The following is a 216620-nucleotide window of genomic DNA, read 5'->3' on the forward strand; positions in this document are numbered from 1 at the left end:
CGTCCGACGGCCAACGCTTGAAATCCAGGCCCAGCGCCTGGTTAAGCTCCTGCCGATGCCGTTTGGCAAACGCCTCGAGATCACGGGAGCTCCTGCTGCCACTCAGGATCCCGAGCACCGCCACCAGCAACAGGAACCACTGCGGGTAGCGCACCCCGCGGCGGTACCGCCCATCAGGGATGGCCTTGAGAAAGCTGATCAAGTCGCTGGAACCAAGCTGATCAGCCGCGGCGTCAGGGATTTGGGGCATGGAGGTAAGCCATTCCCGCCGACCAAAACCAATGCTGCCAGACCCCGCCAGCTTCCGTGGTCACACTTTTAGGCGGCCCTGATCCAGAAGGCTGGTCAGGGTTCGTGCCAGCGCCCCATAGGAATAGCGCAGTGCAGAATCAGCTAAGAACCGGCGACCGCGATCTGCATGCTCCACCGCTTGTTGATCTGTCACAGCAAGGCCTTTTGCGACACTCATCAAGTCAGCGTCTTCAATTTCTACAAAGCGATCTTCAAAGTGAAAAGGCACACAAGCTGCACAGCGCACTTCTGGGCGATTGGCAAAGGCACGGTTTGCTACGCACTCCACAAAGCGCCTAGGGCTTGGCTCAATCAGCAGGCCAGTCCATCCAAAATGCTTCTGAAGCTTGTAAGTATTTGACTGACTGACTCCGTCGTTTGCGCCCAACTCAACAAAATAACCTTTTCTTTCAGCATTAATGGCGGAGATCAGCTTTAGATCAAGTTGATTAAGGCCATAGCTTTCACCGTAGAGCAATTTTCTTGCCAATTTCTTTTTTAGTTTAGCGATCAAAGGCGGAAAAAAGTCGCCAGCGGATAAGTTCATAAAAAGAAGTCCTCAGCTTGAGTGGATTTGTAATATTAAACAAGCTTGATATGGCTATCACATTGATTGTATTTTATACTAACGCGCAGCTTTCAATATTTGGCATCTTATTTTATCGAACGCTTGAAGAAAAAGGTTAACAACAAGAAGGCGAAAGGCTCAACACTGAGGCTCTACTTTTCGTGACTACTCAACTATTTTTCTCACTGATTTAAGCTTTTGCATAGGCTAACTGCAGTGAGACACCAAAAAGAAGTTTATATTCCTAATAAGTTTAGGAAATGCTTGCAAAAAAGATGCATATCTTTTTGGGAAGCCTTCGCAAGATTCAAGCAAGAACTAGAGGGAATGGTGTTCATTAAAAAACAAAGTCTAGAGTGCACTAGATACTACTTAATTTGTTTTCGTTTAAAAGGCGGGAATAAGGTTTAAATGCTATTGACCTGTAAGTAATCTATCGTTTTTGATTGAGACAACGGCGGATACCATTTTTTCATTCTATGCCCAGACCAGTATAAGGGAGCCAGAGCATGACGGACTTTCCCATCAAAAAAATTTGACATCACGTAAGCAGACCAGGAAAAGCTGCTGGAAAGCACGAGATAATCAGAATTGAAAAGGAAACTAAGTGTAGCAACTGGAGATAAATCTGGAACCGAGAAATATACACTAGAGGATTCGGGGACAAATTTTTTTAATACAAAGACCAAATCAGAAGCATAATCAAAATCGTCACTAAAAATAAAAAAATGTCTGCAATTAAATAATTGGTGAATCCTTAGAAAGCTATCAACATAAAACGACATTGGCAGAATTGCGCGTGACTCTTTCGAAGGCCATAAAGAATAGTCAGACCTTCTGACATGTATGCTACATTTTGAAGATGCAAGCTCGACCAACTGCTTACTATAGTCAAGAGATATGAATGAATGGCGCAAGGAAATATTGAATGGAATTTTACTGGAATCAAAAAACCTTTCCGATTGGAAGTATGATCGATATATTAAATTAACCACTGGAAATCTGATCAATGGTTTCGTAACGCATTTAACTACTCCAACTTTTTTGTCCTCACAAAATCTGAAAAAAAAGGTTTTTGATAATAATGTGTAAACAGTGATGGCGCATGGTATTTTTCTGAGTAGATACCATGCTTTCCATAGAAATGTATTTGTATGGATGCAAATACAATGACTTGGAAGGCTAAAAATATCTTCAATCTCTGGATCTGATCCCCAAATTAAAACTAATGATTTTTTCTCAAGAAAGGAAATTGTGCCAAGCATTTGAAAGATCTGATTACCAGTTCTTCCACTGGTCACTAAAATGTAAACTTTCATTTAGCCGCCAAAAGTTTTCTGACTAGTCTTTTCACTTGATTAATCTTAGATCTTTTATTTTTGCCATGTTTTCTCCATTCTTCAGTAATCATGTCTTGCATTAGAGTGCTGATCTTGTCTGTTCTTGGCAAAATATAAATGACGTCATTCCAGACGTATAAAGCATATTTTGAGGGAATGATATTTAAAATATTAGCTAAGCTAGGCCAATTTAAGCTGATATGAGGATGAGGTGGCGGGGCCATAAAGAGACGTGCATCGTCTATAAGTATTGCATGGTTAAAAGTTTTATTTTTAAAAATTGAATTTAATTCTTCCAACAATGGACACTCATCATCCTCTCCATAAGTTTCACCGCCAGACCAATGAGCATCAAGCCAAAAGAAAGTATCTTGTGTTACGAGTCTTTTTTCATCAGACAACGCTTCTCTTGTATCGCCTTTAATTAATTGAATATTACTGATATGCCCTATTGAGCTCATTGCCTTAGCATGCATTGCCTCAGATGCTTCCACCGTAATGACTTTTTTAAACATATTAGACATTTGGGCTGCAGTACCACCTAAATAAGTTCCCTCTTCAAAAAAAATATCTATTTGAAGGATTTCATTGATTCTTGTCACAGAATCAATGGGTATTCCAAAATTGACAATGCCCATGACTATTTTGCAGGTAAAACAAATGAAGGGAACAAATTAGAAATTTGTAATAATCTAAGGCAGTTTTTTCGTGTTTTGTAATAGAATAAATCTAGCGCAAAGCATGTTACAAATAAAGATGCTACAGTGGCTATGGCGGCACCAACCCCTTCATACAGTGGAATGAGAACAATATTTAAAGCGATGTTAATGAATGTACCTATTAGCATAGTTTTAGAACCAAAAGCTAATATGTTATTATTCAACAAATATGATCCTCGCACAACTCCGTAATGGGCAAGCAGAAGCCGTAGGCTCATTATCACAAGAATAGGGATTGATTCAGAATATGCTTCTCCGTACAATATTCTTACAGAATATGAGGCAGTAATCGCGATCAATATTGCAATAAGAAAACCAATAGAAATTGATATATTGGCATATTTATAATACTCAGATAGAATTAAACTACTTTCTTCAGATGTAGCAGAAGAGTCGTTTTTTTTTGTAAATCTAGGATAGTAAGCTGTAGATAAAGAAATGCTTACAAAAGCTAATCCCTCAGGGATTTTCAAAGCAGCAGTATATATTCCTACAGAATTGTCACTAATCATGTTTGCGAGCATAACCTGATCAACTCTCGCTTGAACCATTAAAGTTAAACTAGAAAAAATAACTGGTGCTGATGCTTTAACTAGCCGTTGAGAATCAGCGAAAATATTATCAAATCCAATGCTTAATATATTTTTAAGCATTGGTTTTGTCGCAGCAACTAGTAGAGTGAAATTTATTAAAACTCCAACAAGAGATGCAATTGCGAGGCTAGTAAGGCCATTGTTTGTGGTTATGACAATTATCTTTAAGCCACAAGCTACCAATGTTGCTGTTAGAGATGAAATGAGTATAGGAAGATTGTTTTCTTTCGCCTCCCAAAAAGCCTCTAACGGCTGCGTTGAAGTGAATGGCAACTGCAAGCCTAGTATAAAGACAATCAATAATAAGAGTGAATTATTTGGCTGTACTAAATAAGCTATTCCCACAGCGACAAATAATGCAATTAGGCCAGAGAGCGAGCTTAAAATAATTGACAAAGAAATAATATGATTAGATTCCTTGCTTGTTGTTGTAAATTCTTTCAATAAGATCGGCTTTAACCCAAGCGAGCTAATTCCTTGAACTATACTAACTATCGATAAGGCTAAACTGAATAACCCAAATTGGCCTGGACCTAGGTATCGCGCAACCCAGGCTCCAATGAATACACTTGATATTATATCAACTATGTATCTTGTCGCCACAAATAAAAAGTTTTTGGCTGTTTTCATAAAGACTGATTATTCAAAGCAGATGGTTGCAGGTATTCGGCATAGCCTCTAAAATACTGACTAAACTTAAGAGAAGTTGTAATCACAAATCAGGATATTGGGCATGTCCAGTCATAGTTAGATGAGGTCCAAACAAGCATTCTTACATGAAATGCACCAATTAAACGCTTCTAAGAAAGTTGTGCTCAAAGTTTAACTTGTCACATGCTTCAAAACGCTAAAACCTGAACAGCATCAATTGTCAAAGTCTTACCGTCTTTTCCTTTATCTGTTTTCTGAACAATGCAACTGTGTCAGTTAAACCCTCTTTCAAAGCAATGCTTGCATGCCAACCAAGCAAAGCCAGGTGGCTCACGTCCAGCTGTTTCTTGGGGGTGCCATCGGGTTTGTTGCTATCCCATTCGATCGCGCCTTGGTAGCCCGTGGCGCTGGCCACCGCCTCCGCCAGCTCGCGGATGCTCAGGTCCATGCCCGTGCCCACATTCAGATAGGTGAGCTCACCTGGAGTCGGGATCCAGTGCTCCAGGGCAAACACGCAGGCCTCGCCGAGATCGTCCACATGCAGAAACTCGCGCAGCGGTGAACCGGTGCCCCAGCAGGTCACGCTCGGGGCATCCGCCTCGGAGGCCTCATAGAAGCGGCGGATCAGCGCCGGCAGCACGTGGCTGTTGGTGGGGTGGTAGTTATCGCCTGGCCCATAGAGGTTGGTGGGCATGAGGCTGATCGCATCAAAGCCGTGCTGCAGCCGCAGCGCTTGGCACAGCTTGATGCCGGCGATCTTGGCGATCGCATACCACTCATTCGTGGGCTCCAGCGCTCCGGTGAGCAGTGCTTCCTCGCGGATCGGCTGCTCGGCGAACTTCGGGTAGATGCAGCTGCTGCCCAGAAACAACAGCCGCACCCCCGAGCGCCAGGCCGTTTCGATCACATGGGTCTGGATCTTGAGGTTCTCCAGCAGAAAGTCCGCCGGGTAGCTGCTGTTGGCCTGGATGCCGCCCACCTTGGCGGCGGCGAGCACCACCACCGTGGGCTGGTGTTTGGCGAACCAGGCTTCCACCGCAGCGCCATCGAGCAGATCGAGCTCAGAGCGGCTGGCGGTGAGCAGTTGGTGGTAGCCGGCGCGCTCGAGGGCGCGGCAGATGGCGCTTCCTGCCATGCCGCGGTGGCCGGACACGAAGATCCGGTCGGCGGGGGTGATGAGGCAGGTCATGCGGGTTGGAGCCAATGCAGGCCCTGGAAACGCTCGAAATCCCGATCGAAACTCACCAGCCTCCATCCATTGGCCATCGCCAGGGCCGCCAGATAGGCATCGGTGCAGAGCCTGGTGGGCAGATCCTTACTGCGCAGCAGCTGGTGAAACACCTCAAAGCCATCGTGCTCCGGCCTCGCCATGCTCACCCCAGGCTGCCGGCAGAACGCCTGCAGCAACTCCGAAGCTTCTGTGGCGTTCATCGCGACTGCGCCCATCAGTTTCGGCTGGCACACCAGGCGCACCAGCCCAAGAGCCGTCACTGTGCAGAACAGCACCCGCTCGGCGGCCTGCTGCTCCCAATCGTGCACGGCCTTGCGGTGCTCACGCGTCGAGCAGATCGAAGAGTGCCGCATTGCTGAGGGGCCCTGCCTCACGAACGAAGGGAACCTCCAGCCGAGGCAGGCCTGCCGCCGATCGTTGCAGCGTGGTTTCGGACGGTGGAGTGTTCAAGCCTTTCTCCACATACCTCTGCAGCAGATGCTTGAGGGAGACGCGCTCGCTTGCCGTCAGGGGATTGGTGGGGTCGCCCAGCAGGGTTTCCACCTTCGCCGGTGTCGGCGCGGAGGCCGGCCACATCGATGCGGTCGGCGGGGGTGATCAGGGGGGGGGCACGGCACAGATCTCATTAAAGGATCAAGCTCGCATCGCGTCGGGCCAAAAGATGCTCTATTTATCACAGACTTATCAAATGCGAGATAAGTCGTTGGGTCTAAAAATCTTATCTACAGATCCTCGCTGCAATCCTATAATGCGGTCGCAGTCATCCAAAGTGCTGAGCCGGTGGGCGATCATCACAATCGTGAGCTCTTTGCTTAAAGCCTCAATCGCCTGCATCAGCGCTCGCTCAGTGCTGGTATCCAGCGCACTCGTGGCCTCATCGAACACCAGCACACACGCCTGCTTGTAGAGCGCCCGGGCGATGCCGATCCGCTGGCGCTGCCCGCCACTCAACCGAATGCCTCGCTCGCCCACAAAGCTCTGGTAGCCCTCCGGGCTGGCCTCAATGAAGCTGGCGATCTGGGCCTGCTCCGCCGCCTGCCGCACCCGTTCTAGATCGATCTGGCCTTTGGGCACGCCAAAGGCGATGTTCTCGGCGATCGAACTGTCGGCCAGGTAGATGCTCTGGGGAACATGGGCGATCGCTGCTCGCCAGGCCGCCAGCCGTTCGGGATGGCCCGGATCGTGCAGATCCGCCCCATCCACCAGGATCCGCCCCTGGCTGGGCGCCAGCAGACCCATCAACAGATCCACCGTGGTGCTCTTGCCGCTGCCGGTGCTGCCGATCAACCCAATCCGCTCGCCGCGGCGGATCTCCAGATCCAGCCCGCGCAGCACCTCCGGCTGCTCTGGGCCATAACGGAAATGCACCCCCTCCAGGCGGATGGCCTGGTTCAGGGGCAGCGGCGCGGCCACCGTCACCTGCGGTGGCAGGGGCTGGTTGAGCATGGCGAGCACCGCCGCCATGTTGGCGTTGGCGCCCTTCAAGGCCGCCCAGCAGCGGGATCACCGCAGCGCCGGCACCCTGCTGCAACACCAGCAGCCCGCCCAGCAGGGCAATCGCCACCAGGCCCAGGGCCTCCACCGCGTAGCGCGGGAACGCCCCAAGAAACTGGTTTTTGGCCTGCAGCTGCCGCTGCGGCCGGTCGGCCTGGCGGTAGATCTCCACATAGGTGCGCTGGTTGCCATCGAGCAGCACATCGCGGATCGCCCCCAGCCCCTCCTGCAGCGCCTTGATCTGCTGCTCCGCGGCTGCGGCGATCCGTTGGCTGTTGCGGCGCAGCTCCTTTCGCGCCGTGATCGCCAGCAGGCCATACACACTGCCAAACAGCGCCGCCGCTCCCAGCGCCACCGCCCAATCGATCAGCAGCAGGCCCGTGAGCAGTCCCAGCGCCACCACTGCCGCCGTGATCAATTGCAGCAGTGCGGTGAGCGCCACCACCGTGCGGCCGATCTGGGTGGTGGTGCCCGTGATCACCGCCGCGCTGTTGCGCTGCACATGCACGCCATAGGGCTGATACAGCGTGCGCCGGTAGGCCTCACAGCTCAGATCCGAACCCACCGACGCCGCCAGGCGGCCATTCAGCCACAGGTTCGCCAGCCGGATCAGCGCCGCCAGCACCGCCGCCGCCGCAAACGCCAGCGTGGCCGGCAGCAGCAGATCGCTCGCCGACGTGAAGCCCAGCCGCGGCGCCAGCGACTGGGTCAACGGCTGCTGCCACAGCCGCTCCGGATCACTGAGCACCGCCAGAAACGGCAGCACAGCCCCGAGCGACACGAGCTCGGCCAGGCCACTGGCCAGCATCACCAGCAGCAACACACACAGTTGCAGGCGGCGGCGGCGGCTGAGGTGGCCCCAGATGCCGCGCAGCAGGGTGCGGGTGGATTGGGGTTGTTGATCCGTTGCCATCGTCATCGTTCAGCCCTCCCCCACGGACGACACCTGCAGCCCCGCCGCAGCCGCTGGCTTCTCGCGTCGCGCATTGCAGCAGATGGTGGTGACGGGGGTGAATGGTGGCATGGAGGTCGCGCGGGGATCGGGTGCTTGCCGGCGGCTCAGGGGGACGGCAACAAAAAGCCCCGCTGCCAGGGCAGCGGGGCTGGGGCTGGTGGCCTTGTGGTGTGGCGTCAGGCCGGGGGCGCGGCGTTGGCGGCCCGCCAGGCGGCCAGGTCGGCCGGGCCCTGGAAGTCGAGCAGGGCGTCAGCCAGGGCCTCGAGTTGCTCCAGGGGCAGCGCCTGGATCTGGGCAGTGGTGGCTTCTGAGAGGGGGCCGCAGCGGCGGTTGAGTTGGCGGAGGGTCATGGCTGCAGCCTCATCGCGCCGCCCTTCTTCCAGGCCTTCCTGCCGGCCAGCTGCAAGCCAGTCTTGAGCTGCCCGGGTGTGGCGCAGCTCCTCCATGGGAATGCCAGCAATCACCATGATCTCCTCGTTTGTGAGATGGGGAAGCCTTTGCATCAGCATAGGCAGCACAACCTGGTCCAGATCAGGCCGACTGGCCAGAATCTGCTGACTGTTTGCCGCCAGTTCGCTTTCGGGCCGGATCGGCAGGGTAAGCAGGTTGAGCAAGGGATCCAGCTGGCTCCTGCGGCTTAGCACTTCCAGGTTGATCCAAGCCACCTGCTGCAGAAACAGCTGCAAGGCTTGGCTTGGGCCGAGGTTGAGGCGGTTGTGGGGAGTGATCACCACCACGCTCCAGTGCTCCACCTGCGAGTGCTGCTGCAGAAAGCGGTAGGTCTGCGCCGCCAGGCGGTGGTGGAAGCCGGGATCGGGGTGCATCTGCACTTCCAGCAGCACCACCGGAAACTCTGCACTGCCGGTTTCAGAGCAGCCGGTGCTCTCCCTGGGCCAGAGGACGCCATCGAGGCGATGGCTCAGCTCTTTGAGTTCGAGGGCCGCAAAGCGGTAGAGCCGATCGCCGGGTGCTGCGGGATCGAGGCCAAGATCAGCCGCCGGGGAGCCTGAGCCGGAGAGGAGTGCGCGGATCAGGTCGGGGGCGCTCTGGAAGACGCGGTAATACCAGCGGTCGGTATTCAAGGTTGCGAGCGCTGGCTGGCGAAAAGTTAGCCGCGGCTTGGGGGTGGGGCTGCAGCCCGTGAGGGGCTTGTTGCGTGTGGAGCCTCGTTGGCGGGTGGCGGCTGAGCAGTTCGTTCGGGCTGGGGCTCCTTGCGGCTCAGGGGGAAGCCCACGCGGTGGTTGTGCTGCTGAAGGCCAGAAGCCCACGCTCATCAGAGCTCTGCAGGATTCTGTACAGGCTGTACAGAATCCTGGAGGGTGCCGCTCACCTGATCTCCGGTGGCGTCAGGCGTTGGCGGCCAGCCAGGTGGCCAGGTCGGTCGGGCCGTGGAAGTCGAGCAGGGCGTCGGCCAGGGCCTCGAGTTGCTCCAGGGGCAGCGCCTGGATCTGGGTGGTGGTGGCGGCCGTGAGGGGGCCGCAGCGGCGGTTGAGTTGGCGCAGGGTCACTTTGGCTTCACCGAGGGCTTCGCCTTCTTGGCGGCCTTTGGCTTCACCTTCTGCCAGCCAGTCCTGCACCGCCCTGGTGTGACGGATTTCTTCTCGGGGGATACCGGCAATCACCATGATCTGCTCCTCGCTCAGCTGGGGAAACCGTTGCACCAGCATAGGCAGCACAACCGTGTCTAGATCAGGCCGACTGGCCAGGATCTGCTGACTGGTGGCTGCCAGATCGCTTTCAGGCCGCACCGGCAGGGTGAGCAGATTCAGAAGCGGATCGAGCTGGGGCCGGCAGCTGAGCTCCTCCAGGTTGAGCCACATCACCTGTTGCTCCAGGAACAATTGCAGCGCCTGGCTTGGGCCGAGGTTAAGGCGGCTATGGGGCGTGATCACCAGCACGGCCCAGTGCTCCACCCGGGGGTGCTGCTGCAGAAAGCGGTAGGTCTGCGCCGCCAGGCGATGGTTAAAGCCTAGATCGGGGTGCATTTGCACCTCCAGCAGCACTACCGGGAAACTCGGGGCTGCCGGTTTCGGCGCAGCCAGTGCTTTGGCGCGGCCACAAAACCCCATCGAGGCGGTGGCTCAGCTCTTTGATTTCAAGAGCTTCAAAACGGTAGAGCCGATCGCCAGGAGCACCTGGGTCGAGGCCCAGCGCGGTGACCGTGGCATCCGAACCAGGCAGGAGGGCACGGATCAGGTCGGGGGCGCTCTGGAAGACCCGGTAGTACCAGCGGTCGGTATTCACTGTCTGCGGGCGCTCGTTGGCGAAAGGTAGCCGCAGGTTGGAGGAGGGGCTGCAGCCCGTGAGAGGGCTGGTGGGTTTGGGGCCTCGTAAGCGGCAGGAGGCTGAGTGGTTTGTTCGGGCTGGGGTGCCTAGTGGCTCAGGGGGAAGCCTCGTCTGATCAGCCAGCCGCCCGTTCAGCAAAAGGTTCTGCAGCCGGATCGGCGCCGCCAGCGCCGCCGCCCCGCAGGTTGCAAAAACCGTGGCGTGAGCGATTCGGTACAGGCTGTACAGAATCCTGAACAGCTGATCAAGTCACCCTTCAGCGGTTGGCGGCCAGCCAGGCCGATAGGTCGGCTGGCCCCTGGAAGTCGAGCAGGGCGTCGGCCAATGATTCCAGCTGCTCCAGCGGCAGCGCCTGGATCTGGGCGGTGGTGGCTTCTGAGAGGGGGCCGCAGCGGCGCTTGAGGAGGCGGAGGGTCATTTTGGCGGCTTCACTGGCCTTTCCCTCCTGCAGGCCCTCCTGGCGGCCCTCCTGGCGGCCCTCGGCCAGCCAGTCCTGCGCCGCCCTGGTGTGGCGCAGCTCTTCCATGGGAATGCCCGCGATCACCATGATCTCCTCGTTACTGAGTTGGGGAAGCCGTTGCATCAGCATAGCCAGCACAACCTTGTCAAGATCAGGCCGGCTGGCAAGGATCTCCCTGCTGCTGTTCGGCAGCTCGCTTTCTGGGCGGATTGGCAGCGTGAGCTGGTTCAGGAAAACCTGAAGGGCCTGGGTGGGGCCGAGCTTGAGACGGTTGTGCGGCGTGATCACCAGCACGGCCCAGTGCTCCACCCGGGGGGGGTGCTGCAGAAAGCGGTAGGTCTGCGCCGCCAGGCGGTGGTTAAAGCCTGGATCGGGGTGCATTTGCACCTCCAGCAGCACTACTGGGCCAAAGCACGCCGTCGAGGCGGTGGCTCAGCTCCTTGAGTTCGAGGGCTTCAAATCGGTAGAGGCTGTCGCCGGGAGCTGAGGGATCGAGGCTCAGCGTGTTGGCGGCGCCGGCCGAGCCCGGCAGCAGCGCGCGGATCAGGTCGGGGGCGCTCTGGAAGACGCGGTAGTACCAGCGGTCGGTATTCAAGGTTGCGAGCGCTGGCTGGCGAAAAGTTAGCCGCGGCTTGGGGGTGGGGCTGCAGCCCGTGAGGGGGCTTGTTGCGTGTGGAGCCTCGTTGGCGGGTGGCGGCTGAGCAGTTCGTTCGGGCTGGGATCCTGGCGGCTCAAGGGGAAGCCCCTCCAAGAGGCTTACGGATTGAGGAGCTGGGGCCTCAGGCGTTGGCGGCTAGCCAGGTGGCCAGGTCGGCTGGGCCCGGGATGGTCAGTGGCCAAGGCCCACAGGAAGTTGCTGCTTGATCGGTTCTGCCAGCAGGCGGCCCAGGGCTCCTGGATCGATGATGTCGAGGCAGAGCAAGGTAGGACCGATGAATTCCATGGTGTAACCGTCTCCCTCCACCACCAGATCGGGGATGCCCTGGAGGGTTGGATGGCGAAACAGGATCGCGCCGGTGTCTGCATCCACCGACTGGCGCATGCTCCGCAGCTGATCCGGCAGGGTCAACGGTTCAGAAACAGCCATCGGCCTCCGGCCCGGCGGGCCTCCACGGTGCGTTGATCGGTTGGATACACCGTAATCACCCTGGCGTCATCCGGAGTGAGCACGGCCACCCAGGGACGATCCAGAAATTCGAACACCCGTGCCCGGCTGCCGCCCCGGTTGAGATCGAGAAAGGTCTCACCGCTTGCAAGGGCGTCTTGCACAAGCTCGGGGTTGACGCCATAGAGCGCGCATTTATCGAGGGCGTGTTGGCTGAACTGCATGGGAGATCAGCCAGTCGGCATCCTTCCAAGAATTTGGTTGCAGGCTGTCTTCCCTGTTGCCTCCAGGGTTAACTCGATCACCTCACGCACACGCTCCATCAGCTCGTCGAGGGATCGTGCCTGGGTGTGGCAGCCCGGCAGGCTCGGCAGCGTGGCCACGAAAAAACCTTCGGCGTCGCGCTCCACCACCACATTGAATTGACGCGTCATGACCCGTGCTGGCGATGGTTTCAGGTTAGGGCTGCAGGCCGTGCAGGGGCTGGCGCGGGTGGAGCCTCGTTGGCGGCAGCAGGCCGAGCGTTTCGTTCGGGCTGGGGCTCCTGGCGGCTCGGGGGGAAGCACCTCCAAGAAGCCCTATGACGGCATCAGAGCAACGAGTTCAGCATCCTGGATGTCGCGGATCAGCCGATAATCGTCTATCAGATCTGATCGATCCCTTCAGGCCGCCCAGATCTCAGCCAGTTGCAGCGTCAAGCCGGGGAATTCGGGGGAAGCGGTGAGAACCGCTGGATGTTCAAGGCGCTGCGGATCACGAGCCGGATGCCACACCTCAACCGAGCGCTCCTCAGGCAGAAACAGCCAGCCGAGGCGGGCACCGTTGCGCTGATAGGCCGCCATCTTCTGGCGCAACGCGTGCACACCTCGTGGCCCCTGATCGCTGGGGCTGGCCAGTTCCACCACCAGGTCTGGGCAGAGGGGGGCGAAGCGTCGACGCTCATCGGCGCTGAGGGCCCGCCAGCGATCCAGGCGAACCAACGAGGCATCGGGGCTCACCACCGAACCGTCGGGCAGCCGAAATCCGCCTGAGCTCTCAAACACTTTCCAGTCGCCGCTTGCTTTGGCGTACTGCTGGAGCTGAAACAGCAACTCACTGTTGCGTCCGCTGGTTTCACTGCCCGTGGGCGTCATCGCAATGACACGACCATCCGCGGCCAACTCAAGCACCGCCTCACGGTTCTCAGCGCAGACAAGCTCGAATTGCTCAGGCGTGAGACGCAGCCCTGAAGGAAACTTCAGCGGCAGCACATCCGGAGTCGCGCTGGGGGTGAGCGTCATCGTTGATGGCCTACACCTCCCCTACGCTAGCTGGAAAGCGCGCCGCGCAACGTCGGCAGCGGTGCAACCAGCGCTGTCGCGGGTTCTGAACAGGGTTGCGGGTTCTGTACAGGCTGTACGGAATCCTGGAGGGTGGTGATAGGCGATTGGGGCTGCAGATTGGAGCTGAAGCTTCGGGCCCTTGCGATCAGCGTCAGGCCCCGCGATCGGCCGATTCAGCTGTTGGCGGTCAGCCTGGTGGCCAGGTTTGCCGGGCCCTGGAAATCGAGCAGGGCATCAGCAAGGGCTTCTAGCTGATCGAGCTGCAGGGCCTGGATCTGACCGGTGGTGGTTTCGCTCAAGGGTCCGCAGCGGCGGTTTAGTTGACGAAGGGTCATCGCTGCGGCCTCATCTTGGCAGCCCTCCTGGCGGCCCTCTGCCAGCCACTCCTGAGCAGCGCGGGTGTGGCGCAATTCTTCGTGGGGGATACCAGCAATCACCATGATTTCCTCCCTGCTGAGCTCTGGATACCGCTGCATCAGCATAAGCAGCACGACCTGCTCGAGATCAGGGCGGCTGGCCAGAATCTGCTGACTGCTGGCCGCCAGTTCACTTTCGGGCCGGATCGGCAGGGTGAGCAAGTTGAGCAGGGGATCCAGCGGAATCCTGCGGCTCAGCTCTTCGAGGTTGATCCACGCCACCTGGCGCAGGAACAGCTGCAGCGCCTGGGTGGGGCCCAGGCTGAGCCGGCTGTGGGGCGTGATCACCACCACCGCCCAGTGCTCCACCTGGGGGTGTTGCTGCAGAAAGCGGTAGGTCTGTGCCGCCAGGCGGTGGTGGAAGCCAGGATCTGGGTGCATCTGCACCTCCAGGAGCACCACCGGAAACGCGGGGCTGCCGGTTTCCCCGCAGCCGGTGCTCTCCCTGGGCCAAAGCACGCCATCGAGGCGATGGCTCAGCTCTTTGATTTCAGGGGCTTCATAGCGATAAAGGCGGTCACCGGGTGCTGATGGGTCGAGGCTCAGAGCTTCTGAGGTGGGCTCCGCACCGGGCAGGAGTGCACGGATCAGGTCCGGGGCGCTCTGAAAGACGCGGTAGTACCAGCGATCAGTGTTCAGAGGATGCGAGCGCTGGCTGGCGGCAAGGTGAGTTTCTTCGGGGTTCGTTTATGGGGGATTAAAAGCGCGCCACTTGAAAGCCCATGCTCGCGGCAGCGTCGGCCATCACCTTATCGGCCGTGGCCAGAACAGACACACCCTGATCGGCAGCCACTGTGAGATGAAGCGCATCAAGAGTGCGCAGCGGATGATCTGGATAACGCGCGATCAAGTTCGTTGCTTCGGCAAAACGCGCATCACTCACCGAGGCCTGCAGCAGCCAGCCACGATCGATGTCGCTGAGGAGTGCTGCAAACAGCAACGACTCCAGCTCAACCGAAAGATCGCCCATGCGGCGCCGGCGGCTCAGCAACGAGCGCATCTCCGTGACCGTGAGGGTGCTGATCACGGCCGACCCGAGTCCCTGCAGAAACTCAACAAACGACTCAGACCCAACTTCGTTGAGGTACCACTTCGCCAGCGCGCTGGTGTCGAGATAGGCGCGTTGCTCAACGCTCATCGCGCTCAGCGCGGATCAGATCAGCGGCGCTGGATCGAAGCAGCGGCATCCGCTCGCGCAGCTCGGCATGGTCGGGACGCCGGCGTTGCGGAACCATCGGCAGCACCCGTGCGATTGGCTCTCCTCGCCGGCTGATCAGCAACTCACCCTCTGCAGCAACCAGCTCCGCTAGCTGTCCGAGGCTGGCTCGCATCTCTCGGATGTTGAGCTCCTTCACGCCTGCACCTCCATGTGCTGCAATTTTAGCGCCTGCAGCACATGCATCACCTGTCGTTAAAGCCGCACCAGCTGCTGCGCCAGCTCCTCGCGAAACAGCGCCACCGTGCTCGCCAGGCCTTCCGCCAGTGGGATCCGGGCCCGCCAGCCCAATGCCGCCAGCCGGCTCACATCCAGCTGCTTCTTCGGGGTGCCATCGGGCTTGCTGCTGTTCCATTCGATTGCGCCTTGGTAGCCCGTGGCGGTGGCCACCGTCTCCGCCAGCTCGCGGATGCTCAGGTCCACGCCGGTGCCCACGTTCAGGAACTGCTGGTCCTCAGGCCCCGGCTGCCAGCGCTCCAGAGCGAACACGCAGGCTTCCCCCAGATCGTCCACATGCAGGAATTCCCGCAGCGGCGTGCCCGTGCCCCAGCAGGTCACGCTCGGGGCGTTGACCTCGGCGGCCTCATGGAAGCGGCGGATCAAAGCCGGCAGCACGTGGCTGTTGGTGGGGTGGTAGTTGTCGCCCGGGCCATACAGGTTGGTGGGCATCAGGCTGATCGCATCGAAGCCGTGCTGGCGGCGTAGCGCCTCGCACAACTTGATGCCGGTGATCTTGGCGATGGCATACCACTCATTCGTGGGCTCCAGCGCTCCGGTGAGCAGCGCTTCCTCGCGGATCGGTTGCTCAGCGAACTTCGGGTAGATGCAGCTGCTGCCCAGAAACAAAAGCCGCCGCACCCCCGAGCGCCAGGCCGTTTCGATCACATGAGTCTGGATCTTGAGGTTCTCCAGCAGAAAGTCGGCCGGGTAGCTGCTGTTGGCCTGAATGCCGCCCACTTTTGCGGCGGCGAGCACCACCACTGTGGGTTGGTGTTTCGCGAACCAGGCTTCCACGGCGGGGCCATCGAGCAGGTTGAGCTCAGAGCGGCTGGCGGTGAGCAGCTGTTGGTAGCCGGCGCGCTCGAGAGCGCGGCAGATGGCACTGCCGGCCATGCCGCGGTGGCCGGCCACGAAGATGCGGTCAGCGGGGGTGATCAGGGAGCTCACGCAGCCCCTCCAGCCGCCTTGATGGATTCCGGGTTCGTCGGCGGATTTTCCATCGAGCCCACCACCTGGAAGCCCTTGCGTTTGAGGTAGGCCTCTTTTTTCGCGTCTTCCTGGTCTGCGGCCACCATCTCTGCCACCAGTTCTTCCAGAGTGGTGGTGGGCGTCCAGCCCAGCTTGTCGCGGGCCTTGGTGGGATCGCCCAGCAGGGTTTCCACTTCCGCTGGGCGGAAATAACGCGGGTCGATGCGCACCACCATGGCGCCGGTGTCGGCGCGGGTTCCGGTTTCCTGGAGGCCTTCGCCCTGCCACTGGATGCCGCCCCAGCCCAGCTCGGCTGCGGCCAGCTCAATGAAGCGCCGCACTGATTCCTGCCGGCCCGTGGCGATCACAAAGTCTTCCGGGATGCCGGGCTGCTGCAACATCCGCCATTGCATCTCCACGTAATCGCGCGCGTGGCCCCAGTCGCGCAGCGAATCGAGGTTGCCCATGAACAGGCACTCCTCCAATCCCTCGTTGATGCGGGCCAGGCCGCGGGTGATCTTGCGGGTCACAAAGGTTTCACCGCGCCGCGGTGATTCGTGGTTGAACAGGATGCCATTGCAGGCATACATGCCGTAGGCCTCGCGGTAGTTCACCGTGATCCAGTAGGCGTAGAGCTTGGCCACGCCATAGGGGCTGCGCGGATAGAAGGGCGTGGTTTCCTTCTGGGGGATCTCCTGCACCAGGCCATAGAGCTCGGAGGTGCTGGCTTGATAGATGCGGGTTTTGTGGGTGAGCCCGAGCATGCGCACCGCTTCGAGAATGCGCAGGGTGCCGAGGGCATCGCTGTTGGCGGTGTATTCAGGTGCCTCAAAGCTCACGGCCACATGGCTCTGGGCGCCCAGGTTGTAGATCTCGTCGGGCTGCACCTGCTGAATGATGCGGATCAGGTTGGTGCTGTCTGTTAAATCGCCGTAGTGGAGCACCAGGCGAGGGTCGCTCTCGTGGGGGTCTTGGTAGAGGTGATCGATGCGGGTGGTGTTGAAGCTGCTGGCGCGGCGCTTGATGCCATGCACCACGTAGCCCTTCCCCAGCAGCAGTTCGGCCAGATAGCTGCCGTCTTGCCCTGTGATGCCGGTGATCAGGGCGGTTTTGGCGGGGGTGGGGGGCATCGACGGCATTGCAAGCATTCAGCAAAGAGAGGTGTGTTAAGCCCTGCTGTGTTCTGTACATCTGCACCACAAACCGCAGAGCCACTGCTTGAGGTGGCGGGGCTCTCCACCTGGACGAGATTGGATGCGCGAGCGGGAAAGCAGCTTCCTCAGCATTGGTCCTACAAAAAACAGGATTTACGGGCAGACGGCTCGCAGGCAGGCCTGCGCGTGCCGGCCAGCAGACACACCAATCCCGTGAAGGGTGCAGCCCGGGCGCGAGCAGGAGCTCCAGCAGCCACAAAGCAGACCTCTCGCATCATTTCCGCAGCAGCGTCATGCAGCTGCAGCGCATCGCAGCTGCGCATATCGAAATGCGCAGACGCAGCAAACCATTCAGAAACTGCAGTTTTTTGGGCAAAGCCATCCGCTTCAGCCCGGCAGTTGCTGCAGCAAGGCCAGCTGTTGCGGGAGGGGATTGGTGCCCGGATGGGTCTGCATCAGGTAGTCGAGGGCCCGCTGGGGGCTGAGGCGATGGCGGGTCACCAGCCAGGCCATGCACACCAGCGGCGAGCGTTCCATCGCCGCCACGCAGTGCACAAACACCGGGCCGCGCACGCGCAGCTCGGCCAGCACGGCTAATGCCTGCTCCAGCTCCGCCAGCTTCATCGCCCGGCCGGTGCGATGGTCGGGCAACACCAAGCGGCCGCAGGCAAAGCGTTGCTGCAGGCCCGGGGGTGGGGGCGCCTCCTGCTCGCTGCAGAGGCTCAGCACCGCCGCCACCCCCTCCTGGTGCAGCCGATCGAGATGGCGCTCGGCCACAGGGGCCGGCCCCACCGCCAATTCACGGGCCAGCAGCCAACTCAGGCGAAACCGCGAACGCGGAGCTGGTGGCACAGAGGCCACCTCAGTTGCGGTTCACGATGTCGATCAGGGCCAGGATGCTGGCCAGGCCGGTGAGCGGCGTGGTTACGGCGTTGATCGTGTCGGTGGCCACGGCCATGCCACTGCGGTTCACGATCACCGTGTCGCCGTCGCGCAGGGGCGGGTTCTGGGCATTGGAGGCGCCCTGGGCCAGGTTGAGCCGGAAACGCTGACGCGCCGCCGTGCCGTTGCGATTGATGCGGATCAACTCCACATTGCTGTCGCTGGCCCGGCCAGCCCTGGGCCCGCCCGCCGCCAGCACCGCCTGCACCAGCGGCAGGCTGGCGGGCACCTGGATGCGCCCGGGGCTCACCACCTCGCCCACCACATTCACCTGAATCTGCTGGGGTGAGAGGTTGGCGGCCGCCACTTCCACCGCTTCCTCCACCGGCTGCTCAGCTTTGCCAATCCGAATCGTGTCGCCATCAAACAGGAAGGGGTTCTGCTGCTGATCGCCCTCGCGGATCAGCGCCAGCAGATCCAGCCGCGCCCGCTTGTAGAGCGGCGCATCCCCCGGCAGACGCCGCTGCAGCTGCACCTGGCGCAGGTTGGCGTTGAGGGTGATGCCGCCAGCCTTCTGAATCGCATCCACCACCGTGGGCAGGCCGCTGAGGGTGAGAGCAGGGCCGCCCTCGGTTTGGGCGGTTTCACTGGTGGTGAGCGAGTAGATGCCAGGCCGCTCCACCTCGCCCACCAGCGCCACCCGGATCGGCCGGGGCCGCACCACCCGCAACAGCAACTCGGGCCGCTGCAGCTGGCGCGCCATCAGGGTGGAAAACCACTGCTGGGCTTGGCTCAGCGTGAGCCCCACCACCCGCACATTGCCGATCAACGGCAGCGACACGCTGCCGTCGTTGAGCACATCGAGGTTGCCCGACAGCTCGGGGGCATCAAAGATCTGCAAGCCGAGCACATCCCCTGGGCCGAGGATGTAGGCGTCGTCGGCTAAAGCCTGCACAGCTCCCGACGGCACTTTTTCAGCTTGGGCTGCCCCAGCAGCTGGCTGGGGCTGCGCCATGGCAGCAAGCCCCGGAATCTGGGCCAACGCCAGCGCCGAGAGGAGCGGGGCCGCCAGCAAGCCACGCACGGGCGATGACAACGGCGGGAGCAGCATGCACTCACTTCAAGCAAAATTCGTCTAATCGGAGCAGGCCACGCTCTTGCTCAACTGGTCAATCGGTGCATAGCGCTATGCGCGCCCTAGGCATGCCGCCCCCAGGCCGGCGGCACCGCTTAAACAGGAGCCGTTGACTGGAGCTGAGTGTCCAATCTCATCTCTCGGCCAGGCTTTTCGCCGGGCGCGCCCCTGGCGGAGCCCACCCAATGGGTGCAGGTGCGCGAGTTGCCAGATGGGCCTGCGGTAGCGGCCTCCGGCGGCAGTGGTGGCGGTGGCGATGATGAGATCGACCTGCGCGAGCTCTGGCGCGCCCTCCGCCGCCGCCGCAAGTGGGTGGCGGTTACGGCTGCCGGGGTAGTGGGCCTCACCCTGCTGGTAACCGCTTACCAGCGCCTGTTTCGGCCGGTCTACGAGGGCAGCTTCTCGCTGCTGATCAGCGACCCGATCAACAGCGAGGGCCGCAGCTCAGCCAACGCCGCCCTCCAAGGCGGCGTGTTTGAAGAGCTCGCCCGCAACACCACCCAGGCCGACCTGCCCACCCTGATCGAGGTGTTGCGCAGCCCGGCCCTGCTGCAGCCGATCACCCAGCGCTACAACCTCACCGCCGCCCAACTGGCCGACCGCATCGCCATTGCCCCCGGTGGCGAGCGCAACAAGCAGGCCGAAGGGGTGTTGCACGTGACCGTGACCGGCCGCGACCCGGTGGACGACGAACGCCTGCTGGGGGATCTTTCGGTCGCCTACCTGCAGGCGGCCCTCACCCAGCGGCAGCAGCGGCTGGCCGATGGCATCAACTTCCTCGACCGCCAGGCCCCTCAATTGCAGCAGCGCAGTGCCGAGCTGCAGCAGCAGCTGGCCGCGTTTCGCGAACGCCACAACCTGCTGCAACCCAGTGAGGAGGGCACCGCCCTGCGCGGCAAGGTGGTGGAACAGGGCGATGCCGTGCGGGCCTTGAACGCCGAGCGCAGCCGGCTGCAGGCCGTTCGCCAATCGATTGCCAATGGCACGATCACGGCCACCGGCTTTCAGGAAGCGATCGGCACCGGCCCCAGTACCGCTGGGGGCGGTCAAAACCAGGGCCTGAGCGTGGCCGATGCCAACCAGGGGCTGCTGGAGCAGCTCACCAAGCTCGACCAGCAGCTGGCCGATGCCCGCGCCCGCTTCACAGCTGATTCCTCGATCGTGCAGGGGCTGGAGGCGCGCCGCCGCCAGCTGTTGCCGCTGCTACGCCGCAACCAACTCGAGGCCGTGGATTCGGCCCTCGGCCTCAACGCTGCCCGCCTAGCGACGGCTCGCCAGCAGGAACAGCAGCTCAATGCCGACTTCCGCCAGCAACCCCAGCTGATCCGCCAATACGATCAGTTGCAGCAAAGCCTGCTGATCGCCAACGACAACCTGGCCAGCTTCCTCAAAACCCGCGAAACCTTTCAGCTCGAGCTGGCCCAGCGCAGCTTGCCCTGGCGGGTTATCTCTCCGCCCACCATCAACCCCAATCCGGTGAGCCCCTCGGTGCCGCGCAACCTGGCGCTCGGTACCCTGCTGGGGCTCGTGGCTGGGGCCGGGGCCGGCCTGCTGCGCGATCGGCTCGATCACGTGTTCCACAGTCCGGCCGAGCTACGCGAGGAGCTGCAGCAGCCCCTGCTCGGCCACATCCCCCACGTGCCCTTTTTTGCGGGGGTGCGGGAGCAGAAGCGCTTCCTGCTCGAAGAGCTTGACCGGGGCATCGCCGGTGCAACGGGCGCCGAATCAGCGGACCCCGCCGATGAAGCGGCTGAACTGCTGAAGCTGAGCGGCTACCAACGCTTTTTTTATCAGGAGGCCTTCCGCAACCTGTTCACCAGCTTGCGCTTCCTCAACAGCGACAAGCCCTTGCGCTCGGTGGCCCTCACCAGTTCGATCCCCGCCGAGGGCAAGAGCCTGGTGAATGTGTTGCTGGCCAAAACCCTGGCTGAGATGGGCCAGCGGGTGTTGCTGGTGGATGCCGTTATGCGCAAGCCCCAGTTGCACCACCGGCTTGGCCTCAACAACCTGGTGGGCCTCTCCAACCTGCTCACCGAAGACGATCTGCACTGGCGCGATGTGGTGCAGACCATGCCCAACTACGACGGCTGGACCGTGCTCACGGCGGGCCGCCGGCCGCCCGATCCGGCCCGGCTGCTCAGCTCGCCACGCATGCACCAGCTGGTGGCCGAGTTGGCTGCCAGCCAGGCATTTGACCTGATCCTTTACGACACTCCGCCCGTGCTCGGCCTGGCCGATGCCGCCCTGCTCGCCGAGCAACTCGATGGCCTGATGCTGCTGGTGAGCCTCGAACGGGTCGACCGCGGCCTGCCCCGCGAAGCCGTGGCCCGGATCCGCAGCTCCGGAGCTCCCCTGCTGGGATTGGTGACCAACGCCATCAAGCAGGACAGCCATGGCGCCCCGGCCTATGGCTATGGCTATGGCTACGGCCAATACGGCTACGGCGCCTACAACGCCGGCAACGCCTATGCCTACTACGCCACCAGCGAGCCCACCCCGTCGCCAGCGGCCGCCAGCGGCCCAACGCCATCGGGCCCCTTTGCTCGCGCCCAGGGCCAGTGGCGCCGCTTTGTGCGGTGGGTTGATCGCTGAATGCCAAGGCGTGGCTGGCCCCTGATCACGGCCATGGCCGCAGCAGCCGGCTGGCTAGCTGCGCCGCTGCAGGCCCTGGAGTGGGAGCTCATCCCGCCTGAGCCAGGCACCGAGGCCAAGGCCGAGGCCCCGCGCTGGGAGCTCGTGCCCGCTGATGAGCTGATCGAAGAACCAACCGATCCGCCGATCGCTGCTCCTGCTCAGGAGGTCGCCCCGCTCGACCTTGCCACCCTGCGCTCTGCCGCTGCCCTGGGGCCGCCGCTGCAGCTCGGCCTGGCGGTGCCCACCGCCAACCGGCTCGACGACGCCCAGCTGCAGGTGCGGTTCACTCAGATCTGGGCCGATGGCCGCGGCGAATCCAGCGGCACCGGCAACCAGAACTACGCCGTGCGCGCCGACTTCAGCCTGAGCGATCGCTGGATGGTGTCGGGTTTTGCCAGCCAGGCCGACGACCCGCTCTACGCCGCGATCGCCGGCAAGGCCAACCCGGTGGCCAATCTCTGGCAGGTGTTGGGCGGCTCCAGCCGCGTGCGGCTGGCTGGGGATCGGCCGCTCTGGCCCCAGCGGCCCGGCTGGGAGCTGGCCCTGGAGGGTTCGCTGGAGCTGTTCACGGTGGCCAGCGGCTGCGGCGGCAGCGTGAGCTGCGGCTCTAGCGGCGGCGCCAACATCTTCAACAACTCCGGCAGCAAGGTTTACACCAACAACGTGGTGGGCTCACTGGCCCTTCCCCTCAGCTGGCGGGCCACCGACAGCCTGCAGTTCACCCTGGTGCCGGGCATCAGCGTCCTGCCCGACAGCCAAGGCGCCGGACAAGGTGGCGCCGGCACCTTTTATGGCACCAATGTGACCCTGGGGGCTGGAGCCAGCTGGCGGGTGCTTCCAGAACTGGAACTGCTCGGCTCGGTGCTGGTGCCGCTGGGCCCCGGCCGCAACAGCTTCAACAGCGCCCTTGAGTTTGCGCGGGTGCCCATCATCAACCTGGGCGCCAATGTGATCTTCAATCCACGCATCAGCCTGCAGGGCGCCCTCACCAATGGCTTCGGGGCCACCCCGGCCACGGCCCTGCTGGCCCTGCCCTCCGACAACCGCCTCCTCTACAGCGCCAGCTTCCGCTGGAATCCCGGTGAACCCGATACCCCCCAGGGCCCGCTCAGCTCGCGTCAGCGCTCCTTCAGCATCGGCGGACTCAGTGTGAACACGGCCTGGGTGCCGCCCTCCGGCAGCTGGCAGGTGTCGGCCAACGCCGACAGCCGCGGCAACGTGTTTGGGTTTCTGGGCTGGTCGGCCTCCAACATTTTCCAGTTCGAGTTGTTCAACGGCGGTGTGTTCAACGACGTGCAGCCGCGCAATGCCCTCGTTGACACCTACGCCAACAACGGAGGCTTCAACACGCGCATCGGCGGCAAGTTGTTGGCCTTCAGCCAGCTGCGCGGGGCTCCCTTCACCGGTGCCGGCCGCATCAGCCTCGGCCGCAACAACGACGACAACTTCCAGGGCTACCTGTTTGGCGAGTGGATGGGCACCTGGGAGGCCAGCGACACGCTGGCGATCAGCCTGGGCCCCAAGCTGGCCTGGAGTGGCGTGGAGAGCCCTTGGGGCTTTGGCCTGGCGGCCAACATCCAGCTGGGGGAGCACTGGCAGCTGATCCCGGAAGCCAACCTGGTGGCCTCCGACTTCAGCAGAAGCAATGGCACCGTGGCCTTGCGCTGGCTGGCCAACCCCAACACCTTTGTCGACGTCTACGCCAGCACCGCCGCAGGCCTGCTCGACGTCGGCACCCTGCTCAGCAGCGATCAGGTGCGGGTGGGCACGCGGATCAGCGTGCTGTTTTGAACCGGGGCACCAGCCGCACGCGGATGCCATTGCGGGAGCGCAGCGTCAGCCGCCCCACCAGATCGGGCGTGTGCTCCGGCACCGGCAACACCGTGAACCGCTCCAGCAACTCCGCCAACACCAACACAGCCTCCTGCTGGGCAAACGCCGCCCCCGGGCACTTGCGAGGCCCCAGGCCATAGGGCAGGAAAGCGTCCCGAGCCAGCCGCTGCTCTCGATCGCCGGCACTGCTCAAGAAGCGCTCGGGCCGGAAGCAGTCGGGATCGGGCCAATGGTCGCGATGGCGCTGGATCAGCCAGGGGGAGATGGTGAGCAGCGCCCCCATGGGGCAGCGCTGGCCGCCCAGCTCGGTGTTGCGGCTGGCCTCGCGAATGAAGAAGCTCACCGGGGGGTAGAGCCGCAGGGTTTCGTTGAACACCGCCGCGTGCCACTCGAGCTGGCGCAGGTCTGCATAGGCCAGCGGGCGCCTGGCACCGCCCAGCGTCTCCTGGCGCTCCTGGCGGAGCCGCTGCTGCAGCTCTGGGCAACAGCTCAACAGGTACACCGCCATACCCAGGGAGCTGGCGGAGGTTTCGTGGCCGGCCAGAAACAAAAAACAGAGCTGATCCACCAGCGCTTCATGGCCAAAGCGCGCACCGCTGGCCGGATCGCGGGCCTCAATCAAGGCCTGCAGCATGTCGTTGGGGGGCTGGGCGCAGGCCAAGCGGCGATCCACCGCTGCGGCCATCCAGGCGCGGATCGGTGCGGCCGCCTGCAGCAATCCCTGCTCCAGCAGCAGTTTCGGCCAGCGGAGCAACCGCCACACTAGGGCCCGGGCCGCCCGCTGCTGATAGGCGGCAAAGGCCGCAAAAATCGGCGCCGCCTCATGCGGGCTGAGCGCGGCCGAGGTGAGGGTGCGCACGATCACATCGGCGGTTACCAGCGTCATCTCCTGATCGATCTCCACCGGCCGGCCATCGGCCAGGGGCGCCAGGCGCGCCAGCGATGCCGCGCAGGCCTCCGCCATGCGTGGGAAGGCTCGCTGCAGTTGGGCCAGCTGAAAGGCCTGATCCACCAATCGCCGCTGCTGCTGCCACTGCGCGCCGTTCACGGAAAAGATCGCCTCGCCGATCAGGGGCTGGAGCGTCCAGGAGGTGTAGGGATGTTTTGGGAATGCCTCCACCTCATCCACCATCACCCGACGAACCGGCTGAGGGGCGTTCACCACGAAAAACTGGCGCCCCAGGAAACGCATCGAGCCCAGCGGCAGCTCGTAGTCGTAGCGGCACAACAGGGCAAACCAGCAGTGGAAACCGCGCCACAGCCGCAGCCAAAACGGCCGGCTCGGATCCCCAGGCTCCGGATGGGGCGGCACCCAGCCGCGGGTGAGATCATCCAAGGCGTGCAGACCCGCAGCAGGAGCCACTGCCAGCGCGCGGCAACCACTGCCAGTAGTCGAAATGCAGCTGGAATTGCTGGCTCAAGCGGCCCCAGAAGCCCTGCAGCCCGGCGGGAATCCCGCGGCGGTTGGCCAACGGCAACAGCAGTTGTTCTGGATAGTTGCCGGCGCCATCCGCCAGGCCCACCACGGCCAAGGGATTCACCCCGGCAAAACAGAGCCAGTCGTCGGCGGAGCTCCAATCCCGCCAGGGCAGGCGGGGCTGCTCCAGCAACTGGGCTAGATCGGCGCGAAAGGGGCGGGCGGCGGGCAACAGGGCCAGATGTGGAATGTTGTGGCCGAGGGTGAGCAACGACAGCCGCTGCACCAGAGCTGCCGCCTCCGGCCGGCGCCGCAACTCGGCCGCCAGCATCACCGCCACAAAGCTGCCGCAGCTGTGGCCCACCAGCTCCAGCTCCGCAGCGGGACACCGCTGCTCCAGGGCCACGATCTGGTCGGCCCACACCCGCAGCCGCTGCGGCAGCTCCGGCACCCGCTCCTCCGCCAGCCGGTGGGTGAAGCGCAGGGTGCGAAACAGCCAGCCCACCGCCAGCCGCTCAGCCAGCTGCCAGCCCAGCACCAACACCACCCCAGCCGCGGCCAGCGCCCACCACACCCCGCCAATCCCGCCGGCCAACCAGGCCGCAGCCCCCGCCAGCGCCGCCAGCAGCACCACCACCAACACCGGATAGAGGCCGGTGAACGCTGCACCTGGTGCCAGGCGTGCCACCTGAGGGAATCCCCCACTGCCCAGGTACCACTTGTAGAGATCCCAACCGTCTACCAAGAGGGCAAGGGGCTGGCGCGGCCAATGGCGGCGGGCGATGTCATCCCAGTGGAGGCACACCAGCTCCTCGCCGGCCAACTCGGCCGCAGCACCAGCTGGCTCCAGCGGCCAGCGGCTCAGCCATCCCTCCTGCCTCGGCCGGGCGCCAAGAGGAAACACCTGCTTGAGCAGGCGATGCAGGGGAGCGGCACCGCGCGGATCAAAGCCTGAAAGCACATAAAGTCTTTGTTCCACAACAGCGGATGAACTGGCCATGGCAGCCGTGCTTTCGGCAGCAGCGGTGGTTCCGGCAGCGGCGCTGCTCATCGCTGCTGCGGTGCCTCACACGTCTGCATGGGCGATCTCGGGAGCTGGCGCGACGCTACGCAGCACCCCTGCGGCATATCCGCAGGATGCAAAGGCTGCATGGAGCCATGCATTAACCCAAGCGCCGCCCGGCGTCAGCCTGCGGGGCAGCCGCGGCCGCTATCTGGGCAGTGTGTTCGTGCCCGTTTCAGCGCAGAAGGCCTGGACCCTGCTCACCAGCTACAGCCAGCTGCCGAGCGTGGTGCCCGACATCAAGCGGGTGCGTGTGCTGAGCCGGCAGGGCAACCGGGTGGAAGTGGAGCAGGTGTATCAGGCGCCCTACACCTTTGGTCTGCCGATTCAGGCCAGGTTGCTGTTCGAGGAACAGGCCCCGCGCAGCCTCAGTTACAGCCTGCTGCAGGCCGATCAGATCCGCCGTCTGCAGGGGAGCTGGACCGTGGTGCCCGCCCAGGGTGGGGTGGTGTTGCAACACCGGATCGAGCTCGAGCCCAACCTGCCTGCGGCCCTGCTGCCCAGCTACTACGCGCTCAACGAAACCAGCCTGCGGCAGGCGCTCGAATCCCTGCGCCGGGCGCTGCTGCGCGGCTGACGTGCCAATGCCCGCCCTGCCGTCGCAGCGCGTAGCAGCTGCCGCGCCATTCCACCTGTTGCGCGCAGGCCGCTCTCAAGGCGGCCAGGCCATAGATGAGTTGCGTGAGGGCGACCCAAAGCGGCAACGCCAGCAGCTGCCGCGGCGCTGGCTGCCCAAGGGCTCGGCCCAAGCCCCACAGCAGCCCAGCCCACAGCAGATCCGTCGTCAGCAAGGCTGCCAGCAAGGCTCCCTTGGGCGCAGGCGCCATCGCCCATAGCCCCGGCAGCTGCCCGAGCCCCAGCAGCAAAACGGCCACGAGCGACAGGGTGCTGGTGGCAACAGCATGCGCCGCCAGCCAGGGCCAGGCCGGATGGTGCAGACGAACGAGCAGCAGCTGCCGGCTGATCCAGCGCTCGAGTGCGGGCAGGTCGTGCCAGCGCAGATCGTCGCAGTCGCAGGAGAGCAACTGGGGCAGCAGCCCGTAGCGCCAGCCCGCCTGGTGCAGATGGTTCAGCAGGGGCGTGTCTTCGCAGAGGGACGTGCGCAGCTGGCTGAGCCAGCCGGTGCTGGTGAGCAGCTCGCGGCGCAGGGCCAGCGAACCGGCCCAGGGCACCTGCATCCACCCCATCAGCAGCAGCGCACCCGCATTCCAGATCGCCCGCACCTGCCCCACGCCGCTGCCCGTTGCCGGCGCATACCAGCGGTTGCCCGACACCGCCCCCACTCCCGGCTGGAGGCAAGCGGCCACCAGCTCGCTCAGCCAATTGGTGCCGATCGCCGCATCCCCGTCCACCAAAGCCACCACCAGCGTGGAGGGATCCAGGGCTGCAAACGCCTGCAACAACGAAGCGCATTTGCGCGATGCGGCGCCCTGGGGATCGGCCAACGCGGTCAGCCGCGCCTCCTGCCAGCTGGCCTGCGGCCCTCGGTGCGCCAGGGCCCTCTCCACCACCAGCCAGGCCCCATCGGTAGGGGAATCCACCAACACCTGCAACCGCCAGGGGCCTGCGTAGCTCTGCGTTGCCAGGGATCGCACCAGATCCGGCAAGGCCGGATCGGCGCCCCGTAGGCAGAGCACCACCTCCGCTGCTGGCCAGCTGGAGGGTTCAGCCAGGGCTGCGCTCACAGGGCTTGGGGCGCTGCCCCGCAGAAATGGCCAGGCCAGGCGCAGGTGCAAGACGACCAACCCAGCCATGAGGGCCGCCACCAGCCATGCAACGCCCTCCAACCCGCCCGGCTGCAACGCCATCAATCGAGCAACCCCTGCAGCACCAGCTGGGGATGGCAGCGCAAGCGTTCGGCGGCAAAGCGCCGCCGCCGCGCGGCGTAGGCCTCCGGATCATCCAACCACAGGCGCACCACGTTCACCAGTTGCCCTGGGGAGCGCACCGAGGTGTCGAGGCCCCGGGCCGCGAAGTAGCGCGGCGCCAGCAGCTCCTGGGGCATGGTGCTGCCGTAGCGGTTGAAAATCAGCGGGCAACCCATCACCAGCGCCTCAGTAGCCGTGCGGGCACCGGGGCGGGCCACCATCGCCCAGGCTCGCCGATACAGCTCCGCCATCGCCGCGGCGTCCTGAAACCCCCGCACCTCCAACTCCAGCTGGGGATGGGCCAAACCCCAGGCGAGCAGGGAGCGGCGCGCTGATTCCCGCCGGCCGCACAGCGCCACCACCCGCAAGCGCCCAGCCAGGGGCAACAGCAGCTCCAACAGGGCCGTGTGGTTGTTGGCCCCATTGGCGCCACTGCCCAACACCAACACCGGCAGCCCAGCCGGGGGTTCCGCGGGCGCCACTGGCCCCTGGTGGAAGGCGGGATAAAGCAGCGGGCCCAGGCCTTGCAAGCGCTGAGCCGGCAGGCGCCGCCAGACGTGCTGATGCGCCACGTGGCGGTCCACCTCCGGGGTGAGCGTCCAGAAGCGATCGCAGGCCAGGCTGATCCAGTTGCGGCTGAAGCCGAAGCCTCCATCCAGTTCGGTGCAACAGGTGATGCAGCGCAGTTGCGGGCCGAGCACCCGCTTGGCCAGATCGAAGTGGCCCCGGTTGAGATGGGGGTGGGTGGCGATCAGCACATCGGGCCGAAAGCGGCGCAGCAACCGGGCGGTGTAAGCCCTGCCAAAGATCACCGTGCGGGGTTTGATCAGGTCTTCCCACTCCGCCAGGCGCCAATAGCCCTGCATCAACCAGGGGGCCCGCTTCTGGATCCAGTTGTAGAAGCTCACCCCCAACCGCATCATCACGCTGGCGTTTTCAAGCAGGTGCTCCACCAGCACCTCTGTTTCCGGACGGCTTTGCTGGATCCACTGCTGCAGCGCATAGGCCGCCGAGTCGTGGGCCGTGCCTGCGCTCGAGGTGATGATCAGCACGCGCAAGGGGAAGGGCTTCGGCAGGGTCATCGGTTGCACTTCATCGCAGCCAGGGCACCACGGCCAACAGCAGGGCTCCCACCGCTGCCAACGCAAATGCTTCTGCCTGTCCTTCAGCCACTGCGGGCCGGAACACCCCATCCACCAGCACTCCAGCGCTGAGCAGGCCCAGCAAGCGGGCCAACCATTCGCCCCCAAAGCGCGCAGCAAAACAGCGGGGCTGATCCATGGGCGCAATCAATCGCTGCCAGCGACCCTGCACGGCAGCCAAAACAATCGGAACCGCAGCAGTAAACGTCACCACACCCCAACTCCAGAGGAGCGGGAGCTGGGTGATGCCAGGCAGAGCTGCACCCAGCAACATCAGCCCCTGCCACCCCAGCAGGGCAGGCACGAGCAGCCGACGATCACCCAACCGAAACCAAATCACCGTGCCACAGCCATAGGCCAGCCCATTGAGCAGCAGTGCCGGCATCAGCCAACCTGCTCCCAAGGCCATCAACACCCACGCTGGGAAGACCACCTCGGTGCAGGCCAGCACAAACGAAACCGCCATCGAAGTGCTCAATAACCCTCGGCTGCGCCGACCCTGCCAAAGCTGCTGAACCGTGCTCCACATGGGTGGTTGCTGCCTCGGTGAGTGCCTGCCGCCGCTCGGGGCACGGATCCAGGGCGGCACGTTCACCAGGGCCACACATCCCATGCCGATCAGAAAGCTGAAGGCATCGAGACCCACCACTGCTGCGACCCCACCCGTCGCCACAACTGCAGCGCCAAGGGCAGGAGCTGAGAGTTGCACGAGCGCCTCACTGGTGACCAGCCAGCCGTTCACCTGCGGCAGTTTTGGGGGAGGCACCACAACGGGCAGCAGGGTGGCAAGCGCCAACACAAGAACGGCTTCCGCTGCGGCCGCCAAAGCCAAAAGCGGCAGCAAGCTGACTGGAGGCCATCGAGCCCAAACCAGCAGCGCTGCCATCGAGAGGGTCGCCACTGCTGCCACCGCATTGGCGGTGAGCAACACCACGCGCCAAGGCCAATGAAGAAGGCGCGGTGCGATCCAAGGAAGGATGGCTGTCTTGGACAGCTGCACCCCCACGGCCACAACAACCAACGGTTGCAAGGTTTGCTGCTGTTGCAACAGCCAGACCCCCAATCCATACAGGCTGGCTTGGGTGCCGAGATTGGAGAGCACTTGCCCGCCCCAAAGCCACTGCAGAGGAAGGCGTGCCGTTGGGAGAAGGCAACTCACGTGGCGTCTTTGCGTGTGCCGCGGAGCAGAAGGCTGATCTGCTTGCGGTTCGGCTTCATCTCAACCTGGTTGGTGCACCCGCTGCTCACCTTGAAGTTGCTGTTCAAGGGCCTCTGGGTGGAGAGGCATAGTTTGCAGTAGCTCTTGGCTTCCAGCAGGGTCCTCCACAACGCCACGGGGTTGGCGCTGCCCTGGTGCCGAGGCGGGCCGGGGTTGTGCGCCAGAGGCTCCTAACCTTCAGCGCATTGCCGCACCACCCGATGGCCTTGGGGGCCCTGCTCTGGGACGTCGACGGCACCCTGGCGGAGACGGAACGGGACGGCCATCGCCTCGCCTTCAACCGCGCTTTTGCCCAGCTGGGTGTGCCCCTGCACTGGGATGGAGAGCGTTACGGCGAGCTGCTGGCCATCAGCGGCGGCCGTGAACGCATCACTGCGGCCCTGGCGGAGCTGCAGGGCGCCCCGCCCGAGCCCGCGCTGGTGGCCGATCTGCAGGCCCGCAAGCAACGCCATTACGCCGCCCTGGTGGCTGCCGGTGAGCTGCAGCTGCGCCCTGGCGTTGCGGAGCTGATCGCCGCGGTTCATGCCGCCGGTCTGCCCCAGGCGATTGTCACCACCAGCGGCCGCTTGGCCGTGGCCGCCCTGGCCGAGCATCTGCTGGGTCCTTTGGCCCCCTGCTTCAGCGTCTGGGTGTGCGGCGACGATGTCGCCCGCAAGAAGCCCGATCCCGAGGCCTACCAGCGCGCCCTGGTGCAGCTGGGATTGCCCCCCGGGGCGGCGCTTGCCCTGGAAGACTCCGGCAATGGCCTGGCGGCGGCCGATCAGGCCGGGGTGGCCTGCCTGCTGACGCTCAGCCATTACGGCAGCGCCGAACCGCCCGAGCGGTTCAGCCGGGCTCGGGCCGTGGTGACACAGCTGGGCAGCGGTGCCAGCGTGTTGCGGGGGCCTGCTTGCCAGGGCGGGCAGATCACGCTCTCCTATCTGCAGGATCTGCTGGAGGCTCCACAGCTGTGACGCGCCTGCCCCTTCAGCGCACCCGCTTCAACCAAGCCCTGGAGCAGCTTGGAGCCCTGCTGCTCGGCAGCCTGCGCGGCAACTGGCGCCATCGCAGCACCGTGCTGCTGGCGCTGCTGCTGGGTTTCTACGCCGGCAGCAACGTCACCGCCTATGTGCTGTTGCTCATCCCTGGGGGGCGGCCCATGGCGGTGTTGCTGATGGTGCTGCTGGTGGAGCTGATCGTGCGGTTGCGGGGCCGGCTGGTGAAAACGGCGCCTGGCCTGGGTTGGCTGGTAGTGGACAACCTGCGCGTTGGGGCGGTGTATGCGGTGGTGCTGGAGGCCTTCAAACTCGGCACCTGATGGCCTCCCCTGCCATTGATCCAGGCCTGGATCGCCACTGGCTCCAGCCCCTGCTGGCGGAGCTCACGCGCCTCGGCGCTGGCGGACAGAGGCCGGTGGTGGCCCTCAATGGACCGGTGGGCGCCGGCAAGAGCACCCTGGCGGCGCTTCTGCGTCAACGGGCTGCCGCTCGGGGCCTGAAGCTGGCTGTCGCCTCCATCGACGACTTCTATCTGCCCTGGGAGCCGCGCCGGCTGGCCCTGGCCGGCAATCCCTTCGGCGTCTCGCGGGTGCCTCCGGGTAGCCACGACGTTGCCTTGGCACTGGCCTGCCTGCAGGCCTGGCGGGCTGGAGGCCCGTTGCACCTGCCACGGTTTGACAAAACTCTGCGCGGTGGCCAGGGCGACCGGGATGGGGTGGACGGCCGTGAGGCTGAGGTACTTCTGATGGAAGGCTGGTTGCTGGGCTGCCGGCCGCTGGGGCCAACCCGGCTCCTGGAGCTTCAGGCCCATGGGGTGGCGGGCCTGAGCAGCGACGAACAAACGTGGCTATCCCGCTGGGATCAGGCCTTGGAGGCCTACCAGCCGCTCTGGGATCAATGCAGCCAGCTCTGGTTGCTGCGTCCGCAGTGGTGGCACCTGCCGCGCCGCTGGCGTTTTCAAGCAGAAGCCAGGCAACGCCGCCGTGGCGCTGCCTGGCTTCCATCCGATGCGCTCGAGCGGCTGGTGCGCTCCAGCCTCTGCTCGCTGCCCCCGGGTTACTACCAGGATCCTCTAATCCACAAAGCCGCGGGTTTGGCTGTCCTGGATGGACGCCGCCGCTGGTGTGGTGGCTGGATCAGGGATCAGAACGATCAGCTTTCGCCGTCGTCGCCCTCTTCATCCACGGGATAAACAAAGCCTTGGGCACGGCCACTCAGCACGGCCTTGCCGATCGAGAGCGCTTTCTGGGCCGCAACAGCAGCTTTGCCTTTCCAGGTGGCGTGGCGCTGATTGCGCTTGCCCTTGGAGGTTTTCTTCTTGGGAACAGCCATCCCCGCACACTCACTGCCAAACCAAGATCTTCCGTTGTCACCTGGCCTTTCGTCAAATCGCTAAGCTCCTGCCAAAGCCTGAACTCAGTGAGCGACAGCCTTCCTCCGGACGCTTCCACTCCGGGAAGTCTTCCTCCGGGACGCCTGTCTTTAGACAGTTCTGCTCCGGGCAGCTCTCCTTCAGGCCCGCAGCCCTTTCGCTTGGACGCCCTGTCGGCCCGTGAACCGGTGCCCTCCTACAGCCAGCTGCTGAAGGATCTGCGGGCCGGCAAGGTCAAGGACCTTGAATTGTCGTTGCGCCAGCGTGAGGTGCAGGTGCGCTTCGAGGATGGCCGCCAGGCCTCCGTGCCGGTGTTCAGCAACGACCAGCTGCTGCTGCGCACCGCTGAGCAGGCGAAGGTGCCGCTCACGGTGCGGGACGATCGCGCCGATGGGGCCTTGGCCGGATTGGTCGCCAACGGCCTTTTGGTGCTGTTGTTGCTCGGCGGCCTGGCCCTGCTGATCCGTCGCTCAGCCCAGGTGGCCAATCGGGCGATGGGATTTGGCAGCAGCAAGCCACGCCTCCAGGCGGATGGTGCTGTGACGGTGCGCTTTGAAGACGTGGCAGGCATCGCCGAAGCCAAGGAGGAGCTTCAGGAGGTGGTCACCTTCTTGAGGGAGCCCGAACGCTTCACCGCAGTCGGAGCCAAGATTCCCAAGGGGGTGCTGCTGGTGGGGCCACCCGGCACCGGCAAAACCCTGCTCGCCCGAGCCATCGCCGGTGAGGCGGGGGTGCCCTTCTTCTCGATGGCCGCCTCCGAATTCGTCGAGATGTTCGTGGGCGTGGGGGCCAGTCGGGTGCGAGACCTGTTCCGCAAGGCCAAAGCCAAGGCGCCCTGCATCATTTTCATCGATGAGATCGATGCGGTCGGCCGCCAGCGCGGCGCTGGGATCGGCGGCGGCAACGACGAACGGGAGCAGACCCTCAACCAACTGCTCACCGAAATGGATGGCTTCGCCGACAACTCCGGCGTGATTCTCTTGGCCGCCACCAACCGCCCCGACGTGCTCGACGCGGCCCTGATGCGCCCGGGGCGCTTCGATCGCCGTATCACCGTCGACCTGCCCGACCGCCGCGGCCGCGAGGCGATCCTGGCGGTCCACGCCCGCAGCCGTCCGCTGGCGGCGGCGGTGTCGCTGTCGGCCTGGGCCAGCCGCACCCCGGGGTTCTCCGGAGCCGACCTCTCCAACCTGCTCAATGAGGCGGCCATCCTCACGGCGCGCCGTCACCAGAGTGAAATTGACGATGCCGCCATGGCTGGCGCCCTGGAGCGGATCACCATGGGCTTGTCAGCGGCCCCCCTGCAGGACAGCGCCAAGAAGCGCTTGATTGCCTACCACGAAGTGGGCCATGCCCTGCTCACCACCCTGGTGCCCCACGCCGATCCCCTCGACAAGGTGACCCTGCTGCCGCGGGCAGGCGGTGTTGGCGGCTTCGCCCGGATGATGCCCGATGAGGAGATCCTCGATTCCGGTTTGATCAGCAAGGCCTACCTCCGCGCCCGTCTGGTGGTCGCCCTCGGGGGGCGCGCCGCCGAACTGGTGGTGTTTGGTCCTGGGGAAGTGACCCAGGGGGCCAGTGGTGATCTGGACATGGTGACGCGCATCGCCCGCGAAATGGTCACCCGCTATGGCTTCTCCAGCCTGGGTCCGGTGGCCCTGGAGGGAGATGGGGCAGAGGTGTTCCTGGGGCGCGACTGGTTGCGCTCCGAGCCCCACTACTCCCGGGAAACCGGCAACCGCATCGACGGCCTGGTGCGGGATCTGGCCCGCGGAGCCCTCGATCAGGCTGTGGAGTTGCTGGAAGCGCGCCGCACTCTGATGGACGAGCTGGTGGAGTTGTTGATCCGGGAGGAAACCATCGAGGGCGAAGCCTTCCGGGCGGTGGTGGACCGATCAGAGGCTGCTCTGGATGCCGCCGCCAAAGCGGATGTCGAGGCTGCGCAGATAGGTGTGTAGGCCGGCGTCCTGAATCGGCAGCAGCCGGGCCAGGCGACCGCTGCTGTTGACGTGGGCGTGCCAGTGGCCCGGGGGGGTGATGAAGGCTCCGCCGGCCTGCCAGTCGATGCGGCGGGCATTGGCGATGGCGCCGCTTGCATCGAGCTCGGTGCCCACCAGCGTGTAGCAGCCAGGGTCGCAATCGATGATCAGATCCAGGGCCACCGATTGGTGTCGGTGCGGCGGCTGGATGGCCCCCGGCGGCACGATCCCGAGCATCGCCCAGAGGGTGTGGGTCACGGTGCGGCTCTGGGGCAGGTCGCTGTTGGCCAGCAGCAGGCTGAGGCGATTGCTGCGGGCGGCCGTGGGATCGGCCAGCAGCTGGTCGAGTTCCTGCTGCAGCCAGGCCGCCGGGTAGTTGGTGGGCTCAAAACGGGCCTGGGTCGCCTCCACGCCGAGGTGGCTGAGCAGGGGGCCGTCGTGCACCCAATAGAGAACGCTGGTGTGCTCGGCCTGCAGCAGGGGGGCCTCCCCGGCGGGCAGCACGAACAGGTCGCCGGCGCCCCAGTGCAGGGCACGACCCGCCCACTGCAGCTGCCCGGAGCCCTGGAGCACGTAGAAGAGGGAGCTGGTGGCATTGGCGGCGGCCTTCAGCCCCTCGCCGGCCTGGATCCGCAGGAAATGGGCCGCCAGAGCAGGGCTCGTGGCCGGGGCGCTGCAGCCGAGCTCGGCGCTGAGATCCAGGGGGATCACCGCCGTGGGGCCGCTCTGATGCAGCTCCGGCGACCACTGGTGGTAGCGGATCGGTTCGGTGAGGCCAGGGCGCACTGGGTTGGCGGCCTGGCGGTAATCGAACAGTTGGGCTTTGGCCTGCCAGCTGGACGCGCTGGCCTGGCTGGCTTCAACGGCGCGGTCGCCCGGTTGGACTGGGGCTTGGGTCATCGGAAACTGCTCCAAGCGGGATGGGCTAAAGCTGTGAAATCCACCCTATTGAGCAACACTGCGGCGCTGCCGTGCTGCTGCAGGGAGCACCGTTCGCGATTCAGCCGCCGGCCACCGCGGGCACGATCGACACCTCATCGCCGTCCTTGAGGGGCGTGGCCTGGTTGTCGAGGAAGCGGATGTCCTCGCTGTTGACGTACAGATTGAGAAAGCGGCGCAGTTTGCCGGCCTCATCGCACAGGCGCCCCTTGATGCCGGGGTAGCGGCCCTCCAGTGCCTCGATCAGCCCATCAACGCTGCTGGCCTCGAGATCGACACTGGCCTCATCGTTGGTGAACTTCTGCAGGGGGGTGGGGATCAGAACCTGAACGGCCATGGGCTGGAAGGGAAGGAGGAGGAGAACGGTGTCAGTTGTGGTGGCGGCGATCAGGCCTGCTGGGCGTACTGGGCCTGGGCCCAGGCGGCTTTGAAGCTGTCGAGCTGGGCTTCGATCGTGTAGGGCGCGCCGATGCAGTCGGCCACTGCCTCTGTTGTCTTGAGGCCGTTGCCGGTGATGTAGGCCACGGTGCGCTCTTCGGGGTTGATCTTGCCCTGCTCCACCAGCTTCTTGAGCACCGCGATCGTGGTGCCGCCAGCGGTTTCGGTGAACACGCCCTCGGTTTCGGCGAGAAGCTTGATGCCCTCGATGATCTCGGCGTCGCTGACGGCCGCGATCGAGCCGCCGGTCTTGTTGGCGATGTCGATGGCGTAGGGGCCGTCGGCCGGGTTGCCGATGGCGATCGACTTGGCGATGGTGTTGGGCTTCACCGGCGTGATGAAGTCGCGGCCTTCGGCGAAGGCCTGGGCGATCGGGCTGCAGCCCTCGGCCTGGGCACCGCTGAAGCGCACGGGCTTCTCATCGACCAGCCCGCACTTGATGAATTCGTCAAAACCCTTGCGGATCTTGGTGAACAGGGACCCGGAGGCCAGCGGCGCCACGATGTGGTCGGGAAGCTCCCAGCCCAGCTGCTCGATCACTTCGTAGCCGAGGGTTTTGGACCCCTCGGAGTAGTAGGGGCGCAGGTTGATGTTGACGAAGCCCCAGCCGTAGGTGTTGGCCACTTCCGAGCACAGGCGGTTGACCTGGTCGTAGTTGCCCTTCACCGCCATCAGAGTGGGGTTGTAGATCAGGGTGCCCAGCACCTTGCCCAGCTCCAGATCGCTGGGGATGAACACACAGCAATCGAGGCCGGCGTGGGCGGCGATGGCCGCTGTGGAGTTGGCCAGGTTGCCGGTGGAGGCGCAGCTCACCGTGGTGAAGCCCAGCTCGCGAGCGCGGGTGAGCGCCACCGACACCACTCGATCTTTAAACGAGAGCGTCGGCATGTTGACGCCGTCATTCTTGATGTAGAGGCTCTTAAGCCCCAGGCGCTTGGCCAGGTTGCCCGCCTTGAGCAGGGGCGTGAAGCCAGTGCCCACGTCGATCGGGTCGCCCTCGATCGGCAGGAATTCTCGGTAGCGCCAGATCGAGGCGGGACCGGCTTCGATCGTGGCGCGGCTGACGCGGTTTTTGATGGCGTCGTAGTCGTAGACGACCTCCAGTGGGCCGAAGCAGACGTCTTCGCAGACGTGACGGGCACCGGCCTCATAGGGATGGCCGCATTCCTTGCAGCGCAGCCCGGTGAAGGTGGAGCGGGAGAGGGTGGCAGTCACAGTCACGCCCAGCAATCGAAGGAGGCTAACAGCGCTTCCCAGAGTGGCGATTTAATTCCGATCACAGGAGTCGGGTATTCATGGCCAGCGGTCCCGGCGCGTCTCGGGGCTTGCTGGGCTTGCTGTTGAGCCAGGGCTTCCTACCCTCGGCCGGTGCCCCGATCCCCCATGCTGAGGCGTTCCTCGCCCTCTGCTGTCCGCCTGGTGGCCTCCGTGGCCCTTGGTCTGGCCCTGCTGGCTGGTTTCACTGTGCTGGCGGCGCGCCTGTGGGTGGAGTGGCAATGGTTTGAGCAATTCGCCAAGGGGGAGGTGCTGCTGCACCGCTGGCTGTTGCAGTTGGCTGCTGCTGCCTTTGGCCTGGTGGTGGGCCTGGCTCTGCAGCGTTGGCTGATCCGGTTTTGGCGCCCTGCGCCGGCGGCTGCCCCGGAGCGGCGCTTCGCTCTGGCGCCCCTGCCCTATGCCGCCAGCCTGGCGGTGCTGGCCCTGGCCCAGTTGGTGCCGCTTGCCTTGCTGTTGCGGCTGGCCGAGCGCTTGATGGTCGACCCCTTCGATCCCCGCCGGTTGCACGGCCTCACCATGCTCAGTGGCGTGTCGGCCCCGCTGCTGCTCCTGCTGGCGGGGCTGGCGGTGGCCCTGCTGGCCCGTCCCCGCACGGCCCCCCGGCTGGTGGCGGCGATGGCGTCGCTGGCTGCGGCCACGGCCTTGGGCCGGGCGTGGGGGCTGTGGTCGTTGGCCTTGTTCGCCCCGGACAGCGGCCTGCGCGAGCCCATGCTTCAGGCCGACATCGCCTTTGGGCTGGTGCGCTTTCCCGCCCTGGCCTTTGGTCTCACCCTGTTGATCGCCTTGGTGCTCTGCCACTTGGGGGCAGGGCTGTGGGGCATCGTGGCCCGCCCGCCCCAGCTCAGCGACGGTCGCTTCCACGGCTTCTACGCTGCCCAGCTGTTGCGGCTGCGCTGGCCCCTGGCCTTGATGGCGTTGTTGGTGGCCTGCAGCTTCTGGCTCGGCCGCCACCAGCTGTTGCTCAGCACCGCCGGCAGCGTGCCGGGCGCCGGTTGGTTGGATGTGCACATGGTGCTGCCCTTGCGCACCCTGGCCGCCGTGGTGGCTGTGCTCACCGCCGTGGCCCTGCTGCTGCCCCTGCCGCGCCAGGGGATCCGGGGCCCCCTTCTGCTTGGGGTGTCGCTGGCCCTGCTGCTGGTGCCGCTGCTGGAGGCCGCGCTCACTCCCGTGCTGCAGCTGTTGCTGGTGAAACCCCGAGAGCTGGAGCGGGAAACTCCCTACCTGGCCCGTTCGATCCGGGCCACCCGGGCCGCGTTCCAGCTCGACGACATCAGCACCCGCTTTGTCAAACCTCGCCGTCGCCTCACCCGGGCCGATGTGCAGGCGGGCGATGCCACCCTGCGCAACATCCGGCTCTGGGACAGTCAGCCGTTGCTGTCCACCAACCGTCAGCTGCAACAACTGCGGGTGTATTACCGCTTTTCCGGGGCTGCGGTGGATCGCTACGGCCTCAGTGGCAATCCGGCGCTGGGGCGCCAACTGGTGATCATCACGGCACGGGAGCTCGATCAGGCGTCCCTGCCGCCTGCAGCACGCACCTGGCTCAACACCCACCTGGTGTTCACCCACGGCTACGGCTTCACCGTTTCACCGGTGAACACCAGCAGCCCTGATGGCCTGCCCGATTACTTCATCAGCGACCTGGGCGCGTCCACGCGGGTGCAGGGCAACAGCCAGCTCGGCATCACAACCGCCGATGTGCGGGCCGGGATTGCGATCGGCCAGCCCAGCCTCTACTTCGGGGCCCTGGCATCCCCCTACGCCCTCGCCCCCACCCGGGTGCAGGAGTTTGACTATCCCCAGGGGGATGAAAATTTCTACACCCACTACGCCGGGTCGGGCGGGGTGCCGATTGGCTCACCCTGGGGGCGGTTGGCCTCGGCGATCTACCTGGGGGAACCGAAGCTCTTAGTGCAGGGGGCGATCACGCCGCAGACCCGGTTGTTGCTGCGCCGCGAGGTGCGCGAGCGGTTGCGCACCTTGGCTCCGTTTGTGCGCTTCGAAGGCGATCCCGTATTGGTGTCGGTGCAGCTGAAGGATCCTGGTCCCTTCGCCCCCAACCAGCACCAGTTCTGGATGGTGGAGGGCTTCACCACCAGCCGCAGCTATCCCTACAGCGCCTCGGTGCCGGGCGATCCCGATATCCGCTATCTGCGCAACTCGGTGAAGGCGCTGGTGGATGCCTACAACGGCTCCGCTGTGCTCTACGTGGCGGATCAACGCGACCCGATCATCGCCGGCTGGCAGCGGTTGTTTCCGGGTCTGTTTCAGCCCCTTTCGGCCATGCCGGCGCCGCTGAAGAACCACATCCGCTACCCCCAGCGCCAGTTCGAGCTCCAAGCCGCCCAGCTGCTCCGCTACCACGTCACCGATCCGCGGGTTTTTTACAGCGGCGACGACGTTTGGCAGGTGCCCAAGGAGCTCTATGGCCGCAGCCAGATCCCGGTGAAGCCCTATCACGTCAGTGCCCAGCTGGCTCCGGAGTTGCCACCCGAATTTCTGCTGTTGCAGCCCCTCACGCCCCTGGCCCGCCCCAATCTGGCGGCCTGGTTGGCGGCCCGCAGCGATGCGCCCAACTATGGCCAGTTGGTGCTGCTGCGCTTCCCCACCCAGACCCCGATTTTCGGTCCGGAGCAGGTGCAGGCCCTGATCAACCAGAACCCTCGCATCAGCCAGCAGTTTGGCTTGTGGGACCGGGCCGGATCGGAGGTGATCCAGGGCAACCTGCTGGTGGTGCCGGTAGGAGAGGCGCTGCTCTATGTGGAGCCGTTGTATCTGAAGGCCCGCAATGGTGGACTGCCCACCCTCACCCGCGTGGTGGTGAGTGATGGAAGCCGGGTGGCGATGGACACCACCCTCGAGAAAGCCATCGAGGCCCTGCTGGACCCCCGCCGCTCCCTCTCGACCGCTGCTCCCAGTCCAGCTGAAACAACCACCCCCTGACGCCATAAAAATGGGCCCCTTTCGGGGCCCATGGTGTTGTTGGAGAGAGGCCGGATGGCCCAGCTGCCAGGTTGATCAGGCGGCTGTTTAGCTCAAGCAGCCACGGCGGTTTTGGGGTCGAGTTCGCCCTTGGCGTACAGACCGGCGTAGTAGTTGATGTCGCGCTGCTTGATCTTGCTGGCGTTGCCGGCACACCAGAACTGCTGGTAGCGATCCAGGCACACCTGCTTCATGTACTGCCGGGCCGGCTTGTTGAAGTGGCGGGGATCGAAGTTGGCGGGATCCTTGAAGGCGGCTTCCCGCACGGCGGCGGTGAAGGCCAGGCGGTTGTCGGTGTCGATGTTCACCTTGCGCACGCCGTTGCGGATGCCCTCCTGGATTTCCTCCACGGGCACGCCGTAGGTCTCGGGGATGGCACCGCCGAACTTGTTGATCATGTCCAGCCACTCCTGGGGCACCGAGGAGGAGCCGTGCATCACCAGGTGGGTGTTGGGGATCGCCTTGTGGATCTCGGCGATGCGGCTGATGGCCAGCACTTCACCGGTGGGCTTGCGGGTGAACTTGTAGGCGCCGTGGCTGGTGCCGATGGCGATGGCCAGGGCATCCACTTTGGTTTTGGCCACGAAGTCAGCGGCTTCGGCGGGGTCGGTGAGCAGCTGGCTGTGGTCGAGCTTGCCCTCGAAGCCGTGGCCGTCCTCGGCCTCACCCATGCCGGTTTCCAGGGAGCCCAGGCAGCCCAGCTCGCCTTCCACGCTCACGCCGATGGCGTGGGCCACGTCCACCACTTCCTTGGTGACAGCCACGTTGTACTCGTAGCTGGCGGGTGTCTTGGCGTCGGCCATCAGCGAGCCATCCATCATCACCGAGGTGAAGCCGTTGGCGGCGGCACCGAAGCAGGTGGCCGGGCTGTTGCCGTGGTCCTGGTGCATCACCACCGGGATGTCGGGATAGGTTTCCACCGCAGCCAGGATCAGGTGGCGCAGGAAGTTTTCACCGGCGTACTGGCGCGCGCCCCGGGAGGCCTGCAGAATCACCGGAGAGTCGGTTTCGTAGGCCGCCTCCATGATCGACTGCACCTGCTCCAGGTTGTTCACGTTGAAGGCAGGGATGCCATAGCCGTTCTCAGCGGCATGGTCGAGCAGCAGCCGAAGCGGAACGAGCGCCATGGGAAAACCTCTCGGGGTCGAAAGTTGGGACTGGGGGGGAGTCTAGGGGATGCCCTTTGGCCGAAAACGGCGCTAGCTGCCTGACTGGCGGGCCCAGTCGCAGCAGTGTTGGCTGCGCACCGCTTCGCCCAGGCCAGGCACCATCGGCCGGCCTTCCCGCACCGCGGCACTCCACCAGCTGTGAATTCGCTCCACGGGGGCAATCCGGCCGTCGGACCAGGAGCGGGCGAAGCTCCAGCGGGCGTCGGCATCGACCGGCCGCAAGGGCTCCCCCGCCTGGGACTGCCACAGCCCGAAGCCATGGACGTAGTCGGCCTGGTTGTCGGAGCCGAGCACGGCGGTGCCGTCACGGCCGTAGAGCTCCAGCCAGCAGCCCCTTCCTCGGCGGGCCACCGAGGCCAGATTCAATTGGGCCGGCACCCGTTGCCCCTGGTGGGTTTCCAGTTCGAGCTGCACCAGGGCGATGTCTTCGGCATCGACGCTGGCCAGCCGGCCGCTGCCATCGGCCAGCGGCCGCTCCCGGATGGCCGTGCTCAGCTGGGCCTGCAGGGAGTGGGTGGGTCCCACCAGCCAGTGCAGGGTGTCGAAGGCATGGGTGCCGAGGGCGCCCAGCACGCCGCCACCTTCGGCGGCCTGGGAATACCAGCTCCAGGGGCGGGAGGCGTCGGCGCGGCTGCCCATCAGCCAGTCAAATTTCACCAGCACCAGCTCCCCCAGGCTGCCGCTCTCCAGCAGGGCTGCCAGTTGCTGAAACAGGGGCACGGCCCGGTATTCAAAGTCGACCGCCACGGTGAGGCCCCGTTGCAAGGCCAGGCGCTGCAGGCTCTCCACCTGCTCGGCGCAGAGAGCCACGGGCTTCTCCAGCAGCAGATGCTTGCCGGCCTCCAGGGCCCGTCGGGCCAGATCAAAGCGGGGTGCCGGGGGGGTGGTGATCACGATCGCCTCCACTGCGGGGTTGGCCAGCAGGGCGTCGAAGTCGCTGTGGCCGGGCAGCTCGGCGCTGCGGCAGGCGGCCTCCAGCCGCTCCGCCCTGGGGTGCCAGAGCGCCACCGGCGTGGTGCCGGGGCAAGCGCGCAGGGCCGGCAGATGCACCGCCTCGCCAAAGCCCAGGCCAGCAATGGCCACGCCCAGGGGTTTGGTCATGACAGGGCCTCAGGGGCGGCGGCACACACCTCGCCGATCACGCTGGCGATCAGGGAGTCTCCGGCGGCTGGTTGCCACTCGGCACCGAACTGGGGCAGGCCGTTGATCGAGGTGTCGCGGAACAGTGCCTGGCCGCAATCGATCTCCATCACGTAAAGATCACTCACTGGGCGGGGCTTGTCCTCAGTGGCGGCGGGCTGAAATCGGCTCAGCACCGACACATTGCCGCTGCGGCTGCGCCGCAGGCTGCCGCCGTCCCACCACTGGCGTCCCTCGCTGGTGGTGGCCACTTCGTGCCAGTCCACGGGGCCAGCGAGTGCAGGGCCAGCTGCGCCCGTGAACAGCGCCACCAGCAGCACCAGGGCTGCGATTCGGGACACCATCGTGGAGATGATCTGTTTCACGCCAGCAACTGTTTCACGCCAGGTTGCTCAAGCGGGCACCGTTTCGCGGCAGCCGTGCATCTTCAGCAGGCTGGCCAAGGTGGCCTTGAAGGTGGTGCGCTCGACGATGGCGTCCACGAAGCCGTGGTCGCGCAGGTATTCGGCGGTCTGGAATCCGTCGGGGAGTTTTTCGCGCAGGGTCTGCTCGATCACCCGGCGGCCGGCAAAACCGATCAGGGCTTTGGGTTCGGCCAGGATCAGATCGCCCAGCATCGCGAAGCTGGCGGTGACCCCACCGGTGGTGGGGTAGGTGAGCAGGGGCATGTAGAGCAGCTCGGCCTCGCGGTGGCGCTCCAGAGCGCCGGAGATCTTGGCCATCTGCATCAGGCTGAGCATGCCCTCCTGCATGCGGGCGCCGCCGGAGGCGCACACGATCAGCACCGGGACGCGGCGTGCCGTGGCCGTTTCGATCAGCCGGGTGAGTTTCTCGCCCACCACCGAACCCATCGAGCCGCCCATGAAGCGGAAATCCATCACCCCCAGGGCCAGGGGCAGTCCGCTGGTGCGGCATAGCCCCGTGATCACCGCGTCCCGCAGGCCGGTGCTCTGCTGGCTGTCGCGGATGCGGTCGGCGTAGCTGCGGCGGTCCTTGAAGGCCAGCGGGTCGGTGGGCGCCATGGCGCTGTCGAGCGGTTCAAAGCTGCCCGGATCGGCGATCAACGCGATGCGCTCTTCGCTGTCGATGCGGTTGTGGTGGCCGCATCCTTTGCAGACGCTGGCATTGGCCACCAGATCCTTGCGATACACCACCAGCCCGCATTCCGGGCATTTGCTCCAGAGGCCATCGCCTTCCTCCACGTCCTGGGTGACCCGGACGGTTGGTGCATTTTTCTGGCGATCCGCAAACCAGTCGAACAACGACATGCGATCTCGGGGGGCAGTGGGCCTGGCGATGGACCTATTTAAGGCGCTTCACCACACCAGCCCCAGCGCAGCAAGCCAGACGTCGTGGCCCAGCAGCCACACGGCGGCCCCGCCAGCGGCCAGGAAAGGGCCAAACGGAAAGGGCTGGTGCTTGCCGAGCCGGCCACTGAGACGGCCGATGCTGCCCACCACGGCGCCACTGAACACCGCCAGGATCACCGTGAGCCCCAGGCCGGTCAGCCCGAGCCAGGCTCCAAGGAGGGCGGCCAGCTTGGCGTCTCCCAGTCCCAGGGCCGGCTTGCCGATCGCCTTCTGGGCCAGGGCGCTGACCGCCTCAAAGCCCACCAGCCCCACACCAGAGGCCACAAGGTGGTGGAACAGCAGCTCGCGGCCCACGCCCGCGTCCTGCTGGAAGCCGATCAGGGCCGTCATCGCCAGACCGAGCACCAGGCCGATGCGGCAGAGGGGCTCCGGCAGCCAGAGGCGATCGAGGTCGATCAGCACCAGGGGGATCAGCCAGCTCAGCAGCAACCAGCCCGCCACGACCAGCAGCCAGGGCTGGGGTTGGGGGCCCATGGCGCTAGGGCGGGCCAGCAGCGCCGCCACCCACAGACCGGCACAGAGCAGTTCCACCAGGGGGTAACGGATCGCGATCGGGGCGCCGCAGTGGCCGCAGCGCGCCCGCAGCAGCAACCAGCTGAGCACAGGCACGTTTTCGGTCCAGCGCAGCCGGCTGCCGCAGTGGGGGCAATGGCTGGGGGGCAGCACGATCGATTCTTCCCGCGGCAGGCGCCAGGCCACCACGTTGAGAAAACTGCCGACGCAGGCCCCGAGCAGGGCCGCCAGCAGCGGCAGGGCGGGAAAGCTGGACAGAAGTGGAGCCGTGGCGCTCAAGCGGACCTCAGGCGGGAGGCATGGAGGAAGGTTTGCGGGGCAGGCGCAAGCGGGATCCGCCGCTGCGGCCCAGCTGGCCCCGGATCAGATCGATGGGCACAAAGTGTTCGTCCGGCAGTAGCACCGGCAGGTCGAACACCAGGCGGCCCTGGTTGCCGTGGAGCACCACACCGGCAGGATCCGCCCCCGCAGAGGCATTGTTGAGAGCCTGAAACATCACCCGCCGTGCCGCCTGAATCACCAGCTGGCTGTTGATCTGATCGAGACGGAGTCCGGGAGCCGCCTTGGCGGAGGCCCCCGGAATCAGAAACGACGGCGCCGAGGTCTGTGGTTGATCCGCCTGGTGGTGTTCCACACGGGGTGGGTTCGTGGGTGTGGCGAAGGAAATCGGCCTCACCAGAACGAATTGCAGCCCCAGACTAAAGGCTGCAGATGCAATCAGGCCAGCTTCTTCTTCTCTTCGATCATGCGGTGGATGATCGGGGTGAGGATCAACTCCATGGCAAAGCCCATCTTGCCGCCGTTCACCACGATTGAGGTGGGTGTGGACATGAAGGAGCCGTTGATCATGTTGAGCAGGTAAGGGAAGTCAATCCCCCACTTTTCGCGGGCCACCTTGCGGATGTGGATGATGACGAAACTCTCATCCGGGGTGGGGATGGTCTGGATGAAGAAGGGGTTGGAGGTGTCCACGGTGGGCACCCGCTGGAAGTTGATGTCGGTGAGGCTGAACTGCGGGCAGATGTGATTGATGTAATCCGGCATCCTGCGCAGGATCGTGTCCACTGTGGCTTCAGCCGAGTAGCCGCGCTCCTGGTTGTCGCGGGCGATCTTCTGGATCCACTCCAGGTTGACGATCGGCACCACGCCGATCAGGAGATCCGCCAGATTGCGCAGGTTGTAGCCCTCGCCCACCACGCCGCCGTGCAGGCCCTCGTAGAAGAGCAGGTCGGTGCCGCCGGGAATCGGCTCCCAGGGGGTGAACTGACCCGGCTCCAGGTTGGTGCCGAGGCGGGCGTTGTGCTCAGCGGCCTCCTCAACGGAGTGCAGGTAGTAACGCTTCTCGCCGCCGCCGGTTTCGCCGTAGGTGCTGAACAGCTCTTCAAGCTTGTCGAAGCGGTTGGCCTCGGGACCGAAGTGGGAGAAGTTCTCGCCCTTGGCCACGGCAGCGGCCATCGCTTCCTTCATTGGGCCCCGTTCGTAGCGGTGGTAGCTGTCGCCCTCCACCACCGCCGGGGTGATCCCCTCACGCTTGAAGATGTATTCGAAGGCGCGCTTGACGGTGCTGGTCCCAGCGCCGGAGGAACCGGTGACAGACACAACCGGGTGACGCTTCGACATGCGCGGGGATCCAAAAACCGACCGTGAGTTTGGCAGGTCGCCGGACCGATACCCCCATCCCTGCGGTGAACCGTTGCAGGATCAGCCCTCCAGCGCTGCCAAGAGTTGTTCGCCCATGGCGCGGCAGCCCAGTTGGGTGCAGCCCTCGGCCATCAGGTCGCCGGTGCGGTAACCGGCTGCCAGCACGCGATCCACCGCTGCTTCCAGATCGGCGGCAGCTGCCTGCTGCTGCAGGCCGATGCGCAGCAACATGGCGGCGCTGAGCACCATGGCCATCGGGTTGGCCTTGTCCTGCCCAGCGATGTCTGGCGCAGAACCGTGGATGGGCTCGAACAGGCCCGGACCGCTGGACCCCAGGGAGGCCGACGGCAGCATGCCGATCGAGCCGCTGAGCATGGCGGCCTCATCGCTGAGGATGTCGCCGAAGAGGTTGCTGGTGAGCAGCACGTCGAACTGGCGAGGGTTGCGCACCAGCTGCATGGCGGCGTTGTCGACATACATGTGGCTGACCTCCACGCCTGGGTGGTCGCTCGCCATCGCGTTGACCCGGTCGCGCCAGAGCTGGCTCACATCCAGCACGTTGGCCTTGTCGACGCTGCACAGGCGCCCGCCTCGCTGCATGGCCAGCTCAAATCCGACCTTGGCGATCCGATCGATTTCGTCGTCGAAGTAGGCCATGGTGTTGAAGGCCCGCACCCGGCCTCCCGCTTCGACGCGCCCCTTGGGGGTGCCGAAGTACACGCCGCCGGTGAGTTCGCGCACCACCAGCAGGTCCACCCCCTCGATCACCTCGCGCTTCAGGGTCGAGGCGTCGATCAGGGCCGGAAGGATCTTGACGGGTCGCAGATTGGCGAACAGGCCCAGCCCCGCCCGTAGCCCCAGCAGACCGGTTTCGGGGCGCTGCTCCCGGGGCAGGGTGTCGTATTGGGGGGAGCCGATGGCGGCCAGCAACACCGCATCGGCACGCCTGCAGGCCTCCAGGGTGCTCGCGGGCAGGGGCTCGCCGGTGGCATCGATGGCCGCGCCGCCCATGGGCTGCTCGTCGTAGGCGAGGTCAAAGCAATGCCGGGCGCTCACCGCATCCAGCAGCTGCCGGGCCACTGCGGTGATCTCCGGTCCGATGCCATCGCCGGGGAGCAGGGTGATCCGGTAGCTGGTCGTCATGGTGGTGTGGGGGTGCCGCCGGCGGTGTTCAGGGCTGGCGGCGAGGCTAGGCGCTGGCTGGTTGCACCCCTGGCGGGCTCAGCCCTGGACGCGTTTCTCCAGTTGGCGCAGGCTCTTGGCCAGCTCGGGCAGCTTGTTGAAGGCTGCCGAGCAGCGCAGCCAGAGGCGATTGGGGATGGCCGGATAGCCGCTCACCACCTCGCCGGCGGCCACCTCGCCATGCACGCCGGATTTGGAGGAGGCGATTGAGCGGTCGCCCATCACCGCCTTGTTGGCCAGCCCCACCTGGCCCGCCAGGATCACTCCGTTGCCCAGGCGAGCCCCTCCGGCGATGCCCACCTGGGCCGCCAGGGCGCAGCCCTGGCCGGTGATCACGCCGTGGCCGATGTGCACCAGGTTGTCGATTTTGGTGCCGGCGCCGATTCGGGTTTCACCCACCGAGGGGCGATCCACCGTGCTGCCGCAACCCACCTCCACGCCGTCTTCGAGGATCACCTGGCCGGTCTGGGGCATCTTGCGCCAGCCGTTGGCGGTGGGCACAAAGCCGAAGCCCTCGCTGCCGATGACGGCGTTGGAGTGCACCACGCAGCCGCGGCCCAGGCGCGTGCCGGGCTGCAGCACAGCCCCGGCGTGGAGCTCGCAGCCCTCGCCAATCTGCACATCGTCGTAGAGCACCACCCGGGGGTGAAGGATGCAGCTGGCGCCGATCTGCACGTTGGCGCCGATCACCACCTGGGCTCCCACATGGGTGCCCATCCCCACGACGGCGCTGGGATCCACCACAGCGCTGGGGTGAATGCCGGAGGCCGGGCGGCTGCGGGGGTAGAGCGCCTCGAGGGCTTCGGCAAAGGCCAGCCTGGGATCGGCCAGGGCGACCCAGGCCAGGCCGCGATCCCTGGCCTGCTGTTGGAGAGCCTCGGCCTCCTCGCCCCGGACCGGAATCAGGACCGCACTGGCGCCACTGGCCTGCAAGGCCGCCGCCAGGGCATTCCCCGGTTCGAGGAAACTCAATTGGCCGCTCCCGGCCTGGTCGAGGGCGGCGGCACCGCGGATCTCGGGGTCGCCGGCCAGGTGGCGCGGGCTGGCATCAGTCACGTCGCTCAGATGGCTGAGCAGGTCGCTGAAGCGCATTCCAAGGGAGCCGGCCAGGCCGGATCGTAGGCCGGGCCTAGGAGCTGGTGAGCACGAGTTGGTCGCGGTGCACCACCTCCACGCCGGCGCGCCCCATCAGCTCCCGCAGCTCCGTGCTGCTGAGGGTGGCCAGCCCCCGGCCCAGCTCCCGGCCATCGCTGGCCAGCAGCCGCACGGCCTCGCGGCGGCCAAAGTCGCCCTCCACAGCCTTCACCCCCACGGCCAGCAGGGAGGCCCCCTGGCGGGTCAGGGCCTGTTCGGCGCCCGCATCGAGGTGCAGGCTTCCCTTGGGCAGCAGGGCATGGGCGAGCCAGCCTTTGCGGTCGGGCAGGGGGGTGGGGCTCGGCTGGAACACGGTGCCGACCCGCTCGCCAGCCAGGAGGGCGTCGAGGACGGCGGGGTCGCGGCCGTCGGCCAGCCGCACGCGGATGCCGCTGGAGGTGGCGATGCGGGCGGCGGCCAGTTTGGTGGTCATGCCACCGGTGCCCCACTGGCCGCCACCGGTGGCCACGTTGTGCAGGCTGTCCAGCTCCGCCAGGTTGCGCACCTCCTCGATCGGCCGCGCCTCGGCATCGTTGCGGGGATCGCCGGAATAGAGCCGATCCACATCGGTGAGCAGCACCAGCTCGTCGGCTCCGATCGCCACCGCCACCAGGGCCGACAGGGTGTCGTTGTCGCCGAAGCGCAGCTCATCGGTGGCCAGGGTGTCGTTTTCGTTGACCACCGGCACCACCCCCCAGTCCAGCAGCTGCTCGAGGGTGCGGCAGGCGTTCTGGTAGCGACGCCGGGAGGCCAGATCGCCGCGGGTGAGCAGCACCTGGGCCACGGCCAGGCCCCGCACCGCGAACGCGTCTTGATACAGAGCCATCAGCCGCCCCTGGCCTACGGCGGCGGCGGCCTGCAGGGCCACCACCTCACTGGGTCTCTGGTCCATCTCCAGGGCGACGCAGCCCAGGCCCACGGCACCGCTGGTGACCAGGGCAATCGCATCGCCACGGCGCTGCTGGCGGCTCAGACTGGCCGCCAGATCAGCGATCACCGCCGCCGTGGGGCGATCACCGCTGCCCCGCAGCAGGCTGGTGCCCACCTTGATCACCCGGCGCATGGCGCTTTGCTCGTGTGCCATCAGCCCAGGGTCGTGCCGACCCAACGGGCCAGGCGCAGCTCCAGCTTCTGCAGCCGATCCCGCTGGCAGGGCTGGCCGAGCGGATCGATCGGCTTCACCAGCACGGTGAATAGCCCGAGCCGGTTGCCAGCAATCACATCGGTGAAGAGGCGATCACCGATCAGGGCCACTTCCTGGTGGGGTAGCTGGAGCTCGGCCAGCACCTTGCGCAGGGCGCTGCGTCGTGGTTTTCCCGCAGAGATGGTGTAGGGGAGGTCGAGCTGGGCCGCGACGGCTCCAATCCGTTTGCGGGAGGGGTTGTTGCTGAACAGGTGGATCGGCATGTGCTGCCGCGCCAGCCTCAGCCAGCGCAGGGCGCTGTCGGGCAGCTCTGCCTGGCGGCGGGGCAGCAGGGTGCGGTCGACATCGAGCACCAGGGCCCGGATCGGTTGGTCCAGCAGCTCCTGCAGGGGCAGCTCGGCCAAGGTGCATTCCCGCAGCCAGTTGGGGCGCAGCAACTGACGCAGCATCAGTCGTCGCCCTCCCGCTCCTCCAGCTCAGCCTCGATCCGGGGCTGGACCCGCTCAAACTCCTCGCCTTCCACCAGCACGGCACCGTTGCCGTCCATGCGGGCGACCACAAAGAAGGGATCGAGGGGGATGTAGAGCCCGTACTCCCGTTCGTCCACCAGGAAGCTCACCAGCAGTTCGTAGGTCTCCGAGTCGTCATCAGCGTCCTCGTCGTCGTCGAGCTCCTCGGGTTCGTCCAGTTCACCGCTCACGGTGAGGGTGACGGCCGAACGCACCAGGGTGAGATCGTGCTCCTGGAGCACCACATCGGCGACCGACAGGATCGGCTCGGTGGCATCGATCGTGTCGATCAGTTCCGGGTCTTCGTCGTCGTCCAGGCGGAACAGGCAGACCGGGGTGTCCACCGGGGTGAGCAGCACATAGTCGTGGCCGTCGAGGGGGATCAGCTGCTCGAGGAAGCAGAGCAGCTGGCGGCCGCGACTGTCGTGCACGAGCACCGTGGGCACATCGGCGGAACTCTCCGAGGGGGGCTGGGAGGGGGCTTCGGGGCTCATGCAGGGGGCGCGTGTCTTCTCAGGATGGTGCAACGCCGGCCATCTCGCCGCCGCCGATGGTCGCCGCCTGCACCGGTTCTGGCCCCTCCTGCAGCCACTGCTCCAGCAGTAGCGCTGCCGCAGCGCTGTCGAGGGCGCCGCTGCGGTCGCCGTGCAGGCCATGGCGCTCGGCGGCGGCCCAGCTGCTGGTGTGCTCGTTGACCCAGGCCAGGGGCAGCTGGAGCGCTCGGGCCAGCTGATCGCCATACCGCTGGCAATGCTGAGCCTGAGCGGTCGGTTGGCCGGCCTCATCGAGGGGCAGGCCCACCACCAAGGCGCTGACGCGCCGCTGGCTCACCAGCGCCCTCAGGTGCTCCAGATCCGTGGCAAAGCGCCCCCGGGCCAGGGCCGGCAGGGGCGTGACCGTCAGCCCCAGGGGGTCACAGCCGGCCAGGCCGATGCGCCGGCGGCCCACATCCAGGGCCAGGGTCGAGCGGGGCTGGGGAGGCTGGCGGCGGGCCCCCTGGGCTGGGTCACGCACGGGGAAGGGTGGGTGTGAGAGGAGTGGGTGTGGGAAGTGGACGGCGGCGGGGTTGCCACTGGCCGAGGATCGCCTCCAGGCGCTGGGCGGCCCGGGCGGGTGCCTGCAGGCCCTGGCGCCTCCAGACGCTGCGCGCCATCAGCACCCGCTCACCGCGCTCCTGGGCGCCGAGGCCCGCCATCCAGCGCTGCAGGGCCTCGTCGCGCAGATCGCAGCGCAGCCACAGGGGGTCACCAGCCCCCAGCTCGCTCTGTGCCCGCTGCAGCAACAGCTCGGTGGCGGGGCCCACCAGATGGGACCAGGCGGGATGGACACTCAGTTCCACGTCGTGGCCGCCGCCGGGATGGTCGCCGATCCAGCGCACGGCCGCCACCGCTTGCTCGCGATTGGGATCCACCCACATCCAGCCCCGGCCGTGGCTCTGGTCGAGCAGGTCTTCGACACCCCGATCCAGCAGGTGCCGCAACCGGGCCGGGCAGACCGCCTGCTCCAGGTGCCACAGCAGCGGCGCCGAGCGGCGGTTCAGGGCCGTGAGCTGCAGGTCGGCAGGCGCTGGCAGGGGGGGCGCTGTGGATGCGCTCGCGGGCTGCTGCCAGCACCAGAGGCGATCCGTGCGCAGGGGCTGGAAGCCCTGCTCGCGCAGCATGGCCAGGCGGGTGTCGTCGAGGGTGGAGGCCGCGGCAATCCAGCTGGCGGCGCCCTTGGCCCGCTGAATCGCGGCCCGCAGCAGGGTGGCGGCCAGCTCCTGGCGGGCGGCTGCGGGGGCCAGGCGCAGGTGCTGCATCTGCCAGCAGCTGCCGCTGCGGTTCAGCCGGCGGCACACGATCAGGCCCAGGGGTGTTTGGCCGTTGAGGGCAACCAGCACCTGGGGCGCCAAAGATGGACGGGCCAGCAGGGATTGCAGCAGGCGCTCCGGCAGCCCCAGCAGCAAGGCGCGCTGCAGCAGCGGCTGCAGCGGCAGGAAGGCGGGGTCGCTGAGCAGGGGCAAGTGCCAGCCGGCGAGGGGCTCGAGCCGCCAGCTGTCGGGCTCGGGCCGCCCTGGTGGTGCCGGCTGGGCAGAGGGGGGCTGCAGAATCCCGAGCATGGGGCGTGGCGAAGATGCCGGGGCTGAACGGGCGCCGAGGCTGATCCGATCACCCAACTGTATCGGCGGCGCCCGATGTGCGCCCCACCCCGCGGCGACTCAGGCCGGCCGCACCAGCACCAGGGGGGTGCGCTCGTTGGCGTTGCCCGCCGGGTTGGGGCGCAGGGCCCGCTCCAGCAAGGCCTCATCGCAGCCCGGGCTCGAGGCCAGCACCTTGACTCGGCCCAGGTCGTTGACATCCACCACCGCCACCGCCACACCGAGGGAGCGAGCCATGGCGGCGCAGAAGGCAGCGGGCTGGTCGGGGCCCAGCACAATCGTCTGGTCGTAGGGCGGGGTGGTGCCCGTGATGTCGTCGATCAGCCGGGCCTGCTCGCCGGCTAGCCGGTAAAACCAGCCCTTGCTGCCCACCAACTTCAGCGCCAGGCCCACCAGCCAGGCCCCCAGCACCCGGGCCGGCCCCACCACATCGATGAGGCTCTGCAGGCCGCAGGCGGTGGCCAGGGAGCTGGTCGGGTGGAACACCCGGCAGAGCAGCCGGGCCAGGCCGCTGGGCTGCACGGTGGCTGGATGGTGGTAGCGGCCCTGGATCACTGCCAGGGGGGTTTCGCCGATGGTGAGCACGTCGCCCGGCTCGATCAGGCCGCCGGCGTAGCGGCGCAGCACGGCTTCCGGGTCATCCAGCACCCCCAGCAGGTGGGTGCCTACCGGCAGCACGCGGCAGCGGTCGCCGTCGCGCCAGCGGGCATTCGCGGCGGCCAGGGGGGTGGGCATTTGCAGCGGCACGAGCACGCCATCACGGCGCTCGAGCCGGCCGAAGGGGCCGTAGTTGATCCAGAGGATGTCCAGCCAGAGGGTGTCGAGCAGCTGGTCGAGGGGCTGGCCCGGCGCGCCGCTGAGGCTGATGTGGATGCGGGCGCTGGTGCTCTTGCGCCCCTTGACGATGTAGGCGGCCCAATAGCCATCCGGGCGTGACTCCTCATCCTGATGGAGCGCCTCGATCCGACTGCTCACCGTGACGCCGGCCAGGTCGCCCCGGCCCAGCAGGGTGGGCCGCAGCGTGATCTCCGGCACCATCACCTCCATGCGGCGATGGGGGTTGCTGATCGTGATCGTGCCGGTCACCTCCAACCCCGCTGGGGTGCGCTCCACCTGGAAACCATCGGCACGCAGCTGCAGCGGCGACGCGGGCCGCAGCCGGTGGCGCAGCTCCAGCCACACCAGGGTGAGGCCCAACAGCAGGGCCAGCACCAGCACGAGCTTCAGCAGGGCGAGGGCGACAAGCGAAGAAGCCAATTGCGACCGGGCAAGAATCGCCGGAGCGTAAGTGGGCCTGCGGTCTTAGCTTCAAACCGTCAGCTTCAAACCGTCGCGATTTCGGTGCCCGGCATGCGCAAGACCTTCGTGCTCGACACCAATGTGCTCTTGCACGATCCGGCTGCGCTGACCCGGTTTGAAGACAACAACATCCTGATCCCGATCGAGGTGGTCGAGGAGATCGATCGCTTCAAACGTGATCCCGCCGAGAAGGGGCGCAACGCCCGCCAGGTGTCGCGCCTGCTGGATGGGCTGCGGGCCCAGGGCAACCTGGCTGATGGGGTGCCCAACGGTGACCAGGGCGGCACCCTCAAGGTGGTGTTCTGCCGCAGTGAAACCCTCAGCCAGCTGCCACCGGAGCTCAAGGCCGGCAACGGCGACAACAACATCCTGGCGGTGGCCCTCGAGGAGCAGCGGCTGCAGGCGGTGATGGGCAGCCAGCCGCCGGTGATCCTCGTGACGAAGGACACCAACCTGCGCATCAAGGCCGATGCGGTGGGCCTGATCGCCCAGGACTACACCAGCGATCGGGTCGACATCGGCGACCTCTACCCGGGCCTGTGTGAGTTGTGGGTGAGTGCCGAGCAGATGGACCGGCTCAAGCTGCCGCCAGGCCTGGAGGTGGAGGGGCTGGGGGTGGAGAGCCCGCTGCAGGCCAATGAGGGGGTGACCCTGATCGACCAGGCCCAACCGGCCCACACCCTGCTGGCTCGCTTCAACGCCGCCACCGGCACCCTGCAGCCGTTGCAGCGCGCGCCCAAGGCCAAGCTCGGACGCATCCACCCCCGCAACCGGGAGCAGACCTTTGCCCTGGATCTGCTGCTGGATCCCGAGATTCAGCTGATCACCTTGGTGGGCAAGGCCGGCACGGGCAAAACCCTGCTGGCCCTGGCGGCGGGCCTGCACCAGGTGGCCGACGAGCGGCTCTATGAGCGCCTGCTGGTGACCCGGCCGGTGATCTCCCTGGGCAAGGAGATCGGTTTTCTGCCGGGGGATCTCGAGGAGAAGATGGGGCCCTGGATGCAGCCGATCCTCGACAACCTCGACTTTCTGCTGGGCGGCAGCGGCGAGGACGAGGGGCGCGGTGCCGGGCGGGCAGCCGGTGGCGGTGGCGCTGGAGCGGGTGGCCGGGGCGGCAGCCACCGCGGGCCGCGCAGCAACTGGACCGACCTCAAGGGCATGGGGCTGCTGGAGGTGGAGGCGATCAGCTACATCCGCGGCCGCTCGATTCCCCGCCAGTTCATGGTGGTGGATGAGGCCCAGAACCTCACGCCCCATGAGGTGAAGACGATCGTGACCCGGGTGGGCGAAGGCACCAAGATCGTGCTCACGGGTGATCCCTACCAGATCGACAATCCCTACGTGGATGCCGAGAGCAACGGCCTCACCTGGCTGGTGGAGCGGTTCAAGGGCCAGGCCCTGGCCGGCCACATCACCCTGCTGCGGGGTGAGCGCAGCGAGCTGGCCGAACTGGCGGCCAACCTGCTCTGAACCTCCCAGCCCCTCACACCATCTGGTCGGGCTGCACCCAGCGATCGAACTCTTCGGCGCTGATCTCGCCGAGCACCAGGGCGGCCTCCTTGAGGCTCAGCTGGTGGTTGTGGGCGTGCTTGGCGATGGCGCAGGCCCGGTCGTAGCCGATGGCGGGGGTGAGGGCCGTGACCAGCATCAGGCTCTGGTCGAGCAGGGTTTCGATGCGGCTTTCGTTGGCCTGGAGCCCCTCGATGCAGTGCTCGCGGAAGCTGCTGCAGGCCCCCGCCAGCAGGGTGATGCTCTCGAGCACGTTGCGGGCGATCACCGGCTTGAACACGTTCAGCTCGAAGTTGCCCTGGCTGGCGGCGAGTTGCACGGCGGTGTTGTTGCCCATCACCTGCACGGCCACCATCGTCAGGCTTTCGGCCTGGGTGGGATTCACCTTGCCCGGCATGATCGAGCTGCCGGGTTCATTTTCCGGAATCACCAGCTCGCCGAGGCCGCAGCGGGGCCCGCTGGCCAGCCAGCGGATGTCGTTGGCGATTTTCATCAGGCTGCCGGCCAGCACCGTGAGGGCACCGTGGGCGGCGGCCAGGGGCTCATGGCCCGCCAACGCCTGAAACTTGTTGGGCGCTGAGGTGAAGGGCAGCCCAAGGCGCTCGGCCAGCCTTGCCGCCACCGCCTCGCCGAAGCCGGCCGGGGCGTTGAGGCCGGTGCCCACGGCTGTGCCGCCGATGGCCAGCTGGTGCACCTGGGGCAGGCTGGCCCGCAGGCTTTCGAGCCCAAGCTCCAGCTGGGCCACGTAGCCGCTGAACTCCTGGCCCAGGCTGAGGGGCACCGCATCCTGCAGGTGGGTGCGGCCGATCTTGATGATCTCCGCATAGGCCTCGGCCTTGGCCGCCAGGGCGGTGCGCAGCGCTTCCACCGCCGGAATCAGACGGCGCTCCAGCTCGATCGCCACCGCCACGTGCAGGGCGGCTGGAAAGGTGTCGTTGCTGGATTGGCTGAGGTTGACGTGGTCGTTGGGGTGCACCGGGCTCTTGCTGCCCAGCACGCCACCGGAGGCTTCGATCGCCCGGTTGGCGATCACCTCATTGACGTTCATGTTGGTTTGGGTGCCGGAGCCCGTTTGCCACACCTTCAGCGGGAACTCTCCATCGAGCGCCCCGGCGGCCACCTCGTCAGCTGCCGCCACGATCAGGGCGGCCAGCTCGGGGCTGAGCTTGCCCTTGGCCTGGTTCACTTCGGCGCAGGCTGCCTTGAGCTGGCCGAAGGCGTGCACCACCGCCAGGGGCATGGCCTGGCCGAAGGGGAAGTAGTGGATCGAGCGCTGGGTCTGGGCGCCCCAGTAGTGCTGATCGGGCACCTCGATGGCGCCCATGCTGTCGGTTTCCAGGCGGCCCATCAGCGGCTTACCACCTCCGAATTGAGTTCGTTAAAGCTCTCGGTGATGCTGCTGGTGCCCCCCTCCGGCAGGGGGATGCCGGTGGCCTGGCTCACGGCGGTGTTGATTGCATCGACGTCCACGGCGCCCTGTTGATCGAAGATCACCTGGCCCTCGGGATTGAACACCACCACCTGGGGGATCGAGCCCGACCAGTAGTGGGCTGGGTCGGTGGGGCCGGTGTCAGCGCGGTTCTGCAGGGGGTCGGTGACCAGGGGGATCAGCTCGATGGTGTTCAGCCACACCCGCTGTAGCTCCGAGACCACCGCCGAAAACTGTTTGCTGGCGGCGTCGTCATCGAGGTAGTAAACGACCACGGTGGTGCGGTGGTCGGACAGGGCCTGGGCGAGGCTGCTGCGGGGCGGCACCAGGGAGCCGTTGCCGGCGTAGAGGGCGTAGATGTTGCCGTCGTAGTTGTTATTGGTGAGCGAGGCCTGGGCTGGCGGGCTCCACAGGCCCCAGAGGCCCGACGCCAGCAGCATCCCCAGGGCGGTGGTGAGCAGGGCCCGCAGGACGCTCTTGGTGGTTGTCGCCGTGCCCGTCATCCCGATCCGCTGGCTTGAATGGGGCCATTGTGGCGTTCAGCCACGGCCCAGGCTGCGGCCCATACCCTGGGCGATGCCCCGGCCCACCAGGCCGATGGCCCGGCCCAGCACCCGGGTGAGCACCACCACCACCAGATCGCCCAGGCCGCGCACCAGACTCTGCACCTGGGGAGCCAGTGCATCTCGGGTTTCCAGCGCCAGGGTCACCAGTTGCTGCAGCCAGCCGAGCTGGCGCAATTCGGCATCGCGGGGTTCGGTGAGCTCCTGGCAGCGGATGGCGCCATCGCGCAGGCAGTAAAGCCGGCGGCGGCTTTCGTAGAGGCTGATCGGCCGCTCCACCCAGCTGCTCCAACGCTGCTGGGCGTTGAGCTGGTTGCGCAGCCGCTCCAGGTTGCGGGTGGCGAGCAGGTCGGGTTGGAGCAGGTAGCGGCGCAGCTCGGGCCAGTGGGCGCAGCTGGCCAGCAGCTCAGCGCTCACCAATTCGGCGCTGCGCACCAGCCAGTTGGCCAGCAGCAGCTCCAGATGCAACACGGCCTGCGGCTCATCGGCCGCCAGCAAGCGACCCTGCACCAGCAGGGGCTGGGCCCGCACCAGCGCTGCCAGCATCGGTTGGGCATCGGGCAGTTCTGGGTCGCCGGTGGTGAGGTTGCTGCAGCGGATCAGGGTTTCGGCCACGGGCTGGAGGCTGCCCTCGTTGGGCAGTTGCACGTAGGGATTCACCAGGCTGCGCAGGGCTTGCTGGCGCAGCTCCGGCTGCCACTGCTGCCAGCGCTCCTGCAGCGCGTGCTGGGGAGCGGGGTCGCTTAGCAAGCGCTGGCGCAGGCTGTCCACCTGGCTGAGCAGGGCCCGCAGCAGATCCCGCCGCCGCTCCCCGCTGAGCCCCTCAATGGCCAGCAGTTGGCCGGTTTGGTTGCTCAGGCCAGCCTCGGTGCCGGCCTCCAGCCGCTGGCGAATGGCGCGCCAAATGCCGTCGGCGCTGCGCTGTTGCAGCGTGATCGCCAGCACGGGTTCGGGGCCGGCACCCGGGGCGTTGGCTGCGGCCAGGGTGGGGCTGAGGCTGGAGGCCAGCGGGCCCCAGGCCACACTCACGGGGCCCCAGAGCAGCAGCAGCAGCTGGCGGGCCGCCGAGAGTTCCCGGAGGCGACCCTGCAGCACCAGCAGCTGCACCAGGTTGGTGGGGGGTGGCGTCAGCAGACGCCCGATGGCCTGGATGTCGGCATCGATCTGCTGCAGGCCACTGATCAACAGCCATTGGCCCAGGCCCAGGGCCGGGGTGGCCGTTGCCGCGGCCGTTGGGGTGTCACCGGCCACGGCCAGCACCCGACCGCCGGCCAGCAGGGTGGGGATCGCCTCCAGCAGCTCTTGCGGACTCGGCGATTCCAGCAGTCCGGCCGCAGGCAGTTGCAGCAGGGCCTCGCTCTGAAGGCCGTGGCCTGCCGGCAGCAGCAGCAGCAGCGGTGACGGCTGCCAGCGCTCCTGCAAGCGCAGCACCTCCTGGGCCAGGCCTCCCTGCATGTCTTGGCTGCTGGCCTGCCAGATCACCAACGCAGGCAGACCCTGGAGTTGGTCGGGCGTTTCGGCAACGTGATACTTCCCGGCCTGGTCCGTCAGCAGCCGGTTGAGCCCATCACGCAGCAGCGGTTCGGCAAACAGCAGCAGCTGCGCACTCACAGGTCGGGCCGGATGGTTCGGCCAACGCTACCGATGTTGGGCGGGTTTCTCCAGCCCTTGATCAGGAATGATCGATGGCCGGTGGCCGGTGGTGACGGCTTGCGCGGGCCCGAGGGCGGCCGGTGAGGTGCAGGGTGTAGCTCTCGATGGCAAAGCCCGTATGGCGCTCGATCTGCTCGAGCAGCTCCCGGGGCAGTTCGACATCGAGGTCTTGAATGGCGCCCGATTCAACGCAGGTGAGGTGGCTGTGGGGGTCGCTGCGGTAGCCGTAGAGCCGCCCGCTGGCCCGATCCAGACACTCGATCACTCCGGCCGATTGCAGTGCTTCGAGGTTTTGGTACACCGAGGTGTGGCCGATGTTGCGGCCGAGGTTGTTGAGCTTCTCGAAGATGTCTCGGGCGCTGAGATGGCTTTTCTCGGCCCAGAGCAGATCGAGCACCATGCGGCGCTGGCGGCTGAGCCGCATGCCCAGTTCCCGGCAGCGTTGATACACCTCATCCACGCTGGTGGCGCAGTCGAGGCTGGTGCTGGGCGGGGCCACACCGGCGGGTTGGGGAGGGGAAAGGGCGTCGACGATCACGCGACACACCTCAGGGAGTGTTACGCATTTATAGCCAACCCACACCCGATCCGCTTACGGGATCAGGCCACCGTGCTGGCGATGGGGTCCTGGAGGCGGCCGTCGCCAATGGCTTGCAGGGCTTCGGCCAGATCCACCCGCCCGTCGTAGAGGGCGCGGCCCACGATCACCCCCTCCACCCCCAGGGGCGCGAGGGCCAGCAGGGAGAGCAGGTGCTCCAGGGTGCCGATGCCGCCGGAGGCAATCACCGGCACGCTGCTGGCCTCGGCCATGGCGCGCAGAAAATCCAGGTTGGGCCCCGCGAGGGTGCCATCGGTGGCGATGTCGGTGCAGATCAGGGCCGCCAGGGGGCTGGCGCTGAAGCGGCGGGCCAGCTCGCTGGCGTCGGTGCTGCTCTCCTCAAGCCAGCCGCGGGTGGCCACCTTGCCGTTCTTGGCGTCGATGCCCACCACGATGCGGCCGGGGTGGTGGGTCGCCAGGGCCTCCACCAATTCGGGTTGCTCCAGCGCAACGGTGCCGAGGATCACCCGATCGAGGCCGCAGGCCAGCAGCTCCTCGGCCCGTTCGGCGCTGCGCACCCCGCCCCCGAGCTGCACCGGGATGTCCAGGGCGGCGGTGATCGCTTTCACCGCCACATCGTTGATGGGTTGGCCGGTTTTAGCGCCGTCGAGATCGACCAGGTGCAGCCGCTGGGCCCCCTGGCTCTGCCAGCTGAGGGCCTGGGCGACGGGGTCGTCGCCGAAGCGCGTCACCTGGTCGTAGTCACCCTGGTGCAGCCGCACGCAGTGCCCGTCGAGCAGATCGATGGCGGGAATGATCTGCATGGCGGGCGGTGGCGGCAACTGCTGCCAGCCAGGCTGCCAGAGCTGCCGATCGCCCAGCTCCCGCAGGGGCACCACCAGGCGAAATTGGCGCTCCAGCACCGCCTCGAGTTCCACGGCCCGCTCGCTGCCCTTGCCCCGCTCCCCCAGCAGGGCGAAGTGGCGGTAGCCGCGGGTCTGCGGCAGCACGGCGACTTGGGCGGTGTAGGCGGCACTGAGACGCATGGCGCCATCCTGGAGCCTGCGGTGCGTCGGGTGTTGGGGTTGGCCTTGGCGTTTCTGCTCGAGCTGGTGCCTGCTCTGTTGCTAGGGATGCTGCTGGCGCCGCGTTGGCCCGATTTGGCCGGTGTGCTGGCACCGCCCCTGGTGCGCTGGGGGGTGCCCTTCAGCCTGATGGGGCTGCTGCTGCGCAGCTGCCTGCACTGGGATGTGCTGGAGATGGGCGTACTGGCGCTGGCCGCCGTTGGCAGCGGCTTGCTGGTGGTGCAGCGCTGGTGTTCCAGCCCCGCCGAGCGTTTTGGGGCGGTGGTGGGCAACACGGCCTATTTCGGCATCCCTGCGGCGCTGGCCCTGTTGCCCCCGCAGGCCCTGAGCTACGCGATCAGCTACGACCTGGCCGGCACCCTGTTCACCTGGACCATCGGTCCCTCGCTGATGGCCCAGCGCCGTCTGGCTCTGCAACCGCTCCTCACCGCTCTGGTGAGGAGCCCGGCCAGCCAGGGGCTGCTGGGGGCGGCCCTGCTGCAGCTGTCGCCCTGGGATGGGGTGCTCGCGGCCTGGTTGTGGTGGCCTGCCCGGGCGGTGGTGTGGCTGTCGCTGGTGGTGCTGGGGTTGCGCATCGCTCCGGTGTTGGGCCGCCCCCTGCCCTTTGGGGTGCTGGTCAGCATGGCGATCAAGCTGGTGCTGTTTCCCCTGGCGGTGCTGGTGATGGCTGTGCTGCTGCGGCTGCCGCCATTGCTGCTCGCTCCTCTGGTGCTGCAGGCGGCGGCGCCCACCGCCGTGGCGGTGCTGCTGCTGGCCGAATCCGTGGGGTCTGATGCTGGTGCCGATAGCGCAGTAGATACCCGGCGGCCGGCGGCCCTGGTGCTGTGGAGCACCTTGGCTGCGCTGCTGACGGTGCCGCTCTGGGCCTGGCTGCTGCAGCTTCTGGGTCTGAGTACGGGCTTAAGCACCGGCGCCAGCGCCTGAAGGATCCCCAGAGCGGAACGCAGCCCAGAATGACGCCGCGTTTCACGGCCCGCCGGCGGGCATCGGCATGGACATCCTGGTGATGGGCGGCACACGCTTCGTGGGCAAACCGCTGGTGGAGCGCCTGCAGGCTGCGGGGCATGCCCTCACCCTGTTCACCCGGGGCAACAAGCCAGCGCCGGCAGGGGTGGAGCACCTGATCGGCGACCGCACCACTCCGGATGGACTGCAGCGGCTCGATGGTCGCCGCTTCGACGTGATCGTCGACAGCTCCGGCCGCACGCTTGACGACTCCCGCGCCGTGATCGAACGCACCGGCTCCCCCAGTCACCGGTTTGTGTATGTGAGCTCAGCCGGTGTGTATGCCGACAGCGAGCTGTGGCCCCTGGATGAGGACAGCCCCACCGATCCGGCCAGCCGCCACGCCGGCAAGGCCGACACCGAGGCCTGGCTGCGCAGCGAGGGGATTCTCTTCACCAGCTTCCGGCCCACCTACATCGTGGGCCCGGGCAATTACAACCCGGTGGAAAGCTGGTTCTTTGACCGGATCGTGCACGGCCGGCCGGTGCCCCTGCCCGGTGATGGCAGCACCATCACCCAGCTGGGCCACGTGCGCGACCTGGCCTGTGCCATGGCCCGCTGCATCGAGGTGGAGGCCGCCGCCAACCGCATCTACAACTGCACGGGCCGCCAGGGCGTCACCTTCCGCGGCCTGGTGGAGGCCGCCGCCCGCGCCGCCGGCCAGGATCCGGCGACGGTGGAGATCCGCAGCTTCGATCCCGCAGGCCTGGACAAGAAAGCCCGTAAGGCCTTCCCCCTACGGCTGGCCCACTTCCTCACCGACATCACCCGGGTGCGGCGCGAACTGGCCTGGGAGCCGGAGTTTGACCTCGAGGCCACCCTGGCTGACAGCTACACCCACGACTACGCCCAGCGGATGCCCACCAGCCCCGATTTCAGCGCTGATGCGGCGTTGCTGGGCGAAGGCTGAGGTCGGGGCACGGTTCCGGATAACGAATCGGCTCCACCCTGCCCATCCAGTCGATCGAGGAGCTGTGGAGGTCGTAATAGCCGGCCACCACGGCGAGCTGACCGGCCCGCAGGCGATCGGTTAGCAGCACGCTGGAGTGCACCAGATTTCCAGCGGCGCTCAAGGTGTGGCGCCGGCAGGATTCCTCCAGCGAGAGCTGATCGCCGTATTGCAACAGCTCCATGCGCAGTTGCCCCACCACCTGGGCCAGGCTCGGGGTCAGGAGCAGTTCAGGGTGAAGAGCCGCCGATACGGCGCCGCAGGCTTCGTGACCTAGCACGACAATTAAGGGCACGCCCAGATGCCCCACCGCATATTCCAGCGAGGCAATCGCCGCCGTGGTGCTCATCGTGCCGGCATTGCGTACAACAAAGAGATCACCGAAACCGGTGTCGAACAGCAGCTCCACCGGGACTCTCGAATCTGCACAGCCCAGAACCGCTGCCCGCGGATGTTGTCCCTCCACCACCGCCTGCATGCGTTGCCGCGTGCTGTGGGGGTGGAGGGAATGCCCCTCAAGAAACCGGCGGTGACCCTGCTGCAACCAAGCCAGCACCGATTCGGGATTGATCCAGGTTTGAGGTTTAGCCAAGGCTCAGGCGTGACATGGACAACAGGTCATGGCCTGTGAAGAAAGGTATGCGTTTTTCCTGAAGGTAGCGATCGCTGCTTTGGCAGCTTCAGTTTGGCGATAGGTGATTTCCAGTGTGTGTGTTGATCCATGGCCAGTGAAAAAAAATCAGACCGAGAGGGCATCCGACACCAGTTCTGAGCAGGGTTCGGAGGCCGCTTCCAACGCTCTGGATATGCCGTCGCCGAAGTTGAAGCTGCTGTCTAAGAAAATGAAAAAGAAGAAAGGCAAGAAACAGGTTGAACGGGCTGAATCGACCAACAAGAAAACTTTGTCAGCAGATGCCGCTGGAAACGGCAGCGATCGCTACCACCCGTCGCCGATCTTGGACGACTTTTCGAGCCACTCCGAGGGCCGGCCTCCGAAACTAGACCGCAACATTTACGAAAACGAGCTGGCCCGATTGCAGGTGGAGCTGGTGAAGATGCAGTACTGGATCAAGCACACCGGATACCGCCTGATCATCTTGTTTGAGGGGCGTGATGCCGCCGGCAAGGGCGGCACGATCAAACGCGTGACCGAGCCGCTGAATCCCCGTGGATGCAAGGTGGTGGCCCTCGGCACCCCTTCAGACCAGCAGAAGAGCCAGTGGTATTTCCAGCGCTATGTGGAACATTTCCCCGCTGCCGGCGAGATGGTGTTGTTTGATCGCTCCTGGTACAACCGCGCCGGGGTGGAGAAGGTGATGGGCTTCTGCAGCCCGGAGCAGGTGGAGGAATTCATGCAGTCCTGTCCGGAATTCGAACGCATGCTCGTGCGCAGTGGCATCACCTTGCTGAAGTATTGGTTTTCGGTGAGCGATGAGGAGCAGGAAGTGCGCTTTCGCTCAAGGCTCAAGGATCCGGCGCGCCGCTGGAAGCTCAGTCCGATGGATCTGGAATCTCGGGATCGCTGGGTGGAGTTTTCCCGTGCTAAGGACGACATGTTTGCCCGCTCCAACATTCCTGAGGCTCCCTGGTTCACGGTGGAGGCCGATGACAAGCGACGGGCCCGGCTCAATTGCATCCGCCACATTCTCAGCAAGGTGCCCTACGTGGACATGACCCCCGAGGCGATCGAACTGCCACCGCGCAAGAGCGTTGGCGATTACCAGCGCCCACCACTGAATGAACAGTTTTTTGTGCCCAATGTTTATGGCTGATCGACCTTGCGCAGGTAGCCCCAGGCCGAGCTGAGCGCCAGCAGCAGCGACGGCCAGAACAGCCACCAGCCCATCAGCTGGGCCCAGCCGGCGCCGCTCCAGGGCCAGAGCAGCAGCAGCAAACTCCCAAACTGCAGGATCGTTTTGGCTTTGCCGCCCCGGGAGGCCGGCCCGCCGCCTGTGGCACCGCTGCGCCAGCCGGAAATCAGCAGCTCCCGGGCCAGCAGCAGCCAGATCGCCCACAGGGGCAGCAGGCCCTCGGCCCCGATCCAGAGCAGGGGGGCGACGATCAGGATTTTGTCGGTGAGGGGATCGAGTCGGGCGCCCCAGGTTGAGCCGCCACCGGCGCGGCGGGCCAGCACGCCGTCGGCCCAGTCGCTCAGCCCCCCCAGCAGCAGCAGCCACCAGCCCAGGGCCAGCTGGTTGCTCGTGAGAGCCAGGATCAGCGGCAGGCCCAGCAGGGCGCGGCCCACGGTGAGGCCATCGGCCAGGCGGCGCAGTTTCCGTGGCTCGATCCCTTGTGTCGTCATGGTGCTCGCCAGGCTCGGCCCCAGAATGGCTCCAGTCTTGAGTGCTGGCCCGTGGTGCAACAGCTGGTTTCCGCCGTGATGTCGGCCCCGGTGCTGAGCGTCACCGCCGGCAGCCCCCTTCAGGAGGCGGTGCAGCTGATGAGCGAGCACCACATCAGCGGTCTGCCGGTGGTGGATGGGGCGGGGGTACTCGTGGGTGAACTCACCGAGCAGGACCTGATGGTGCGGGAGAGCGGTTTCCAGCCCGGGCCCTACGTGATGCTGCTCGATGCGGTGATCTACCTGCGCAACCCGCTCAGCTGGGACAAGGAGGTGCACCAGGTGCTCGGCAGCACCGTGGGCGAGGTGATGAATGCCAAGGTGCACACCTGCAGCGCCGACCTGCCCCTGCCGGCGGCGGCAAGCCTGCTGCATGAGCGCAGCACCCAACGCCTGTTTGTGCTCGATGGCGAGCGCCACCCCGTGGGTGTGCTCACCCGTGGCGATGTGGTGCGGGCGCTGGCGGCGGCGGGCTGATCAGGGTTGCGGTAAGGGTGGTGGTGGTGGAGCCCCGGGCAGCTGTCCCCCCACCACGACGGGTTCTGTTGCACGGCTTGTTGCACCAGGAGCCGGAGAACCTGGCGCAATCTGCTGTCCATCCAGGGATGCGGCACCCTCGCCTTGCGAGGGCTCTTCCCCCTCTGGCAGCACTGCGCCTTCCGGCAGCACCAGCGGCTGGGGCAGGTCGGCGGGCAGGCCAAGGGTTTCCAGCTCCACCCCGGTGATCGCCGGGCTGGCGCCCGCCTGCTCCTGGCGTTGCCGTAGGGCCAGGGGGTCGGCGCTGATCAGTGGCTCCCGCAGGGGCGCCTTGGCTCGCGCCCGCAGGGGATCCTTGGGCCCCAGGGGCGCCCAGATCAGCTGGGCAACGGGCTCCACGCCCTGCTCCATCAGCCGGTTGAAGCCGGCCAGGGCCCGGTCCACCAGCTGGCCGCCCAGGGTTTGGCCGCATTGAAAGGGATTGCCGCAGCCCTCGGCCGCCGTGCGCCCCGCCAGGCCGGCCAGCAGCGATCCCTGGAGGGGTATGGCACGCCGGCTCAGCCGCAGCAGGTAAGGCACGTGCACAAAGCTGGTGGCGCCACCGCTGATCCAGTTGGCATCGGCCGCGCTGAAGCCCTTCTGGCCCGGAATGATGAAGCGGCTCTTGGAGGCGTGGTCGGGCAGGTAGGCCGCCCGCAGCCCGCGCTGACGTGCCAGGGAGCGGGTTTGCTCCAGGGTGAGGCCATCGCGGCTCATCAGCGCCTCCAACCGGCCGTCGGGGCGCAGGCCGATCACCATGCGGATCCGGGGCAGGAAGTAGCGGATCTGCTGCCCCATCGAGATGCTGTACGCGCCTTTGTAGGCCGCGGGGGGCTGCTCCAGGTCGTTGTAAACGCTGTGCAACCCGCCGATGAAGCTGTCGAAGCGTTGGGCGCGCTCGCTCGTGAGTTCGCCGTAGCCGAACTCCACGCCGCCATCGCGGCGGATCCCCACAAAGGCCCGTTGGCGGGCGGCGGTGCGGTTGCGGCCGCGCCAGATCCGATCGCCCAGCTTGATGTCGCCCAGGGGCACCGTGATCTCCCGCCCCCTCTCATCGACATGGCGCTCGTACATCGGCCCGGAGATGAAGGCCAGGGCCTGGCTGTCGGCGAAGGCCTCCTGCTCCCGGTCCCAGCCTTCAAACAGTTGGAGTCGCACCTCTCGGGGGTCGAAATCGAGGGCGTAGACGCTGTCGTCGGGCTGATAGCGGAAGGGCACCCCGTCGGCGCTGGTGAGCAGGGGTGCTCCGGCCCTGGGGCCCGTCAGGGGTGGTGCGATCGCCACCAGAAAGCTGAGAAATCCCGCCGGCACGGCCACCACCAGCGACCGCTTGCGTTGCCACAGCGGTCGTCTCACCGCGGTGCGTTCAGGCAGAGGGGTCAGGCGGTTGGGGTGTTGCTGGGGGCTGCTTGCGTCCACTCCACAACGGCGCCATCCGCCACCAGCCAGATCTGATCACGTTGGGAGCAGGGATGGCCTCCCGTCAAGCGACCGAAGGCGGGCAGGGCCAGGCGCTCCTGGCGCATGCAGTAGCTGAAACAGGGCAGCCGCAGCCGATCAGCGCCCCGGCCCACCACTGCCACCGGATGGAGATGGCCGCAGAGGTTGAGGAATCCAGTCCGCGGTTCCGGGTGGTGGCTCAGCCACCAGGGTCCAAGCGCCTGGGAGGGCTCCTGCGGTAGCCCGGCGATCCAGCTGCCGTGGTCGTGGTTGCCTCCGATCAGCCGGAGCGGGCAGCCGAGCAGCTCGGGTAGGGCATCCAGCTTGGCCCGCAGCTCGGCGGTGAGCCCCAGGCGGCTGTGGATCAGATCCCCAAGCACCACCACCTGCTGGGGTTGCCAGCAGTGGGCCAGATCCAGCAGGGCGTTGAGAGTGCTGCCATCGCCATCGCTGGGCAGGGGGATGCCGTGGGCTTGGAAGGTTTCCGCCTTGCCCAGGTGCAGGTCGGCCACCAGCAGGGTGCGGTGCTGCGGCTCCCACACCGCCGGGGCCCCCAGCAGCTGCAACACCTGACCCTGCCAGGTGAAGGGGGCGCTGTCAGTGGCCATCAATCCCCCTCACGCCAGCCCCATCACCCGCCGGTAGGCCGGACGCGCCTGGGTGGCGGCGATGGTGGCCTGCACGTTGGGGTAGGCCGATAGATCGACCTGGGGGAAAAAGATCGGCAGGTAGGCCAGGTAGGCATTCACGGCGCAGTCGGCGACGGTCCAGGTGGGGTTGCCCCAGGGACCGGCCAGCAGGGAGTGTTCCTCTGCGAGCAGACCGTCGAGCACGGTCATCAGCCGGGGAAACTCCCGCTCCCGGTTGGATGGCACAAACAGGGCCACCGCCAGGGTGGCGTTGGCAAACAGGATCCACTGGGCCGCCAGGGCACGCTGGGCCGCTACCTCCGCAGCCGTGCCGTTGAAATCCTGGCCGTGATGGTCGGCGAGGTGCAGCAGGATCGCGCCGCTTTCAAACAATTGCAGCGGCTTCCCGCCCGGCGCCCGCAGGCTGTCATCCACCAGCGCCGGCACCTTGGCGAAGGGGTTGATGGCGGTGAAGGGCGGCTGCCGGTGCTCACCGGCCTCCAGGTCGAGCTGGATCCACTGGTAGGGGATGCCCTTTTCCTCCAGATACCAGCGGGGCATCGAGGCGCGGCTGCGGGCGCCGCCGTAGAGCGTCAAGCCCATGGAGTGTTGTTGTGCTTGCAGCGCTGATTCTCGGTTGCAGGCTGGTTGGCTCCTCGCCGAGCCCGAGGATCACACGTGCAGTAGTGAGGCTCAGGGCATTGCCTCAGCCCGCCGCCAGCGGGCCAGGCGCGGCCCGCCCCAATGACCGCTGGGGATCTGCGGCACGTGGCGCACCTGGGCGGCACGGCCCAGATACACCCAGGCACCGCGTCCATCGCAGAGCGTGCGCCAGTGGCGCTGGAACAGCCGCGGGGCGCCCTCTAGCCGGTCGAGTTGCGTCAAGGTGGATCCATTCACCTGGTAGAGCTCCCCGCGAAGCGGATTGGAGAGCTCTGGGGATGGGGCCATCTCCGCCTCCATCTCCACCGCCATCTCCACGGCCATTGGGAAGGGCCCCAGGTCGAACAGCTGCACGCCGTCCAGAGTGGCCTCACCCAGCCAGGTGGCCCCAGCCAGCCAGTGGTGGTTGGCCTGGTCGCGTTTGAGGCTGCCGTAGACGAACACCATGGATGACTCCAGCACCATGGACGACTCAAGCCCCGTCATGCCGTGGCCTTGGCCGGGGATAATCGCCGTGCATGCAGCCACCTCAGTCATGACCATTGCCCTGTTGATCGCCTTGGCCGGATCCCTGGTGCTGATGGCCGTGATCGTCAAGCGGCTCGAGCAGGCCTGAAGCCTGCTCAGGCAGGGGCTGGGGCCCGTCGCAGAGCTGCACAGGGCTGATTTTGGCGCGCTTGGCTGCATACATGGCGTTGTCGGCGGCGGCCAGCAGCTGTTCGCAGCTGTTGCCGTGCTCCGGATAGCGGGCGATGCCCACGCTGGCGGAGATTTTGATGCTGGGGTCGAGTTCGTTGTAGGGGGCCCTGCTGGCTTCCACCAATTTCCAGGCCATGCCCATGAGCTCGTCGGAGCTGCCCGCTTCCGGCACCACCACGACAAACTCATCGCCTCCCTGACGGCAGAGCAGGTCGCCTTCGCGGATCACCTTGCGAAAGCGTTCGGCCACGAGCTGCAGCACCCGGTCGCCCACGTTGTGGCCGAAACGGTCGTTGACGGGCTTGAAGTCGTCGAGGTCGAGATAGAGCAGGGCCACTCCATGGCCATGGCGTTTGGCCAGGGCTAGATGGCGCTCCAGTTGCTCCATCATCATCGAGCGGTTGGCCAATCCGGTCAGGGTGTCGTGCTGGGCCAGGAAGCGCACGGCCTGTTCGGCCTGCTGGCGCTCAGTTACGTCCTGGAGCATCCCCACGTAGTACTGGGGCTCCAGGTCGTCGTCGCGGACGGTGGAAATGCTGAGGTGATGGCAGCGGATCTCACCGCTGCGCACCCGGTTCCAGATGTCGCCTTCCCAGAAGCCCTTGTGGATCAGTTGATCCCACATCTGCTGGTAGAAGGCGTTGTCGTGGAGCCCCGATTTGAGCAGGCTGGTGCGCTGCCCCTTGATTTCTGAAATGCGGTAGCCGGTGAGTTGGGTGAAGGCGTTGTTGGCCATCAGGATCCGGCCTTCGGGATTGCTGACGACAATCCCCTGACCGCTTTCCTCAAACACCGTGCTGGCCAGGGCCCGCTCCTGGGCGGCGGCTTCGCTGATCGCCAGGGCTTCGCGGGTGGCGAGATGGTTGGTGACGAGGATCCGGGTGAGCAGGGCTGCCACCAGGCTGCTGCCCAGCCCCACCAGCAGATTCATCCAATAGGCATTGTCGATGCCGTTTGGCCCCACCAGTCGGGGCGCGAGCTGAACGCCCACCAGCCAGGTGCGCCCAGCAACCTCGATGGTCTCGTAGCTGGGATGGCGCAGCTCGTTGCGGCGCAGCAGCTTGAGGTTGTCGAACAGAACGCGGTTGGCATCGAGTTGGTCGCCGTCGATCACGACCACGCCGGTACCGGCCATGTCGGGGCTATCGATGCCGGCAATGGCACTGTTCACCACGTCGTTCATGCGCAGGGGGGAATAGGCCCAACCCAGCAACTCCCGCCGGTTGGATCCCGGCACTTGCCCCCGATCGGCATAGATCGGCAGATAGATCAGTACGCCCCGTTGCAGGTCCTCCTGGGTTTCCTGCACGAGTTGCACCTTGGCTGTGAGGCTGGCATTGCCGGTGTGCCAGGCCCGCTGCATGGCCTGCCGCCGCACGGGCTCGGTATACATGTCGAAACCGAACGCCCGTTGGTTGCGCCAGTCGAAGGGCTCGAGAAATTCAATGGCGCTGTAGTCGGCCCGCCGGCCCGCCGGCTGTACACGGAAATCGGGAAACCCTTCGCTGCGGATCCGTGCCTCATAGGCCGGTAGCTGGGCGCCCGGGATCCAGCGGGCGAAGCCCACGCCTTGTACGCCCTTGAGTTGGGCAGTGTTGAGGGCGACGGTTTCGTAAAAGGTGGTGAATTCCTGGCGATCCACCGCGTTGGACGCGTTGAACAGCCCCACCACGGCGGCGAGCAAGGCGATGTTGACCTCCAGCTTGCTGCGTACCGCATCCACCACGTTGTTGAGCAGGGTGGTCTCGGTGCGCAGGTGCTTTTGGACGCCGAAACGCCGGGTCTGCTCGCAGACGGCCATGGTGAGAATCAGGCCCCCCGCTAGCACCAGCACTGGCAGCAGAGACACTGGACGTTGCCGCCGCCCCAGGTCCAAGAGCTGCCGGATCAGGATTCGGGGCCGTACTCGCACAAGGCCAATCCTGACGAGCTTTTTTAGACCCTAGACATCCCTGTCTCCACCCGTTCGGCATCCTGACGGAGCCGTTCCAGGCGGCTCAGCAGGGATTCATTGCTCATGCGGTTGTTGAGGCGCTCCGCCAGCAGAGGAAAGGCCAGGGGGCCGGGTCTGGGGGTGCGCTCCAGCTGCAATGTGCAGCGTTGCAGCCGCTTCAGGGCTCCAGTGATTCTGGGCAGGTCCAGTTGTTCGCTCAGAACCTCAGCCCGGGCCTGCGCCACCAACCGATTGTCGGGCTCGTGACGGTTGAACACATCAAACAGCAGGGCGGCGCTGATCTGCAGCTGGCCGCCCGATTTGGACTGCCCCGGATAGCCGTTTCGGACCAAGCCACTGATCTGGGCAATGGCCCGGAAGCGGCGGCGGCAGAGCTCCGAGAGGTTGACGGCCTGCTGCAGATCAGCCTCCAGATTGGTGCTGTCCAGCAGGACATCGCCGTGGAGGTCGAACAGCTCCTCAAACGGGTAGCCCTTCGGGGCTAGCAGCTCGAAGCCGTAGTCGTTCACCGACACGGTGATGGTGCTGGGTTGCTCGCGGGCCAGGCGCCAGGCCCAGAGAAAGCCCAGGCCCTCATGCACGAAGCGGCCCTCAAAGGGATAGGCATAGAGATGGCTGCCCTCCCGGCTGCGGCACACCTCCACCAGAAACTCCTCGCTGCGGGGTAGCCGCGACAGCTGGACCTGGCGTTGCAGCAGGGGTTCCAGCGCCTGCAGTTCCGGGCTGTCGAGGCTGGCTTTTCCCGCCAGAGCGCGGGCACAGCGGTCGACCTCGGCCCGCAGGTGTTGGCTGAGCAGATCGGAGAGGGCCATCTGGCCGCCGGCCCAGGCGGGCACCGTGGAGCTCTTTTTGGTGGTGGCTTTCACCAGGGCCGTCATCTCGCGCAGGCGCACGAATTCCAGCTGGCGCCCGGCAAAGAAGAACACATCGCCGGCTTTGAGCCGGCCGATGAAGGCCTCCTCCACGTGGCCGAGCACGGCGCCGCGCACAAAGCGCACCGTCACGGCGCGGTCGGCGGTGATCGTGCCGATGTGGAGCCGGTGCAGCCGGGCGATGGCCTTCTCCTGCACCCGGTAGAGAAAGGGCTCATCGCTGCCGGCCGCAATGGGCTCGCGTTCGAGCTTGCGGTAGCGGGGATAGGCGCCGAGGCAGTCGCCCCCCTGCTCAAGAAAGCGCAGGCACCACTGCCAGTCGGCATCACTGAGCTGGCGGTAGCTCCAGGCCGTGCGCACCGCCGCCAGCTCCTGGGCCGGCTCGAAGCCCGGGCCGCAGGCCAGGCTGGTGAGGTGCTGGAGCAGCACGTCGATCGGGGCTGCCGGCGGACGGCGCTCCTCCACCAATCCCGCGGCCAGGCCCCGCCGCAGGGCACTCAGCTCCAGCAGCTCGAGGGCATGGGTGGGCATGAACAGCACCTGGGAGGTGCCGCCGGGGTTGTGGGCGCTGCGGCCGGCCCGCTGCAACAGCCGCGCCACGTTTTTGGCCGAGCCGATCTGCACGACCCGCTCCACCGGCTGGAAGTCGACGCCCAGATCCAGGGAGCTGGTGGCCACCACCCAGCGCAGGGCGCCATTTTTGACCCCTGCCTCGATCGCTTCGCGCTCGGCCCGGTCGATGGCGCTGTGGTGCAGGGCCAGGGCGCCCTCCATCTCCGGGCAGGCGTAGCGCAGGCACTGGTGCCAGCGCTCGGCCTGGTTGCGGGTGTTGGTGAACAGCAGGGTGGACACCCCGGGCTCCAACGCAGCAACCAGCTCCTCGTACATGCGCAGGCCCAGATGGCCGGCCCAGGGGAAGCCGTCGATGCTCTCGGGGAGGAGGCTGCGGATCGCCGTGGCCCGGGCGATCGGCGCGGTGATCAGGCAGGGCTCGGGGCCCGCACCGACGGCAGTGTGGGCCGCTTCCTTGAGGTTGCCGATCGTGGCGCTGATCGCCCAGGTGCGCAGACCGGGCCGCTGCCGCCGCAGCCAGCTCAGGCAGAGCTCGGTTTGGCTGCCGCGCTTGCTGCCCATCAGCTCGTGCCACTCATCCAGCACCACCGCCTGCAGCCCGCTGAACAGCTCGGGCGCCTGGGGATTGGCCAGCAGCAGGCTGAGGGATTCGGGGGTGGTGATCAGGATCTGGGGCGGGGTGCGCAGCTGCCGGGTGCGCTCGCTGCTGGCGGTGTCGCCATTGCGGATGCCCACCTGCAGCGGCCAGCCCATGGCTTCGATCGGCGCTTCGATGGCGAGGGCCAGGTCGCGGCTGAGGGCCCGCAGGGGGGTGATGTAGAGCAGCCGCAGGCCCTGGATGTTGGTTTGGGGTGTGGTGGTGCGTCGGGGGCGCTTGTTGTTTTCAGACTCTCCCTGTTTCTGTACGGTCTGTACGGAATCCTGGACACGGCGCTGCGTTGTGTCTGCCCCCTGCTGCACGGCGAGCATCTCGGCGATCGGACCCATCACAGCGGCATAGGTCTTGCCGGAGCCGGTGGGCACTTGGATCAGGCCGCTCTTACCGGCGAGGTAGGCCGCCCAGGCCTGGCGCTGAAACGGCAGCGGCGTCCAGCCCTGCTGGCTGAACCAGGCCTCGATGGGAGCCATGGACAGCGTCATGCAGAGGCCAGCTCCAGCAGGGCCACCTCGGCGCAGAGCCCCGGCCCGAAGGCCAGGGCCAGGCACGGGCCGGGAACCGCCGCGCGGCGCAGGCGATCGAGGATGAACAGGATCGTGGCCGACGACATGTTGCCGTGCTCCTGCAGCACGGCCTGGGATGCGGCGATCTGGTGGGGCTCCAGCTGGAGGGCGGCGGCGCAGGCCTGCAGGATGCGCGGGCCGCCGGGGTGCACCGCCCAGCTGGCGATGTCCGCCAGGCGGAGGCGCCTGGGTTGCAGCCAGTGCTCGAGCCAGGGACGCAGCTGGGCGGCCACCGCCTCCGGCACCCGCGAGGAGAGGCCCATCTCGAAGCCGTGGTCGCCGATCTGCCAGTGCATCAAGTCGGCGGTGTGGGGGATCACGGTGGAGCCGGTGGCCAGCAGGTTGAGGCCAGAGCCAGGGCTGGGGTTTGCGGGCCTAGCGGTGGCCACCAGGGCGGCGGCCCCGTCGGCGAACAGGGCATTGGCCACCACTTTCTCCGGATCCCAGCCGTAATACAGGTGCAGGCTGCACAGTTCCACCGCACAGAGCAGCACCACCGCATCGGCATCGGCCTCCACAAAGGCCTGGGCCACCCGCAGACCGTTGAGGGCGCCGTGGCAGCCCATGAAGCCCACGTGGGTGCGCTGCACCCCTGCATCCAGGCCGAGCTGGTGGACCAGGGCCAGATCCAATCCCGGCGCCTGGAAGCCCGTGCAGCACACGGTGATCAGATGGGTGATCCGGTGGGCCTCGATCGCCGCCTCAGCCAGGGCGCCGCGCACCGCGTCCAGGGCCAGGGGAGCGGCATGGTCGGCGAATGCGGCCATGCGGGCGGCGGTGGTGGGGCTCTGGTTGCCGTAGAAGGGCAGCCGCTCGGCGCTGGGCTGCTGCCCTGCGGTGCCTGTGGCCAGCACGCTGCCGCGCTGGAGCACCTGGGTGCGGCCCTGGATCCGCCGCACCAGGGCGGCCCGGCTGCCGTTGTCGGCACTCACCCGTTCGGCCAGGGCCATGGCTTCGGCTTGGTTCACCTGGTGGGGCGGAGTGGCGGTGCCGATGCCGCGGATGCTCAGGGGCATGGCGACACCTGCAGGGAGGGGACAGTCACATGGTTGAGCTGGGCCACCAGCTGCTCGGCGACGGCCGGCAGGTGTTGGCTGACGCCAAAGGCCACGGCGGTGGCCCCCGGCTGGCGCAGCAGCAGGGCCAGGCCGCGGCAGAGCCGTTGGCGGCGGCCAATCTGCTGGCGCAGCTCCCGCTGCCAGCGGCGTTCCAGGGCTGGGCTCCAGCACTCCAGCCCCGCCAGCACCAGGGGCGCCGCAGCAGCGCCGGCGGTGAGAGCCCAGGCCATGCCTTCGCCGGTGAAGGGCTCCACGTAGCCCGCCGCGTCGCCCAGCACCAGAAAGCGCTTGCCGGCGACCACCGCAGCGCGGCGGCTGAGGGCGGGGGTGAGCTGCCAGCGCGCCTGCTCCAGCCCCAACGGGATCGGGAAGCCGGCGCTCGTCAGCACCGTTCGGGCTGCAGCGGCTGCACCGCCGCTGCTGCTTGGGCCAGGACACTGGATTGCCTGGCGATCGAAGGCCGCCGCCAGGTTGAGCTGGCCATCCTCCCGCCGCACCAGCCCCACGTAGCCCTCTCGGCCGATGGCCATGTGGATGCGGCCGGACGGATAGGCGGCCGCCGCGCTGGGCAGCACGCAGCCCGCCCCGATCCGGGAGTGACGCTGGATGATCGGGGCACCGGCCTCGCCGGCGGGGATGCAGCGCTGGGCCAGGCCGGCGGCCACCAGCACCACCTTGGCCCGCACCGATTGGGGCAGGCGACTGCCGCGCTCGTGCAGCGTCACGGCTCGCCCGGTGGCGTCCGCCGGGCCCAGCTGGGCCGTGGTGCTGGCCCGGAAGCTGGCGCCCGCGGCGACCGCCGCCTCCACCAGGGCCTGGTCGAACCGCTCCCGCGAAAGGGCGCGGCCATCGGGCAGGGCCAGTGACGCCTGCCGGCCCCGGTGGCCCAGTTGCAGCCGCCGCAGCGGCACACCACCCTGGCTCTCGATCAGCTGGCCCTGCCCCACCGCCGCCAGCACCGCCTGGGCCTGGGCATTGAGGCAGCAGCCACACACCTTCCAGCGGGGAAAGGCCCGCTTCTCCACCAGCAACACCCGCAGCCCCCGCTGGGCCAGATCCAGGGCCGCCAGGCCACCGGCCGGGCCTGCTCCCACCACCACCACATCCCAGCCGTTGGCATGCTGCAACTCAGCCATGGCCTTGCCCCAGACCACGCTCCCAGCACAACAGGTAACGCTCGGGCCAGCAGCGCTGCAGGGCGGCTCCAGCGAGTCCGGCCCGCTCGGCCATCGCCAGCACCTCCGCCGGTTGAAAGGCGGCGCGCACCGAGAGGAGCCCATCGGTGTGCACAACCCAGGAGCGGCTGAGCAGGTGGGTGCCGGCCCAGGCCAGGGCATACCCCACGCGGCTGCGGATCAGGTCGTTCACCAGCACCAGGTGGCGGGCCCGCTGGGCCATCAGCGCCAGCAGCCGCTCGGCATCGGCGTCGGGGAGGTGGTGCAGAAACAGGGAACAGAACACCACGTCGGCCTCGCCCGGCGCTGGGGGAGCGGCGAGGGCATCGGCGCAGAAGAACTCCACCGGCGCGCCGCGCCGTTGGGCATTGGCCTCGGCGATTCGCACCGCCTCCGGGTTGAGATCGCAGGCGCGCAGCTCCAGGGCCAGGCCCCGTTGCTGCGCCATCAGGGCTAGGTCGATGGCGGTGTCGCCGCCACCGCAGGCCAGCTCCAGCACCTGCAGCGGTGCATCACCCCGGCGGCGGGCCAGCGCCTCAATCGGTTTCAGCAGGCTCGCCGCCAGGCCGCTGATGCGATTGATGCGCCGCAGCCCGGCCAGGGCACGGGCGTGTTCGGCCGGATCCAACCCCGGCTGATCCATCATCTCCGGTTGGCGATCGCGCCGCTGCAGGTCCTGGCCCGGTGGCGTGGCGGAGGGCGTGGGCGCAGCCGTGGGCATGGGCTCAGCCGAGGGGTTCAGCCCATGATGGGCAGGTTGCGAACGATGTTGCGGTGCCTCAGGGCTGCAGCAGCGCCAGGGCAGTGGCGAGGGTGTCGGCCTCGCTGGCGGGTTTGTCGTGGCGCCAGCGGCGGATGCGGGGAAAGCGCACCGCCAGGCCGCTCTTGTGGCGTGGTGAGCGCTGCAGCCCCTCGAAGGCCAACTCGAACACCTGCTCGGGCTCCACGGCCCGCACCGGGCCGAAGCGCTCGCTGGTGTGCTGACGGATCCAGCGATCCAGGGCTGTGATCTCGCCATCGTCGAGGCCGGAGTAGGCCTTGGCGAAGCTCACCAGCTGGGCGGGTTGGCCGGGATCCGCCGGCGATCGATCCCACAGCCCGAAGGTGTAGTCAGTGAACAGGTTGGCCCGGCGACCGCTGCCGGCCTGGGCATAGAGCAGCACTGCATCCAGCGTGTAGGGATCGCGCTTGTGCTTCCACCAGTGGCCGCGTTTGCGGCCGGCCAGATAGGGCGATTCCAGCGCCTTGAGCATCAGGCCCTCGGCGGCGGCGGCGCTGGCCTGCTGGCGCAGCGGCTCGAGCTGCGTCCAGCTGTCTAGCGAGAGCCGGGGGGACAGGCGCAGGAGCCCGGCTTCCGGGGTGGGTGTCGTCTGCTGGAGCTGCTGGTGGAGTTCCTCCAGGGCGGCCCGGCGTTGGCTCAGGGGCCTGGGGCGCCAGTCTTCGCCCCCTCGCTCCAGCAGGTCGTAGGCCACAAAGCTGGCTGGGCACTCCGCCAGCAGCTTGCGGCCCGGTGCCTTGCGGCCGAGGCGACGCTGCAGTTGGGCAAAGGGGGCCGGGCGCTCGGTGCCCTGGGGCCACACGAGCACCTCGCCGTCGAGCACGGTGCCCTCGTCCAGGCAGCCGGCCGCCGTGATCAGCTCGGGGAAGGCGGCGTTGATCAGCTCCTCGCCGCGGCTCCACAGAAAGCTCTCGCCGCTGCGGCGGATCAGTTGGCCGCGGATGCCGTCGAATTTCCATTCCGCCAGCCAGGCGCTGGAAGGGCCGGGTAGAGGAGCGGCGGCGTCGGGGAGTTCCAGCGGTGCGGCCAGGAAAAATGGATAGGGGCGGCTGGGCAGCGCTGCGCCTTGGTCGGTTGGGGCCAGCAGGGCCAGAAAGGCCTCGGCGCTGGCTTCAAAGCCCCCCATCAAGCGGTGCTGCAGCAGGGCTTCCTCCAGGCCGCTCAGGCGTGCCAGTGCCCGCAGCACCAGGCCCTGGGCCACGCCCACCCGCAGGCCGCCGGTGAGCAGCTTGTTGGCCACCAGCAGCTCGCCGGGGCTCAGGCCCCGCCACAGCTGCCGCACCGCTTCGGCCTGCGCGACCCCGTCCAGGGCTGCGGCGGCAGGTAAAAGCTCCCCCATCCAATCGTGGAGGGGGCGCTCCGCCCGTGCCTCCTGGTTGGAGGGCTGCCAAAGCAGCGCGATGATTTCGGCCGAGTCGCCAACGTGGGCGTAGCAGTCGTCGAACAGCCATTCCGGGATGGGGGAGCCCTCCAGGCAGATCTGGCGCAGCCGCCGGCCGGTGATCAGCCGCTTGCCTTGTTTGCCCAGCAGCACGTGCAGGGCCCAGGCGGCATCGGCCGGATCGGCGCTGGAGAAGTAGGCGGCCAGGGCTGCGACCCGAGCACCCGTGCCGCTGCTTGCATCGAGCTCGCTGTAGAGCGCGGCGAAACGGCGCATGGTCAGGCGGCGGGGTCTGGGCTTTCGCGGCTGGGGCCATGGCCCCCCTCCAGCGGCTCGGCGCTGATCCCCTCCACCTCGCGCAGGTAGCGGGCCAGGCCATCGCTGTTGCCATGGGTCACGTACACCTGGCGGGCGCCGCTGTCGTTCACGCTGGCGATCAGGCCGGGCCAGTCGGCATGGTCGCTCATCACGAAGCCGCGCTCATAGCCCCGGCGGCGGCGGGCGCCGCGCACGGCCATCCAGCCGCTCACAAACGCCGTTTGCGGCAGCTTGAAGCGCTTCATCCACGGCGAGCGGTGGGCTGAGGGCGGGGCGATCACCAGCCGGCCTGCCAGGGATTCGCCCTTGGCGATGGCGCTCACGGGCTGCGTGGGCGGCAGCACCACACCGGCCTCGCGGTAGGCCGGCATCAGCGCCTCCACGGCGCCGTGCAACAGGATCTCGTCTTGGACACCGATGGCCGCCAGCTCAGCCAGGAGCCGCTGGGCCTTGCCGAAGGCATAGGCAAACAGGAGCGAGGGGCGCTCCGGCGCCGCCCGCCACCACGCCAGGATCTCCCGGGCCACCGCGGCGCCGCTCTGCCAGCGGTAGATCGGCAGGCCGAAGGTGGCCTCGCTGATGAACACATCGGCCTGCACGGGGTCAAACGGCGTGCAGCTGGGGTCGGCGCAGCGCTTGTAGTCGCCGCTCACCAGCCAGCTTTCGCCGCCTGCCTCCAGGCGGACCTGGGCGCTGCCGAGCACGTGGCCGGCGCTGTGGAACGACACCCGCGCGCCGCCGATGCGATGGGCCTGGCCGTAGTCGACTGGGATCAGGTTGATGCTGGCCCCGAGGCGCTGCCGCAGGATCGACTCGCTGGCGCCGATGGCCCAGTACTCGCCGCAGCCGGGCCGGGCGTGGTCGGCATGGGCATGGGTGATGAGGGCCCGGGGCACCGGCTGCCAGGGGTCGACCCAGGCCGCCGCCGCCGGGCAGTAGAGGCCCTGGGGGGTGAGCTCCAGCAGGCTGCCGGGGGGAAGGGGCATGGGAACGGTCGGTTGATGCGGTGGGCTCCGGGGATCAAGGTTCGTCCCAGAGGCTCTGCAGCGACCAGGGGCTGCCCTCCATCAGCCAGAACGATCCATCCACCAGGCGGAGGTGCTGATCAAGCTCGCTGATCCGCGCGAGATCGGCTGGCATCAGTTCGATCTTTGCTGCCGCGAGGTTCTCGCGCAGCCGCGCTGGGCTCACCGACTTGGGAATGGTGGAGATGCCGCTCTGGAGCTGCCAGGCGATCAGCACCTGGGCGGGGCTGCAGCCATGTTCCGCGGCGATCGCGCTGATCACCGGGTGCGCCAGCAGCTCGGGTTCATTGGCACCCTTGAGGGCGGCTGGACGGTCGCGAGAGCCCAGCGGTGAATAGGCGGTGATGTGAACCCCCTCGGCTGCGCAGTCGGCCAGCAGAGCCGGCTGTTGCAGCAGGGGGTGCCGTTCCACCTGATTCACCTCCGGCCGGATCCGGCAGTGGCTCAGCAGATCGTGGAGCTTGCGGCTGGAGACATTGCTCACGCCGATATGGCGGGTGAGCCCAGCCTCCAGGGCCCCTTCCATCCCCTCCCAGGTGGATCTGAGCGGCCCCTGCGCCGGTGGTAGAAAATCTTCCCCGCTGGAGGGAAAGGCCACGCCGGGCTTGATCGGCACCGGCCAGTGGATCAGGTAGAGATCCAGCCAAGCCAGGCCCAGATCCCCGAGGCTGCGGCGCAGCGCCGGTTCAACGTTGTCGCGGCCATGGGCATTGCACCAGAGCTTGGAGGTGATCCACAGCTCCTCGCGCCGCACCTCGCCGGCATCGATGGCGCTGCGGATCGCCTCGCCAATCTCCGGCTCGTTGCCGTAGACGCTGGCACAGTCGATGTGGCGGTAGCCCAGCCGGATGGCTTCCCGCACCGCAGCACCAACATCACCAGGAGCCGATTTCCAGGTGCCCAGTCCCAGCAGGGGCATGCGGTCGCCATTGGCGAAAGCAATGGTGCGCATGGGTAGCCGAGGGAGTGAATGACCTGGCTCGGGCACCCTAGGCAGCGTGGCGACACGTGGCTTCCCTGCCCCGACCACCCCCCTGCCTTCCCATCCAGTCCACCGTTGACGATGAGCGGCGGCCCGACTAGCCAGGGATCCCCCGACGGCAGCCGCCATGGCCCTGGATGATTTCCGCGATGAGCTCGCCGCCACCGCTGCGGCCCTGGCGGCCCCAGGCACGGGGCTGCTGGCGGCGGATGAATCCACCGGCACCATCGGCAAGCGCTTCGCGGCCATCGGCCTGGAGAACACCGAGGAGAACCGCCGCGCCTACCGCAGCCTTCTGGCCACCACCGCCGGCCTCAGCGACCACATCTCCGGCGTGATCCTTTACGAGGAAACCCTCTTTCAAGACAGCACCGCTGCGGCTGGCGGCGTGCCGCTTGTGGAGCTTTTTCAGCACCAGGGAATCGTGCCCGGCATCAAGGTGGATCAGGGGGTGGAACCCCTGGCTGGTGGGGTGCCCGGCGAGAGCTGGTGCACCGGGCTCAAGGGCCTGGGAGAGAGCGCAGCCCGTTACTACGCCCGTGGGGCGCGCTTCGCCAAGTGGCGCGCTGTGTTGCAGATCAGTGCCAGCGGCGCGCCATCGGAGCTGGCGGTGCGTGAGAACGCCTGGGGGCTGGCCCGCTACGCCCGCACGGTGCAGGAGCACGGCCTGGTGCCGATCGTGGAGCCTGAGATCTTGATGGATGGCGACCATGACATCACCACCACCGCCTCAGTGCAGGAGTGGGTTCTGCGCACCACCTACGAAGCCCTGGCGATGAATGGTGTGTTTCTCGAGGGGAGCCTGCTCAAACCCTCGATGACCTGCCCCGGCGCCGACTGCCCCCGGCAGGCGAGCGCCGAGGAGGTGGGGGAATTCACCCTGCGCACCCTCAGCCGCACCGTGCCTGCAGCGGTGCCGGCGATCCTGTTCCTCAGTGGCGGCCTCAGCGAGGAGGACGCCAGCCTCTGCCTCAACGCCATCAATCAGGTGGCGGCCCAGGAGGGCGCCCCCTGGCACTTGGGCTTCTCCTACGGTCGCGCCCTGCAGCACTCCTGCCTCAAGCACTGGGACGGCACGGATCAGGCGGCCGGCCAGGCGGCGTTGTTGGCCCGGGCCCGCGCCAACGGAGCGGCCAGCCGCGGCGTCTACGAGCCCGGCAGCGAGCCCTCCGACGACACCAGCTTGTTTGTGGCCAACTACAGCTACTGACTCAGAGGCGGTGGGTTCAGCGGCTCATGGCCAGCATTTTCTCGATCGGCGCCAGGGCCTTGAGCCGTAGCTCCTCGTCCAGCACGATTTCCGGTGCCATGTCGTGCAGGCACTGCCACACCTTCTCCAGGGTGTTGAGGCGCATGTAGGGGCAGGCGTTGCAGCTGCAGCCGTCGGCGCCGGGCACCTCATAAAAAGTTTTGCCCGGCACCTTCAGCCGCATCTGGTGCAGGATCCCCGGCTCGGTGAGCACGATGAAGCTGCTGGCGGGGCTGGCCTCGGCGCGGCGCAGCAGGGCGCTGGTGGAGCCGATGAAATCCGCCAGATCCAGCAGGTGCTGCTGGCATTCGGGGTGGGCCAGCACCTCGGCGTCCGGATGCTCAAGCTTGAGCTGAAGCAGGGCCTGCTCGCTGAAGGCCACGTGCACCTGGCAGCTGCCGGGCCAGAGGGTGAGCTCCCGGCCGCTCTGGGCCTGCACCCAGCGGCCGAGGTTCTCGTCTGGGGCGAACAGGATCGGCCGATCGGCGGGCAGTTGCTGCACCAGATCCACCGCATTGCTGCTGGTGCAGATCAGGTCGCTGTGGGCTTTCACCGCTGCCGAGCAGTTGATGTAGCTCACGGCGATGTGGTCGGGATGTTGCGCACGGAAGCGGGCGAAGGCGTCGGCCGGGCAGGTGTCGGCCAGGGAACAGCCGGCCTCCAGATCCGGCAGGAGCACCGTTTTGGAAGGATTGAGGATCTTGGCCGTTTCGGCCATGAAGTGCACGCCGCAGAACACGATCACATCGGCCTCGGTGGCGGCTGCCTTGCGGGAGAGCTCCAGGGAATCGCCAATGAAGTCAGCGATGTCCTGGATGGCGTCATCCTGGTAGTAGTGCGCCAGGATCACGGCGTTGCGCTGGCGCTTGAGCTCGGCGATCGCCCCGGGCAGGTCGACGGCTGGTGTGTGCTGGATGGCGGCGAAAACCAACCCGGGCCCCCAACTGATGCAGGATGGCCTCAGCCTAGGCAGCGGAGATGGCGGCACCCGGCGGGGGGAAAACGCTCCGCATCGCCATTGCCGGTGATCTGCACGGGGCCTGGGACCACACCGATCACGCCCTGCTGGCGACGCTCGCTCCGGATGCCCTGCTGGTGGTGGGCGACCTCAGCGATGGCCAGCAGCGGATCCCGGCGCTGCTGCGCCAGCTGCCGCTGCCGGTGGCCTGCATCCTTGGCAACCACGACGCCGGCAAGGACGCCTCCGGCCGCACCCTGCAGCGCCAGATGGATCTGCTGGGCGACGTGCACTGCGGCTGGCGGCTGCGGGCCCTCAGCCCGCCGGGTCTGGCCGTGGTGGGGGGCCGGCCTGGCACGGCCGGTGGCGGCTACAACCTCTCCCGGGCGGTGCAGGCGGCTTGCGGGCCGGTGAGCCTGCAGGAGTCGGCGGACCGGATCACGGCCGCCGCAGCCGCCGCTCCCGCCGATTGGCCCCTGGTGCTCCTGGGCCACAGCGGCCCCTCCGGCCTCGGTAGCGACGCCGCCTCCCCCTGCGGCCGCGACTGGAAGCCCCCCGCCTGCGACTGGGGCGACCTCGACCTCTCCCTGGCGATCCAGCAGATCCGCCGCCGCCGCTCCGTGCCCCTGGTGGTGTTCGGCCACATGCACCATGCGCTCAGGCGGGGGCAGGGGGCGCGCCAGAGCTTCTGCCGCGACCGGGCCGGCACCGCCTACCTCAACACCGCCTGCGTGCCCCGTCACGGCACCGACGGCGCCGGTCATGCCCTGCGCCACTTCAGCTGGGTTGAGCTGGTCGGGCAGGAGCTGCGCAGCGCCAGTCACCGCTGGTATGGCCTGGGCGGTGAGCTGCTGTACGAGGAGCGGCTCTGGCAGGCCCCCAGCCAAGCCGCCCAGCTGGCACCGTGCTGATCGTTGCCTGCATCAGCGCCCATGGCTTCGGCCATGGCTCCCGCACCGCCGCTGTGCTCACGGCCCTGCATCAGCGGCAACCCGGCTGGCGGCTGGTGCTGTCCACGGCGCTGCCCGAAACCTTTCTGCGCACGGCCCTGGGGCCGGTGCCGTTTGAACGTCGCCCCTGCCGCTGGGATGTGGGGGTGGTGCAGGCCGATGCCCTGGGCGCGGATCCGGAGGCCACCCTGGCGGCCCTGACGGCCCTCGATGCCCAGTTGCCCCAGCAGTGGGCCGCCGAAGCGGCCTGGCTGGTGGCCCAGGGGCAGCCGCTGCTGGTGCTGGGGGACGTGCCGCCGGCTGCCGCCGAGCTGGCCCGGCGGGTGGGTGCCCCGCTGATCTGGTTGGCCAGCTTCGGCTGGGAGTCCATCTACGGCCCGATGGGGCCGGCGTTTCAACCCTGGGCCCGCCGCAGCCTGGAGGCCTATCGCCAGGGTGATCTGCTGCTGCGCTGCCCCCTGGCCATGCCGATGGACTGGGACATCCCTGAGGTGGAGGTCGGGTTAACGGCCGGCCAGCCCCGGCTCGACCCTGCGGCCCTGGCCCAGCAGCTGGGCCTGCCGTCTGATCGAGAGCGTTGCGTGTTGATCAGTTTCGGTGGGCTCGGCCTGAACCTGGCTCCGGAGCTGCTGGGTCGCTGGCCCGACCATGTGTTCATCACCTCCGATCCCCCGCTGGCTGAGGCCCCCAATGCCCGGCTGTTGCCCCCAGGCGTGCGGCCCCTGGAGGTGATGGGGCTGTGCGGGCGGCTGCTCACCAAACCGGGCTACAGCTCCTTTTGTGAAGCCCTGAGTGCCGGTGTGGGGGTGCATCTGGTGCACCGCGACGGCTTTGCCGAGGCCCCGGTGCTCGAGGCGGCCCTGGTGCGCCATGGCTGGCACCGCCTGCTCAGCCAGGAGCAGGCCCGTAGCGGCGACTGGCAACTGGATCAGCCGTTGTTGCCGCCCCAGGGAGCCCCCCTGGCTGCCGATGGCAACGTCCAGGCGGCCCAGGTCATCGAGACCTTTGCGGTCCAGCGATTCTTCTGAGGCCAGCACGGGGCTGCTGGCCAAGATCAATTTTGATTTTTGACGACAAAGGTTGGCACTGTCAGTGATCTGAACCGTTCAAGGTGATTGTTGACACCAATGGACACTTGTGCGATTGGCACTGATGTTGTCGATTTGGCAGGGTTTGGTAGGCAAATTGGCACGAACCAAAAAATTATCTCGCTTTTTCAATTTTGGCCGCCTGGTGGCGGTTTTGCCGTCTGATTCGCTCCGGTATGACCCTGTCTTGCCCCAGCTCCCATTCCGCTCGCTCTGTGCTGGCTGGCATGGCCGGACTGGCCCTTCTGTCCCTCGTCGCCCCTGGAGCCGGCGCTGCCGAGCAACCATCTGCTGCCGCGCTGATCCAGGCCCATCCCCCCACGGCGATGGCGCTGCCCCTGCCGCCGCCGCCGCCGCGCATCTTCGCGATCACGCCCGAGCGTCGGGCGTTGCTCAACACCATTCGCTTCGCCGAGGGCACCTGGGCGGGCGGTGACGACATCGGTTACCGCATCATGTTTGGCGGTGGCCTGATGCCGTCGCTCGAGCGCCACCCCGATCGGGTGGTGCGCACGGCCCGCTACGCCAGTGCGGCCGCTGGCGCCTATCAGTTCATGCCCTTCACCTGGAATCTGGTGTCCCGTTCCCTGGGCATCGCTGAGTTCGGTCCCCAGGTGCAGGATCAGGGCGCCATCTTTCTGATCCAGCGGCGCGGGGCCCTGGCTCTGGCCGACCAAGGCCTGTTCACACCCCTGCTGGCCGCCAAGCTGGCGCCGGAGTGGGCCAGCTTCCCGACCCTGGCGGGTCACAGCTACTACGGGCAGCCGGTGAAGCGCTTCCATGACCTCAAGCGCTTCTACGACGACAACCTGGCGCGCCTGCGCGGCCAGCTCACCGTTGCCGCCGTCGAACCGCCGAAACCGGCCTGCACCCCGGCCACCTCGCTGCGCTGTCAGCTCGAGAGCCTTGACCGCCTCGGGCCCAGAAGCCGCACCAGCTCACTCTGAGTCCCGCAGGCGGGCCTTGCCCACGGTGGCTCCGGCGATCAGGTAGGCAGCGAGCGCTGCCCCCAGGAAGGCCAGGGTGTTGCGGGCCACCGGCAGTAGATCGCTGGTGCGGGTCACGATCGGACCCAGCCCCAGGGCGCCGAACAGAATCAGCCAAAGGGGCGAGAGCAGCAGCACCCAGGCCCATTCCACTTTGCGCCCCTCTTTGCGGGGATAGGCGGCGAAGCCCACCACCAGCCCCCCCAGCACCGAGGTGGAGAGGGTGAGCAGCCACTGCTCCCGCGGCAGACCCGGCACCACCTGGCAGCCGCCCTGCACCAGGCAGGTTTCCACCGCCGTCAGGGCGTCCACGATCGCCGCATCCTGGCCGTTGTCGCGCACGTAGTACTGGTTGCCGTAGCGGGTTTGCAGCTCCACCCAGTAGGTGCGCGGCATCAGCGCAAACAGGGCATCGCCCACGTTGAAATTGAGCAGGTTGCCGCCGCGCTCATCGGCCACCAGCAGCAGGCTGCGCTCATCGAGGTCCCAGAAGCTCTTCACCGCCTGACCGGGGGTGCGGTCGTACTGGGTGAGCACCCGCAGCTTCCAGCCGGTGTCGGCCTCGAAGCGGTTGAGGTTGTCCTCCAGGCTGGTGCGCTGGCCATCGGTGAGGGCCTTGGCCAGGTCGATCACCGGGGTGGGGTGGTCGGGCAGCAGGTCGGGGTTGTCGTAGGCGAAGGCCGGCGCGATGCCCACGCCCAGCCAGCAGGTGAGCACCAGGAGCAGCGAGGCCAGGGTCGTAGTCAGGGTCTTTGTCAGGGCCTTTTTCATAGCAGTCAGAACGCGACCCATCCACCGGCCTCAGGGAAGATGCATTCTCCCTGAACAGGCGGCCGAGCGTGAATCCGAGCACGAGCGGCGCCGTGCCCACCTGGCTGCTGCAGCGCCTTGAGGCCGCCGGCGGGGCGGTGCCTTTCCGCACCTACATGGAGTGGGTGTTGCACGATCCGTTGCACGGCGCCTATGGGGCGGGCCGGCTACGCATCGGTCCGGCGGGCGACTTCGCCACGGCCCCCTCCCTGGGCCCTGATTTCGCGGCCCTTCTGGCTCCCCAGCTCGCCGACTGGCTGCAGGCCTTGGCTGCCGCTGCCCCCGGCCCCCTGGCCCTAGTGGAAACGGGTCCTGGCGAAGGCAGCCTGGCCCTGCAGCTGGCCGAGGCCTTGGCCGCCGGTTGGCCCCAGCTGGCGGAGCGCCTTGAGCTGGTGCTGGTGGAGCCCAATGCCGGCATGGCCGAGCGCCAGAGAGCTCTGCTGCAGGCGTGCCCCTTGCCCTGCCGTTGGCTCAGCTTCGCGGAGCTGGCGGCTGCTCCCGTGCGCGGCGTGATGCTGGCCCACGAGGTGCTCGATGCCCTGGCGGTGGAGCGGATCACCTGGGACGGGGCGCTCTGGCGCCAGCAGGTGGTGGCCCTGCACGAGGGGGCGGATGGCGAGCCCTCGTTGCGGCTGGAGCCCGGCGCGCCCCTGGAGCCGGACGCGGCCGCCCAACTCGACCCCCTGGGGCTCCTGCCCCCCTCCCCCCAGCGCCCGCCGGGTTGGAGCACCGAGCTGCACCCCGGGCTGGCCCCCTGGCTGGCCGAGGCGGCGGCCGCCCTGACGGCCGGCCAGCTGCTGGTGATCGACTACGCCCTGGAGGCCTGGCGCTACTACGCCCCCCAGCGCAGCAACGGCACATTGATGGCCTACCGGGGCCAGCAGGCCAGCGACGATCCCCTGGGGGATCCGGGCGCCTGGGATCTCACCGCCCACCTCTGCATCGAGAGCGTGGATGGCGCTGCCGCCGCCAGTGGCTGGCAGCTCCTGGGCCAGGCGCGCCAGGGGGAGGCCCTGCTGGCTCTGGGGCTGGCGGAACGCCTGCATGGCCTGCAGCAGGGCAACGCCACCGAGCTCGCCACCCTGCTGGCCCGGCGTGAGGCTCTGCTGCGGCTGGTGGATCCGCGGGCTCTTGGCGAGTTTCGCTGGTTGGCCTACGGCCGCGCCGTCCCCCTGGAGGCGCCCCGCTTCAGCCGGGAGCCTGGGCCGTCAGCCACTGGCTGAGGGGCTTGGCTGGCTGGCTGGGGCTGCTGGTGATCTCAATGATCCGGCCGATCGCGGCCGGCGTGGAGAGGGCATCGAGGCACACCCGGGCCACGAGCCGGCGGGGAATGCTGTCGCTCTCCTGCTGGTCGGGTCCGCTGAACACCACCCCTTCCCGCTCGCACCGGCTGTCGTCTTCGCTGAGCCCGCCGGGCCGCACCACGGTCCAGTCGAGGCCGCTCTGCTCGAGCCAGCGCTCGCCCAGGCGCTTCCACACCAGGATCAGGCCAAAAAGATTCAGCGGGTGCTGCCAGCGGCCGGCGCAGAGGGAGCTCACCAGCACCACCCGCCGCAGCCCCACCGCCTGGTAAGCCTGGATCTGGTCGCGCACGCCGAAGGCATCCACCTTCAGCGGCCCGGTGAGATCCACCGACGGGCGGGCACCGGTGGCGATCACCAGGGCCTCGCAGCCGGTCAGGGCGGCATGGAGGGCCTCGGTGGCACTGAGATCGAGCCGCCGAACCTCCAGCCGCCCTTGCTGCTCGGCTTCCGCCAGGGCTGGCGGCAGCACCGAGCCGGGCCGCACGATCGCCCGCACCGCCAGGCCCCGCCGCAGGGCTTCATCCACCACCCGCCAGCCGGTCTTGCCAGACGCTCCCGTTACCGCCACCAGGCCCATTGCTGCTGCTCATTCACGCCAGGTCCATGTTGCTCGCCTCGGGGCTGCAGTGGGCTGACTACGGTTGCTCCATCAGCGGTGCACTGTGGCGGGGCCCATCCTTCAGGCCCGGGGGCTGAGCAAGACCTACCGGATCAGCGAGAAGCAGCCTGGGCTGGCCGGCACCCTGCGGCATCTGGTGCGGCGCCGCCACCGGGATGTGGTGGCGGTGGATCGGATCAGTTTTGCGATCGAGCCTGGCGAGATCGTCGGCTTCCTGGGGCCCAATGGCGCCGGCAAAACCACCACCCTCAAGATGCTCACCGGCCTGATCCATCCCAGTGGCGGTGCGCTGCAGGTGGCCGGCTACGAGCCCTGGCGCCGCCAGGCGGCCTTCCTGCGCCAGATCACCCTGGTGATGGGCAACCGTCAGCAGCTGATCTGGGACCTGCCGGCCCTCGATTCGCTGCGGGTGAATGCGGCGGTGTATGGCATTGAGGAGCCCGAGGCGAGGCGCCGCATCGGCGAGTTGGCCGAGATGCTCGAGCTGGGGCCCGAGCTGCAGCGCCCCCTGCGCAAGCTCTCACTCGGCCAGCGCATGAAGGCCGAGCTGCTGGCGGCGCTGCTGCACAGGCCTTCTGTGCTGTTTCTCGATGAGCCCACCCTGGGGCTGGATGTGAATGCCCAGGCGCGGGTGCGCGACTTCCTGGCCGATTACAACCGCCGCACCGGCGCCACCGTGCTGCTCACCAGCCACTACATGGGCGACATCACCGCCCTCTGCCCGCGGGTGCTGCTGATTCACCAGGGTCAGCTGTTCCACGATGGCTCCCTCGCCGACCTCACCCAGCGGCTGGCCCCCTGCCGCCAGGTGCGGCTGGAGCTGGCCGACCTCCAGCCAACCGAGGCCTTCGCGGGCTTTGGTGTGATCGAGGCGCACCAGGGCCACCAGGTGCGGCTGCTGGTGCCGCGCGCGCAGCTCACCGAGCGGGTGGCGGTGCTGCTGGAGCGCTTTGCGGTGGTGGATCTGGAGGTGAGTGATCCACCGATCGAGGAGCTGATCGGTGGGTTGTTTCGCCAGCGCGGGGAGGCTTCGGCGGCGGCAGGGGCGGCGGCGGGAGGCCAGCCATGAGCTGGGCCTGGCGGGTTGCGCGGGCGCTGCTGGGCAGCCAGTACGCCCTGATGCTCGAATACCGGGCCGAGATCGCCCTGTGGGCCCTCTCGGGCGTGCTGCCCCTGATCATGCTGGGCGTGTGGAGCGGCTCAGGCGCCGGCGTAGCGGCGGGCCTGACGCCTCAGCAGCTCAGCCACTACTTCCTGGCGGCGTTTGTGGTGCGCCAGTTCACGGTGGTGTGGCTGATCCACGTGTTTGAGGAGGACGCCCTGCAGGGTCGGCTCTCGCCCCTGCTGCTGCAGCCCTTGGCGCCGCTGTGGCGCTACTTGGCGGCCCATTTCAGCGAGCAGGCCACGCGGGTGCCGTTTGTGCTGCTGATGCTGCTGGTGGTGGGGCTGGCGGCACCGGGGGTGTTGTGGTGGCCGTCGCCCGCTGAGCTGCTGCTGGGGCTGCTGGCGATTCAGGCGGCCTTCCTGTTGCGCTTCGTGCTGCAGGTGATCGTCACCACCCTCTGCTTCTGGAGCGAGCGGGCGGCGGCGCTGGATCGCCTGCTGCTGATCCCCTACCTGTTTCTCTCCGGTCTGGTGGCCCCGCTCGACACCTTCCCGCCGGCAGTGCGGCGCCTGGCCCTGGCCACACCCTTTCCCTGGATGGTGGATTTCCCAGCCCGGCTGCTGGCCGGTGAGCCGGTGAATGTGGCGCTGGGATTCGGCGCCATCTCCGCCTGGTGTCTGCTGCTGTGGCCGATCAGTCGTGTGCTGTGGCGGGCCGGCCTGCGGCGCTACTCGGCGATGGGGGCCTGAAGCATGAAGCGCTACTGGCGCAGCCTGCGTTGCTTCTGGGGCACCTCGTTGGCGGCCGAGCTGGAGTATCCGCTCAACGCGGCGATTGAATTGGTGTCGGTGCTGGGCAACCTGGCCGGCAGCCTGTTTGTGCTGCAGCTGCTGTTTGCCGGCGGCCCCAGCCTGGGGGGCTGGAGCTGGAGCGGGGCGCTGGTGGTGCTGGGGCTCTACACCCTGCTGGATGGCTTCACCACCTGTGTGCTGCAGCCCAACCTCAGCCGCATCGTCAGCCACGTGCAGACGGGCACCCTGGATTACGTGCTGCTCAAGCCGATCGACAGCCAGTTCTGGCTCTCGGCCCGCACGGTGTCACCCTGGGGCCTGCCGGCGATCGCAGCGGGGCTGGGGCTGATCGGCTGGGCCCTGGCCCAGGGCGGCCCCGAGGCTGCAGCGGGCCTGCGCGCGCCCGGGGCCGTGCTGCTGCCCCTGGCGCTGCTGCTGGCTGCCCTCGCGATCCTCTACAGCCTCTGGTTTGTGCTGGCGGCCCTGAGCATCTGGTTTGTGAAGGTGTGGAATGCCACCGAGGTGCTGCGTTACACCCTGGTGGCCGGCCGCTATCCGGTGAGCGCCTATCCGCCAGCGCTGCGGCTGCTGTTCACCTTTGTGCTGCCGGTGGCCTTCCTCACCACCGTGCCGGCCGAGGCGCTGCTGGGCCGGGGCTCGGCGCTGTGGGCCATCGGTTCGCTGCTGGTGGCGGCGCTGTGCCTGGCCGGCAGCCGGCTGCTGTGGCGCTTCGCCCAGCGTTCCTACACCTCGGCTTCGAGTTGAGCGGCCTCCAGCTAGGGCGCGCCATCATCACGGCCAACCCTTTCGTTTCCTCTGCGGCTTCTCCATGGTTGTGTCCCCCACCGTTGCTCCCGCCAGCCAGGAGCGCTGGCAGGAGCACTGGCAGCAGCGCTGGTATCCGGTGGCCTACCTGCAGGATCTGGATCCCCGCCAACCCACGGCCTTCACCCTGTTGGAGCAGGACCTGGTGCTCTGGTGGGACGCTGCCGCCGGCCAGTGGCGCGCCTTCGCCGACGTGTGCCCCCACCGGCTCGTGCCCCTCAGCGAAGGCCGGCTCAACGGCCGGGGTGAGTTGGAGTGCCCCTATCACGGCTGGAGCTTCAACGGCGAGGGCCGCTGCACCGCCATCCCCCAGGCCGACCCCGGGGCGGGTGCCACCGCCTGCGCCAGTGCCCGCAGTGCCTGCCGCTCCTACGCCACGGCCAGCGGCCAGGGGCTGCTGTTCGTGTTCGCCGGCGAGCCGGAGCGGGCTGCAGGGGTGCCCCTGCCCCTGGTGCCGGTGCTGGAGGAGCCCGGCTGGCTGGTGCAGGACACCTTCCGCGACCTGCCGATGGATGCCCTCACCCTGCTGGAAAACGTGCTCGATGTGAGCCACGTGCCCTTCACCCACCACCGCACCGTGGGCCGCCGCCAGAACGCCGCGCCGGTGGCCGCCGAGCTCACCAGCTCCGGGCCCGAGGGGTTCACCCTGACCTGGCCGGAGGGGCCGCGGCGGGGCAAGCTCGGCAGCCAGTTCACCACCTTCGTGGCCCCGGGCCTGATGTGGCACGACCTCACCGCCCAGGGGTTCGCCCGCTTCATGACCGTCGTGTACGCCACGCCGATCCGGGCCGGGGAATGCCGCCTGTTTGCCCGCTTTCCCTTCCAGTTCCGCTCGGCGCTGCCGCGCCTGCTGCTGCGGGCCCGGCCGGTGTGGCTGCAGCACCTTGGCAACCACATCGTGCTGGAAGACGACCAGGTGTTCCTGCACTGGCAGGAGCGGGCCCTGGCCCGGCGTGGCGGCAGCGGAGCCTTCGCCCAGGCCTGTTTCCTGCCCACCAGCGCCGATGTCTACGTGCAGGCGCTGCACAACTGGGTCAACACCATCGCTGGACCACCGGCTCCCGGCAGCGCCCTTCCTCCCCGCTGGGGTCGGGCGGCCTTGATGGACCGCTACGACAGCCACACCCGCCATTGCCGGGCCTGCTCCGGCGCCCTGCGGGGCGTGCGCCGCTGGCGGCCGCTGGTGCTGGTGGCCCTGGGGCTCGAGCTGGTGCTGGCGGCCTGGCTGCCGGGAGCCGCAGCTCGCGTTGGCCTGCTGGTGGCCCTGGGCTTCACGGCGCTGCTGCTGCGCCAGCTCAACCGCTGGGAGCGTCTGCTGCTGCGCGGGGACGGCCATCCACCCCGCAATGCCCTGGATCGGCGTGACGCCTGATCAGCCCCTTCCCTGGCGCAGGGGCTGCTCGCGGCAGTGGAGTTGCCAGGCCCGCAGCAGGTCGACACGGGTGATGCGATAGCCCAGCTGGCGGGAGGCCAGCACCAGCTCCTGCTGGGAGCGGCAGTGCCGCAGCGCCCGTTGCACCGTGGTGTCGGCTTCGGCGTCTTCCACCAACCGTTCCAGTTCGCTCCAGCTCATCGCGCGGCCGTCCGGGCCTCTCACCATGCCCAGGGCAGCGCCAGGGTGCAAGGTTCCGTCCGTCACCAACCGCGGAAGGATCAGGGCTGCTGATCGGCGCCCTCAGACGATTGGCAATCCGGGCTGGCGGCCCTAGCTAGGAGGGAGAAAAGCCGGGCCTGGGTGATGGTGAACAAACCCACGGATCAACCCGGAGACCGAGACGAAGACGGTTTTGAGGTGGAGCCGCCGCCACCGGTGACTCCCCATGCCACGCCGGTGCTGGATGAGCAGGGCCAGCTCACCTATGTCGGCGATGACGGTCGCCGCTACGTGGTGGGCTTGCCGCCGGAGGCCGATGAGCAGAGCGTGGAGCGGGTGATGGCCACCCTGGCTGCCGGCGGCGATCTGTTTCAGCAGATCGAGGAGCTTTGCCATCACTGGATCTCTGCCGTGACCGGCCCCGACCTCGACTCCCGGGCGGCCCTGGTGCTGCTGATTACCACCTTGGAAACGGCCCTGGAAGACGCCTACGGGGAGGCGTAGAGCGCTTGGCGGATGGTCGCCTCGCTCACGTCGCTGCGGATCTCCACGCTGCCGATCGCTGTGGGCAGCACGAAGCGCACCTGGCCGTCGCGCACTTTCTTGTCCCCTTGCAGGCAGGTGAGCACCGCTTCGGGGTTGAGCTCCGGCCAGCGGTGGGGCAGGCCGGCCGCTTCAATCAGGGCCAGCTGGCGTTGCTGCTCGGTAGCGCTCCAGAGGCCCATGGCCAAGGCGATCTCGCCGGCGGCGGCCATGCCGATGGCCACCGCCTCGCCATGCAGCCAGGTGCCGTAGCCGCAGAGGGCTTCCACCACATGGCCCAGGGTGTGGCCGTAGTTGAGGATCGCCCGCAGGCCGCCCTCGTGTTCATCGGCGGCCACCACACGGGCCTTGGCTGCGGCGGAGCGCTCCAGCAGGGTCTGCAGCAGCTCGGGCCCCACCGCTGCCATCGCGCTGAGGTTGCCGGCTGCCTCCAACGCAGCAAACAGCTCGGCGTCGCCGATCACGCCGTACTTGATCACCTCGGCCATGCCGGCTCGAAATTCCCGCTCCGGCAGGGTGGAAAGGGTGGTGGGGTCGATCAGCACCAGCCGCGGCTGGTGGAAGGCGCCGATCAGGTTTTTGCCGCCGGGGTGGTTGACGCCGGTCTTGCCGCCGATGGCGGCATCCACCATGGCCAGCAACGTGGTGGGCACCTGCACCACGGCGATGCCTCGCAGCCAGGTGGCGGCGGCAAATCCCGCCATGTCGCCCACCACGCCGCCGCCGAGGGCCACGATCAGGGAGCCGCGCTCCAGCTTGCGGGCGAAGGCGGCGTCGTGGATCAGCCCCACGGTGGCGGGTGTTTTCTGGTCTTCGCCCGCCTCAATCACCAGGGTGCTGGCCTCGAAGCCGGCGGCCTGCAGGCTGGCCAGGGCGGTGGCGCCGTAGTGCTCCTGCACCACGGGGTTGGTCACCATCAGCACCTTGGTGCCGGCTTTGAAGCCCCGCGCGCGAATCTGCTCGCCCAGGCCGGCCAAGGCGCCGGCGCCGATCACCACCGGGTAGGGGTTGGCGCTGAGCTCTATCGCGATGGTGCGCAGCGGGCAGGCGGCTGGGATCGCAGTCATCGGAAGGGGCGGGCGGTTCCTGAGGCTAAAGCCGCCCCTGGGACAGCTCTGCGGCGCGGGTTCCACAATGGAGCGAACCGGTGTCGTGCATGTCTGTCTCCGCTCCCCGTACGGCCACAGCCTGGGGTTTTCTGCTTCCGGCCCTGGTGCTGATCGGGCTGTCGGTGCTGATCCCGGCGGCGATGGCCCTGGTGATGAGCGTCAGCCAGGCCGGTCTGGATGTGAGTGAGCCTCTGCGCTTCGTGGGCCTGGCCAACGTGCGGCGGCTGCTGGCCGATCCGATGTTTTTCCGGGTCACCGGCACCACCTTCCTGTATCTGGTGGGGGTGGTGCCGCCGATCGTGCTCGGCGCCCTGGCCCTGGCGGTGCTGGTCAACCGCCAGTTGCCGGGGATTCATTGGTTCCGCGGCGCCTTTTACACGCCGGTGCTGGTGTCGATCGTGGTGGCGGCGATCGCCTTCCGCTGGATCTACGCCGAAAACGGCTTGATCAACGGCTGGTTGAGCGCGCTTCTGCGCGACGGCTGGCTGAGCGCGCTTCTGCCCGGCACTTTTCAGCCCATCGGTTTCCTCACTTCGCCCCTGCTGGCGCTTCCCTCGGTGATGCTCGTCACCCTGTGGAAGGGCCTGGGGTACTACATGGTGATCTTTCTGGCCGGCCTGCAGGGCATCTCCCCCGACCTCTACGAAGCGGCGGCGCTCGATGGCAGCGAGGGCTTGCGCAAGCACCTCGACATCACCCTGCCCCTGCTGCGCCCCTACATCACCCTGGTGGCGGTGATTTCGGCGATTGCCGCCACCAAGGTGTTTGAGGAGGTCTACCTGATGACCCAGGGAGGACCGGCCGACTCCACGCGCACGCTGGTTTATTACGTGTACGACCAGGCCTTCGCCGAGCTGGAGATCAGCTACGCCTGCACGATAGGCCTGGCGTTGTTTTTGATCGTGCTCCTGCTCAGCCTGGTGCGGTATCTGTTCGCCGGCGACCGCGGATTCAGCTGACCCTCGGCGCCGTAACCTGGTGGATTGCCATCGAGAAGGGGCGATTCCCGACTCAGCCAACACCTATGGCCGAGCCAACAGCCACCCCCTTGATGCCATCCATCGGCGTGGTGGGTGGCGGCCAGCTGGCCTGGATGCTCGCGGCGGCGGCCCAGCAGCTGCATGTGCACCTGCATGTGCAAACCCCGGGAGCCCACGATCCCGCCACATCCCTGGCCACCAGCGTGGTGCAGGCCGATCTTGACGACATCGCTGCCACCCGCGAGCTGGCCCGTCGCTGCAGCGCCATCACCTTTGAAAACGAGTGGGTCGACCTGCCGGCCCTGGCGCCGCTCAGTTTTGACGGCATCACTTTTCTGCCCAGCCTGGAAGCGCTCTCCCCATTGGTGAGCAAGCGCAGCCAACGTGAGTTGCTGCAGCAGTTGGGTTTGCCGGCTCCCCGTTGGTGTGATCTGCCCTCCGATGGGGTGTTGCCGGATGGCTTCTCCTACCCCCTGATGGCTAAGGCCTCCACCGGCGGCTACGACGGCAAGGGCACGGCCGTGCTCCAGGGGCCAGAGGATCTCCAGGCGCTGCTGGCCCGCATTCCCGCCAGCGACTGGATTCTCGAGGAGCTGGTGTCCTTTGAGCTGGAGCTTTCCCAGCTCGCCTGCCGCGACCGGGCCGGCAATCTGCAGTGCTACCCGCTCGTGCAGACCCACCAGCATCAGCAGGTGTGTGACTGGGTGCTGGCACCGGCGTCCGTGCCCCATGCGGTGCAGGCCTACGCCCGCAACATCGCCGCCTCCCTGCTCACCGCCATCAACTATGTGGGGGTGCTGTCGATTGAGTTCTTCTACGGACAGGGCGGCCTCCAGGTCAATGAGATTGCCCCCCGCACCCACAACTCCGGCCACTTCACGATCGAGGCGGCTCACACCAGTCAGTTTGCGCAGCAGGTGCGCATCGTTGCCGGGCTGCCGATGGGACCCGTGGAGTTGCAGGTGCCCGGGGCCCTGATGGTGAATCTGCTCGGTTTTGAGAGCTCCGACGCCGACTACCAGAGCCAACGCGACGCTCTCGCGGCCCTGCCCCAGGCCACGGTGCATTGGTATGGCAAGCAGGGGTCCAGCCCGGGGCGCAAGCTGGGCCATGTCACCTTGCTGCTGGAGGGCACCACCCCCCAGGAGCGGGACGATCAGGCGCAGCACCTGCTTGAGCAGGTGCGCCTGATCTGGCCCCTGCCCCCTGCGGTGGCGCCCAGCGCCATGGCCCAATCGCCCGCCGAATCGGGCTGAATCGGCGCGAATCGGCCTACAGTGATCGAGGACTGCCGCGTTGGTCACTGCCTTTTACAGTTTTCTGATCTGACTCCCTTTTCGACATGGGGGGTCTGCAGCGGAAGCAACGTAAGCCGGCCTCGTAGCCGGAAACGGCGCCCCGTCCTTGACCCCCCTTCTGGTTCCACCAGGTCGAACACTGGGGCAAAACGGCACGGCGGTCCACCCCATTTCCAACCTGATCACCCCTGCGCCATCAGCGCACTTCGGTCAGCGCACTTCGATCAGCTCACTGGCCGGGTAGCGCACCTTGGCCAGGCTGGCGTATTTGTCGCTGTCTGAGCGGTAGCCCACGGCGCACACCACGCAGCTGCGGTAGGGCGTGTTGTCGAGCCCAAGGATGCGGTCATAGGCCGCTGGGTCGAAGCCCTCAATCGCGCAGGTGTCCACCTCCAGCAGGGCGGCGGCCGTCATCAAGGTGCCCAGGGCGATGTACACCTGGTTGCTGGCCCAGCGCTCGATCTGCTGGCTGCGGGGGCCGTTGATCAGGTCAACGTCAATCATCTGGCGGTAGGTGGCCAGGTCAGCGGGATCGAGGCCGCGGGTCTGGGCCATGGTCGTGATCAGCCGGTCGGCTTCTGCCGGGCCGATCTGGCGTTGCACCAGAAACACCACCAGATGGGAGGCGTCGGTGATCTGGCTCTGGTTCCACGACTCGGGCCGCAGCTGCTCGCGCAGGGCCGGGTCGCGGATCACCAGGAATTTCCAGGGCTGTAGCCCGTAACTCGACGGGCTCTGGACGAGGGCGTTCTCCAGGGCGCTCCAAGTGGCCGCATCGATCCGGCGGCTTGCGTCAAACACCTTGGTGGCATAGCGCCACGCCATGGCCCCATCGAGCTGGGCTGGGGTGATCGGCATGGGCGGCGACAGGGGGCGGGACCAGACGGCATTCTGGACGCCATGGTTGTTGAAGATGGGTTCGGCCCCCCTGCCTCGATGGAGTCCTTTCAGCAGGCTTTTGAGTCGTTGCTCTCCCTTGCTCCGGGGCCGGTGTTCCCCAGGGCCCGGGAGCTCTATTTGCGCAAATACGCGCTGGAGGGCAGGTTGATCGAAGACGGTGCGCCGGCCTCCCCCGGCGGGGTGCTCGATCGCTTCCGCACCTTTCTGCTGGAGGAGGAGATCCAGGAGTCGAGTGGTGGGATCGTGCGGGTGCGGGCCCTCGCGTTTGCGGTGGTGCACTGGCAGGCCCCCCAGACCAACCCCGACGACTACACCGCCTATCTGCAGCAGCGCTGGCAGCTCCAGCCCGATGGGCTGAGCCTGGAGCCCGAAAGCTGGTTTCGGGAGGGGGGAGCCTATGCCCGCTTCCGGGCGCCGGCGGTTTATGAGCGGTCGCCGTCCGGCGAGCTGCTGTTGGGCGACGCCTGACCCAACAGCGCATCCAACTGTTGCTGCAGTTGCTCGCGGCTCCAGCCGGTGACCACGAACACTTCCTGGGCACTGCTGCCGCGCCGGGCGACCAGCTTGTGGCCACCGGTGATCGGGGCTGACACCCGCAGCCGCAGCTGGGCGCTTCGGCCCCGCACCCGGCTGATCACTGCGGGGGTCACCGTGTCGATGCCGGGGCAGCGGGCCAGCCGCTTGAGCAGTGGCACCAGGCCCTCGACGTAGGTGCTGTGGGTGATCACCACCCGCCCCATCAGCCGGGCTCCAGGGGGGCCATGGTCAGCCCTTCGGCTCCGAGTTGCTGGTGGTAGAGCTCGGCCTGCTCCTGGGGCCCGCACCACACCACTGCCGAGCCCTCGCTATCGATGCGATGCGCCAGGGCCCAGGCTTGATCTGGCTGCATCGCCGGGATGAAGCGCACCAGGCATTCCACAACGTGCTGGAAGGTGTTCACGTCGTCGTCGAGCACCACCACCTTGAAGTGGGGGTAGGGCTGGCGCAGCCGCTGCCGCTCCTGCACGGCGGTGGGGGAGGAACTCGTCATCCGCACCGGCTGAACCCCATCCCTAGCCCGAACATCCACAGCAGCCTCACCTTCCACAGCAACCCAACCATCCATCACCAAGACCTCCACCGCAGGCGCCTGATGGGCCCACCCTAGGTAAAGTGCCGCCAACGACTGATGGCAGCGCCATGTTGATCACTGTGGGTTGGGCGTCGCTGGCAGCCCTGTTCAGCTTCTCGATCGCGATGGTGGTCTGGGGTCGTCATGGCGACAACAGCATCAAGTTCTGACCGCGGCTTGGCGATTTTCGGTGCCTGAGCTGCCCATTTCCCTCCCCCAGCTGCTGTCGGCCATCGCCGCTTTGCTGCTGGTGTTTGTCAGTGGTGGGGTGATCTACCTCTCCACGGTTGAGTGGCGGGATCGCCGTCGCCGCAAGGCGCTTGAAGCCAAGCGACGCTCGTGATCCCTGCCGGGCTCGCCGACTGGGCCTGGCGCACGGCAGATGAACTGTTGGTGCCGCCACCCGAGCAGGCGGTGCCTGGTTCCCTGTCTGAGTTGCTGGAGGCCATCGCCGATCTCCACGCTGCCACTGGATCCGGCGTGGAGTCCACTGATCCGGCAGCTCTGCCTCGGGCCATGGCACCGCTGGCCCTGGCGCTGCTCAGTCAGCCCACCAGCGGCGGGGCCGACGAGCACCTGCGCGGCGCCGCCGATGCCCTGCGGCACGCCTTGGCGGGCAACACGGTCACCTACGTGGTGAACCGCAACCTCAACGTCTCCAACCACTGCATCAAGCACTGCAGCTTCTGCGCCTTTCGCCGCGATGCCGGTGAACCGGGCGCCTACTGGCTTGCTGAAGCGGAACTGGAGCGGCGGGCCGCCGAGGCCCGCGATGCCGGCGCCACCGAGCTCTGCATCCAGGGCGGCCTCAACCCCGAGGCCACCGTGGAGGGCAGCCAGCTGGCCTATGCCGAACGGCTGCTGCAGCGGTTGCAGCAAGCCGCCCCAGGCCTGCATCTGCATGCCTTCTCCCCCCAGGAGCTCTTGTATTTCGCCCAGCACGACGGCCTATCCCTGGATCATGTGCTGGAGCGGCTGCAGGCGGCGGGGCTGGGCTCGGTGCCAGGTACGGCAGCCGAGGTGCTGAGTGAGCCGGTGCGGAGGGTGCTCTGCCCCGAGAAGCTGACGGCGCGGGACTGGGTGGCGGTGATGCTGCAGGTCCATCAGCACGGGCTGCCGTCCACCAGCACCCTGATGGCTGGCCACATCGAGGGCCCGGCCGATCGGGCGGCCCATCTGCTCACCCTGGTGGCCGTGCAGCGCTACGCCTGGCAGCATCAACGCCAGGGTTTCACGGAGTTTGTGCTGCTGCCGTTCGTGGGCGCCTCGGCGCCGGCCGCCCTGCGGGCCCGGGTGCGGCGCGACCAGCCCGATGCCGCGGCGATGCTGCGGCTCACGACCCAGGCCAGGATTCTGCTGGGGCCCTGGTTTCCCTTCCACCAGCCGAGCTGGGTGAAGCTCACCCTTGCCAGCGCCACCGAAGCCTTGCGCTGGGGCTGCAACGACCTGGGCGGCACCCTGATGGAGGAGCACATCACCACGATGGCGGGGGCGAGTGGGGGCACCTGCCAGTCTCCTGAAGCTCTTGAGGCGGCGGCACGGCAGCTGGGCCGTCCGGTGCGCCGCCGCACCACCCTCTACGGGGCTGTGGCATGACGCGTTTGCGTTGGACCGCGGCCCTCACTGCCCTGCTGGTGCTGCTGCCGGCTGGTGTGTTGCTGCGCTGGCCCCGGCCGCGGGCCCAGGGCCTGGAGCGGCTGATGGGTCAGGCGGCGCTGATGCAGAGCTTTCCCGCCTCGCCGCAGCGCCCCGTGCCGGCCCTGTGGAGCCAGCGGCTAGGGCCAGCCCTGGTCCGCAACGTCTGGCAGCAGCAGCGGCGGGTGTGGTGGCAGTTCTGGGGGCGCGATGGCGATGGCGGCGCCTACCTGGCGTTCCCCGCCCACACCCTGCCCCCGGCGCTCACGGCCCGCGCCGCCAGTGGCCTGCCGCCCCACAGCCTGCGGGTCGATGACCTGGTGGTGGTGGCGGCCGATCCGCTCTCCCAGCGGCTGCTGCAAGACCAGCTGCGGCTGGCCCAGCGCCAGCGCCGCGGCCTGGAGCAGCGCTGTCTGCTGCGGCTGCAGCGGGAGCAGGCGGTGTTCTGGGCGCCCCTCGGCCTCGGGGTGATGGCTGGACCGATGGCGCCCCTGCTCCAGCGTTTCCAGGAGGGTTGCCTGAGCCTGCGGTTGGACGGGGCCAGCCTGGGCCTGACGGGCGAGGCGAGTGCCGCCAGTGGCCTCCTGAGCGCCCCCGGCCGGCCCCAACCGGCTCCGCCGCTGCGGCCCCTGCCCGCCGATCTGCTGCTGGAGTGGCGCGGCCCAGTTCTGGATGCGCTGTTGCAGGGGCTGCTCAGCCGCCAGTTGATCCGCGAACCCCTGGCGGCCCGCTACGGCATCGGTGATGGCCAGCTGGCCCTGCTGCGCCGGGTTCCCTTTGTGCTGCGGTTGCGGCCGCTGGCCCAGGGGCCGTTTCAGGCCGGCTTGGAGGTTCAGCTGCATGTCAGCGGCGAACGCCGCCCCTGGAGCCAGCTGCTGGATGCCTTGGTGCCGTCGCTGGAGGCGCAGGGCCTGGCCGCGACCCGCAGCGGTTCAGCCGCGCTGCCCGCCATCAGCTGGCGCCGCGAGGATGGCCTGGTGGTGGGTGGCTGGCGCTGGGTGCTGGCCGCCTCGGGCCAGCCCCAGTTGCTTCTGTATCTGGGGCCTGAGCCTGCCTTGGCCAACTCCCCTGCAACCCTTGCCGATCCAACCCTTGCCGCTCCAGTCCCGACCCTCGGGCTGCCCGGCTCAGCTGGGGCAACGGTGTTGCGGGCTCGCCCCCAGGCCCTGTCTCGCTTGGGCTTGCTGCCTCCGGAGCTGCCGGAGCTGGTGCAGCAGGCCGCCCAGCTGGATCTGGTGGCCATCCATGCGGCCAGTGGCGCCGGAGTGCTGGGCTCGCCCCTCAGCCAGCTGACGGGGCAGCTTCAGTTGCAGCTTCGCCCCCAGCGTCCGCCGTTGGCTCGCTAGTGCTGGGTGCAGCTGCGGCGGCTTCCTGCTGCCGTTCGCGTTTGCGGCGCTCAGCCGCAACGGTTTCCTCCATCAGCTCCACCGCCTGGGCCATCTTCTCGAGATTGTTGGCGTAGAGGCTGATGTCCTTGTCGAGCCGATCGCGCAGCAGGCCCATGGCGCTGCCCAGGTCGTGGGCGTAGCTGCGCAGGGCCGTGGGATCCATGGCATCAGCTCCCTGGGCCTGCTCCAGCAGGCTCAGCAGGCCGACTGCCATCAGCCGTGAGTAGTGAAAGTCGGGGCGGCGGATGCTCGCCAAAGCCGTTGCAACCGGCTCGGGTGCCCCGGCCCCTTCCTGCTCGATCCACTGCTTCACCTGCTCGACGCTGTGGCTGCCCATGGCGGCCATGGCCTGATCGCGCTGCTGACGCAGGGCGGCGGCATCAAAGCCTGAGGCGGAGCAGAGCGCTGCCAAGAGCGGCTCCCGTTGGCTATCGGGGCGATAGCCCTTGGCAAAGCTGTCGAACACCTGAATCAGCCCGCAGGCAAACAGGGGATCGCTGCGAAAGCCGCTCTGGCGGCTGAGCAGGTGCAGCTCCACCAGCAGCTCATCCACCAGGCGCCGGTAGAGCGGCGCAATCACGTGGGGAAAGGTGCGGTGGAAGGCACGCTTGCTGTCGGCAACGGTGAGGGCTGCGCTCACGCTGAATCGGGCCAAGATGCGCCGACCCTAGCCGCCCAGGCTCAGTAGGATCGGATGCAGTCGCTGCAACAGCTCCATGATCCCGATCGTGATTGAAGAGTCGGGCCGGGGTGAACGCGCATTCGACATCTATTCCCGTCTGTTGCGGGAGCGAATCATCTTCCTGGGCGAGCCGGTCACATCGGAGTCGGCCAACCGCGTGGTAGCCCAGCTTTTGTTTCTGGAAGCGGAAGATCCGGAGAAAGACATCTTCCTCTACATCAACTCCCCCGGCGGATCGGTGTACGACGGCCTCGGCATCTTCGACACGATGCAACACATCAAGCCCGATGTGCAAACCGTTTGCGTGGGCCTGGCCGCCTCGATGGGAGCCTTCCTGCTTTGCGCCGGCACCAAGGGCAAGCGGAGCAGCCTCACCCACTCGCGGATCATGATTCACCAGCCCCTGGGCGGTGCCCGCGGCCAGGCCAGCGACATCCGCATCCAGGCCGACGAGATTCTTTATCTCAAAAAGAAGCTCAACACGGAACTCGCCGATCGCACCGGCCAGCCCCTGCCGCGCATCGAAGAGGACACCGACCGCGACTTCTTCATGTCGCCTGCTGAGGCGGTGGAGTATGGCCTGATCGACAAGGTGATCGAAAAGCGGCCCGTTCGGCCCGTTTGACGTGCCGCTTCGGCCGGTCTGAGCACCAGCGTCCACCGATCACGTGCCCCTCCCGAGGATGAGCCTCGGGAGGGGCTTTTGGGTTGGTTTAGGCAGCCGGGGCTGGTTCTTGCTGAACCGGATCAGACAGCAGGGGCGAGAAGCGCTCCTTCTCGGGGACTGTGGTGAATTCGGCAACGATGGCGCGGAACTCTTCACCATCGAGTGTTTCCTTCTCGATCAGGAGCTCCACCACCCGGTCCATGCAGGCGCGATGCTCCCCCACCAGCTTCACCGTGTCGGCGTAGCAGCTCTGCACGATCTCACGCACGGCGTCGTCGATCTTGCTGGCAAGACGATCGGAGCCGTCGCTGCGGGTCATCAGGTCGCGGCCGAGGAACACCTCTTGGTTGCCCGCTTCAAACGACACCTGACCGAGGTCACTCATGCCGAAGCGCGTCACCATCTGGCGGGCGATCGAGGCCACCTGCTGGATGTCGCCGCCAGCACCGGTGGTGACCTCCGCATAGCCGAACACCACATCTTCAGCAGCGCGGCCGCCCAGGGCGCCCATGATCCTTGCCCGCAGCTGGGCCCGGCTCACCAGCATCTGCTCCTCATCGGGGGAGAACCAGGTGAGGCCCTGGGCCTGACCCCGGGGGATCAGCGTCACTTTCTGCACCGGGTCGTGGGCCTGCACCAGGGTGCCCACCAGGGCATGGCCCACTTCGTGGTAAGCGATCAGCCGCTTGCTGCGACCGTCGGTGAGCGGCTTGCCCTCCATGCCGGCGATCACCCGATCTACGGCATCGTCGATCTCGGCCAGGGTGGTGGCTTCCTTGCGGCGGCGGGCGGTGAGGATCGCCGCTTCGTTGAGCAGGTTGGCCAGGTCGGCGCCTGAGAAGCCAGGGGTGCGGCGAGCTACGGCTTCGAGGCTCACATCCGGTGCCAGCTTTTTGTTGCGGCTGTGCACATTCAGGATCGACAGGCGCCCCTTGATGTCGGGCACGTCCACCTGCACCTGACGGTCAAAGCGGCCGGGGCGCAGCAGCGCCGAATCGAGCACGTCGGCCCGGTTGGTGGCGGCAATGATGATGATGCCGCTGTTGCCCTCGAAGCCATCCATCTCCGTCAGGAGCTGGTTGAGGGTCTGCTCCCGTTCGTCGTTCCCACCTCCCACGCCGGCACCACGCTGGCGGCCCACCGCATCGATTTCGTCGATGAAGATCAGGCAGGGGCTGTTTTCCTTGGCCCGCTTGAACAGGTCGCGCACACGGCTGGCACCCACGCCGACGAACATCTCCACAAATTCCGAACCGGAGAGGGAGAAGAAGGGCACGCCGGCCTCGCCGGCAATGGCCTTGGCCAGAAGGGTTTTGCCGGTGCCTGGAGGGCCAACCAGCAGCACACCCTTGGGAATCTTGGCGCCTACAGAAGTGAAGCGCTCCGGGGTTTTCAGGAAGGTCACCACCTCCTGGAGGTCTTGTTTGGCTTCTTCCACACCGGCCACGTCGTCGAATTTGACGCCGGTTTCGGCCTCCATCGCAAAGCGGGCCTTGGTCTTGCCGAACTGCATCGCCTGGCCGGGGCCGCCAGGCATGCCGTTACCGCGACGGGCCAGGAACACCAGCGAGCCGATGAGGAGCAGCGGGAACAGAAGATTGCCCAGCAATCCCAGCGCCGGAGGGGCGGTCTTGGGCGGATGGATGTCGAAGCTGATGCCCTGATCCTTCAGCTTGTTCACCAGCTCCGGCGCCACGCCGGGAAGATCCACCCGCAGCCGCTGCACCCGGTTGTCGAGGTCGGGATCCACCGCCTCGATCACGGCGCTGCGGCCGCCATCAAAGATGTCCACGGCCGTTACGCGTCCGGCGTCGACGTAGTCAAGGAAGCGGCCGTAGCTCATCCGGGCCACCGCCGCATTACGGGGCGCAACGGTGGGACTGGACGGATTATTGGGCTTGAAGCGGGCCGTGCCACCGCTGCTCAGCAACTGCCATCCGAGAAAGGCAACCACCGCCAGGGGCAGCAGCCAGAGAGCAATCAGACGCCAGCGCTGGTTCATAGCTGAGACACATTCTTAACAAGTGTAACGGCGCTGCGGACCGCTGTAGCTCAGCCGGAGGTGCGTGTTTCACGCTCCGTTGAACAGGGGCAAGTGAACAGGGAGCAGGCTGGCGCTCAATGCACCATCGAACCCGTCTTCAGCCTGCTTGCGGCCAGGGCACGTCGTTGCAGCTGGCACCGGCGAGGGCTTCGAGCTGGGCAGGACCGCTGGGTGGCTCGACCAGCAACTCCTGGGCCTGGACTGTTTCGACCAGTTCAGGACCGCCGAGGCCATGGGTCCAGATCTTGATCACGCTTTGCGGCGGGCATTGAAAGCTGAGCAGCTCAAAAGGAAACACCACCCGTTCGAGGAAAAACTGCTCGGGACCGACGCAGCGCAGGATCACCATGCGATCACTGGTGTTGCGGTAGCCGCACGACAGCAGAGTCAAGGCCAGTTCTGGCGAGGGCCCACCATGTAGCCATCGCTTCACGTGCGGGTTTGGTGACGAACGCCACGTTTTTGGGTTTTTAATAGTTTCTTCGGTTTTGCAGGCCGGCTGGGCTGGCGCAAGGGCGGTGGCCCGGCTGGCTCAGAGGCTGCGCAGGGCCACGATTGGATCCAGTCGGGCGGCGCGGCGGGCCGGCACCACGCCGAAGAAGAGGCCGATCGAGCCCGACAGCCCCACCGTGGCCAGCACCGTGGCAGCTCCGATCGTGGCGGGCAACGGCGTAACGGCGGCCACCACAACCACCGTGCCAATGCCCACGGCGCTGCCGATCACGCCGCCGAGGCTGGCCAGCACCAGCGACTCCACCAGAAACTGCAGCAGCACGTCGCCGCTGCGGGCGCCGAGGGCCTTGCGCAGGCCGATCTCCTCGGTGCGCTCGCTCACCGACACCAACATGATGTTCATGATGCCGATGCCGCCCACCAGCAGCGACACGGCGCCGATGGCCGCCAGCATCAAAGTGAGTCCGCCGGTGATCGTGCTCACGATCGTCAGGGCGTCCTTCTGGGATCGCACGGCGAAGTCGTCCTCCCGCAGGATGCGGTGCCGCTGGCGCAGCAGGTTGGTGATCTGAAAGCTCGCGGCTCCTGTGCTCTCTTCGTCGCGGGCCTCGACGCTGATGAAGTTGAGGTTGACGCCGTAGGTGGGATCGCGGCCGGAGAGTTTGCTCACCATCGTCGTGAGCGGCACGTAGGCGTTCTCGTCCTGGTTTTGGCCAAACACGGCCCCCTTGGGCTCCAGCACGCCGACCACCTCGAACAGCTGGTTGCGGATGCGCAGCTGGCGCCCCACCGGCGCCTTGCCGGGAAACATCTTGGTGCCCAGATCGGGCCCCACCACAGTGACGTTGCGGGCGCTGCTGAGGTCGCTGGCGGAGAAGAACCGGCCCTGGGCCACCTCAAACTGACGCACTGGCAGAAACTCGGGTGTCACCCCCGATACGGAGGCGGTGCTGCTGATGCCCCCGGCCTGAATCACCTCGCTCAGGGTGATCTGGGGCGCCACCCGTTTGACGCTGGGCACTTGCTCGGCGATCGCCTCGGCGTCTTCGAGCACGAGGGTTTTTGGGAAGTCGATGCCCTGGCGGCGGGTGTCGTTGTTGCCCGGCACCACAAACAACACATTGGCACCGAGGTTGCTGAGCTGGCCTTCGGCCAGGTTCTGGGCACCCCGCCCCACGCCCACCAAGGTGATCACGGAGGCGTTGCCGATCACGATGCCGAGCATCGTGAGCAGGCTGCGCAGCCGGTTGGCCCGCAGGGTGGTCAGAGCCATGCCCACGGTTTCACCGACGGGCAATTTCGAAGCCATGGGCACGTGCTGGGGCCGGTGCCCTAAACGATGGCGCTTCCGCCGTCCACGTTGTGGCTGCGGGCGCCGCGATGCACTTCCCCGCGGAGCAGATCCAGGGTCACGATCTCGCCCTGAAGCAGGCTGGCAAAGGCGTTGTCGACGCCCACAATCGCCGGAATGCCCGTGCGCTGGGCGATCACGGCCGCGTGGCTCTCCATGCCGTCGGCTTCGGCAATCACGGCCTTGGCTTTGCGAATCGCCTCGACGTAATCAGCCGAGGTTTCACGCACCACCAGGATCTCGCCCGACTGGATCGCCGCTGCTGCCTCGGGGCTATCCACGAGGCGGACCCGCCCGCTCACCGAGCCGTTGCCGATGCCGGTGCCCTTCGACAGCACGGCCGACACGATGCCGACCTTGATGAAGTCGGTGGAGCCGCTCACCCCGGAGAGGGTGCCAGCGGTTTGCACCACCAGGTCGCCGTCCTGCAGGAAGCCCAGCCCCCGGGCCATGCCCATGGCCAGGCTGAAGGTGCTGGTGGAGGAGCTTTGTTCCGCCACCAGCAGGGGATTCACTCCCCAGCAGAGCTGCAGCTGGCGGGCCACCTTCACCTCGCTGGTGATCGCCAGGATGGGCGTGCTGGGCCGAAACTTGCTGACGTTGCGGGCGGTCGAGCCGCCTTTGGTGAGGGGCAGGATCGCCGCGGCGTTGAGCTGGCGGGCAATGCTGCTCACCGCCTGGCAGATGGCGTTGGGAATGGTGGTGGCCATGTGGCTGTCGAGCACCCGCTGGGGGTAATCGCGCTCGATGCGCCTGGCGATCGTGGCCATCGTGGCCACCGCTTCCACAGGGAAATCCCCCACCGCGCTCTCGTTGGACAGCATCACGGCGTCGGTGCCGTCGAGAATGGCGTTGGCCACGTCGCTCACCTCGGCCCGGGTGGGGCGGGGGCAGCTCACCATCGAATCGAGCATCTGGGTGGCGGTGATCACCGGGATGCCGAGGCTGTTGGCCTTGCGGATCAACTCTTTCTGGAGCAGCGGCACCTCTTCGGCGGGCATCTCGACGCCCAGGTCGCCGCGGGCCACCATCACCCCGTCGCAAAGGGGCAGGATGTCGTCGATCTGGTCGATCGCCTCAAATTTTTCAATCTTGGCGACCACCGGGGTGCTGTGGCCGTGGCTGCGGATCAGCTCACGGATCTCGCGCATGTCCGAGGGGTTGCGCACGAAGCTGAGCGCCACCCAATCGACACCCTGTTGCAGGCCGAAGGCCAGGTCGATTCGGTCTTTTTCGGTGAGCGCTCGGATCGAGAGCTGCACGTCCGGGAAGTTGACGCCCTTGTTGTTGGAGAGCACGCCACCGACGGTGACGCTGCAGAACAGGGTTTGCTCGGGCTTGTCGACGCGCTCGACCAGCATTTCGACCCGGCCGTCATCCAGCAGGATGCGGCTGCCGGGCACGACCTCGTCGGCGAGGTTGTCGTAGGTGACAGTGGCAATCGATTGATTGCAAGCCACATCTCTCGAGGTGAGGGTGAAGGGATCACCCTTGGCCAGGGTGATGGGCCCATCGGCGAAACGGCCCAGGCGGATCTTGGGACCCTGCAGGTCCTGGAGGATGCCGATCTCGATACCCAGCTCGGTGGCGACCTGGCGGATCGTGGCGATCCGCGCGGCGTGCTCGCTGTGGTCCCCGTGGGAGAAATTGAGGCGGAAGGTGGTAGCGCCAGCGGCAATCAACTCGCGCAGGCGTTCCGGAGATTCCGTGGCGGGCCCGATCGTGGCCACGATCTTGGTGCGACGCATGAGATCGGGCTGGGGCATCAACACGCCATCAGACAGCTGGAAACTACCATCCAGGCCTGCAACGGGCTGCCGCAGTTGGACTTTCAGGCTTACCAACAGCGCTCCCGCGCCACCGCCCGCTATCCCGAGGCGGGCGCCAACCCCATTTATCCGACTCTGGGGCTGTGCGGTGAGGCCGGTGAGGTGGCCGACAAGGTCAAGAAGGTGATGCGCGACCAGAACGGCGAGTTCACCCCCGAGGTGATCGCCGCCCTGCAGCTGGAGCTGGGGGATGTGCTCTGGTACGTGGCCCAACTCGCCACCGAACTGGGCCTGGAGCTTGACCAGATCGCCCAGGCCAACCTCGACAAGCTGGCCAGCCGCGCCGCCCGTAACGTGATTGCAGGCAGTGGGGATACGCGGTGATCAGAGTCGTGCTGGCTCCTCTTCTGGTGGCGTTGTTGCTGCTTGTGCCCGGTCCTGCCTGGGCTGCCGAGCTGCAGGTCTCGCAGGTGAGTCTCGAGCCCTGTCCCGCCGAAGACGTTGGCGCTCAACCCGAGTTGCGGCGCCCCTCAGGCGCCAGCTGCTACGCCCTGCGCGGCACTGTGCTCAATCCGGGCCGCAAACCGGTGGTGGACACCGATGTGTTTGCCCTGATCGTCGATTCCAGCGGCGAGCCGGTGCTCCAGAACCGCACCCGCGTGGGGTCGATCGGCGACGTGCCCCCCGGCAGCTCCAGCTTTGCCCTGCGCCTGTCGGTGCCGGCGGGCACCCCAGGGCCCCTCAGCTTCCGCAACGTCAAGGCGCGTGGTTTCAGTGCACCAGTGCGCACCCGCGCCGGCATCGACGACGAATTGCTGCCGCTCGAGCAGGCCCTGGCCGACGAGTAACGCGGAATTCGATCAGTAACCGGCGCTCAGCACCGACACGCTGGCGCCTTCCAGCAGGCTCTGCACCAGTTGCAGGGCGATGAAGGCCACGATCGCCGACAGGTCGAGGCCGCCCAGGGGCGGGATCAGGCCGCGGAAGGCGTTGAGGTAGGGGTCGGTGATCGAACTCACCGTGGAGAGCAGCGGATTGCTCCAGTCGAGGTTGGGGAACCAGCTGAGCAGCACCCGCACCAGCAGCACCACGGTGTAGATGCTGAGGGTTTGGGCCAGCACCTGCAGCAGAAAACTCAGCGCGTCCATTGGTTCTCGTTGGCGGAATCTCGATCGGGAAACTCTAGGCAGCCTCGTCCCAGGCTTCATCCTGAGTAAGAGCCTGATCCTCAGCCTGATCTAGAGCTGGTTCGGGATCCACCACCTTGGCCTTGGCCGCCCTCGGACGGGGTTGCAGGTCGTCGGCCTTGACGGCAAAGGTGCGGTGGAATTTCTCGCTCAGGGTGAGCCAGTAGGAGCGACCCTCGCTCTGGCGCTTGCGCTCGATGAAGTTCTGGGCCAGGAGCTCCTTGATGTGGTCGTAGGCACCCGAACCCCGCAGCTCCACCAGATCCGACTGCAGGATCCGTTTCTTCAGCGCGATCGTGGCCAGGGTGCGCAGGGCAGCGGTGGAGAGGTCTACCGGCAGGAGGTTCTGCACCAGATCGCCCAGGCCGTCGCGCAGCTGCAGGCTGTAGCGGTTGCCCTCCTGGCGCACCTCCAGGGCAGTATCGCGGTGGGCGTAGTCGGTGATCAGGGTGATCAGCCCCAGCTCCGCCTCTTCCCGACTAACGGCGGCAATCTCGGCCAGCTCAGCGAGGCTCAGGGGGCGGCCCTTGAGATAGAGAATCGCCTCCATCCGGGCCGGCAGCGACAGACCCTGGATCGCCTCAGTGGCCGCTGCGCCTGTGTGCATGGCCGCACGGTACCGCAGGTGTTCGGGCTCAGGCCAGGGCTGGTAGGGGGGCGCTGCTGGGGCCGAGAAACAGCCGGTAGGCGGGGTTGTCGCTTTCATCCCAGTGCTGGTAGCCCAGGCCATTGAGAAAGGCCTGCCACTCGCCCCGCTCCGCCTGGGGCACCTGCACCCCCACCACGATCCGCCCCACATCGGCGCCGTGGTTGCGGTAATGAAAGATGCTGATGTTCCAGTTGGCGTGCAGGGCGTTGACGAACGCCATCAGGGCGCCGGGTTTTTCGGGAAACTCGAAGCGGTAGAGCAATTCCTCCCCCTGCTCCAGGGCGGGGCCAGCGCTGGCAGGCAGGCGCCCACCCACCATGTGGCGCAGGTGCAGCTTGGCCAATTCGTTGTTGGAGAGGTCGAGGCAGGGGAAGCCGGCGTCCTGCACGTCGTGGATCAGTTGCTGCTCGTCGTCGCTGCCGCTGGTCTGCACCCCCACGAAGATGTGGGCGACGCGGGGATCGGCCAGCCGATAGCTGAATTCGGTGAGGCTGCGCTGGCCCAGCACCCCACAGAAGCGCCGCAGGCTGCCGGTTTTCTCGGGGATCTCCACCGCCAGCATCGCCTCGCGGTCTTCGCCGATTTCGGTGCGTTCGGCCACGAAGCGCAGCCGATCGAAGTTCATGTTGGCGCCGCAGGCCACCGCCACCAGCGTCTGACCATGCAGGCCCTGCTGCAGCACATCCCGTTTCATGCCCGCCACCGCCAGGGCGCCGGCCGGCTCCAGGATCGAGCGGGTGTCCTCGAACACGTCCTTGATGGCGGCGCAGATGGCGTCGGTGTCGACGGTCACCATGCGATCCACGGTCTGGCGGGCCAAATCGAAGGTCAGCTCCCCCACCCGGCGCACGGCCACCCCATCGGCAAACAGACCCACCTGGTCGAGCTGCACCCGCTCGCCGGCGGCCAGCGAGCGGGTCATGGCATCGGCATCCACCGGCTCGACGCCCACGATCTGCACCTGGGGCCACAGGGTTTTGACGTAGGCGCCGATGCCGGCGATCAGGCCGCCACCGCCCACCGCCACATAAATCACATCCGGTGGGGAGGAGCACTGGCGCAGGATCTCCAGCCCGATCGTGCCCTGCCCGGCGATCACATCCGGATCATCAAAGGGGTGGATGAAGGTGAGCCCTCGCTCCGCTGCCAGTCGGGTGGCTTCGGTGCAGGCCGCGTCGTAGTTGTCGCCGTGCAGCACCACTTCGGCGCCGCGGGCAGCCACCGCTTTCACCTTCATCTCCGGTGTGGTCACCGGCATCACAATCACCGCCCGGCAGCCCAACTTCTGGGCCCCCAGCGCCACCCCCTGGGCGTGGTTGCCGGCGCTGGCGGCGATCACGCCGCGCTCCAGCTCCGCCGGCGAGAGGCCCGCCATCTTGTTGTAGGCCCCCCGCAGTTTGAAGCTGAACACGGGCTGCAGGTCTTCGCGCTTCAGCAGCACCCGGTTGTGCAGGCGCGCCGAGAGATTGGGGGCGGGATCAAGCGGCGACTCGATCGCCACGTCGTACACCCGCGCCCGCAGGATTCGCTGGAGATAGCTGTGGGGAGCCTCGCTCATGGCGCCAGTGTCGCAATCCGCACCGCCGGGCGGGATCCAAGGCCTAGATTGCACCCCACCTCCAGGGTTGTGCATGCATCTCAGCGAGCTGAATCACCCGAATCAGCTGCACGGCCTGAGCACGGCTGAGCTTGAAGCCATTGGCCGCCAGATCCGGGAGCGCCACCTGGAGGTGGTGAGCACCAGCGGCGGCCATCTGGGCCCGGGGTTGGGGGTGGTGGAGCTCACCCTGGCCTTGTATCAAACCCTCGATCTCGACCGCGACAAGGTAGTGTGGGATGTGGGCCACCAGGCCTACCCCCACAAGTTGTTGACGGGTCGCTACAAGGATTTCGACAGCCTGCGCCAGAAGGACGGTGTGGCGGGCTACCTGAAACGCTGTGAGAGTCGCTTCGACCATTTCGGCGCTGGCCACGCCAGCACGTCGATTTCAGCCGCCCTGGGCATGGCCCTGGCGCGGGATCGCCGCGGCGAAGACTTTAAATGCGTCGCCGTGATCGGCGATGGTGCCCTCACCGGCGGCATGGCCCTCGAAGCCATCAACCATGCCGGCCACCTGCCGAAAACCAAGCTGCTGGTGGTGCTGAACGACAACGACATGTCGATCAGTCCGCCGGTGGGAGCCCTCTCCACCTACCTCAACCGCATGCGGCTGAGCCCGCCGCTGCAGTTTCTGCAGGGCAACGCCGAAGAGGCGATTAAGCACCTGCCCTTCATGCACGGCGAGCTCCCCACCGAGCTCAAGACGCTCAAGGAGAGCATGAAGCGCCTGGCGGTGCCCAAGGTGGGTGCCGTGTTTGAGGAGCTGGGCTTCACCTACATCGGCCCGATCGATGGCCATGACATCGCCGGGATGGTGCGCACCTTCGAGCAGGCGCACCGCACCGAGGGGCCCGTTCTGGTGCACGTGGCCACCACCAAGGGCAAGGGTTATGCCTATGCCGAGGCCGACCAGGTGGGCTACCACGCCCAGAGCGCGTTTGATCTGGCCACCGGCAAGGCCTATCCCTCCAGCAAGCCGAAACCGCCCAGCTACAGCAAGGTGTTTGGCCAAACGCTGGTGACGCTGTGCGAGCAGGACCCCACCGTGGTGGGCATCACCGCCGCCATGGCCACGGGCACCGGTCTGGATCTTCTGGAGAAGGCCCTGCCCGATCAGTATTTCGATGTGGGCATCGCCGAACAGCACGCCGTCACCATGGCGGCTGGCATGGCCTGCGAAGGGCTCAAGCCGGTGGTGGCGATCTACAGCACCTTCCTGCAGCGCGCCTTCGACCAACTCATCCACGATGTGGGCATCCAGAACCTGCCCGTCACCTTCGTGCTGGACCGGGCCGGGATCGTGGGTGCCGACGGCCCCACCCATCAGGGCCAGTACGACATCAGCTACTTCCGCGCCATCCCCAACTTCACGGTGATGGCTCCCAAGGATGAGGCCGAGCTGCAGCGCATGCTCGTGACCTCAATTCACCACAGCGGCCCCTGCGCCCTGCGCATCCCCCGCGGCGAAGGCGAGGGCGTGCCTCTGGCGGAAGAGGGCTTTGAGCCCCTGGCGATCGGCCGCGGTGAGCTGCTCACCGATGGCGACGACCTGCTGATCGTGGCCTACGGCGCCATGGTGGCCCCGGCGATGGCCACCGCTGGATTGCTGCAGGAGAAGGGCATCCGCGCGGCGGTGATCAACGCCCGCTTCCTGCGGCCCCTCGATGAGGCGCTGATCCTGCCGATGGCCCAGCGCATCGGCAAAGTGGTGACCATGGAGGAGGGTGCCCTGGCGGGTGGCTTCGGTGCCGCGATGGTGGAAACCCTTGTCGACCACGACATGCTGGTGCCTGTGCTGCGCATTGGCATTCCCGATGTGCTCGTCGACCACGCCAGCCCCGACCAGAGCAAGCAGAGCCTCGGCCTCACCCCGCCTCAGATGGCTGATCGGATCCTGGAGCGCTTCGGTTCTCCCCGCCCCACCAATCTGGCGGCCGCCGGTCAGCCCGTTGCCGTCTGAGCCTCAGCGAGCGTTCCATCACTGCTGAGCCCGACCGCTGCGAGGTGCTGGTGGTGGGTGCCGGCCCGGCGGGTGCCGAGCTGGCCCGTTTGCTGGCCCTGGCGGGGGTGGATGTGTTGGTGGTGGATCGCCTGGCCGACCTCCGTCAGGCGGCCTTCAGCAGCGCGGCCCTGCCCTTGGCGGCGGTGGAGCGCTATGGCCTTCCGCCTGCGGTGGTGGCGGCCCGCTGGAGCGGCTGGCAACTGGTGGGCCCCGGAGCGCAGGGGCGTCAGTGGAGTGCCGACCAGCCGTTGGGGGCCGTGCTGGATTTCGGCGCCCTGCGCCAATGGCTGGCGGATCAGGCCCAGGGCTGGGGCGCCCGCCTGCAGCTCGGGGTCACGGCGCTGGGCTGGCAGCTCGAGGGGGAGGGGGCCTGCACCTGGGTGCGGGATGGTAGTGGTGGCCGCCGCGCCATCCGCAGCCGTTGGCTGGTGGATGCCAGTGGTGAGAGCCGTGCCCTGATCGGCGAGCCCAGCAGCTGCCCGGGCGATCCGCTGGTGGCTGGACTGGGGGTGGAGTGGTTGCTGCAGGTGAGTTCCGATGCCTACGCCGCCTGGGCGGATCGGCTCAGTTTTTTCCTGGGCAGCAACTGGGTGCAGCAGGGGTACGGCTGGGTGTTTCCGATGGGCCCGGGCCAGCTCAAGGTGGGGGTGTGCCGCTTGCACGACGGCCAACGGCGCCAACCGCCGCTTGGGCAGGAGTTGCAGGCCTTGCTGCAGCGCAGTGGCCTGGCGGGAGCGGTGGTGCTCGACCGCCATGGCGGCCGCATCCGCAGCACGCTGCGGCGCCGGGAAGCGCACCGCCAGGGGCCGCTGATCGGCCTGGGCGACGCTGTGAGCACCGCCAACCTGTTGGGCGGTGAAGGGATCCGCCACGCCCTGGCCAGTGCCCGGGTGCTGGCACCGCTGCTGCTGCAGGTGTGGGGCGATGGTGGAGGCCAGCGCGGTGATCGAGCCAAGCCGCTGGACCGCTACCCGGCTTTGCTGCGGCGGGAGCTGGGTTGGCGCTGGAGCCTGAGTGGCCGGTTGGCCAGGCGCACCTGGCTGGGCCTGGCCCATGCGCAAGCCGACCGACGCCTGGAGCGACTGCTGACGGGATTGCAAACCAAACGGGCGGAGGATCTCTCCGCCCTGCTGTTCGACTACCGCTTTGAGCGCTATGGGCTCAAGGCGTTGCCCTATCTGCTGGGGTGGCGTTGAACGCCAGACCTCAAACCGGGCTGACGATTCAAACCACGCCGCGGGAGGCCAGGCCGAGGATGGCGCCCATGCCGAGGATGTGACCCAGGCTCAGGGTGCCGAGCATGGCGCCATGGCCGAAGCCGCCAAACAGGCTGGGGCTGGGCAGCTGCAGGCCCACGTTGGGGTGCTTGATCGTGGCCTTGCCGATGGCAATGGCGATCACATTGCAGACGATCATCACCAGCGCCACCTTGGGCGACCAGGTGATCGTGGCGGGGGCCAGGGCCAGAAGCGGAGTGATCATGGAGCAAGTGCCGACGCCCCATCTTCCGGGCACCGTTGGCAATGCATCCCCCTGCTTAAGACTTGTTCATTCCCCTCCCTTCTGGGGGCGTGTGGTGACCGCGGCGCCCACACCGCTAAAGCCGAGCACCACCAGCAGGTTGGAAACGGTGAGCAGGGATTCGGCGCCCCCGTGGAGAGGATCCACGTTGGCGAGCAGGGCCCCATAGCGCAGCTGGGCGATCACGGCGGCACCGATGGTGACCGCCACAAACACCAGGGTGAACTGGAAGCCGCGCAGGGCCAGCTTGGGGAACCCCTCGATGCGACCCGCCCACCACAGAAAGGCCAGGTAGGGGAGCAGCGACAGGACAAACAGCGGCGTGGGATCGACGCCGGCCAGCCAGCTGAGTGGGCCGCTCATGGCGCTGCCTGCCGCTGTTGACGCAGCAGGTTCCAGGCGGCCAGGGCCAGGGTGCCGTTGCCGAGGGTGGTGAGCCCGGCCTGCAGCACCACCAGGCCTTGCAGCTCGGGGCTGTTGTCGAACAGGTGCCAGGTGCAGGCGGCCATGGCACTCACCAGGGCCGGCAGCATGGCCAGGCTCAGCCAGCGCCACCCCCCCTCCCGGCGGGCAACGCCCAGCCGTTGGATCGCCACCATCGCCACCACCCACTCGAGCACCGAGGTGACATGGATCCACCAGGTGGGCAGGGACAGGGCGTGCATGGGGTCAGTGGATGGCGATGAGCTGTGATTCGGAGCGTGACAGTTCGAGGATCTGCCGGCGGAGCAGTTCAACCAGTTGGGCAACAGCCGGCTCTTCCCGGTGTTCGTGCAACACCACCAGACTTTCCACGTAGTGAGACGGTACGGCCACCTTGACGCGGACGACGTCAATTTTGACGGCCAGGGCTTTGAGCATGAGGCTGTTGGCGAAATAAACAGGATCCGTGTCGGGGTGTCGCGCCCGTCTGCGGGTGCGAGCAGGCCGGAAGTGGTGCGCATAGAAGCCGCGGATGAACTGCTTCTGGGCGCGAGGGTTGAAGGGGAAGGTGGCGATGTGGCAATGGGTGCCGATCTCAGCCCTGCTGGGCTGGGTGATCCGGCTCACCCGTGCTTCAGGGCTCGTGACCAGATGGATCGGAGACTGGAACAGGTCGAACCAGGCAAATCGGGTGTCATTGCTGGCCGGCCGTTCCGGCAGGGTGGCCAGGCAGGCGTCAACCACCCGTTGCTCGAGCAGGTCGAGGCAGTGGTGGGCGGAGCCCAAGATGCTGAAGGGGTTGCTGATCCAGTGAGGAGGCAGGTTGTTGAACAGGGCATCGGAGCTCCAGTAAGGGGCCTGCAGGCGCAGGGCCTGCCGTCCCAGAAACCGGCAGCGTTGGTGCAGCTGCCGCTCAAGGCGGAGCAGCCGTGGGTCGCCCGTCATTTGCCAGGCTTCTGAGACGCGGTGCAGTTTGAGGTTGAAGGTGGCCAGGGTCTGCTGAACCCGACGCGACACGGTGCTCTGGTTGCAATGCGCGAGCTCACCGGCATGGCTGCCATTTCCGAGCCAGATCAGCAGATCGAGGGCCTCAAGGGCTTCCTCCGTCACCATTGCGTTCTGTTAGCACCGCTCACGTGCTAGCGACGCTTCTCTGTCGCCGCCATGCAGCCAGTTGTGACAGGCCGGGCTGAGGGCTTCCTGGCTGACACGGTCGTAGGCCTCGAGCTGATCCGGACGAAGGACGCCGCGCCAGCGGCCATTGGTGCCGCGGTAGAGGAATGTGGTCGCGCCGCCTTTCCAGAGACGCCCCCCGCAGGGCACGTAGCGATCGCTGTGGAGTCGCATGGCATCAAAGGCGACCGCAGCCGCCACCGTCTCGAGCCGCGGAGCATCGATCTCCATGCCGAGAAAGCTGGCAATCCTGGCGATCTGGGCCGGTAGATCGGCCTTGAGGTCGCTGTAGTGCAGCAGCAGGATGTTGGCCTGATGGTGGTGATCCCACCACGACTGCACGTTGTGAAAGAACGACCAGAAGGGCCAGCCATCCCGCTCCCAGGCCAGCCAACCGTTGTGCAACCAGCGATCAAAGAAGGTCTGCACGTCTGCCGGGGGGAGAGGGAAGGTCTCGCCCCGTTCGTTGGGTACCTGGTTGACCAGGGCATGGGCTTGATCGCTCCAGTTGAGGTAGTGATTCCAGAGCGACATCGCCACATCCCTTCCATCGCGTGCGATGTAGAGAAAACGCCGCTGGGGATCCCAGGGCAGGGCATCGAGGGGTAGGTGGCTTTTGATGAAACGGCGGTGGCGTTGCTGCTCCAGCGTCAGCGCAAAGCTGTCGAGATCGTGGTAATTGGCTTCCAGCCAGGGAGAGAGGTCAGCCAGAGGGGCCGCCAGTTCACCGTCAAACACCAGGTGGGCCACGATGGCTAGCAACCAGGTGGTGCCGCTCTTGTAGGGGCTGGCGATGACGATGTCGTCATCGCGGAGCGCGACATGATCCCAACGATGGCTGTCGAAGTGGTGGTTGTGAATGCGGCGTGTGCGCTGCGGATCTCCGCTCCCAGAGCTGATGGCCATCAATCTGCATCGATGCAGCGATCTGCATCGATGCAGCGATCTGCACCAATCTGTTTAGGTGCCATGCTGATCGGGCGGTGAGACCCGGCTCGTGCGCGAGACCAGACAGAAGACTGACCCGGCTCCGATGGGTCTGGTGACCACGACCCTGTCGCCCCGCAGGGTTTTGTTGTGCGGTTACTACGGGGAACACAACCTCGGTGATGACGCCTTGCTGGAGGTGCTGTTGAGCCAACTGCCTGCGGGGTGCCAGGCCGTGGTGACATCCCATGACGCTGCTTTGGTGCAAGAGCGCTTCGGAGTGGAGACGGTGCCACGCCGCAGCTTGCCGCTCGTGCTCAAGGCGCTGCGGCGCTGCGATGCCCTGGTGCTCGGCGGCGGCAGCCTGTTGCAGGATTCCACCAGTTTCCGCAGCTTGCTCTACTACGGCGCTCTGATTGCGGCGGCCCGGCTGGAAGGCAAGCCGGTGCTGCTCTGGGGCCAGGGTTTGGGTCCGCTTCGGCGCCGTCGCAGCAGGCTGTTGGTGGGCCGCCTGTTGCGCCTGGCCACGGCGATGAGCTGGCGGGATCCGGAGTCGGCGGCTCTGGCCAAGCGCCTCGGGCGCGAGGGCCCGGTGGGCAGTGATCCGGTGTGGGCCCTGCCAGCCCAGCCCTGGCGAGGGCGTGGTGGCCCCTTGGTGCTCTGTTTTCGGCCAACCGGTCTGCTGCAGGGAGCAGCCTGGCGCCCCTATCTCGAGGCCCTGGATCAACTGGCCCGCGAGCACGATCGCGAGGTGATCTGGTTGCCCTTCCACGCCACGCAGGACCGGGGCCTGCTGGAGCACTTGCGCCAGGGGCAACTGCTGCCGGCAGGCCTGGCGGCCCGCAGCCGGGAGGTGCTGGCGGAGCGGCCCATCGAAGCAATGGCGATGGGCAGTGGTGCCGGGCTGGTGGTGGCCATGCGCCTTCATGGCCTGATCCTGGCGGCCCTCTCCGGAGCGCCCTGCGCCGCCCTCAGTTACGACCCGAAAGTGGCCGCCGCCGCCTCTGCCCTGGGCTGCCCCTGCCACAGCCTGGATGCGGCAGCAGCGCCGGCCGAGCTGGTGGCCGCCTGGACGGCTGTGCTTGACAGGCCGCCGTCCAGCGCCCGGCTGGCGGAGCTCCGCCAGCAGACGGCGGTGCACCGACAACTGCTGGAGAGCCTGGACACCTGCTGCGGCTCTTGCTAGTAGGGGGCATGAGCGTTTCCGCTGGCACCGTTCTGCCGGTGCGTCAGTACTACGTGCAAACCGACAGTGCCGTGCCAGGCCAGGCCCATCGCATGTGCTTTTCCAGCACCTGCGCCATGGCCATCAAATACCTGCGCCCTGGGGCATTGCTGGGTATCAACGCCGACGACACCTACCTGCGCACCGTGCAGCGCTTTGGCGACACCACCTCGCCGACGGCCCAGATTTCGGCCTGCGCCCACTACGGCGTGCAGGCCCGCTTTGCCACCCATGGCACTCGCCAGGTGCTGCAGCGAGAGATCGAGGCCGGTTTTCCGGTGGGCGCTGGGTTTCTGCACCACGGGCCCAGCCATGCTCCCCGCGGAGGCGGTCACTGGATCCTGGCGATCGGCCATCAGCCCGCTGTGGGTGTGTTCAACGATCCCTATGGCGAACTCGACAATCCCGGTGGCGGTTACGTGCAGGTGGGCCGGGGCGGCCATGGCGTGCGCTACAGCTGGCGGCACTGGCTGCCGCGCTGGGAGGTGGAAGGCCCCGGCACGGGCTGGTTCATGACCTACCGGCTGGCCTGACGACCTAGCGGCTGATCTGAAGCTCCTGCAGGGTGGCCAGCACTTCGGCGCTGTGGCCGCTCGGACGCACGGCCACCCAGGTGGACCGCAACACACCAACGGGATCAATCAGGAAGGTGTGGCGCTGAGAAAACGGGGCGATCCAGCTGCCATAGGCGCGGCTGACGCTGCCCGCTGGATCGGAGAGCAGCGGAAAAGCCAGGCCTTCACTGCTGCAGAAGTCGGCGTGGGATTCGGCGTCATCGGCGCTCACACCCACCACGGCGGCGTTTGCGGCTTCAAAGGCAGCCAGATCCTTCTGAAAGCCGCGTGCTTCCAGAGTGCAACCGCCGGTGAAATCACGCGGATAGAAATACAGCACCAGCCAGCGTCCTCGGAAATCAGCGAGCTGCAACCGGGTTTCGATGGCCTCACCATCGGCCGCGGGAGTGATGCCCGGCAGGGAGAAATCCGGAGCGGGCTGATTCAGGGCCGGCAACGTGCCTCCCAATGCAAAAGCCTGCCGACCGAAGGCCAGCAGGCTCGTTGCCCCGAGAGTGGCAGGCACCAGGGCGGCCAGGCTGCGCAGAACTGCCCGGCGTTGCATGGTGCGCTCAGATCTTGGCCAGGTTGACGCCGAGCTCTTTGGCGTAGGCGCCCAAGCCCTTCTTTTGGATGGTTTTCAGGGCGCGGGTGGAGACGCGCAGCTTGACGAAGCGGTTGCCTTCGGCCCACCAGAGGCGCCGCTCTTGCAGGTTCACTTGTTGCAGCTTCTTGGTGCGCACGTGGGAGTGCGAGACGGCCATGCCGTTGTTGGCGCGCTTGCCGGTGAGCTGGCAGACCCGGGACATGACCGATTTCCGAAACGACGTGCAGGGCAAAACGCCCAAGACACCACTGTACCAACCGGTCTGTAAGGGGGGGTGTCGGCCCCGGCAAGGGATGGCACCTGGGCCTGGGCTTGCGTGGGCTTTTGCTCACATCGCTCCGCCAGGTAGCGGATTTGATTGAACGATTCGATCGACCACTCTATTTTGCGCCCAGTTGTTGAACTGCGGTGTTCATCACCGTTTCCGGCCAGAAGGGTGGGGTTGCCAAAACCTGCACCAGCATCCACCTCGCCAGTGTCTGGGCGGAGCGCGGCCGATCGGTGTGCGTGGTGGACGCCGACCGCAACCGCTCGGCCCTGGCCTACCGCATCCGCGGCGAATTGCCCTTCCACGTGGTGCCGGTGGAAGCCGCCGCCAAGGCCACACGCTTCGCTGATGTGGTGATCACCGATGGCCAGGCCAGCAGCGATGAGGAGGAGCTGCGCCATCTGGCCGAGGGTTCCGACCTCGTGCTGCTGCCCACCGCCCCCAAGGCCCGTGCCGTCGAGCTCACCGTTGAACTGGCCCAGCTGTTGCAGCGCGTGCAGGTGCCCCATGCCGTGCTGCTCGTGAAGGTGGATTTGCGTCAGCAACGGGCTGCCCAGGAAGCACGCCAAGCGCTCGAATCCTTTGGTCTGCAGGTGCTCAGGGCCGAAATCCCCCTGCTGGCCGCCTTCGACAAGGCCGAAACCCAGGGATTGCCCGTGTTTGCCGCCATCGACGACCGCGGCCGGGCTGACCCCCGCCGCATGGCCGGTTGGTCGGCCTATCAGTCCGTTGCCCAGGAAATTGAATGCCTAATTTCGAAGCCCTCATCCGTCGCCAGCAGGACCATCAGTCCACTGCCGCTGAGCGCCTGAGCCTCGTTCAGCCCACCTCGGTCAGCCAGGCGGTGGGAGCACCGATCGCCTGGTTGGCCTTTGCTGGTGGGCTGCTGGGTTCCTTGCTGGGCACCGTTGGCTTTCAGATCGCCTTGGCCCAGGGCTGGTTGCGGTTTTAGAGCCCCCGCTCCATCAGCTGCCCCATCAGGGTGGCGCTGCGCTGTTGGAAGCCGGCCAGTTCGTTGGGCTCCAGGCCGCCCACCGCCAGGCGCGCCAGCTCGTAGACATGGCGGCTGAGGTCGTCGGCGAGCTGCTGGCTTGGGGAGCTACCGCCGGCACCGGTGATCACCGAACCGGCCGAGAGCTTCAGGAGGCCCTCCACCAGGGGGTGCTTGCGGTTGACCAACAGCACGTGGTGATCGGGCAGGCCCGGCAAGCGCTGCTCCATCAGGGCGCCCATGTCGTTGATGCGACGCATCTGCTCCGGCAGCAGGATCAACGCGGCGGGGGCGTTGTCGCCCTTCAGGGCCTGCACCTGGATGGTGATCTTGTCGTTGGCCAGGGCGCCTTTGAACAGCTCCCGCACCTTTTCACTGGAATCCTTGCCCTCGGCATCACTCAGCTCGCTCTCCTTCTCCTGCAGGGAGTCGTCGAGCTCGCTATCCACCCGCTGGAACTTCAGCTCCTCGTGGCGGTATTCCAGCCAGGGGATGAACTGGGTATCAATGAACGTGTCGGCCAGCAGCACCTCGGCGCCCTGGCTCTTCCACAGGGCGAGCGCCCCGGCCTGCCCGGCCTCATCGGTGCAATAGAGGATCCGCTTGTCGTTGTCGGCGGCCAGACGCGAGCGGTAGCCCGCCAGTGTGGTGTAGGCCTTGCCGTTTTCGCCGGGGATCGGGTCGGGGCTGTCGCCTTCGCCGGCGGCAGCCGTGCTGCCGAACAGCACAAGATCGGCCACCTGCTCGGCGAACTTGTCGTCCTCCATGGCGCCGATCTTGATGAACGGAGCCAGCGACTCCCAGATCTCGGCGTAGCGCTTCGGATCGTCGCGATGCAGCTCCTTGAGCCGGTCGCCGACCTTCTTGGCCACGAAGCCACCGATCGAGCGCACCCGCCGGTCGGTCTGCAGGGCTGAACGGCTCACGTTCAACGGGATGTCGGGCGAATCGATCACGCCGCGCAGGGGCAGCAGGTAGCGGGGCACCACCTCCTTGATCGAGTCGCTCACAAAAACGTTGTTGCAGTAGAGCTTGATCTCACCCTTCTCCCAGTCGGCCCGGCCAGTGGATTTGGGGAAATAGAGGATCCCCTGCAGGTTGTAGGGGTAGTCGGTGTTGAGGTGCACCCACAGCAGGGGGTCGCCCTGGAAGGGGTAAAGGTAGCGGTAGAGCTCGATGTAGTCGTTGTCGCTCAAGTCGCGCGGGCTCTTGCGCCAGGGGGATTCGCGCTTGTTGACGGTTTCGCCTTCCAGCTGCACCTCCACCGGCAGGAAGTCGCAGTAGGTGGTGATCAGGGTGCGGATGCGGGCTGGCTCGATGTACTCGAGCTCCTCCTCCATCAGGTGCAGGACAACATCGGTGCCCGGCTCGCTGCGCTCAGCAGCCTCCAGGCTGAAGTTGGGCGAGCCATCGCAGCTCCAGCGCACCGCCTCAGCCCCCTCGCGGGCCGAGAGGCTCACCAGCTCCACCTGCTTGGCCACCATGAAGCTGGAGTAGAAGCCCAGGCCGAAGTGGCCGATGATCGCGTCGTTCTCCTGCTTGTACTTCTCGAGGAAGTCTTCGGCGCTGGAGAACGCCACCTGGTTGATGTAGCGCTTCACCTCGTCGGCGCCCATGCCGATGCCGTTGTCGGAAATGGTGAGCGTTTTGGCTTCGCGGTCGATGCGGATGGAGATCTTGCCTTCGGGGCCTTCGCTGCAGTCGCCGGCCATGGCGGCCATGCGGCGCTTGCTGATGGCATCGACGCCATTGCTCACCAGCTCCCGCAGGAACACCTCATGGCCGCTGTAGACGGCCTTTTTGATGATCGGAAAGATGTTCTCAGTATGGATCTGAATCTGGCCCTGTTCCGCCTGCAGCACCACAGTTTTCAAAATCACGCTGGGCCCACATTCCCCCGGGGTGGGGCCGCCCGCCAAGGGGGCGCCATGGGCAGGAAACCGTCCAAGGCCTCTGCCGGTGGGGGCTCCATAGGATCAGTTGCAGTCTCCTGATCCCCAGCCGATGGCCAGCCAGTGGCAGAACTTCCTGGCCAATCTGGGGGTCTGGCAGGGCTCCTTCACCGGCATCAGCCCCACGGGCACGGAGCTCAAGACCACCCTTTCGCTCCTCAGCCTCGAAGCCGGCGAGCAGAACGCAGAGGGTGCGATCTCGATGGTGCGCTTCCGCCGGCAGCGCTTTGAAGGGGGCGACCGCAGCGCTCCGCCCAGCAGCGACCTGAGCCAGGAGTACCGCAGCCTCGGCCGCCAGGTGGTGTTTTTTGACACCGGCACGTTCTGCAAGGGGTCGCTGCAGCTGGCCCCGGGCACGGTGTTCGGCGGAGAGTTTGGCTTTGTGCACGGCGATCGCCGCCACCGGTTGGTGCTGCTCTACACCGAAGCCGGCGATGCCGACCAGCTGGTGCTGATCCGGGAATACCGCGTCGGCTCGGGCGCCCAGGAGTGTCCGCCGCTGACGCCGGAGCAGTTGCAGGTTTCGTGGCAGGGCAGCCGGGCCACCATTGCCGCCGACTGGCCCGAGCCCGATCGATCGGAGGCCCGGGTGAGCTTCTCGGCTGCCGAGATGGCTGAGTTGCAGTGGCTCGCCGATGGCGGCTATTGCCGCTGGCCCCAGCAGGTGAGCCACCGGGAAGCCTTCAGCGTGGAGGCCGGTTGGCTCACGGCGCCCGATCGGCTCGAGCGCCTGATCCGCTGCTACGACGGCAGCGGCGCCTGGGTCTCAGCCACCCACGAGGTGTTGGAGCGTTAGGGGCGGTGCTTCAGCCGGCCTGCTGCAGCTCGGGCTTTTCCTCCGGCAGGATCGCCCCGGCCACCGGGCACACCTGCAGGCAGATGCCGCAGTCGATGCAGGTGTCGAAGTCGATCCAGTAGAAGGCCGTGCCCTTGGTGTTGGCGCCCTGGCCTGGATGGATGCAGGCCACGGGGCAGGCATCGACGCAATCGGCGACGCCCTCACAGACGTTGGTGACGATTGTGTGGGCCATGGCTCGCGCGGGTGCTGGCCGGATCCTAGGGAGCGATCCAGAGGGTGCGGCTGCAGCCTCGGCCCTCGCCGATGGCCTGGGCTTCGGCCTGGCTGGCGGTGGCACCGCTGAGCAGTTCTGCACAGGTGCCGGCCTGGTGCAGGGCTTCGAGGTGATCGAGGGCCGGGGCCAGATCCTCCGGCCGGCCGTAGGCCACCAACACCGGCGAAGAGGCGTCCAGCGTTGGTGCCACCAGCTCGCGCACCGCCTCGATGTCAAAGCCGAAGCCCACGCCTGCGGCCTGGGCAGGGTCTTGGCAGAACCGCCCCACCAGGGCGTCGTAGCGGCCACCGCTGGCGATCTCCACCGGCGCTTCCTGGCCCTGGCACACCAGCTTCAGCACCAGGCCGTCGTAGAGGGCGAAGTGGGGCTGGAAGCTGGGATCGAGCTGCAGCGCCACCCCCAGCCGCTCGACAGCCGGGGCCACCGCGGCCAGGGTGGCGCCCAGCTCGGAGAGCAGCGGCACGGGGCCCAGCCATTGCTCGAGTTGATACAGCACCCGGGCCGGCTCGCCCCGCAGGCGCATCAAGGTGGCCAGCCGCTGGCGATCGGACTCCGGCAGGGGCAGCTGGGCCAGTGCCAGGGGATCGAAGTTGGTGAGGGCGCGGCGGGCAGCGCTGCGCTGTCCGTCGGGGAGCTGGCTCAGCAGGGCGCTGAGCACGCCGTGGTGCCCCACCAGCAGTCGGGGTTGATGGCGTTCCTCCAGGCCCAGTCGTCCGGCGGCCGCGAGCAGCAGTCGCATCAGTTCCACGTCGGCGGCGGCGGAGCGCACCCCCAGCAGCTCGACACCGCTCTGGAGCTGTTCAAGGATCCGCTGGCCGCCGCCATCGCCGGTGGAGCTGCGGAAGGTGCTGCCCATCGCCCACAGGCGCAGGGGGCGGGGCCGCTCCGCCAGGCGGGTGCTGGCGGCCCGGGCGATCGAAGCGGTCAGCTCGGGGCGCAAGCCCAGAGGTTCATCGGTGGCCAACCGCACCAGCTCACGGCCATCGATGCCACCACCGGCCTCGAGGGTGTCCAGCCGTTCAAAACTCGGCGGCGCCACCTCCTGGTAACCCCAGAGCCGGTAGACCGCAGCCAGTTGCTCGGCGATGCGGCGGTTGCCTTCCACCTCGCGGGGATTGAGATCCCGGGCGCCGGCGGCGGGTTGCAGGGCCATTGCGGCGACGAGCTGGCGAAAGGGACTGGGCTGATCCTATGGATCCAGGCTGGGGGCATCGAGCTCGGGAGCGCCGTAGCTGCCGCCTGCCAGGGGCTTGCAGGCGGCCAGCCCTTCGATCAGCGCCTGGCGCAGCCCCGGTGTGCAGGCGATCAGCTTGCCGCTGGCCAGCTCCGCCGGACCGCCGTCGTAGGCGCACACCACCCCGCCGGCTTGCTCCACCAGCACCACGCCGGCGGCAAGGTCCCAGGGCGAGAGCCCCCGCTCCCAGTAGCCATCCAACCGGCCGTCGGCCACAAAGGCCAGATCCACCGCAGCGGCGCCGGCCCGCCGCACCCCGCGGGTGCGATGGGTGAACCAGGCGAATTCGGCGTAGTTGTTGTCGAGGCGGGTGTGACGGTCGTAGGCGAAGCCGGTGACCAGCAGCGACTGGCTGAGTTCGCTGCAGTCGCTCACCCGGATCGGGCTGTTGTTGGCCCAGGCCCCCAACCCCGGCGCCGCCCAGTAGAGCTGCTCCAGCGCTGGCACCGCCAGGGCCCCCAGCAGCGGCTGGCCATTCCAGGTGAGGCCCACCGAGGTGCCGAAGAACGGAAACCGATGGGCGTAGTTGGTGGTGCCATCGAGTGGGTCCACGCACCACTCCAGCGGTGAACCTTGGCCCTGGCGCCGACCACTCTCCTCCGCCAGCACCCCCAGTTCGGGCGTCTCCTGCTCGAGCACCGCCATCACGGCCTGCTCCGCCGCCACATCGGCTTCGGTCACCAGGTCGCCGGCCCGGCCCTTCTCGCGGATCCGCTCCAGGTGGCCGAAGTGATGGCGCAGCTGCTCGGCGCCGGCCTCCGCCGCCCGGCGGGCTACGGCGGCGAGCCGCTCGAGTTCAACGGCCGGCAGCTCCGAGGCTTCCCAGGCCTGGTTCGAAAGGCTGGCCGGATGGGTGGGGAAGTCAGTCATTCGTCGTCGAGGGGCAGGCCAGGGCGCACCTTGCCGCGGCCGAAGTGGCGACCGAACTGCAGCTCGTACACCTCGTCTTCGTCCTGGGTTTCCACCTCCAGCGGACCGGTGGCACGCGCGACGCAGAGAAGGCCGTAGCCGCGGCCGCGCAATTCACGCGACAGCCCCAGCGCCTCCCGCTGGTCGATCTCCCCGGAAAGCACCCGCACGGCGCAGGCTGTGCAGCAGCCATTGCGGCAGCTGAAGGGCAGGGCATCGCCCTGCTGTTCAAAGCTGCGCAGGATGTAGTCCCCCTCCGGCACCTCGTGGCGGATCACGCGGCCGGTCTGGCGCCAGTGGATCGTGATCGGGTGGCTGCGGGTCATGGTGCGAAGCGACTGGGAAGCCAGAGTCGAACTGCTACATTGCCACCTGGTTGCCCCATTTTGCCCCTGGAGAGGTGGCCGAGTGGTCGAAGGCGCAGCACTGGAAATGCTGTATAGGGGCAACTCTATCGAGGGTTCGAATCCCTCCCTCTCCGTTCAAAAGCCGGCCTCGCAGCCGGCTTTTTCATGGCAATTTCTTCGTGAGCCAAGGGTGTCGTCGGTGGCCTCAATCCTGCCGCTTGATCCTCAACCGAAGCGGCCGCTGACGTAGTCCTGGGTGGCCTGCTGAGCGGGGGCATTGAAGATGCGTTCCGTGTCGTTGAACTCCACCAGATACCCCACCTTGCCGGTGCCTCCTTCCACCGCTTCGGCATTAAAGAAGGCCGTGTGATCAGCCACCCTCACCGCCTGTTGCATGTTGTGGGTCACGATGATGATCGTGTAGCTCCGTTTGAGCTCATGCATCGTCTCTTCGATCTTGAGGGTGGAGATCGGATCGAGGGCTGAGCACGGCTCGTCCATCAGGATCACCTCCGGCTCGGTGGCGATGGCGCGGGCGATGCAGAGGCGCTGCTGCTGACCACCCGAGAGGGCAAAGCCGCTTTCGCGCAGTTTGTCCTTGCACTCATCCCACACGGCAGCCTTGCGCAGGGAGCGTTCCACCAGCTCATCCATGTCGCCCTTGAAGCCGTTGATGCGGGCACCGAAGGCGATGTTTTCGTAGATGGATTTGGGAAATGGATTGGGTTTCTGAAACACCATGCCAATTCGCCGCCTCACCTCCACCGGATCCACTTTGGGGTCGTAGAGGTCGTAGCCATCGAACACCACGCGCCCCTTCAGTCTGCAGCCTGGAATTAAATCGTTCATGCGGTTCAAACCGCGCAGCACGGTCGACTTACCGCAGCCGGATGGGCCGATGAACGCTGTGACCCGTCCGCGGGGAATGTCCATAAAGACATTCTTGACGGCCTCGAACTTCCCGTAGGAAATGGTGACGTTCTGGAGCGACATGCAGATGTCCTCCTTGCTGGCTTCAACGGCTGGGCTGGTGTGGAAGCTGCTGGTCATGGCTCGAGTGCAGGGAGGAGTTAAGGAAATCGGTTTGGGTCGTGATCAGACTTTGGCCATCCGACTAATCCAGCGAGCCAGGAGATTGGCGCCCAGGATCATCATCACCAACACGAAGGAGGCCGCCCAGGCCAGCGCGTTCTGGGCCTCATAGGGCATGATCGCGAAGTTGAAGATCAGCACCGACATGGTGGCGATCGGGTTGAACACCCCTTCGGGCCAGAAGGGGGAGAACAGCGCGGTGAAGATCAGTGGTGCGGTTTCGCCGGCGGCTCGGGCGATCGCCAACACCACACCCGTGGCGATGGGGGTGAAGGCTGAGGGCAGGGTGATTCGCATCACCGTCACAAACTTCGAGGCCCCCACGCCATAGGCCCCCCAGCGAAGTTCCTGAGGCACCAGCTTGAGGCCTTCATCGGTGGTTTTGATCACGGTGGGCAGCATCAGCACCGCCAGGGCGATACCGCCAGCCATGGCGCTGTAGCTCTGATCGAAAAACACCCGCGTCGCCACCACGATCCCGTAGACGAACACTCCACTGATGATCGACGGAACGCCGGCCAGCACGTCGTTGCCGAAGCTCACAAACTGGGCAAACCAACCCCGCTGGGAGTATTCGCTGAGGTAGACGCCACCCCCTACGCCCACTGGGATGGCGATCAGGGAGGCAATCAGGGTCACCAGAAGGGTGCCGAGAATGGCATTGCCAATGCCGCCCCCATCGAGACCTGGTGCTGGTGGCAGTTCACTGAACATGCCCACGGAGATCAGTCGGCCGCCCTGGATCAGCACGTGAAACAGGACGAGCACCAAGGGCAGAACGGCAACCACAGCGAACAAGCCAGCGATTCCGGTGAACAGCTGGTTGAGTCGATTGCGCCGCAGGTTGGGGTCAAAGTGCAGTGGCCTTCTGTCGAAGAGGGCGCTGCTGGAGTAGGTGAGGGGCTGGTTTGCCATGGGGGATCTCAGTAGCGCAGGCTGAGGCGACGCACGATCCACTGGGCTGCCACATTCACGGCGAATGTGAGCAACATCAGGATCAGGGCGGCATACATCAAGGCCGACACCTGAATGCCATCGGCTTCACCGAACTGGTTGGCCAGCATGGAAGCGATGGTGTTGCCCGGTGCCAGCAGCGACAGGTTGAAATTGAGGGCGTTGCCGATGATCATCGTGACGGCCATGGTTTCGCCCATGGCACGGCCCAGAGCCAGCATCACGCCTCCGGTGATGGCGGAGATCGCCGCCGGCAGAATCACGCTGAAGATCGCGCCCCAGCGGGTGGTGCCAACGCCGTAGGCCCCCTGGCGCAACTCAATCGGCACCTGGTTGAGGGCATCCCGCGAAATCGCCGTGATGATCGGCAGCACCATCACCACCAGGATCAGGATGGCCGGGGCCATGCCTGGGCCCTGGGGCACGGTGTTAAAAAACGGACTCCAGCCGAGCAGGCTGTGGAGCAGGTTGAGGGCTGGGCGGAGTGCCGGCTCCATCACGAAGATCGCCCAGAGGCCCAGCACCACCGAGGGAATCGCTGCCAGCAGCTCCACCATCAGACTGATGGCATCCCGCACCACCGTTGGAATCAGGTCTTCGGTGATGAAGATGGCCGTGCCCACCCCCAGGGGCACGGCAATCAGCAGTGACAAAAAGGACGTCACCAGGGTGCCGTAGATGGCGATGAAGGCCCCGTACTGCTCGTTGACGGGGTCCCAGGCGGAGGTGGTGAGAAAGTCCAGTCCGAAGGTGGCGATCGCCTCCCGTGCCCCCTGGAACACGGTGAGAAAGATGCCCAGCAGCACGATGGCCACCATCGAGGCCAGCACCAGGGTCAGCTGGCGGAAGCCCAGGTCCACCAGTTTTTCGGTCGGTGGTCGCCGACGCAGGGTGAACGCGTCTGCGTCCAGGGCGGGGCTTCGGTCCGTCAGCATGGGGGGAGAAGGCTTTGCATCGGTCAGCGCAGAGGTGGCCGATCCAGGCCAAATCTACGAAGAGCCCCACACCACGCCGTTTAAGTGGTGATTAACGTCTGAAGGCCCGGTAGTTTTGGGCTCCACCGCGCGGGGCTGGAACAGCCGGTTTCATGGGTCGACGGGTTTCCTGGCACGGTTTTGCATGGCACGGGTTGTCATGTCGCGGGGTGGCATGTCGCGGATAGTCGGCATCGACCTGGGCACCACCAACTCGGTGGTGGCTGTGTTGGAGGGTGGCCGCCCCGCGGTGATCGCCAGTGCCGAGGGTGGCCGCACGACGCCGTCGGTGGTGGGCTTCAGCCGCGACCAGGAGCTGCTGGTGGGCCAATTGGCGCGCCGCCAGCTGGTGCTCAACCCCCGCAACACCTTTGCCAACCTCAAGCGCTTCGTGGGGCGCCAGTGGGACGAACTCGAGGAGGGCAGCCTTTCGGTGCCCTACACGGTGCGGGCCAACGACCAGGGCAATGTGCGGGTGGTTTGTCCGGCCACCGAGCGGGAGTACGCCCCGGAAGAGCTGGTTGCGAGTGTGCTCCGCAAGCTCTGCGATGACGCCGCCACCTACCTGGGGGAACCCGTTGAGGCGGCGGTGATCACCGTGCCGGCCTATTTCAACGACGCCCAGCGCCAGGCCACCCGGGATGCCGGCCGGCTGGCGGGCATCAGCGTCGAGCGCATCCTCAATGAGCCCACGGCTGCGGCCCTCGCCTACGGCTTCGACCGAAGCACGGTGAAGCGGGTGCTGGTGTTCGACCTGGGCGGCGGCACCTTCGATGTGTCGGTGCTGCGCATCGCCCAGGGGGTGTTCGATGTGAAGGCCACCAGCGGCGACACCCAGCTGGGCGGCAACGACTGGGATCGCCGCATCGTTGACTGGCTGGCTGATGCCTTCCAGGTGGAGCACGGCATCGACCTGCGCCGCGACCGTCAGGCCCTGCAGCGCCTCACTGAGGCGGCGGAGAAGGCCAAGATCGAGCTGAGCGGAGTGCAGAGCACGCCCATCTCGCTGCCCTTCATCGCCACCGGTCCCGACGGGCCGCTGCACATTGAAACCACCCTGGAGCGCCGGGTGTTTGAGGGGCTCTGCCCCGACCTGCTCGATCGGCTGTTGCGGCCGGTGCAGCGGGCCCTGCGCGATTCCGGCCTGGCAGCCGAGGACATCGACGATGTGGTGCTGGTGGGCGGCTCCACCCGCATGCCGATGGTGCAGGAGATGGTGCGCACCCTCATCCCCCTGGAGCCCTGCCAGTCGGTGAATCCCGATGAGGTGGTGGCGATCGGCGCTGCGGTGCAGGCCGGCATCCTCACCGGCGAGCTGCGCGATCTGATGCTCAACGACGTCACGCCCCTGTCGCTGGGTCTGGAGACCATCGGTGGCGTGATGAAGGTGCTGATCCCGCGCAACACCTCCATTCCGGTGCGCAAGAGCGACCTGTTCAGCACCTCCGAGGCCAACCAGAGCTCGGTGGAGATCCATGTGCTGCAGGGGGAGCGGCAGATGGCCGACGACAACAAGAGCCTGGGCCGCTTCCGCCTGTCTGGCATCCCGCCGGCTCCCCGGGGCGTGCCCCAGGTGCAGGTGTCGTTTGACATCGATGCCAACGGCTTGCTGCAGGTGTCGGCCACCGACCGCACCACCGGCCGGCAGCAGAGCGTCAGCATCCAGGGCGGCTCTAATCTCAGCGAGGAGGAGATCACCAAGCTGATCGAGGAGGCGGAGCAGAAGGCCAGCGAAGATCGCCGCAAGCGGTCTGAGATCGACCGCCGCAACCGGGCCCAGACTCTGGTGGCCCAGGCGGAGCGCAGGCTCAGGGATGCCGCCCTGGAGCTGGGGCCCTATGGCGCCGAGCGGCAGCAACGCTCGGTGGAGATGGCCCTTCGGGATGTGCAGGACCTGCTCGCCGCCGACGACCTGGTGGAGCTGGAACTGGCGGTGAGCCAGCTTCAGGAGGCCCTGTTTGGGCTCAACCGGCGTCTGTTGAGTGAGCGCAAGGCCGAGCAGGGGCCCCTGCAGGGCCTCAAGAACACGCTGGGCTCCCTCAAGGATGAGTTGTTTGCCGACGACGACTGGGACGACTGGAACCGCCCCGGCAGCGACCCCTGGGCCATGCCGCCGTCGCGTTATGACCGCGAGCCGGCCTATCGAGAGCCGGCCTATCGAGAGCCCAGCTACAGGGAACCTCCCTATCGCGAACCCGAAGCTTTGGTGCGTGAGCGCCCGCCCCGGGTGGATGACGACCCCTGGGGGGATGGGTCCTACCGGTGACGCGTAGCCCCGCCGCCCCGTCCGACTACTGGTCGGTGCTGGGCCTTGAGCCCGGCGCCGACGCCAGCAGCCTCAAGCGGGCCTTTCGCGCCCAGGCCCGCCGCTGGCATCCCGACCTCAACGGCAATGACCCGCTGGCAGAGGAGCGCTTCAAGCTGGTCAACGAGGCCTATGCGGTGCTGTCCGACCCGCGCCGCCGCCAGGCCTGGGAGGCCGGCGATCCTCGTGGTGAGGCCCCCGACCGGGAGCCGCAGGATCCCTTCGCCACAGGCTTTCCCGACTTCGAGGAGTACCTCGACGCTCTGTTTGGTGAGCGGCGCCGTTCCCGTCGGGGCTCTGGCGCCGATGCTCAGCCCCCCGGACGCGACGACGTGGCCGCCCCGGAGCCCGACGCCGAGCCAGAGCGACACGAGCGAGAGGCCCCGGGCTCGGTGACGGCCTCGCCGCCGCCGCCGCTGCCGGTGCAGGCCTCCAGCGACCAAGAGAGCCTGGTGGAGCTCAGCCCCGAGCAGGCCCTCCAGGGGGAGCGGGTTGAGTTGGAGCTTGCCGATGGCACGGCGGTGGAGGTGTGGACCCCACCCCTGGCGGGCGATGGCTGGCGGCTGCGGCTCGCGGGGGTGACCCCCGGCGGCGGCGACCATTTCCTGCAATTGCGGGTGCGCACGGAGGAGGGGCTGCGCATCGATGGCCTGCGGGTGCTCTACCCGCTGGAGCTCAGCCCAGCGGAAGCCGCCCTGGGCGCCGAGGTGGTGGTGCCAACCCTGCGGGGGCCGGTGAAGCTGCGGGTGCCGCCGGGCTCCTCGAGCGGCCGGCTACTGCGCCTGCGGGGCCGTGGCCAGGAGTGGGGGGAGCAGCGCGGCGACCAGCTGGTGGAGGTGCGCATCGTGGTGCCCGAGGAGTTGGGCGACGCCGAAGCCGCCCTGTATCGCCGCCTGCAGGAACTGGCCGACGATCCAGACGGTCTGCACCGGTGACACACTGAGGGTCCTCTGCCCTTTGCCGCGATCCATGCCGGTGCACGTGCTGCTGTTCGATGCCGGAAGTGACCAGGAAGGCATCCATTCGCTGGAGCTCAACGGCCGCACCGTGGTGCTGCTGTTTGAGGACCGCGATGATGCGGAGCGGTACGCAGGACTGTTGGAGGCCCAGGACTTTCCCGTGCCCAGCGTGGAGCCGCTCGACCGGGAGGAGATGGAGTTGTTTTGCAGCCAGGCGGGTTACGAGGCCCGTTTCGTGCCGGCGGGGTTTCTGCCCCAGAGCGCCGAAGACCGCCTGCTGATCGCGCCGCCCGAGCGCAACATGGATGTCGCCAACTGGCAGGAGCAGCAGGGGGTCGAGACTCCCGAGAGTTCTGGCGACCCCAGCCTGGAGGCCTTCCGCCGCCAGCTCGAGGGCCTGCTGTGAGCGGGGCAGCGCCCGGCGCTGACCGCGGCCACCTGCTCACCGAACAGGCCAATCCCCTCAGCGAGCGGCTCGACCAGCTGTCCACCGACGCGTTGGTGGCTTTGTTCTGCGCCAACGACCGGGAGCCCCAACGGGCCCTGGAGGAGGCGGCTCCGGCCCTGACGGCTGCCGTGGATGCCATTGCGACGCGGCTCGCGAGCGGCGGGCGGCTGTTTTATCTGGGCGCCGGCACATCAGGCCGGCTGGGGGTGCTCGATGCGGCCGAATGCCCGCCCACCTTCTGCACGTCGCCGGAGTTGGTGCAGGGCGTGCTAGCCGGCGGGGCGCCCGCCCTGCTGCGCAGTTCGGAGGGGCTGGAGGATCTGGCCGAGGCCGGCCAGCACGATCTGGAGGAGCGGGGCTTCGGAGCTGGCGATTGCCTGGTGGGCATTGCCGCCGGTGGCACCACTCCCTACGTGCTCGGCGCCTTGCGCCACGCCCAGGCAATCGGTGCCCTGGCGATCGCCATGGCCTGCGTGCCCGCCAACCAGGCCCCCATGCCCTGTGACATCGACATCCGCCTGCTGACGGGCCCCGAGCTGCTGGCCGGCTCCACCCGGCTTAAGGCCGGCACCGCCACCAAGATGGCCCTCAACCTGCTGTCCACCGGCGTGATGGTGCGGCTGGGCAAGGTGCACGGCAACCGCATGGTGGATGTGGCCGTGACCAACACCAAGCTCGAAGATCGGGCCCAGCGCATCCTGCAGGACCTGGCCGGGGTGCGCCGCGAGCAGGGCGCCCAGCTGCTGGAGCAGTCGGGTGGTTCGGTGAAGCTCGCCCTGTTGATGGCCGCCTCAGGCATGGATCCGGGCTCAGCCGCCGCCCATCTGGCCCAGCACGGCCCCAGCCTGCGGGCGGCCCTGCAGGCCTGCGGTGCTGAGTTGAACGGTGTGGCTCAGCTGTAGGGGCCCCAATAGGGCGCGGTGAACAGGTCGACCCGGCGGCGGGTGTCGGCCGGCACCTGCTCTTTGGGGGTCATCAGGGCGTGGCGCAGGGCCTGGTGGGCGCTGCTGGTGGGGCGCTGGGCCGCTACCCGTTCGGCCGCCACCCGCACGATCTGCTGGGCCAGGCTGGCGTTGGCGTGCAGGTTGGCGATCACCATCTCCACCGTCACCGAGGCGTGTTCCTGGTGCCAGCAGTCGTAGTCGGTCACCATTGCCAGGGTGGCGTAGGCGATCTCAGCTTCCCGGGCCAGGCGCGCTTCGGTGTGGTTGGTCATGCCGATCACGGCACAGCCCCAGGAGCGGTAGAGCTCCGATTCGGCGCGGGTGGAGAAGGCCGGACCCTCCATGCAGAGGTAGGTGCCGCCGCGGTGCAATTGGCGGCCGGTGGGCATCAGGCTTTCGCCCACATCGGCCAGCAGCCGGCTGAGCACCGGACAGAAGGGATCGGCGAAGCCCACGTGGGCCACCAGCCCGTCGCCAAACAGGGTGAGCGGGCGCTGGTGGGTGCGATCGATGAATTGATCGGGCACCACCATGTCGAGCGGCCGAAACTGCTCCTGCAGGGATCCCACTGCCGACAAGGACAGGATCCAGCGCACGCCCAGGGAGCGCAGGGCCCAGAGGTTGGCGCGGTAGGGCACCTCCGTGGGGGTGTGGCTGTGGTGCCGGCCGTGGCGGGCCAGGAACACCACCTCCAGATCGCCGATCCTGCCCAGTCGCAGGGAATCGGAGGGAGCCCCGTAGGGCGTGTCGATCGTCAGCTCCTGCACATCCTCCAGGCCCTCCATCGCGTAGAGGCCACTGCCTCCCAGGATTCCAAGCCGGGCACGGCTCAGATCGAGGCCGTTGGGCGAGTCGGACGTGGGGCTGCTCATCGGCGAGGCGACCGCATGGCCCTCCATTTTTAGCACGCGGTTTCGCTTACCCCATACAGTCGCCTTTTACGCGCAGCAACCGTGACCAAAGCCGTGATGGAGACCGAGGCCGGAACCATCGAACTCGACCTGTTCGAGAGCGATGCGCCCAACACCGTGGCCAACTTCACCAAGCTCGCCAAGGAGGGCTTCTACGACGGTCTGGCGTTCCATCGCGTGATCCCCGGCTTCATGGCCCAGGGCGGCTGCCCCAACAGCCGGGAAGGCTCCCGCGGCATGGCTGGCACCGGTGGCCCCGGCTACCAGATCGACTGTGAGATCAACAGCCAGAAGCACCAGGCCGGCACCCTGGCGATGGCCCATGCCGGCAAGAACACCGGTGGTTCGCAGTTTTATATCTGCCATGGCGCCCAGCCCCACCTCGATGGCGTGCACACCGTGTTTGGCCACACCGGCAACATGGACGTGGTGCTCGCCCTCAAGAACGGCAGCCGCATCACCAAGGTGACGATTCAGGACTGAAGACAGTCCAGCCAGGACTGCGTTAGCGCCAGACCAGAAAGGCGCCGGGTTGAACCTTCAGCTCGGCGCCCAGTTCGCTGAGGGAGCGCTGCTGGGGCTCCAGATCGGCGCTGGGGTGACTGCTCCGCTGGGCATCTGGAGCCAGCAGCAGGCTGACGGCGCTGGTGTGGCTCCAGTGCGCCATCTGGCTGAGGGCTGCCCCTACGGCGCCCACCCCACCCCGGGTCTGGTCGAGGCCGCTGAGCACCACCGCCAGCGCCGGTTGGTTGAGCAGGGCCAGCAGGCGCGGGTGCTCCTCACGCTCCACCTGCAGCCCTTGCGCCTGCGCCCACTGCTGGAGGGCGTCCAGCTGGGCGGCAATCGCCACCGTGCTGAGCTCCGTGTTGTGCTGCTCGGCGGTGCTGTGCCAGGCGAGCACCGCCGTGGGCCCACCGATGGGGCAGGACGGCCCATCTCCCATCAGGTGTCCCAGCTTGATGCGCTTGGTTTGCAGGTAGGCGGCGTTGTGGCTGCCGGGATCCATCACCAGCGGCACCCGGTCTTCCACCTTCAGGCCGTAGCCGCCCAGGCCGGCGATCTTGCGCGGGTTGTTGGTGATCAGGCGCAGGCGGTTCACCCCCAGATCGCTGAGGATCTGGGCACCGACGCCGTAGTTGCGCAGGTCGGCTGGGAAGCCGAGGCGCTCGTTGGCCTCCACCGTGTCGAGGCCTGTGTCCTGGAGGGAATAGGCCTTGAGCTTGTTGATCAGGCCGATGCCGCGGCCCTCCTGGCGCAGATACACCACCACGCCTTCGCCGGCCGCTTCGATCATGCGCAGGGCGGCTTCCAGTTGGGGCCGGCAGTCGCAGCGCAGGGAGCCGAAGGCATCGCCGGTGAGGCATTCGCTGTGCACCCGCACCAGCACCGGGGCCTTAGCCCGCTCCGGTTGCCCCTTCACGATCGCCATGTGCTCGCTGCCATCGAGCTCGTTGCGGTAGCCGATGGCGCGGAAGTCGCCAAAGGCGCTGGGCAAGGTGGCTTCCGCCTGGCGGCGCACGAAGCGCTCGGTGTCGAGGCGGTAGCGGATCAGGTCGGCAATGCTGATCAGGCGTAATCCGTGGCGCTTCGCGTACACGGCCAGCTGGGCCAGCCGGGCCATGGAGCCGTCGCTGTTCTGGATTTCACAGATCACCCCGGCCGGGTAGAGGCCGGCCAGGCGAGCCAGGTCGACGGCGGCTTCGGTGTGACCAGCCCGCTTCAACACGCCGCCCTGCTTGGCCCGCAGGGGAAAGATGTGGCCGGGCCGGCGCAGATCGTTGGGACGGGTGTGGGGATGGATCGCCACCTGGATGGTGCGGGCCCGATCCTCCGCGGAGATGCCAGTGCTCACCCCGTTCTCGGGACCCGCATCCACGCTCACGGTGAAGGCGGTCTGGTTGCTGTCGGTGTTGCGATCCACCATCAGCGGCAGATCGAGGGCATCGAGCCGCTCGCCCTCCATCGCCAGGCAGATCAGGCCCCGTGCCTCGATGGCCATGAAGTTGATCTGCTCGGGCGTGGCGAACTGGGCCGCGCAGATCAGGTCGCCCTCGTTTTCGCGGTTCTCGTCGTCCACCACCACGATCGACTCGCCGTTGCGGATCGCCGCCAGGGCATCGGCGATCGAGTCGAAACGGATGCCGGGGTCGTGGGAGGGGAGGGGCTGGTCGCGCAGGAGGGTCAACGGAGTGCGGGTGGGGCGTCAGCCCTGGCGCAATCATCCTTTATAAAGCCCGAGTCGTCCTTCCCAGGGCCTCTGCCATGGACAACAAGCGCGTTGCGGTGATCGGGGCCAGTGGTTACGGCGGGCTCCAAACCTTGCGGCTGCTGCATCAGCACCCAAACCTGGCCGTCACATTCCTGGGCGGCGAGCGCAGCAGTGGCAAGCGCTGGAGCGAACTGGTGCCCTTCCTGCCCCTGGCCGGCGACCCGGTGGTGCAGACCCCGGAGCCCGACGCCATCGCTGAGGCGGCGGATCTGGCGGTGCTCAGCCTGCCCAACGGCCTGGCGGCCCAGCTGGTGCCTCCCTTGCTCGAGCGCGGCGTGCGGGTGGTGGATCTCTCCGCCGACTACCGCTACAGCTCCCTGGCCCAGTGGCAGGAGGTGTACGCCACCGAGGCCCGCCAGGTGCCCCGCAGCGACGGCGACCTGTGCAGTGAGGCTGTGTACGGGCTGCCGGAATGGGAGGCGGATGCGATCCGTCGCGCCCGCCTGGTGGCCGCCCCCGGATGCTTCCCCACCGCATCCCTGTTGGGGCTGCTGCCCTTTCTGAAGCAGGGCCTGATCGACACCGGCGGCATCGTGATCGACGCCAAGACCGGCACCTCCGGCGGCGGACGGGCCGCCAAGGAGCACCTGCTGCTGGCCGAGTGTTCCGAGTCGGTGGCGCCCTACGGCGTGGTGGGTCATCGCCACACCAGCGAGATTGAGCAGATGGCGGGCCGGGTGGCCGGCCGCGAGATCCAGCTGCAGTTCACGCCCCACCTGATCCCGATGGTGCGGGGTCTACTGGCCACCGTGTATTGCCGCCTGCGGGATCCGGGCCTCACCGCTGAAGACTGCGCCACCCTGCTGGCCTCGGCCTACCGCCAGGCCCCCTGCGTGGAGGTGCTGCCGGTGGGCACCTACCCCTCCACCAAATGGGTGCGCCAGACCAACCGGGCCCTGCTGTCGGTGCAGGTTGATCCCCGCACCGGCCAGCTGATCGTGATGGGCGCGATCGACAACCTGGTGAAGGGTCAGGCGGGCCAGGGGGTGCAGTGCCTCAATTTGATGGCGGGCTTGGAGTCCACGACGGGTCTGCCGCTGCTGCCCTTCTATCCCTGAGCCCTCTCAGTCAGGCTCGCCAAGCTGCTGGGCGGTGAGGGCTACGGCCAGGGGCAGGATCCGGTGCTCCTGCATCTGGATCCGCCGGGTGAGGCTGGCGTGGTCGTCGCCAGCCAGCACGGGCACGGCCGCCTGCACCAAAATTCTGCCGGCATCCACCTCCTCGCTCACCAGGTGGGCCGTGCAACCGGCCAGGGTCACCCCGGCCGCCAGGGCCTGACCAACCGCATCGAGGCCCCGGAAGCTGGGCAGCAGGGAGGGGTGAATGTTGACCAACCGGTCTGGGAAGGCGCCGATCAGGGTGGGGGTGACCACCCGCATCCACCCCGCCATCACCACCAGATCCACGGCAGCCGCCTGAAAGCTGGCCACCAGGGCCCGGTCGAGTTGCTCGCGGCTGGGATGGTGCCGGTGATCGTGCAATTGGCAGGGAATGCCCAGCCGCTCGGCCCGCTGCTGGGCTCCGCAGCCGCTGTTGTTCACCACCAGCAGGGCCACTTCAGCCTGGAGGTTGCCCTGGCGGCAGGCCTGCACCAGGGCCTCGAAGTTGCTGCCGGCACCGGAGGCCATCACCCCCAGCCGCAGGGGGCCGGGCTCCGGTGCCCAGGCCGTTGCCTGGGCTTCTAAGCAATCCGGTGGCAACGGCCACTGGACGCAGGGCTCTTGATCGCTAGGGTCTGCAAAAGCGGGCATTGCGCCGTGTCCCACCTCTCCATCCTGCCAACCGTGCTTCGCGATGCCGAGGGACTCGCAGCCAGCCTGGCGGCCCTGGGCCATTCCCCTGAGTGGGGCGGCCAGCTGGAGGGTTTCGCCGGCGAGACCCAGCCTGTCGATTTGCAGGTGACCCTTCCGAGTGGCGAGCGGCTGGGCTGGACGCGCCACACCGATGGATCCCTGGCTTTGGTGGGGGATCTGCAGCGGCTCAGCCGCTCCCAGACCCTGCAGCGGTTGCTGGGCGCCATCACCCGCCGCTACGCCGCTGAAATGGCCCTGCGTGTGGCGGCCAGCCAGCTGTCGGGGGCCCAGGTGAGCGTGGCGCTCTGACGCCTGCTTGTGCCAGAGCCCGTGCCCGCGTTTCACCTGGATCTCACGGCCTGCCACCAGCACCTGGTGCGGGTGCGCCTCAGCCACACCCCGAGCCGTTCCTGCCTGCGCCTGGCTCTGCCGGCCTGGACCCCGGGCTCCTACCTGATCCGCGACTACGTCCGCCAGCTTGAGGGGCTGACAGTCAGGCAGGGGGGCCGGACCCTCGAGCCCCGTCGCCTCACCCCAAGCCGTTGGCAGCTCGAGCTGCCCAGCCTCGAGCCCCTGGAGATCCACTACGCGGTGCTGGCCACCGAGCTCACGGTGCGCACCTGCCACCTCGACGGCGACCATGGCTTTCTGGCCCTGGCGGCGGTGGCCCTGGAGCTGGAGGGGGAGCGCTGGTCGCCCCACCGCCTGCAGCTGCAGCTACCGCCTGGGTGGCAGGCTTTCGTGCCCCTGCCTCAGGCCGAGGGAGGCTGGCTGGCCCGCGACTTCGATCAGCTGCTGGACACGCCGATCGAGGCTGGGCCCCACCGCGCCCATGCCTTCAGCGTTGCCGGTGTGCCCCACCGCTGGGTGAGCTGGGGCGCCGATCTGCAAGGACGTGATCCCGTAGATGCCGATCCGCTCTGGCTCAAGGATCTCGAGCAGGTCTGCCTGGCCTGTTGCCGCCTGATGGGGGTGGAGCGGCCGGCGGCGGAGCACTACCTGTTTGTGCTGCACCTCACCGACAGCGGCTATGGCGGGCTGGAGCACGATCTCAGCACGGTGTTGCAGTTTGGTCGGCGGTCTTTGGGCCGACCGGAGGGGCGCCGCAAGTTGCTGCAGCTCGCCGCCCACGAATACCTGCATCAGTGGAACGTGCGGCGGTTACGCCCCGCCGAGCTCACGCCCTATCGCTACGACCAGGCGGTGGTGGTCCCCACGCTCTGGTTCGCCGAGGGCGTGACCAGCTATGTCGATCAGCTGCTGCCCCACAGCGCCGGGTGCAGCACCGAGACGGAGGTGCTCGAGGATCTGGGCTCCGACCTGAGCCGTTACCTGCTCAGCCCTGGCCGGCGGGTGCAGAGCCTGTGCTCCAGCAGCGAGGAGGCCTGGGTGAAGCTCTATCGGCCCGATGCCTATTCGCCGAACAGCCAGATCAGCTACTACCTCAAGGGAGCGGTGCTGGCCCTGGTGCTGGATCTGCACCTGCGTCGCGTTGGAGCCTGCCTGCCCCAGGTGCTGCGCGAGTTGTGGGCCAGCCATGGGGCTGGGGGCCGGGGTTACCGGGAGGCGGATCTGATCGATGCTTTTGCCCGCCATGCTGCCGATCTGGCCGTGCTGCTGCCGCAGTGGCTCAACAGTTGCGACGACCCACCGCTGCAGGCCTATCTGGCGGATGTGGGCCTGCGGCTGGAACCCCAGCTGGCCCGCAGCCAGGAGTTGGGCTGCCGGCTGGAGCCGGGGGCCGCTGGGCTGATGCTGCAGCGGGTTGACCGCGATGGGCCGGCCGAGCGGGCGGGCCTGGCCGTTGGCGATGAATGGCTCGCCCTCGATGGCGTGCGTGTGCGCAACGTCGACGACATCGTGGATCTGCTGCGGCCGGAGCGTCCTCTCAGTGGCCATGCGTTGCTGTTTTGCCGCGACGGACGGGTGCGCACCACCACCCTCTCGCCCGAGGCGCCAGCCGTGGAGCGGTGGACTCTGGATCTGGACCCCGCATCCGGCGAGGCGACGGCACCCCAGCGCCAGCGGTGGCTGAGCCTGGAAGCGCCATGACCGCCTCCCCACGCCCCCTGTGGTTTGCCCTGGCCGCAGGCGCCATGGTCGCCCTGGGCGGAGTGGGCTGGTTGGCCCGGGAGTTGTCGGCAGAACCTAGCGGCGGGCGCAAGCGCCCCAGCCTGCTGCAGCTGCTGGAGGAGGTGAATCAGCCGCCCGCGGCTCCGGAGCCGGGCCGGCGTGCGGCCCCGGGCCCGCCGAGACAGGCCAGCTGGCAATCGCCCCTGCGGAGCAGTTGCACGATCACCAATCCCGCCCAACGCACCCGGCTGCAAGCCCTGGTGAGCGAGGTGCAGACCTCGCCGGCCCGGGTCCAGATCCACCCCACCAACTACGGCGAGCGGTTCATCCGGGATGCCTATGGCAACCCCATCGACCCCACTCCCCAGTTGGTGGTGCTGCACGAGACGGTGTACGGGATCGGCTCGGCGATCAACACCTTCCTCACCCCCCATCCGCGTGACCAAGATCAGGTGAGCTACCACTCCCTCATTGGTGGCGATGGCTCGGTGGTGCAGGTGCTGGATCCCGCCAAGCGCGCCTTTGGTGCCGGCAACTCAGCCTTCAATGGCCTCTGGGTGGTGACCAACGCCAAGGCGAGCGGCTCCGTCAACAACTTCGCCTTGCACGTCAGCCTGGAAACGCCCCTCGATGGCGAAGACCAGAATCCCACCCACAGCGGCTATTCCGCGGCCCAGTACGACGCCTTGGCGGCCCTGCTGGCCGGCTGGATGCAGCGCTACGGGATCCCGGCCGAGCACATCACCACCCATCGGGCCGTGGATCTGGGCGGCGAGCGGGCCGATCCCCGCAGTTTTCAGTGGTCAGCCTTGCAACAGCGCCTCCAGAACCTGGGAATGCTGTGTTCTGGCCGATCAGATCAGGGGTGAAGGCTGCGCTTTGCGCCTGGAGTAGATCAGGGCGTGCAGCTCGGCATCCTGCATGGTGCGCAGGATGCGGCGGGGGTAGTCGAGCTTGCCGTTGTGCAGGTAGGCCAGGGTGGCCAGCGCTTTGGCATCCCGTTGGCTCTTGCTGGCCTGCAGCGGGCGGTTCGGCAACTTCAACTCCCGGCTCAGGCGAGCGAATTTGCCCACCAGCAGCACCACGTTTTGCTCAGGGTCGAGCAAGGCGTCCCGGGCCTGGCTGATCTCGGCATCGGAGGCATCGGGCTTCAGCAGACCCTGGTGCACCATTTCACCCAGGCCGAGCTGGGCCGGGCCATGGGTGCTGAACAACCCGGAGTGGGCTGCCAAGGGCAGATCTTCGCCGGGCTTGGCGTGGCGCATTTCGTCGAAGAGAATCGCCGCCACCAGCATCGGATTCACGCGTTGGCGTTGGCTTTCGGCCAGGATCACTGGCCTCAGATCGGCGATGCGCCCAAGGGTGTGGGAGCGCAGGGGCTCGAGTTGGTCGATGCCGCTGGTGAAAAGCTGGGCCAGCCGTGGCTGGGGCCCGTGCACGCCAAAGCGCCGCTTGAGTTCGCTCAGCTCGGCTGCCGAGAACGGCAGGGGGTCGACCTGTTCGCCTGCGCCTTTGGCGGTGCTGATGCTGCCGCTCAGACCAGGATCAAGCAGCAGCAGGGGCGTGCTGGGCGCACCGGTGAACGGCAGGGCGCCCACGGCCAGCAGGGCTGCCGTCAGCCCAGTGAGGCGCCGAACCCAAACCAGGCGCGTGCCCCAGGCAAGCCAGCTCCGGTTGCTGAAACGGTTCGACACACAAAAGATGAATTGCCAAGACGATCTTAAGGAATTGTCTGGGTTTTCCTTGGGCCAGGGAACGGTCTGTCGTCCGGCCCCTGCACCTGCGCTGGTGCTGGGCAGGGTTCAGGCCTAAGTTCTGTCGACGTGAGCGGCCTGAGCCGCAAGCCCATGCTTGCCAATTTCGATGGCTCCAGTGCTGAATCCCAGTGGCAGCGCTTCTGCGAGCTGCTCTGGTACGAGGAGGATCTCGGCATCTGGCTGGATGTGAGCCGCATGGCGATCGGCCAGGGCGACCTCGACGGCCTGGCTCCTCGCTTCGAACAGGCTTTCGCGGCCATGGCAGCCCTCGAGGCCGGGGCGATCGCCAACCCTGATGAACAGCGTCAGGTGGGTCATTACTGGTTGCGCACGCCCAGCCTGGCTCCGGAACCCGCCATTGCCGCCCACATCGACGCGGAGGTGGAACGGATCGCAGCCTTCGGCCAGGCGGTGCTGAACGGCAGCCTCAATGCTCCCAACGGCCAGCCCTTCACCGACGTGCTCTGGATCGGCATCGGTGGTTCTGGGCTGGGACCGCTGTTGATGGTGCGTGCCCTGCAGGACGCGGGTCAGGGGCTCCCCTTCCATTTCTTCGACAACGTCGATCCAAATGGCATGAGCCGCACCCTGGCGGCCCTCGACACTCGGCTGGCCACCACATTGGTGGTGGTGGTGAGCAAGTCGGGCGGCACGCCGGAGCCCCACATCGGCATGGAGCAGGCCCAGGCCCGGTTGGAGGCCCGCGGTGGCCAGTGGTCCGGCCAGGCGGTGGCCGTCACGATGCTGGGCAGCAAGCTTGATCAGCTGGCGGTTGCGGGCCAGTGGCTCCGCCGTTTCGACATGTTCGATTGGGTGGGCGGACGCACCAGCATCACCAGTGCGGTGGGGCTGTTGCCCGCGGCTCTGATCGCTGCCGACATCACCGGTTTTCTGTCTGGGGCCTCCAGGATGGATGCGCTCACCCGGCTGGCCGACCTGCGTCGCAACCCGGCGGCCCTGATGGCGGCCTCCTGGTATGTGGCTGGTCACGGCCGGGGCCAGCGCGACATGGTCGTGCTCCCCTACCGCGATCGCCTGGAGGTGTTCAGCCGCTACCTGCAGCAGCTGGTGATGGAAAGCCTGGGCAAGAAGCACGACCGCAATGGCGAGGTGGTGCACCAGGGCATCGCGGTGTATGGCAACAAGGGCTCCACCGACCAGCACGCCTATGTGCAGCAGTTGCGCGATGGCATCGACAACTTCTTTGTCACCTTCATCGAGGCCCTGGAGGAACCCAGTGATATCCCCCCGATCGGCGATGAGATCCCCGGCGATTTCCTCGATGGCTTCCTGCAGGGCACCCGCTCTGCCCTGATGGAGGGCGGCCGCCAGAGCCTCTCGATCACCCTGCGCCGCTTTGATGCCACCACCCTCGGCGCCCTGATCGCCCTGTTTGAGCGCGCCGTTGGCCTCTATGCCGAACTGGTGAACATCAACGCCTACGACCAGCCCGGCGTCGAGGCCGGCAAGAAGGCGGCTGCCGAGATCCTGGCGTTGCAGGGGCGGCTTGAGGCGCTGCTGGCGGATGGCCAGGAGCGCAGCCTGCAGGAGCTGCAGCAGGCCCTGGGCGCCGAAAGCCCTGAGCCCCTCTTTTGGATCCTGCGCCATCTCTGTGCCAACCCCCGCGGTTATCGGGCCAGCGGTGCGTGGGGACAGCCCGCGGCGATGCGCTTCGCCAAGGCCTGAGCCGGCCCGCCGCGATGCCACCCGCTGCGATGGCGGGCCTGCCCTCTCCCGCGCAGGTGCTGCAGGAGGTGTTCGGCTATGGCGCCTTCCGGGGCCCCCAGCAGGAGATCGTCGAGCACGTGGTGGCGGGCGGCTCGGCGCTGGTGCTGATGCCCACGGGCGGCGGTAAATCGCTCTGCTATCAGATCCCCGCCCTCTGCCGCCCCGGCATCGGCGTGGTGATCTCGCCCCTGATTGCCCTGATGCAGGACCAGGTGGAAGGCTTGCGCCAGGCCGGGGTGCGGGCGGCGGCGCTGCATTCGAGCTGCTCCGCTGAAGAGAGCGCTTCCACCTGGAGCGCTCTGCGCACCGGAGCGCTCGACTTGCTCTACCTCTCCCCCGAGCGTCTGTTGGCCCCGGGCACCCTGGATCGTTTGGCGACCCTGCCGATCGCCCTGTTTGCCATTGATGAGGCCCACTGCGTCTCCCAGTGGGGCCACGATTTCCGCCCCGACTATCTGCAGCTGGCGGTGTTGGCCCAGCGCTTTGGCGATGTGCCGCGGCTGGCCCTCACCGCCACCGCGGATCCCCGCACCCGCGAAGAGATCCGCACCAGGCTGCAACTGGAGCAGGGCCGGGTGTTTCTGGCCAGCTTCGATCGGCCCAACATCCGCTATGTGCTGCGCGACAAGGACGATGCCCGCCGTCAGCTGCTTGAGCTGCTGGCCGACCACCGCGGTGAGGCGGGGATTGTGTATGCCCGCTCCCGCAGCCGGGTGGACCGTTTCAGCCGCGACCTGCAGGCCGCCGGGTACGACGCTGTGGCCTACCACGCCGGTTTGGATGCGGCCCTGCGCAGCGCTGCCCTGGAGCGCTTTCGGCGGGAGAGCGGCGTGGTCGTGGTGGCCACGATCGCTTTCGGCATGGGCATCGACAAGCCCGATGTGCGCTTTGTGGCCCACGTGGATCTGCCCAAGAGCCTGGAGGCCTACTACCAGGAGACGGGCCGGGCAGGCCGCGATGGTCTGCCGGCGCTTGCCTGGATGGTGCACGGAGCCGGGGATGTGCCCCAGCTGCGCCGGTTCATCGACGACTCCGACGCCGAGCCCGTTCAGAAGCGGATTGAGCACGGCAAACTCGATGCCCTGATCACCTTCACGGAGGCCAGCGGCTGCCGCCGTCAGGTGTTGCTGGCCCACTTCGCTGAGGAGCTGGACCAACCCTGCGGCAACTGCGATCTCTGCCTGGAGCCGGACACGGCGGTGGATGTGACCGAGCCGGCCCGCAAAGCCCTTTCAGCGGTGTATCGCTGCGGCAGTCGCTTCGGGGCGGCCCATCTGGTGGATGTGCTGCTGGGGGCGGACACCGCCCGGGTGCGTGAGCTCGGCCACCAGGATCTGAGTGTGTATGGCATCGGCCAGGAACTCGACCGGGGCCAGTGGCGCAGCCTGTTTCGGCAACTGGTCGCCCGCGGCCTGCTGCATGCGGACCCCGAGCGCTATGGCGCCCTGGGGTTTGGCGCTGATGCGCTGGTGAAGCCTCTGCTGCGGGGCGAGCAACAGCTGCTGCTGCGCCTGCCGCCCCCCAAGCGGGAGCGGCGACGCCAGCCGTCTGCTGGCACGGCACCCCTTCCTGCGGAGCTCAGCCCCGACGACGCTCCGTTGCTGCAGGCGCTCAAGGACTGGCGACGGGAGCAGGCCCGTAGCCAGGGGCTGCCGCCCTATGTGGTGTTCCACGACCGCACCCTGGTGGAGGTGGTGGCCCGCCAGCCCAGATCGCTCCAGGCCCTGGCCGAGATCAGCGGCATCGGCCAGGCGAAGCTGGATCGCTACGGGCCGGCGTTGCTGGAGGCGCTGGAGCTGGGCCTCAGGGCCGGGGCAGGCGGCAGCCCAGCTGGATGACGCCCTGGTCGAGCAGGCGACCCAGGCGCAAGGCGGTGGCTTCTTCGACCCGGTTGAAGTCGTCCTGGTGCTGGGTGAGCCAGCTCAGTTCGGCTGGGGCGATGACCCCGGTGCTGAGGGCTTCGAGAAACACGGTTCCAACAGACATGGTGGAGCGGTGCGGCTTCGCAGAAGTTTGCTCCGTTGATCCTGGAGTGACCAGACCTCAGTCTTTCGTAACAGTGCGAACGTGCGGCAGATGCGCCGATTGGCATCCGGAAATACATCCGGGAGCCCCACCCCCCGTTACGTTGACGCGAAGTTTCGTAACAGACTTTCAATCATGACTGATTCCTCCCCCCGCTATGGCTTCGTCGCCTTTGCTGAAACCTGGAATGGCCGCATGGCCATGCTGGGTTTTGTGATCGGCCTCGCGACCGAGCTGCTCACCGGCCAGGGCATCCTCCGCCAAATCGGCCTGGGCTGAGACCAGGTTTCGCACCCCTCGCTCAGAGCCACTGCATCTAGAGCCACTGCATCCCGGGGGTTTCGAGCATCTCATGGCTGGGCCAAGCGCCCAGCCCTGAGAATGCCGCCCCCAGCAGGGCCCAGATCCCTTTGCCGCTCGACAACTCCTGCTCAGCAGCCCACTCCGCTTCCTGAACCTCGGCCTCGGTGAGGCGGAGTCCTTCCACCAGCTGGCGGTAAAGCGCTTTTTCCTTGGGATTGATCGCGGCGCTGTCATCTGGGCGTTGGCTCACCCTGGCCATCATGTAGGCGAGTTTCAGGGCCAGAAGCCGGTCCTCGGCCACGGTCAGCCGCGCCATCAGCTCGTCCAGCAGCGCCCCATCCACGGTCCAGGCTGCCAACAGACGAGCCGCTTCCTCGCTGGCATCGGCGCCGTTTTCAGATGAGAAGTAGCGCGCCACCACCTGTTCGAGCAGGCGTTTTTCCTCTGCCGAGACATCTCCGTCCACCCAGGCCACGCAGCAGACGATCTGAAGCAGATCCAACTGGCGTTCGCGATCGATGGCCATGGCATGGAGACACACAGATCCACCATTGTGAGCAGCGTCGAGCGCTGTCTGCAGCCTGGGGTTTCGTGCGCCGCATGGTGCACCGCAATCACCCCCTGATGGGGGCAGACAGCCTGCTCCGCCGGGATGACGATGGAAGACAGAACGACACACACACCAAAGGAGGGGGCATGACCTGTTTGGGACGCACCTGCCTTAAGTGGCAGGCCGATGGTGAACTGACAGCTTTGGATCGGCAGCTCGTGCTGCAGCGCTTGGTGCTGGTGGATCAGGATGCCACCGATCTGCTGAGCCTCCTCGCCGACGACCTGCCATGTCCCTCGCTGAGTTGAAGGCCTTTCTGGCCAAGGTTCAAGATGACGCGGCCCTGAGAGAGGCGGTCAAAGCCGCTGCAACGGCCGACGACGTGGCCCAGATCGGTGCAGGTCTGGGCTATGAGTTTTCTGGGGACGAATTGCTGCGGATATCGGGCCAGAAGGTGGGCCGGGTCACCGTGACCAAGCAGGACATACCGGGGGAATACAACTGAGGCTTTGGTTCGGTTCCTTTGTTGTTTCCTGGTTCGTTTGAAGTTGGCGTTGCTCAGGCAGCGACGGCTGCTGTATCGGCAGGCTGGTTGACCTGCTGAACCAACGTTCGGGCATCAAAGCGCTCCAGCAATTCCGCCCCCCCGAGACCGTGGGTCCAGAGCTCCACATCGGCATCGCCGGGCGCCTGGAAACACCAGTCTTCAAAGGGAAAAATCACCTTCTCGAGAAAGTAGGCCTCAGCACCGATACAGCGCAGGATCACCAGTTGGGCGCTGCAATTTCGGTAGAGGCAGGTTTCCATGGCCCAGGTGTCCTTCTGAACGACCCGACCCTGCGGCAGTGCGAGCGCAGCTTCTGTGCCGATGCACACCGTTCTGTGGTTTCTTCCCGCCAGGGCCCAATCCATTGGCTAGACATCGCTTAGCGATCGAGATCTCCATGGCCAGGGTTCATCCCACCGCGTCACTGACAGGTCTTGTTTTGGGCCTGCTGACGGCCGCCCCTTGGCTGGACGCGGCCCTGGCGCGCCCGATGCGCGGCGGCGGCCTCGGCGGACCCGCCTCCGGCGCCGGGGTGCGGCCCGGGGCAGGCTTCGGCGCACCCGGAGCTGGGCTGACCCGGGCACCCGGGGTTTCGGCCTGGAATCCGGCCTGGGGGCGGCGGGGCTACTGGCCTGCCCGCACCTGGTCCACCGGCTGGTATCGGCCCTATCCGGCGGCCTGGCCCTGGTGGCGCACCAGTTCAGCGGCCTGGGGTGTCACCAGTCTGGCCACAGCCGCCGTGATCACCAGTGCCGTGGATGCTGCCGCCGACCAGCAGTCCACCGTCATCGTTGTGCCCCAGACCAGCCTGCAGCTCGATTACGGCTCGATTCAGGCTTTGCCCCCCAACGGGGTGCAATTTGCCGTTGCTGCGGCCGGCATGCCTTACGCCACGGTCACGAGCGACTGCAAGCAGGGCCTGATCAACGGCGTCCCGCCCACCACGGCCGACCAGGCGCAGCTGCTCAATGCCAGCTGTCAGATCGCCTACGGCTCGGTCTGAGGGCGGGTGGCCGCTTCACGGCTGCAGATTCGGGCTCTCAACAAGGCGGACCTGCCCCTGGTCACCGCCTGGGCACGGGCTGAACAGTTCGCGCCGGGCCGCGGGGATTTCGCCATCTACCGCCATACCGATCGCCAGGGGTTCTGGGTGGGCTGTCTCGATGGCCGTCCTATCGGTTGCATCGCCGGTGTGCGCTACAACGCTGAATACGGCTTCATCGGCCTGTTTCTGGTGCAGCCCGAGTACCGCGGCCAGGGCTATGGCCGCCAGCTCTGGTGCCATGCCCTGGCGCATCTCGAGGGCATCCCCTGTATCGGCATCGAGGCGGCAACGGATCGCATTGCCGATTACGCCAGCTGGGGCTTTGTGGCGGCTTCTCCGACCCGACGTTGGCAGAGCATCGTGGAGGAGCGAGCACCCGTTGAGGGCAATGCCTCGGGCCAGGCCGCCGCGGCGGAGGGGCTCAGCCTGGTGGAGGGGCCGGCGATTCCGGATGCGGCCGTGCAGGCCTACGACGCGGTGCGGGAGCCCAGCCCACGCCCCCATTTCCTGGCCGACTGGCTGCACCATCCCGCTGGCACGGTGCTGGCGTTGATGGATGCGGCGGGGGCCTGCCATGGCTTCGGGCGGATTCGCCCCTGCCTGCTGCAACGGGGGGAGGGTTGGCGGATTGGCCCCCTGCTGGCCGACACGCCAGCCCTGGCGGCACGCCTGCTGGAGGCCCTGATGGACCGCCATCCCGGTGTGGTGTTGATCGATGCCCCGGGGGCCAATCCCCAGGCTGCTCCGCTCCTGCAGCAGCTTGGCTTCACCGTGGTGGGGGAGAGCCTGCGGATGGTGCGAGGCGTGCTGCCGGCGGTGCCCCTCAACGACGTTTATGGGTTGGCCTGCCTGGAGCTGGGCTGAGCCCGGCGGGCTGCCAGGCCCGCTTCGGTGGCGGTGATGCCCGCCAGCGCCAACAGGCCGGCCAGACCGATCAGCTGGTTGCGCTGCACGAGGTCGGGCATCAGCCCGGGATCCACGTTTTGGCCCAGCAGGGCGCCGGCTACAAACCAGGCCGTGGCCACCGCGGAGGTGATCCAGTAGGCGCGCCAGCGGCGTTGATAGATGTAGCCAGTGCCCAGGCCGGGCACCAGGTTGAGCACCACAGCCACCCAGGGACTGGACGCGGCCAGGATGGTTTCTGGGCTGGGCCGATCGACCTGGCGGGCTGGCTGCATGGCTGTGGCGTGTGGTGCGGTGTGTCCTGGCTTAGCGCAGCGCCGCCGGTGCCGCGCCAGGGTGGGGGTTGACGAGCCGCGCGCCGTGGTGGCTGCCCTGGTGATTCTGCTGGTGATGACGGGGGTGGCCGGAGTGCTGAACCCCAGTCGTCAGGACTTTGCCTGGTTCATTCGGCTACGCCGGCCCCGGTGGTTGGTGTTTGAAGGTTGGATCCCGGTGATCTGGCTGCTGATCTACGCCTGCTTCGCGGCTTCAGCCTGGCTCACCTGGCAGGCCTCCTGGAGCGCACCCTGGATGGTGGCGTATCTGGTGCAGTTGGTGTTGGTGCAGAGCTACACCCTGGCGATCTGCCGCAGCCGCAGCCTGGGTGCGGGCACGGCGATCGGCTTTGCCGGCTGGGTGTGGGGCATTGCCCTCACCCTGGGGGTGTCAACGCTGAGCTCCCTGGCCGCTGGCCTGCTGGTGCCCTATCTGCTCTGGAGTCCGGTGGGCACGTTGGTGACCTGGCAGATGCGGCAGCTCAATCGCGGGCGACGCCCGTAGCCGCGAGCAAGCCGCCGGCGAAACCACTGAGGTGGCCGATCCAGCTGACGCCGGGCGGCGAAAAAATTGGCAGCAGGCTTGGCAGCACCCCGGCGTAGGTGACCAGGGCCAGCACCGACAGGGCCAGCGACAGGGGACGCTTCTCCAGCCAGCCGATCAGCAGCAGGTAACCCAGCAGGCCATACACCACGCCAGAGAGCCCATGGCTGCCGTTGGGCCAGAGCAGCCACACGGGAATGGCGGTGGCGTACACCCCCAGCCAAACGGCCAGGTAATCGCGGCGACCGCGCAGCAGCACCAGCCAGGAGAGGGGCAGAAAGGTGAGGGAGTTGGCCAGCAGGTGGCCGAAACCGCTGTGGCTGAAAGGGGCCGTCAACACCCCCAGAAATGAGCCACCCGGCGTCATCGGCAGATTCCAGCGCCCACCAAACACCAGCTGATCCACCAGTTCCTGCAGCCAGGGGATCAGCAGGATCACCACAGGGATCACCAAGTTGAAACCAGCTCGGGCGATCCAGCGATCCAGGCGTTGGGGCAGGGATTCGCTCACGGAACGGGCACGACGCTGCAGCGCAGCATGGCAAGCGCTTCATCCGGAAGGCCGAGGAAGCGATCCAGCCAGGGGTCTCCGCTGGGTGGCACCGTGGCGACGCCCACCAGCAAGGCCTGGCCATCCGCGTCCAGGGGCTGTCCGCTGGCCCGGTGGCGCAGGCCCTGGGCCGCCGTGCTGCTGAGCACCGTGTCGATCTGCAGAGCGGGGGGCTGGTAGAGGCCAGCGAGGTTGAGGTGAAAGCGAGCGCGAAACCGCAGCTCCAGGCTGGCGCTGGCTGGATCCCAGTGGCCCGCCAGCTCCTCGGGCTCGATGTGGATGGCCAGCCCTGGTGGCAGGGGCAGCCCCAGCACCCGGGTGGTGCGCCAGCAGAGCGGCGGAATCACCAGGCTCGCCGGCGCAAACACCAGCGCCTGCCGGCCGCTGGCATCCGGTGCACCCAGGGTTCCAAGCCCGCCTCCACCACGGGCGTCGTAGCGGAAGCGGGGATAGCCGGCGATCGCCAGGCCGCAGCCCGCCGTGGTGCTCAGCTGCAGCTGGCCGCTGCTCGGCCAGGCGCTCACAGGCTGCGCAGGGCTTCCAGTTCTCCGCGGCTGTGCAGCTCGGCCAGGGCGTCGTAGCCGCCGATCGCCACGCCATCGATGACGATCTGGGGCACGCTGCCTTCGGCAGTGGGCTCGATTTCCAGGAAAGGAATGCCGAGGGTGCGCAACATGCGCAGGGCCCGCCGCGAGAAGGGACAGCCCGGCAACGTGGCGATCTCAACCCGCGGTTCGGCGATTAACCCGGTGTCGGCGCGCGCCTGGCTGGCGGGCTGGCCTGGTTGCTGGGCCGGCTCGGTGAGGAACCCCACCAGCAGGTCGGCGCCGCGCAGCACCAGGGTGCCGTGCTCGAGATGGCCCCCCCACACCTGGCATTCGGCATCGGAGAAGCTCAGGTGCAGGTGCACGCCATCTGGCGAGAGGGTGCCCTGCAAGGTGATGATTTCGAGTTCGCCCTGGAGCACGGTGGGGGCGGTTTTGCCGGGGCAGGCGAAGGCCGCCTGGGAGAGGTTGCCGACCACACTCAGCACAAAGCCACCGGCCTGATGCTGCTGGGCCAGCTGCTCGAGGCTGCGGCGCACGTCGCTGCCGGCCTCAAGGTGGAGCGGCACGGCATGCATGGTGCGAGCGGATCGGGAGTGGGGGCAGATTACGCCGGTTGCATGCTGGTGCCGTTGCAGAGGAGGGTTGGCATCAGGTCACCACGTGTTGCGGCGCGCCGGTGAGGAACGCGGCAATGTTGGCCGCCGAGATCGAGATCAGCCTGCGGCGGGCGGCCTGGGTGGCCCAGGCGATGTGGGGGGTGATCACGCAATGCTTTGCTGTGAGCAGCGGATTGTCGGCTGGAGGAGGTTCCACGGAGAGCACGTCGAGGCCGGCACCGGCAAGGTGGCCGGCGTTGAGGGCAGCCGCCAGATCTGCTTCCTGCACCAGGCCACCCCGGGCTGTGTTGATCAGATAGGCCGTCGGCTTCATCTGGGCAAGCCGGGTGGCGTTCACCAGATGCGCGGTGTCGGCGGTGAGCGAACAGTGCAGGCTCACCACATCACTCTCGCCAAACAGCCGATCGAGGTCGACGAAGGCGCCGCCCTCCTCGATAGCGCCCGCGCCACTGCGCCGGTTGGCAAGGATGGGCATCCCGAAGGCCCGGCCCACGCGGGCCACCGCCGCGCCGATCTCGCCGAAGCCCACGATGCCCAGGGTGAGGCCGGCGAGCTCCTGCAAGGTGCCATCCCAGTAGCAGAACTGCTCACTGGCACTCCAGCGCCCTTCGTGCACCGTGCGGTTGTGGTGGCCGGTGCGGTTGGTGAGTTCCAGCAGCAGGGCGAACACGGCCTGCGCCACCCCAGGCGTGCTGTAGGCCGGCACATTGCACACGGTGATGCCGTGATCTTTGGCTGCTGCTACGTCAACCACGTTGAAGCCCGTGCCCAGCACGCTGATCAGCTTGAGATGGGGCAGCGCGGCGAGCACATCCGCCGGCAGCGGGGTTTTGTTGGTGAGCACGATCTCGGCAGCGCCGATGCGGGAGATCACCGCCTCCGCCTCCGTGCGGTCAAACACGGTGCATGGGCCGAGGGCCTCGAGTTCAGCCCAGCTCAGATCACCGGGGTTGGCCGTGTAGCCATCGAGGATCACGATCTGCATGGTGGGGCGGAGGCTGGGGTTGCGGTCGCGATCCGCACAGCTCTTGATAGGCCGTTTGGTGACGGCTGTCAGTTCCGCGCCAGCACCTGTTGGCCAAAGCGATCCGCCAATGCCACCGCGGCAGCCCAGTTGCCGTCTTCGGTGAGGCCTGAGCTGCGGGTTGGCTTGAAGCTGTGGTCGCCGGCGGCGATCCACTGCACCGCGATGGCGTCTGAGAGGGCATAGCCCTCCACCTCCGCCCGTTTGCCGAAGCTGTCGCGCTCGCCCTGCAGGATCAGGGTGGGGGTGGTGAGCCTCTCCAGGTGCTCGGTGCGGAGCTGCTCGGGTTTGCCGGGCGGATGGAAGGGGTAGCCGAAGCAAAGGCACCCGCCCACGCCGACTCCTGCAGCCAGTTCATCCACCAGCAGGCTCGCCACGCGACCGCCGAGCGACTTGCCACCGATGAACAGGGGCCGGTGGGTCTCCTGCGCCACTTGCCAGCGGAAGGCCTCGAGCAGTTTGGGGAGCCGATCGGGGGCGCGCCGCTGGCCGCTCAGGCGGCTCTGGGCCATGTAAGGAAACTCGAAGCGCACCACCCGCCAGCCTCGCTCGGCCAGCCCGGTGGCGATGGCGGCCATGAAGGGGCTGTCCATCGGCGCTCCGGCGCCGTGGGCGAGCAGCAGGCTGGCCGGGGCGTCGGCCGGTCCATCAATGAGTCGTTCCATAGGGATGATGACATCAGCGACCGGGCCCGGCCCCGGCAAGCCCAGAACCTGAGAGCCCCGTGCCGACCACTACCTTCGCTGAGTTCACGCAACGGGTCGACTATTCGCTGCTGGATTCCCTGCAGGCGGATCCCCAGGCGAGCGTCGATGGCCAGGATCACCGCCCCCGCCAGGTGTTCTCGGGTCATTACGTGCCGGTGAAGCCCACGCCGCTACCAGAGCCGGAGTATGTGGCGCACAGCCAAGCCTTGTTCGATGAACTGGGCCTGAGCGAGTCGCTGGCTCACGACGAGGCGTTCCGCCGGCTGTTTTCCGGCGATATAAGCGTGGCCACAGGGGCGATGCGCCCTTATGGCTGGGCCACCGGCTATGCCCTGTCGATCTACGGCAGCGAGTACATCCAGCAGTGCCCGTTCGGCACCGGCAACGGCTACGGCGATGGCCGGGCCATTTCCGTGTTTGAAGGCCTGTTCAACGGCAAGCGCTGGGAACTTCAACTCAAGGGCGGTGGCCCAACGCCCTACTGCCGCGGCGCCGATGGACGGGCGGTGCTGCGCTCCAGCGTGCGCGAGTTTCTGGCCCAGGAATTTATGCATGCCCTGGGGGTTCCCACCTCCCGCTCGCTGACGCTCTATGCATCGAGGGCCGAAACGGTGCGGCGGCCCTGGTATGCGCCGAACTCCACCTCGTTCGATCCCGACATCCTGGTGGACAACCCCGTGGCGATCACCACCCGGGTGGCGCCCTCGTTTCTGCGGGTGGGCCAGCTCGAGCTGTTTGCCCGGCGCGCCCGCAGGGATGCCCATCCGGATGCCCTGAATGAGCTGCGGATGATCGTGGCGCATCTGATCGAGCGCAACTACCGGCCGGAGATCGATCCGAGCCTGGAGTTCAGGGATCAGGTGGTGGAGCTGGCCGGCTTGTTTCGCACCCGGCTGATCGCTCTGGTGGCCAACTGGATCCGGGTTGGCTACTGCCAGGGCAATTTCAACAGCGACAACTGCGCCGCCGGTGGCTACACCCTCGACTACGGCCCGTTTGGCTTCTGCGAACTGTTTGACCCCCGTTTCCAACCCTGGACTGGTGGCGGCGAGCATTTCTGCTTCTTCAACCAGCCGGTGGCCGCCGAAGCCAACTTCCAGATGTTCTGGGCCGCCATCCGGCTGCTGCTCGCAGACCACGCGGAGGCCCTGGAGCGGCTGGATGCGATCCGCGACGGCTTCGCCGCAGCGATGCATCAGGAGCTCGAGGTGATGTGGGCCAGGAAGCTGGGCTTGAGCAGCCCCGATGCCGCGCTGGTGAACGAGCTGCTTGAGCTGATGGTGGCCTCCAAGGCGGACTACACGATCTTCTTTCGGCGGCTCTCCGAGATTCCCGAGCAGCTCTCAGCCCTACAAGCGAGCTTCTACCTGCCCAGCTCCGAGGAGCTCAAGGCGCAGTGGGAGAGCTGGTTGCAACGGTGGCGGCATCAACTCAACGCCAACCTCAGTGAAACCTCCGCAGCCATGAAACGGGTCAACCCCGCGATCACCTGGCGCGAGTGGCTGGTGGCGCCGGCTTATCAACAGGCTGAGCTGGGAAACACCACCCTGATCCAGGAGTTGCAGGCTGTGTTTAGCCATCCCTACGACGCGCTATCAGCCGAACTGGCGCCCACCTACGACCGGCTGAAGCCCAGGGAGTTCTTCAACGCCGGTGGCGTGTCGCACTACAGCTGTTCGTCCTAGGCCGATCGGCAACGGCGCAGGCCCCGGCCCTCAGGATGGAGGGCGCCATGGCGGCTGAACCCGGAATCAGCAAAGCAATTCACTGCAGTTGCGGACTTGGTCCCCGTGCTGTGTGTTAAGTCACAGCTAGCTGATTCGTCATTTTTTCTTTTTAAATACGTGACGTTTCAAGAACCTGTCGCACAGGCCACAGCAGCCAGGCGAGTGGAAGCAGTGCAGTGAATGACTGTCACCGATTTCATGTGGCTGCTTCTCCGCAACTGGTGACTTCTCAACGTCTGCAGACCTCAACAATGACAACCTCCTTCAGTGCCGCGGATGGGTTTGCGGCGGTGGCTTTGGCAGCGCTCTGCTGGGATGGCGTGATGAGCGCGGCGGGGGCCCGCTCCCTTCGCCACGCTTTGGATTACCGCCTACCTTTCCGCGACTACAGCGATGGGGAGATGGCGCAATTGCTGGATGGCCTGTTGGGGCAATTGCGCACACAGGGAGCCCAGCATCTGATGGTGGAAGCGGCAGCAGCGCTCACTCCCCGCCAGCGCGGCACCGCCTTTGCCGTGGCGGCCGAAATCATGCGCTCCGATGGTGAGCTGCAGGTGGATGAGCGCAACATCCTCAATAATCTTGCCGCTGTTCTGAATCTGGAGGAGTCGCTCACAGACGACATCCTCCAGGTGATGGATGTGCTGCATGGCAGCCTGGAATGAGCACTACGCCAGGTCTTCCTCTGCGTTGGCGCGAATCGTGCAATCGCTCAGCGGGTAGCTGACGCAGAGGAGTGCAAACCCCTTCTCGATCTGGTCGTCGTCCAGATAGGACTGATCGGATTGATCAACCTTGCCCGCGATGAGCTGGCCGGCACAGGTGCTGCAGGCGCCTGCCCGGCAGGAATAGGGGAGATCAATGCCCTGCTCTTCGGCGGCATCGAGGATGTAAGCGTCGTCTGGACAGGGAAAGGATTCACCGCTGTCAAGCGTGATGGTGAACGTGGGCATGGCGATCAAAGACGGTGTCTCAAGCGTGGGCTCCCTGGATCGCCATGGGCTGTGCTGAGCACTACCACTTGGCGTGAGTCTGCATCTGTTCAGCACGACACAACTGACGGCTGCTCACCGCTGAGCCACAGCTCCTCCGGAGGCAGCTGGAGTTGCTGGTTGCGATCGAGGCCCTGCAGCTCATCCAGGCTTGTGGCCGTGCGCACCTCCACGGTGTAGCGCATCAACGAGCCAACGCCGGTGCCGCGGTAGCTGCCGCTGACGGCAGCAGCCAGGTGGTGATCTGGGGCAGCGGTGAGCACCACGTGTCCGTCCGCCACGGCCAAACCAAGGCTGGGGTCATAGCCCCGCCAACCCGCACCGGGCAGGTAAACCTCCGCCCAGGCATGCAGTTCATGCTCGCTCACCTCCGCGGGGTGGTGCATCGAATAGCCGCTGACGAATCGAGCGGCAAGCCCCACACTGCGACAGGCCGCAACGAACAGCATGGCGGTGTCACGGCAGGCGCCGGTCCCCGTCGCGAGCGTGTCAGCAGGGGCCATCGGTTCACCGTCGGGCCGTCCCACGTGTTGAAAGCCACGGTGGATCGTGTCGGCCAGATGCATCAGGAACTCGGTGGTTGCGCCATCCACCTCTGAGGCCAGTGCCGCTGCCCACTGCTGCACCGGATTGGCTACAGGCTGGCTAATCGCCAGACAGGCAAGGAGGGATCGCGCCTCGGCAGGCGGATAGGCAGCTGGCAGAACCAACGCCGGCGGATGGGTCACGATCCAATCGAAGGGGTTCGCGCGCGTGGTGCGCACCACCATCTCCACCTCGATGTTGAGCTCGTGCTGCAAGGGGTCAAACCAAAGCACAAGGGCTTCACCACCATCTGCCTCCAGCACGCGGCAGCTGCCGCTTGGTTGGGGCTGCACCTTCAGCTCGTGATGCAGGAGCTGCTGGGCTGGGTCGTAACGGGGAGCTAAGCGAAGTGTGGTGGGCTCAAGAAATACGGGTTGCGCATAGACGTAGCGCAGAGCATGGCGAATATGAAAAAGCATGGCCATCAGAGCCTATATCGGTGTAGCCGGGCAACTCACACTTCAAACATGATGTCCATCGAGTGAATGGATCTAGGAATTGTCATTGTGGAGCTTCACTGTGCTTGGCTTGAACGCTTTTATTTAAGATCCCAAACCCGCTGCCAGCCGTAAGAACCGAGGTATCCTGAAAATGATTGGGCTTCTGCAATCGAGCTGAGGGAGATGCTTTCAACTGCCTTGCGCTCTCCGTTCTGTTGGGGCACTTCGTGAATTGCCTTGTATTCACGGCTCGCGAATTGGTAAATAATCCACTCTCCCCTGTAGGGTGTCGAGCTGTGTTTTAAGGTTGCAATCTTGGGAGGCAGATAAACTGAGTTCATCTATGGAGCTGCAGAAGGTGTCTTGAGGAATGGCCTGTAGTCATTGCTTGTCCTGTGGCAAAGGCCTTGAAAAGAGATTCGAACAGGCACGAGTCTCGTCCGGTTGGCCAAGGAGTGACCGGCGGATGCCCGAGGCTTGGAGATCGTTTAAATTTGATGATGTAACGAGTTCCTGGTGCCTGTCTGTATCCAAAGGCACTGGCTTTGACTCTCTTAATGATGCATTGCTGCTTGGCAATGGCAGAGCAGCGCCAATCTGCAATGAAAAAGTAATCAGTCGAGTTTTGACTTGATCGGATTGAATGCCGTTTTGAGACAAGTGCCGACGATCAGGATTTCATAAAGAAGATCATGAAAAAGATGAGAAGCCCCTCGTAAATGCGTAGGAATGAACTGTTCTTTGTGTCGAATGCTTAGCCGTCAAACACCGCATCGATGCCGCCACCGGGCTCGGTGCTGCCGCTCACCACCACCGAGGCGTAGCGGCTGGTCCACTGCAGGGAGTTGACGCCGCCCGCTCCATTGAGCTGCTCGCCGCGGGGGATCACATAAAAGTGTGAGTTGAAGCAATAGGCCAGTCCATCGAACGGCCGGTGATCACCTGCTGATCAGGGCCAGTCCAGGTCACGCGGGAGCAGGCCAGGGCCGCCGGGACGGCAACGGCAACGCTGAGGGCAGCGGTGGCGGCGGCTGCCGTCAGGCGGTGGCGAAGGGGCATCGGGCTATGCATCGCTTCCTTGAATCTTGGCCACTGCCCTGGGCTCTGCCAACTGTCCCCGAAGCTCCTGTAAACAACAAAGCCCGGAACGGTGGCCCCGACCCGTGAGCAGATCCTTGCCGCTTTCGCCGGTTGGGTGGCGATTGTGCTGAACGTGTTGGCGGGCCTGCTGGCCTTGGCCGGCGTCACCGCCAGTGAGGCCAGCCTGGCTGTGAAAAAGGTGCGTCAGGGCGGCTGCCCCGATTCAGCACGCCAAATCTCCACCTTGCTCCTGCCTGGGGCCGGAGGCAATGCGTGTAAAGGCCGATTGTGCGGGCAGGCAGGCGGCGCCAGTCTGTGTTCAGAAACCAAGGAGGCGCCCAGGATGGACGACACGCCACCCCGCCAGTTATCAGAAGCACGCTGACTGCAGGCCCCTGCTCCAACAGTCTTCACCCAATCGTGGGCGGGTCGTTCAACTGAATGACACTCCAACTGCACCGCTTTAGGTGCCCTCCGGAGAACCAACAGCCCCACACCTGGAATGTTCGGCCCCAGGTGCCAACGCCAGCAGCTTCGCCAGCCCATTCCACGCTCCAGCGTGTGATGACACGACGACCCCCGGGGCCTACCTCGGGGGTTTTGTTTTGTCAGCCCAACAATCCCTGCTCAGGAACCAAGCGCGCCGCTTCCTGCACCGCCTGGATGCAGCGCTGGGCGCGGCGTTTGGCATCGACTTGGCCCTGAGCCCGCAACAGGTAGGCCTCCATCGCCTCCGGCGTTTCGATCAAGGCCAGCAGACCGGCGGTTCTCGCGCTCAGGGAGCCATCAGCCAGCAGCCCGCACTGATCTGCAGCAGCACCTCCACCTCGGCCAGACCGGTCTTTACCGCCATGGAGTGGAGCGGCGCCATCATCAGGCCGCCCAGGGCGGAGCTGGGAAGACCGTCAGACAGTCCTCCACCACAAGGGTGTGGTCAGCCTGGCTGTCAACGCGAAAGCGTCCCCAGGTTGCCATCGGTTCAGTGCTGATCACTCGAAGCGGCCAGTCGAGGCGTTGACCGCCGTAGGTGAGCCCCACACAGGTGAGGCTGGCATCGTCGCCCAGCAGGCTCCAGAGCACGGAGAGTCTGCTGCGCTCGTAAGGCGCCGAAGCCAACTCCTCGGGGCAATCAGCGATCGAACCCGGCTGCAGGCTGAGGCGAAGGTCGCGCTCCCAGCTCAGAAAAGTGCCGTCGTGCGTGGGATAAAACCAGCAGGTGGCATTGCTCAGCTCGCTCAACGCCACGCGATCGAGGCACTGCAGGCTTGTGGGTTCCTCTGGTTCACCTTGGTAGACACCGAGCCAGTGGTGCTGTGGCTCGATCCGCAGGATCAGGGCATCACACAGCATCTCGGTGCCATCGCTGCTGCGGCGCAGCTCACCAGTGAGGTGGCCATCGACAGGAAGCCCGCCCAGGTCGGGGTGATCGGCGCCCCGATTGAAGATCCGCAAGGAGAAACCGGAGGAGGGTCCTAAAGCCTGCGCCACCTGGAGATCCTCCAGTGAGGTGTTGGCTTCTGGCAGCAGCGTGGCCGGGGCTACCACGAAGATCAGCGGTGGGGTCATGGCGACAGAAGGTATTCAAGGCATTGGCCTTGGAGGGAGGCTCGATTACGGCGAGGATCCCTCCCTCACTCTGATTGGCGCCACTGGATTCTGGGGGTCCAAGTCGGTGGCCCCTTAGCGAGGGAGCACCGGCGCCAGCGCTGGTTGGCTCAACCCCGGAACCCTGAGTTCACGCTGATGGGGATGGCGCGCAGCTCGCCGGCTTCCGCTGAAGAGACACCAGCATCAGAGGCAGCGGATTCACTGAGGTCATCGAGCAACACAGGGATGATGCCAGTATCAAAGGAGAAGCGGCCGGGGCCGTTAAACAACAGGGCGAGGCTGCCGCCCAGATAGAGCAGCACCAGCTCCAGCACATAGATGTTGAAGCCGGCGGTGGAGATGTGCTGATAGGCCGCCACCGTCATCGTGCCGCTGAGGGCCAGGGCACCCACGGGCGTGAGCAGGCCAAGGATCACAAGCCAACTGCCGATCAGCTCCGAGAAGCCGGCGGCGTACGCGAAGAACAGCGGGAAGGGCAGGTGCAGGGATGCCACATAGGTGTTGGCGAACTGCTGGGGATCGGCGAGCTTCTCCTGGCCGTGGTGAATCATCAGCCCGCCGATGCTCAGGCGCAGTAGCAGCAGACCGACGGAAGCAAGCAAACCTGGGCGCTGCAGGTAGGCGCGGACGGCAGGCGCCACTGCTGCGAGCCCAGCCAGAGGTGCAGACCTAGGGGCGGGAATGTCAATCGCGACGAACCTGTTCATCGAGATGAACCAAAGGGCGATACAGGCGGCCATGAAGGCGCCGAACAGTTCGAGCAGGGTGGACGTGGACACGGGGTGAAGGGGTCGTTTAAGAAATCATGGCAAGCTCCATTAAGGAACGTGAAGCGCTGTGGGCATCCGTCCCACCGCTGTCATGGCGGGGCTTCCAGGCAGCGGCTCGAAGCCACAGGCCTCGCGAAAACCCACTCCGACCGCCAGTATGTAACAAGTTTGTTACAAGCCGATGACCGCCGGCGAGCTGTTCCTTGAGAGTCTGAGCTCTGGGGTGATCACCCAGGCCGAGATCGACTGGCTGCTGAGCAAGCAAGACCGCCTCACCAGGGCTGAGCAGGCGGCGATGCAACGGCTGGGCCGCCTGCTCGATCAGGGGCAGATCCAGCTGGGCTGCCGGGTCGCACCGCATCTGCAGCGGCACCGCCAGGAGCTGAACGAGTGGATCGAACCGCTGGGACGGCGGCGCAGATCCTCCCTGGCCCGCACCGCCTAAAGCAAAACGGCACGACAGTGCGGTGATCCGCCAGGCTTGACGCTCGCACCGTTTCATCTCTTGATTCAAAACTATTTGATGTAGGAGACCCTGCAGCCCCGGAAAAAAGAGGAACACGGCAAACACACTCCGATCGCATCACCGAGAGTGGCAAGACAGCAAGCATGAATCGCACCATCCCTTTGCAACTGTCTCGCAGCCTGCTTGATGCCGCTGGAGTTTCAGCGTCATTCCATCATCTTGAAAGAATACCCATCAGAAATAGATTGCTTATTGTTAGCAACCATCGCAGCCTGCTTGATGCTCCCCTGCTGATGAAGGCGATCAGCCGCCCCGTGCGATTCGCCTGTCACTATTACATGAGTCAAGTGCCGCTACTGCAGCAGGCAATTGCGCTGATGGGCGCCTTTCCGCTCGAGGCTGATCACCGAAGGCAGTCGTCGTTCTTCCGGCAGTCGGCCAAATTTCTGCAAGCCAATCAGGTGGTTGGCGTGTTTCCTGAGGGTGCGGCTCCGATGGTGAAGGTCAATGCCCCCCAGCAGCTCAGCCCGTTCTACAGGGGCTTTGCCCATCTTGCCCTGAGGGTGCCGGTGGATGGCCTAGCGATCCTGCCGATTGCCATTGCTTCAAGGGAGGAAAAGCAGGGAAGGCTTGCTCCGCTTGCCTTGTTTCGGCGCTTCGATCCGTCGGAAGCATTGTTTCAATGCGATGGCTGGCACTCTGCAATTCTTTATCGGCATGTTGATGTTCTCTTTGGCCATCCTCTGCTGATCGATGAGGGTTGGAAATCTCAGTATCGAGGCAGCAATGGAGCTGCTCTAGCCCGAGAACTCACCCATGCCTGTTGGAGCCAGATTGCCGAAATGTTGGCCCGATGATGCTGATGAGCACTTCTAGATCATGATCACCACCCCCAAGTCTCTGCGGCTCATCGCTTGCACACCTGCAACACCGTCTCGGCCGCTGTTTGTCTTTTTGCCGGGCATGGACGGCAGTGGTGCGTTGCTTCAACCACAGGTTGCTGGACTCAGCAGTGGCTTTGACATTCGCTGCTTGTCCATTCCCCCAGACGACCTCAACGGTTGGGACGAGTTGACCGAGCAGGTCGCCGCTCTAATCCAGATTGAGCAGCAACGGCATCCTGGACGAATGACTACCGTTTGTGGTGAATCGTTTGGTGGTTGTTTGGCCTTGAAATTGTTCACACGCTTTCCGAAGCTGTGTGATCAACTGATTCTGGTCAATCCCGCCTCATCAGCGCAGCGTCAACCCTGGATCGGTGCCTGTAGCTCTTTGACTCAGCTGCTGCCGGCACCGATTTACCAGCTCTCCACCTTCAGCCTGTGCAATCTGCTGATTGAATCCCATCGGGTCAGCAGGTCAACACGGCAGCAGCTGCTGACTGCCATGCAGGCTGTGAGGCCTCAAAGCGCTGCCTGGAGATTGGCATTGCTTAGGCAATTCCGCCTGGAGGATCTTTCCCTTGATCGCGTTCATCAGCCTGTTTTAATCCTGGCCTCAGAAGTCGATCGACTCCTGCCTTCCCAAAGTGAAGCGAAGCGATTGTCACGCTTTCTTCCAAACACCACAATCGTTCACCTTCCGGATAGTGGGCATGCCTGCCTTCTGGAGGATCAACTCAATTTGTCTGCCATCCTCAAGTCGCAGGGTGTTTGTCCTGACCTATCGCTGTCCACGTTGCCGGTGAACGCGCCAACCCAAGCGGCTGCAGCTCTCTAGTAGCCCCCTGGGTGTGGGTGAAGCCTGCGACACCAGTGGAGGGAACCGTGCGGGAAACCGGCCGCGCATCGCATGCCCACCGCTTAACGTTTCGTAATACTGTCTAAGATGTGCGATGGATTCAGATCTCAGCCGCCAGTTCGTTGTTGAAACCCAGGCCAGAGCCATCGATGCCTGCAACGACGTGGCAGAGCTCCGGCGCATCGCAAAAACACTGCTGACGGCCTGGCATCTGCAGACCGATATGACGCGGCGCTTTGGCGCCCAAGCGCTGGGCATCACTCCGCCATCGCCATGAGCCTGTCCACTCTGGCGGTAGGTCTGCTGGCCCTAAGTGACCCGGTGGGGTTGCTCAGCGTCGTGGGCCAGGCCGGTGCCGGGAGCGGTTCCCGTCTGCAGCGGATCAGTCGACTGGCGGTGCTCACTTACCTGGCTGTGTTGCTGGTGGCCTGCTGGTGGGGATCGGGCCTGCTTGGGCTATTTGGGATCAGCCTGCAGGCTTTCAGGGTTGCTGGTGGCCTGATCCTGCTGCCTTTGGGGCTGAGGTTGCTGGAGGGGCGGCCGGCGCTGCTGGGAAGTGCCTTGGCGGATGATCCGGCAGCGGCGATTGTGCCGATCGGGGTGCCGTTGATGGCAGGTCCCGGCACGATCTCACTGGTGGTTGCGGAAGCTCCCGACGCCTGGACCGGGCGACTGCTGGTGAGCCTGGTGATCTGCGCCATGGCTATGGGGCTCTACCTGTTCCTGCAGCTCACGCCGCGGCTGCGGGGCTGGCTTGGTCAGACCCGCGAACGGGTGCTGCAGCGCTTGATGGGTCTCTTGATCACTGCGGTGGCGGTGCAGATTCTGGTGAACGGGCTGAAGGGCTGTTTCCCTATCCTTGCTTGAGAGGGGCTCGGAAGGACTGAGAATGAGAGTGGCCAGTTCCTGATCTCTCCTCAACACCATGCCTGCTGAAGTGGTGATCGAGGGAACAACGCTGCGATTGGCAAGACCCAGCGATGTCGCCGTTGCCCGGCGTGTTGCGGCCCATTTCCAGCGCCGCATCGCTGAGGACGACTGGCGGCCCTACCGGAGCAGAGCGGATGCGGTGCGGGCCTGGACCCGGCTGGGGGGCATCCGCCTCCAGGTGATGCAGGCGCTGAGTCTGCTGAGCGAGTCGTGAACGTTCGCTGCATCGCAGACACCAGCCGCACCCGATCTCGCAGGTGTTACTGCAGGGCCCCAGTGATGGAGCGACCCAGAGAAGGCGCTGGCGTGCTTGCCGGCTTTACAGCGGGGAGTGGAGCGGAACTGGCATCACGGGCACGCACGCAGGACAGCAGCCTGGCGGGCAGGACACTGCTGATGGCAGTGAGTAGCAGCGGCACCGGCAACCGGATCATGACCAGCCCCGACTGCCTCAGAGCCGCTGTTGCTCACCGCCGCAAACTGCCTGTGCTGGGGCGACCAGCAGAGCGAGCACCAGCCCAGATCGGACGGGGAGCTGCGCACCGCCCAGCTGGCTACCGGGTGATGGTGAGCCCCAGAACCATGACTGACACCACGACACCCCTCCCAGCAAAGGGCTCGCGCTGCTGGCGCGATCTGATCAGCCCCGAGACCGGAGCCAAAGTGCTCAGCCTTGCGGCCGAGACGCCCAAGGAGGATCCGATGGTGGAGTTGACCTACGACGAAGGCGGCAGCGGCTGGTGGCCGCCCTCGCGCTGCTGGCGCAGCGCGGCGATGGCCTTCTTCTGATCCCGCATCACCGACATGGAGCTGATCTCCAGCCGCTCCGCCGCGGCCGAGAGGTCTCCCTCGAAGTCAAAACCACCGATCGCTACGGCCGTTCTGTGGCCGAAGTGATCAGTGACACCAACATCAACCTAATGCTGGTGGAAGACGGCCAGGCCTTTGCCTACCGCCAGTACCTGGGCGGCTGCAATGCCAAGGAGTATCTGGATGCCGAGCACCGGGCGAGCCGCAGGCGCTACGGGGTGTGGCAGGTGCCAGGAGGCATCACCAGGCCCTGGGACTTCCGCCGCAGCCGCCGTTCAGCAGCCATCCCCGATGGCACCACCCCAGGAGGCCGCCGCTACCGCTGCAACGAGATCGGCTCCTATGCCCGTGCCCAGGAGTTGCTGCGCCAAGGGCACACCTACCTGGATAGCAACAGCGATGGGGAGGCCTGTGAATCCCTGCGCTGACTGGGGTTCAGGAGGTACGGGAATAGGACCATCCGCCAGCCTCCACCACGGCCCAGAAGGCGTACTTTGAGCTTGAGGGGAGGCCCGGTAGCCAACCCGTCCATCACCCTCCAAGAGAGTCCGGCCCGGTCGATCGGAGCCGGTGCAACCACGGAGGTGCGATTGGATAAACCCACTTCAGTGAACGCGCTGGCGCTCCATGAACGTCAGCCCGTAGCCGCACAAAGCGATACGCCATTTCTGTTCCCCATGTGTTGAACCCCCGGGCTGCATTACCCGGGTCTGGATCACAACCGAGAAGGTCAAGCTCCGAGCATCTCTTCTCCCAGACGTGATCTCCTTTCCTTCCCTGCCAGGCCCCAGACAGGGCATGCGTGAACCCACAGACACCCGACCGGCAGTTCTTGGTGTGAGGAGGAAACCGCCGCAACCGGTGTTAAGGCGCCCCCCACGGGGCGCCTTTTGAATGCTGTTCTGCTGAGCTCCACGCCATGGCCGCATCGAACTGGGATCAGCGCTACCGCGAGGGCAGTGATCGCTGGGAGCTGGGCAGGCCGGCACCGCCGCTGCAGGCCTTTCTGCGCACCGACAGCCGAGCACCACAGCCACCGGGTCGGGTGTTGGTGCCGGGCTGCGGCCGGGGGCATGAGGCGGCCTTGCTCGCCGATCTGGGCTACGAGGTGATCGGGCTGGACTTCAGCAGTGAGGCCATCCAGCGCGCCCAGGTGCTGCACGGTTCGGATCGGGCTGGCTTGCGCTGGCTGCAGGCCGATCTCTTCGACGAGGCAGCGCTGGAGGCAGCCGGCATCAGCGCCGCCAGCCTGCAGGGGGTGCTTGAGCACACTTGTTTCTGCGCGATTGATCCCGCCCAGCGCGAGGCCTATCTCGACACCGCGCGGCGGTTGCTGGCCCCCGGTGGTTGGCTGCTGGGACTGTTCTGGTGCCACCAGCGGCCGGATGGTCCGCCCTGGGGCAGCGCCCCGGCATTGCTGGCGCAGCAGCTGGCGGCGGCCGGATTCCGCCAGGAGCTCTGGGAGCCAGCGCAGGGCTCAGCCCCCGAGCGCGATCACGAATGGCTGGGACTCTGGCGGCGGTGAGTGCCTCAGCCAACAGTTGCGAACAGCGTGAGCCCAGGGATGCACCGATTCAGCTGCCGGCATGAACGCCTGCTTCTCCCCTTGCCCGGCCGCTCCGGTACCCCCCGCTCACCCCGGGGGGTTTCTGTTGTCATCCGTCAGGAGAGTGCTGCTGGAGGCTGGTGTTTCAGCAGGGCAGTGGACAAAGCAGTGGACAGAGCAAAGGCCCCGGCACGCGGTAGGTGCGCCAGTCGCCATTGCTGCTGCTCACCTCCACCCCGATCAGGCTGGCGGGGTGGTCGGCCTCGCTGAGATCGCCGATCCAGGCGATGGCATCAGCGATGGCGTCATCAATAGAGCTGTAGTGGCTGTCGAGCTGACAGTGGGGCTGGCAGCTGCCGTCGATGAGGCGGTAGCTGCGCTCGATGGGCTGGTAGGCCTTGCGATAACGAGCTGTGGATCCAGTTGCCTGCATATCTGTTCTTCTTGAAGCAGCACCATGGCCACCAGCAAGGGGACCTGGCTGTATCGAGCGGAACGATTTGATCTGTCGTTACAGCATGGCCTCTGGTCTCTGGCCTGGGGCGAGGCGGGGCTGCTGCTCCTGGGAGGGAATGTTGGCCACAGGCGCTGGCGATCACGCCACCCGGCCTGCCCCGGCTTGCACGCCGCGCAAGGGCTGACGCGAGTCGCTGCACCGCGCAAGGGGCGCTTCGCGCCCCTTGCGCGGTGCAGGCGGCGCCGGGGCTTGACGGCGGTGTCGTTCGCCAGCCCAGCCATGGCCGCCACTCCCCTCAGCCGCTCTTGCCCGATCCGCCTCATTTCGGTGCATCTCCTTGATGCCGCCGGCCAGCTCCTGCGGGCGCTGTTCCTCGATCGTGAGGGTCACATCACCGCCCAGCCCCACTACCTACCCCGAGGCGAGGCCCTGATCCTGGCTGCCAATCAGCAGCGGGTGCTCGGCGCCCAGGGGCGGGTGCAGGTGCTGTGATGCCCTGGCTGGGCGGATCGGCCATCGCCCGGCGGTTCAGTCCGCCGAGCTCTCCGGCTCTTGTCACTGGAATTGGCTGCCGCGCAGGCCTCTTCACGGTGCGGGGCGGCGTCAAGGATCGGGGCCATGCCCGCTGCGCGGGTCCTTGACCCCGCCCCGCTTGGAGGCCAGGTCCTGCGCTGTGCCCGTCATGGCCACGCTTTCCGCTTCTGCTCACGCTCCCGTTCACGTCCATGCCGCCCGCCGGCTTCACTTCGCTGCCAGCAGCGATGGCTTGCTGCATTGGCTCAGCGAAGAGTGCTCGGGCCGAGGGCTCCGCCGCCTCGGTGAGCTGCTCGATGATCTGCTCACAGAGCGGCAGGCCGAGCAGCCTGAGCCGCCTCACGATCCCGAGCTGGAAGCGCTGCTGCCTTTCTGAGGCCTGGCTGGGGGCCTCTGCCCCCAGCTGTTGAGCCGACCGGCGTAGCCCCTGCAGATCCCTTTAGCTGAGCCACTCGGCCAACTTGGTGCAGCGCCTGCGGCCCAGGTGGTTCTTGACCGCCATGGCCAGGGCCTTCTTCTGGCCCACCAGCACCACCAGCTGTTTGCCGCGGGTGAGGCCCGTGTACACCAGGTTGCGCTGCAGCATCGCGTAGTGCTGGGTGAGCAGCGGGATCACCACCGCCGGGTATTCGCTGCCCTGGCTCTTGTGGATCGTGCAGGCATAGGCCGGCACCAAGGTGTCCAGCTCCCCCCAGCCGAAAACCGCCGCCCGGCTGCCGGCGCCGCCGGCCTCACTGGTGGGGAACAGCACGCTCAGTTCGCTGTTGTCTGAGTCGATCGCATCGATCGTGCCCACATCGCCGTTGAACACCTCCTTCTCGTAGTCGTTGGCGATCTGCATCACCTTGTCGCCTGGGGCAAACCGCCAGCCAAAACGCTCCACCTGCTCGGCCGGATCGGGGTTGAGCAGCTTCTGCAGCTCCACGTTCAGCGAGCGCGAGCCGCAGCCGCCGCGCGCCATCGGGCAGAGCACCTGTACCTCGCCCACTGGATCAAAGCCAAAGCGAGCCGGGATGCGCTCACCCACCACCTTGAGGATCAGGGCCACCGCCTGCTCAGGCGTCTCAGCCGGCAGGAAGTAGAAATCGCTGCTGGCGCCATCGGCGGGAGCACGCAGATCGGGGATGGTGCCGCCGTTGATGGCGTGGGCGGTGGTGATGATCCGGCTGGATGCCGCCTGGCGGAACACCTCGGTGAGCCGAGTCACCGGCAACGCGCCGCTGCTGATCGCATCGGCCAGCACCTGACCCGGCCCCACCGACGGCAGCTGGTCCACATCGCCCACCAGCAGCAGCGCTGCCTCCGGCGGGATCGCCGCCAGCAGCGAGGCCATCAGCGGTACATCCACCATTGAGGTCTCATCCACCACCAGCAGGTCGCACTCCAGCGGCAGCTCGCCATTGCGGCGGAAGCCGTAGCTGGCGGGGTCGAACTCCAGCAGCCGATGGATCGTCTTGGCCTCCAACCCGGTGGCCTCGGCCATGCGCTTGGCGGCGCGGCCGGTAGGGGCGCAGAGCTGGATGCGCAGCTTCTTGGCCGCCAGGATCTGCAGGATGGCGTTGATCAGGGTGGTCTTGCCCACTCCCGGTCCGCCGGTGATCACCAGCACCTTGCTGGCCAGGGCCTGCTCCACCGCTTCTTTCTGGCTGGCCGCCAGCTCCAGGCCCAGGCGCTGCTCCACCCAACCGATCGCCCGCGGCGCGTCGATCGCGCCCCAGGGTGGTACCCCCTGCAGCTGCTCCAGCAGCGCCTCGGCGATCTGGCGCTCGGCCTTGTGCAGATGGCTCAGGAAGATGGCCGGCTCGCCCGCCAGGGTGTCGGCCACCACGGCACCCTCGGCCAGTTCCAGCTCCAGGGCAGCCTGGATCTGCTCGGGCTCCAGGGGCACGCGAGTGGTGGCACCGGTTTCATCAGGTTGCTCAGCCGCCAAGAGCTCCCCGGCCAGCTTGAGCAGCTCGGCGGTGGGCAGGCCGCAGTGGCCCTCGCCGCTGGCCTCCAGCAGGGCGTAGCTGATGCCCGCCCGCAGGCGAATCGTGGCGGTGGGCTCGATGCCGAGGCGGGCGGCGATGGCATCGGCGGTGCGGAAGCCGATGCCGCGGATATCGCGCGCCAGGCGGTAGGGGTTCTCCGCCATCACCTGCACGGCGTCATTGCCATACGTCTTGAAGATCCGCACGGCCCGGGCGGTGCCGACGCCATGGCTGTGCAGGAACACCATGATTTCGCGCACCACCTTCTGATCAGCCCAGGCCTGTGCGATACGGCCGGCGCGCACCTTGCCAATGCCGGGCACCTCCCGCAGGCGCTCCGGCGCCTGCTCGATCACCTCGAACACGTCAGCTCCAAAGGCACAAACCAGCTTGCTGGCGTAGATCGGGCCGATGCCGCGGATCATCCCGGAGCCCAGGTATTTCTCGATCCCCTCGGCGGTGGTGGGCGGTGAGGAGCGCAGGAAGGCGGCCTTGAACTGCTGGCCGTGCTCCCGGTCGTTCACCCATACGCCCGACACGGTGACCCATTCGCCAGCGCTGATTTCGGCGGCATGGCCCACCACCGTCACCAGATCGCGGTGACCGCGGGCCTTGATGCGCAGCACGCAGAAGCCGTTGCTGGGGTTGTGGAAGGTGACCCGCTCAATCGAGCCGGCCAGCACCTCGGTGGGTTGCTCGCTGCGCTCAGCCGGGCGGGCCATCAGCAGGGCGCGGGCAGAACGGGACGGAGCTGACTCTGCAGCAGCACGGCCATTCGCGGACGGCGTTCCCGGTGAGACTCCAACTCTGGCTGGTCGACAGGACGGGGGAGTGGACCGCCACCAGGGCCGGCGCACACCCACCGCATCCCTCGGCCAGTCCTCACGCCGCGTTAAGGATCAGGCCATGCGCCCCTGCGAGGCGTCCTTGCCCCTGCATTGCGGCCGGCCAGTGGGGGTGGGGTTCTCCGCCGTCCCCAGATGGCCTCCCCGCTTTCCCCCTCCCGCCGCCGGCAGCCAGCTGCAGTCCTCAGCCGCTCTGCCCTCAAGGCCCGCGATGCCCTGGTGCTGGAGCACCTGCCCCTGGCCGATGCCATCGCTTGCGCTGCTGCCCGGCGCTTGTTCCCACTGGTGGAGCGGGATGATCTGATCCAGGTGGCCCGTGAGGCCCTGGTCCGCTCCGCTTCCCGTTGCCACGCGGGCGAGCCGGCGGCGCCCTATCTGCGCCGCTGCATCACCGGGGCTCTGCAGCATCACCTGCGCGATCGGGTGCGGCTGGTGCGCGTGCCCCGCCAGCTACACGAGCAGGGCCAGTGCCCACTGGGCCACAGCAGCCTCGATGCCCAGGCCGATGGCGAGCCCTGCCTGCTCGATCAGCTGGCCGCCCCAGAGCCGGAGGCACCTGATGGCAATGGCGCCGATGGGCTGGCGCTGGAGCAGCTGGTCGAGCAGCTCCCCGCTGCCCAGGCGATGGCCCTGCGGCTCACGATCCTCGAGGGCCTCTCGCTGCGGGCTGCAGCCGAGCGGCTGGAGATCAGCGCCATGTCGGTGTCGCACCGTGAGGTGCGCCTGGCGGCGCAGCGGGCTCAGCGAATGGCCCTTGCCGCCTTGCGCCAGCAGCTGGCGGGAGCGGGCTGAGGCCAGCTGGCTGGACGAGAGATTCAGCCCTTCTTAAGGCAGCGGGCTAAGCAGGAGAAAGCCAGCTTCAGGATGGCCCCAGAACGTCTCGATGGTCTCGGCCTGCTGGAGCAGCAGTGCAGCGGTTTCAGCGTTGCTGGCATTACCGATCGCCAGGCAAACGACCTTGGGGGGAAACCCCCGCGCCACGCTGAGGCTCAGGAAGTCTTCGTCTTTGGTCACCAAGCCGTAGCCCTCCTGGCGAGCCCGATCCCAGATCGCGAGGTCAGAGGCACCACCGAGGCCCAGTTGACGCACATGGCAGGAGCCGGGAAACTGCTCAGCCAGTAGCGGTAGCAACCGCTCTGAGAGGTTTTCATCCAAAAGCAGCCGCACGCTCACAGCGCTGGGATCACAAAGCAGCAGGGCTGGTGATCAGGCGTTTCTCCCGCTCTGCCGCAAAGGCCAGACAAGCCAGCACATCCTCATGGGTGAGCTGGGGAAAGTCCAACAGCAGCTCGGCTTCTGTGCTGCCGGCGGCCAGGGTGCCAAGTACATCACCCACCGTCAGACGGGTGCCATGGACGCACGGCTTCCCAAAGCGCACGGTCGGATCAACGGTGATGCGTTCCAACAGCTCCATGCGTGAACTTTAGGTTCGTTTGCAGGCGCTGCTGTCCTATCGGGTCCGGGTTGGCTCGAGCGTTCGGTGTGAGCCGCTATTGCATCAGCTGATGTGCCACGCCAAAGGCGGTTGGCCAGGGTTTCTACGGTGCGGCATTGGCCCCAGACCTCAAGCATCCCGCCACCGGCGATCTGATTGTGTTGGCGGAGGGTGAGCAGCTGTGGCGGATCGGCTGGCCTGGCAACCCCGTGCTGGTTGTGACCAAGAGCGGGCCCAATGGCGGAGCCCTCTACCGACTGGCCGACCCGAGATGCAAAACCTGGAACAAGGTCGGCGACATGCAGCTGGTCCCCTGGCCGGATGCCGCCAGCTGAGCCGGGCCGCGCCACCAGGAGTAGAACGGCTGTACTGCTGCTAGTGGCTTGATGTTGGCCGACCTGCCCATTGGCGAGCCTGTGCCGTGCCGGCAGGGCTCACTGGAGGAGGACCTCGATCTCCACGCCGTCCTGGTGCCCAATCCGGTCTGCACCTTCTACATGCGGGTCAGCGGTAATGCCATGCGCCAGCATGGGATTCAGGACGGCGACCTACTGGTGATCGACCGCAGTGTCGAGCCAAGATCTGGCCATGTCGTCGTCGTGGCCCACCAGGGCTGCTTCCTGCTGCGGCCCCTGCGGCGTCAGGGCGAGCAGTGGTGGCTGGAGCCGCTGCGGCCTGGGGAGGCGGCGATACCGCTGGATCTGGACAGCTTTGATCGCTCAGGTCTCTTTGGGGTAGCAGTGCATGCCGTGCATCACCTTGGCAAGAAGCGGCTGAGAAAGATCTGAACTTGGGTGACCAGGGAAGCAAGCCGACTCAAACAACCGAAATTCGAATGTTGGATCGCTCCGCGCTTCCACCCGCTTGCTCCCGCTCGGGGATTCCAGCTCTGCGCTGAATAGCCCGGACAACGGGCAGCCAGGGTTTCACCCAGCCCCGCCAGGTACACACCCTGGTTGCCCCGACCTGAGCTGGTGCTGATTGGGCTGTGGCGCTCGGGCAACAGCGGTTGCAGTAGCTCAAAAAATGTTTGCGGCACCAGCGGCTGTTGCAGCGGCTGCCAGTTCACCCGCACCACCCAGCCATCCTGGCTCCAGCTGTCGCCTGCTGATCCAAATTCAGGCGGCTTCTGTGCCGTAATCGCCGCCGTTTCCACTAGCCCGATCTGGCTGATCTTGCCGTTGGCGTAGCTGAACACCACATCCCCACGCTCGCTGCGGGTGAGGTTGTCGTAGCTCACATTGCGGGCGCCGTTGGCATTGGTCTTCGGCGACCAGATGTAGCCTCCCTCGGTTTCCTGCCGGTAGGTCTGCTTGTGGTTGACCCACCAGTAGGCCATGGGGTAGGTAGGCGCTCAACCAGTTGTAGTCCAGGCAAGGAAGTGCTGCTTCAGTAGCTCTGTTTCCCAGCAATCACCCCCCACACCCCACCGCGCGGCTGCTCACAGTCCCCCTGCCGACGTGGGATCAGGTGCCAGTGCGCATGAAGCACCGTTTGCCCGGCAGCCTGGCCTGAGTTGAGGCCCAGATTCCAGCCGCTGATCGACGGGTCCTGCGTCGCAAGCTGCTCTCTTCTGAGCTTCAGAAGCTGGGCCACGGCGTTCCACTCCGGCTGGTGCAGTGCCAACCCGTCGGCCACATGCCGCCGCGGGATCACCAGGCTGTGACCCTTCGTCACGGGGTAGGCATCGGCGATGCAGATCGCTAGTTCGTTCTCCAGCAGCATCCGGCCACTGCCCTCCAGCGCGCAGAACACACAGCCCGCTTCGCGGTGGCCGTAGCTGGCCTGCAGGCCGCGGAAGTCGCTGCTGTCGGTGTCGCGCTTACCGGCATTGCAACGAAAGCAAAGCGCCTGCAGGTTGCTGATGTCGTCTGAGCCGCCGTGGTTTCACCGCTGCGCGGAAGGCTGCGCCTAGGGGATGATGTGATCCACCTCCAGGGCCCGCTGGTGCTCATGGGCTCCGCAGCACTCGCAATGGCAGCGGGCACGGGTCAACACCCGGTATTTGATCGAGCCGCTGATCGATGTGCGCTGGCGGCTGCGGTGGGCAAACACTTCCTCTCCCCGCTGCTCGCGAAAGGCATCGAGTCGCTGGCGGCACAGCTGCTGCAGCGCGTTGCGCTCGGTGTAGTAGTCGATCTGAGTCGCGTCCTCCCCCAGGATCCGACGGGCGATGTCCTCCGCCGGCGGCGGGCTGCTCCTTCCAAGCAGCTCCATGAGCATCAGCGGCTGATAGATGTGGCTCATCCGCATCCGCTCAGCGTTGTAGGTGCGGAGGCGCTCGTAGGTGGGGGAGCGGTGTGGGGGCATGGAGGAATCCTGGCGGTTGTGACAGGGGGTGGCACTGGTAGGGAGAGGAACGAACACAGCCAATCCAGGCCGCCATGTCAGCGCGTGATCGCTTTCGCCCTGTCCTACTGCCTGGCGTGCCTACGTACAGCGGGGGTAAGGTAATGGTGTGATCAGGTCGTTTCGTTGCCGCGACACCCACGCCCTCTTTGGAGGGAAGCCGGGGCGCCGCTTTGGAAGCTTCGCTCGCGTGGCTTTCCGCAAGCTCGCCATCCTCGATGCGGCCGCCTGCCTCAACGATCTACAAGTTCCACCAGGCAATCGCTTGGAGCCGCTCAGGGGTAACCGCCATGGCCAGCACAGCATCCGCATCAACGACCAGTTCCGGCTCTGCTTTGTCTGGACGGAAGCCGGGCCAGAGGAGGTCGAGATCGTCGACTACCACTGACGTAATGCTCGTGCCCCCGGGGGAGGTGCTGCTGGAGGAGTTTCTGCGGCCCATGGCGATCAGCCAGTACCGGTTGGCGCTGGCGATCGGCGTACCGGAGAGCCGCATCAACGCAATCGTCAAAGGACGGCGGGCGATCACTGCCGATACCGATCTGCGCCTGAGCCGTTTCTTCGGCCTTAGCGAGGGCTTCTGGCTGCGGATGCAAGGGAGCCATGATCTGAAGCTGGCCAAGCAGGCCTTGGAAAGCGTGCTGCCGGCAATCGTGCCAATTCCGCCATGTGCTCACCCCGTTCCACCGACCTCGGCTGAGCATTCGGCACAAAAAAAGGGGCCTTGCGGCCCCCTGTGATTGCTGATCGGCTGAAAACTCAGCCGATCAATGGTGGGCGTAGTGATGGCCGCGGTAGGTGAGCTGTTTGGTCACCTCGTCGGGCTTGGGCTCGTCGTGGTGGGCATCCACGTAGGGCACGCCTCGGTAGGACTTGGCCATCAGGTACTGGGCGTCGTCAAGGCGCTGGGCCTTGAGGATCCGGGTGCGGATCAGTTCGAGCACGTTCATCACGCTCTCCACAGTGTCCGCGTCCCCGTTGCCTGGCGCGGAACGATCTGCATCCACCGCTGGGTGGATCAACGTATCCCTATTTAAGCGCTTAGTAGCGGTTGATACCACACGATCCGCCGGATTGCTTCCGTTTCGTTGCAGAGGGGTGCGGTTCAGCTCCTGGCCTCAGCCCGCACCAGCAAGCCATCTCGTGGGCTGGGGCTGGGGATCAGTTGCAGGCTGAGGTCCTGATCCGGCTCCAGCTGCAGGGTCAGTTGCCGCAGCAGGCCCACCGCTATCAGGCGGATCTCCAGCTCGGCCAGGGCCTTGCCCAGGCACACCCGCTCCCCCCCGCCATAGGGCAGCAGGGTGAGGCCGTTCTCTCCGTTGAGGTGGCGTTCCGGCCGGAACTGCTCCAGATCGTCGCTGCCTGCACCACCATCAGAGCCGCCGTCGGCAGCGCTGCGGAAGCGGTTTGAGGCAGCTAGGGCCACCTGCACCACCCGGCCCGCTGGCACCAGCACGCCATCGAGCACCAGGTCTCGGGTGGTGCGGCGGAAGAAGCCGCCCACCGGCGGGTTGAGCCGCATCACCTCCTGCACCACGGCCGAAAGCCGGGGTGTGGCCTCCTGCTCAGCCAGCGGCCAGCTCAGGCCATCGAGCTCGGCTTGAAGCCAGGGGAGCACCTCCGGGTGCTGCAGCACCGCCGCCATCAGGCAGCTCAAGGAGGAGGCGGTGGTTTCGTAGCCGGCGAAGAGCAGCAGCAGCAACTGCTCCACCAGGTCGTCGTCGGTAAGCGGCAGGCCTGCTTCATCGAGGCCGCCACTGAGCAGATCCAGGCCTCCGGCCAGGGGTTCTCCAGCCGCCACTTGCTGGCGGGCCCGCTCCAGCACCCCGGCGAGGCGTGCCAGCAAGCGGCTGCGGGCCTGCAGCGCTCGGGAAAAGGGGCTGCCGGGCAGCGCAATCGGAATCGAAAACAGGGCGCGGGTCCAGATTTCAAAGTCGGCAAACAAGGCATCGCGGTCGTCGCCCTCCAGACCCAGCACCACCGTGGCGATCACCGTGAAGGCAAAGCGGTGCATGCGCGCCACCAGCGGCACCGGTGTGGTGGCGGCCTTGAGCTCCGCGGCCAGCTCCTCCACCAGCGTCACGATCGCGGGTGTGTACCGCCGCAGCGCCGCCGCCGAAAACAACTGCCCCACCACCCGCCGTCGGGCGCGGTGGTCGGCGCCATTGCGGTTCGCCAGCGAACGGCTTCCCAGCAGCTGGCGCACACTCTCTGGCCACCAGCCCTCGGTGGCGTCGGGCTGGGCCAGCAGATCGGTGATCGCCTGGCCGCCGCGGATGAACACCAGCGGTTGGCCCAGCAGCCGCGTTTCGTACACGTTGCCGAACTGCTCAAAGCGCTGCTGGGCGAAGTCTGCGTCGCGGAAAAACGCCAGGGCCTCGAGCGCGCCCGTGCTGGCCCCGGTGCTGGGCAGGGGCCGAGGTGCCAGAGGCAACGGCTCAACCATCGTGTTCCACCTTGGAGGCTCCACCAGGCTCCTCGTCCACAGCCTCAATCCGGTAGTACTCGCGATCGTCGGAGCAGCACAGATCGGCGTAATACCGCTCCAGCACCGCGTGGGCTGCGCCGTAGCTCGCGAACACCTGGCCGGCGATGCCGTCGCGGATGCCGTCGTCGCGGAGGATCTGGTATCGGGTCATGGTGAGCTGCCCGGGCGGCGGCCCGGGATTCAGTAGTAGCGGCCGGGATACTCGCCCGGATGATCGATCCGACGCACCCGCACCCCCGAGGCGGACTGGCCGGAGAAGCGCAGGATGTCGCTTCCAGACACTGAAAAGCCGAGCTCCTGGGCCAGCAGCGCCACTTCGTCGGCCGTGATCGCGTCTTCCACCTGCCGCTTCAGGGCCGGATCACGCTGCACGCGGGCCAGGAAGTGTTTGAGCTGCTCGAGCGTCACCACAGCTCCTTGTCTGCCCCGACCCTACCGCTCGAAAACCCGGGTTGGTCCAGGTTCGGACGCGCCGCTCCCTGCAGACTGCGGCGGCTGGTCTGCCTGATCTGGATGAGTTCCAATGCCCTGCCGCCGATCGCTGGCCGCGAAGCCGAGATCCTGGCCCTGGTGCAGCACCACCAGCCCGTGTTTCTGCCCCGCACCAGCCTCGATTTTGCGGAGATCCACTCGGCCTTCTCCTGTGCGTTGCACATGCACCAGCCCACGATTCCGGCCGGGGCCAATGGGGAGCTGATCTCCCATCTGCAGTACATGCTCGAGCATCCCGGCGAGGGCGATAACCACAACGCCGAACCCTTCGCCCAGTGCTACCGGCGTCTGGCCGAGCTGATTCCCCAGTTGATCGGCGAAGGCTGCAATCCGCGGATCACGCTCGATTACTCCGGCAATCTGCTCTGGGGGTTTGAGCAGATGGGCCGCGCCGACATCCTCGAGGCGCTGCGCTTTCTGGCCTGCGATCCCAGCATGCAATCCCACGTGGAGTGGCTCGGCACCTTCTGGAGCCACGCCGTGGCTCCCTCCACGCCGATTCCTGATCTGAAGCTGCAGATCCTGGCCTGGCAGCAGCATTTCGCCGCCCTGTTTGGTGATGCGGCCCTGCAGCGGGTGAAGGGCTTCTCACCGCCGGAGATGCACCTGCCCAACCACCCCGACACCCTCTATGAATTCGTCAAGGCCCTGCGCGAGTGCGGCTACCGCTGGCTGCTGGTGCAGGAACACAGCGTCGAAAACCTCGATGGCTCCGGCCTCAGCCACGCGCAGAAGTACATCCCCAATCAGCTGGTGGCACGCAGCTCCAGCGGCGACACGGTGAGCATCACCGCCCTGATCAAAACCCAGGGCTCCGACACCAAGCTGGTGGGCCAGATGCAACCCTGCTACGAAGCGCTCAGCCTCGGGCGCATGCCGCTGGGCGACACCACCGTTCCCGCCCTCGTCTCCCAGATCGCCGACGGCGAAAACGGTGGCGTGATGATGAACGAATTCCCCCAGGCCTTTCTCCAGGCCCACCGCAAGTTGGCGGGCGAGGGCGGTGCTGGAGGCGGGCGCACGGTGGCCCTCAACGGCACGGAATACCTCGAACTGCTCGACGCTGCCGGTGTGACGTCTGACGCCTACCCCCAGATTCAGGCGGTGCAGCAGCACAAGTTGTGGCAACACCTGGATGGGCCCGCCAGCCCGGAGTCCGTGCAGGCCGCCATCGCCGATCTCCAGGCCGGCGATTCCAGCTTCTCGATGGCCGGCGCCTCCTGGACCAACAACCTCAGCTGGGTGGAGGGCTACGCCAACGTGCTGGAGCCGATGAACCGCTTCAGCGCTGACTTTCACCAGCGTTTCGATGCCCTGGTGGCGGCCGATCCCGCCGTCACGCGCAGTGCGCCCTATCAAGAGGCCCTGCTGCAGCTGCTGCTGCTCCAAACCAGCTGCTTCCGCTACTGGGGCCAGGGCACCTGGACCGACTACGCCACGGAGATCCACCGCCGGGGTGAGGCCGCCCTCCATGGCCAGCGCTGATCCCCTGCCGCCCTGGCGGCCCCTGCTGCGTGGCGCACGCGAACGGGAGGGGCGCTCCCCCCAGGCCCGCTGGGTGCAGCTGGCCACCGTGGCGGCCGATGGCACGCCGCGGTTGCGCACCCTGGTGTTCCGCGGCTGGGCCGGCGCAACGGAGCTGGATCTGCTCACCGATGGCCGCAGCGCCAAGGCTGCTGAGCTACTCCACCAGCCGGCGGTGGAGCTGGGCTGGCTGCTGCCCAAGGCCCGCTGCCAGTTCCGTCTGCGCGGTGCGGTGCTGCACCTTCCGGCGGAGCTGGAGGCCCGCGAGCGGCAACGCCACTGGCAGGGCCTCACCCCGGGCGGCCGGGCCCTCTGGGGCTGGCCGGCGCCGGGCGAGCCGCTTGAGGCCGAGGCGTGCTTCCCTGCCGAACTCGGCGATGAGCTGCCGATCCCCATCTGCTTCCAGCTGCTGCGGATCGGCGTGGAGCAAGTGGAGCTGCTGGAGCTCACCAACCACCCCCATCACCGCCGCCGCTGGTGCCGCGAGGATGGCTGGGCGGAGCAGCGCCTCAATCCCTAACCCTGCCCCCGCTCTGATGCCCCACCGCTGCGATGCCCCACCACGCTGAGCGCCCCACCAAAATCTGCCCCGTGTGCCAGCGCCCCTTCCAGTGGCGCAAAAAGTGGAAGGACGTGTGGGACGAGGTGCGTTACTGCTCCGACCGCTGCCGTCGCCGCCGCGGGGCCCCTGGTGCCGAAGGGCAGGCTCCTGATGCGGCAGCACAATCGTGACCACCAGTTCTGCCCCTCCTGATATGTCCGCACCCCTGACCCCGCCCTTCAACCACGACAGCCTGCGCCAGCTGTTTACCAAGCCCTACGGCGTGGCCGCGCCCTCGGCTGAGCAGTGGCGGCAGGTGTATGCCGAAACCGTGCACTTCGAAGACCCCACCCAGAGCAAAGATGGCGTGGATGCCTACATCGCCGCCCAGCAGGGGCTGGTGCAACGTTGCGACGACGTGTTTCTGGAGGCCGATGCGGTGGCCATTGATGGCGACACCGCCTTCGTGGAATGGCGCATGGGCCTGAAGATCAAGGGGATCGAATTTCTCTATCCCGGCACCAGTCGGCTGCGCTTCGGAGCTGATGGCCGCATCGTTGACCACCGCGACTACTTCGACTTCGTGGGCCCCACCTTTGCGCCGGTGCCGCTGGTGGGCGGCTTCGTGCGCTGGCTCTACAAGCGCTTTGTGGCCTGATGGGCGCCAGCACCAGCACCATGCGCCTGCTCAGCTGGAGCGATTTCGATCGCGCCGTGGATCACATCGCCGATCACATCGCCGCCCGCTGCGCCGAGCGCCGCTTCAGCGGCATTCACGGCATTCCCCGCGGTGGCCTGTGTTTGGCGGTGGCCCTGAGCCACCGGCTCGAGCTGCCCCTCCTGCCCGATGCCCGCCCTGGTTGCCTGCTGGTTGACGATGTCTACGAGACCGGCCTCACCCTGGAGGCCCACCGGCAGCTGCCCGAGGCCCAGGCCGTGGTGTGGATCAGCAAGGCAGAACCGCAGTGGTGGCATGCCGTGGAGGTGACCAGCTCCAGCGACTGGATCGTGTTTCCGTGGGAAACCCAGGCCGCCGCCGCCGCCGATGAGCAGCGCTACCGCAGCTCGCGCAGCTGATCTGAGCCCTGCCCGCGATGCCTCGCCCCACCCTCTACCTCGCCTCGCCCTACGGCTTCTCGCCCCACTGGCGCGAGCGTTTGCTGCCGGATTTCATCACCGCCCTCGAGGCCCTGGGGCTGGAGGTGTGGGAGCCCTTCAGCCGCAATGGCCAGGTGGATCTGGCGCAGGAGGGCTGGGCCTGGCGGGTGGCCCAGGCCGACCTGCAGGACGTGCGCGACGCCGATGCTTTGCTCGCGATCGTGAATGGAACGCCTCCCGATGAGGGGGTGATGCTGGAGCTGGGGGCGGCGATCGCCCTGGGCAAACCGGTGTTTCTGTATCGCGACGACTTCCGCCGCTGCAGCGATTCGGAGGACTATCCGCTCAACCTGATGGTGTTCAGCGGCCTGCCGCAGCACGGTTGGCAGGATTACCTCTACGGCTCGATTGACGACCTCAGCGATCCCCGCAAGGCCCTGGTGCGCTGGCTGGCGGAGAAGCGTTGTGGCGGGGGCAGCTAATCCGCAGGTTCGCCGTCTTCGTTGACGCTCAACCGGTGGCTGGCGCGGGCTTCCAGGAGTTTTTTGGCCGGGCCTGCGGCCACCTCGCCGATCAGGATCGCGGTGCCCAGCATCAACAGAATCCGCGCGGAGGCATGCAATGGGGTTGGGGCGGGAGTGGTGGTTTGAGCCATAACGACAGACCTGAACAACATGGTCTTAGGCAAGACGCCAGAGCCCATGACGAGCTGCCCCCAACCTGCCGATCAGTGCTGCAGCAATCCTGCGTGATCGCCAACGGGCTGCGGCTGCTGAAGGGTCTGGAGCTACTTACCAGGGCAACCGCTCCCCATTGGCATGCCAGAAGCTGCCGGAGTTGTCCAGGGTGAGGGCATCGATGCGGGCTAGCAGTCCGCGCACCGACTCCTCCGGGCTGATCCCCTGGGGGTTGAAGTTGATCATCCGGGTGCGCACCAGGCCGGGGTGCAGGATCGCCACGGCGATGCCCCGGGGCTTCAGGTCGATCGCCAGCGATGTGCCGGCCATGTTCAACGCCACCTTCGACATCCGGTGGCCGTAGGAGCCGCCGGACGTGTTGTCGTCGATGGATCCCATGCGGCTGGTCATCAGAACCAGCTTCGAGCCGCGCTGCAGCTGGGGCAGCAGGGCATGGGTGAGCCGCAGTGGTGCCAGGGCATTCACCTCAAACTGGCGGCGAAGGCTGTCTGGATCCAGGTGCTCGAGGCTGGTGGCCTCCAGCACGCCGGCGTTGAGAATCACCCCATCCAGCGGCAGGCCCGCCAGCCGATCCACCAGATCGGCAACGGCGGCCTCACGGGTGAGGTCCACCCCCGCCTCGATGCGCACCCCCAGTGCCTCCAGCTCAGGTGAGGGGGTGCGGCAGACGGCGATCACCTCCTCCCCCCGCTCCTGCAGCTGGCGGCAGTACTCGAGGCCGATGCCCCGGTTGGCACCGGTGACAAGGAAGGTCTTCAAGGCAGATCAGTTGCGTGGGCCCACCCACGTTTAGCGGCGTCCGTTGACGATCACCGCGTTGCCAGAGCCGCCTGCGGCACCGGGCAGCGCCGGCACCACGGAGGTCTGGCCATCCCACTTGTCGAGGAAGAGCTTGTAGAGCACCTGGTCATCGAGGCTGGTGTTGAGCGTCTCGTAGCGCTTGGCTTCCTGTTCGGCGATCAGCACTTCGGTTTGGGCCCGCAGCAGCTGCTGCTCGGCGATCTGCTTCTGCTCGATGGCGGCGCGGTATTCCTCGGCGATCTGCAGGCCCGTCAGGTCGAGGCCCTGCACGGTGACGTAGTCGAATTTGCGCAGTTCCTCCGCCACCTTCTCCTGCACCAGCTCGGAAATGGAGTTCCACTCCGTGGCGATCGTCACCAGCTCATATTGCGAGAACACGGATTTCAGCGCCTTGAGCAGGGATGGCTGAATCACCCGGGGGTAAATCTGCTGGTCGTCGGTGGCGATCGTTTCGTAGATGCGCCCCGCTTCGGCCGGTTTCATCGCATATTTCACCGTCGCCGTGGCCTGGATCACCTGCAGATCCTTGGTCAGGGTGGAAAACTGCTCGGGTCGCACCTGGGTGCGCACGTCAAACAGCGAGGTGTTCTGCACCAGCGGCGCCTTGATGTTGGCGCCGGGATTGCGCGGAACACCGGTCACCTTGCCGAGGGTGGTGACCACGGCCACGTTGCCGGCCGGAACAATGAAGACGGTCTGGCTCAGCAGGATCGCCAGTCCCACCACCACCGCGATGATCAGGCTGAAAGCTGCTCCCGGCCCCTCTGGACTAGCGGCGGAGCGAAGGGGCGACTGCATCAGGGAAACCGGGCCAATCAACAACCCTAGAAACGGTCGTTGATGAAACAACGGCCGCTGAATGGCGTGGGTCGATTCAGCCTAGGAGGGTCTTGCTGGTTGTGGCCTTAGAGCAGCAGATCGGCGATCTGGTTGTGGCCGTTGCCCTGGGCCAGAAACAGGGCCCGTTCCGCCCGCAGCAGCAGATCCGCCGCGTGCTGATCGTCCGGAGCCAGCAGGGTGAGGCCACCGCTGATTTCGAGGCGATAGCCACTGCTGCGAAACACCCCGGGCAGCTCGCTGATACCGCAGCGGATCGCCTCAGCCCGTTCCATGGCGGGTTCCAAATCGACGTTCACCATCAACAGGGCGAAATCCTGGTCGCCGATCTGGCCGATCAGGTCCTGGGGGAGGAGCTGGGAGTTGAGGAAAGCCGCCACATCGCGCAAAGCCTGGTCGGAGGTCGCTTGGCCCCAGCGGTGCCGCACCTGGCTGAAGTGGTCGATCTGCAAAGCCAGCAGGGCCAGGGGCTGGCCGCTCAGACGGGCGCGACCGAGCTCCGGCTCCGCTTGCTCCAGAAAGCTGCTCCGCTGCACAAAGCCGCTGATCGGATGCACGATCGCCTGGCGGCGCAGCTCGAGTTCCCTGGACACCAGTTGGGCCAGGTCCTCCAGCAAGCGCACCTGATTGCCACTGAAATGGCGCGGCAATCGATCGATGACGCAGAGCGTGCCGAGGTTGTGACCGTTGCTGCTCTGCAGGGGCGCGCCCGCGTAGAAGCAGATCTTCGGATCCTGCACAACCAGGGGGTTGGTGCAGAAGCGTGGATCCTGGCGTGCATCCGGCACCACCAGGGTTTCGTCGCTGGCAATGGTGTGAGCGCAAAAGGCTGATCTCGCCATGATTGATGGATCCCGACTGGCTGCGATCCCATGGCTCTCTCTCAGGAAACCTGCATCCCCTGCACCGACGGTGCGCCCACCCTCAGCGACACCGAACTCGCCGCCCTGCTGCCGGAGCTGCCGGGTTGGGAGGTGATCGAGGCGCACCACCTGCACAAGGCCTGGACCTTTGCCGATTTTCAGCAGGCCCTCGACTGGGTTAACCGTGCTGGCGCGATCTGCGAGGCCCAGGGCCATCACGCTGAATTCACCCTGGGCTGGGGCCACGCTGAAGCGCTGGTGTACACCCACAAGGTCGATGGACTCACCCGCGCCGATGCGGTGCTCGCGGCCAAGTTGGATCAGGCCTAGGTCGTCAGGCCTAGGAGGGTTTGAAGCAGGCCGCTCTCGGCCGCTGCACCTTGGCGATGCCCCAGGGGGGCTCAGACCCGTTAGGCGGTGTTCTTCACACAATCTTCCGTAGAAAACCTGCGGCTCCAGCCTCGATCAGCTCCAAATCTCCATAGGGTCCATAAAACGTGCGGTTTCGTCATGGCTTCCCGGGAGGAGCTCAACTCCAGCGGTGATCTGTTTGAGCCCCGCAGCCTGGAGTGGCAAGACAACGGTGAGCTGGCCGCCAGTGAGGTGTTTGAGCTGGTCAAGCGCCTGCGGGCAGTGGAATCTGGCGAGCACGTCAATGAGTTGTGGCGGCTCAGTCAAAAGGTTTGATCCAAAGCATGTTGCAGCACCCGAGCTGCATGATCGTGTGCGTCCAACTCCGGAAGATCCCATCAGACTGATAACAGCGATGGAAGGGGGGATTGATGTTTCTCAAATTGCGTGATGCCGACGACGAGAGCCTGGTGGAGGTGCTCGATCTGAGGCAGCTTTTGGATCCTTTTGTTGCCGATGTGCTGGTGCGTCTCCATGCCGGAGAGGAGCTACAGGATCCGGGGCCCGTGCGCAAGGATCATCTGGTGTTTCCCTCCGGTGAGGTGCTGCCGCGCTGCTGGGTGCAGCTCAGCGGTCACGACTGAGGCCCCATCCCTTCACCACGGCCGTGATGGTTTGGTTTGCTCCCGCTGACAGCAAAGCTGAGCGGAGGCCCTGGCTTGCTGCTCCCCGATCGTGATCTGCTGACACGCCCGTCCAAAAGGGCGGAACGCAGACAAAATTGCCGCACCTTTTGCCGAATGCGCAGTGGCGAGCTCCTCAGGTTTTCCGATGTCCGGTGACAGCCTTGAGGCGAGCGACCTCACCCTGCGGCAGTTGCGCCACTTGGCCAGCAATCTCGGCATCGGGCGCTACAGCCGCATGCTGAAAGACCAGTTGTTGCGGGCCATCGAGCGTCAGGCGCCCTCTCCGGGCGAGCCTGGGCAGGGCCCGGCCGACCTCCGCGCCCTGGAGGCGGGCATGGCTCCGGCCCCTCGCCCGGAGGCCCAGACCTCCGTGGTCTTTCTGCCCCGTGATCCCCAGTGGGCCTATGTGTTCTGGGAGCTCTCTGATGCCGATCGACGTCAGGCGATGGCCGACGGAGCCAACCAGTTGGTGTTGCGCATCGCTGATGTCACCGGCCTCGGTGAAGGCGGCGCCCATCCCCACACCATGCAGGAAGTGGTGGTCAACAGCCACGCCACTGAGTGGTACCTGCCAGTTCCCCTGAGTGACCGGGCCTACCGGGTTGAACTGGGCTATCGGGTTGCGGGCGGTGCTTGGCGTTCCTTGGCGTTTTCCGCCGTGGCCCACGTGCCCTCGCTCCATCCCAGCGAGCTGATCCTGGATCAATTCGTGCCCTTCACCCTCGAGGCTCCGGTGACCGAGGCCCCGGCTGCGCCGCTGATCTCCGAGGCCGCACCGGGAATCCACGAGCGCGTTTACCAGGTGGCCACCTCCACCTGGCGGGCGACGGGTCGCGGTTCGGAAGCCTTCCATGAGGTGGATACCTTCGCCGATTCCAGCCAGGGGCTCAACGCCTCCGGTGCTGGCCTTTGGGCCAGCGGCCGCACGGCCTCGGGTGCCGGTGGGGTCGCCTCACGCCAGCGCTCCTTCTGGCTGGTTGCCGATGCCGAGTTGATCGTCTACGGCGCCACCGATCCATCGGCCACCCTGCGCATCGGCGAGGAACTGGTACCCCTCGCCGAAGACGGCACCTTCCGCATCCAGGTGCCGTTCCGTGATGGTCATCAGCAGTATCCGATCACGGCAGTGGCGGCCGATGGTGAGCAGCGCCGCCACATCACCCTCGAGTTCAGCCGTTCCACCCCCGAAGCCAACGTCAACACCGTGGAGGACGCAGTCGCCGAGTGGTTCTGATCTGAGGCCTTAGGGCACCAGGTTGACGAGCTTGCCTGGCACCACGATGACTCGGCTGGGGGGTTTGCCTTCCAGCCATTTGGCGGCGATGTCACTGTCCAGGGCCAGCCGCTCCAACGTGGCCTTGTCGGCGTCGGCGGGCACTTCGAGGTTGCCGCGCACCTTCCCCTTCACCTGGATCACCAGTGGAATCGTGTCGCGCACCAGGGCACTGGTATCGGCACTCGGCCAGGCCTGGTGGTGCACGCTCGTTTGGCCATCGGGATTGCCCCCCAACCTCTGCCAGAGCTCCTCGGCCAGGTGCGGCGCGAATGGCGCCAGCAGCACCAGCAGGGTATTGAGGGCTTCGGAGGCCACGGCCGCGGAAGCCCCCTGCAGGTGCTCACCCATGGCGTTGCTCAGCTTCATCAGCTCTGAGACGGCCGTATTGAACTGATAGTCGCCGTCGAGGTCGTCGCTGATCTCGCTGATGGCGGTGTGAACGGCGCGGCGCAGCGCCTTGTCCTCCGGGCTGAGGCTGCTGGACGCGGTGCTGGAGCTGTCATCGTCATCACCCAGTGTCAGGCCCAGCCCCAGGCCCTTGCCTACGGCCCCATCCACTAGGCGCCAGAGGCGCTGCAGGAAGCGGAACTGACCCTCCACATCGGCGTCATCCCACTCGAGATCCTTCTCGGGCGGCGCCTTGAACAGGATGAACATGCGGGCGGTGTCAGCGCCGTATTTGTCGATCACCACGGCCGGATCCACGCCGTTGTACTTCGACTTCGACATCTTTTCGTAGAACGTTTCCAGCACCTCGCCCGTGATCGGATCACGGGGATCGCTGGGATCGGCCACATCGGCCGGGGCGATGTATTTGCCGGTCTGGGGGTTCTTGTAGGTGATGCCCTGCACCATGCCCTGGGTGAGCAGGCGCGCGAAGGGCTCATCGAAGCCCAGCAGGCTCCGATCGCGCAGCACCTTGGTGAAGAAGCGCGAGTAGAGCAGGTGCAGGATGGCATGCTCGATGCCGCCCACGTACTGGTCCACCGGCAGCCAGGAATCCACCGCCTCGCGGTTGAAGGGCAGGGCCGTGTTATGGGGATCGCTGTAGCGCAGGAAATACCAGCTGGAGCACATGAACGTGTCCATGGTGTCGGTTTCGCGCCGGGCGGGCTTACCGCAGCAGGGGCAATCGACACGCCACCAGCTCTCGAGCTGGGCCAGGGGCGAGCCGCCCTTGCCCTCAAGGTTGGCGCCCTTGGGCAGCTCCACCGGCAGCTGTTCCGCAGGCACGGGCACCACGCCGCAGCTCTCGCAATGGATCACCGGGATCGGGCAGCCCCAGTAGCGCTGGCGGGAGATCAGCCAGTCGCGCAGGCGATAGGTGGTGCGGGCCCAACCCCAGCCCTCGGCTTCCGCCGCGGCGGTGATGGCGGTTTTGGCCTCTGCGCTGGCTAGGCCATCGAAGCGGCCGGAGTGGATCAGCACGCCGGCTTCAGTCCAGGCGCCGCCCTCATAGGCGTGTTCATCGCTGCCCTCGGGAATGATCACCTGGCGCACCGGCAGCTCGTACTGGCGGGCAAACACGAAATCGCGCTGGTCGTGGGCGGGTACGCCCATCACGGCACCGGTGCCGTAGTCGGCCAGCACGTAGTCGGCGATCCAGAGGGGGATTAGTTCGCCGCTGGCAGGGTTGCGCACCTGTGCGCCGATCGGCACGCCGCGCTTGGGTTTGTCGTCGGCCGTGCGCTCCTGCTCGCTCTGGCGGCTCACCAGGTCACAGAAAGCCTCCACATGAAGGGCCTGCTCGGAGGTGGTGAGTGAGGCCACCAGCGGATTCTCGGGGGCGAGCACCACATAGGAGGCACCAAAGATTGTGTCCGGCCGGGTGGTGAACACGGTGATGTGTTCGCCGGTGTCTGCGCCTTCGCCATCCACCACCGGGAAGCTGAGCTCGGCGCCGGTGCTCCGGCCGATCCAGTTGGCCTGCATGGTGCGCACCCGCTCCGGCCAGCCCTGCAGCTTGGGCAGGTCGTCGAGCAGCTGGTCGGCGTAGGCGGTGATCTTCAGAAACCACTGGCGCAGCTTGCGCTTCTCCACCAGGGCACCGGAGCGCCAGGAGCGGCCTTCGCTGTCCACCTGCTCGTTGGCGAGCACCGTCTGGTCGATCGGATCCCAGTTGACCGTGGCGTCTTTCTGATAGGCCAGGCCGGCCTCCAGAAACTGCAGGAACAGCCACTGGGTCCAGCGGTAGTAATCGGCGTGGCAGGTGGCCACCTCCCGGTCCCAGTCGATCGAGAGACCCAGGCGTTGCAGCTGGGCGCGCATGGAGGCGATGTTCTGATCGGTCCACACGCCCGGATCGATGCCCCGCTCGATCGCGGCGTTCTCCGCCGGCAGGCCAAAGGCATCCCAGCCCATCGGATGCAACACCTGTTTGCCGCGCATGCGCTGCACCCGGGCGATCACATCGGTGATCACGTAGTTGCGCACATGGCCCATGTGCAGGTTCCCTGAGGGATAGGGAAACATCGACAGGGCGTAATAGGGCTCGCCATCAGCAGCGGGCGTGCGGTGTTGCCCGGCGGCATCCCACTGCTGCTGCCAGCGGGATTCAAGGGCCTGGGGTTGGTAGCGGGGTGCGTCGCTCACAGCAGCCAGGCCTGGATCAGAGTTGTGATCGTGCCACAGCCCAGTCGGTGAGGGCGGGCTCAGCCCAGGGCGCGGATCGTGGAGGCCGCAGCACGGTTGATCAAGGTGAGAGGACGCCCTTCCGCCTGGCTGAGGGCGAGATAGGCGACGTCCTGCCAGTGCAGGGTTCCTTCGAGTTCACCAACACCCATCACCTGGATAGCCACGGGAGTTTTGTGGCGGATCAGATCCTGTAGATGGCGAATGCTCGGCTGGGAGGTATCGAGAGCCGCCGAGCGCTTCTCGAAAAAGCTCTGCATAGGATTTGGCGGTGGCTGCGTTTGCCCCCATCGTGCTCCAGTTCAGCAAATATCAAGGTCTGGGAAACGATTTCCTCATGCTCGATGCCCGGGGGGCGGGTAGCAGCGACAGCGACCTCGGCCTCACTCCGGAGCGGATTCAACGCCTGTGCAACCGCCGCTTCGGCGTGGGCGGTGACGGGGTGATCGCGGCCCTTCCTCCCCGGGAGGGTGGAGAACTGCGCATGCGGATTTTCAATGCCGATGGCAGTGAGCCGGAGATGTGCGGCAACGGCATCCGCTGCCTGGCGCGCTTCCTGGCCGACAGCGATGGGGATGCCCCCGGCCGGCAGTGGCAGATCGAAACCCTGGCCGGGCGCATCGTTCCCGAGCTCTGTGCCGACGGCACCATCCGTGTGGACATGGGCGCCCCCTTCCTCGAGCCGGCGGCCATCCCCACCACCCTGCCGCTTGGCGATGCCGGGATCGCCCAGGGCAGCCTGGAGGTTGCGGGTGAGACCTTCGCGGTGGGAGCCGCTGGCATGGGCAATCCCCATGTGGTGATTCCCGTGGACGATGTGGAGGCAGTCGATCTGGAGCGCTACGGCGCCGCCCTGGAGGTGCATCCGGCCTTCCCCGCACGCACCAACGTGCACTTCGTGCAGGCCCTCAGCCCCACCCATCTGGTGATGCGGGTGTGGGAGCGGGGTGCTGGGCCAACCCTGGCCTGCGGCACCGGTGCCTGCGCCACCTTGGTGGTGGCCCATCGCCTCGGCTTGGCCGAGCGCTGCGCCCGCCTGGATCTGCCTGGCGGACCTCTGGAGATTGCCTGGGATGAAACCAGCGGTCACCTGTTTATGACCGGTCCGGCGGTGGCGGTGTTTGACGGTGTCGTGACCCCCGAGCTGTGGGGTGACGGTGCCTCAGACCTCGGGGGCTCTGATGAGCCTGAAACCGGACTCCCGGTGACCCTCCAACAACCATCGATCGACAACGCGATTGCCGGGTCGGCAGAGGCCGAGATCGACTGCGCCACGGTCTGCATCAACGGTTGTCTGCGCCCGGATGCCTGTCCGTCCGAGGAGGCCCGGGCCCGGGTGGCGGCCCTGCTCAGCAGCAGTTCCCTCGACGACCTGGTGGCCCTGGCCACCAACTCCCTCGAGTCACGCACGCGGGCTCGGGTGGAGCGGGACAGCGGTCTATTCACCTAGCGCCTTGACTGCCTCCGCACCGGCAACCGCTGCACCGATTTATCTCGACGCCTGTGCCACCACCCCACCGGCAGTGGAGGTGCTCGAGGCCATGGCTGCGGTGCAGGCTGATGCCTGGGCCAACCCCTCAAGCCTGCATGGTTTTGGATTGGCGGCCGCCGAGCAGCTGGAGCGCAGCCGTTGGCGACTCGGCGAGCTGCTCGGCTGCGCCGCCAGTCAGCTGGTGTTCACCTCGGGGGGCACCGAATCCATCCACACCGCCCTGCTCGGGGTTGCCGGGCAGGGGCCACCAGGCCGGCTGTTGATTTCAGCGGTCGAACACCCGGCCACCCTGGCCGCTGCGGCACAGGTGCAACGGCTCGGCTGGCAGGTGGAGACCCTGCCGGTGAACCACCTGGGAGTGGTCGATCTCGAGGCCCTCGATCGCCTGCTGGTGCCGCCCACGCGGCTGGTTTCGCTGATCTGGGGCCAGAGCGAAGTGGGCACGATCCAGCCGATCGAAACGATCGGAGCCTGCTGCCGCGCGGCCGGCGTGCTGTTGCATGTGGATGCGGTGCAGGTGCTGGGCCACCGGCCGTTGGCCTTCGACGCCCTGCCGATCGACCTGCTCAGCCTGGCGGCCCACAAGCTGCAGGGGCCCCGTGGCGTTGGCGCCCTGTTGGTGCGCCCAGGCTTGACGTTGTCCCCCTTCATCGGCGGCGGCGGCCAGGAGGATGGGCGGCGGGGTGGCACCGAGCCGGTGGCCCTGGTGGCGGGCCTCACCCGTGCCCTGGAGCTCTGCCAGGCGCGCCTCCAGGCCCACGGGGGGCGCCATCCGATCACCGATCTGCGCGATGGCCTCTTGGCCCGTGTCTTGCGGCTGGAAGGGGTGTGCCTCAGCGGCCCCGATCCGCGCCACCCCGCCGACCCTCCCCGTCTGCCCCACCACCTCAGCCTGTTGGTGGCCGGCCCTTGCGGCACGCCTCTGTCGGGCCGTCGCCTGGTGCAGGCCCTCTGGCAGCAGGGCTATGCGGTCAGCAGTGGTTCCGCCTGCAGCAGTGGGCGCGGTGCCCAGCCGGGGGGGCTGGCCCCCAGCCCGATCCTGCAGGCCATGGGCTATGTCGATGCTGAGGCGGCCAGTGGTGTGCGCCTGAGCCTGGGGCCCTGGCTCACCGCCGCCGATCTGGAAGGCGTTCCCGCGGCGCTCGAGCAAGCCCGGTTGCAGCTGCAGGCTGAATCCCCAGCGCACTGACGCCTTGGCCAGGGAGCCCTTAGGGTCGGCCGATCCGTGCTGGCTTGATGCTTCCCCCCGACCTGCGCAGTGCCGAAGCTGAAGCCCTGACGGCGATTCAGGCTGCCCTCAGCGGCGGTGCCAAGGGTCTGTGGACCGTGGAGCTGCGCTTTGAGGGCCTGCGGATTCTGCCGTTGGCCCTGCGTCTGCAGGCGGCCCTCAGCCCGGCCCAGCCCAGCCTGCGGCTTTTGTGTCCCGATGCCGGCGCCACGGCCCTGGCCCAGCGCGATGCTCCAGATTTCGCTGCCCGCATCGCCAGCCTGCGGGATCAGATGCGCCTGCAGCAGGCCGACGGCGGTAGCGAGGGTGTGCTGCTGCTGGTGGCCCCCTCCCCCGCCGACTATGAGGAGGTGGAGCAGGTGTGCGCCCTGCACCGTGGGGCGGTGGTGTTGCTCAACGGCAGCCTGGAGGATGCGGCGGTGGGCATTGGCAACGTCGCCCGGCAGCGCCGCAAAGGATTTTTGTCGGGCTGGCAAAGCGCCTATGCCCTGATCCCCTCCGGCGATGGGGCGCTGCGCCGGGCCTGCCCTGATCCCTGGGAGCTCTACCGCTGCGATCCCGACGGCTACCGCTTTGTGGCCCACTTCGATCAGAAGCCGGATCCAGAGCAGCAGGCCCTGGCTCTAGCCGGTGAGGGCGGGCTGGGGATCGGCGGCAACCTCAAGGTGATGGATGCCTTCATCGAGGGGCTGCGCAACTAGGGCCAGGCCAGCTGCTGGCCGGTATCGGCCCTGGTGGCACCCGGCGAACCTCCGTACACTTCGCCGAACCCTTGAACAGCCCGATGGCCCCCGAGCGCGACCTGTCTTCTGCACGCAACGGCCGCTCCTGGAGCCTCGTGGATCTCGGCGCCGCAGCCGCGGTGGTGCTCGCCGCCGTTGGTGTGATCTGGAGCCCCAAGCTCAGTGGTGCCGTGGCCCAGGCCACCGGTGCCCTCACGCCGGTCACGGTGCTGGTGGATGTGCGCGGTGTGCCGGTGGCGAATCCCTCCGCCCTGATTCAGGCGGCAAAGCGCGAGGGCAAGGTGGCCATCGTGATCCGCAACCAGCCCCATGGTTCGGTTGACGTGAAGCAGGTGCTGCCCCTGCAGCGCCTGCTGACGGCCGTGCAGCCCAACGGCACGGTGGTGACGGCAGTCGATCCGAACCAGGCCACCCTGGGCAGCCTGGATGCCCGCTTTGTGCTGCAGGGCCAGGGCCGCAAGAGCGGCGGCGGCGTCGTTTTCGGCAACCAGAACCTCAAGGTCGGCGCCCCCGTGGAGATCGAGGGGTTGCAGTACCGCGTTGGAGGCACGGTGAGTGGCCTGCAAACCGGAGGCCAGTGAGATGGGCTCCATCCGTGGCTCCGTTCAAGCTGCTGGCGTAATGATCACGCTGGCGGTGCTGCCGGCGGCAGGCCTGGCCCAGCAGGCCCCGGCGATCACCGCCTACGCACTGGAGCCGGCACCGCTGGCCACGCTGCCGCCGCTGCCCCCTCCGGTGGGCCTGCCCCAGCTGCAGTTGCAGGTGAGCTGTCCGGCGCTGCAGCAGCGGCTCCTGGCCACGGTGGGCGGCCAGGCACCGGTCTGGAGCATCAGCATCGCCGATGGCCAGGGGCGACTGCTGGCCGATCTCAACGGCACCCGTCCGCGCATCCCTGCCTCCAACCAGAAACTGCTGAGCACGGCCTACGCCCTCGATCGGCTCGGGCCCGATTACCGCCTCAACACCCAGCTCTGGCTCCTCAGCGACGGCAGCTTCCGTCTCACCGGTGAGGGCGACCCCGATCTGGCCCTGCCCCAGCTGCAGCGCTTTGCCAAGTTGGCCCTTGGATCGGGTGGCAGCAGCGGCGCGACACCTTCGCTGGTGCGCCTGCAGATCGCCGAAGAGCCCCGCCAGGCCTGGTGGCCCCAGGGCTGGCATCCCGACGACCGCTACTACGCCTACGGCGCACCGATCACCCGGCTGGCCGTCACCAGCAATGCCATCCATGACGCGGTGATGAATCCCCCCTCCCGTCTGCAAGCCCTGCTGCAGAAAACCGTGGGCCAGCAGGGCGGCAAGGTGCAGGTGTCTCAGGTGTCGTCGCGCGCCCCCTTGCCGGGTGATGCTGTGCTGCTTCATCAGGAAGCCTCAGCTCCGATGCACAACCTGCTGAGCCTGGCCAACACCGAGAGCCACAACTTCACCGCCGAGGTGCTGCTGCGGCAAGCTGCCGGCACTTGGGATCTGGGTCAGGCCGCCCAGCGCCAGACCCTCTGGCTGGGGGAGCAGGGTCTGCCGATGGATGGTGTGCGGATCGCCGATGGCAGTGGCCTCGACCGGGCCAATCGCCTCACCAGTCGCTTCCTGACGGCCCTGTTGCTGCGGATGGATCAGCACCCCTACGGCCGTGCCTACCTGGCTTCCATGGCGGTGGCTGGCCAGCGGGGCACCCTGCGCAATCTCTATGTGGGGACCCCTCTGCAGGGGCAATTCTTCGGCAAAACCGGCACCATCAGCGGGGTGCGATCGATCAGTGGCGTGCTGCTCACCAGTGCTGGCCCTCGCTATGTGAGTGCGATCAGCAACGGCGCCAGCTCCCCCAACGACACCATCGGCCGGGTGCTGCGCCAGGCGCAGAACACCCAGCTCTGCCCGCTCTAGCCCGCCAGCTGCTTGAGGGTGTTGGCCACCCGGCGGCGGCGGCTGACCGGCTCATCAGCCCCGGCGGACGCCACTTCGGGTGTCTGGAGGCGCACCAGTTCGCGCCGGCCTCCCAGCACCATCTGGCTCATCTCCTTGAGGCGCCCTTCCAGTTCGCCGAGCACCTGTTCGGCGTAGCGGTTTGCCCCTTCCTGGATGGTGGCGGCCTCCTGGCGACTACGGGACACCAGGGCATCGCATTGCTGCTGGGTCTGTTGGCGGAACTGCAGGGCGTCGTTGTGCAGCCGCTCCGCTTCGGCCTGGCTGTCGCGCTGCACCCGCATCCCCTCCTGGCGCACCTGCTCCAGCTCCGCCATCGCCTGTTGCCGATTGCGCTCGTGTTGCTCCAGCAGCTGACGGTTGCGTTCGGCGGTCTCCTGCTCCAGCTGCTGGCGGCGGGCCGCAAATTGCTGCTCCATCTGGGCCATGCGGGCCTGGTGTTCCTGCTCCGCCTGGGCCACCTGCTGGCGGGCCTGCAGCATCAGCTGCTCGCATTGCTGGCGGGCTTGGTCGCGCAACTCAGCCACCTGCCGCTCCGCCTCCTGGCGGATGGCGGCGCTGTTGATCAGCTGTTCACGCTCACGTTTGCCGGTGGCGATGATCTCATCGGCCTGCTGGCGGGCCTGGCCGATGAACTCCTCCCGCTGCCGGATCAGCTCGACCGCCTGGCTCAGCTGGGTTGGCAGCTCCTCCCGCAGGGCATCCATCACTTCAATGGCGTCCTGTTCGTTCACCAGGCGGCCACCGCTGAAGGGAATGCGGCTGCCTTCGAGCACGATCTCCTCGAGTTGATCGAGTTGATCGAGCACGGTGATGGTGGCCTCGGCCATGGACAGCTCTAAACGGATGTCCGATTAAAAAGCCTGGCCAGGTCATCCGCCACTCCAGGGGGCACCATGTGGCGCACATCGCCACCGAACCGCGCCACCTCCTTCACCACCGAGCTGCTCAGAAAGCTGTGGCGCACGGCGGTGGCGAGAAACAGCGTTTCCACCTGTGGGGCCAGGCTGTGGTTGGTGTGAGCGATCTGCAGCTCGAATTCGAAATCGCTCAGGGCCCGCAGCCCACGCAGGATCACCTGGGCCTCGCTGCGACCGGCGAAATCCACGGTGAGCCCATCAAAACTTCCCACCTCCACGCCATTGAGGTGGGCGGTGGCGCTGCGGATCTGCTCGAGCCTCTGCTCCAGGCTGAAGGCGGGCTGCTTGCTGGGGTTCTGCAACACCCCCACCACCACACCGTCAAACAGCCGGGCCGCCCGCTCGATCAGGTCGAGGTGGCCCAGGGTGAGGGGATCGAAACTGCCGGGGTAGAGGGCACGCATCAGGCCAGCCTATGGGCGCCCCCAGCGTTTCTAGAGTCGGGTCAGTTCCGCGCGCCTCCGGGCACCCTTGCAGACATGGCCCCGATTGCCACCCTCAACGCCGAAGCCAAGAAGACGCTGCTGCGCAAGATTCCCCATGGGGTGTTCATCTGCGGGGTGGCCGAAGGTGAGGAAGTGAACGGCTTCACCGCCAGCTGGGTGACCCAGGGCAGCTTTGAGCCGCCCCTGGTGGTGATGGCGGTGCGGGCCGACAGCACCAGCAACGGGATGATCCAGCGCACCGGCAAGTTTTCCCTGAACGTGCTGGCTGCCGACCAGAAAGACCTGGCCGCCGTGTTTTTCAAGCCCCAGAAAGGGGTGGGTGGGCGCTTTGATGCCGCCCCATTCCAGCTCGGGGAGCTGGGCTTGCCGATCCTGGAGAATGCCCTGGGCGCAGTGGAGTGTGAACTGGTGGGGCAGGTGGCCCACGGCGACCACACCGTGTTTGTCGGCGAAGTAAAGAGCGCCACCCTGCACCGCGATGGCGCTGCCCTGGAGCTGGGGGGCACCGGCTGGCAGTACGGCGGTTGAGCCTGCCCCTGCTGCAGCAACCCGATCGGCTCAAGGCCCGGCTGAGGGAGGTTCCCTCCGAGCCGGGCTGCTATCTGCTGCGCGACGCCAGCGACCGAATTCTCTACATCGGCAAGGCCAAGCTGCTGCGCAACCGGGTGCGCAGCTACTTCCAGAGCGGCAGCGGCCACGCCCACAGCCCGCGCATCTCGCTGATGGTGCGCCAGGTGGCCGAGATCGAATTCATCGTCACCGACAGCGAAGCCGAGGCGCTGGCGCTGGAATCCAACCTGATCAAGCAGAACCAGCCGCACTTCAACGTGCTGCTGAAAGACGACAAGAAATATCCCTACCTCTGCATCACCTGGAGTGAGGCCTACCCGCGCATCTTCATCACCCGGCGCCGCCGCTTCCGTTCGCCCCTCGATCGCTTCTATGGCCCCTATGTGGACGTGGGCCTGCTGCGCCGCACCCTGGCCCTGGTGAAACGGGTGTTCCCCCTGCGCCAGCGGCCCCAGCCGCTCTACCGCGACCGCACCTGCCTCAACTTCGACATCGGCCGCTGCCCGGGCGTTTGCCAGGAGAAGATCAGCTCCGACGACTACCACCGCACCCTGCGCCAGGTGGCGATGGTGTTCCAGGGGCGCAACGAGGAGTTGCTGGAGCTGCTGCATGAGCAGATGGGCAAATACGCCGAGCGGCTCGATTTCGAGAGTGCCGCCCGGGTGCGCGACCAGCTCCAGGGGATCGACACCCTCACGGCCGACCAGAAGATGAGCCTCGGCGACAGCTCCGTGAGCCGCGATGTGCTCGCCCTGGCGGCCGACGAGCGGGTGGCGGCCGTGCAGCTGTTTCAGATGCGGGCCGGCAAGCTGGTGGGTCGGTTGGGTTTCACCGCCGATGCCGTCGGCGCCGATGGCTTGCCCCTGGAGCCCGGCCGGATTCTGCAGCGGGTGGTCGAAGAGCACTACAGCCAGGTGGAGCCGGTGGAGATTCCGCCCGAGCTGCTGCTGCAGCACCCGTTGCCCCAGCAGCCCCTGATCGAGGAGTGGTTGGTGGAGCGCCGCGGCCGGCGCGTCAAGCTGGCCGTGCCCCAGCGGCAGCAGAAGGCCGATCTGATCGAGCTGCTGGAGCGCAACGCCAGCTACGAGCTGCAGCGCGCCCAACGGGGTGCTGAACAGCAGTTGCTGGCCACCGAAGACCTGGCCCAGCTGCTGGAGCTGCCCAGCCCGCCGCGGCGCATCGAGGGCTACGACATCAGCCACATTCAGGGCAGCGATGCGGTGGCCTCCCAGGTGGTGTTCATCGATGGGCTGCCGGCCAAGCAGCACTACCGCAAATACAAGATCCAGAGCAGCTCGATCCGCGCCGGCCACTCCGACGACTTCATGGCCATGGCCGAGATCATGCGGCGGCGGTTCCGGCGCTGGGCCCAGGCCAAGGCGGAGGGAGCGGATCTGAGGGCCCTGCGCCGCGCGGCCAACACGGCCCTGCACACCGGCGGCCTCAACGACTGGCCCGATGTGGTGATGATCGACGGTGGCAAGGGGCAGCTTTCAGCGGTGATGGAGGCCCTGCGGGAGCTGAACCTGGACGAGGAGCTGGTGGTCTGCTCCCTGGCCAAGCAGCGTGAGGAGGTGTTCGTGCCGGGGGCCAAACAACCCCTCGAGAGCGAACCCGACCAGCTGGGCGTGCAGCTGCTGCGACGCCTGCGCGATGAGGCCCACCGCTTTGCGGTGAGCTTCCACCGCCAGCAGCGGGGCGAGCGGATAAAGCGCTCCCGCCTCTCCGACATTCCCGGCCTCGGCCCCAAGCGGGTGAAGGAGCTGCTGGCCCATTTCCGCTCGATCGATGCCATCCAGCTGGCGAGCCCCGATCAGATCGCGGCGGCCCCGGGGGTGGGGCCGGCTCTGGCCCGCCAGGTGTGGGACTACTTTCATCCCAGTGACGACCTCGCCGGCGAGGAGTTGGCCAGTTGAGGCGCCTTGCTGGTGTGGTGCTGCTTCCCCTGCTGGTGCTGCTGCTGCAGCTCCTGCCGGGGAGGGTTGCTCCGGCCTGGGCAGCACCCGGGGTTTGCGTCGGCCCGGTGTGCGGCGATGAGATCAGCCGCAGCGCCAAGCACCACTGGCAGCTGCGCCTGCGGGTTAGCGACCAGCAGGGCCAGCGCGAGCGTCTGGTGGTGGATTGCCGCAATGGGGGCTTGAGCCCCTTGGCCGGCCCGGTGGAGCGGGGCTATGCCGCCGCTGTAGCGCGACGCGCCTGCCGCCTGGCCGGCGAGACTCCACTGGCTTGATGGTCGCCACCCCGCTGGCCTGGGTGGCCGGTTCTCCGCCCCTAACTCGCCGTTGCCACTGGAGCCGTAGCCCCAGAATTGATGGTGATTCACGCAAGGGCTGCCATGGCTTCGACCCAACCCCTCCGGGTTGCTGGCAGAAACGGTCCACCACCTGCCTTTGTGGCTCCGATCCTGGGTCTCGCCGCCGTGGGTGCCCTGGTGATGGTTCCCTTGGTGGCGCTGGCGGCGATCCCCCTGGTGCTGGCGGCCTTGATGGCTGTGGGCGGGGTGGTGGCCTTCGGCCTCAGCGTTTGGGCGCTGATTGAAGGCCTCGCCGCCTTTGAGCGTTGGATCGAGTCCGACCGACGCTTCCAGCAATGACGGCGGGGCGTCACGTTTCCTGGGGCATGCCGTGAAGGGGATCTGGGTGCTGGGCGACCAGCTCTCGCAGACCCATCCGGCCCTGGCCTCCCTCGCGCCTGCCGAGGCTCGGGTGCTGCTGATCGAAAGCACATCGGTGCTGCAGCAGCGTCGCTACCACCGCCAGAAGCTGGTGCTGGTGTGGAGTGCGATGCGCCACTTCGCCGCTGAGCTGCGTCAGCTGGGCTGGAGCGTGGATTACTGCGAAGCGACCACCTTCGCCGCTGCTCTGCAGGCCTGGATCACGCAGCACGGCATCCGTGAGCTGCACCTGATGGACCCGGCCGAGCGTCCCTTCCGGACGGCCATCGAGCGGCTGGACCTGACGGTGCCGTTGGTGTGGCATCGCTCCAATGCCTTCCTCTGGGGCCAGGAGGAGTTCGCGGCCTGGGCCCGGCCCTACAAGCAGCTACGCATGGAGCTGTTTTACCGGGAGGGTCGCAAGCGCTTTGGTGTGTTGATGGGCGACGCCGGCCAGCCGCTGGGCGGCCAGTGGAATTTCGACCATGACAACCGCAAGGCCCCGCCCAAGGGGCTGGCCGGCCCAGAGCCGCTGGGTTTCGCGCCCGATGCGACCACCCTTGAGGTGATCGCCAAGGTGAAGCGCCTGGCCGCGGAACTGGCGGCGCGTGGAGCTGAAGACCTACCCGGGCAGAGCGAACCGTTCCGCTGGGCCGTCACCCGCAGCCAGGCCCTCGCGGTGCTGGAGCAGTTCATCGCCACCCGCCTTGATGGTTTCGGACCGTTTCAGGACGCCATGGTGAGTGGCCAGCCCACCCTCTGGCATGCCCTGCTCTCTCCGTACCTCAACCTGGGCCTGCTGCACCCCCTGGAGGTGATCCGGCGGCTGGAGCAGGCGGGCCTGGATCGGAACTCCCCTCTGGCGTCGCTGGAGGGGGTGATCCGCCAGATCCTGGGTTGGCGTGAATACACCCACGGCCTGTATTGGTGGTTTGGGGCCGACTATCCCCAGCGCAACCATTTCGCTGCCGATCGCCCCCTGCCGGTGTGGCTCGAACAGCTGGGCGGCAGTGGCATGGCCTGCATGGACACGGTGCTGGCTGAGCTGAACACCAGCGGCTATGCCCACCACATCCAGCGGCTGATGGTGCTAGCCAACTACGGCCTGATCGCCGGCCTCGATCCCCAGGCGTTCACCGGTTGGTTTCACAGGATGTTTGTCGATGGCTACGACTGGGTCATGCAGACCAACGTGCTCGGCATGGGTCTGTTTGCCGATGGCGGTTTGCTGGCCAGCAAGCCCTACGCGGCCAGCGGCAACTACATCAACCGGATGAGCACCTACTGCAAGGGCTGCCGCTACAACCCCAAGCAGCGCACGGGCCCGACGGCCTGCCCATTCAATGCCCTCTATTGGGACTTTCTGAGCCGCCATGCCGAAACCCTGCGGCGCAATCCCCGCATGGGCCTGGTGATGAAGCAGCTCGAGAAAATCCCGGACGACGAGCTTGTCGCGATCCGGTCTGCAGCTGCGGCTCACCTGGGCGCGGAAGCGTGTCCGGGATGATGGTGGGGCATTCGCGTCCCACCATGTCCACGCTGTTGACGGGCGGTCATGGTGATCCACCCCGCACCCGCCGCTACGACTACGGACTGGTAGTGCTGCAGCTGTTTTGGAGGATGCGCCTCGACCTGCTGATCTTCGGGCTCCTGGTGGCCGTTGCGGTGTGGCGCGGCCCCCTGCCGACCCGTTGGGGCCTCACCCCCATGGGGATCTCGGTGCTGGGGATAGCCGTGTCGATCTTCATCGGCTTTCGCAACACCCAGGCCATCAACCGCTGGTGGGAAGCCCGCACCCTCTGGGGAGCGATGGTGAACCACAGCCGCAAGTGGCGCGATGTGCTTCTGGCCCTGCTGCCCCAGCGGCAGCTCGTCACCCAGCGGGGACGCTGCCTGATGGAGTACCAGGTGGCCCAGGTGTGGCTGCTCAACTTCGAGTTGCGCAATTTCTGGCGCACCGATCTGCACCGCGGCGTTGAGGGCCTGCTCGCCGACCTGCAGCTGCAGCCCGCCACCTCACTGCAGGAGGTCTGCCGGCAGCGGGCCCAGGCGATCGAGCGGTTGCATCGCGATGGCTGGATTGATGGCTGGGGCCGGCAACAATTGAGCGAGGTGAGCAACCTCTGCCACGACGCGATTGGGGGCCTGCAACGCATTCGCAACACGCCCATTCCCGCGTCCTACGACGTGTTCGTGCGGATGATCACCTGGCTCTATGGCCTGCAGTTGCTCCTGGAATTTCAGCGCTCCAGCCACATTCTGGTCGGGGTGGTGCTGTTCATGGGCTTTCTCACCGCCGAGCGCATCGGTTCCTACGTGGAGGGACCCTTTGATCGCGATGGCAGCAGCTTCTCGCTACCTCTCAATGCCTTCTGCAGCACGATCACCAACGACTTGATGCAACGGCCGTTGGATTTCGGCAGCTTCCGCCCTAGCCAGGATCCAGCTCGCTGGGATTGATGGCATCACGGATCATGCAACCCGGGCCAGGGGGTCTGGGGCTTTACCTTGTGGCTCTCCCTGACAACCACCGCCATGCCCCTGCTGGCCCTGAGCTGGCCCCCGGAGGCCTATCTCTGGTTCAAAACGCTCCACATCGTGGGGGTGGTGGTGTGGTTTGCCGGACTGTTCTATTTGGTGCGGTTGTTCATCTACCACCGCGAAGCTGAGGAGCTCGATGCCCCCCTGCGCCTGGCCTTTCAGGAGCAATACGGGCTGATGGAGCGCCGCTTGGCCAACATCATCACCACCCCCGGCATGGTGGTAGCCGTTGTTTGTGCGGCGGGCCTGTTGAGCGTCAACCCGGCCTGGCTCCAGCAGGGTTGGCTGCACGCCAAGCTGGCCTTTGTGGCGGCGCTGCTTGCTTATCACGTCTTTTGCTACCGGCTGATGGGGCAGCTGCGGGCCGGCCAATGCAGCTGGAGCCCGAAGCAACTGCGGGCCCTCAACGAGCTGCCCACCCTGCTGTTGGTGATCGTGGTGATGCTGGTGGTGTTCAAAAACCAGTTCCCTACGGGTGCTGCCACGTGGTTCATCGTGGCGCTGGTGGTGTTCATGGCGGCCTCAATCCAGTTTTATGCCCGCTGGCGGCGGCTGCGGGCCGAACGCCTGGCTGCCGGTGCCTGACCCCCAGCCTGCCCCCCATCCGCTGCGGACCGTGCTGCAGCAGCTGACGCCGCGCTGCTGCCCGGGCCGGGTCAACTTCCACTGCCATACCACCTGTAGCGACGGCAGCCTGCTCCCCCAGGAGCTCGCCGAGCAGGCCGTCGCTCTGGGCCTGGAGCACCTGGCGATCACCGACCACCACAGCAATTCCGCCTACGGGCCGGTGCTGGAACACTTTGAGGCTGCATCCCACTCAGGCGTATCGGTGCCGAGGCTCTGGCGGGGAGTGGAAATCAGTTGCCTGCTGGAAGGCTGCCTGGTGCACGTGTTGGCGCTGGGCTTCAGCGATCATCACTCCAGCCTGGAGCCCTACCTGCAGGGACAGGCCGTGGTGGGTCCGGCGCTGCAGGCTGGAGCTGTGTTGGAAGCCGGCCGCCGGGCCGGGGCGTTGCTGTTGCTCGCCCATCCGGGCCGCTACCGCCTGCCGTTCCAGCGGCTGATCGCCGCGGCTGATCGGTTGGGCTTTGATGGAGCAGAGGCCTGGTACGACTACCAGATGCAGCCCCGCTGGGCGCCCACCCCTCTGGTGTGTGATGCGATCGCTGCCGACCTCCAGCAACGGGGGCTTTTGATGAGTTGTGGTACGGATACCCATGGCTTAGCGCTTCACGGCCGCTAGGGTTTGTCGACGCTTTCCCGTGCCAGTCGATGGGTCTGTTTGATCGCCTGTTCGCCGCCCGTGGCGGCAACACCAACAGCGGCAATGTGCCCGCCCAGCCGAAGAAGGAGGCCGAAACCTTCTTCCTCGATGCCGACGCCTCCAGCAGCATGGGCAATGTCGAGTTCATGCGGCGCTCCAACACGATCCGCCGCACCTTCCCCGGCACCGTCGACAGCCCCGGCAACAAGGAGATGGTTGCTGAGGTGGCCTCGATGGAGGCCAAGCTCGAGAAGATGTCCGAAGGCCTTGGCGGCCAGACCAGCCAGCAGGAGTCGATCAACCTCACCGGCGGCATTCCCAAGCCGGTGAAGAAAACCTTCGCCCAGACGATGTCCCAGGCGGAGCTGGATCAACGGATGAAGGGAACGGCCTTCGGGGTGAACGTGCCCGGGGGCACTGCCGCCATCAAGAAGGAGAAGGAGCAGGTGCAGGCCGAGTCACAGGCCCAACCCCAGATCAGCCAGCAGCTCACCGGCAAGGCCGGCGCCATCGATCCGTTCAAGCAGATGGTGAGGGATCTCAACAGCTGAGGGCTTCGCTCAGCCCCCTCAGCTCAGTTCTGTTCGATCAAGCTTTCACTCTCCAACACCAGCTGGCGCAGATGCTCCAGCTGGTTTTTTTGTGCGCCGTCCCAGAGCCCACGGTTGTGAGCCTCCAGCAGCCGCTCGGCCATGTCCCGCAGGGCCCAGGGATTGCTCCGCTCCAGAAAGGCGAGCACGGCGGGATCACGGAGCCATTGGTCGCAGATAGCCCCATAGCCCCAGTCGGGCACTCGGCCGGTGCTGGCGTCGTAGGCAAACAGATAGTCGAGGCTGGCGGCCATCTCGAAGCCGCCCTTGTAGCCGTGCTGCTGCATCGCCTCGATCCAGCGTGGGTTGAGCACGCGGCTGCGCAGCACCTTGTCGAATTCCCGCTCCAGGCGGTGCAGCTTCGGTCGGGCGCTGCGGGAGTGGTCACCAAACCAAAGGGCCGGTCGCTGCCCGCACAGCTTTTCCACGGCGGCGCTGAGTCCCCCCTGAAATTGGTAGTAATCGTCGGAATCCAGCAGGTCGTGCTCGCGGTTGTCCTGGTTGTGCAGCACCACCTGGACGGCGCCCAGCCGTTGCTCGAGGCCGTCCCGATCGGCCTGGGCCTCGATGCCCGCCTGGCCGGGAATGCCCGCCTGGCTGTCGTAGCGCCAGCTGCTCCAGTTGAGAAACGCCTCGCCCAGGTCGCCGCGCTGCTCCCACTGGCCGCTGTCGATCAGGCCCTGCAGCCCCGCCCCATAGGCGCCTGGGGCTGAGCCGTACACCCGTGCGCTGTGACTGTCCCGCCGAGAGGCCGCCGCCAGCGGGTTGTCGGCATCCGGCTCCTCGAGTGCCGCCACGAGAGCTGTCGCCCGGTTGACCCAGCCCACCAGCTGGGGGAACGCGTCGCGGAACAGCCCCGAAATGCGCAGGGTCACATCCACCCGCGGCCGGCCCAGCAGGCTCAGGGGGATCACCTCCAGGTCCACCATCCGGCGGGTGGGCCCATCCCACACTGGCCGCACCCCCAGCAACGCCAGCACCTGGGCGATGTCCTCGCCGCCATTGCGCATCGTGGCCGTGCCCCACACCGACAAGGCCAGGGTCTGCAGGTGCTCCCCCTGCTCCTGGAGATGCAGCTCCAGCAGCAGTTCAGCGCTGCGGCGACCCAGGTCCCAGGCGGCCTCCGTTGGCAGGCCTCGCAGATCGACGCTGTAGAAATTGCGGCCGGTGGGCAGCAGATCGGGCCGACCCCGGGTCGGCGCTCCGGAGGGCCCGGCGGCGATGCGCTCAGCGTCGAGCCCCCGCAGGAAGGCTTCGCGCTCAGCGGCGCCACAGGCCAGCAGCCGTGGCAGCACGGCCTGCCGCAGATGCTGCAGGGCCTGCCGCACGGCCGGCCCCAGCTCACCGGCCTCGACCGGCCCGGGCCCGTCCGCCTGCAGCTCCTGCTCCACCAGCGCCAGGGCCCGCTGCTCCAGCAAATCCACACCATCCCCCACCAGGCGAGGGCACTCACCCCCAAAAGCGGCCTGGAGGCGCCGCTGGTCGCCGGGATCCAGGGCCGTGGCGTCGACGTCGGCCCAGGGGTCGAAGGTGAGCTGCAGGTCTCGGGCCAGGGCCTGGGTCAGGCCGGGTTGGTTGGCCAGCGGGCAGCGCACCAGGCAGAGCAGCAGCTCCGCCAACCGCTGGGGTTCGGGCAGGGTGCCGTAGGTGTGCAGCCCGAGCCGGATCTGGGCTTCCTTGAGTTCGCAGAGGTAGCCATCGGCCGCATCCAGGCGTGCATCCAGCTCCGCGGCGGTGCCCAGGGGGAATTGCAGGGTCTCCAGTTGTTCCGCCAGGGACTGCCGCAGCGGTGCGGCCCGCTCGCTGCCCAGCTGGCTGGCCTCCCAGTATTCGTCGAGCAGCACCTCCAGCTGTTGCAGGGCGCCATGCAGCCCGGCGCGCCCCAGCGGAGGGGTGAGGTGGTCAAGGATCACGGCCTGGCTGCGGCGCTTGGCCTGGGAGCCCTCGCCCGGATCATTGACGATGAAGGGGTAGAGATGGGGCAGCGGCCCGAGGGCCCACTCCGGGAAGCACTGGTCTGAGAGCCCCAGCCCCTTGCCGGGCAACCACTCCAGGTTGCCGTGTTTGCCCACGTGCACCACGGCATGGGCCCCAAAGGTCTGACGCAGCCACAGGTATTGGGCCAGGTAGGCGTGGGTGGGGGGTAGGTCGGGGCTGTGATAGCTGAGGGCCGGGTCGCGGTCGTAACCCCGCTCCGGCTGGATCAGCACGGCCACATGGCCAAATTGCAGGCCGCGTACCGGAAAGCCCAGCGCGCCCCTCAGGCCCGGAACAGTCATCAGGCCCGCATCCCGTTCCGGTGGCCCCCAGCGGGCCTCCAGGAGCTCCCGCCCCTCCCGCGGCAGCCCGGCATACCAGGCCTGGTAGTCGGCCAGGGGCAACAGGGCCAGGGGCGGGCGGTGTTCGCTTTCGGGATCGTTGCTGCGACCGGCCAGCAGCTGGTGGATCAGGGCGTCGCCGGTGCTGGGTAGGCCCTCGCTGAGCTGGTAACCCGCCTCGGCCAGCCACTGCAGCATCAGGGCCGCGGATGCCGGCGTGTCGAGCCCCACGCCATTGGCCAGGCGACTGTTGCGGGTGGGGTAGTTGGCCAGCACCAGCGCAACGCGCCGCTCCCTGGCTGGGGTCCGCCGCAGGCGGATCCAATTGGCGCTGAGCTGGGCAATCCAGGCCAGGCGCTCCGGGTCTGGTCGGTAGCGCTGCAGCGCTGAAGCCAGGCGCTCACTGGCCCCCACCGTCTCCTTGAAGGCGCCGATGCGGGAGGTGAGCCGGCCATCCAGTTCGGGGAGGGCCACCTGCAGGCTGAGGTCGGTGGGGCCCAGGCCGATGCTGCTGGCCTGCCACTGGCTGCGGGGCTGGCTGCTGCAGAGCAACTGCAGCACCGGCACCCCGAGTTGCTCCCACAGGGGAGCCCCCAAACCGGCCTCCTCAAACTGCACCGACGCAAACGACGTGCTGCAGAGCACGGCCTGCACCCCTTGCTGGTGCAGCAGGTCGGCGACGCCCTGTTGCACGGCCCGATCCCGCAGCCCACTCACCCAGAGCGCCCGCGGGCAGAGACCAGCCCCCCGAAGGGCCGCGAGGGTGGACTCGATCAGCGCAAGGTCGCCGGCTTGCAGCAGGGCCCGGTAGGCGATCACCCCCACCCGTGCTCCCGGCTCCTCGCGCCAGTCGTGGGGGAGGGGATCGGCCAGGGGCTCGGCGCAGGGTGGTGGCGGGGTCTCGCCATCGAGCAGCCCCCGCAGGCACACCAGCAAGCGACGCAGGTTGGCCGGCCCGCCCTCCCTCAGGCATCGGGCCAGGCCCACCGCCAGCTCAGGCGACACCGTGCCCAGTTCGGCCAGGGCGGTCTCCTCCTCTGGCGTGCCGGCCAGCACAAGCAACTGGCGGCCTGGCTGGGCTGCCGCCCAGAGCTGCAGTTGCTCCAGTCCATAACTCCAATGGCCGCGGCCCCCCAGCAGCCGCACCACCAGCAGCCGGGCATGGCGCACCGTGGAGCTGACGTAGTGGTCGATCTGGGCTGGATGGGCCAGGGCGGCGAGGTTCAGGCCCCGCAGTTCAGTGCCCAACAGCTGCGGCTCCTGCGCCAGCAACTGGTCGATGGCCAGCAGGTCGGTGTCGGCACTGCTCAGCAGCAGCACCGGTGCCGGAGGCTGCTCCACCAGGGCCCCGACATCGGCTGCCTCCCCTCCTCCCGGTACCGATGCCAAGCGATGCATGGCCCCATCCTGCTTGCTGCAGTGAGAAGATCGGGGCATCCCGGCCTCCGGCCGACGCCTCAGCTCCGCCCGCTTCGCCCCACCATGCACCAGTTCCTGCCCTACGCCTGGTTTGGTGGCAAATGCGTGCCCTTTGCCGAAGCCACCCTGTCGGTGGCCACCCATGCCCTGCATTACGGCACCGGCGCCTTCGGGGGCATGCGGGCCCTGCCCAATCCCAGCGATCCCGCCGAGATCCTGCTCTTCCGCGCCGATCGGCACGCCCGGCGCCTCAGCCAGAGCGCCCGCCTGCTGCTCACCGAGCTGCCAGAGCAGACGATTCACGACGCCATCGGCGTCTTTCTGCGGGCCAACAAGCCCACCTGCCCGGTGTATCTGCGGCCGTTTGTGTACACCAGCGACCTGGGGATCGCCCCACGGCTGCACAACATCGAAACCGACTTTCTGATCTATGGCCTGGAGCTGGGCGACTATCTCTCCCCCGAGGGTGTGAGTTGCCGCATCAGTTCGTGGACCCGTCAGGAAGATCGTTCCCTGCCCCTGCGAGGCAAGATCAGCGGCGCCTACATCACCAGCTCCCTCGCCAAAACGGAGGCTGTCAAGAGCGGCTTCGATGAGGCCCTGCTGCTCAACAGCCGCGGCAAGGTGAGCGAGGCCAGCGGGATGAACCTGTTCATCGTGCGGGATGGCGTGTTGATCACCCCCGGCGTCGATCAGGACATCCTCGAAGGCATCACCCGCGCCAGCGTGCTGGAGCTGGCCAAGTCGATGGGCATCCCCACCTTGGAACGCCCCGTCGACAAGAGCGAGTTGTTCATTGCCGATGAGGTGTTCCTGAGTGGCACCGCCGCCAAGGTCACCCCGGTGCGTCGCGTCGAATCCACCGATCTGCCCAGCGATCGGCCGGTGATGAAGGCGATTCGCGAGCGCCTCACAGCGATCACGGAGGGCCGCGATCCCGTCTATGACCATTGGGTGACACGGGTCCGCGTAGACGGTTGAGCGAGATGGGCACGGCGGTGGCACCCCGGGTGGGACAGAGGATGGGTTTTCTGGAGCGGCTGCACGCGCCCGAGCGGCCCGTGCTCGTGTTCGACGGTGCCACCGGCACCTCGCTGCAGCAGATGGACCTGAGCGCCGACGACTTCGGCGGTCCAGCGCTGGAGGGCTGCAACGAATATCTGGTGTTCACCCGCCCGGATGCGGTGCAGGCCGTGCATCGCCAGTTTCTGGAGGTGGGTGCCGATGTGATCGAGACCGACACCTTCGGAGCCACCTCCCTGGTGCTGGCGGAATACGACATCGCCGATCAGGCCTTTGCCCTCAACCAGCGCGCTGCCGAACTGGCCCGGGAGATGGCGGATGCCTACTCCACCCCCGAGAAGCCCCGCTTTGTAGCCGGCTCAATGGGGCCCACCACCAAGTTGCCAACCCTTGGGCACGTCGATTTCGACACGATGAAAGCCTCCTTCGCCGAGCAGGCCGAAGGGCTGCTGGCTGGCGACGTCGACCTGTTCATCGTCGAAACCTGCCAGGACGTGCTGCAGATCAAGGCAGCGCTGCAGGGCATTGAGGCCGCGTTCAGCAAGACCGGCCAGCGCCGGCCGCTGATGGTGAGTGTGACGATGGAGACAACCGGCACGATGCTGGTGGGTTCCGACATAGCCGCTGTGGTGGCGATTCTCGAGCCCTTCCCGATCGACGTTCTCGGCCTCAACTGCGCCACGGGCCCGGAGCAAATGAAGGAGCACATCCGCTACCTGAGCGAGCACAGCCCCTTTGTGGTGAGTTGCATCCCCAATGCCGGCCTGCCAGAGAACATCGGCGGTGTGGCCCACTACCGGTTGACGCCGGTGGAGATGAAGATGCAGCTGATGCACTTCGTCGAAGACCTCGGGGTGCAGGTGATCGGCGGCTGTTGCGGCACCACGCCCGCCCACATCGGTGCTCTGGCTGAACTATCGGCCGAGCTGCAGGCGGCGCCCAGGCCGGTGCGTACTCCCGAAAGCCAGCACGCGCGACCCCTGTTGCAGGGAGAGCCTTCAGCCGCCTCGATCTACGGCACCACGCCCTATCACCAGGACAACTCCTTCCTGATTATTGGCGAGCGTCTCAATGCCAGTGGCAGCAAGAAGGTGCGCGAGCTCCTGGCCGAAGAAGACTGGGATGGCCTGGTGGCCGTGGCCCGGGGCCAGGTGAAGGAGAACGCCCACGTGCTCGACGTCAACGTCGACTACGTCGGTCGCGATGGCGAGCGGGACATGCATGAGCTGGTGAGCCGTCTGGTCACCAACGTCAACCTGCCGCTGATGCTCGACTCCACCGAGTGGCAGAAGATGGAGGCCGGCCTCAAGGTGGCCGGGGGTAAGTGCATCCTGAACTCCACCAACTACGAAGACGGCGACGAGCGCTTCTTCAAGGTGTTGGAGCTGGCCAAGGCTTACGGAGCCGGCGTGGTGGTGGGCACCATTGATGAGGAGGGCATGGCGCGCACGGCGGAGCGCAAGTTCGCCATCGCCCAGCGGGCCTATCGCGATGCCCTCGAATTCGGGATTCCAGCCCACGAGATCTTCTACGACCCCCTCGCCCTGCCGATCTCCACCGGCATCGAGGAGGATCGCCTCAATGGTGCGGCCACCGTGGAGGCGATCCGACGCATTCGCACGGATCTGCCCGGGGTGCATGTGGTGCTGGGGGTCAGCAATGTGAGCTTCGGTCTGTCGCCGGCGGCGCGGATTGTGCTCAATTCCGTCTTCCTGCACGACTGCTGCGAAGCCGGCATGGATGCGGCGATCGTGAGCCCCGCCAAGATCCTGCCCCTGGCCAAGATCAGTGAGGAGCATCAGCAGGTCTGCCGCGACCTGATCTACGACCGCCGTCGTTTCGAAACTGACCAGCCCGGCGCGATCTGCAGCTACGACCCTCTGACGGTGCTCACCACCCTGTTTGAGGGCGTGAGTGCCAAAGAGGCCCGGGCCTCAGGGCCCTCCCTGGCCGACCTGCCGGTGGAGGAGCGGCTCAAGCAACACATCATCGATGGCGAACGCATCGGCCTTGAGGCCTCACTCGATGAAGCGCTGCAGACCTACCCACCCCTACAGATCATCAACACCTTCTTGCTCGATGGCATGAAGGTGGTGGGCGACCTCTTCGGCTCCGGCCAGATGCAGCTGCCCTTCGTGCTGCAGAGCGCCGAAACCATGAAGGCGGCCGTGGCCCAGCTTGAGCCCCACATGGAGACGGTTGAAGGCGAGAGCTCGGCCAAGGGCAAGTTTCTGATCGCCACCGTGAAGGGCGACGTGCACGACATCGGCAAGAACCTCGTCGACATCATTCTCACCAACAACGGCTACGAGGTGATCAACCTCGGCATCAAGCAGAGCTGCGAGGCGATCATCGAGGCTCAGCAGCAACACCAGGCCGATTGCATCGCCATGAGCGGGTTGCTGGTGAAGTCGACGGCATTCATGAAGGACAACCTGGAGGCCTTTAACGAGGCCGGCATTGCCGTGCCGGTGATCCTCGGCGGAGCCGCCCTCACGCCCCGCTTCGTGAACGGAGACTGCCGCGCTGCTTACAAGGGGCAGGTGATCTATGGGCGCGACGCCTTTGCCGATCTGCGCTTCATGGATGCGTTGATGGAGGCCAAGGCCGCCGATGCCTGGAACGATCACCAGGGCTTCCTGGGGCCGATCCCCGAAGGCCTGGGCCTGGCAGCCAGTGATGCCGCAGGTGCGCCGGCCAGCAGCACGGAGCCAGAGGCTCCTGCTGAGCCTGCCGCCGTTGCTGTGCCCGAGGTCGCCCCCAACGACGAGCGCTCCGAGGCCGTGCCTGAAGAGCCCGCCCTGGAGCCGCCGTTCTGGGGTAGTGCGGTGTTGACCGAGCAGCAGATCGATCTGGAGGAGGTGTTTGCCTACCTCGATCGCAATGCCCTGTTCGCCGGCCAATGGCAGCTGCGCAAGACCCAGCAGCAGAGCCGCAGCGACTACGACGCCATGCTGGCCGAGAAGGCGGAGCCCGTTCTGCAGCAGTGGAAGCAGCGTTGCCTTGAGGAAGGGCTGCTATCGCCTCGCGTGGCCTACGGCTACTTCCCCTGTGGCCGCAGCGGGAATGCGGTGGTGCTGTTCGACCCCGTCGAGCGCACACAGGAGCTCGGCCGCTTTGCGCTGCCGCGCCAGCGCTCCGGCAACCGCTACTGCATCGCCGATTTCTACCGTGATCTCGCCGTGGGAGCCGATGGTGCGGCGATGCCAACCGATGTGTTGCCGATGCAGGCCGTGACCATGGGGGAACGGGCTACCTGCTTCGCCCAAGAGTTGTTCAAGGCGGATCAATACACCGACTACCTGTATTTCCACGGATTGGGAGTGCAGATGGCCGAGGCCCTGGCGGAGTGGGTGCACGCCCGGATTCGCGGCGAGCTGGGCTTCGCCGATCCAGCCGAGATGCCATTGCGGGATGTGCTGGCCCAGCACTATCGCGGCAGCCGCTACTCCTTCGGCTACCCGGCCTGCCCGAATGTGGCCGACTCCCGCCAGCAGCTCACCTGGCTCGGGGCTGATCGCATCGGGCTGTCGATGGATGAGAGCGACCAGCTGGAGCCAGAGCAGAGCACCACGGCCCTGGTGGCGCTGCATAGCCAGGCCCGCTACTTCTCAGCCTGAAATCAAGGCCGCCGTGGCCCGGGCACGAGTGTGGGGCCTTCTAGCCTGGTCGTTCTTGTGAAGCACGGCCATGGCCATTGCCGGACCCGGCGGCGTTGATGCTGCCATCGCCTCGGGGATCGACCTCGACGGCACTCCGATCCCCGCCGAGATGGTTGCCCTCTACACGGAGGTCATGGACCTGGAGAGCCAGCGGGCCCGCAGTGGCGTCAAGAAATCGATGCGCAACCGGATCGTGAAAACGGGCTCCAAGCACTTTGATCAGGGCACCCTCGATGCGCGGTTGCAGGCTGCGGGATGGGAAGGACTCAAGCCGAAGGAAATTGCCTTCTTCTACTCCTGAGTTCTAGCTGCACATGTCCTCAAGGGTATCGATCACCTCCTGCTGAAACTCCTCCAGCTTCGAGGAGTCGCTGAGATCGATGCCCTCGCCGGCGGCGTTCTGGGTGAGTTCCTGAAAATGGAAAGCCCCTTCGCCGTGGGCGAGGAATTCCATGGCGGAGGGTTCACCGCTTTCTTTGTAGGCGTCGCAGAGGGCCAGAAAGGCCGCATCTTCGGTGAATTCCCAGCTCATGAAGGGGGCCGCGCTGAAAAACAGGGTGAACGCGCTCACCGACCTTTAACGCCTACCCCCCGGAATCCGTCAACCACCCTGCCCAACTTTGTGCCGGTGTGTTGCCTTGGAACCTTTGGGCCTCGACCCGCCTCGAAGGCCCTGCATCGGCCCGAACCATTGGCCAGACTTGAGACACCGCCCCAGAGAACGTCATCCCGTGAGCGAGTTCAGCACCGAACCCAGCCCCGACCTCAACGTGTTGGGCGAACCCCTCGTGGTGTGCGGCTGTCAGCCGATGACCGGGTGGTTTCGGGATGGTCATTGCCGCACCAATGCGGCCGACCTGGGTCGCCACAGCGTCTGCTGCGTGGTGACAGAAGCCTTCCTGCGCTACAGCCAGGCCCAGGGCAACGATCTCAGCACCCCCGCCCTGGCCTATGGCTTCCCCGGCCTCAAGCCCGGCGACCATTGGTGCGTCTGCGCCCCGCGTTGGCTGGAGGCCTATGAAGACGGCATGGCCCCACCGGTGCGGCTGGAGGCCACGGAGAACACGGCCCTGGAGGTGATTCCGCTGGAGCTGCTGCAAGCCAACGCAGCCTGAGGCTGGCGCTCTGGCCCGCCACCACCACCTACCAGGGAATGGGCTGACCGTCCCACGCCCAGAACTGGCCGCTCTGCTCCGGTGTGAGCCCCTCCAGCACGTCCAGCAGCTGTCTGGCCGCCCGTGCGGGGCTGAACAGCTTCTCTGGCGCCACACCCGCCTGGAAGGGGCTGGAGAGGGCCGTGGCGGTGGTGCCCGGATGCAGCAGGCTCACGCAAGCCTGGGGCTTTCTGCGCCGCCACTCCAACGCCAAGGTGCGCAGCAACTGATTCTGGGCGGCCTTGGCGGCCCGATAGGCGTACCACCCGCCCAGATGGTTGTCGCCGATGCTGCCCACGCGGGCTGAAAGGCTGGCGAAGTGAAACGGTGCCTGGGCCGGCAGCGCAGCATCCAGGGCCTGGGCCAGCAGCAGGGGCGCAAAGGCATTCACCGCAAAGCTCTGCTCCAGGGCAGCACGGCTCACCTGGCTGAGGCGTTTTTCAGGCTGCAAGCCAGACCCATGCAGCAATCCGGCGGTGTGGATCACCAGCCGCAGGGGGGGGAAGGCTTCGAGGTTGGGACCCAACTGGGCCAGGCTGGCGTCGTCGACCAGATCCAGAGGGAGGTGGGTCACGCCCTGCCAAGCGGCATCCCCCGTTCGTCGCCAGTCGCGGCGCGAGGCCCCCAGCAGCTGCAGCTGAGGTGCTCGCCGCGTGAGCTCCTGCAGCAGCGCCTGCCCGATGCCGCCACAGCCCACCACCAGGGCGCTGCCCTGCCAAGTGTCCAGGGGGTTGGGGCAAGGGGGAGCTGAAGACACGCAGACCCTGGACTGGCGACACGACCTCAGCCCTGGCGCATGATGGCAGCGCCAAAGAGCCAGCGGCACCGGAACCGATGGGGCTTCGCATTGCTGTGTTAGGCCGAGGGGCCTGGGGGCACACCCTGGCGGAGCGTTGGCAGCGCCAGGGCCACACGGTGTCGGGGTGGTCCCGGCGCGACGGTGGCAGCGCTGTGGATCTCTTGAGCCAGCAGGATCTGGTGGTGTCCGCAGTGGCCATGGCTGGCGTCCCGCCCCTGGCCCAGGAGCTTGGCCCCCATTGGCCCGCAGGCCTGCCGCTGCTGAGCTGCAGCAAGGGGCTGGACCTCACCCAGCTGACCACGGCCACCCAGCTCTGGGCCGCCCAGTTGCCCAGCACACCACTGGCGGCGTTGAGCGGCCCCAACCTCGCCACGGAGGTGCAGCAGGGGCTGCCAGCGGCGAGTGTGGTGGCCAGTGCTGATGCGGAGCTGGCCCAGCTGCTGCAGCAACAGCTGAGCGATCGGGCCCTGCGCCTGTACACCAACAGCGATCCGATTGGCACCGAAGCGGCCGGTGCTCTCAAAAACGTGATGGCTGTGGCGGCCGGCATCTCCGACGGCCTGGCCCTGGGCGCCAATGCCAAGGCTTCTCTACTCTGCCGCGGTCTGGCCGAAATCGGCGTGGTGTTGGAGGGGCTTGGTGGGGTCACCAGCACTCTCTACGGACTCGCTGGGTTGGGCGATCTGCTGGCAACCGCGACCAGTCGCCTCAGCCGCAACTACCGCTGCGGCCTGTTGCTGGCGGAGGGATGCAGCGAGGAGCAGGCCTACGGCCAGATCGCCGCCACCGTGGAGGGGCCCCGTACCGCCCGGGCGGCCCTCCAGCTGGCTGCTCGCCAGGGCTGGCACCTGCCGATCTGTGAGCAGGTGGTGCAGGTGCTCGATGGCGCCGCCACCCCGGCGGATGCGGTGCGCGCCCTGATGGAGCGCGATCTGCGGCCGGAATGGGCAAAGCCATGACCAGCAGCCCGTCACGGGTTGAGCCGAAGCTGGTTCGTGGCCTGGTGCAGCGGCCAGCCGTGCTGGTGGAAGCCTTTGCTGATGGGCCCTGCTGCGGCAATGGTGCCGCCGTGGTGCTCCTGGACGAGCCCATGGGTGACACGGCCCTGCAGGGCATTGCCCGCAGCCTCAACCAATCGGAAACGGCCTTTCTGCTGCGCCAGCAGGACCGCTGGTGCCTGCGTTGGTTTACCCCCAGTTGCGAGGTGCCCCTCTGCGGCCACGCCACCCTGGCAGCCCTCCTGGCCCTGGGCCATTGGCAGCTGCTGGGCCCCAACGAGGAGGTTGAGCTGCTGACCCGCAGCGGCCCCCTGGCGGTGGCGCTCGACCCCAGTGGTGCCTCGGGACGCCTGGTGCTCCCCAGCTCCGGCTTGTTGCCGGCCGAACCATCCCCTCACCTGATCCGCCTCGTACAGGCCCATCTGGGTGTCACCCCGCTGGCCTACTGGACCTCGAGCCTTGGCTATCGCGTGGCGTTGCTGCCGTCGGCGGCGCCCTTGCAGGCCATGGCGGGCCTTGCCGGTGAGCTCCAGGGGCCAGATCGGGCCGGCCTGGTGCTGATGCAGGCCTGTGCCGACGATCCGGCCGAGCAGCCCCCCACCGTGTTGGGGCAACCAGCCGATTACCAACTGCGGTTTTTCGCGCCAGGACTGGGCATCGACGAAGATCCCGTGACCGGTTCGGCCCATGCCCTGGTGGCGCCCTTCTGGTTGGAGCGGCTGGGCCGCAGCTCCGTGGTGGGTTGGCAATGCTCTCCGCGTCCCGGCGGCATGGTGTGCGAGGTGGTGTGCGGATCGGCGTCCTCAGGCATGATCCGCCTAAGCGGTACGGGCCATCTCCTGTGGAACGGCACATTGCGGGTGCACGCCGATGGCTCCGGAGCCGAGGCCTGGTCCTCCCTGTGCGCCCTCGCCTGATGCTGGCTGGCCCCATGGCGGTGGCGGCGGTGGCGATTGGTTTTGCGGCCCAGGGGCTGGTGCCCAGGCCCTACGGCGCAGCCCAGGGCGAGCTGCTGGATGCCCTGATCGACACACCACCACCGGCCCCCGACACAACCACCGCGGCGGAGCAGCTGCGGCGCCTGGAGGCCCGTCGTGCACCCGCGCAGCGCAGCGCAGCCAGTGTGGGGCTGGTGGAGCCCGAAGCGGGGCCGGGCGTGGATCTGGAAATTCGCGTCGCCCTGCTCAGCGCTGGTGCAGCACCGGATCTGACGGCCACTGGCTCCTGGCAGTTGTTGAGCCGTGATGGCCAGCTGCTGCAGCAAGGAGACACTGGAGGCCGGGTTGATCTGGCCAAGTTGTGGCAGCAAGGCCCGGAGGCTTTGCTGCAAACCCAAGGTGGGTCGCTGCTGGTCAATGGACACCCCTACGGCGGCCGGCTGCGGCTGATCCGTGATACCGAGGGCCTGCGGCTGGTGAACCACCTGGCTCTGGAGATCTACATCGCCTCCGTGGTGGGGGCTGAGATGCCCAGCAGCTGGTTGATGGAGGCCCTCAGAGCCCAGGCCGTGGCCGCCCGCTCCTATGCCCTGGCCCATATGGCTCGCCCAGCCAACCGCCATTGGCACCTGGGTGATACGACCCGCTGGCAGGCCTACAAGGGCCTCTCCAGCAGCAACAACCGCACCCGCCAGGCCGCCGCCAGCACCGCCGGTCTGATCCTCAGCTACCAGGGGGCCATCGTCGAAAGCCTCTATGCCGCCAACCGCCAGATCAGCCTGGAGGCCCACGGCCATCTCGGCGCCAGCATGAGCCAGCACGGGGCCCAGGATCTGGCTCAACAGGGCTACCGCTACAACCAGATTCTCGGCCGCTACTACCAGGGTGCATCCCTGGCC

The 216620-nt window shown here is 66.6% G+C and carries 246 protein-coding genes, 1 tRNA gene, 1 other RNA gene and 4 pseudogenes (1 of these 252 running past the window's edge); 108 read left to right on the plus strand and 144 right to left on the minus strand.

The window, feature by feature from the left end; all coding sequences use genetic code 11:
- The 25 genes and pseudogenes from KBY57_RS00005 to KBY57_RS00125 form a co-directional block, all read right to left on the minus strand.
- Positions 1–250 (minus strand): transposase family protein (locus KBY57_RS00005; RefSeq protein WP_254993858.1); only part of this gene is annotated, 250 nt, incomplete at its 3' end.
- Between the two features lie 60 nt (positions 251–310).
- The gene (locus KBY57_RS00010) at positions 311–838 is read right to left on the minus strand and encodes a hypothetical protein (RefSeq protein WP_254993859.1); all 528 of its coding nucleotides are present in this window, start codon (positions 836–838) and stop codon (positions 311–313) included.
- A gap of 1336 nt (positions 839–2174) precedes the next feature.
- Positions 2175–2837, minus strand: coding sequence for a hypothetical protein (locus KBY57_RS00015; protein ID WP_254993860.1), 663 nt, complete (start codon positions 2835–2837; stop codon positions 2175–2177).
- Between the two features lie 2 nt (positions 2838–2839).
- On the minus strand, positions 2840–4141 hold the full coding sequence (locus KBY57_RS00020; protein WP_254993861.1) for a flippase: 1302 nt from the start codon (positions 4139–4141) through the stop codon (positions 2840–2842).
- 241 nt (positions 4142–4382) lie between these two features.
- The gene (locus tag KBY57_RS00025; protein WP_254993862.1) at positions 4383–5351 is read right to left on the minus strand and encodes a GDP-L-fucose synthase family protein; all 969 of its coding nucleotides are present in this window, start codon (positions 5349–5351) and stop codon (positions 4383–4385) included.
- Entirely contained in the window at positions 5348–5701 is a 354-nt protein-coding gene (locus KBY57_RS00030; protein WP_315859760.1) for a TA system VapC family ribonuclease toxin, read from the minus strand. Before KBY57_RS00030 ends, KBY57_RS00025 begins: the two co-directional genes overlap by 4 nt.
- A gap of 13 nt (positions 5702–5714) precedes the next feature.
- On the minus strand, positions 5715–5969 hold the full coding sequence (locus KBY57_RS00035) for a hypothetical protein (RefSeq protein ID WP_254993864.1): 255 nt from the start codon (positions 5967–5969) through the stop codon (positions 5715–5717).
- A gap of 108 nt (positions 5970–6077) precedes the next feature.
- Positions 6078–6857 carry an ABC transporter ATP-binding protein gene (locus KBY57_RS00040; protein ID WP_315859765.1) on the minus strand — a complete coding sequence of 260 codons (780 nt, stop codon included), beginning with the start codon at positions 6855–6857 and terminating at the stop codon, positions 6078–6080.
- 121 nt (positions 6858–6978) lie between these two features.
- Positions 6979–7806, minus strand: a pseudogene (locus KBY57_RS14340) (ABC transporter transmembrane domain-containing protein); the annotation flags it as partial.
- 212 nt (positions 7807–8018) lie between these two features.
- Positions 8019–8924, minus strand: a complete 906-nt coding sequence (locus KBY57_RS00050; protein WP_254993866.1) for a DUF2887 domain-containing protein — start codon at positions 8922–8924, stop codon at positions 8019–8021.
- A 264-nt stretch (positions 8925–9188) separates the two neighbouring features.
- A complete protein-coding gene (locus KBY57_RS00055) occupies positions 9189–9827 on the minus strand; it encodes a DUF4351 domain-containing protein (RefSeq protein WP_254993867.1) in 639 nt (212 codons plus the stop codon).
- Positions 9805–10086 (minus strand): Rpn family recombination-promoting nuclease/putative transposase, encoded by a 282-nt coding sequence (locus tag KBY57_RS14235; RefSeq protein WP_254993868.1) that lies wholly within the window; start codon positions 10084–10086, stop codon positions 9805–9807. Before KBY57_RS14235 ends, KBY57_RS00055 begins: the two co-directional genes overlap by 23 nt.
- 298 nt (positions 10087–10384) lie before the next feature.
- Complete coding sequence (locus tag KBY57_RS00065; protein ID WP_315859766.1) at positions 10385–10717, minus strand: DUF4351 domain-containing protein; 333 nt, start codon at positions 10715–10717, stop codon at positions 10385–10387.
- 153 nt (positions 10718–10870) lie between these two features.
- Positions 10871–11339 (minus strand): annotated as a pseudogene (locus KBY57_RS00070) (DUF2887 domain-containing protein); the annotation flags it as partial.
- 78 nt (positions 11340–11417) lie between these two features.
- Positions 11418–11657 carry a hypothetical protein gene (locus tag KBY57_RS00075; protein ID WP_094559799.1) on the minus strand — a complete coding sequence of 80 codons (240 nt, stop codon included), beginning with the start codon at positions 11655–11657 and terminating at the stop codon, positions 11418–11420.
- Positions 11654–11917: a DUF4258 domain-containing protein gene (locus tag KBY57_RS00080; RefSeq protein ID WP_094559798.1), complete on the minus strand. Its 264-nt coding sequence runs from the start codon at positions 11915–11917 to the stop codon at positions 11654–11656. Before KBY57_RS00080 ends, KBY57_RS00075 begins: the two co-directional genes overlap by 4 nt.
- A 6-nt stretch (positions 11918–11923) precedes the next feature.
- Positions 11924–12127, minus strand: coding sequence for a type II toxin-antitoxin system HicB family antitoxin (locus tag KBY57_RS00085; protein WP_094559797.1), 204 nt, complete (start codon positions 12125–12127; stop codon positions 11924–11926).
- A 228-nt stretch (positions 12128–12355) separates the two neighbouring features.
- On the minus strand, positions 12356–12973 hold the full coding sequence (locus KBY57_RS00090; protein WP_094559796.1) for a Uma2 family endonuclease: 618 nt from the start codon (positions 12971–12973) through the stop codon (positions 12356–12358).
- 215 nt (positions 12974–13188) lie between these two features.
- Complete coding sequence (locus KBY57_RS00095) at positions 13189–14070, minus strand: DUF2887 domain-containing protein (RefSeq protein ID WP_254994238.1); 882 nt, start codon at positions 14068–14070, stop codon at positions 13189–13191.
- 58 nt (positions 14071–14128) lie between these two features.
- Complete coding sequence (locus KBY57_RS00100; RefSeq protein WP_094559794.1) at positions 14129–14569, minus strand: type II toxin-antitoxin system VapC family toxin; 441 nt, start codon at positions 14567–14569, stop codon at positions 14129–14131.
- On the minus strand, positions 14559–14786 hold the full coding sequence (locus KBY57_RS14240) for a type II toxin-antitoxin system Phd/YefM family antitoxin (RefSeq protein WP_094559793.1): 228 nt from the start codon (positions 14784–14786) through the stop codon (positions 14559–14561). The genes KBY57_RS00100 and KBY57_RS14240 overlap by 11 nt, the downstream gene beginning before the upstream one ends.
- Before the next feature lie 56 nt (positions 14787–14842).
- Positions 14843–15814 carry a GDP-L-fucose synthase family protein gene (locus KBY57_RS00110; protein WP_254993869.1) on the minus strand — a complete coding sequence of 324 codons (972 nt, stop codon included), beginning with the start codon at positions 15812–15814 and terminating at the stop codon, positions 14843–14845.
- Positions 15811–16974 (minus strand): GDP-mannose 4,6-dehydratase, encoded by a 1164-nt coding sequence (gmd, locus tag KBY57_RS00115; RefSeq protein ID WP_409996376.1) that lies wholly within the window; start codon positions 16972–16974, stop codon positions 15811–15813. Before gmd ends, KBY57_RS00110 begins: the two co-directional genes overlap by 4 nt.
- 402 nt (positions 16975–17376) lie before the next feature.
- A complete protein-coding gene (locus KBY57_RS00120) occupies positions 17377–17841 on the minus strand; it encodes a dual specificity protein phosphatase family protein (protein WP_254993871.1) in 465 nt (154 codons plus the stop codon).
- A gap of 10 nt (positions 17842–17851) precedes the next feature.
- A complete protein-coding gene (locus KBY57_RS00125) occupies positions 17852–18841 on the minus strand; it encodes an SLBB domain-containing protein (protein WP_254993872.1) in 990 nt (329 codons plus the stop codon).
- Between the two features lie 288 nt (positions 18842–19129).
- Here KBY57_RS00125 and KBY57_RS00130 point away from each other — a divergent pair, with 288 nt between their 5' ends.
- Both KBY57_RS00130 and KBY57_RS00135 read left to right on the plus strand, forming a co-directional pair.
- On the plus strand, positions 19130–21598 hold the full coding sequence (locus KBY57_RS00130; RefSeq protein ID WP_254993873.1) for a GumC family protein: 2469 nt from the start codon (positions 19130–19132) through the stop codon (positions 21596–21598).
- Positions 21599–21631: 33 nt separating this feature from the next.
- Positions 21632–23431: a hypothetical protein gene (locus KBY57_RS00135; protein WP_254993874.1), complete on the plus strand. Its 1800-nt coding sequence runs from the start codon at positions 21632–21634 to the stop codon at positions 23429–23431.
- Here the strand turns inward: KBY57_RS00135 and KBY57_RS00140 are convergent.
- Together KBY57_RS00140 and KBY57_RS00145 are read right to left on the minus strand one after the other, a co-directional pair.
- Entirely contained in the window at positions 23415–24809 is a 1395-nt protein-coding gene (locus KBY57_RS00140; RefSeq protein WP_254993875.1) for a cytochrome P450, read from the minus strand. The two genes, KBY57_RS00135 and KBY57_RS00140, sit on opposite strands and share 17 nt — an antisense overlap.
- On the minus strand, positions 24802–25941 hold the full coding sequence (locus KBY57_RS00145; protein WP_254993876.1) for a hypothetical protein: 1140 nt from the start codon (positions 25939–25941) through the stop codon (positions 24802–24804). Before KBY57_RS00145 ends, KBY57_RS00140 begins: the two co-directional genes overlap by 8 nt.
- 178 nt (positions 25942–26119) lie before the next feature.
- On the opposite strand from KBY57_RS00145, the gene KBY57_RS14245 reads away from it, so the two are divergent.
- Positions 26120–26530: an SRPBCC family protein gene (locus KBY57_RS14245; RefSeq protein WP_254993877.1), complete on the plus strand. Its 411-nt coding sequence runs from the start codon at positions 26120–26122 to the stop codon at positions 26528–26530.
- On the opposite strand, the gene KBY57_RS00155 is transcribed toward KBY57_RS14245, so the two are convergent.
- From KBY57_RS00155 to KBY57_RS00165, 3 genes are read right to left on the minus strand one after another with little or no spacing between them, the layout of a single operon-like run.
- The gene (locus KBY57_RS00155; protein ID WP_254993878.1) at positions 26469–27761 is read right to left on the minus strand and encodes a glycosyltransferase; all 1293 of its coding nucleotides are present in this window, start codon (positions 27759–27761) and stop codon (positions 26469–26471) included. The genes KBY57_RS14245 and KBY57_RS00155 overlap by 62 nt on opposite strands.
- Positions 27761–28903 (minus strand): MGDG synthase family glycosyltransferase, encoded by a 1143-nt coding sequence (locus KBY57_RS00160; RefSeq protein ID WP_254993879.1) that lies wholly within the window; start codon positions 28901–28903, stop codon positions 27761–27763. Before KBY57_RS00160 ends, KBY57_RS00155 begins: the two co-directional genes overlap by 1 nt.
- A gap of 10 nt (positions 28904–28913) precedes the next feature.
- Positions 28914–30065, minus strand: a complete 1152-nt coding sequence (locus KBY57_RS00165) for a hypothetical protein (RefSeq protein WP_254993880.1) — start codon at positions 30063–30065, stop codon at positions 28914–28916.
- A gap of 317 nt (positions 30066–30382) precedes the next feature.
- Here KBY57_RS00165 and KBY57_RS00170 point away from each other — a divergent pair, with 317 nt between their 5' ends.
- The 3 genes from KBY57_RS00170 to KBY57_RS00180 are packed head-to-tail and all read left to right on the plus strand — an operon-like array spanning position 30383 to position 32351.
- A complete protein-coding gene (locus tag KBY57_RS00170) occupies positions 30383–31135 on the plus strand; it encodes an HAD-IA family hydrolase (RefSeq protein WP_254993881.1) in 753 nt (250 codons plus the stop codon).
- Complete coding sequence (locus KBY57_RS00175) at positions 31132–31479, plus strand: DUF565 domain-containing protein (RefSeq protein ID WP_094559274.1); 348 nt, start codon at positions 31132–31134, stop codon at positions 31477–31479. The genes KBY57_RS00170 and KBY57_RS00175 overlap by 4 nt, the downstream gene beginning before the upstream one ends.
- A complete protein-coding gene (locus KBY57_RS00180; protein ID WP_254993882.1) occupies positions 31479–32351 on the plus strand; it encodes a hypothetical protein in 873 nt (290 codons plus the stop codon). The genes KBY57_RS00175 and KBY57_RS00180 overlap by 1 nt, the downstream gene beginning before the upstream one ends.
- On the opposite strand, the gene rpmF is transcribed toward KBY57_RS00180, so the two are convergent.
- The gene (gene rpmF, locus KBY57_RS00185) at positions 32312–32491 is read right to left on the minus strand and encodes a 50S ribosomal protein L32 (RefSeq protein ID WP_094559272.1); all 180 of its coding nucleotides are present in this window, start codon (positions 32489–32491) and stop codon (positions 32312–32314) included. The two genes, KBY57_RS00180 and rpmF, sit on opposite strands and share 40 nt — an antisense overlap.
- 201 nt (positions 32492–32692) lie before the next feature.
- Between rpmF and ftsH (KBY57_RS00190) the strand changes: the two genes are divergently transcribed.
- Positions 32693–34489 (plus strand): ATP-dependent zinc metalloprotease FtsH, encoded by a 1797-nt coding sequence (ftsH, locus tag KBY57_RS00190; protein WP_254993883.1) that lies wholly within the window; start codon positions 32693–32695, stop codon positions 34487–34489.
- Here ftsH (KBY57_RS00190) and KBY57_RS00195 read toward each other — a convergent pair.
- The 3 genes from KBY57_RS00195 to thrC form a co-directional block, all read right to left on the minus strand.
- On the minus strand, positions 34427–35410 hold the full coding sequence (locus KBY57_RS00195; protein WP_254993884.1) for a cupin domain-containing protein: 984 nt from the start codon (positions 35408–35410) through the stop codon (positions 34427–34429). The genes ftsH (KBY57_RS00190) and KBY57_RS00195 overlap by 63 nt on opposite strands.
- Before the next feature lie 100 nt (positions 35411–35510).
- The gene (locus KBY57_RS00200) at positions 35511–35786 is read right to left on the minus strand and encodes a MoaD/ThiS family protein (protein ID WP_254993885.1); all 276 of its coding nucleotides are present in this window, start codon (positions 35784–35786) and stop codon (positions 35511–35513) included.
- Positions 35787–35836: 50 nt separating this feature from the next.
- On the minus strand, positions 35837–37102 hold the full coding sequence (gene thrC, locus KBY57_RS00205) for a threonine synthase (RefSeq protein ID WP_254994239.1): 1266 nt from the start codon (positions 37100–37102) through the stop codon (positions 35837–35839).
- 168 nt (positions 37103–37270) lie between these two features.
- Between thrC and KBY57_RS00210 the strand changes: the two genes are divergently transcribed.
- Entirely contained in the window at positions 37271–40105 is a 2835-nt protein-coding gene (locus KBY57_RS00210) for a UPF0182 family protein (RefSeq protein ID WP_261356489.1), read from the plus strand.
- A gap of 92 nt (positions 40106–40197) precedes the next feature.
- Here the strand turns inward: KBY57_RS00210 and fba are convergent, their stop codons facing one another.
- The 15 genes from fba to KBY57_RS00285 all read right to left on the minus strand — a co-directional run bounded on the left by fba (position 40198) and on the right by KBY57_RS00285 (position 53340).
- Complete coding sequence (gene fba / locus KBY57_RS00215; RefSeq protein ID WP_094559267.1) at positions 40198–41271, minus strand: class II fructose-bisphosphate aldolase; 1074 nt, start codon at positions 41269–41271, stop codon at positions 40198–40200.
- Between the two features lie 72 nt (positions 41272–41343).
- Entirely contained in the window at positions 41344–42414 is a 1071-nt protein-coding gene (locus KBY57_RS00220) for a Gfo/Idh/MocA family protein (RefSeq protein ID WP_254993888.1), read from the minus strand.
- Positions 42411–42797, minus strand: coding sequence for a hypothetical protein (locus KBY57_RS00225; protein ID WP_094559449.1), 387 nt, complete (start codon positions 42795–42797; stop codon positions 42411–42413). The genes KBY57_RS00220 and KBY57_RS00225 overlap by 4 nt, the downstream gene beginning before the upstream one ends.
- Before the next feature lie 48 nt (positions 42798–42845).
- Positions 42846–43721, minus strand: coding sequence for an acetyl-CoA carboxylase, carboxyltransferase subunit beta (accD, locus tag KBY57_RS00230; RefSeq protein ID WP_254993889.1), 876 nt, complete (start codon positions 43719–43721; stop codon positions 42846–42848).
- Positions 43722–43769: 48 nt separating this feature from the next.
- Positions 43770–44615 (minus strand): prepilin peptidase, encoded by an 846-nt coding sequence (locus tag KBY57_RS00235; RefSeq protein WP_254993890.1) that lies wholly within the window; start codon positions 44613–44615, stop codon positions 43770–43772.
- A 7-nt stretch (positions 44616–44622) separates the two neighbouring features.
- Complete coding sequence (locus KBY57_RS00240; RefSeq protein ID WP_254993891.1) at positions 44623–45012, minus strand: hypothetical protein; 390 nt, start codon at positions 45010–45012, stop codon at positions 44623–44625.
- A 41-nt stretch (positions 45013–45053) separates the two neighbouring features.
- Positions 45054–45956, minus strand: coding sequence for a phosphoribulokinase (locus KBY57_RS00245; RefSeq protein ID WP_254993892.1), 903 nt, complete (start codon positions 45954–45956; stop codon positions 45054–45056).
- A gap of 81 nt (positions 45957–46037) precedes the next feature.
- A complete protein-coding gene (gene leuB, locus KBY57_RS00250; RefSeq protein ID WP_254993893.1) occupies positions 46038–47120 on the minus strand; it encodes a 3-isopropylmalate dehydrogenase in 1083 nt (360 codons plus the stop codon).
- A gap of 78 nt (positions 47121–47198) precedes the next feature.
- On the minus strand, positions 47199–48251 hold the full coding sequence (gene lpxD / locus KBY57_RS00255) for a UDP-3-O-(3-hydroxymyristoyl)glucosamine N-acyltransferase (protein WP_254993894.1): 1053 nt from the start codon (positions 48249–48251) through the stop codon (positions 47199–47201).
- Positions 48252–48288: 37 nt separating this feature from the next.
- A complete protein-coding gene (proB, locus tag KBY57_RS00260; protein WP_254993896.1) occupies positions 48289–49377 on the minus strand; it encodes a glutamate 5-kinase in 1089 nt (362 codons plus the stop codon).
- The gene (locus tag KBY57_RS00265; RefSeq protein WP_094559260.1) at positions 49377–49886 is read right to left on the minus strand and encodes a YqeG family HAD IIIA-type phosphatase; all 510 of its coding nucleotides are present in this window, start codon (positions 49884–49886) and stop codon (positions 49377–49379) included. Before KBY57_RS00265 ends, proB begins: the two co-directional genes overlap by 1 nt.
- The gene (locus tag KBY57_RS00270) at positions 49886–50440 is read right to left on the minus strand and encodes a DUF3727 domain-containing protein (protein ID WP_254993898.1); all 555 of its coding nucleotides are present in this window, start codon (positions 50438–50440) and stop codon (positions 49886–49888) included. Before KBY57_RS00270 ends, KBY57_RS00265 begins: the two co-directional genes overlap by 1 nt.
- 19 nt (positions 50441–50459) lie before the next feature.
- The gene (gene ruvX / locus KBY57_RS00275; protein WP_254993899.1) at positions 50460–50960 is read right to left on the minus strand and encodes a Holliday junction resolvase RuvX; all 501 of its coding nucleotides are present in this window, start codon (positions 50958–50960) and stop codon (positions 50460–50462) included.
- Positions 50953–52044 carry a GNAT family N-acetyltransferase gene (locus tag KBY57_RS00280; RefSeq protein ID WP_254993900.1) on the minus strand — a complete coding sequence of 364 codons (1092 nt, stop codon included), beginning with the start codon at positions 52042–52044 and terminating at the stop codon, positions 50953–50955. The genes ruvX and KBY57_RS00280 overlap by 8 nt, the downstream gene beginning before the upstream one ends.
- Before the next feature lie 99 nt (positions 52045–52143).
- Positions 52144–53340, minus strand: a complete 1197-nt coding sequence (locus tag KBY57_RS00285; RefSeq protein WP_254993901.1) for a F420-0:Gamma-glutamyl ligase — start codon at positions 53338–53340, stop codon at positions 52144–52146.
- A 93-nt stretch (positions 53341–53433) separates the two neighbouring features.
- Here KBY57_RS00285 and KBY57_RS00290 point away from each other — a divergent pair, with 93 nt between their 5' ends.
- Entirely contained in the window at positions 53434–54852 is a 1419-nt protein-coding gene (locus tag KBY57_RS00290) for a PhoH family protein (protein ID WP_254993902.1), read from the plus strand.
- A 13-nt stretch (positions 54853–54865) separates the two neighbouring features.
- On the opposite strand, the gene fumC is transcribed toward KBY57_RS00290, so the two are convergent.
- From fumC to KBY57_RS00320, 6 genes and pseudogenes are all read right to left on the minus strand, one after another.
- Positions 54866–56239, minus strand: a complete 1374-nt coding sequence (fumC, locus tag KBY57_RS00295; protein WP_254993904.1) for a class II fumarate hydratase — start codon at positions 56237–56239, stop codon at positions 54866–54868.
- Positions 56239–56823, minus strand: a complete 585-nt coding sequence (locus KBY57_RS00300) for a thylakoid membrane photosystem I accumulation factor (protein WP_254993905.1) — start codon at positions 56821–56823, stop codon at positions 56239–56241. The genes fumC and KBY57_RS00300 overlap by 1 nt, the downstream gene beginning before the upstream one ends.
- 36 nt (positions 56824–56859) lie before the next feature.
- Positions 56860–58494, minus strand: a complete 1635-nt coding sequence (locus tag KBY57_RS00305; RefSeq protein ID WP_254993906.1) for a DUF3685 domain-containing protein — start codon at positions 58492–58494, stop codon at positions 56860–56862.
- A 61-nt stretch (positions 58495–58555) separates the two neighbouring features.
- Complete coding sequence (locus KBY57_RS00310; RefSeq protein WP_254994240.1) at positions 58556–58960, minus strand: transcriptional repressor; 405 nt, start codon at positions 58958–58960, stop codon at positions 58556–58558.
- Positions 58961–59136: 176 nt separating this feature from the next.
- Positions 59137–59898 (minus strand): 1-(5-phosphoribosyl)-5-[(5-phosphoribosylamino)methylideneamino]imidazole-4-carboxamide isomerase, encoded by a 762-nt coding sequence (gene hisA / locus KBY57_RS00315; protein ID WP_254994241.1) that lies wholly within the window; start codon positions 59896–59898, stop codon positions 59137–59139.
- A 33-nt stretch (positions 59899–59931) separates the two neighbouring features.
- Positions 59932–60120: pseudogene (locus KBY57_RS00320) on the minus strand (TIGR02450 family Trp-rich protein); the annotation flags it as partial.
- A 21-nt stretch (positions 60121–60141) separates the two neighbouring features.
- Between KBY57_RS00320 and KBY57_RS00325 the strand changes: the two are divergent.
- Together KBY57_RS00325 and KBY57_RS00330 are read left to right on the plus strand one after the other, a co-directional pair.
- Complete coding sequence (locus KBY57_RS00325; RefSeq protein ID WP_254993907.1) at positions 60142–61083, plus strand: AEC family transporter; 942 nt, start codon at positions 60142–60144, stop codon at positions 61081–61083.
- A gap of 67 nt (positions 61084–61150) precedes the next feature.
- Complete coding sequence (locus tag KBY57_RS00330; protein WP_254993908.1) at positions 61151–62074, plus strand: NAD-dependent epimerase/dehydratase family protein; 924 nt, start codon at positions 61151–61153, stop codon at positions 62072–62074.
- Here KBY57_RS00330 and KBY57_RS00335 read toward each other — a convergent pair.
- Positions 62040–62705: a carbonic anhydrase gene (locus tag KBY57_RS00335; RefSeq protein ID WP_254987114.1), complete on the minus strand. Its 666-nt coding sequence runs from the start codon at positions 62703–62705 to the stop codon at positions 62040–62042. The genes KBY57_RS00330 and KBY57_RS00335 overlap by 35 nt on opposite strands.
- Before the next feature lie 250 nt (positions 62706–62955).
- On the opposite strand from KBY57_RS00335, the gene ppk2 reads away from it, so the two are divergent.
- Complete coding sequence (ppk2, locus tag KBY57_RS00340; protein ID WP_254993909.1) at positions 62956–63885, plus strand: polyphosphate kinase 2; 930 nt, start codon at positions 62956–62958, stop codon at positions 63883–63885.
- Here ppk2 and KBY57_RS00345 read toward each other — a convergent pair.
- Complete coding sequence (locus KBY57_RS00345) at positions 63876–64415, minus strand: CDP-alcohol phosphatidyltransferase family protein (RefSeq protein WP_254993910.1); 540 nt, start codon at positions 64413–64415, stop codon at positions 63876–63878. The two genes, ppk2 and KBY57_RS00345, sit on opposite strands and share 10 nt — an antisense overlap.
- A gap of 78 nt (positions 64416–64493) precedes the next feature.
- On the opposite strand from KBY57_RS00345, the gene KBY57_RS00350 reads away from it, so the two are divergent.
- The gene (locus tag KBY57_RS00350) at positions 64494–64931 is read left to right on the plus strand and encodes a CBS domain-containing protein (protein WP_254987116.1); all 438 of its coding nucleotides are present in this window, start codon (positions 64494–64496) and stop codon (positions 64929–64931) included.
- On the opposite strand, the gene KBY57_RS00355 is transcribed toward KBY57_RS00350, so the two are convergent.
- From KBY57_RS00355 to KBY57_RS00410, 12 genes are all read right to left on the minus strand, one after another.
- Positions 64932–66326, minus strand: a complete 1395-nt coding sequence (locus tag KBY57_RS00355) for a hypothetical protein (RefSeq protein ID WP_254993911.1) — start codon at positions 66324–66326, stop codon at positions 64932–64934.
- 23 nt (positions 66327–66349) lie between these two features.
- A complete protein-coding gene (gene pdeM, locus KBY57_RS00360; RefSeq protein WP_254993912.1) occupies positions 66350–67018 on the minus strand; it encodes a ligase-associated DNA damage response endonuclease PdeM in 669 nt (222 codons plus the stop codon).
- 9 nt (positions 67019–67027) lie between these two features.
- Positions 67028–67642 (minus strand): glutathione S-transferase family protein, encoded by a 615-nt coding sequence (locus KBY57_RS00365; protein WP_254993913.1) that lies wholly within the window; start codon positions 67640–67642, stop codon positions 67028–67030.
- 90 nt (positions 67643–67732) lie between these two features.
- Positions 67733–68239, minus strand: a complete 507-nt coding sequence (locus KBY57_RS00370) for a gamma-glutamylcyclotransferase (RefSeq protein ID WP_254993914.1) — start codon at positions 68237–68239, stop codon at positions 67733–67735.
- Positions 68232–70250 (minus strand): CHASE domain-containing protein, encoded by a 2019-nt coding sequence (locus KBY57_RS00375; protein ID WP_254993915.1) that lies wholly within the window; start codon positions 70248–70250, stop codon positions 68232–68234. The genes KBY57_RS00370 and KBY57_RS00375 overlap by 8 nt, the downstream gene beginning before the upstream one ends.
- Positions 70251–70336: 86 nt before the next feature.
- Positions 70337–72940 carry a ligase-associated DNA damage response DEXH box helicase gene (locus tag KBY57_RS00380; protein WP_254993916.1) on the minus strand — a complete coding sequence of 868 codons (2604 nt, stop codon included), beginning with the start codon at positions 72938–72940 and terminating at the stop codon, positions 70337–70339.
- Complete coding sequence (locus tag KBY57_RS00385; RefSeq protein WP_254993917.1) at positions 72937–74037, minus strand: type III polyketide synthase; 1101 nt, start codon at positions 74035–74037, stop codon at positions 72937–72939. The genes KBY57_RS00380 and KBY57_RS00385 overlap by 4 nt, the downstream gene beginning before the upstream one ends.
- Positions 74028–75215: an NAD(P)/FAD-dependent oxidoreductase gene (locus tag KBY57_RS00390; RefSeq protein WP_254993918.1), complete on the minus strand. Its 1188-nt coding sequence runs from the start codon at positions 75213–75215 to the stop codon at positions 74028–74030. The genes KBY57_RS00385 and KBY57_RS00390 overlap by 10 nt, the downstream gene beginning before the upstream one ends.
- A complete protein-coding gene (locus KBY57_RS00395) occupies positions 75208–75975 on the minus strand; it encodes a methyltransferase domain-containing protein (RefSeq protein WP_254993920.1) in 768 nt (255 codons plus the stop codon). Before KBY57_RS00395 ends, KBY57_RS00390 begins: the two co-directional genes overlap by 8 nt.
- A gap of 58 nt (positions 75976–76033) precedes the next feature.
- Complete coding sequence (locus KBY57_RS00400) at positions 76034–77689, minus strand: ATP-dependent DNA ligase (RefSeq protein ID WP_254993921.1); 1656 nt, start codon at positions 77687–77689, stop codon at positions 76034–76036.
- A 2-nt stretch (positions 77690–77691) separates the two neighbouring features.
- On the minus strand, positions 77692–78717 hold the full coding sequence (locus KBY57_RS00405; protein ID WP_254993923.1) for a ligase-associated DNA damage response exonuclease: 1026 nt from the start codon (positions 78715–78717) through the stop codon (positions 77692–77694).
- Positions 78718–78751: 34 nt separating this feature from the next.
- The gene (locus tag KBY57_RS00410) at positions 78752–79708 is read right to left on the minus strand and encodes an aldo/keto reductase (protein WP_254993924.1); all 957 of its coding nucleotides are present in this window, start codon (positions 79706–79708) and stop codon (positions 78752–78754) included.
- Between the two features lie 157 nt (positions 79709–79865).
- Between KBY57_RS00410 and KBY57_RS00415 the strand changes: the two genes are divergently transcribed.
- Complete coding sequence (locus tag KBY57_RS00415; protein ID WP_254993925.1) at positions 79866–80948, plus strand: class I fructose-bisphosphate aldolase; 1083 nt, start codon at positions 79866–79868, stop codon at positions 80946–80948.
- Positions 80949–80964: 16 nt separating this feature from the next.
- Here KBY57_RS00415 and nadA read toward each other — a convergent pair whose 3' ends face one another.
- A complete protein-coding gene (gene nadA, locus KBY57_RS00420; RefSeq protein ID WP_254993926.1) occupies positions 80965–81918 on the minus strand; it encodes a quinolinate synthase NadA in 954 nt (317 codons plus the stop codon).
- Positions 81919–81965: 47 nt separating this feature from the next.
- Between nadA and KBY57_RS00425 the strand changes: the two genes are divergently transcribed.
- The 3 genes from KBY57_RS00425 (at position 81966) to KBY57_RS00435 (ending at position 84930) form a co-directional block, all read left to right on the plus strand.
- Positions 81966–82856, plus strand: a complete 891-nt coding sequence (locus KBY57_RS00425) for a TIGR04168 family protein (RefSeq protein ID WP_254987132.1) — start codon at positions 81966–81968, stop codon at positions 82854–82856.
- Positions 82850–83923, plus strand: a complete 1074-nt coding sequence (locus KBY57_RS00430) for a hypothetical protein (RefSeq protein ID WP_254993927.1) — start codon at positions 82850–82852, stop codon at positions 83921–83923. Before KBY57_RS00425 ends, KBY57_RS00430 begins: the two co-directional genes overlap by 7 nt.
- A gap of 236 nt (positions 83924–84159) precedes the next feature.
- Complete coding sequence (locus tag KBY57_RS00435; protein ID WP_254993928.1) at positions 84160–84930, plus strand: glycoside hydrolase family 104 protein; 771 nt, start codon at positions 84160–84162, stop codon at positions 84928–84930.
- On the opposite strand, the gene KBY57_RS00440 is transcribed toward KBY57_RS00435, so the two are convergent.
- A complete protein-coding gene (locus KBY57_RS00440) occupies positions 84922–85761 on the minus strand; it encodes a TPM domain-containing protein (RefSeq protein ID WP_254993929.1) in 840 nt (279 codons plus the stop codon). The genes KBY57_RS00435 and KBY57_RS00440 overlap by 9 nt on opposite strands.
- 47 nt (positions 85762–85808) lie before the next feature.
- On the opposite strand from KBY57_RS00440, the gene KBY57_RS00445 reads away from it, so the two are divergent.
- Entirely contained in the window at positions 85809–87002 is a 1194-nt protein-coding gene (locus KBY57_RS00445) for a class I SAM-dependent methyltransferase (RefSeq protein WP_254993930.1), read from the plus strand.
- On the opposite strand, the gene KBY57_RS00450 is transcribed toward KBY57_RS00445, so the two are convergent.
- Positions 86968–87660, minus strand: coding sequence for an SDR family oxidoreductase (locus tag KBY57_RS00450; RefSeq protein WP_254993931.1), 693 nt, complete (start codon positions 87658–87660; stop codon positions 86968–86970). The genes KBY57_RS00445 and KBY57_RS00450 overlap by 35 nt on opposite strands.
- 97 nt (positions 87661–87757) lie before the next feature.
- Between KBY57_RS00450 and KBY57_RS00455 the strand changes: the two genes are divergently transcribed.
- From KBY57_RS00455 to KBY57_RS00470, 4 genes are all read left to right on the plus strand, one after another.
- A complete protein-coding gene (locus KBY57_RS00455) occupies positions 87758–88771 on the plus strand; it encodes an ATP-binding cassette domain-containing protein (protein WP_254994242.1) in 1014 nt (337 codons plus the stop codon).
- Positions 88768–89556 carry an ABC transporter permease gene (locus tag KBY57_RS00460; protein ID WP_254993932.1) on the plus strand — a complete coding sequence of 263 codons (789 nt, stop codon included), beginning with the start codon at positions 88768–88770 and terminating at the stop codon, positions 89554–89556. The genes KBY57_RS00455 and KBY57_RS00460 overlap by 4 nt, the downstream gene beginning before the upstream one ends.
- A gap of 3 nt (positions 89557–89559) precedes the next feature.
- Positions 89560–90363, plus strand: coding sequence for an ABC transporter permease (locus KBY57_RS00465; RefSeq protein ID WP_254993933.1), 804 nt, complete (start codon positions 89560–89562; stop codon positions 90361–90363).
- A gap of 64 nt (positions 90364–90427) precedes the next feature.
- Positions 90428–91795: a Rieske 2Fe-2S domain-containing protein gene (locus tag KBY57_RS00470; protein ID WP_254993934.1), complete on the plus strand. Its 1368-nt coding sequence runs from the start codon at positions 90428–90430 to the stop codon at positions 91793–91795.
- On the opposite strand, the gene KBY57_RS00475 is transcribed toward KBY57_RS00470, so the two are convergent.
- The gene (locus KBY57_RS00475) at positions 91796–92062 is read right to left on the minus strand and encodes a Nif11 family protein (RefSeq protein WP_254993935.1); all 267 of its coding nucleotides are present in this window, start codon (positions 92060–92062) and stop codon (positions 91796–91798) included. It abuts the gene before it with no gap.
- A 102-nt stretch (positions 92063–92164) separates the two neighbouring features.
- Here KBY57_RS00475 and KBY57_RS00480 point away from each other — a divergent pair, with 102 nt between their 5' ends.
- Entirely contained in the window at positions 92165–92521 is a 357-nt protein-coding gene (locus tag KBY57_RS00480; RefSeq protein ID WP_254993936.1) for a hypothetical protein, read from the plus strand.
- On the opposite strand, the gene aroB is transcribed toward KBY57_RS00480, so the two are convergent.
- Positions 92506–93618 (minus strand): 3-dehydroquinate synthase, encoded by a 1113-nt coding sequence (aroB, locus tag KBY57_RS00485; protein ID WP_409996384.1) that lies wholly within the window; start codon positions 93616–93618, stop codon positions 92506–92508. The genes KBY57_RS00480 and aroB overlap by 16 nt on opposite strands.
- A gap of 98 nt (positions 93619–93716) precedes the next feature.
- Between aroB and KBY57_RS00490 the strand changes: the two genes are divergently transcribed.
- The 3 genes from KBY57_RS00490 (at position 93717) to ssrS (ending at position 96115) form a co-directional block, all read left to right on the plus strand.
- Complete coding sequence (locus KBY57_RS00490; protein ID WP_254993938.1) at positions 93717–94628, plus strand: carbohydrate ABC transporter permease; 912 nt, start codon at positions 93717–93719, stop codon at positions 94626–94628.
- Between the two features lie 65 nt (positions 94629–94693).
- Positions 94694–95905: a 5-(carboxyamino)imidazole ribonucleotide synthase gene (locus KBY57_RS00495; RefSeq protein ID WP_254993939.1), complete on the plus strand. Its 1212-nt coding sequence runs from the start codon at positions 94694–94696 to the stop codon at positions 95903–95905.
- A gap of 26 nt (positions 95906–95931) precedes the next feature.
- Positions 95932–96115: non-coding RNA, 6S RNA (gene ssrS / locus KBY57_RS00500), on the plus strand.
- Positions 96116–96157: 42 nt separating this feature from the next.
- On the opposite strand, the gene KBY57_RS00505 is transcribed toward ssrS, so the two are convergent.
- Positions 96158–96805, minus strand: a complete 648-nt coding sequence (locus tag KBY57_RS00505; protein WP_254993940.1) for an NAD(P)H-dependent oxidoreductase — start codon at positions 96803–96805, stop codon at positions 96158–96160.
- Positions 96806–96847: 42 nt separating this feature from the next.
- Between KBY57_RS00505 and KBY57_RS00510 the strand changes: the two genes are divergently transcribed.
- Positions 96848–97315 (plus strand): hypothetical protein, encoded by a 468-nt coding sequence (locus KBY57_RS00510; protein WP_254993941.1) that lies wholly within the window; start codon positions 96848–96850, stop codon positions 97313–97315.
- Here KBY57_RS00510 and KBY57_RS00515 read toward each other — a convergent pair.
- Together KBY57_RS00515 and clpS are read right to left on the minus strand one after the other, a co-directional pair.
- Positions 97270–97587: a DUF2103 domain-containing protein gene (locus KBY57_RS00515; RefSeq protein WP_254993942.1), complete on the minus strand. Its 318-nt coding sequence runs from the start codon at positions 97585–97587 to the stop codon at positions 97270–97272. The genes KBY57_RS00510 and KBY57_RS00515 overlap by 46 nt on opposite strands.
- Positions 97587–97877, minus strand: a complete 291-nt coding sequence (clpS, locus tag KBY57_RS00520) for an ATP-dependent Clp protease adapter ClpS (protein ID WP_254993943.1) — start codon at positions 97875–97877, stop codon at positions 97587–97589. The genes KBY57_RS00515 and clpS overlap by 1 nt, the downstream gene beginning before the upstream one ends.
- Before the next feature lie 149 nt (positions 97878–98026).
- Between clpS and petN the strand changes: the two genes are divergently transcribed.
- The 4 genes from petN (at position 98027) to KBY57_RS00540 (ending at position 100939) form a co-directional block, all read left to right on the plus strand.
- Positions 98027–98128 carry a cytochrome b6-f complex subunit PetN gene (gene petN / locus KBY57_RS00525; RefSeq protein WP_254927940.1) on the plus strand — a complete coding sequence of 34 codons (102 nt, stop codon included), beginning with the start codon at positions 98027–98029 and terminating at the stop codon, positions 98126–98128.
- A gap of 20 nt (positions 98129–98148) precedes the next feature.
- Positions 98149–98301: a hypothetical protein gene (locus tag KBY57_RS00530; RefSeq protein ID WP_254993944.1), complete on the plus strand. Its 153-nt coding sequence runs from the start codon at positions 98149–98151 to the stop codon at positions 98299–98301.
- 173 nt (positions 98302–98474) lie between these two features.
- Positions 98475–99554: a CofH family radical SAM protein gene (locus KBY57_RS00535; protein ID WP_409996385.1), complete on the plus strand. Its 1080-nt coding sequence runs from the start codon at positions 98475–98477 to the stop codon at positions 99552–99554.
- Positions 99551–100939 carry a hypothetical protein gene (locus KBY57_RS00540; protein ID WP_254993947.1) on the plus strand — a complete coding sequence of 463 codons (1389 nt, stop codon included), beginning with the start codon at positions 99551–99553 and terminating at the stop codon, positions 100937–100939. The genes KBY57_RS00535 and KBY57_RS00540 overlap by 4 nt, the downstream gene beginning before the upstream one ends.
- Here the strand turns inward: KBY57_RS00540 and psb29 are convergent.
- The gene (gene psb29, locus KBY57_RS00545; protein ID WP_254993948.1) at positions 100875–101621 is read right to left on the minus strand and encodes a photosystem II biogenesis protein Psp29; all 747 of its coding nucleotides are present in this window, start codon (positions 101619–101621) and stop codon (positions 100875–100877) included. The two genes, KBY57_RS00540 and psb29, sit on opposite strands and share 65 nt — an antisense overlap.
- Positions 101622–101697: 76 nt before the next feature.
- On the opposite strand from psb29, the gene clpP reads away from it, so the two are divergent.
- The gene (gene clpP, locus KBY57_RS00550; RefSeq protein ID WP_094560278.1) at positions 101698–102288 is read left to right on the plus strand and encodes an ATP-dependent Clp endopeptidase proteolytic subunit ClpP; all 591 of its coding nucleotides are present in this window, start codon (positions 101698–101700) and stop codon (positions 102286–102288) included.
- 88 nt (positions 102289–102376) lie between these two features.
- On the opposite strand, the gene ftsH (KBY57_RS00555) is transcribed toward clpP, so the two are convergent.
- The 4 genes from ftsH (KBY57_RS00555) to pyk form a co-directional block, all read right to left on the minus strand.
- Positions 102377–104332, minus strand: coding sequence for an ATP-dependent zinc metalloprotease FtsH (ftsH, locus tag KBY57_RS00555; RefSeq protein WP_254993949.1), 1956 nt, complete (start codon positions 104330–104332; stop codon positions 102377–102379).
- A 139-nt stretch (positions 104333–104471) separates the two neighbouring features.
- Positions 104472–104765, minus strand: coding sequence for a DUF1830 domain-containing protein (locus tag KBY57_RS00560; protein ID WP_254993950.1), 294 nt, complete (start codon positions 104763–104765; stop codon positions 104472–104474).
- A 141-nt stretch (positions 104766–104906) separates the two neighbouring features.
- Entirely contained in the window at positions 104907–106136 is a 1230-nt protein-coding gene (locus tag KBY57_RS00565; protein WP_254993951.1) for an ABC transporter permease, read from the minus strand.
- 23 nt (positions 106137–106159) lie between these two features.
- Positions 106160–107944: a pyruvate kinase gene (pyk, locus tag KBY57_RS00570; protein ID WP_254993952.1), complete on the minus strand. Its 1785-nt coding sequence runs from the start codon at positions 107942–107944 to the stop codon at positions 106160–106162.
- A 57-nt stretch (positions 107945–108001) separates the two neighbouring features.
- Between pyk and KBY57_RS00575 the strand changes: the two genes are divergently transcribed.
- Together KBY57_RS00575 and KBY57_RS00580 are read left to right on the plus strand one after the other, a co-directional pair.
- Positions 108002–108331, plus strand: a complete 330-nt coding sequence (locus KBY57_RS00575) for a nucleoside triphosphate pyrophosphohydrolase family protein (RefSeq protein WP_254993953.1) — start codon at positions 108002–108004, stop codon at positions 108329–108331.
- An 8-nt stretch (positions 108332–108339) separates the two neighbouring features.
- The gene (locus KBY57_RS00580; protein WP_409996377.1) at positions 108340–108795 is read left to right on the plus strand and encodes a hypothetical protein; all 456 of its coding nucleotides are present in this window, start codon (positions 108340–108342) and stop codon (positions 108793–108795) included.
- A gap of 12 nt (positions 108796–108807) precedes the next feature.
- On the opposite strand, the gene KBY57_RS00585 is transcribed toward KBY57_RS00580, so the two are convergent.
- Genes KBY57_RS00585 through ilvA form a run of 3 tightly spaced genes read right to left on the minus strand, consistent with a single transcriptional unit; the run spans position 108808 to position 111341 of the window.
- Complete coding sequence (locus KBY57_RS00585) at positions 108808–109095, minus strand: YggT family protein (RefSeq protein WP_254993955.1); 288 nt, start codon at positions 109093–109095, stop codon at positions 108808–108810.
- Positions 109096–109129: 34 nt separating this feature from the next.
- The gene (gene scpB, locus KBY57_RS00590; protein WP_254993956.1) at positions 109130–109741 is read right to left on the minus strand and encodes an SMC-Scp complex subunit ScpB; all 612 of its coding nucleotides are present in this window, start codon (positions 109739–109741) and stop codon (positions 109130–109132) included.
- A gap of 28 nt (positions 109742–109769) precedes the next feature.
- The gene (gene ilvA, locus KBY57_RS00595) at positions 109770–111341 is read right to left on the minus strand and encodes a threonine ammonia-lyase, biosynthetic (protein WP_254993957.1); all 1572 of its coding nucleotides are present in this window, start codon (positions 111339–111341) and stop codon (positions 109770–109772) included.
- Positions 111342–111414: 73 nt separating this feature from the next.
- Here ilvA and dxs point away from each other — a divergent pair, with 73 nt between their 5' ends.
- Positions 111415–113343: a 1-deoxy-D-xylulose-5-phosphate synthase gene (dxs, locus tag KBY57_RS00600; RefSeq protein ID WP_254993958.1), complete on the plus strand. Its 1929-nt coding sequence runs from the start codon at positions 111415–111417 to the stop codon at positions 113341–113343.
- Between the two features lie 44 nt (positions 113344–113387).
- Complete coding sequence (locus KBY57_RS00605; protein ID WP_254993960.1) at positions 113388–114581, plus strand: NAD(P)/FAD-dependent oxidoreductase; 1194 nt, start codon at positions 113388–113390, stop codon at positions 114579–114581.
- Positions 114582–114609: 28 nt separating this feature from the next.
- On the opposite strand, the gene psaK is transcribed toward KBY57_RS00605, so the two are convergent.
- The 5 genes from psaK to KBY57_RS00630 all read right to left on the minus strand — a co-directional run bounded on the left by psaK (position 114610) and on the right by KBY57_RS00630 (position 117408).
- Positions 114610–114867, minus strand: coding sequence for a photosystem I reaction center subunit PsaK (gene psaK / locus KBY57_RS00610; RefSeq protein ID WP_094560288.1), 258 nt, complete (start codon positions 114865–114867; stop codon positions 114610–114612).
- 66 nt (positions 114868–114933) lie between these two features.
- Complete coding sequence (locus tag KBY57_RS00615; protein WP_254993961.1) at positions 114934–115269, minus strand: DUF3593 domain-containing protein; 336 nt, start codon at positions 115267–115269, stop codon at positions 114934–114936.
- Positions 115266–115571 (minus strand): DUF2499 domain-containing protein, encoded by a 306-nt coding sequence (locus KBY57_RS00620; protein ID WP_254993963.1) that lies wholly within the window; start codon positions 115569–115571, stop codon positions 115266–115268. The genes KBY57_RS00615 and KBY57_RS00620 overlap by 4 nt, the downstream gene beginning before the upstream one ends.
- Positions 115572–115575: 4 nt before the next feature.
- Positions 115576–116439, minus strand: coding sequence for a hypothetical protein (locus KBY57_RS00625; protein WP_254993964.1), 864 nt, complete (start codon positions 116437–116439; stop codon positions 115576–115578).
- A 12-nt stretch (positions 116440–116451) separates the two neighbouring features.
- The gene (locus tag KBY57_RS00630; RefSeq protein WP_254993965.1) at positions 116452–117408 is read right to left on the minus strand and encodes a sulfotransferase domain-containing protein; all 957 of its coding nucleotides are present in this window, start codon (positions 117406–117408) and stop codon (positions 116452–116454) included.
- A 127-nt stretch (positions 117409–117535) separates the two neighbouring features.
- Here KBY57_RS00630 and csaB point away from each other — a divergent pair, with 127 nt between their 5' ends.
- Entirely contained in the window at positions 117536–118615 is a 1080-nt protein-coding gene (csaB, locus tag KBY57_RS00635) for a polysaccharide pyruvyl transferase CsaB (RefSeq protein WP_254993966.1), read from the plus strand.
- A gap of 8 nt (positions 118616–118623) precedes the next feature.
- Positions 118624–119187 carry a hypothetical protein gene (locus KBY57_RS00640; protein WP_254993967.1) on the plus strand — a complete coding sequence of 188 codons (564 nt, stop codon included), beginning with the start codon at positions 118624–118626 and terminating at the stop codon, positions 119185–119187.
- Between the two features lie 4 nt (positions 119188–119191).
- On the opposite strand, the gene KBY57_RS00645 is transcribed toward KBY57_RS00640, so the two are convergent.
- Positions 119192–119773 carry a peroxiredoxin gene (locus KBY57_RS00645; protein WP_254993968.1) on the minus strand — a complete coding sequence of 194 codons (582 nt, stop codon included), beginning with the start codon at positions 119771–119773 and terminating at the stop codon, positions 119192–119194.
- 7 nt (positions 119774–119780) lie between these two features.
- The gene (gene rpmB, locus KBY57_RS00650) at positions 119781–120017 is read right to left on the minus strand and encodes a 50S ribosomal protein L28 (protein ID WP_015108262.1); all 237 of its coding nucleotides are present in this window, start codon (positions 120015–120017) and stop codon (positions 119781–119783) included.
- Positions 120018–120223: 206 nt separating this feature from the next.
- Between rpmB and KBY57_RS00655 the strand changes: the two genes are divergently transcribed.
- Positions 120224–120895, plus strand: a complete 672-nt coding sequence (locus KBY57_RS00655; protein WP_254993969.1) for a ParA family protein — start codon at positions 120224–120226, stop codon at positions 120893–120895.
- 136 nt (positions 120896–121031) lie between these two features.
- Here KBY57_RS00655 and htpG read toward each other — a convergent pair whose 3' ends face one another.
- Complete coding sequence (htpG, locus tag KBY57_RS00660) at positions 121032–122939, minus strand: molecular chaperone HtpG (protein WP_254994244.1); 1908 nt, start codon at positions 122937–122939, stop codon at positions 121032–121034.
- 139 nt (positions 122940–123078) lie between these two features.
- On the opposite strand from htpG, the gene KBY57_RS00665 reads away from it, so the two are divergent.
- Positions 123079–123822 (plus strand): DUF3598 family protein, encoded by a 744-nt coding sequence (locus KBY57_RS00665; RefSeq protein WP_254993970.1) that lies wholly within the window; start codon positions 123079–123081, stop codon positions 123820–123822.
- Positions 123823–123832: 10 nt separating this feature from the next.
- On the opposite strand, the gene KBY57_RS00670 is transcribed toward KBY57_RS00665, so the two are convergent.
- From KBY57_RS00670 to KBY57_RS00685, 4 genes are read right to left on the minus strand one after another with little or no spacing between them, the layout of a single operon-like run.
- On the minus strand, positions 123833–124057 hold the full coding sequence (locus KBY57_RS00670) for an indolepyruvate ferredoxin oxidoreductase subunit alpha (protein ID WP_094560299.1): 225 nt from the start codon (positions 124055–124057) through the stop codon (positions 123833–123835).
- Positions 124058–124082: 25 nt separating this feature from the next.
- Positions 124083–125252 carry an ATP phosphoribosyltransferase regulatory subunit gene (locus KBY57_RS00675; RefSeq protein WP_254993971.1) on the minus strand — a complete coding sequence of 390 codons (1170 nt, stop codon included), beginning with the start codon at positions 125250–125252 and terminating at the stop codon, positions 124083–124085.
- A gap of 36 nt (positions 125253–125288) precedes the next feature.
- Entirely contained in the window at positions 125289–126203 is a 915-nt protein-coding gene (locus KBY57_RS00680; RefSeq protein WP_254993972.1) for an inositol monophosphatase family protein, read from the minus strand.
- Positions 126200–126568 (minus strand): 2Fe-2S iron-sulfur cluster-binding protein, encoded by a 369-nt coding sequence (locus tag KBY57_RS00685; protein WP_254993974.1) that lies wholly within the window; start codon positions 126566–126568, stop codon positions 126200–126202. The genes KBY57_RS00680 and KBY57_RS00685 overlap by 4 nt, the downstream gene beginning before the upstream one ends.
- 68 nt (positions 126569–126636) lie before the next feature.
- Here KBY57_RS00685 and KBY57_RS00690 point away from each other — a divergent pair.
- A tRNA-Ser gene (locus KBY57_RS00690) sits at positions 126637–126723 on the plus strand.
- 91 nt (positions 126724–126814) lie between these two features.
- Here the strand turns inward: KBY57_RS00690 and pstB are convergent.
- The 3 genes from pstB to pstC are packed head-to-tail and all read right to left on the minus strand — an operon-like array spanning position 126815 to position 129570.
- Positions 126815–127639 (minus strand): phosphate ABC transporter ATP-binding protein PstB, encoded by an 825-nt coding sequence (gene pstB, locus KBY57_RS00695; protein WP_254993975.1) that lies wholly within the window; start codon positions 127637–127639, stop codon positions 126815–126817.
- 45 nt (positions 127640–127684) lie between these two features.
- Positions 127685–128596, minus strand: a complete 912-nt coding sequence (pstA, locus tag KBY57_RS00700; RefSeq protein ID WP_254993976.1) for a phosphate ABC transporter permease PstA — start codon at positions 128594–128596, stop codon at positions 127685–127687.
- Positions 128597–128604: 8 nt separating this feature from the next.
- Positions 128605–129570 carry a phosphate ABC transporter permease subunit PstC gene (gene pstC, locus KBY57_RS00705; RefSeq protein ID WP_254993977.1) on the minus strand — a complete coding sequence of 322 codons (966 nt, stop codon included), beginning with the start codon at positions 129568–129570 and terminating at the stop codon, positions 128605–128607.
- A gap of 214 nt (positions 129571–129784) precedes the next feature.
- Here pstC and dnaK point away from each other — a divergent pair, with 214 nt between their 5' ends.
- The 4 genes from dnaK to murQ are packed head-to-tail and all read left to right on the plus strand — an operon-like array spanning position 129785 to position 134223.
- Entirely contained in the window at positions 129785–131875 is a 2091-nt protein-coding gene (gene dnaK, locus KBY57_RS00710) for a molecular chaperone DnaK (protein ID WP_254993978.1), read from the plus strand.
- Positions 131872–132849, plus strand: coding sequence for a DnaJ domain-containing protein (locus KBY57_RS00715; RefSeq protein WP_254993980.1), 978 nt, complete (start codon positions 131872–131874; stop codon positions 132847–132849). Before dnaK ends, KBY57_RS00715 begins: the two co-directional genes overlap by 4 nt.
- Before the next feature lie 34 nt (positions 132850–132883).
- Complete coding sequence (locus KBY57_RS00720) at positions 132884–133279, plus strand: DUF3110 domain-containing protein (protein WP_254993981.1); 396 nt, start codon at positions 132884–132886, stop codon at positions 133277–133279.
- Positions 133276–134223: an N-acetylmuramic acid 6-phosphate etherase gene (gene murQ / locus KBY57_RS00725; RefSeq protein ID WP_254993983.1), complete on the plus strand. Its 948-nt coding sequence runs from the start codon at positions 133276–133278 to the stop codon at positions 134221–134223. Before KBY57_RS00720 ends, murQ begins: the two co-directional genes overlap by 4 nt.
- Here murQ and mtnP read toward each other — a convergent pair.
- Entirely contained in the window at positions 134214–135137 is a 924-nt protein-coding gene (mtnP, locus tag KBY57_RS00730) for an S-methyl-5'-thioadenosine phosphorylase (protein WP_254993984.1), read from the minus strand. The genes murQ and mtnP overlap by 10 nt on opposite strands.
- Positions 135138–135218: 81 nt before the next feature.
- Between mtnP and KBY57_RS00735 the strand changes: the two genes are divergently transcribed.
- Complete coding sequence (locus KBY57_RS00735; RefSeq protein ID WP_254993985.1) at positions 135219–135659, plus strand: peptidylprolyl isomerase; 441 nt, start codon at positions 135219–135221, stop codon at positions 135657–135659.
- A gap of 22 nt (positions 135660–135681) precedes the next feature.
- On the opposite strand, the gene ribBA is transcribed toward KBY57_RS00735, so the two are convergent.
- Positions 135682–137361, minus strand: coding sequence for a bifunctional 3,4-dihydroxy-2-butanone-4-phosphate synthase/GTP cyclohydrolase II (gene ribBA, locus KBY57_RS00740; RefSeq protein WP_261356456.1), 1680 nt, complete (start codon positions 137359–137361; stop codon positions 135682–135684).
- Positions 137362–137438: 77 nt separating this feature from the next.
- Between ribBA and argC the strand changes: the two genes are divergently transcribed.
- Positions 137439–138503, plus strand: a complete 1065-nt coding sequence (gene argC, locus KBY57_RS00745; RefSeq protein ID WP_254993986.1) for an N-acetyl-gamma-glutamyl-phosphate reductase — start codon at positions 137439–137441, stop codon at positions 138501–138503.
- 6 nt (positions 138504–138509) lie between these two features.
- Here argC and purN read toward each other — a convergent pair whose 3' ends face one another.
- Entirely contained in the window at positions 138510–139196 is a 687-nt protein-coding gene (gene purN, locus KBY57_RS00750) for a phosphoribosylglycinamide formyltransferase (RefSeq protein ID WP_409996378.1), read from the minus strand.
- Positions 139197–139202: 6 nt separating this feature from the next.
- On the opposite strand from purN, the gene KBY57_RS00755 reads away from it, so the two are divergent.
- From KBY57_RS00755 to KBY57_RS00765, 3 genes are read left to right on the plus strand one after another with little or no spacing between them, the layout of a single operon-like run.
- On the plus strand, positions 139203–139547 hold the full coding sequence (locus tag KBY57_RS00755; protein WP_254993987.1) for a DUF1257 domain-containing protein: 345 nt from the start codon (positions 139203–139205) through the stop codon (positions 139545–139547).
- 21 nt (positions 139548–139568) lie between these two features.
- Positions 139569–141290, plus strand: a complete 1722-nt coding sequence (locus KBY57_RS00760) for a M61 family metallopeptidase (RefSeq protein WP_254993988.1) — start codon at positions 139569–139571, stop codon at positions 141288–141290.
- Positions 141287–142180: an N-acetylmuramoyl-L-alanine amidase gene (locus KBY57_RS00765; protein ID WP_254993989.1), complete on the plus strand. Its 894-nt coding sequence runs from the start codon at positions 141287–141289 to the stop codon at positions 142178–142180. The genes KBY57_RS00760 and KBY57_RS00765 overlap by 4 nt, the downstream gene beginning before the upstream one ends.
- Here KBY57_RS00765 and KBY57_RS00770 read toward each other — a convergent pair.
- Positions 142166–142864 carry a helicase DnaB gene (locus KBY57_RS00770; protein WP_254994247.1) on the minus strand — a complete coding sequence of 233 codons (699 nt, stop codon included), beginning with the start codon at positions 142862–142864 and terminating at the stop codon, positions 142166–142168. The two genes, KBY57_RS00765 and KBY57_RS00770, sit on opposite strands and share 15 nt — an antisense overlap.
- Positions 142865–143158: 294 nt before the next feature.
- On the opposite strand from KBY57_RS00770, the gene KBY57_RS00775 reads away from it, so the two are divergent.
- Together KBY57_RS00775 and recQ are read left to right on the plus strand one after the other, a co-directional pair.
- Positions 143159–144754 (plus strand): glucose-6-phosphate isomerase, encoded by a 1596-nt coding sequence (locus KBY57_RS00775; protein WP_254994248.1) that lies wholly within the window; start codon positions 143159–143161, stop codon positions 144752–144754.
- Positions 144755–144768: 14 nt separating this feature from the next.
- Positions 144769–146634 (plus strand): DNA helicase RecQ, encoded by a 1866-nt coding sequence (gene recQ, locus KBY57_RS00780; protein ID WP_254993990.1) that lies wholly within the window; start codon positions 144769–144771, stop codon positions 146632–146634.
- Here the strand turns inward: recQ and KBY57_RS00785 are convergent.
- The gene (locus KBY57_RS00785) at positions 146600–146782 is read right to left on the minus strand and encodes a hypothetical protein (protein ID WP_094560321.1); all 183 of its coding nucleotides are present in this window, start codon (positions 146780–146782) and stop codon (positions 146600–146602) included. The two genes, recQ and KBY57_RS00785, sit on opposite strands and share 35 nt — an antisense overlap.
- A 174-nt stretch (positions 146783–146956) precedes the next feature.
- Between KBY57_RS00785 and KBY57_RS00790 the strand changes: the two genes are divergently transcribed.
- A complete protein-coding gene (locus KBY57_RS00790) occupies positions 146957–147100 on the plus strand; it encodes a high light inducible protein (protein ID WP_094560323.1) in 144 nt (47 codons plus the stop codon).
- A gap of 37 nt (positions 147101–147137) precedes the next feature.
- On the opposite strand, the gene KBY57_RS00795 is transcribed toward KBY57_RS00790, so the two are convergent.
- Positions 147138–147650: a TerB family tellurite resistance protein gene (locus KBY57_RS00795; protein WP_254993992.1), complete on the minus strand. Its 513-nt coding sequence runs from the start codon at positions 147648–147650 to the stop codon at positions 147138–147140.
- A 74-nt stretch (positions 147651–147724) separates the two neighbouring features.
- On the opposite strand from KBY57_RS00795, the gene KBY57_RS00800 reads away from it, so the two are divergent.
- Both KBY57_RS00800 and KBY57_RS00805 read left to right on the plus strand, forming a co-directional pair.
- Positions 147725–147982, plus strand: a complete 258-nt coding sequence (locus KBY57_RS00800; protein WP_254993993.1) for a hypothetical protein — start codon at positions 147725–147727, stop codon at positions 147980–147982.
- Complete coding sequence (locus tag KBY57_RS00805; protein ID WP_254993994.1) at positions 147964–148179, plus strand: Nif11-like leader peptide family natural product precursor; 216 nt, start codon at positions 147964–147966, stop codon at positions 148177–148179. The genes KBY57_RS00800 and KBY57_RS00805 overlap by 19 nt, the downstream gene beginning before the upstream one ends.
- A gap of 53 nt (positions 148180–148232) precedes the next feature.
- On the opposite strand, the gene KBY57_RS00810 is transcribed toward KBY57_RS00805, so the two are convergent.
- Positions 148233–148481 carry a DUF1830 domain-containing protein gene (locus tag KBY57_RS00810; protein WP_254993995.1) on the minus strand — a complete coding sequence of 83 codons (249 nt, stop codon included), beginning with the start codon at positions 148479–148481 and terminating at the stop codon, positions 148233–148235.
- Positions 148482–148660: 179 nt separating this feature from the next.
- Between KBY57_RS00810 and KBY57_RS00815 the strand changes: the two genes are divergently transcribed.
- Positions 148661–149224 (plus strand): hypothetical protein, encoded by a 564-nt coding sequence (locus tag KBY57_RS00815; protein WP_254993996.1) that lies wholly within the window; start codon positions 148661–148663, stop codon positions 149222–149224.
- 6 nt (positions 149225–149230) lie between these two features.
- Positions 149231–150130: a GNAT family N-acetyltransferase gene (locus KBY57_RS00820; RefSeq protein WP_254993997.1), complete on the plus strand. Its 900-nt coding sequence runs from the start codon at positions 149231–149233 to the stop codon at positions 150128–150130.
- On the opposite strand, the gene KBY57_RS00825 is transcribed toward KBY57_RS00820, so the two are convergent.
- Positions 150100–150444, minus strand: coding sequence for a hypothetical protein (locus KBY57_RS00825; RefSeq protein WP_254993998.1), 345 nt, complete (start codon positions 150442–150444; stop codon positions 150100–150102). The two genes, KBY57_RS00820 and KBY57_RS00825, sit on opposite strands and share 31 nt — an antisense overlap.
- Positions 150445–150529: 85 nt before the next feature.
- On the opposite strand from KBY57_RS00825, the gene KBY57_RS00830 reads away from it, so the two are divergent.
- Positions 150530–150988 carry a TspO/MBR family protein gene (locus KBY57_RS00830; protein ID WP_254993999.1) on the plus strand — a complete coding sequence of 153 codons (459 nt, stop codon included), beginning with the start codon at positions 150530–150532 and terminating at the stop codon, positions 150986–150988.
- Here KBY57_RS00830 and KBY57_RS00835 read toward each other — a convergent pair.
- The 5 genes from KBY57_RS00835 to KBY57_RS00855 all read right to left on the minus strand — a co-directional run bounded on the left by KBY57_RS00835 (position 150966) and on the right by KBY57_RS00855 (position 154431).
- Positions 150966–151538: a rhomboid family intramembrane serine protease gene (locus KBY57_RS00835; protein ID WP_233128578.1), complete on the minus strand. Its 573-nt coding sequence runs from the start codon at positions 151536–151538 to the stop codon at positions 150966–150968. The two genes, KBY57_RS00830 and KBY57_RS00835, sit on opposite strands and share 23 nt — an antisense overlap.
- Positions 151535–152101 carry a hypothetical protein gene (locus KBY57_RS00840; RefSeq protein ID WP_254994000.1) on the minus strand — a complete coding sequence of 189 codons (567 nt, stop codon included), beginning with the start codon at positions 152099–152101 and terminating at the stop codon, positions 151535–151537. The genes KBY57_RS00835 and KBY57_RS00840 overlap by 4 nt, the downstream gene beginning before the upstream one ends.
- Complete coding sequence (locus tag KBY57_RS00845) at positions 152098–152700, minus strand: PCC domain-containing protein (RefSeq protein WP_254994001.1); 603 nt, start codon at positions 152698–152700, stop codon at positions 152098–152100. The genes KBY57_RS00840 and KBY57_RS00845 overlap by 4 nt, the downstream gene beginning before the upstream one ends.
- A 73-nt stretch (positions 152701–152773) precedes the next feature.
- Entirely contained in the window at positions 152774–153727 is a 954-nt protein-coding gene (locus KBY57_RS00850) for a D-2-hydroxyacid dehydrogenase (RefSeq protein ID WP_254994002.1), read from the minus strand.
- Between the two features lie 68 nt (positions 153728–153795).
- Positions 153796–154431 carry an alpha/beta family hydrolase gene (locus KBY57_RS00855; RefSeq protein ID WP_254994003.1) on the minus strand — a complete coding sequence of 212 codons (636 nt, stop codon included), beginning with the start codon at positions 154429–154431 and terminating at the stop codon, positions 153796–153798.
- Positions 154432–154490: 59 nt separating this feature from the next.
- Between KBY57_RS00855 and KBY57_RS00860 the strand changes: the two genes are divergently transcribed.
- Both KBY57_RS00860 and KBY57_RS00865 read left to right on the plus strand, forming a co-directional pair.
- Positions 154491–156158 carry a protein adenylyltransferase SelO gene (locus tag KBY57_RS00860; RefSeq protein ID WP_254994005.1) on the plus strand — a complete coding sequence of 556 codons (1668 nt, stop codon included), beginning with the start codon at positions 154491–154493 and terminating at the stop codon, positions 156156–156158.
- A 293-nt stretch (positions 156159–156451) separates the two neighbouring features.
- Positions 156452–156865 carry a tellurite resistance TerB family protein gene (locus KBY57_RS00865; RefSeq protein WP_254994006.1) on the plus strand — a complete coding sequence of 138 codons (414 nt, stop codon included), beginning with the start codon at positions 156452–156454 and terminating at the stop codon, positions 156863–156865.
- Positions 156866–156868: 3 nt separating this feature from the next.
- Here KBY57_RS00865 and KBY57_RS00870 read toward each other — a convergent pair whose 3' ends face one another.
- From KBY57_RS00870 to KBY57_RS00890, 5 genes are all read right to left on the minus strand, one after another.
- The gene (locus tag KBY57_RS00870; protein WP_254994007.1) at positions 156869–157153 is read right to left on the minus strand and encodes a 2Fe-2S iron-sulfur cluster-binding protein; all 285 of its coding nucleotides are present in this window, start codon (positions 157151–157153) and stop codon (positions 156869–156871) included.
- A gap of 89 nt (positions 157154–157242) precedes the next feature.
- The gene (locus tag KBY57_RS00875; RefSeq protein WP_254994008.1) at positions 157243–158202 is read right to left on the minus strand and encodes a transglutaminase family protein; all 960 of its coding nucleotides are present in this window, start codon (positions 158200–158202) and stop codon (positions 157243–157245) included.
- Between the two features lie 113 nt (positions 158203–158315).
- Positions 158316–158558 (minus strand): hypothetical protein, encoded by a 243-nt coding sequence (locus tag KBY57_RS00880; RefSeq protein WP_254994009.1) that lies wholly within the window; start codon positions 158556–158558, stop codon positions 158316–158318.
- A 413-nt stretch (positions 158559–158971) separates the two neighbouring features.
- Positions 158972–159106, minus strand: coding sequence for a hypothetical protein (locus KBY57_RS00885; RefSeq protein WP_254994010.1), 135 nt, complete (start codon positions 159104–159106; stop codon positions 158972–158974).
- The gene (locus KBY57_RS00890; protein ID WP_254994011.1) at positions 159103–159276 is read right to left on the minus strand and encodes a hypothetical protein; all 174 of its coding nucleotides are present in this window, start codon (positions 159274–159276) and stop codon (positions 159103–159105) included. The genes KBY57_RS00885 and KBY57_RS00890 overlap by 4 nt, the downstream gene beginning before the upstream one ends.
- Positions 159277–159367: 91 nt before the next feature.
- Here KBY57_RS00890 and KBY57_RS00895 point away from each other — a divergent pair, with 91 nt between their 5' ends.
- A complete protein-coding gene (locus KBY57_RS00895) occupies positions 159368–159682 on the plus strand; it encodes a hypothetical protein (RefSeq protein WP_254994268.1) in 315 nt (104 codons plus the stop codon).
- Positions 159683–159905: 223 nt separating this feature from the next.
- On the opposite strand, the gene KBY57_RS00900 is transcribed toward KBY57_RS00895, so the two are convergent.
- The 3 genes from KBY57_RS00900 to KBY57_RS00910 form a co-directional block, all read right to left on the minus strand.
- Positions 159906–160046 (minus strand): hypothetical protein, encoded by a 141-nt coding sequence (locus KBY57_RS00900; RefSeq protein WP_254994012.1) that lies wholly within the window; start codon positions 160044–160046, stop codon positions 159906–159908.
- A gap of 124 nt (positions 160047–160170) precedes the next feature.
- On the minus strand, positions 160171–160863 hold the full coding sequence (locus tag KBY57_RS00905; RefSeq protein WP_254994013.1) for a hypothetical protein: 693 nt from the start codon (positions 160861–160863) through the stop codon (positions 160171–160173).
- Between the two features lie 149 nt (positions 160864–161012).
- A complete protein-coding gene (locus tag KBY57_RS00910) occupies positions 161013–161684 on the minus strand; it encodes a DoxX family protein (RefSeq protein WP_254994014.1) in 672 nt (223 codons plus the stop codon).
- A 172-nt stretch (positions 161685–161856) separates the two neighbouring features.
- On the opposite strand from KBY57_RS00910, the gene KBY57_RS00915 reads away from it, so the two are divergent.
- From KBY57_RS00915 to KBY57_RS00955, 9 genes are all read left to right on the plus strand, one after another.
- Positions 161857–162120 (plus strand): hypothetical protein, encoded by a 264-nt coding sequence (locus KBY57_RS00915; RefSeq protein WP_254994015.1) that lies wholly within the window; start codon positions 161857–161859, stop codon positions 162118–162120.
- 164 nt (positions 162121–162284) lie between these two features.
- Entirely contained in the window at positions 162285–162998 is a 714-nt protein-coding gene (locus KBY57_RS00920) for a lysophospholipid acyltransferase family protein (RefSeq protein ID WP_254994016.1), read from the plus strand.
- A 22-nt stretch (positions 162999–163020) separates the two neighbouring features.
- A complete protein-coding gene (locus KBY57_RS00925) occupies positions 163021–163860 on the plus strand; it encodes an alpha/beta fold hydrolase (protein WP_254994017.1) in 840 nt (279 codons plus the stop codon).
- 115 nt (positions 163861–163975) lie between these two features.
- Positions 163976–164158 (plus strand): hypothetical protein, encoded by a 183-nt coding sequence (locus KBY57_RS00930; RefSeq protein WP_254994018.1) that lies wholly within the window; start codon positions 163976–163978, stop codon positions 164156–164158.
- Positions 164155–164748, plus strand: coding sequence for a MarC family protein (locus KBY57_RS00935; protein ID WP_094561383.1), 594 nt, complete (start codon positions 164155–164157; stop codon positions 164746–164748). Before KBY57_RS00930 ends, KBY57_RS00935 begins: the two co-directional genes overlap by 4 nt.
- A gap of 58 nt (positions 164749–164806) precedes the next feature.
- The gene (locus KBY57_RS00940; RefSeq protein WP_254994019.1) at positions 164807–165025 is read left to right on the plus strand and encodes a hypothetical protein; all 219 of its coding nucleotides are present in this window, start codon (positions 164807–164809) and stop codon (positions 165023–165025) included.
- Between the two features lie 368 nt (positions 165026–165393).
- Positions 165394–165600 (plus strand): hypothetical protein, encoded by a 207-nt coding sequence (locus KBY57_RS00945; RefSeq protein WP_254994020.1) that lies wholly within the window; start codon positions 165394–165396, stop codon positions 165598–165600.
- Positions 165552–166049, plus strand: coding sequence for a thermonuclease family protein (locus KBY57_RS00950; protein WP_254994021.1), 498 nt, complete (start codon positions 165552–165554; stop codon positions 166047–166049). The genes KBY57_RS00945 and KBY57_RS00950 overlap by 49 nt, the downstream gene beginning before the upstream one ends.
- 491 nt (positions 166050–166540) lie before the next feature.
- On the plus strand, positions 166541–167146 hold the full coding sequence (locus KBY57_RS00955; RefSeq protein WP_254994022.1) for a methyltransferase domain-containing protein: 606 nt from the start codon (positions 166541–166543) through the stop codon (positions 167144–167146).
- Positions 167147–167312: 166 nt separating this feature from the next.
- Here the strand turns inward: KBY57_RS00955 and KBY57_RS00960 are convergent, their stop codons facing one another.
- On the minus strand, positions 167313–167600 hold the full coding sequence (locus tag KBY57_RS00960; protein WP_254994023.1) for a hypothetical protein: 288 nt from the start codon (positions 167598–167600) through the stop codon (positions 167313–167315).
- 303 nt (positions 167601–167903) lie between these two features.
- Between KBY57_RS00960 and KBY57_RS00965 the strand changes: the two genes are divergently transcribed.
- Positions 167904–168116: a hypothetical protein gene (locus KBY57_RS00965; protein WP_254994024.1), complete on the plus strand. Its 213-nt coding sequence runs from the start codon at positions 167904–167906 to the stop codon at positions 168114–168116.
- A 190-nt stretch (positions 168117–168306) separates the two neighbouring features.
- Complete coding sequence (locus KBY57_RS00970; protein ID WP_254994025.1) at positions 168307–168534, plus strand: hypothetical protein; 228 nt, start codon at positions 168307–168309, stop codon at positions 168532–168534.
- 63 nt (positions 168535–168597) lie between these two features.
- Here the strand turns inward: KBY57_RS00970 and KBY57_RS00975 are convergent, their stop codons facing one another.
- Entirely contained in the window at positions 168598–170850 is a 2253-nt protein-coding gene (locus KBY57_RS00975) for an ATP-dependent RecD-like DNA helicase (protein ID WP_254994026.1), read from the minus strand.
- 258 nt (positions 170851–171108) lie between these two features.
- Here KBY57_RS00975 and KBY57_RS00980 point away from each other — a divergent pair, with 258 nt between their 5' ends.
- Positions 171109–171765, plus strand: a complete 657-nt coding sequence (locus KBY57_RS00980; RefSeq protein WP_254994027.1) for a sigma-70 family RNA polymerase sigma factor — start codon at positions 171109–171111, stop codon at positions 171763–171765.
- A 33-nt stretch (positions 171766–171798) separates the two neighbouring features.
- Here the strand turns inward: KBY57_RS00980 and KBY57_RS00985 are convergent, their stop codons facing one another.
- Positions 171799–172140 carry a DUF5615 family PIN-like protein gene (locus tag KBY57_RS00985; RefSeq protein ID WP_254994028.1) on the minus strand — a complete coding sequence of 114 codons (342 nt, stop codon included), beginning with the start codon at positions 172138–172140 and terminating at the stop codon, positions 171799–171801.
- 16 nt (positions 172141–172156) lie between these two features.
- Positions 172157–172387 carry a DUF433 domain-containing protein gene (locus KBY57_RS00990; protein ID WP_254994029.1) on the minus strand — a complete coding sequence of 77 codons (231 nt, stop codon included), beginning with the start codon at positions 172385–172387 and terminating at the stop codon, positions 172157–172159.
- Positions 172388–172524: 137 nt separating this feature from the next.
- Between KBY57_RS00990 and KBY57_RS00995 the strand changes: the two genes are divergently transcribed.
- Both KBY57_RS00995 and KBY57_RS01000 read left to right on the plus strand, forming a co-directional pair.
- A complete protein-coding gene (locus KBY57_RS00995) occupies positions 172525–172743 on the plus strand; it encodes a hypothetical protein (RefSeq protein WP_254994030.1) in 219 nt (72 codons plus the stop codon).
- 51 nt (positions 172744–172794) lie between these two features.
- Positions 172795–173196 (plus strand): LexA family protein, encoded by a 402-nt coding sequence (locus KBY57_RS01000; RefSeq protein WP_409996010.1) that lies wholly within the window; start codon positions 172795–172797, stop codon positions 173194–173196.
- Here KBY57_RS01000 and KBY57_RS01005 read toward each other — a convergent pair.
- The 4 genes and pseudogenes from KBY57_RS01005 to KBY57_RS01015 form a co-directional block, all read right to left on the minus strand.
- The gene (locus tag KBY57_RS01005) at positions 173163–173747 is read right to left on the minus strand and encodes a hypothetical protein (protein ID WP_254994031.1); all 585 of its coding nucleotides are present in this window, start codon (positions 173745–173747) and stop codon (positions 173163–173165) included. The genes KBY57_RS01000 and KBY57_RS01005 overlap by 34 nt on opposite strands.
- A gap of 50 nt (positions 173748–173797) precedes the next feature.
- The gene (locus KBY57_RS01010) at positions 173798–174163 is read right to left on the minus strand and encodes an HIT family protein (RefSeq protein WP_254994032.1); all 366 of its coding nucleotides are present in this window, start codon (positions 174161–174163) and stop codon (positions 173798–173800) included.
- A gap of 69 nt (positions 174164–174232) precedes the next feature.
- Positions 174233–174286 (minus strand): annotated as a pseudogene (locus tag KBY57_RS14345) (HNH endonuclease); the annotation flags it as partial.
- A gap of 33 nt (positions 174287–174319) precedes the next feature.
- Positions 174320–174718 (minus strand): HNH endonuclease, encoded by a 399-nt coding sequence (locus KBY57_RS01015; protein ID WP_254994033.1) that lies wholly within the window; start codon positions 174716–174718, stop codon positions 174320–174322.
- 229 nt (positions 174719–174947) lie between these two features.
- On the opposite strand from KBY57_RS01015, the gene KBY57_RS01020 reads away from it, so the two are divergent.
- Both KBY57_RS01020 and KBY57_RS01025 read left to right on the plus strand, forming a co-directional pair.
- Positions 174948–175145, plus strand: coding sequence for a type II toxin-antitoxin system RelE/ParE family toxin (locus KBY57_RS01020; RefSeq protein ID WP_315859761.1), 198 nt, complete (start codon positions 174948–174950; stop codon positions 175143–175145).
- 4 nt (positions 175146–175149) lie between these two features.
- Positions 175150–175497 carry a HigA family addiction module antitoxin gene (locus KBY57_RS01025; protein ID WP_254994035.1) on the plus strand — a complete coding sequence of 116 codons (348 nt, stop codon included), beginning with the start codon at positions 175150–175152 and terminating at the stop codon, positions 175495–175497.
- A gap of 27 nt (positions 175498–175524) precedes the next feature.
- Here KBY57_RS01025 and KBY57_RS01030 read toward each other — a convergent pair whose 3' ends face one another.
- The 4 genes from KBY57_RS01030 to KBY57_RS01045 form a co-directional block, all read right to left on the minus strand.
- Positions 175525–175707, minus strand: a complete 183-nt coding sequence (locus KBY57_RS01030; protein ID WP_254994036.1) for a DUF4278 domain-containing protein — start codon at positions 175705–175707, stop codon at positions 175525–175527.
- A gap of 155 nt (positions 175708–175862) precedes the next feature.
- Positions 175863–177203, minus strand: coding sequence for a cytochrome P450 (locus KBY57_RS01035; RefSeq protein ID WP_409996379.1), 1341 nt, complete (start codon positions 177201–177203; stop codon positions 175863–175865).
- Positions 177196–177396, minus strand: a complete 201-nt coding sequence (locus KBY57_RS01040; protein ID WP_254994038.1) for a hypothetical protein — start codon at positions 177394–177396, stop codon at positions 177196–177198. Before KBY57_RS01040 ends, KBY57_RS01035 begins: the two co-directional genes overlap by 8 nt.
- A 29-nt stretch (positions 177397–177425) precedes the next feature.
- On the minus strand, positions 177426–177653 hold the full coding sequence (locus KBY57_RS01045; RefSeq protein ID WP_254994039.1) for a Nif11-like leader peptide family natural product precursor: 228 nt from the start codon (positions 177651–177653) through the stop codon (positions 177426–177428).
- Positions 177654–177758: 105 nt separating this feature from the next.
- Between KBY57_RS01045 and KBY57_RS01050 the strand changes: the two genes are divergently transcribed.
- Genes KBY57_RS01050 through KBY57_RS01075 form a run of 6 tightly spaced genes read left to right on the plus strand, consistent with a single transcriptional unit; the run spans position 177759 to position 181382 of the window.
- Positions 177759–179222: a glycosyl hydrolase family 57 gene (locus KBY57_RS01050; protein ID WP_254994040.1), complete on the plus strand. Its 1464-nt coding sequence runs from the start codon at positions 177759–177761 to the stop codon at positions 179220–179222.
- A complete protein-coding gene (locus KBY57_RS01055; RefSeq protein WP_254994041.1) occupies positions 179209–179781 on the plus strand; it encodes a pyridoxamine 5'-phosphate oxidase family protein in 573 nt (190 codons plus the stop codon). Before KBY57_RS01050 ends, KBY57_RS01055 begins: the two co-directional genes overlap by 14 nt.
- Before the next feature lie 32 nt (positions 179782–179813).
- On the plus strand, positions 179814–179993 hold the full coding sequence (locus KBY57_RS01060) for a DUF2256 domain-containing protein (RefSeq protein ID WP_254994042.1): 180 nt from the start codon (positions 179814–179816) through the stop codon (positions 179991–179993).
- 23 nt (positions 179994–180016) lie between these two features.
- Entirely contained in the window at positions 180017–180460 is a 444-nt protein-coding gene (locus tag KBY57_RS01065; RefSeq protein WP_094561194.1) for a nuclear transport factor 2 family protein, read from the plus strand.
- Positions 180460–180879, plus strand: a complete 420-nt coding sequence (locus KBY57_RS01070; RefSeq protein ID WP_315859762.1) for a phosphoribosyltransferase — start codon at positions 180460–180462, stop codon at positions 180877–180879. The genes KBY57_RS01065 and KBY57_RS01070 overlap by 1 nt, the downstream gene beginning before the upstream one ends.
- Before the next feature lie 17 nt (positions 180880–180896).
- Positions 180897–181382 carry a nucleoside 2-deoxyribosyltransferase gene (locus KBY57_RS01075; RefSeq protein ID WP_254994043.1) on the plus strand — a complete coding sequence of 162 codons (486 nt, stop codon included), beginning with the start codon at positions 180897–180899 and terminating at the stop codon, positions 181380–181382.
- Here the strand turns inward: KBY57_RS01075 and KBY57_RS01080 are convergent.
- The 4 genes from KBY57_RS01080 to KBY57_RS01095 form a co-directional block, all read right to left on the minus strand.
- On the minus strand, positions 181379–181555 hold the full coding sequence (locus KBY57_RS01080) for a hypothetical protein (protein ID WP_254994044.1): 177 nt from the start codon (positions 181553–181555) through the stop codon (positions 181379–181381). The genes KBY57_RS01075 and KBY57_RS01080 overlap by 4 nt on opposite strands.
- Before the next feature lie 136 nt (positions 181556–181691).
- Positions 181692–182357, minus strand: coding sequence for an SDR family oxidoreductase (locus tag KBY57_RS01085; RefSeq protein WP_254994045.1), 666 nt, complete (start codon positions 182355–182357; stop codon positions 181692–181694).
- A gap of 30 nt (positions 182358–182387) precedes the next feature.
- Positions 182388–183197 (minus strand): prohibitin family protein, encoded by an 810-nt coding sequence (locus KBY57_RS01090; protein WP_094561196.1) that lies wholly within the window; start codon positions 183195–183197, stop codon positions 182388–182390.
- 107 nt (positions 183198–183304) lie between these two features.
- Positions 183305–184228, minus strand: coding sequence for a diguanylate cyclase domain-containing protein (locus KBY57_RS01095; RefSeq protein ID WP_254994046.1), 924 nt, complete (start codon positions 184226–184228; stop codon positions 183305–183307).
- Here KBY57_RS01095 and KBY57_RS01100 point away from each other — a divergent pair.
- The 4 genes from KBY57_RS01100 (at position 184109) to KBY57_RS01115 (ending at position 186370) form a co-directional block, all read left to right on the plus strand.
- A complete protein-coding gene (locus KBY57_RS01100) occupies positions 184109–184429 on the plus strand; it encodes a 4a-hydroxytetrahydrobiopterin dehydratase (protein WP_254994047.1) in 321 nt (106 codons plus the stop codon). The two genes, KBY57_RS01095 and KBY57_RS01100, sit on opposite strands and share 120 nt — an antisense overlap.
- 180 nt (positions 184430–184609) lie before the next feature.
- Positions 184610–184786, plus strand: a complete 177-nt coding sequence (locus tag KBY57_RS01105) for a hypothetical protein (RefSeq protein WP_158217068.1) — start codon at positions 184610–184612, stop codon at positions 184784–184786.
- A 95-nt stretch (positions 184787–184881) separates the two neighbouring features.
- Positions 184882–185094: an acetyltransferase gene (locus tag KBY57_RS01110; protein WP_254994048.1), complete on the plus strand. Its 213-nt coding sequence runs from the start codon at positions 184882–184884 to the stop codon at positions 185092–185094.
- A gap of 187 nt (positions 185095–185281) precedes the next feature.
- The gene (locus KBY57_RS01115) at positions 185282–186370 is read left to right on the plus strand and encodes a DUF4912 domain-containing protein (protein WP_254994049.1); all 1089 of its coding nucleotides are present in this window, start codon (positions 185282–185284) and stop codon (positions 186368–186370) included.
- 9 nt (positions 186371–186379) lie between these two features.
- On the opposite strand, the gene leuS is transcribed toward KBY57_RS01115, so the two are convergent.
- Both leuS and KBY57_RS01125 read right to left on the minus strand, forming a co-directional pair.
- Positions 186380–189043 (minus strand): leucine--tRNA ligase, encoded by a 2664-nt coding sequence (gene leuS, locus KBY57_RS01120; RefSeq protein ID WP_409996386.1) that lies wholly within the window; start codon positions 189041–189043, stop codon positions 186380–186382.
- 20 nt (positions 189044–189063) lie between these two features.
- Entirely contained in the window at positions 189064–189303 is a 240-nt protein-coding gene (locus tag KBY57_RS01125; RefSeq protein WP_254994050.1) for an Hfq-related RNA-binding protein, read from the minus strand.
- Positions 189304–189335: 32 nt separating this feature from the next.
- Here KBY57_RS01125 and dapF point away from each other — a divergent pair, with 32 nt between their 5' ends.
- The 5 genes from dapF to dacB all read left to right on the plus strand — a co-directional run bounded on the left by dapF (position 189336) and on the right by dacB (position 194387).
- A complete protein-coding gene (gene dapF, locus KBY57_RS01130) occupies positions 189336–190493 on the plus strand; it encodes a diaminopimelate epimerase (protein WP_254994251.1) in 1158 nt (385 codons plus the stop codon).
- Positions 190494–190497: 4 nt separating this feature from the next.
- Entirely contained in the window at positions 190498–191724 is a 1227-nt protein-coding gene (locus tag KBY57_RS01135; protein WP_254994051.1) for a cysteine desulfurase family protein, read from the plus strand.
- Positions 191725–191771: 47 nt separating this feature from the next.
- Positions 191772–192464 carry a DUF1995 family protein gene (locus KBY57_RS01140; protein WP_254994052.1) on the plus strand — a complete coding sequence of 231 codons (693 nt, stop codon included), beginning with the start codon at positions 191772–191774 and terminating at the stop codon, positions 192462–192464.
- 83 nt (positions 192465–192547) lie between these two features.
- Complete coding sequence (locus tag KBY57_RS01145; protein WP_254994053.1) at positions 192548–193087, plus strand: DUF4330 domain-containing protein; 540 nt, start codon at positions 192548–192550, stop codon at positions 193085–193087.
- 40 nt (positions 193088–193127) lie between these two features.
- Positions 193128–194387 carry a D-alanyl-D-alanine carboxypeptidase/D-alanyl-D-alanine-endopeptidase gene (gene dacB, locus KBY57_RS01150; protein ID WP_254994054.1) on the plus strand — a complete coding sequence of 420 codons (1260 nt, stop codon included), beginning with the start codon at positions 193128–193130 and terminating at the stop codon, positions 194385–194387.
- Here the strand turns inward: dacB and KBY57_RS01155 are convergent.
- On the minus strand, positions 194384–195256 hold the full coding sequence (locus KBY57_RS01155; protein WP_254994055.1) for a hypothetical protein: 873 nt from the start codon (positions 195254–195256) through the stop codon (positions 194384–194386). The genes dacB and KBY57_RS01155 overlap by 4 nt on opposite strands.
- 8 nt (positions 195257–195264) lie before the next feature.
- Entirely contained in the window at positions 195265–195750 is a 486-nt protein-coding gene (gene coaD, locus KBY57_RS01160; protein WP_254994056.1) for a pantetheine-phosphate adenylyltransferase, read from the minus strand.
- 75 nt (positions 195751–195825) lie between these two features.
- Between coaD and KBY57_RS01165 the strand changes: the two genes are divergently transcribed.
- The 9 genes from KBY57_RS01165 to KBY57_RS01205 all read left to right on the plus strand — a co-directional run bounded on the left by KBY57_RS01165 (position 195826) and on the right by KBY57_RS01205 (position 203371).
- Positions 195826–196320, plus strand: coding sequence for a flavin reductase family protein (locus tag KBY57_RS01165; protein WP_254994057.1), 495 nt, complete (start codon positions 195826–195828; stop codon positions 196318–196320).
- Entirely contained in the window at positions 196317–198278 is a 1962-nt protein-coding gene (gene uvrC / locus KBY57_RS01170; protein WP_254994058.1) for an excinuclease ABC subunit UvrC, read from the plus strand. The genes KBY57_RS01165 and uvrC overlap by 4 nt, the downstream gene beginning before the upstream one ends.
- A 14-nt stretch (positions 198279–198292) precedes the next feature.
- The gene (locus KBY57_RS01175) at positions 198293–198592 is read left to right on the plus strand and encodes a hypothetical protein (RefSeq protein WP_409996380.1); all 300 of its coding nucleotides are present in this window, start codon (positions 198293–198295) and stop codon (positions 198590–198592) included.
- Between the two features lie 105 nt (positions 198593–198697).
- Positions 198698–198955, plus strand: coding sequence for a glypican (locus KBY57_RS01180; protein ID WP_254994059.1), 258 nt, complete (start codon positions 198698–198700; stop codon positions 198953–198955).
- A gap of 31 nt (positions 198956–198986) precedes the next feature.
- On the plus strand, positions 198987–200522 hold the full coding sequence (locus KBY57_RS01185; protein ID WP_254994060.1) for a cryptochrome/photolyase family protein: 1536 nt from the start codon (positions 198987–198989) through the stop codon (positions 200520–200522).
- A gap of 23 nt (positions 200523–200545) precedes the next feature.
- Entirely contained in the window at positions 200546–201475 is a 930-nt protein-coding gene (locus KBY57_RS01190) for a bestrophin family protein (RefSeq protein ID WP_254994061.1), read from the plus strand.
- 75 nt (positions 201476–201550) lie between these two features.
- On the plus strand, positions 201551–202141 hold the full coding sequence (hemJ, locus tag KBY57_RS01195) for a protoporphyrinogen oxidase HemJ (protein WP_254994253.1): 591 nt from the start codon (positions 201551–201553) through the stop codon (positions 202139–202141).
- On the plus strand, positions 202134–202799 hold the full coding sequence (locus tag KBY57_RS01200; protein ID WP_254994062.1) for a PHP domain-containing protein: 666 nt from the start codon (positions 202134–202136) through the stop codon (positions 202797–202799). The genes hemJ and KBY57_RS01200 overlap by 8 nt, the downstream gene beginning before the upstream one ends.
- A gap of 29 nt (positions 202800–202828) precedes the next feature.
- Complete coding sequence (locus KBY57_RS01205; RefSeq protein ID WP_254994063.1) at positions 202829–203371, plus strand: hypothetical protein; 543 nt, start codon at positions 202829–202831, stop codon at positions 203369–203371.
- Positions 203372–203394: 23 nt separating this feature from the next.
- Here KBY57_RS01205 and cobN read toward each other — a convergent pair whose 3' ends face one another.
- A complete protein-coding gene (cobN, locus tag KBY57_RS01210) occupies positions 203395–207126 on the minus strand; it encodes a cobaltochelatase subunit CobN (protein WP_254994064.1) in 3732 nt (1243 codons plus the stop codon).
- 84 nt (positions 207127–207210) lie between these two features.
- Here cobN and KBY57_RS01215 point away from each other — a divergent pair, with 84 nt between their 5' ends.
- From KBY57_RS01215 to KBY57_RS01225, 3 genes are all read left to right on the plus strand, one after another.
- Positions 207211–208128: a branched-chain amino acid transaminase gene (locus KBY57_RS01215; protein WP_254994065.1), complete on the plus strand. Its 918-nt coding sequence runs from the start codon at positions 207211–207213 to the stop codon at positions 208126–208128.
- A 5-nt stretch (positions 208129–208133) separates the two neighbouring features.
- Positions 208134–211790 (plus strand): methionine synthase, encoded by a 3657-nt coding sequence (gene metH, locus KBY57_RS01220; protein ID WP_254994066.1) that lies wholly within the window; start codon positions 208134–208136, stop codon positions 211788–211790.
- A 70-nt stretch (positions 211791–211860) separates the two neighbouring features.
- A complete protein-coding gene (locus tag KBY57_RS01225) occupies positions 211861–212133 on the plus strand; it encodes a DUF4090 family protein (RefSeq protein WP_254994067.1) in 273 nt (90 codons plus the stop codon).
- 3 nt (positions 212134–212136) lie between these two features.
- Here KBY57_RS01225 and KBY57_RS01230 read toward each other — a convergent pair whose 3' ends face one another.
- Positions 212137–212364 carry a hypothetical protein gene (locus KBY57_RS01230; RefSeq protein WP_254994254.1) on the minus strand — a complete coding sequence of 76 codons (228 nt, stop codon included), beginning with the start codon at positions 212362–212364 and terminating at the stop codon, positions 212137–212139.
- A gap of 199 nt (positions 212365–212563) precedes the next feature.
- Here KBY57_RS01230 and KBY57_RS01235 point away from each other — a divergent pair, with 199 nt between their 5' ends.
- Complete coding sequence (locus KBY57_RS01235; protein ID WP_254994068.1) at positions 212564–212947, plus strand: DUF2237 family protein; 384 nt, start codon at positions 212564–212566, stop codon at positions 212945–212947.
- A gap of 28 nt (positions 212948–212975) precedes the next feature.
- Here the strand turns inward: KBY57_RS01235 and KBY57_RS01240 are convergent, their stop codons facing one another.
- A complete protein-coding gene (locus KBY57_RS01240; protein WP_254994069.1) occupies positions 212976–213743 on the minus strand; it encodes an SDR family NAD(P)-dependent oxidoreductase in 768 nt (255 codons plus the stop codon).
- Between the two features lie 77 nt (positions 213744–213820).
- Between KBY57_RS01240 and KBY57_RS01245 the strand changes: the two genes are divergently transcribed.
- The 3 genes in view from KBY57_RS01245 to KBY57_RS01255 are tightly spaced (each overlapping or abutting the next) and all read left to right on the plus strand, a layout consistent with a single transcriptional unit that may run on beyond the window.
- Positions 213821–214744, plus strand: a complete 924-nt coding sequence (locus KBY57_RS01245) for an NAD(P)H-dependent glycerol-3-phosphate dehydrogenase (RefSeq protein ID WP_254994070.1) — start codon at positions 213821–213823, stop codon at positions 214742–214744.
- Positions 214729–215700, plus strand: a complete 972-nt coding sequence (locus KBY57_RS01250; protein ID WP_254994071.1) for a PhzF family phenazine biosynthesis protein — start codon at positions 214729–214731, stop codon at positions 215698–215700. Before KBY57_RS01245 ends, KBY57_RS01250 begins: the two co-directional genes overlap by 16 nt.
- On the plus strand, positions 215700–216620 hold the 5' portion of the coding sequence (locus tag KBY57_RS01255; protein WP_254994072.1) for a SpoIID/LytB domain-containing protein. It continues 24 nt past the right edge of the window; 921 of the gene's 945 nt are visible here — the first part of the coding sequence; it begins with the start codon at positions 215700–215702; its stop codon lies beyond the right edge, outside the window. Before KBY57_RS01250 ends, KBY57_RS01255 begins: the two co-directional genes overlap by 1 nt.

The organism is Cyanobium sp. Aljojuca 7D2 (assembly GCF_024346415.1).
GTDB lineage: Bacteria > Cyanobacteriota > Cyanobacteriia > PCC-6307 > Cyanobiaceae > Cyanobium_A.

What these genes read in the sequence shown, in the direction of transcription:
- KBY57_RS01125 (WP_254994050.1), bottom strand. Translation starts at nt 189,303, where the DNA reads ATGCAGAGCTTTTTCGAGAAGCGCTCGGCGGCTCTCGATACCTCCCAG.
- hisA (WP_254994241.1), bottom strand. Translation starts at nt 59,898, where the DNA reads ATGCAGATCATTCCCGCCATCGATCTGCTCGACGGGCACTGCGTGCGG.
- argC (WP_254993986.1), top strand. Translation starts at nt 137,439, where the DNA reads ATGGACAACAAGCGCGTTGCGGTGATCGGGGCCAGTGGTTACGGCGGG.
- KBY57_RS00775 (WP_254994248.1), top strand. Translation starts at nt 143,159, where the DNA reads ATGCTTGCCAATTTCGATGGCTCCAGTGCTGAATCCCAGTGGCAGCGC.
- KBY57_RS00675 (WP_254993971.1), bottom strand. Translation starts at nt 125,252, where the DNA reads ATGGCCCTGCAACCCGCCGCCGGCGCCCGGGATCTCAATCCCCGCGAG.
- KBY57_RS00085 (WP_094559797.1), bottom strand. Translation starts at nt 12,127, where the DNA reads ATGACGCGTCAATTCAATGTGGTGGTGGAGCGCGACGCCGAAGGTTTT.
- KBY57_RS00620 (WP_254993963.1), bottom strand. Translation starts at nt 115,571, where the DNA reads ATGCACGCCCTGTCCCTGCCCACCTGGTGGATCCATGTCACCTCGGTG.
- KBY57_RS00645 (WP_254993968.1), bottom strand. Translation starts at nt 119,773, where the DNA reads ATGCAACGCCGGGCAGTTCTGCGCAGCCTGGCCGCCCTGGTGCCTGCC.
- KBY57_RS00765 (WP_254993989.1), top strand. Translation starts at nt 141,287, where the DNA reads ATGACCGCCTCCCCACGCCCCCTGTGGTTTGCCCTGGCCGCAGGCGCC.
- KBY57_RS01205 (WP_254994063.1), top strand. Translation starts at nt 202,829, where the DNA reads ATGGGTCTGTTTGATCGCCTGTTCGCCGCCCGTGGCGGCAACACCAAC.
- KBY57_RS01070 (WP_315859762.1), top strand. Translation starts at nt 180,460, where the DNA reads ATGGGCGCCAGCACCAGCACCATGCGCCTGCTCAGCTGGAGCGATTTC.
- recQ (WP_254993990.1), top strand. Translation starts at nt 144,769, where the DNA reads ATGCCACCCGCTGCGATGGCGGGCCTGCCCTCTCCCGCGCAGGTGCTG.
- KBY57_RS00965 (WP_254994024.1), top strand. Translation starts at nt 167,904, where the DNA reads ATGGCCGCCACTCCCCTCAGCCGCTCTTGCCCGATCCGCCTCATTTCG.
- KBY57_RS00415 (WP_254993925.1), top strand. Translation starts at nt 79,866, where the DNA reads ATGGCCCTGGATGATTTCCGCGATGAGCTCGCCGCCACCGCTGCGGCC.
- KBY57_RS00615 (WP_254993961.1), bottom strand. Translation starts at nt 115,269, where the DNA reads ATGAGCGGCCCACTCAGCTGGCTGGCCGGCGTCGATCCCACGCCGCTG.
- KBY57_RS00450 (WP_254993931.1), bottom strand. Translation starts at nt 87,660, where the DNA reads ATGGGCCTGGTGGCGGTAACGGGAGCGTCTGGCAAGACCGGCTGGCGG.
- KBY57_RS00350 (WP_254987116.1), top strand. Translation starts at nt 64,494, where the DNA reads ATGTCGGCCCCGGTGCTGAGCGTCACCGCCGGCAGCCCCCTTCAGGAG.
- KBY57_RS00490 (WP_254993938.1), top strand. Translation starts at nt 93,717, where the DNA reads ATGTCTGTCTCCGCTCCCCGTACGGCCACAGCCTGGGGTTTTCTGCTT.
- KBY57_RS00970 (WP_254994025.1), top strand. Translation starts at nt 168,307, where the DNA reads ATGGCCACGCTTTCCGCTTCTGCTCACGCTCCCGTTCACGTCCATGCC.
- KBY57_RS00990 (WP_254994029.1), bottom strand. Translation starts at nt 172,387, where the DNA reads ATGGAGCTGTTGGAACGCATCACCGTTGATCCGACCGTGCGCTTTGGG.
- KBY57_RS00370 (WP_254993914.1), bottom strand. Translation starts at nt 68,239, where the DNA reads ATGACTGAGGTGGCTGCATGCACGGCGATTATCCCCGGCCAAGGCCAC.
- KBY57_RS00365 (WP_254993913.1), bottom strand. Translation starts at nt 67,642, where the DNA reads ATGGGCTTGACGCTCTACGGCGGCGCCCGCAGCCGCGCCTCGATGCCC.
- KBY57_RS00160 (WP_254993879.1), bottom strand. Translation starts at nt 28,903, where the DNA reads ATGACCCTGCCGAAGCCCTTCCCCTTGCGCGTGCTGATCATCACCTCG.
- KBY57_RS00015 (WP_254993860.1), bottom strand. Translation starts at nt 2,837, where the DNA reads ATGGGCATTGTCAATTTTGGAATACCCATTGATTCTGTGACAAGAATC.
- KBY57_RS00495 (WP_254993939.1), top strand. Translation starts at nt 94,694, where the DNA reads ATGGCCGAGCCAACAGCCACCCCCTTGATGCCATCCATCGGCGTGGTG.
- KBY57_RS00865 (WP_254994006.1), top strand. Translation starts at nt 156,452, where the DNA reads ATGACAACCTCCTTCAGTGCCGCGGATGGGTTTGCGGCGGTGGCTTTG.
- KBY57_RS00540 (WP_254993947.1), top strand. Translation starts at nt 99,551, where the DNA reads ATGACGCGTTTGCGTTGGACCGCGGCCCTCACTGCCCTGCTGGTGCTG.
- KBY57_RS00170 (WP_254993881.1), top strand. Translation starts at nt 30,383, where the DNA reads ATGGCCTTGGGGGCCCTGCTCTGGGACGTCGACGGCACCCTGGCGGAG.
- KBY57_RS01005 (WP_254994031.1), bottom strand. Translation starts at nt 173,747, where the DNA reads ATGGCCTACTGGTGGGTCAACCACAAGCAGACCTACCGGCAGGAAACC.
- KBY57_RS01015 (WP_254994033.1), bottom strand. Translation starts at nt 174,718, where the DNA reads ATGCCCCCACACCGCTCCCCCACCTACGAGCGCCTCCGCACCTACAAC.
- ftsH (WP_254993949.1), bottom strand. Translation starts at nt 104,332, where the DNA reads ATGAACCAGCGCTGGCGTCTGATTGCTCTCTGGCTGCTGCCCCTGGCG.
- KBY57_RS00980 (WP_254994027.1), top strand. Translation starts at nt 171,109, where the DNA reads ATGGCCTCCCCGCTTTCCCCCTCCCGCCGCCGGCAGCCAGCTGCAGTC.
- KBY57_RS00195 (WP_254993884.1), bottom strand. Translation starts at nt 35,410, where the DNA reads ATGACCCAAGCCCCAGTCCAACCGGGCGACCGCGCCGTTGAAGCCAGC.
- KBY57_RS00395 (WP_254993920.1), bottom strand. Translation starts at nt 75,975, where the DNA reads ATGCCCACGGCTGCGCCCACGCCCTCCGCCACGCCACCGGGCCAGGAC.
- KBY57_RS00055 (WP_254993867.1), bottom strand. Translation starts at nt 9,827, where the DNA reads ATGCACCCCGATCTAGGCTTTAACCATCGCCTGGCGGCGCAGACCTAC.
- KBY57_RS00875 (WP_254994008.1), bottom strand. Translation starts at nt 158,202, where the DNA reads ATGGCCATGCTTTTTCATATTCGCCATGCTCTGCGCTACGTCTATGCG.
- KBY57_RS00800 (WP_254993993.1), top strand. Translation starts at nt 147,725, where the DNA reads ATGGTGCACCGCAATCACCCCCTGATGGGGGCAGACAGCCTGCTCCGC.
- KBY57_RS00790 (WP_094560323.1), top strand. Translation starts at nt 146,957, where the DNA reads ATGACTGATTCCTCCCCCCGCTATGGCTTCGTCGCCTTTGCTGAAACC.
- dxs (WP_254993958.1), top strand. Translation starts at nt 111,415, where the DNA reads ATGCATCTCAGCGAGCTGAATCACCCGAATCAGCTGCACGGCCTGAGC.
- lpxD (WP_254993894.1), bottom strand. Translation starts at nt 48,251, where the DNA reads ATGCGCTTCAGCGACCTGCTCAGCCATCTGAGCGACGTGACTGATGCC.
- fba (WP_094559267.1), bottom strand. Translation starts at nt 41,271, where the DNA reads ATGGCGCTCGTTCCGCTTCGGCTGCTGCTCGACCATGCCGCTGAGAAC.
- KBY57_RS00465 (WP_254993933.1), top strand. Translation starts at nt 89,560, where the DNA reads ATGAAGCGCTACTGGCGCAGCCTGCGTTGCTTCTGGGGCACCTCGTTG.
- KBY57_RS01075 (WP_254994043.1), top strand. Translation starts at nt 180,897, where the DNA reads ATGCCTCGCCCCACCCTCTACCTCGCCTCGCCCTACGGCTTCTCGCCC.
- KBY57_RS01245 (WP_254994070.1), top strand. Translation starts at nt 213,821, where the DNA reads ATGGGGCTTCGCATTGCTGTGTTAGGCCGAGGGGCCTGGGGGCACACC.
- KBY57_RS00380 (WP_254993916.1), bottom strand. Translation starts at nt 72,940, where the DNA reads ATGACGCTGTCCATGGCTCCCATCGAGGCCTGGTTCAGCCAGCAGGGC.
- KBY57_RS01030 (WP_254994036.1), bottom strand. Translation starts at nt 175,707, where the DNA reads ATGAACGTGCTCGAACTGATCCGCACCCGGATCCTCAAGGCCCAGCGC.
- petN (WP_254927940.1), top strand. Translation starts at nt 98,027, where the DNA reads ATGTTGATCACTGTGGGTTGGGCGTCGCTGGCAGCCCTGTTCAGCTTC.
- KBY57_RS01100 (WP_254994047.1), top strand. Translation starts at nt 184,109, where the DNA reads ATGGCTCTCTCTCAGGAAACCTGCATCCCCTGCACCGACGGTGCGCCC.
- KBY57_RS00510 (WP_254993941.1), top strand. Translation starts at nt 96,848, where the DNA reads ATGGTTGTTGAAGATGGGTTCGGCCCCCCTGCCTCGATGGAGTCCTTT.
- KBY57_RS00460 (WP_254993932.1), top strand. Translation starts at nt 88,768, where the DNA reads ATGAGCTGGGCCTGGCGGGTTGCGCGGGCGCTGCTGGGCAGCCAGTAC.
- KBY57_RS01040 (WP_254994038.1), bottom strand. Translation starts at nt 177,396, where the DNA reads ATGACCCGATACCAGATCCTCCGCGACGACGGCATCCGCGACGGCATC.
- KBY57_RS00225 (WP_094559449.1), bottom strand. Translation starts at nt 42,797, where the DNA reads ATGGTGTCCCGAATCGCAGCCCTGGTGCTGCTGGTGGCGCTGTTCACG.
- KBY57_RS00630 (WP_254993965.1), bottom strand. Translation starts at nt 117,408, where the DNA reads ATGGCCATCAGCTCTGGGAGCGGAGATCCGCAGCGCACACGCCGCATT.
- KBY57_RS00470 (WP_254993934.1), top strand. Translation starts at nt 90,428, where the DNA reads ATGGTTGTGTCCCCCACCGTTGCTCCCGCCAGCCAGGAGCGCTGGCAG.
- KBY57_RS01115 (WP_254994049.1), top strand. Translation starts at nt 185,282, where the DNA reads ATGTCCGGTGACAGCCTTGAGGCGAGCGACCTCACCCTGCGGCAGTTG.
- KBY57_RS00640 (WP_254993967.1), top strand. Translation starts at nt 118,624, where the DNA reads ATGAGCGTTTCCGCTGGCACCGTTCTGCCGGTGCGTCAGTACTACGTG.
- KBY57_RS00785 (WP_094560321.1), bottom strand. Translation starts at nt 146,782, where the DNA reads ATGTCTGTTGGAACCGTGTTTCTCGAAGCCCTCAGCACCGGGGTCATC.
- KBY57_RS00310 (WP_254994240.1), bottom strand. Translation starts at nt 58,960, where the DNA reads ATGCGGCTCAGCCGCCAGCGCCGCATGGTGCTCGATCTGCTCTGGGCC.
- KBY57_RS00670 (WP_094560299.1), bottom strand. Translation starts at nt 124,057, where the DNA reads ATGGCCCACACAATCGTCACCAACGTCTGTGAGGGCGTCGCCGATTGC.
- coaD (WP_254994056.1), bottom strand. Translation starts at nt 195,750, where the DNA reads ATGCGTGCCCTCTACCCCGGCAGTTTCGATCCCCTCACCCTGGGCCAC.
- KBY57_RS01180 (WP_254994059.1), top strand. Translation starts at nt 198,698, where the DNA reads ATGGCTTCGACCCAACCCCTCCGGGTTGCTGGCAGAAACGGTCCACCA.
- KBY57_RS00945 (WP_254994020.1), top strand. Translation starts at nt 165,394, where the DNA reads ATGACTGACACCACGACACCCCTCCCAGCAAAGGGCTCGCGCTGCTGG.
- KBY57_RS00585 (WP_254993955.1), bottom strand. Translation starts at nt 109,095, where the DNA reads ATGGACGCGCTGAGTTTTCTGCTGCAGGTGCTGGCCCAAACCCTCAGC.
- KBY57_RS00905 (WP_254994013.1), bottom strand. Translation starts at nt 160,863, where the DNA reads ATGACCCCACCGCTGATCTTCGTGGTAGCCCCGGCCACGCTGCTGCCA.
- purN (WP_409996378.1), bottom strand. Translation starts at nt 139,196, where the DNA reads ATGCCCGCTTTTGCAGACCCTAGCGATCAAGAGCCCTGCGTCCAGTGG.
- proB (WP_254993896.1), bottom strand. Translation starts at nt 49,377, where the DNA reads ATGGCACACGAGCAAAGCGCCATGCGCCGGGTGATCAAGGTGGGCACC.
- KBY57_RS00940 (WP_254994019.1), top strand. Translation starts at nt 164,807, where the DNA reads ATGCCTGCTGAAGTGGTGATCGAGGGAACAACGCTGCGATTGGCAAGA.
- KBY57_RS01250 (WP_254994071.1), top strand. Translation starts at nt 214,729, where the DNA reads ATGGGCAAAGCCATGACCAGCAGCCCGTCACGGGTTGAGCCGAAGCTG.
- leuB (WP_254993893.1), bottom strand. Translation starts at nt 47,120, where the DNA reads ATGACGACCAGCTACCGGATCACCCTGCTCCCCGGCGATGGCATCGGA.
- KBY57_RS01140 (WP_254994052.1), top strand. Translation starts at nt 191,772, where the DNA reads ATGCTTCCCCCCGACCTGCGCAGTGCCGAAGCTGAAGCCCTGACGGCG.
- scpB (WP_254993956.1), bottom strand. Translation starts at nt 109,741, where the DNA reads ATGCACACAGGCGCAGCGGCCACTGAGGCGATCCAGGGTCTGTCGCTG.
- gmd (WP_409996376.1), bottom strand. Translation starts at nt 16,974, where the DNA reads ATGCCGTCGATGCCCCCCACCCCCGCCAAAACCGCCCTGATCACCGGC.
- KBY57_RS00090 (WP_094559796.1), bottom strand. Translation starts at nt 12,973, where the DNA reads ATGACGCTCACCCCCAGCGCGACTCCGGATGTGCTGCCGCTGAAGTTT.
- KBY57_RS00025 (WP_254993862.1), bottom strand. Translation starts at nt 5,351, where the DNA reads ATGACCTGCCTCATCACCCCCGCCGACCGGATCTTCGTGTCCGGCCAC.
- KBY57_RS01035 (WP_409996379.1), bottom strand. Translation starts at nt 177,203, where the DNA reads ATGGTTGAGCCGTTGCCTCTGGCACCTCGGCCCCTGCCCAGCACCGGG.
- KBY57_RS00915 (WP_254994015.1), top strand. Translation starts at nt 161,857, where the DNA reads ATGACCGCCGGCGAGCTGTTCCTTGAGAGTCTGAGCTCTGGGGTGATC.
- KBY57_RS00270 (WP_254993898.1), bottom strand. Translation starts at nt 50,440, where the DNA reads ATGAGCCCCGAAGCCCCCTCCCAGCCCCCCTCGGAGAGTTCCGCCGAT.
- KBY57_RS00975 (WP_254994026.1), bottom strand. Translation starts at nt 170,850, where the DNA reads ATGGCCCGCCCGGCTGAGCGCAGCGAGCAACCCACCGAGGTGCTGGCC.
- KBY57_RS01190 (WP_254994061.1), top strand. Translation starts at nt 200,546, where the DNA reads ATGTCCACGCTGTTGACGGGCGGTCATGGTGATCCACCCCGCACCCGC.
- KBY57_RS00290 (WP_254993902.1), top strand. Translation starts at nt 53,434, where the DNA reads ATGCGCAAGACCTTCGTGCTCGACACCAATGTGCTCTTGCACGATCCG.
- KBY57_RS00685 (WP_254993974.1), bottom strand. Translation starts at nt 126,568, where the DNA reads ATGACCCGCAGCCACCCGATCACGATCCACTGGCGCCAGACCGGCCGC.
- KBY57_RS01155 (WP_254994055.1), bottom strand. Translation starts at nt 195,256, where the DNA reads ATGGCCGAGGCCACCATCACCGTGCTCGATCAACTCGATCAACTCGAG.
- pyk (WP_254993952.1), bottom strand. Translation starts at nt 107,944, where the DNA reads ATGCCCCAGCCCGATCTCATGCGTCGCACCAAGATCGTGGCCACGATC.
- KBY57_RS01225 (WP_254994067.1), top strand. Translation starts at nt 211,861, where the DNA reads ATGGCCATTGCCGGACCCGGCGGCGTTGATGCTGCCATCGCCTCGGGG.
- KBY57_RS00825 (WP_254993998.1), bottom strand. Translation starts at nt 150,444, where the DNA reads ATGCAGCCAGCCCGCCAGGTCGATCGGCCCAGCCCAGAAACCATCCTG.
- mtnP (WP_254993984.1), bottom strand. Translation starts at nt 135,137, where the DNA reads ATGAGCAGCCCCACGTCCGACTCGCCCAACGGCCTCGATCTGAGCCGT.
- KBY57_RS01165 (WP_254994057.1), top strand. Translation starts at nt 195,826, where the DNA reads ATGGCCCCGATTGCCACCCTCAACGCCGAAGCCAAGAAGACGCTGCTG.
- KBY57_RS00890 (WP_254994011.1), bottom strand. Translation starts at nt 159,276, where the DNA reads ATGCCCCTTCGCCACCGCCTGACGGCAGCCGCCGCCACCGCTGCCCTC.
- KBY57_RS00330 (WP_254993908.1), top strand. Translation starts at nt 61,151, where the DNA reads ATGGACATCCTGGTGATGGGCGGCACACGCTTCGTGGGCAAACCGCTG.
- KBY57_RS00505 (WP_254993940.1), bottom strand. Translation starts at nt 96,805, where the DNA reads ATGCCGATCACCCCAGCCCAGCTCGATGGGGCCATGGCGTGGCGCTAT.
- psaK (WP_094560288.1), bottom strand. Translation starts at nt 114,867, where the DNA reads ATGATCACTCCGCTTCTGGCCCTGGCCCCCGCCACGATCACCTGGTCG.
- KBY57_RS00145 (WP_254993876.1), bottom strand. Translation starts at nt 25,941, where the DNA reads ATGAGCAGCGCCGCTGCCGGAACCACCGCTGCTGCCGAAAGCACGGCT.
- KBY57_RS00390 (WP_254993918.1), bottom strand. Translation starts at nt 75,215, where the DNA reads ATGGCTGAGTTGCAGCATGCCAACGGCTGGGATGTGGTGGTGGTGGGA.
- dnaK (WP_254993978.1), top strand. Translation starts at nt 129,785, where the DNA reads ATGTCGCGGATAGTCGGCATCGACCTGGGCACCACCAACTCGGTGGTG.
- KBY57_RS00135 (WP_254993874.1), top strand. Translation starts at nt 21,632, where the DNA reads ATGGCCGCAGCAGCCGGCTGGCTAGCTGCGCCGCTGCAGGCCCTGGAG.
- ilvA (WP_254993957.1), bottom strand. Translation starts at nt 111,341, where the DNA reads ATGAGCGAGGCTCCCCACAGCTATCTCCAGCGAATCCTGCGGGCGCGG.
- KBY57_RS00855 (WP_254994003.1), bottom strand. Translation starts at nt 154,431, where the DNA reads ATGGAACGACTCATTGATGGACCGGCCGACGCCCCGGCCAGCCTGCTG.
- dacB (WP_254994054.1), top strand. Translation starts at nt 193,128, where the DNA reads ATGATCACGCTGGCGGTGCTGCCGGCGGCAGGCCTGGCCCAGCAGGCC.
- KBY57_RS00925 (WP_254994017.1), top strand. Translation starts at nt 163,021, where the DNA reads ATGATCACCACCCCCAAGTCTCTGCGGCTCATCGCTTGCACACCTGCA.
- KBY57_RS01110 (WP_254994048.1), top strand. Translation starts at nt 184,882, where the DNA reads ATGTTTCTCAAATTGCGTGATGCCGACGACGAGAGCCTGGTGGAGGTG.
- ppk2 (WP_254993909.1), top strand. Translation starts at nt 62,956, where the DNA reads ATGAAAAAGAAGAAAGGCAAGAAACAGGTTGAACGGGCTGAATCGACC.
- KBY57_RS01000 (WP_409996010.1), top strand. Translation starts at nt 172,795, where the DNA reads ATGTTGGCCGACCTGCCCATTGGCGAGCCTGTGCCGTGCCGGCAGGGC.
- KBY57_RS01105 (WP_158217068.1), top strand. Translation starts at nt 184,610, where the DNA reads ATGGCTTCCCGGGAGGAGCTCAACTCCAGCGGTGATCTGTTTGAGCCC.
- csaB (WP_254993966.1), top strand. Translation starts at nt 117,536, where the DNA reads ATGGGTCTGGTGACCACGACCCTGTCGCCCCGCAGGGTTTTGTTGTGC.
- KBY57_RS01090 (WP_094561196.1), bottom strand. Translation starts at nt 183,197, where the DNA reads ATGCAGTCGCCCCTTCGCTCCGCCGCTAGTCCAGAGGGGCCGGGAGCA.
- KBY57_RS00935 (WP_094561383.1), top strand. Translation starts at nt 164,155, where the DNA reads ATGAGCCTGTCCACTCTGGCGGTAGGTCTGCTGGCCCTAAGTGACCCG.
- KBY57_RS00210 (WP_261356489.1), top strand. Translation starts at nt 37,271, where the DNA reads ATGCTGAGGCGTTCCTCGCCCTCTGCTGTCCGCCTGGTGGCCTCCGTG.
- clpS (WP_254993943.1), bottom strand. Translation starts at nt 97,877, where the DNA reads ATGACGAGTTCCTCCCCCACCGCCGTGCAGGAGCGGCAGCGGCTGCGC.
- KBY57_RS00100 (WP_094559794.1), bottom strand. Translation starts at nt 14,569, where the DNA reads ATGAGCGTTGAGCAACGCGCCTATCTCGACACCAGCGCGCTGGCGAAG.
- KBY57_RS00850 (WP_254994002.1), bottom strand. Translation starts at nt 153,727, where the DNA reads ATGCAGATCGTGATCCTCGATGGCTACACGGCCAACCCCGGTGATCTG.
- KBY57_RS00265 (WP_094559260.1), bottom strand. Translation starts at nt 49,886, where the DNA reads ATGCTGCGTCAGTTGCTGCGCCCCAACTGGCTGCGGGAATGCACCTTG.
- KBY57_RS00410 (WP_254993924.1), bottom strand. Translation starts at nt 79,708, where the DNA reads ATGCGCACCATTGCTTTCGCCAATGGCGACCGCATGCCCCTGCTGGGA.
- clpP (WP_094560278.1), top strand. Translation starts at nt 101,698, where the DNA reads ATGATCCCGATCGTGATTGAAGAGTCGGGCCGGGGTGAACGCGCATTC.
- KBY57_RS00035 (WP_254993864.1), bottom strand. Translation starts at nt 5,969, where the DNA reads ATGTGGCCGGCCTCCGCGCCGACACCGGCGAAGGTGGAAACCCTGCTG.
- KBY57_RS00720 (WP_254993981.1), top strand. Translation starts at nt 132,884, where the DNA reads ATGCCGGTGCACGTGCTGCTGTTCGATGCCGGAAGTGACCAGGAAGGC.
- KBY57_RS00810 (WP_254993995.1), bottom strand. Translation starts at nt 148,481, where the DNA reads ATGGAAACCTGCCTCTACCGAAATTGCAGCGCCCAACTGGTGATCCTG.
- KBY57_RS00805 (WP_254993994.1), top strand. Translation starts at nt 147,964, where the DNA reads ATGTCCCTCGCTGAGTTGAAGGCCTTTCTGGCCAAGGTTCAAGATGAC.
- KBY57_RS00425 (WP_254987132.1), top strand. Translation starts at nt 81,966, where the DNA reads ATGGCGGCACCCGGCGGGGGGAAAACGCTCCGCATCGCCATTGCCGGT.
- KBY57_RS00020 (WP_254993861.1), bottom strand. Translation starts at nt 4,141, where the DNA reads ATGAAAACAGCCAAAAACTTTTTATTTGTGGCGACAAGATACATAGTT.
- cobN (WP_254994064.1), bottom strand. Translation starts at nt 207,126, where the DNA reads ATGCATCGCTTGGCATCGGTACCGGGAGGAGGGGAGGCAGCCGATGTC.
- KBY57_RS00155 (WP_254993878.1), bottom strand. Translation starts at nt 27,761, where the DNA reads ATGGCGTTGCAGCCGGGCGGGTTGGAGGGCGTTGCATGGCTGGTGGCG.
- KBY57_RS00680 (WP_254993972.1), bottom strand. Translation starts at nt 126,203, where the DNA reads ATGACTGACTTCCCCACCCATCCGGCCAGCCTTTCGAACCAGGCCTGG.
- KBY57_RS00200 (WP_254993885.1), bottom strand. Translation starts at nt 35,786, where the DNA reads ATGGCCGTTCAGGTTCTGATCCCCACCCCCCTGCAGAAGTTCACCAAC.
- KBY57_RS00080 (WP_094559798.1), bottom strand. Translation starts at nt 11,917, where the DNA reads ATGCAGTTCAGCCAACACGCCCTCGATAAATGCGCGCTCTATGGCGTC.
- KBY57_RS00435 (WP_254993928.1), top strand. Translation starts at nt 84,160, where the DNA reads ATGACCCTGTCTTGCCCCAGCTCCCATTCCGCTCGCTCTGTGCTGGCT.
- KBY57_RS01025 (WP_254994035.1), top strand. Translation starts at nt 175,150, where the DNA reads ATGCTCGTGCCCCCGGGGGAGGTGCTGCTGGAGGAGTTTCTGCGGCCC.
- KBY57_RS00440 (WP_254993929.1), bottom strand. Translation starts at nt 85,761, where the DNA reads ATGGGTCGCGTTCTGACTGCTATGAAAAAGGCCCTGACAAAGACCCTG.
- KBY57_RS00385 (WP_254993917.1), bottom strand. Translation starts at nt 74,037, where the DNA reads ATGCCCCTGAGCATCCGCGGCATCGGCACCGCCACTCCGCCCCACCAG.
- pdeM (WP_254993912.1), bottom strand. Translation starts at nt 67,018, where the DNA reads ATGGCCACTGACAGCGCCCCCTTCACCTGGCAGGGTCAGGTGTTGCAG.
- KBY57_RS00665 (WP_254993970.1), top strand. Translation starts at nt 123,079, where the DNA reads ATGGCCAGCCAGTGGCAGAACTTCCTGGCCAATCTGGGGGTCTGGCAG.
- KBY57_RS01050 (WP_254994040.1), top strand. Translation starts at nt 177,759, where the DNA reads ATGAGTTCCAATGCCCTGCCGCCGATCGCTGGCCGCGAAGCCGAGATC.
- KBY57_RS00920 (WP_254994016.1), top strand. Translation starts at nt 162,285, where the DNA reads ATGAATCGCACCATCCCTTTGCAACTGTCTCGCAGCCTGCTTGATGCC.
- KBY57_RS01080 (WP_254994044.1), bottom strand. Translation starts at nt 181,555, where the DNA reads ATGGCTCAAACCACCACTCCCGCCCCAACCCCATTGCATGCCTCCGCG.
- metH (WP_254994066.1), top strand. Translation starts at nt 208,134, where the DNA reads ATGGGCACGGCGGTGGCACCCCGGGTGGGACAGAGGATGGGTTTTCTG.
- accD (WP_254993889.1), bottom strand. Translation starts at nt 43,721, where the DNA reads ATGTCGTTGTTCGACTGGTTTGCGGATCGCCAGAAAAATGCACCAACC.
- KBY57_RS00870 (WP_254994007.1), bottom strand. Translation starts at nt 157,153, where the DNA reads ATGCCCACGTTCACCATCACGCTTGACAGCGGTGAATCCTTTCCCTGT.
- KBY57_RS00220 (WP_254993888.1), bottom strand. Translation starts at nt 42,414, where the DNA reads ATGACCAAACCCCTGGGCGTGGCCATTGCTGGCCTGGGCTTTGGCGAG.
- KBY57_RS00795 (WP_254993992.1), bottom strand. Translation starts at nt 147,650, where the DNA reads ATGGCCATCGATCGCGAACGCCAGTTGGATCTGCTTCAGATCGTCTGC.
- pstA (WP_254993976.1), bottom strand. Translation starts at nt 128,596, where the DNA reads ATGGCAAACCAGCCCCTCACCTACTCCAGCAGCGCCCTCTTCGACAGA.
- KBY57_RS00180 (WP_254993882.1), top strand. Translation starts at nt 31,479, where the DNA reads ATGGCCTCCCCTGCCATTGATCCAGGCCTGGATCGCCACTGGCTCCAG.
- KBY57_RS00010 (WP_254993859.1), bottom strand. Translation starts at nt 838, where the DNA reads ATGAACTTATCCGCTGGCGACTTTTTTCCGCCTTTGATCGCTAAACTA.
- fumC (WP_254993904.1), bottom strand. Translation starts at nt 56,239, where the DNA reads ATGGGCCGCCTGGAAACCGACAGCATGGGCGCCATCGAGGTGCCCGAT.
- KBY57_RS00245 (WP_254993892.1), bottom strand. Translation starts at nt 45,956, where the DNA reads ATGTCGAAGCGTCACCCGGTTGTGTCTGTCACCGGTTCCTCCGGCGCT.
- pstC (WP_254993977.1), bottom strand. Translation starts at nt 129,570, where the DNA reads ATGCTGACGGACCGAAGCCCCGCCCTGGACGCAGACGCGTTCACCCTG.
- KBY57_RS00400 (WP_254993921.1), bottom strand. Translation starts at nt 77,689, where the DNA reads ATGCGCCGTTTCGCCGCGCTCTACAGCGAGCTCGATGCAAGCAGCGGC.
- KBY57_RS00960 (WP_254994023.1), bottom strand. Translation starts at nt 167,600, where the DNA reads ATGCAGGCAACTGGATCCACAGCTCGTTATCGCAAGGCCTACCAGCCC.
- hemJ (WP_254994253.1), top strand. Translation starts at nt 201,551, where the DNA reads ATGCCCCTGCTGGCCCTGAGCTGGCCCCCGGAGGCCTATCTCTGGTTC.
- KBY57_RS00955 (WP_254994022.1), top strand. Translation starts at nt 166,541, where the DNA reads ATGGCCGCATCGAACTGGGATCAGCGCTACCGCGAGGGCAGTGATCGC.
- KBY57_RS00280 (WP_254993900.1), bottom strand. Translation starts at nt 52,044, where the DNA reads ATGCTCGGGATTCTGCAGCCCCCCTCTGCCCAGCCGGCACCACCAGGG.
- KBY57_RS00515 (WP_254993942.1), bottom strand. Translation starts at nt 97,587, where the DNA reads ATGGGGCGGGTGGTGATCACCCACAGCACCTACGTCGAGGGCCTGGTG.
- KBY57_RS01065 (WP_094561194.1), top strand. Translation starts at nt 180,017, where the DNA reads ATGTCCGCACCCCTGACCCCGCCCTTCAACCACGACAGCCTGCGCCAG.
- KBY57_RS00565 (WP_254993951.1), bottom strand. Translation starts at nt 106,136, where the DNA reads ATGGCTTCGAAATTGCCCGTCGGTGAAACCGTGGGCATGGCTCTGACC.
- pstB (WP_254993975.1), bottom strand. Translation starts at nt 127,639, where the DNA reads ATGACCAGCAGCTTCCACACCAGCCCAGCCGTTGAAGCCAGCAAGGAG.
- KBY57_RS01145 (WP_254994053.1), top strand. Translation starts at nt 192,548, where the DNA reads ATGGCCCCCGAGCGCGACCTGTCTTCTGCACGCAACGGCCGCTCCTGG.
- KBY57_RS01055 (WP_254994041.1), top strand. Translation starts at nt 179,209, where the DNA reads ATGGCCAGCGCTGATCCCCTGCCGCCCTGGCGGCCCCTGCTGCGTGGC.
- KBY57_RS01215 (WP_254994065.1), top strand. Translation starts at nt 207,211, where the DNA reads ATGCACCAGTTCCTGCCCTACGCCTGGTTTGGTGGCAAATGCGTGCCC.
- KBY57_RS00845 (WP_254994001.1), bottom strand. Translation starts at nt 152,700, where the DNA reads ATGCATGCCGTGCCGCTCCACCTTGAGGCCGGCAGCGACGTGCGCCGC.
- KBY57_RS00880 (WP_254994009.1), bottom strand. Translation starts at nt 158,558, where the DNA reads ATGAACTCAGTTTATCTGCCTCCCAAGATTGCAACCTTAAAACACAGC.
- KBY57_RS00535 (WP_409996385.1), top strand. Translation starts at nt 98,475, where the DNA reads ATGGCACCGCTGGCCCTGGCGCTGCTCAGTCAGCCCACCAGCGGCGGG.
- KBY57_RS00300 (WP_254993905.1), bottom strand. Translation starts at nt 56,823, where the DNA reads ATGACGGGCACGGCGACAACCACCAAGAGCGTCCTGCGGGCCCTGCTC.
- KBY57_RS01060 (WP_254994042.1), top strand. Translation starts at nt 179,814, where the DNA reads ATGCCCCACCACGCTGAGCGCCCCACCAAAATCTGCCCCGTGTGCCAG.
- rpmF (WP_094559272.1), bottom strand. Translation starts at nt 32,491, where the DNA reads ATGGCTGTTCCCAAGAAGAAAACCTCCAAGGGCAAGCGCAATCAGCGC.
- KBY57_RS00040 (WP_315859765.1), bottom strand. Translation starts at nt 6,857, where the DNA reads ATGGCGGCGGTGCTCGCCATGCTCAACCAGCCCCTGCCACCGCAGGTG.
- KBY57_RS00930 (WP_254994018.1), top strand. Translation starts at nt 163,976, where the DNA reads ATGGATTCAGATCTCAGCCGCCAGTTCGTTGTTGAAACCCAGGCCAGA.
- KBY57_RS01230 (WP_254994254.1), bottom strand. Translation starts at nt 212,364, where the DNA reads ATGAGCTGGGAATTCACCGAAGATGCGGCCTTTCTGGCCCTCTGCGAC.
- rpmB (WP_015108262.1), bottom strand. Translation starts at nt 120,017, where the DNA reads ATGTCCCGGGTCTGCCAGCTCACCGGCAAGCGCGCCAACAACGGCATG.
- KBY57_RS00405 (WP_254993923.1), bottom strand. Translation starts at nt 78,717, where the DNA reads ATGCCCCTTCCCCCCGGCAGCCTGCTGGAGCTCACCCCCCAGGGCCTC.
- KBY57_RS00065 (WP_315859766.1), bottom strand. Translation starts at nt 10,717, where the DNA reads ATGCTGATGCAACGGCTTCCCCAACTCAGTAACGAGGAGATCATGGTG.
- KBY57_RS00345 (WP_254993910.1), bottom strand. Translation starts at nt 64,415, where the DNA reads ATGACGACACAAGGGATCGAGCCACGGAAACTGCGCCGCCTGGCCGAT.